We start from the raw sequence: 230686 nt of genomic DNA, 5'->3' as shown, positions 1-230686 counted from the left end.
GCTGCATAGCTGGATCAAAAGCGCCTACACCAGGCAAGACGACACCATCCGCTTTCTCTATTTCGGCGACAGAATCAGTGATGAGCGTAGTTGCACCTGCCGCCTGCAGTCCTTTGCAAGCAGAATGGAGATTACCCATGTCATAGTCAATTACAGCAATAGTCGTCACAGCGAATACTAACCTCTATTTTCCGTAGGGGGCGGTTGCGGATAGGCACCTGTAGACAGGCACTAAAATTATAAGAGGCATTGTCTCTAACCGCAGCTACTGAGTCGCCACCCATTGTTAGCCATTCATGAGTATTTTGACACCTAGGCACGAATCTGCTGATCTCCTTATCACGTCTTTCGTTCCCTGGCTAGCTCATCAAAAGTCCAACTCGTCCGATGATTTGATTGCAGCACTCCAAAGCCAAAATAAATTACCGACGAAGAGCGTTTGGCTACGGCACGTTCCTGTTTGTTTTGATTCAGCGCCTGAGCTAGTTATTGCTGAGCTTCGGCGGTTGCGCCCACGAGCCATCATTTGCTGCGGAATGGCTGAGAGAAGAACCTGTTTGACCATAGAAAAACAGGCGGAAAGAAAACAGGCAAAAGGCAGACAAACCTTGCAGACACCTGTAAATGTACAGCACCTACTCAAGGAGACTTCACAAAGCGAGGTCAGCTACGATGCGGGGCAATATGTCTGTAATCATCTGTACTATCAAGTATTAGTGACTATTGATGAGTTTCAGCTGGCTACAGCCGCTATCTTTGTGCATGTACCCATTTTGACTGACGAGAACAAATTTGCGATGCTAGAGGATTTCTTTAAGATATCTTCAGCGCTGCTGTCATAGGCGCCAAGGTAATAGAGCCAAAAATAATAGGGATAAAGAGGCGATCGCATTATTGATCACATCTCATTTGTTACATCGACCAACGTAGCGAATCGCCTGAGCCGGATTTCCATTCATTGTGACTACTTCATGGGTTTCTAACTCGAGACAGTCAAATCCACGCATTAGCTGACTAAAGTAACCGAATACTTCTGTAATGGCGCACGGTGGCGCCATCACTCGAGTCAAACACGCCAAATTGCCCATAGCGCTGATAGCCATCTCTATATCTATCTAGATAGTTGAGGACCATTGCAGCGGTAAGTCACTGACGAAAAGGCACCCACCCGGTTTTAGAACTCGCCTAAGCTCACTCATAATTTGCCTTTGTTCGAGGTCAAAAGGGACTGAGGTCAGCAGCGTTACAATGATGGCGACATCAAAAGTACTATCATCCCATCCCAGTTTGCTACGACAGTTTTGAAATTCGCACGTGGGCGCATTTTTCTTAGCCTGCTCTAACATAGCGGGTGAGGTGTCGGCAGCAGAAACCGCAAAACCCAAGTTGCTAAGGAACTGGGCAAGACGACCGTACCCACAGCCCATATCCAAGACTTTTGCACCTTTTGGAAAGTAGCGCTCGATTATGGTTGCAGGAATGGGATGTCTAAATTCTTTGGAGCTGGCGCATTCGTTCCAGTACTCTACTAGTTCAGATGAACTTGGAATAGTCATCGAGTTTTTTCTATTAGATTTGCTCCCACATGACCTTTAAGCCATCGGGTAAATAGCCGGCGATTTCTTTGTTTCTCTCAGGAGAGAGTTCTTCTCTAACTGCAGAGAAAACGGCGATAACGGCTGATTCTGGTGAAACATCTTTAGGAACGCCACCTTCTTGACGAATGCGGCGTAAAAAGGTCTCTGTATCGATGTTTAATGGGGGTCTAAGCTTTGACAAAGCAGCGACAATAGGATTGTCATCTTTCCAAAGCAGCGCAATTTTCTCATCAGAAAAGTCTGCTTCGGTGCGATCAGCAAGATCGGTACTCATCAGATCACGAAGCGATCGCAAAACAACAATAGTAATATCTCTAGCATCGTAGATATCAGGAATGCTAGAGCGCTGCATGACTTTCTCTAGGAAGGCCTGTTCATTAGGACTAATTTTCTTTGAAGGCATAATATATTGCTCTGTTATCTACTTGCAACTTTCGTATCATACTGCGATTTTTGGGGGTTCTTGCGTAGAAGGATGATTCTGTAATCGATAGAGTTGCAAAGATTAACGGATGATTGTTCTCTACTTATTCTCTAAATGTATTCATCTCTTGATGGCATCTTCACGACTTCCTCACAACTTCTTGAGACAATTTTCTAGAGATTCTCGAAGCAGCAGTTTCTTAAGTCAGTAGAGGCGTTGCGTAGGATTTTTATTGACACAGGAGATTTGTAATGTTGACAGTTTCTGACGTGATGACTCGTAAGGTATTTACCATTCGCAGTTCGGCTAAGCTTCATCATGCGATGGCTTTGATGCAGAAAGAAAAAGTGCGATCGCTTTTGGTTGAACGAGCGGTTAAGAGCGGCGAATATGGCATATTGACCACAAAAGATATCGTCTATCGTGTCACTGCCAAGTCGATAGATCCCACCCAGGTGATGGTTTGCGAGGTTATGCGACATCCTTGTCTAGCAGTCAGTCCTGGTTTGAGCTTGCCTGCACTAGCAAATCGTTTCTTGCAAGCAAAGGAGCGGCGAGCAGCCGTACTAGAACGCGGCCAGTTGCTAGGTATCGTGTCAGTCACCGATATCGTCATGAAGAGTAACTTAGAAAGTGTTGAACTACCTTCTGATTTCTCCAAGCAAATTGAGACGGCATTGCGACATAATCAACTTAGCTGGATAGAAAGCGATCAGTTCAAAGGAGAGAGTGAAGTTGCGCTAGAGATTCTAGAGAAGCTGCGCTAACTCAGCGGTGCTCTGTCGCTTTTGGATCGCTCACTTCTTCTATCGCTCACTCTGCCTGTCGAAATCGGTACCCTACGCCTCTGACGCTCTCAATCCAGCGCTCATTTCCCTTCATATCTATCTTCTTTCTCAGCCTTTGAATACAAACATCGACTACATTCGTGCTCGGATTAAAGTCATAGCCCCACACATGCTCTAGCATCTGAGTTCGGGTGAACACTCGACCGGGCGATCGCATTAAATATTCCAGCAAATTAAACTCTCTTGTGGTTAGTTCAACCACTTGCTGAGTACCTTCAGACTGGCTTTCAGATTGGGCTTCAGATTGGCAAGTCACCGTTCTTGTGATCCTATCTAGCTTGAAAGGACCAACAGTAACTAGATTTGGCTGCTCTCCAGCGCTGCGCCGAACAACCGCATGTATCCGAGCAATAAGCTCCTCAACGAAAAAGGGTTTGGCAATATAGTCATCCGCTCCCAAGTTCAGACCTTGAAGTCGATCGTCTAACTCATCGCGCGCGGTTAGAAGGATAACAGGCGTGTTTCGACCTACCTGCCGCAAATTTTTGAGAATAAACAACCCGTCCTTACCCGGCATCATAATATCTAGCAAGATCACGTCATATTCGTTCTGAATGGCTTTCTCATAGGCAATATCACCATGGTCGCAGTACTCGACTACAAAACCCTGCTCTTTTAACCCAATCTGGACGAAGCTGGCAATCTTAGGTTCATCTTCAGCAAACAAAACGTGCATTGAGCCTTTCGCTTTCTAGCTAGACACTAATGCATTGTATCGTTAGCGTTCTCTACTTTAGATTTATAGCAAGCGTCGGATTGCCTTCGACGCTTGGGTGTTACTTGGCCCACTCTATATAACGGTTCTAAAGGTTATAAATGTTGCCAGCCAAGTAACTAAAGCGATCAGACGAAAGCCAATTGACCAACTAATCATGCAGCATCTCGCGGCTAGGCGTAGTCAGCCTGGTAGGAGCATGGTGAACGTCTGTAGCCCCTAATCTAGGCTCTGGTCTGAAGTCCGAGACCGGCTCAGCTCCAGTGTGGGTCCGCGAACGATGACGCTCTGAAACAAACTGCTCTGGATCGATTCCATCAAAAGTTGGCGGAAGCCAAACTCTAATGACCAGCAGTAGTCCTAACACTATCAAGAAAACGCAGGCGACAATAACCTGTGCCCAGGGCGTTTCCAAGACACCTCTGACAATGATTTCTCTTAAGACAGAAACAATCGAGACTTCAACCGCTACACCGATAGATACTCGATGTTCCTTTAAGTAAATGATTAACAGTCGAAACAGCTCGACTAGAATCAACAAAAACAGAATATCTGAAGTAACTGGCTGAAAATCCAACGGTGGTAGCAAAGATAGTGCCATCTCTCTTAGCTGAAGCACCATAAAGCTGAACAGGCCGATGCATAAGCAGATGACAATAAAATCTTGAACTGTTTCTAGCAGTCGAATAACGTAGCCGCTATTAAGCCAGCGGTACCAAGGAAGCATAGCCGGTTGACGATCGTTCATGAGCTATAGGGAAGAAGTGGTCTTCTGGTGGTCGACTACTACAGCCTACCAATAGCTTTCACAAATACAAAGAGCTAACACATATAAATACTTTTTATCATTAATCGTATTAGCTTAACAGTTACAGTAAGCCACTGCTGCATCAGCAACTTGCTATGACTTCCGAACAAGAAAAGCTTATGGAAATTATCCCCGCACATAGTTCTTTCGTATTCATGTACATAGTCCTGTTGATCTGAAGATATCTACTGGTCAGCTTTCTCAGGCTCAGTTTTCTCTGATTTTAGCAAGGGGAACGCGATCGCATCTCTAATACTTGCCGCGTCCGTTAGCACCATCACCAGTCGATCGATGCCAATTCCCATGCCTACAGTCGGTGGCATTCCGTACTCTAGTGCGGTCAGAAAGTCCTCATCTACGCTGTGAGCTTCTAAATTCCCAGCTTCCTTCTTTGCTGCCTGCAGCTCTAGCCGCTCTCTTTGATCTACCGGATCGGTCAGCTCCGAGAAACCATTTGCCGTTTCTCTACCGACAATAAACAACTCAAATCGCTCTACCAGACCAGGCTTACTACGGTGCGGCTTAGACAGCGGCGAAATCTCTACGGGATAGTCGGTAATAAAAGTCGGCTGAACTAGCGTAGTTTCTACCTTCTGTTCGAAGGCTTCGTTGAGGACATGACCAATGCTCTCGCAGGCTTCTACCTCGTTAATACCAGCTTCTTTAGCCGCTTGCTTTGCCTTAGCCAAATCTTTAATCTGAACGAAGTCGATGCCCGTTTTTTCTCTTACTGCATCGTGCATCGTGATTCTTTGCCAGGGCCTAGCAAAGCTAATTTCTTCACCCTGATAAGTGACACCCTTGCTACCTGTCACTTCTACTACAATCTGTTCAATCATGGTCTCAGTTAGCGACATCATATCTTCGTAGTCGCCGTATGCCTGATACATTTCAATGGTCGTGAATTCCGGGTTGTGACGGGTAGAAATGCCTTCATTGCGAAACACTCGGCCTAATTCAAAAACTTTCTCAAAGCCACCTACAACCATTCTCTTTAGATGCAGCTCTGTTGCAATCCGCAGATACAGCTCCATATCCAAAGTATTGTGATAGGTGACAAAAGGCCGCGCTTCAGCACCACCGGGCTCTGACTGCAGCACTGGCGTTTCTACTTCTAGATAGCCTAGTTGGTCCAAATGTCGACGAATGGCCGCTGTAATTTTCGCTCGCTTACGAAACGTATCGCGTACTTCTGGATTGACAATAAGATCTACGTAGCGTTGCCGGTAGCGTTTGGCAACATCCGTCAGCCCATGAAATTTATCTGGCAGTGGCAGCAAGGATTTAGTCAGCATGGCATAGTGCTTGACTTTCACAGACAGCTCACCTTTATCTGTACGCTTGATGGTGCCGCGTGCGCCCAAAATATCGCCAGCGTCGGTAAGCTGCTTTAGGTGATTAAAGGCCTGCTCATCGGCTTCGCCCATTGCGGCTTGAATCGTTTTCTTCTCTAGGTAAAGCTGAATAGTCCCCGTTTGATCTTGCAAGGTAAAGAAGGCCAGCTTGCCAAAGACGCGCCGAGCCATAATCCGTCCAGCCACAGAAACTTCAAAATCTGCTTCTGCGCCCGTGGCTAGATCTGCAAATTTGGCCTGCAGTTGCGCAGCTGAATGAGTCACTTCCCAACGATAGGCATAGGGCTGTAAGCCAGCTTGCTTTAGGTCCTCTACCTTCTGCAAACGCGTAGCCCGAATGCTGTCTAGTCCTGAATCACTACTGTCGTCGGGTGAGAGCGAGTTAGAAGGCAAGTTGGAGGCCATTGTCTAGAAACGAGTTATTTGCAAGCCCTATTGTATCGGCAAGTGTATCGGCAAGGTGGGGCTCAACCAGTCGCTTGTAGGCAGATCATGTATTACCCTCTCCCTGTGCGCTAGTATCATCACTACTGCTCTTCGTATCGATTCTGCTCAGTTGGATTCATGTGGGTTCACGTAGATTCATGTGGGTTCATGGAGGACGCCATTCAAGAAGATATCAGCTAGCGTTTCAGCCATTTCCTTCATATCCTGGGGAGAACTACCATCAGCTGACATAGTGGTTTGGCTAAAACCAGAAACAGTGAACATACCTAGAAAGATCCGAGCAACAACTTTAGGATTCATCTTGCGATAGACCCCCCTATCCATCGCCGTCTGGAAAAAGGCTTCGGCAACATCGGTCATTTTATCGATCACATCTGCCTGAATGCGATCGCGTAATTCTGGATGAAACTGCGCTTCCATAAAGCACACGCGCAGCATATCCGAATTCGCATTGAGACTGAGCATCCGCTTACGCATAACCTGTGCCACCGCTTTATAGCTAGCCATCTCACTAAGTTCTGTGAGCAGATCGGTTAGAATCTCCATCCAGCCTCTTGTAGCTACTTCGACTAGGATGGCCTTCTTACTTTCGAAATGTCGAAACAAGGTTCCTTCTGCAACACCTGCTGCCTGCGCCAGATCCTTGGTCGTTGTACCGCCGTAGCCCTTACGTGCAAACAGCTTCTGAGCGGCCTTCAGAATTCGTTCTTGAGTATCGTGTTCTGAGGTAGCTAGGTTACGTCTATAAAGCTGCATCGACATGGACCTGTAATTTGGATCAAGGGGGATTGAAATTATGGCATCTAGAAGTATTTTTAGCCGTCAGCAATTAATAAACCTTGTTTTCCACAAAACACTTTACAGAACAACACACTAGTTATTAGTATCCTCACGCTGTACCTAGGATGAGTTCAATGCTATGAGTTTAATTGTTCTAATGCTAGTAACGGTCATCGCGTGGTGGCTATCTCTTTTCGTCGATGCTTTTCCAGGACTACTGTGGGACTGGATTTACTGGCCTCGATGGATTATTTGGATAGTACTGCTGTCGCTGGTGGCATGGTGTATGGAAGACCAGCAATAGGTCAATCTCTAAGAGAAATCTCTCTACAGATGGAAGGACGCTCGCAGACGAATTCGTTACTTTTCCGGTCAACGTCTTTTGCAGATATCCTCCAGTTAGTTGCTGGCAGCTTAGGCGATTCTCATACCTACACTAATTACCTGCCTGATTCCCTACATAGTTCTAGCGGTTCGGGCACACTCGATTTATGCAGAGGATTTTTTATGTTGAAAGCTCACGGACGGCAAGATTATACAGATACTCTATCGACTGAGACTTTATCGACTGAGTTTGACTGGCAGCAGCTCCAACAGCTTGCTGGTGGTGATGCAGAGTTTGAAGCGGAGCTGCTAGCCATGTTTCTAAACGATGCGAGAAATAGCTTGCGGCTATTAGAAGGTGCGATCGCTTCTAAAAAGCTTGAGACGATTGAAAGTGTTGCCCACTCGCTTAGAGGGGCTAGTGCGAACGTAGGTGCTAGCGCCATAGCCAATACCGCCTTTGAGCTAGAGCACGCTGCCCGGGCCGGAAAAACGTTCAGTGCTTTTGGGCTTGTGCGAGAGATCGATAGCTACTGTCAAAAAATCCAAGCTCAGCTACAGGCCCAGATTTAGCTAGCTCTAGAAAAAATAGCGACTGGAATATCACTGGGAAATAGCCAAGGGCTTCTTATACCCATAGCAAAGATGACCTAGCCTATTTCTAGATCAAAGCGGTGATTTTAAAAACCACTCTCTACTACTATGAACCCGCTCTCCGCTACATATCACATCTAGTCTATCTAGATGGACGGACAGACTAGACAGACGGGAAGACCAACTGCTTGTGTGGAGTCGGTACTTGTGTGGAGTCGGTATAAGCTGTAACAATTAAGATCATTCATTGATACGATAGGTCCTTGACCAATTAACAAGACGTAATTAGCAAAGTTAGCTCATAGATTCGTGCTTTTAACCAGTGCTTCAGATGACCGTTTGAGGCGCCTAAGGAACCCTATCGATTTAGCCTAAGTTTGGAACATGTCAGCTATGAAGAGAATTGAGGCGATTGTCCGCCCTGAAAAGCTACAGGATGTGAAAGGTGCGCTAGTAGAAATAGGGGCCACCGGTATGACACTAGAAGACGTTCGGGGCTTTGGCCGCCAGAAAGGGCAGACCAGTACCTACCGAGGAATTTCTTACACTGTTGAATTCTTAACAAAGAAACGTCTAGTTCTAGTCGTTCCAGATAGCTCGTTAAATCAGGTGATAGAGACTATCTCAGCAGCAGCTTCAACCGGAACAATTGGCGATGGCAAAATCTTCGTTTCACAGGTAGACGAAGCAATTCGAATTCGTACTGGTGAAAAGGGCGAAGTTGCCCTGTAGTCCCTCTAGTCACTGTGGTAACCTTATTAGCCTTTAAAGCCTGCTTAGTTGAACTCAGCGGCGCTATCAACAGCAAAAACAAGTCAAGAGCCGCTAGCCCTTAGGTGATAAGCAACTGCTGTAGCCAAAAGCAGACAGCAGCTGAACCCAGGGGTACGCTGAGATTATCAACGCCATATTTAGAAATAGATTCTAGGCCAGTAGCAACGGCAGCTGTCATTGCTGGAACTATCCAAGTAGCCAGAATAGGGCCTTGCACCGCAAGTAGCACCGCCACACTGACACAATAGCTAACCAGCAGCATGGTCAAACTACCCTCCAAGCTCTTTTTCTCACCCCAAATCTGATAAGGATGAGTACCAAAACGCTGTCCAACTAGCGCTGCTAGTCCATCTCCCCAGGCCATTATCAAAATACCAATCACGGCATACTGCGGCTGATGTAGAGGCTCAAACCAAACCATTGAACAGCCGATACTAATCGCATAAAAAAAGGTGCCCAGACTTTTGCGACCGACGCCGTTAATACCTGGCAGAAGAGGTAGTCGATAGGACAATAGTGCTATCGCGCCAAATACGATAGAAGCCACTATTCCTAGCCAGGCAGGCACCCCTAGCCACCAGGCGAGCAGAATAACCTGGCCAGCGCCAATATGAACTATTTTACGTGGGATCTCTGGACTATATCCCCATCGCCGTGCAGCCTCCGATAGACCGCCAACGATTGCTAGCCAGGTCAAGACCAAAATACAATCAAGAAATAGAGGGAGCACAGCTTATCAGCTAAAGAAACACTCATTGACAGCAGCATAGGGTATCGCCCAAACGCTTTCGCTGCTATCTTGATGTAGAAATTACTGTCTCACCTAACTATAGAGTACGCATGGGCAAACCCTATCAGCGAGTCCTATTAAAGCTCAGTGGCGAAGCCCTTATGGGAGAATTAGCCTATGGCATCGATCCAGCTATCGTCGATGCGATCGCCAAAGAAATCTCAGGCGTTGTTGCAGAAGGTATTCAACTAGCGATTGTCGTCGGTGGCGGCAATATCTTCAGAGGTGTCAAAGGATCATCAGCCGGTATGGATAGGGCCACCGCCGACTATATTGGCATGATCGCCACGATCATGAACGCCATGACTTTGCAAGACGCCCTAGAACGGATAGACGTACCGACTCGCGTACAAACTGCTATCTCAATGCAAGAACTGGCCGAACCTTATATCCGCCGCCGCGCTATTCGTCATCTAGAAAAGAATCGAGTGGTCATCTTTGGGGGGGGCTCAGGCAACCCCTTTTTTACTACCGATACCACAGCTGCCTTAAGAGCGGCTGAAATCAGCGCTGAAGTGCTCTTCAAGGCAACCAAGGTAGATGGTGTCTACGATAGCGATCCGACGACCAATGCCGACGCCAAGCAGTACAAGTCACTGACCTATAGTCATGTATTGGCAAAAGATCTTAAGGTGATGGATGGCACGGCGATCGCGCTGTGTAAAGATAACAACATTCCCATCAGGGTGTTCAATCTCTCCATTAGAGGGAATATCAACCGCGCCATGATGGGCGAACCTATTGGAACTATTGTGGGAGAGTCCTGTGAAATTAGCTGATCTTGGCGAAGTTGAATCGGCGATGCAGAAGGCCGTAGAATCTACCAAACGCGCTTTCAATACGATCCGCACGGGGCGAGCTAGCGCCTCGCTACTTGATCGAATCATGGTGGATTACTATGGCAGTCCAACTAGCTTAAAGTCACTCGCTAATATCACTACGCCTGATGCCAGTACCCTCATGATTCAGGCATTTGATCCAAGCTCTGTGCAGCTAATCGCCAAAGCCATTTCTATGTCAGATGTTGGCCTAGTTCCTAATACTGACGGGGCGCTGATTAGATTAAATATTCCACCTTTGACTACTGAGCGCCGTCAAGAATTCGCCAAGCTAGCGGGTAAGTATGCTGAAGAAGGCCGCGTGTCTGTTCGCAACGTGCGGCGAGATGGCATCGATCTCGCCAAAAAGCAAGAAAAAGACGGTGAGATTTCCGAAGATGAGTCGCGCGATATGCAAGACGAAGTGCAAAAGCTGACAGACAAGTATACTAAGCAGATTGACGAGGCCCTAGCGGATAAGGAAAAGGCAATTCAGACAGTATAGAAAAGCAATTTTTTAGTTACGTCGTACACCGATCCCAACCTCGCTTGACTATACTTCCACATTTTGGCATTTATGTTCGATTGCATTATCGTTGGTGCTGGCCCAGCGGGTAGCACTGCTGCTTATCACCTTGCTAAAGCAGGCTGTTCTGTGCTGCTGCTAGAAAAAGCGGAGCTGCCAAGATATAAACCCTGTACTGGAGCTGTATCGCCTAGTGTCGCAGACTGGTTCGACTTTGATTTTTCACCTGCGATCGCTAGCGAAGTTAGACAGGTGCGCTATACCTGGAAACTAGGTGATGCTATAGATGCCGAGCTAGAGACAGATCCGATCTGGAGCGTGGATAGAAAAGTATTCGATCAGTTTCTAGTCGAACAGGCTCAGCTCGCTGGTGCTAAAGTCCAAGACCAAACGACGGTAACCGGGGTGGCCTTTGAAGGAGATCACTGGGAGGTTTCGACTGTCAGTGGTGTAGAAAGGCGATTGGCAGAAAGGCTAACCGGGCGATATGTGATTGCAGCAGATGGTGCGAAGGGACCACTAGCTGGCTGGCTAGGCTTTAGAGAGCACAAGCTCAGGGAAGCAGGTGTCTTAGAAGTTGACACCGCGGCATTGGTTGAGCATGGAGCATTCAGCTTTGAGTTTGGACTAGCAAAAAATGGCTGCTTGTGGAGCTTTCCTAAGCCGCAGGGATACTCGATGGGAGTGAGTAGTTTTGTAGGCAATTCAATTAACAATCCCCAGAAGCTACTAAGTCAGTATGCGTCTGCTTTTGAGGTAAATGCCGACCAAGGAAGCTTCTATACACATCCGCTAAAGCTATGGGATGGCAACTATCCGCTGCATACAACTCAAGCGCTGATAGTCGGTGAGGCAGCCGCAATTGTCGATCCGCTGACAGCAGAAGGGATTCGTCCGGCAATGTATAGCGCAATGTTGGCAGCACAGGCTGTGAAGGCGGCCATAGAAGGAGATAAAGGGGCGATCGCTAATTACACTCAGCTCATCCACGAAAGCTGGGGAGCCGATATGCAGTGGGCTCAGCGGATTGCTACCGTCTTTTTTCGAGTACCCAAAATTGGCTATCGGGTAGGAATCAAACGCCCAACTGCAACTAAGCGGTTAGGACAGATCCTAGCCGGTGAAGTTAGCTATGCAGATATCGCCAACCGAGTGATCAAGCGGATTAGTACGAGCTTTATTCCCGGAAGAAACAATTAATCGCTATATATTGCCGATCTCTCCCTCTGCTTGCTACCGCGACTAGTTTGCGCCCATGTCAGATACTGGCTGATTAATGCTGGCAACCGTTGGCTCAATAATTAGATCATCGACGCCAGTTAAAGTAATGCCCGCGTCCTCGCCCGCCTTGATCAGTGCCTGACGAAAGGTGCTGACATCTTCGCCATAGCCGCAAAGACGCGCAGCAACCTCGGCACCCTGTGGAGCATTCGCCTTAGCACAGTCAATTAAAGTCAAGCCTGTTAGCGGTGTATTAGCGGACATTAAAAAGTACTCCGTGGAAAAATTGACAGGTGAGTAGCTCAAGCTAGCGTAGCGGAATAGTGGTGAGATCAGCTGTATCTACAGAGAGAAATCAGGTCTTTGATAATTGACTCTTCGCTCAAGGCTTAATCGAATAGAAATAAGGCTATTACCATAGCGTTTCGTCAGCGATTAGGCAATTACGCCGACTTTCATAGGGTTAGTGATCATCATGGATATCAATCTCAACGACGACGTGATCAAAATTCAGCTCGAGCCTATAGAGCGGCTATGGAGCTTTCATATCAGTCAATGGATTGAAGTGCCGCTTTCTCATGTTCAAAGCATTCGCTTGGAGCGGCCTCGCACGAGTTGGCAAGAACTTAGAGCCCCGGGTACCTATGTGCCTGGACTGATCAAAGCAGGTACCTACTATACTGAACGAGGTCGAGAGTTTTGGTACGTCCAAGGAGAGCAGAGCTGCCTCTGCTTGGATATAACAGACGGTTACTATAAGCGAATTGTGCTAGCCTCACCGCGAGCAGATAGGTGGCGATCGCAAATACAATCCGCTATAGCTACTCAACCAAACGCTTGATGGAGACAAATTACAAGCTCGTTCTACCCCAATGCTCATCTCCGATGCTCATTTTTAGAGGCCAAGTACAGTCGCGCCAGAGCCTATTGAGTCAGAGCCTATTGAGCCAGAGCCTATTAAGGTTAAGTCGAAATGTCCTAGGTGTGATCGTCCTTAGCGCTCTATCATTCTTTCTATCCGAATCAGCCGCAGCACAGCAGCTGCCGCCCTTACCAATTGAGCTTGACCCTAGCGAACTTATCAACCCGGGCAGACCCGGTAGCAGACGTAGAGACAATAGTGCTAAAAAAAGCTGTCAATCGTCAGGGTTGCCTTTGAGCGCGATTACCTATGCTGATACACAAGTAGTCACTGAACTAGGCAATACTCGTACCAGTGAAACTGTAGGCACACTAACGACACTAGCTCGGCCTAGTTTATGGTTCTATTTGCCTCAGGCTTTGACCCATACTTCAACAGAGTTCGTGATAAGAGACAGTAGCGATCGCCTGCTATATCAGGGTCGCCTGTCAGGTAGTGCTGATAGTGACGGTATCGTTGCAGCTCCTCTACCAATTTCGCTATCGTTCAACACACCCTATCAGTGGTCTGTCACTGTTGATTGTGACGAAACCGAACGTACTACAGTGAATGGATGGATAGAAAGACGCTCACCAGACCCTAGTCTTACTAACAATCTAAATGCAGCTAACAGCCAAAATCGCGCCGCACTTTATGCTAACGCTGGATTCTTGCAAGACGCGTTGACTGAGCTAGCTAGTTTGCGAAACCTACGGCCAAACGATCCAATTATCGAGCAGGAATGGCAGTACTTTCTGACAGCTCTAGATGTCTCAGAGTTAGTCGGTGTTCCGATCCTAGAGTGTTGTGAGATTAGCAATGCACCTATTGAGGAACCCACTGAAGACCCCCTGCTTGAAGACTCTCTAGCGCCTGCAGCGGCTAGAGAAGAAGTAGAAGATACGCAACCTATTCCTACTGAACCGGTAGAAGAAGATGCGCAGCCTATTCCTACTGAACCGGTAGAAGGAGATGTTCGTACTATCTTGCAAAGAGCAAGGGATAGAGGCTAATAAGAAGTGGGTTGTTTATGCTGCGATCGCACCTATCCCTGCATTTAGCACCTCAATGTAGAATCTCTCCAGCTGGCGAGTTGCGCCTTCCCAGCCCCAGCGCTCCGCTTCTACTCTGGCATTCTGCCGCAGCAATTCTTTTTCTGCCTTCATTCCTAACAGCTTTTGTGTAGCAGTAATTGCACCCTGCTCATCTGCTGGGTCAAACATAAAGCCATTCACTCCATTGGTCACAATGTCTGGAATACCGCCTGCGTCTGCGGCAATCACCGGACAGCCCGCCGCCATCGCCTCTAATAACACTAGACCCAATGTTTCTGTCCTAGAGGGGAAGATAAACGCGTCTGCTGAGGCATAGGCCGCGCCTAGCTCCTCACCAGCTAAATATCCCACAAAGTGAGTCGGCGTTCCCTCAAAGTGTTCTTCTAGCTCCTCACGATAAGGACCATCGCCCACTAGCGCCAACCTCGCATCTGGAATGGATTCGAGCACAGGTTTAATCCGGTCGATCTCTTTCTCGGCAGAAAGACGACCAATATAGATCAAGATAGGCGCCTCTGGATGACCTTGGGTGAGACGCGATCGCATCTCCTCACTCCTTAAGTCAGGCCGAAATAGCTCAGTGTCTACCCCTCTTTGCCACACTCTGACCCGTTCAATCTCATGCTCAGTCAATTCTTGCTGCATCGCTGTAGACGTACATAGATTGATCGCTGCCTGGTTGTGCATCGCCTTTAGCAGCTCCCACAGCACCCCTTCTAATAGCCCTAAGTTGTAGTGTTCTAAATACTTCGGAAGATGCGTATGATAAGAGGCCACCAGCGGAATATTCAAAGCCTTACTGTAGTAAATTCCACCTAAGCCCAGCACCGCCGGATTGACGACATGAATCAAATCAGGATCAAAATCTTCTATTGCCTCACGCATTGAAGGTCGAGGAAACGCTAGCTTCAGCTCAGGGTAGAGCGGTAGTGGAAAGCCAGAAACGCCTTTAACCTTTGCACCTTTGTATTCTGTCAAACCCCCTTCAGGGCAAAACACACATACCTCATTGCCAAAGCTCTGAAGATATTCAACGGTATGCTTAAGTCGAGTAACAATACCGTCTACTTTGGGAAGAAAGGTTTCAGTAAAAATAGCAATACGCATAGACGATCATGAATATGGGAAGTGGACTGTGACTACATTCGATTGGCGAAATAATACTCAGGACAAGTAAGCATCAAATGATAAAGGCAGGTGACTATGCGAAAGGTCAGCTTGTAACAATGACAAACCGACCTTTTTCTCGAGAGTTTAGAAGCTCATAAAACTGGAGTGCTATCGACGCCAGCTAACAGTAGGTAGAATCTGTTTCTTATCGACTCTGTGTCTATATTTTATAGCGGTATTCAGTACAGAATCTAACAGGGAATCAGAAAGCATATGCGGCTCTAAACCAAGGTCAATTAGCTTAGTGTTCTTCGCGTTGAAATAGTGCTCTTCTGCTTCGACGCGGGGGTTGTCTAAGTTAGTGACTTCTACATCTAGGCCTAGCGTATTCCCGGCTTTCTTCACCATCATCGCCAGATCGTTGATGCTAAACATTTCTGTAAACTGGTTAAAGACTCTAAACTCACCCTCGTTGGCTGGGTTTTCACAGGCGATCTCAATGCAGCGAACGGTATCGCGGATATCTAGCAAAGCCCTTGTCTGACTACCCTTACCATAAACAGTTAGGGGATGACCCACAGCAGCCTGAATGCAGAAGCGGTTGAGCGCCGTGCCAAAAACACCATCATAGTCAAGGCGATTGATCAACAGCTCATCCATTCCGGTTTCTTCTGTCAGTACGCCGTAGACAATACCCTGGTTTAGATCAGTTGCTCGCAGGCCCCAAATCTTACAGGCAAAATGAATGTTGTGAGTGTCGTGGACTTTACTGAGGTGGTAGAAGGAACCAGGACTCTTCGGGAAAGGAAGGGTATCTTCTCGTCCGTTGTGCTTGATGGTAATGTAGCCTTCTTCAATGTCGATATTGGGCGTGCCATATTCACCCATGGTGCCAAGCTTAATCAGGTGACACTCTGGGAAATGGTCGCGTAGCGCGTAGAGCAGGTTTAGATTGCCCAAAACATTATTGGACTGGGTCATGACGGCATGTTCGCGGTCAATCATCGAGAAAGGGGCAGATCGCTGTTCGCCAAAGTGCACGACCGCATCTGGCTGAAACTGAAGCATGGAGCGTTCTAAGAACGGATAGTTGTTGACATCACCAATAAAGAGTTCGATGTCTTTACCAGTTAGATCCTTCCAACGCTGCAGCCGAGTTTGGATAGGCGCAATCGGAGTCAGAGTTTCAGACTGGAGCTCCATATCCCAGAGCCTGCGCACAAGGTTATCTAGAATCGCTACATCATGACCTTTATTGGAGAGATAGAGCGCTGTTGCCCAGCCGCAGTATCCATCACCACCGATTACTAAGACTCGCATGTTGCTTCTTTATGAAACCTTTAATTAGTGTTCTTTGCTGATGCTCAATTTATCAGGTTTAGGGCGCTTGATGGGTATTTCTTACAAACAGCTATCTGTAAAAGAGACCTAACGGACATGGAAAACCTAGGTGGTCAAATGTAGTAGGTTAGCTAAAGTTCAAACACTGGCGGATTTTTAGCCATCTTGCAGATAATCAGGACGTGGCCAACGAAGTTTTTCTATCTTGGCGTAAAAGTCGAAAAGGCGCGACCGTTCGCTGTTTAAGACAAGTTTAAAGCGAACGCGAGATTGAACCATTCGCCATTTGTAAACGTCCGTCTAAAGATAGAACTTTGGGTGACTATCTATTTAACACTGTCGATTGAACAACGGTAGAAATCTTGGGAAAAGATCTGTGCTTTCAACATCAGTCTAGTCATTCCCATAAGATCCTACCTGAAACAACCTGAAGCAGTACAGAGAGGGTATTTTTACTGCTGTAGCGTAGTCAAAACCTATCGACAGCGTTGAGCATTAGGTTGTTGTGTCTCTGCCTGGGTGATTTTAATCAGGGGTGAGCGCTTCAACTGGCGATCGCTTCAACTGGCGATCGCTTCAACTATAGTGGGCATCTTGTCCCCCCGTACCGCAGCTGGGTACAAAAGCAGCTGAGTACAAAAGCTAAGCGTAGCAAAATAGAAGGGAATAGAACAAGAAACGGGGATAGTCGCATTTCTGTTCTAATGCACAACCTTGATACCTACGAAGAGCTTTCCGCTGATTCTGCCTCCTTTGTAGTTGCTGGACATACTCACCTACGTCTAGCCTCAAATCACCTCTGCTTGAGTTGAAAGACTAACAGGCTAGTTTCTTGATCGTTTGAGAAATTGTCATCACTCATAATCAAAAGGCTGCGGCTAAGGGTTTTCTGAGACTCTGAGCGATCGCGCCAAGTTGGTCCAAACGTCATAGCCTCATAGTTTTGTAATGGTAGCTGTAGATCGGCAAAATCTAGCACTAGCTGTTTGCGAATGGGGCTAATGCCGCTGGTGTTTCCTTTCAATGACTCGACAGCGCTAATGTCGGTAGCACCACCCGAAGCTAACTGAAATAGCTTTAGCGTAAAGCCACTCAGTCCAAAAGAGCGCTCTAAACTCAAAAAGTGTCCACTTTGGTCAAGGACTGCAATTTCCGATAAACCATGAAGGATTGCGCCTGTAGGAGCAATATCCATTTCGTACAGATGCTCTGAGATTAGCGTGGTTTGGTAAGGACTGATGGTGTAGTGGATCAATCTATTTTTGTAAGGGACTTCGGGTTCAAAATCTAGATCTTGTAGCAGTGGGCCTTCAGTAGCAACGAACAAGCGATACGGCTCGTAAACGCCGCCTGTACCGGAAGAAACATTAATGGCAAGTGCTTCAAAGCTTAGGTTTTCTTGAACACCGAGGGTTTGTCCTTCACTATCGTCAGGCGGGACATCAGGCAGATAACGAGCAGGAACCTGAATGGCCGTTTTGAGCTGGCCAGTAGCGATATCGTATTCACCCACAGTAGGCATAATCTGACGACGAGGAGAGCCTTCGGTAGAGATGAGCAAAGTGCCGGTGGGAGTAAGGGCCATCCCTTCGGGATCCAGGGTGCCAGCAGGGAAAGGATTGCCAGCGCCATCGGTGAGATAGGTAACCGATTCGATAGATATAATTGGACTGCGCTCAGAGGCTGTAGGAGATGGGGAAGTTGAAGGGGAGAGATTGCTGATTTTCAGGGTGTAGAAGCGAGGGCGATCGCGGCTATCAGACAGTGCATAGAGGCAGTCATTAGGCACGTCGTAGGCGATCGCAGAGATTCCACCTACCGATTCACCCTCAAATGTCTGTTTTTCTAGCGTTGCACTGCCTACAAGCTCCACGGAAACATCTAGAAATAACCGATCCTCGGCGCTGACTCTTGGGATGGCACAGCCGCTAAGTAGGCCACTCAGAAGGCAGAGTATTAGCAAGCTACAAACTAAACTGCGTTTGAGCAGATGATGATGAAAGCCAGGAAAAAAGTTGAATGCCATCAAATGTCTAGCCAGCAAGTGTAGTGTCAAATGTAATGTAAAAAGATGAAGGTTCATCGCTACCCCGCGATAGATTATCTGAAGAACCACTAAGCGCAGATGAAAAATCGTGAGGTCGTACCATCGTAGTTGGCATACAAGTGGTTTCTAGCGAAGAAAAAAGAGTGTTTGAAGAGAGAATGTTTAAAGAGAACAAAGCTTGCTAAATCAAGGATGGACCTATTTAGACAAGGTACCGGCAGCGGCGGTTGGTCAGACCGTGCTAGATTTCTATACTCAGCGCTATCGACACTCAAAGCGAGCCGTTTGGAAAGCGCGAATTGAAACGGAACAGATTCTACTTGATGGCGATCGCACCCAAGAAAATACGCTGCTAAAGCTAGGGCAGATCTTAAGCTATGCGCGATCACCCTGGGAAGAACCCGCTGTCCCGCTTGATTTTGATGTTCTCTACGAAGACGAAGACCTATGGGTCATTAACAAACCTGCTGGCCTTCCTGTCTTACCTAGCGGTGGCTTCCTAGAACATACCTTGCTCTACCAGCTTCGAGTCCGCTATCGCGACTGTCAGTCTGCCCCTGTTCATCGCCTGGGGCGCGGCACATCTGGGGCTATGCTAATAGCCAAATCACACATTGCTAAAGTCCAGCTCTCTGAGCAATTTAGGAAGCGTAGCGCCAACCTCAGCTCTAACACTACCCCCAACACCGCCAGCACTTGTACTTTAGGCAAAACCTATCGTGCGTTGATCGCTCCGACCACGCCTGATCAGCTACGCGATCGCTTCATCTGCACTTACCCTATCGGTAAACTACCGCATACTCGGCTCGGCTATATCTATGGCCACCTGAGGGATGCGCACTCGCATGAAAAGACAATTGGCCCAATCAATAGTATGGTTTCTCGTAGCGAAGGCAGCGTTCTTCGGCGTCGGGCTCACTCTACCCTAGTTGAGATCACTATCCAAACTGGCAGACCTCACCAAATCCGTATCCACCTCGCTGCTGCAGGCTATCCGCTTCTAGGCGACCCGCTATATTCTGCTGGCGGCGTTCCCGATCCGCATGGCTACGCTCTTCCTGGCGATTGTGGCTATCACTTACATGCCCATCGCCTTCAATTCGCTCATCCCCGCACGGGTCAATCCATCGCTATCACTGCCCCTCCACCCGCTATCCTTTCCTGAGTTCATGCCTTTTTCACCTGACTATATTCTCTACGCTCAGCACGGCTGGGCTGATATCAACCAAGGCATCGGCCAGTTAGCTAAGACAGTTGCTAGTCCCACCGCCAAGGTAGTCGTGCCGAACCTAGGCTTTGTTAATACCTGGATTCGTATCGAGCCACTGATTGATCGCGTAGAGGCGATCGCAGAGCAAACCCAGGCCGAACATCCCGGTATTCCAATTAGAATCGTTGGCCATTCCATGGGTGGCTTAATATGGCTAGAAGTCTTAGCCCGTCATCCTGAATGGTGGCCGTTAGTCGAATCACTTGTGCTCGTGGCCTCTCCGGTAGGCGGCGCCGATCTAGGTAGGCTGATTGATCCGTTTGAACTAGGCATTGGCATCGCCAGAGATCTTGGCCGCAATCGACGGGCGCTAGCCGAACGCATTGCCACCGCAGTGCCTACTTTAATCATTGCTGGCGATTATTTAGAAGGGAGTGACGGTGTAGTGTCAGTAGAGTGTACTAAATTTAACCGGGCAAGCTACATAGTAGTTCCCGATATCAATCATATCCGGATGAAAAGGGATCCAGCCGTTGCAAAGATCATTCAGCAGTTTTGGCGCAGCAACGATCACCTCTGTTTACCGCAGCCAATAGAAAGCTTTTCTAGTTACGTTATTCATCAGCTACAAGCTATCCCCGGTATCACTGACGCTTGCTACAAAGGCTTCGAGAGATCTCAACTTTGGTCTTTATTGCCCCGTGGCCTTATCCTACGCACCTGGCAGAACCGTATGGGTATTCACCACGTCTTTTTAGCTAATTATGCAGGAGACTGTCTCTTTGCTGGCTTCGTCGGTTGGCCTCACACTGCAGAGTTGTACAAAAGACTATTCGATCTAAAGCGTAGTTGCCTAGCTATGACCACCCAGGAACTCGTTCGCTCAATAGATATAGACAAAGAAGTAGAGGCACGAAACTTGTAACATCTGCGCAGCATAGGCAGAGCTGAATATACTGTTGACGCCGATTGTCTCAATCTACGTGAAATAACGTTGCTCTGTTCTCCCTGTTCTAATTCTTGAATAGGAGGAATAATGCAGTAGAGTATGTCGCATGGACAGTGCTGAAAACAACAGACCAATCGCGATTGACCTATTTGCCGGAGCTGGAGGACTGTGCCTAGGCTTCGAGCAAGCGGGTTTCGATGTGCCTGTAGCCATAGAAATTGATCCCATCCATGCTGCAGTTCATCGGTTTAACTTCCCGTTGTGCAAAGTGATTCCCCGATCGGTCAAAGAAGTTACCGGCAAGGAGATTCTTTCTGTTGCAAAGCTATCCTCTCAACAGCCGATCACAGCTGTGATTGGCGGTGCGCCCTGCCAAGGATTTTCTGTAATGGGGCCGCGTTCGCTATGTGATCCACGCAATGAACTAGTCAAAGACTTTTTGCGACTAGTTGATGAGCTTCAACCTAGCTACTTTGTGTTTGAAAACGTGAAAGGATTGACGTGTGATCGCAATCGACCCGTTCTAGAAGCGATTATCGATCAAATCGCCGCGATCAACTACCGCTTGGTTGACCCATGGCAAGTGCTGAACGCTCGCAACTATGGCATCCCTCAAAATAGAGAGAGATTGTTCCTAGTCGGGGCTAGAAACAACACATGCTTGCCTATCTATCCAAAACCTTTAAAGCACTCTCCTACTTGTACCCACGCGCTAGGTGATTTACCGGACGTCGAACAATTTCACAGTTTGATCAACAAAGGAGAAGTTATAGTTTGCCTATCTCAACCCCACAGTGCCTACGCAGCTCGCCTACGCTGTCAGTCGCGAAGAGGTTGGTATTACGGCTATCGACGACAGTGGGACCCCTCATTGCTAACTAACAGCATTCGCACTAATCATTCTCAACAGTCACGTGATCGGTTCGCTCGCACCCCCCCCGGCACCCGCGAACCGATCACTCGTTTTTTTCGCCTACCGCCAGATGGCGTCTGCAATACACTTAGAGCGGGCACTGACTCGGCAAGAGGCTCTTTCACAAGCCCGAGGCCCATTCACTACCGGTATGCTCGCTGTATCACTGTGCGTGAGATGGCCAGACTCCATGGCTTCCCCGACTGGTTTCGGTTTCACAGCACCAAATGGCATGGTGCTAGGCAAGTTGGCAATTCGGTACCGCCGCCGCTAGCACGGGCGATCGCCCTCGAAATTCTCAAAGTCCTTGATCATACCCCTACTGTACCCACTCAGATATTGCCTGCTGGAAACGAGCAGCTACTCACTATGGTTGCCTCAGAGGCCGCAGCCTACTGGGGAATTGAGAGTCCTATCCGCCAACGTAATAAAGTACCTTCTCGCAGCGCGAACTCACTGGAACTTGCAAAGGTTTAGCCCATCTCTAAGGATTCTTTTAGAGCCATCTCCTAGCTATTTCCTAGTCACCTTGACTAGTGACCCTTAAAGGAGCGCTTGGACGTTCTAACTGAACGATAGATTCTTTGAAGCTGTACTCTGCTGAACCGTTCCCCATTAGGATAAAGGGGTTGAATGGCAAAGCAGACGCGCATGGATATTAAATCGGGTTTTGTAGGTACGGTTGGCAATACACCCTTGATTCGGCTCAATAGCTTTAGCGAAGAAACTGGCTGCGAGATTTTGGGAAAAGCCGAATTTCTAAATCCTGGCGGATCGGTTAAAGATAGGGCGGCGCTGTACATTATCGAACAGGCTGAAAAAGAAGGAACTCTAAAGCCTGGGGGTACGGTTGTCGAAGGGACCGCTGGCAATACTGGGATTGGCCTAGCTCATATCTGTAATGCCAAAGGCTACAAGTGCGTCATCATCATCCCTGAAACGCAGTCGGAAGAGAAAATTAGCTTGCTGCGAACGTTAGGAGCAGACGTACGGACGGTGCCCGCTGTGCCATACAAAGATGAGAATAACTATGTCAAGCTGTCAGGTCGTCTGGCTGCCGAAACCGAAAATGCCATCTGGGCCAACCAGTTTGAGAATCTAGCGAACCGCCAGGCACACTATGAGACTACTGGCCCAGAACTGTGGGCCCAAACTGACGGCAAAATCGATGGCTGGACGGCAGCTACCGGAACAGGCGGAACCTATGCTGGCGTAGCGATGTTCCTGAAAGAAAAGAATCCTGAGGCACGTTGTATCGTGGCAGACCCGATGGGAAGCGGCCTGTATAGCTATGTAAAAACGGGTGAAATCAAGCCAGAAGGCAGTTCAATTACAGAAGGAATTGGCAATAGTCGTGTCACCGGGAACATGGAAGGTGCACCGATTGATGATGCTATTCAAATTGACGACCACAAAGCCTTAAGCGCCATCTATCAGCTCTTGTACAAGGAGGGATTGTTCATGGGCGGCTCTGTGGGGATCAATGTCGCAGCAGCAGTAGCGCTGGCTAAGGAAATGGGACCAGGCCACACGATTGTCACGATTTTGTGCGATGGTGGTGCTCGCTATCAATCCAAAATATTCAACAGGGACTGGCTAGCGTCTAAAGGGCTTTGGTCTGATGAGTTTTTGCCAGGGTAAGCAACGAGTGAGCGATCGCTCCCGGGTAAACAAATCCATAAAAACAAATGGCACACAAAGCGTACTCATAACGAGTATGATTTAATGGTGGTCAGCGCTTGTCATACTTTCGGTTGTCATGCTGTAAAAGTGACCAGCTGTCCAACCAAACTGTTCAACAACGAAGGCTGACTATGAATAGTGTTCTGATAGGTTTTTTAGCCAGCTTAGGTGCTGGGCTCGCGACCGGCTTAGGCGCCCTACCAGTAATGCTGCCGTTCGGCTTATCGAAAAAAGCGCAGGGCATCTTACTAGGTGTAGGGGGTGGTGTGATGCTGGCAGCAACCTCATTCTCGCTGCTCATTCCAGGTACCGAGGCGGCAGTCGCACTTGGCTATTCAAAAACGGCGGCTGCTCTCTTAATGGTTGTAGGTGTTTTGCTAGGTGGCGTAGCGCTTTGGATAGCCCACACCTTTTTTCCTCATGAACATTTCTTCAAAGGTAAAGAGGGTAAAGAGAGCGAGTACTTCGAGCAAATATGGCTGTTTGTGATTGCGATCGCCCTTCACAATTTTCCTGAGGGACTAACCGTTGGCGTTGGTGTTGGTTCTGGAAACAGTGGCGGTTTGGCGTTAGCCGGTGGCATTGGCCTACAGAATATTCCAGAAGGGTTAGTGGTTGCGATCGCTCTTCGCAACTTAGGCTATAGTCCACTTTATGCTTTTTCTGTCTCTACGCTCACCGGTCTTATCGAACCTATTGGCGGACTGCTAGGTGCTAGTCTCGTCAGCTTTTCAACAGCGCTTCTACCTTGGGGAATGGCCTTTGCCGCTGGGGCTATGCTGTTTGTCATTGTCGATGAAATTATTCCAGATATCGACCAAAAAGCGATCGGGCAAGTAGGCACAGTCGGTGTGATGGTAGGCTTTGTTGTCATGATGTTTCTCGATGTAAGCCTTGGATAAAAAGAACTCTAAGCAGGTTTTCCTATTCCGATTTCTAACATCCTGCTTTCGAACAGAGCTATTTATCTGTAACTCACTTAGGATCAAAAGAACTATTCATTCTTGCGTTTAGACTATGACTTACGACTTTGATCTCTTTGTAATTGGCGGTGGCTCGGGCGGCATTGCGGCTTCTAGGAGAGCAGCTTCTTATGGAGCAAAGGTCGCTGTGGCCGAAGCTCACCAACTAGGTGGCACTTGCGTGAACCGGGGCTGTGTTCCCAAAAAGCTGATGGTATATGCTTCTCGCTTTCCTAAAGCAATAGAAGAATCAGCAGGCTATGGCTGGAAGAATGAACTAGGTGAGTTCAATTGGAAAACCATGATCACAGCCGTTCAAAATGAAGTTGATCGGCTAAACGCTATCTATCAGCGCATGATAGATAGCGCTGAAGTGAAACTATATCGACAATATGCCAAACTGCTAGACGCGCATACAGTAGAAGTCGGTGATGAGAAGGTCACTGCTGAGAGAATTCTAATCGCGGTAGGCGGACATCCGGTGAAGCCAAAAATTCCTGGCATCGAACATACAATGAGCTCTGATGGAATGTTTGAGCTGGCTAAGCAGCCTAAGCGAATAGTGATCTTGGGCGGTGGCTACATCGGCTGCGAGTTTGCCGGGATCATGAACGGCTTAGGCACTGAAGTCACGATGGTCATCCGCAAAGATCAGATCCTACATGGCTTTGATGAAGATCTACGTGACGAACTCCATGAGGCGCTGCAAAAAGCAGGCATCAAAATCTTCAATAGCTCTGAGATCGTGGGGATCGAAGAAGATGAGAGCGGTGTCCTCGTCAAAATTGCAGATAAGGACTCCGAAGAAGATAAAGATAAGATGCATACAATCGTAGCTGACGCAGTATGTCTATCGGCAACAGGTAGGGAACCTAGCCTAGACGGCTTAGGGCTAGAGAATACAGCGGTAGAGATAAACCAAGGCGCGATCGCCATCGACAAACATTGCCAAACTGCAGACCCTAGCATCTACGCCATTGGAGATTGTACCGACCGCATCAATCTCACTCCAGTTGCAATCAATGAAGGCCGCGTCTTTGCCGATACCCTCTATGGTGGAAAAGATCGACTGATGAGTTACGACTATGTTCCTTCTGCCGTCTTTACAACGCCTGAAGCGGCTTCAGTAGGGATCACTGAGAAAGACGCCATTGAAGAGTACGGAGAAGAGAATATTCATGTCTTTCGTTCTCGCTTTCGTTCGATGTATTACACCTTGCCAAATAAAGACCAAAAAACTTTGATGAAGCTTGTTGTGCATACCGAGAGCGACAAAGTATTAGGAGCGCATATGGTAGGCGATCACGCAGCAGAAATTATTCAAGGAATTGCGATCGCTCTGAAGATGGGAGCGACCAAAGCAGACTTTGATGCAACTGTTGGTATTCATCCTAGTTCAGCGGAAGAGTTTGTCACTATGCGCTAAGCACTTCTACTTACAAGAGATCTTTGGAGACAAAGTTTAGGTACTCTTACTTACCTTCTAACTAACGAAGAAGTCTCCTTCTCTTTTGGCTAAGCACTTCTACTTACGAGAGTTTGCAGCTCGATTCATAGCGTCCTCATAAAGTATTTTCGAGGACGTTTTTTGATAGCTGGTGGTAGACCCGTTCAATGAATGTCATATGTAGCAACGGTTTCAAAGATGATGATAAAAGGTAGCTATCGGTTTAGAACAGCCAGATATTGGATTGGTCACATCATCTGCATTAGAAACATGTGAACTTTGCATAATTTATAATCAAAATGTTCCTTAGGAACTTGTCATTCTCTATAGGAAGACTAGGATAGTTAACGAAAGGAAAGAGATATACACTTTTAAGTAGATAAAAATGACCACATAAAAATAGAGAACGATAATACTTCCGCAGAATGTTAGAGATAATTTCTGATATATCTCTGATAATCTGACTAACTCTTCGGGTACCTTCGTTGAAGCTAACGCAGTCCCCCCTAAAATCTACTTAAAAATTACCGAAATCTACTGAGTTATTAAGCTCTTTTCTATCGTTGTGGTTCAAGCTTTACCTAAGATGAAAGACACTCTGAATATTCTCAGACTAATACGTAATTGGATTGAAGACATTCCTGTTCAGAACGAAAAAACCGCTCACCGCATCATTTCCCTAATCCCAGCAGACTGCCCGTTTGAGCGTGATGTCAAACTCTTTCACCGTACCATTGCCCACATACCTCCTATGTGCAAGCTCAATCCCCTTTACGACCAGCTCATCATGCTGAGGTTCAAAGCCATGTGTTACTTAGTCGATGAGTGCGGCGTAGACGGTGCAGCAATTTCCTAGGAGAGTACATTCACCCTGTCTCGTTATACAGTGAATTGAATATAGGAAGACTTGAAGCAAAACCCTTCAGATTGCTTTGTCTTCGGTATTTCTCCTTGGTAAGAACACTACAAATGAGCAGGACAGTATGATCGCTAGTACCTACTGATACTTTCAATGCCGCTAGGAAACGTTTAATCGCGATTGACTTCAATAGCCGTCTAGCAGCAACGAACCTGCTGATCTACCATTAGCTGACTTACCATTAATAGTAGCTGGTAAACAGAGCTGATTTTGTTTATTTGACCATCGCTACATCATCGCTGATGACGCGCCAAAGTGATTACATTTCAGCGTCCACTGTCTAAATCCCAGCTCCGTCGAAGAACTCCTGCAGAGCGCGATCATCGAGATTACAGCACTTACTACCATCACAGTTCTCTCCGACTGCACCAAGAGACATCAAGCTCTCCAAATCAGCTATCTTAACGGCTAATTCCTCTTCACTTTCGAGTGCTTTGGCTCCACGTAGCTCAGCAACTTCGTTTTCTAGCGCAATCATTCGATCCATCAGCGCCCGAATCGCTCTCGCCTCTGAATCAGGGAGCTGCGCGTGCTCTAGCGGACCTATACGTTCACCCGAACGATAAACAACCCTACCTGGTACACCGACAACTGTGCAATCAGACGGTACCTCTCTAAGCACCACAGAGCCAGCTCCAATTCGCACGTCATTGCCAATTTGGATGTTGCCCAGTACTTTGGCGCCTGCTCCTACGATCACCCCTGTCCCTAAGGTTGGATGGCGCTTACCAGACTCCTTACCTGTGCCCCCTAAAGTCACGCCCTGATATATCAATGACAGGTCACCCACAGTAGCCGTTTCACCAATCACCACACCCATGCCATGATCGATAAACACACCACAACCAATCTGCGCACCCGGGTGAATTTCTACGCCGGTCAAAGCGCGAGCTAGATGAGACAGCAGCCTCGGTACAAAAGGTATTCCTATATTCCACAGCCAGTGCGCTAAGCGATGAATGACCAGCGCCTGAAACCCAGGATAGAGAAAAATAACTTCTAGCCAGTTACGAGCCGCCGGATCACGATCAAAGATGATGCGAAAGTCATGGACAATAGCCTTGAGCACAGTGGGATTTCCCTTTAGGTAACGGTAGCTAGCAGGTCTATTGCCTGCCATCCTAATTGAACTATTAACAAACTAAAATTATCTTAGCGTTTGATTAATTTGTCTCCAACCCCTAGAAGGTTCGGTTTGCAGTTGTACCTTTTGAAAGAAGCTATCACTGCCCACTACCTCTAGTGATATCAAGTCTATGGTATCAAGCTCAGTGATACTAAACTCTATGACTAGCAAGTACTACAACTAGCACAAGTACTATAACTAGCAAATAAGCTAGCTCATTTACTATTAGCGCTAACTAAGTCTGCACTATCATTGCGAACGTTATTGACCTCACGGCTCACTGGCCTAGCTGCGATCGCCTGCATATAAGCTGTGGACTGATCTGCAGCAGTCGACTCGCCAGCTAACCAGCTACGGTAGCTATCAGGCGCTAAGACAACTGGCATACGGTGATGAATCTCTGCGACTGGGCCGACTGCTGGCTGTGTGAGGATAGTAAACGTTACAGCTGGGCTAGCCTCTGCGCTAATGTTTTCGTTAGCTTTTTCCCAAAGCCCCGCAAAAGCAAAGATTTGTCCTGGGTAGTCGAAGTAGATAGGCTGCTTACCAGTGGCTGTGGCCTGCCATTCATAGAAACCAGTAGCTGGAACTAAGCACCGTCGTTTCGTCCAGGCGCTTCTGAAATAAGGCTTGGTTGCGGCTGTCTCGATTCGAGCGTTGTGCGGCGCCTTCATTCCGGCTTTGGCCCAGGCTGGTTTCAGTCCCCACTTGGCTAGACCAATGCGGTCGTGAATGATAATAGGTGAGCTTGCGCCTGGCGCGCGGTTCCAGGTTGGGATAATTTCTATACTGTTAGTGAGTCCAAAGATATCCCTAAGCTGTTGCATCTGGGCATCTAGCGTAAAACGAGCACACATAACCTACCTCTTTCTCCTTGCTATCCAATCCCTAACCGCCGAGCTAACGTGGGAGTGAGGGGTAAAAGCACTAACAAGACTAATAGTAGAGAAGCTAGAGCTAAGGCGGCCCTAGTATCATTTGGCTCACTCAAATCGTCGGTACAAGGGCGTTCTGGCTGACGCTGCAAAAAGACAATCAGCACGGCCCAATAAAGTGCTAAAGGATTAAAGAGACCGACAATAGCAAGTAGGACTAAGGTGACCGCTGTGCTTCTAACAAGAGTTTTGCGTCCATAAATTGACTGGACAACTCTCCCGCCGTCCAACTGTCCGGCAGGTAGCAGATTTATCGCTGTGATGATCAAACCAATCCAGCCCACAATAAATAGGGGCTGAACATCGACTAAGTCCGCCTGAAGAGCATCTCCTAAGATCAAACGCGCCAAGCCACCAACGAGAATAGATCCTCGAAAAAACTCAGCAGGGAGCTGAAAGGGACTACCTGACTGGGAAAGCACTAGGCCCCAAAATAGGCAAATGAAAGAAAAAATGCCGCCAGCCGCAGGCCCGGCAAAAGCGATGTTAAAAAGGACAGTGCGGTTAGGAATGACGGACTCGAATCGAGTGATAGCTCCAAACGCACCTAACTGCCAAGCCGGTAAAAGAAAAGGGGGACTAAGCCGGATGCTGTGCTTACGAGCGTAAATCAGGTGACCAATTTCGTGGATACCAAGGATAGAAAGAATACCAAGACCGATCGGTAGAGCCTCTCGCCAGCGTTCTGGAGATTGGAAGATGTCAAAGCTTTGGAGTACGGCAGCAGTTTCCATGCAGGTAGCTATGGTGGCGATCGCTAGTGCAACGGCTAAAATTCTCTGCGGCAAAGTCGTCGATTTGGGTCCATTCTTGCTAGGGAAGATCACTACGACAGGCTTATCTTCAGGATCTAGCAGGAGAAAAGACTGGTAGCGATCGCCAAACTTATCTACCAATTTTTGGCTGAGCTCTTGAGATGTTTTTTCCGCTTCTCCCCGCAAGTTTCCTTTGAAAACCGCACCCTCCTGAAAAGGCACCGTTTTCGTTCTAAAGAAGGTATTAATACCAAAAAATCCCTCCATTATCGCCAGATCTTCGGGTGGGATTGGCGGCGATGGCTGATCTTCTATGTCGACTTCATCGCTCTCTTTTACACCGTTACCGTCTACGCTGTCACCTTCTGCGCCTTTGTCTTCCGCACCTTTGGCAAGGCTATCACCAGCGAGCGGGAGTTGTTCAGTAGCTTCGTTGGCCCTTTCAACAGCAATATTGTCAGCCAAAGCGGCATCTTCTTCTTTACCAGCTTTCTGCTCAGCAGCCTTCTCAGCTAGCTTTGAAGCTTTTTCTACCGATTGCGCAGCTAATTCCTCCTGGCTGGCCGCTCTAAGCTGGCGACCAAAATAGATGTATAGCCCAGTCGATGATACAACTAGCAGTAAGATGCCAGCTAAGTTTAAATAGATTCCTACGGCCGAGAAGCCAAAGAACAGCAGCCAGGGAACCATCAGTACTACAGTCTGTAGCCAAGCTAAAATGCCAGGGCGACCTAGTGGCTGAGCTTTTGAAAAGCCCCAAGCCAAAATGCCAATGGCAGCGGCTAGAAGGAGGACTGTAATCATAAGAAGGAATAGGAATAATGGCCGGTGAGCATTACTGCAAGGCCAAAGTTAAGAAAAAAGAAGCGAAAATCTATCAATGCGATTATCAATTCTTAATTTTATTTTAGTAGAGGATGGCAGCAGCGCTCTAAAAGCTTGCGGAGCTTTCAGCTACACTGAACTGCTAGCAATGCGCGCGCTCAATGACCCCATTTCCCTCTGATCCTACCGCTTCACCCGAATCGTCTACTCATTCTGAAAGCCACGATGACTTTCAGTCGATCGATAGTGCAGCTAGCAAGTCAGCTGGTGACAATGGCTATTACCAGCCGTTTACGGAAGACTATAATCCCGATCCTGATCTGCAAGCAGACAACGGAGCAATCACAGAATCAGTTTTACCTAGCCACCGGCTTAAGCAGGCAGAACATGACTTAGAGACTACAGAACGCTATCAGCGTCAACCAGCAATCGATCCAGTCAGAGTTGCTCAGGCGCCGATTAGTGTCGTTGCGATCGCATCAGTCATTGTTGTGGTCATCGGCTTCACCCTCAACAGCTTCTGGCTTACCTTAGCAGGATCCTTAGTTGCATTCGTCGTTTCCTTACGGCTGCTCAATCCCACCCTACAAGAAGCACTCAGCGACCTTACTCAGCAGCAAAAAGCGCTATTGGTTGCCATTCCAGGATTGTTGTTTGGGATCATAGGACTGGTTTATACCAGCGGTATCAGCCGACCGATTGCCCGCTGGGGCAGCGGACTGCGCTGGGATATTATCAGTGCGCTAGGTGACTTTTTAGGCGCCATTGGACAAATATTCATTGCGGTACTAGCTGTCTATGTGGCTTGGCGACAGTACATCATCTCGCGCGATCTGACCGTCCAGCAGAACCTGATTACCCAGCAGCAGACTATCGATTCCTACTTTCAAGGTATCTCAGAGCTAGTGCTAGATGATGAAGGACTACTAGAGGACTGGCCACAAGAGCGCATTATTGCAGAAGCCCGTACTGCCGCTATTCTTAGCAGTGTAGATGCGAGTGGCAAAGCTAAAGTATTACGCTTTCTTTCTCGCTCGAAGCTATTGACCCCATTAGCTCGCGATCAGCGCTTGGGCAGACCTATCTTAGACGGAATGGGTGGCTACGCAGAAGATCGACTGACTGGTACGAGGGTTATTGATCTAGGTGTAATGCTAGCGGCCAGTGACTTATCAACAACCGATCTACGCTGGCTAGATCTCAGCGCGGCTAATCTTATCCGTGCCAATTTATCTGACTGTGATCTAGTACGCACAAACTTTTCTCGCGCTATCTTGTGTGACGCTAATCTCTCTAATACAGACATGATGGGAGTTCGTCTGTACTACGGCAGTCTAGAAACCGCTACTCCTCGCACTCGCCAGGACAAGCCTGACTATAGAACAGGTAGATTCACGGGTGCTGTAGTTGAAGGCGCTGACTTTACAAATACCCGACGCCTTTCTGAAACGCAACGCTGCTACTGCTGCGAGTGGGGCGGCAATAAAACTCGAGGCACCATTCCGGGCGGCTGTGAGGGGATTATCAACCGACTGGGGCGATAGTGCCTATCCCTTCTGTAGGCGCAGATATTCACGCCTGAGTTCACCTACTCCACTAGGGCTGCTATCTCTCCCCTTCCCCCGACTTTCCCCTAAAATAGAATAGACAAGCCTCCAACCACCTTCAAAAATACAGTTCATGCCCGAGCAGATCGATCTTTTCAGCGCTAGCGATATCGAAGCTACCCCCACGCCTACAGACTTCGATCCTGACAAAATTCCGACTAGCGCTAGCGTACCTATTCCGCCGGGCACCTATGATTCGCTCACCCCATTAGCCGTCCACTGCAAAAGCTGTCAACGCTGCGAGCTTGCCCAGACCCGAACTAACGTGGTCGTCAGCCGAGGCAATCCAAACGCGCCGATTATGGTGATTGGTGAAGGCCCAGGACAGCAAGAGGACGAGCAAGGGTTACCTTTTGTTGGGCGCTCAGGGCAGCTATTAGAAAAGATACTGGGTGCCGTTCGGCTAGACACAGAGAAAGATGTTTACATCTGTAATATCGTCAAATGCCGCCCACCAGGCAACCGTAATCCACTCGCTAGCGAGATCAATGCTTGTCGCCCTTATATTCTGGAACAAATTCGCCTAGTCGATCCCAAAATCATCTTGCTAACTGGAGCAACCGCCGTGAAGGGTATTATTCCTAGCGAAAAGCGTGGTATCACTAAAATTCGCGGCACATGGATTGAGTGGGAGGGCCGGCAGTGCATGCCGATCTTGCACCCTGCTTATCTATTACGTAATCCTTCTAGAGACCCGGGCAAACCCAAATGGCTGATGTGGCAAGATATACAGGCTGTACGTGCCAAACTCGATGAGATTCGAGCTAAGGCCTAGAGGCTTTGGCTGATAGTTTAGCGAATTGTTAGCGAATCGATTGAGCACGGTGTAACTACGTCGACTACAGTTGCTCTTCACATGCTATTCACAGTTGTTATTCCCCAGTTGCCCTCGAGCCAATGCCAGCGCCTTCTTTTTTTACGAATCGAGTGGCAGTCATTGCAACGATGCACCGCAAAGAACAGGTGATTGCCCCGCTGGTAGAATCTGCCTTGGGGGTCAAAACACTTATCCCTACTAACTTTAATACCGACAACTTTGGCACATTCACAAGAGAGACAAAGCGCCCGGCCGATCAGTTGACGACTGCTCGGCTCAAGGCCAAAGCCGCACTGAAGCTGAGTGGAAAGACCCTAGCGATCGCCAGCGAAGGTAGCTTTGGGCCCCATCCGCAACTGCCTTTTGCTGCGTGCAACCGTGAGCTAGTGCTATTGTATGATCTCGAACATGAGCTAGAGATTGTCGGCGAACAGCTTTCTACTGAAACAAACTATCAGAGCCAAACTGTTAGCAGTCCTGAAGAAGCGCTAGCCTTTGCTAGCTCAGTAGGTTTTCCTGAACACGGCCTCGTGGTTATGAGAGTTGCTTCCACCGAGCACGAAACCGATCAAGAGGCTGGTAGACCCACAGAGACTGTTGCAAAGGGCATTACGGTAGCTGCCGACTTAATTCAGGCAGTTACTTTAGCGTTAGAACAATCGGTTGATCGCAAAGCCCATGTTGAAACCGACATGCGAGCGCTCTACAATCCTACTCGAATGGACGCGATCGCCCAGGCCACCATAGATCTCATCAAAAAGGCGACGCACCTCTGTCCTAGATGCCACTATCCCGGCTTTGTGATCACGCAGCGCTTCCCTGGCCTACCCTGTAGTCTATGCGGCGCGGCAACATTACTGACCCGCTCTGTGCGCTATTCCTGTCAGCACTGTCAATTTCAGCAAGATCAGCCATCGCCGGACTTACCACCGGGCTCACCTCCGTTTGCTGACCCAGCGCACTGTTTCTATTGCAACCCCTAGGTCTAATCAGGCGACTCAGGTACACAGGAATAAATTCTATCGGCTTGCCATATATAGCAATCTGTACAGCTTGAACATATCGCAATCATTGAGCATATCTGCTCTATTATTAGTCACTCTACTGTTGTCCGATAGCGGTTTCAGCGGCTACTCGATATAGTCAATAGAGCAGGAAAAGCTACAGTTTAAGGGGTTCCTAGCGCCTGGAATAAGACCATGCAATTTCTATATTCCAGCTTTTTTGCGGAGGATAGAGGAGAGCTCATCTACCTGAGTAAAGAAAGCATCTCCCATGAACCTAAGACTAGCCACCGCCCGCTGACCGGCGGCTTCATCACCAGCTCCGCAAGCATCAGTAACCATGATAGGGATGTATCCAAGATCAGCAGCGTGGCGAATTGTCGGCTCAATTCCAATTTCAGTAGCCACGCCTACGATTATGACGCTCTGAATACCACAGTCACGTAAGGCGATATCGAGTGGTGTACTTTCAAAAGCGGACATCGTAATCTTGTCGAAGATTGCCTCGGAAGGTAGCGGTGCCACTTCAGGAATCAAATGAAAACCGGGCGCATCACGCAAAAACCAAGGGTTGACATCATCGGTAGAAGTCACTCTTTGCCACGCTTTGGCAGTCTTTAGTTGAAAGACACCTGATAGCTCCTTGGGTAATGACATATGACGCATGAAAAATATGCGCAAACCAGTCTCTCGAGCTACTTGGAGGATCTGTACAACTTTGTTCTTGATTGGGTCTGCGTTGCTTAGCTGGCTGAAAATGCCAACTTGCATGTCATACACGACTAAAGCTGTACGATTCAGCTCACAGGCATCTTCTAAACTTTCAGGGATCTCTAGTCCAAAGGCTTTTTCCATGGGTTCTGACTCCCGAATTAGTTCCTAAAAGGTAGCAGATGAGTCGGTTGTTGAGCTCATGCCATCTGTTCAGGTATTCTGTTCGACCGCCAGCTGTTAGCTTTTAGGGTTAATTTGTGTGAATACTTCGTAAGCGGCTTGGATAGAGTAAGCGAAGGTAACAAAAGCGAAACGATAGCAGTCCTATAGCGAACGCTAAATATCATCGAAGGTTCTATAGCTCGCTGCTAGAAAGCGGCTCAATCGCACCTGCCCTACAGTCCCTTAGCCATAGCTGAATGGCTTGGCCAACGCTGCTTTCGCTGCTCTCTCTAGGAGGTGTTTGGATCTGTGTAATGGGCCAACTGTCTATTGCTGAGAACATAAAAGCTAGTCGCCAACCGTTTACGGTTTGAGTCAAAAACACCCAGTGATATTCCTGGGTATCGTTGACTTGCAGATCGATGTACTGCCGCGATAGTGTTGTAAAAAATACCTGGGTTACGTCTCCCCCTGTTTGAGGAGAAGTGGTAAAAGCATAGTCACTTAACTCTAGCGGCTCCAAGTTGAGCTTTCCAGCAATCAGCACACGAGACGATCGGTAGGGTTCTCTAACAATCTCGTCACTCTCTAGCGATCGCAACACATCTGCCTCTGTCCAAGGCAAAACGGCTACTGTCCGCTGGCGGACTCTGTTGGTATAGCCAGGAATATCTCTAATTAAAAGCTCTGCTAAGGGCTCTATTTCGCTTGGGCACTGTGCTGTCTGTCTAATCGGTGCATAGATAGGTAGCGCTTCTTCCTCAATACTCTCTTCATCAACGCTTTCTTCAAACGTTTCAATATTCTCTTCAATGATTTCTATGTTTTCGAGGATTTGTTCAGCCTCGTCAATATTCTCGTCAGTTTGTTCTAAAACCTCAGTAACGTCTCTGTTTTGCTGCTTGATTTGGTCTGGTGAAAACTGCTCTAGAGCAATTGCTGGCGCTCTCCAGACCGCTGAGCTAAGAAGACACGCGATCATCCCTCCAGCCGCGGCGCTCAGTACTCTACAGCGAAACACTCTGCTCACCCTGCCATCTCCGCACAAATTCGCTCAAATGCGGCTGCAGGATCTGCTGCTTGCGTAATCGGTCGTCCAATCACCAGATAGTCTGCGCCTGCTGCTAACGCATCGGAGGGAGTCATTGCTCTTTGCTGATCACCTTTCTGCGCCCAGCGCGGCCTTACCCCCGGACAGACCAACCGAAAGCCTTCTCCACAGATCTTTTTGAGCGCCGTTGCCTCGTGCGGCGAGCAGACTGCGCCGGTCAGGCCACTGGCTTTCGCTAGCTGCGCCATCTGCTCTGCATAGTCTTCTACAGTCATTGTGACATTGAGTTCTAAGGCGAGTACTTCGGCTGAAATGCTCGTTAATAGCGTTACTGCAATCACCCGAGGCGGCGAATTCCCTGACTGCTGTGCTCCTTCTATCGCTGCTTGTTTCACCGCACTAAGCGCTATTCCACCAGCAGCAGCATGTACCGTCAGCAGCTCCACACCATAGCGACCTGCTGCTCTGCCCGCGCCTGCCATAGTATTTGGAATATCATGCAGCTTCAGGTCTAGAAAAATCCGCTTGCCGCGAGATTTCAGCTGGCTGAGGATAGCCGGACCGCTGCTGACGAAAAGCTCTAGGCCAACTTTCCAGAAAGTAACTTGGGGTAGCCTGTCGACAAGGGCGATCGCCTCTGCTTGGCTCGCTACGTCCAAAGGCACAATGATCCGATCGATTATCCGTTCTTCTACACGTTCTAGAGAAGTCATGATACCAACCGTACAAACTTCTTTTTTCCAATCTGCAATACTTTTCCCTCTAGGTCTTCCGCCTGCTCAAACGTCAGATTCGGATCGCTCATCTTCTCTCCATCCATCTTCACCGCCCCTCCTTTGATATGCCGACGTGCCTCACTGCTACTCTCGCATAGTGGCGTTGCCCCCAAGAGATAGAACAGCTTAGCGGGAAAGCCTACCTTAGAAAGTGAAAATTCTGGCACCGATGCTGCTGCTGACGTCTGCCCTGCCATCAAGGTCAGTGCGTCCTGTTGGGCTTGTGCTGCTGCTGCTTTGCCATGAAAAATCCCGGTTACCGTCTTTGCCAAAAGCTTTTGCTGATCGCGAGGATTTTCTGGTAGCTGATCTAAGGGCAGATCTGTCAGGTAGGTAAAATAGTCGTCAATCAGCGCATCGGGCACCTTTTCCAATTTGGAATACATCGTTAGAGGGTCTTCTTGCAACCCCACATAGTTACCCAACGACTTCGACATCTTTTGGCTACCGTCGGTACCCATCAGTAGCGGTAGTAGCATGCCAAACTGAGGCTGCAGGCCAAAGTGTCGCTGCAAATCTCTGCCAACGGTCACATTGAACTTTTGATCTGTGCCGCCTAGCTCTATATCCGATTGCAGCGCAACCGAATCGTATCCCTGTAGCAACGGGTATAAAAATTCGTGGAGATAAACTGGCGTACCCTTCTCATAGCGATTTGCAAACCCCTCTTTAGCCAGCATTTGGCCGAGTGTCATCGTGCTTAACAGCTCTAGCATTTTGCCAAGGTCTATATCCGATAGCCACTCAGAGTTGTAGCGAATCTCTAGACGACCGGGCGTCTCAAAATCGAGAATAGGTTTAATCTGATCAATATAGGTTTCGGCATTAGCCTTGACGTCTGCCTCACTAAGCTGTTTACGAACCTCAGCGCGGTCTGTTGGATCGCCAATGCGAGCAGTGAAGTCGCCGATTAACAATATGGCAGTGTGTCCTGCATCCTGAAAAGCCCTCAGTTTGCGTACCAGCGTGCTATGACCGAGATGAATTTCTGATCCGGTTGGGTCAATTCCCAGCTTGACTCGCAAAGGGCGATCGCTTTTTGTCAGCCTTTCTATGAAGTTTTCATCAACACTGGTTGATTCTGGCTGATGCGGGAAAACTTCACTCACACCTCTATATATATTGCTAATCTCAGAGGGTTCAGTTGCGGCAGCAGTCATGGGAAAAACAACGAGTATTAAAGTTAGAAGGGGCTCTGACAGTTTAGCTTTCCACGGTTTCTATGGCTGAACAAATTGACTATTAGACATTGACTATCAAGCATCATGTCCTATCTATCCCCACCGACCAATAGTTTTCACTGCCTAAGTAAATCAGCATAAGTAAACCAGTAGAGTGAATCGATAGATAGAGATATCTATAGAAAAATATCTGGCAATCTCGATCAAAATCACTAAACTTTTGTCAAATATCATCTATATTGGCACCAACTACTAAGCTGTAATAAATGCCTAGATACCGACGCGCAGCGAAGCAAGAATCTACCGCCTATCCCTACAAGTTCATTAAGGAAGTGTTGTCTACCTGTGTCTTCAAATAGTTTTCGAAAAGATCGATCACGTTCTCGCCGATCTACTTGGGTGCGATCGCCTAAGGTGCTTAGCTATATTCAGGACGTCGGTCAAATTAGCGCAGCAACTCTATTAACCGCAGTTATGCTTGGTAGCTCGGTCGTCGCAGGCGGACTAGTGGGCTTAGCTATCAGCTTTCGCAACCTCCCAGATGTTCGGGTTCTGCGGAACTATAGTCCATCGGAGACCAGCTACGTCTACGACGTCAACGGCACGTTGTTAGATAATGTCCACGACGAGGCCAACCGTGAAGTCGTTGAGCTCGACGATATCTCTCCAGATATGAAGCGGGCTGTTCTAGCGATGGAAGACAGTGCCTTCTACACCCACAAGGGCATTAACCCCACTGGAATCGCCAGGGCCTTCTTCGCCAACCTCCAGGCAGGTTCAACAGTGCAAGGCGGATCAACTGTCACAATGCAGCTCGTCAAGAACTTGTTCTTAACTCCAGAACGTACGATTAGTCGCAAGCTTGTCGAAGTTGTCCTAGCCATGCGCATTGAGCAGATCTTCGAAAAAGATGAGATCTTTGAGCTGTATCTCAACCAAGTGTACTGGGGCCATAATACCTATGGCGTAGAAACAGCCGCTCAAAGCTACTTCAACAAATCTGCCAAAGACCTAACGTTAGCCGAATCAGCAATGATGGCAGGCTTGATTCAGGCGCCTGAAAGCTTCAGTCCCTTCCTCGACTACCCAGAAGCTAAAAAACGTCAGGCGATCGCTCTCAACCGCATGCAACAGCTTCAGTGGGCTTCTACAGAAGAAGTCGAAGCGGCCAGAGAGCAGCCACTTGTGCTTGGTGAAATCACATCTTTTCGCTCTAGTCAGGCACCTTACGTCACCGAAGCCGTCATGAAAGAGCTAGGCGAGCAATTCGGTGAAGAAGCTGTGGCGAAAGGCGGTATGCGTATTCAGACGACAATTGACCTAGATCTCCAGCAGATTGCTGAGGATACGGTGGCCGATAGCTACTATCGCTACTTTGGTAACGGTGCTTACGCCGATCAACTAGCATTGGTTGCCATTGATCCTCGTACCCACTTTGTCAAAGCCCTTGTAGGCGGCGTTGATCATGACGCCAGTCAGTTCAACCGCGCTGTCCAGTCCACGCGGCAGCCAGGGTCCGCCTTTAAGCCTTTTGTATACTACGCAGCCTTTGCCTCAGGCAAGTACACCCCCGACAGCACAATAGAAGATTCGCCCGTCAGCTATCCCGACGGCAGCAGTAAGCCATACAAGCCTCGAAACTATGACGGCTCTTTTATGGGCAATATCACGCTTAGAAAGGCACTCGAAGTCTCTCGAAACGTCCCTGCTGTCAAGCTAGGTCAGACGATAGGTATCAATCGAATCGTAGAGATCGCTAGAACCGTAGGGATAGAAAGCCCAATGGATCCGGTAATCTCATTGCCACTAGGCGCTGTCGATCTAACGCCCCTAGAGCTAGCAGGTGCCTATGCGACCTTTGCGAGCTATGGATGGCATTCTGAACCAACCCTAATTGTTCAGGTTACCGATAGCAGAGGAAACACGATCCTAGACAATACGCCTAAGCCTCAGCTACTACTCGACCCGTGGGCAAGTGCCGCGCTAACAGACGTGTTACAGGGCGTAATTTCACAAGGAACGGCTACCAATGCGCAGATTGGGCGTCCGGCGGCTGGAAAAACGGGGACTACTGACTCGCAGCGCGACACTTGGTTCGTTGGATACGTACCTCAATTAGCAACAGCCGTTTGGGTTGGTAACGATGACAATCGTCCTCTAGGTAGCGGCGCAACAGGCGGTGGTTACGCGGCTCCGGTGTGGCGTGACTTCATGGTAGAGGCATTGCGCGATGAGCCTGTTGAATCTTTCCGAAAGCCCAGCGAGTTCACTCGTCCTTGAGTAACGTGTCCATATATAGGTAACAGGCTTAGGGAAGATACTCTGCGTCGTAGACCTGTGGGTTAAGCAGAGTCATTCTTTAATTTCTGACTTCATTCTTTCGAGCGTCTGGTGCATCTGATCAAACATCTGCTGTGGAGTCGTACCAAACTGACTGAGCTGAGTCTTGAGCTGTTCCATCGTCATCTTGGCCATAAAGTCTTCTGAGAGTTCAAATCGCTTCATAAAGATGCGATAGCGCTCCATGACTGATTCCATTTGATCGATGAAGATCTTTTTACCTTTTTGATCAAACTTGCCATAGTTGCCGCCGAGCTGCATTAGTGACTGATAGTCCTTGAATAGCTCATTAGCTTCTTGCTGCACTAGGTCTGAATCAAACATTCCCATGATTGTCAACACTCCATGACGGCTACTGCGTCAAACGAATCGCTTAATTGCACATAGCTATAGCGTAAGCGTTTACACAGTCTGCGCCAAGGTGAGTTATCACTACTATAGAGATATCGCCGAATCAATTCGCTCACCCAGGCTGTTTTAGAGGTTGCAGGAACGGTATTTACATACGGTATCGGTTGCTTTCCTACTTAGCTTGGACAGATACGGCTATACACTTTGTTTGAAGGCTTTACGTAAAGGCTTTATGCAACATCGAAAGATTGCGATCGCACTAGCATTTATTGGTAGTTTGCCTACGCCGCTGCCGCTCACTTGGCTACACAAGTTTTATCTTGGGCAGTATCTTTGGGGTGTTGTCTATCTAGTTCTTATGCCTACCGGAATTCCTACGGTTGCCTGCTGTATAGAGGGCATTTGGTATCTAAGCCAAAGCGATCAGAGTTTCGAGTCGCGTTTTCCAAAAGCAGGAGCGCTGCTTTCTCAGCCTGAACCACAGGCAGATGCTTTGACCCAATCTAGTATCCAAAAGTCTAAGATTGGGAGTATTAAAGCGCAAAAAACACAGCAGATAGCTACCGCCGTTAGAGAACTCGATCAGCTTCGTCAAGAGGGGCTGATCACAGAATATGAGTTTGAACAAAAGCGGCGCAAACTTCTAGAGGAAATAGGCTAGCAGCTTACCCCTAGCAGCTTACCCTTTGAAGTGATTAATTTCTGATAGAGCGGTGTAGAGCCCACTCTTTTGACCTTGCTTGATAAATTCCTTCGCAAAAGCCACCCGCTTCAACGACGACTTCGCCAAGAGCCCTATTATCGCTTTCAATCTTTTGATGAGATCAGGTTGGCGGCTAGCTGGGGAGTGCGGATCGATGTCAATACCGCCTCCGTAGATGATTGGCTACGACTACCGGGTCTATCGATTCATCAGGCGCGATCGCTCACTAACCTCACCAGTCAAAGAGTTTTTTTCACCTGCCTCGAAGACATCGCTGCGACCCTAGGTTTACCTGTTCAGCAGATTCAACCCTGGCAAGCGATCTTGCAATTTTGCTATTACGATGTGGAAACAGCACTAGAGCCCAAAAAGGTAAACGTCAATACGGCAACTGCGCTAGAGCTGACAGCAGTTCCTGGTATCGACGCATTTTTGGGCCGGGCGATCGTTCACTATCGAAAAGTTGGACCTTACGCAGATCTAGCCGATTTACAGAATCGATTGCGGCTAAGCGCGAAGGTGGCCTTTGAGCTGCTGCACTATCTCGAGTTTTAAATGCTAAGTCCTTCAATTTTGAGTCTTTGCTGAGACTGGCAGTTCCTAATTTATCTATGGGCCAGAATCGCAATGCGGCTCGGCCAATTACGTTCTGCATGGGTAAGAAGCCCCAGACGTGCGAATCGTTGCTATCGTTGCGGTTATCGCCCATCACAAAGAGGCTATCAGCCGGGACTTCTACAGCAGGCATCTCGTAGGCAGGAGCTTCTAGAATGTAGTCTTCAGTGAGTGGTTGGCCATCTACGTAAACGCGTCCTTGAGTGATCTCTACGGTCTGTCCCGGTAAGCCAACAACTCGTTTGATAAACGCTTGGCTGGCTGTATAGCCGTATTCCTGTAGCTGCGGCGGTGGCTCAAAGACAACAATGTCTCCTCTATGAGGCTCATGAAACCGATAGGAGACTTTCTCGACAAGCAGGCGATCGCCCACCGCTAGCGTCGGCACCATAGAAGGCGATGGAATGAAGCGCGGTTCGGCGATGAATAGACGCACGGTAATTGCAATGATCAGCGCGATCGCCACTAGCCGAATATTCTCATTCACTAGCTTTCGCCAGCCACCTATTTCAGGTTCTGCTGCTTTTCCTGTGACCTGCTTAGCGATCACTTTCTTATCTGCCTTATCTATATCATTCTTATCTATATCTTTGTTCTCAACCACTCTTTCCTATCATCCTGCAATCGGCTCAACTAGTGTATTCCATCGCTGCGCTGGCATTTCGTCTGAGCATAGGTGGTTTGATTCGTCGCAATGCTGAGGCGGGAAAGCGCTGCTGCCACTCCTCTTCCGTTATAGTTGCTAGCTCAGCAAGGCTCGGAGCGACATTGCCAGGATACGGCTGAAATTCTGTGATATCTGTAGCTTTAGCAAATCGCTGATTCCAAGGACAGACATCCTGGCAAATATCGCAGCCCGCGACCCAGTTCTGTAGGTTTGAGGCGATCGCCTCCGGTAGCTTTTCAGTCCGGTTCTCGATTGTATGATAGGCAATGCAGCGATTGGCATCGACGACTCCCGGCTCGCGAATAGCCTTAGTGGGGCAAGCGGTGATACAGCGGGTACAGCTACCGCAGTGAGCAGTATGCGCTAAGTCAGGCGTTAGTTCTAAGTTGGTAATAATTTCACCTAGGAAAATCCAGGAGCCGTATTCGCGGCTAATTACGTTACCGTTCTTGGCATTCCAACCAATGCCTGCCTGCTGTGCCCAGAACTTATCTTGTACCGGACCTGTATCCGCATAAGGGCGGGCTACAATCTTATTTTCTCCGCTGCTTTGCGAGCACAACCAGGCAGCAAGTTGCTTTAGCTTTTTAGTTAGCACCCGGTGGTAGTCTCTTCCCCAGCCATAGCGAGAAATTTTGGCGTATTGCGAGCCTATTGGTCTTTGATGATCGGTGTAGTAGTTGAGGGCAACACAGATCACAGCGTTTGCCTCCGGCATGACCGCGCGTACATTTTGCCGTTTGGGGTTGCTCATCCAGGTCATATCTGCCTGATAACCCCTAGATAGCCAAGATTGCAGTGAGCGTTTGACCGTTTGCTCAGACTCAGACATCTCAGCTGGAATGGCAGCGATTCCCGCTTTGTGAAAACCTAGTGCGATCGCCTGTTGTTTAATCGTTTCACTATCTAGCTTAGTTTCACTATCGATCACAGCGATTCTCCCTTCACAATCATTCTCGCTTTCTAGACAGGATCCGACGCATCACGACGCGATGCTTTTGGACAAAGCCATAGCGGGCTTCGTGCTGCACGATAGCGCTTAGTTCAGAAGAACAGCGCTCTATGGGAAGAATCTCAAAACCGCACTGCTGATAAAAGGGAATATTCCAAGGGACATAGCGGAAAGTGGTCAGCGTAAGCTGGGTGTGATTTCGCGATCGCGCACCCTCACAGCAAATCTCAATTAGCGCGGAGCCAATCCCCTGTCGACTATAGGCTGGTAGCACATCAAGCTCTACAATAAAACAGCTTTCTATCAAAAACTTAGCAACAATAAATCCTACGGGCTGGTTTTCTAACACCGCTACCCATATCCGTTTTTCTAGCTGCGCCCGCTTTAGAAAAGTCATCGGCGTAAGGCCAGAAAGGTGATCTACCGAGATTTCTAGCTGTGAAACATAAGGTTCAAACTGCTTAGCCGCTGCCGCTTCAATCGCAGGGATACGAGCAAGATCTTCTACCTCAGCTAGTCGAATACGATAGTTACTCAAAGTGGAGTTACTCAAGGTGAATACAGCTAGAGGATCATAGCTGGCGAACTGCTGCAGCAAGCGTCTTCGTTTGACGCTGAATCTGTTCAAACTGTTGAATTAAGGGTGTTAAACTCTCTCTTTCTTTTTCTACATAGTCATAGAGATCAACAAAGCTAGCGTTAATTTCATCATAAATACCGCTGAGCTTAGCGTTTAGCTGTTCTGATACTGTCGCCTCGAATTTGGTTTTGTTTCTCTCTAGCTCAGTATCTAGCTTCTGAATTAGCCTGCGTCTTTTGGCCACTAACACGCCGCCTGCTAGCAGCACACCCACGCCCAGAAACACACTGCCAATAATATCTAAAATCACAATTTCTGTTACTGCTGCGATGGTTCCACCAATGACTGCTAGAAGTCCACCGCCTGCAACACCTGGGCCAACACCATCGACAGTATCAGTCAAACAGTTCATGAACGTTTCATCGTTGAGCAAAGCAGAAATCTTGGTCTTGACGCTTTCGATCACCTCGTAGCGATATTCGAGCATTGGCAGTGTGATTTCCGTTTTCCTCAGTGCGTCATTCTCTAACGCGGTTACCTCTGCTAGCAGCTGCTTGATCATAGATTGAATACCATCGATAAATCGCTTGGCACCCTCTTTTGAAGTCTCATCTAAAGTCTCTTCTAGCTCCTTTTGAGCGCGTGTCTTGAGATCGTTCATCCAAGTTTCTATGCGCTGCTTACGATTAAAAATTGAGAGCACAGAGCGTTTGGCTAGCGTGAAAATAGAAAGGCCATCTCGAAATTCTTGCTTAATCTGATAGATAGTACGCTCGTATTGAACCATCAGTCGTTCTACTAAAGCATCTATCTCATAGTGAGACTGGTTCTGTCCCTGGCCCAGGCGATCGCGTATTCTTGCCACCACCGTTTCATCTTGATGTAGCTGCTGTTTGATCAGCCGCATATCGTTTCCTAAGCGCTCAACAATCTGTTCTGCCGCACCGATATTTGAGGTAAGTTTTAGCCGATAGCCCTGTCCGCCTGTGATGGTGCTGCGAATAAAGTCTTGAACCGGAGCAAAGCCAGCATCGATATTCTCTGAGCTATCATCACTGTTTGAGTGATCGCTCTTGAGCTTGTCAGTGGCTAGCTTGGCTGAAGTTGCAAACACTTTTGGATCGGCAATTTGCCTTTGCTGTGCTTCTTGAGCGATGTATTGCACTGAAGCTTGCAACTCTCTATCGTCGGCTAGGTCAGCTTGCTGTAGTACGAAGATAACCGGCTTTCTCCATTCCTTATGAGCGAAATCTACTAAAGTCCAAGCGGTATTGGTATAGGGATTTTTTGAAAAGAAGACAAAGATAACCAGATCGCTGTTAGGAATGAATTCTTTAGTGATAGCTTCGTGCTTTTGTGAAGGACTATTCGTCCCAGGCGTATCTACGATGGCAATCTGCTGCAAAATTGGCACCGGCCGACCGATCTCTCGCAGCTCACCTGGATGGACCTCACGGCTGTAGCCTTCACCTTGGGCATAGATGATCTTAGCAACCATGTTGGTACGAGGATCAGCGCCGACCTCACAGATTTCACCACTATCTAATAGCGCGTTGATAAAGCTACTTTTGCCTGCTTTGACTTCGCCAATGACAACGAATAGAAAAGGCTGATTGATATTATCCTGCAGATTTTGTATGGTTCTAGTCAGCGCCGCATTGTCGATAGCTTGAGCAAAACGAGCCAACTGGTCTAGAAGCTGCGCGATCGCCGATTTGTACCGCTGCAAAATCGGATCAACAATCGCACCATTCATGACTTACTGCCTCAACAACGAGAGTCTCGATAGAGAGATCATACCGTCTAGAGCAAGTTTGCGGCCCGCGCTGCCAGATCAGAACGCTCACCCTGATATAGCGTGATATGTCCTGCTAATGGATCGTTGCGAAAGCGTTCAATCACATAGGTCAATCCATTGCTAGCCGCATCGACATAAGGGTTGTCAATCTGTGCGGTATCTCCGGTGAGCACGATTTTTGTCCCTTCACCTGCCCTCGTTAAGATCGTCTTGACTTCATGCGGCGTTAGGTTTTGCGCCTCATCAATCACGAAGAACTGTCTGGGAATGGTACGTCCGCGTATATAGGTGAGCGCTTCGATTTGTAATAGGCCCATCTCTAATAAGTCTTCATGGCCACGACGCCAGTGAGCGGGTTTATCGGTAGTATCTTGAGTATTAAAGATTAGATCAAAATTGTCATAGAGGGGCTGCATCCAAGGAGTTAGCTTTTCGGTCATATCACCGGGCAAATAACCAATATCTTTGCCCATTGGGACAACAGGACGGGAGATCAGTAGGCGAGTGTAACGCTTTTCTTCCGTTACCTTTTGTAGCCCGGCTGCGATCGCTAACAAAGTCTTGCCTGTACCTGCTTTACCGACTAGTGTCACTAGCGGAACACTATCATCTAATAGTAAAGAAAATGCAAATTGCTGCTCCCGGTTCCGCGCTTGGATACGAGAAACACCGTTGTAAGGTAGCTTTGGCAAGGGGGTTAGATGGCCGTTTGAGCGGATAATCGCTAGCGCCGTATGGCTAGGGTTATTCACGTCGATCAGCGTCAGCGCCTGGTTGGGGAAGAACTTTCCAGCTAGCGTTTCTTGGCTTACTAGCTCAGTTCCCCCTGGCTGGAAAAGTGCGCTCATCTGCTCGGCACTCACTAGTACTTCACCCATACCAGTGTAAAGCTCGTCTACATCAATCTTATCTGTTTCATAGTCTTCAGCCGTCAGCCCCAGCGTATCAGCCTTAATACGCATATTGGTGTCTTTACTCACCATCACAACTGGGCACTCGCAGTGCTGTTTTGCCTCTAGCGCTACCGCCAAAATGGCATTATCTCCCCCTTCGTTCGTCATCAACTCTACTGGCAGCGCCTTTAGAGTCTCGCGATCACAAAGAGCAACTTTAAGCTGTCCGCCGTTTTCAAGACTAATACCCGTCGTGATGCTTCCCTGCTTTCGCAGCGAGTCTAGCATTCGTGATGTCTGACGAGCATTGCGACCAGTCTCTTCAGGCCGTTTCTTGAATCGGTCTAACTCTTCAATAACAGTAATAGGCAGTAGCACCTCATTGTCCTCAAACCGTAGCATTGCATTGGGATCGTGCAGCAGTACGTTGGTATCGAGAACATAGATTTTCTTCATAGTATGGTGCTTACAGCATAGTCTTTACAATGTTGGCTCTTAGAGTACCGATTTCTTCTCCGGTACCGGATCATACCCGCCAGGATGAAGCGGATGACAGCGACAAAAGCGCTTGGCTGTTAGCCAGGTCCCTTGAAGCGGGCCAAAGCGATCAATCGCGTCTAAAGCGTAGCGAGAGCAGGTAGGCTCAAACCGACACATTGGCGGAAATAGCGGAGAGATCAGCTGCCGATAGCCTTTGACGAGCAATAGAAGGGTAAGTTTCATTTCATAAAACCGACTAAATAGCACAACGTTTACTTAACTTTTGCTTACATGTAGGATAGCTATTGCCATAGATAGCGGCTCGAACAAAGGGAGTGCGCTTCATAAACCCCAGGTATTTCTTAGCTATATTAAAGCTTTTGTACAAATGTGTTTTGAGCGATATGTAATATCTAATACGGTATGTAACCATATATCTTGATTAGTAAGGGTACTCTTTTGGGATTACTCAGTGTGGAATCTTCCAGCTGGTTTTTCCGTAACGTGTGCTTGTAGAAGAAATTGCCATATGTCAGCAGTCCTCCAAATTGGTCAAGAGACACTCGATGCAGCAGAGCTGGTTACCAAGCTCCGAAAGTATCGTCTGCTGCCTCAGGTTGTGCAAGAGTTTATTATCGATCAGGCTACAGAGGATATCTCCTGCGATCCTCAAAAGGCAATGGAGATATTCTGCGGTAAGCGGGGCATCTTTTCAGACGAACAGCGTCTGGAGTGGTGCAAGCAGCAAGATCATTCCCCTGAGGAAATGCTGGCCGCAGCGATTAGAGAACGGCAAGTAGAGCTGTACCAAGAACAAACTTGGGGCGCTCAGATTGAGTCATATTTTCTCGAGCGAAAGGCTCAGCTCGATCAAGTAACCTATTCGCTGATTAGAACGAAGAACGCCAGCTTGGCCCAAGAACTCTACTTTCGGTTGAATGACGATGGCGCTTCTTTTGCTGAGCTTGCCAGCCAATATTCTGAAGGACAAGAATCTAAGACTGGCGGGGTCGTAGGCCCAGTAGAGCTAAATGTACCTCATCCTGTCTTAAGCAAAATGCTGAGCGTCAGTAAACCTAAGCAGCTATGGCCGCCTACCCAGATCGGCGAATGGCTAGTGATCACTAGACTAGAGCAGTTTGAGCCAGCAAAGTTTGATGAGAATATGCGAAAGCGATTGCTCGCTGAAAGGTTTAAAGCATGGCTAAGTCAGCAGATCCAGACAGTCTCTGTCAGGACAATCATACCTGAGGTATCAGATAAAGCAGGGCTAGACGAAGCAGCTTAGATGAGTCGAACCCTAGAGAAGCCCCCCACAAAACATCCAAAGAAGCAATAGCGCCTTAGGCAATGAAGGAATTGCACCTTCGTAGCATCTTCAGACTCCTAGTCATCGTATTAGTTTTATGTACTCTACGCTTGTAAGAGTTCACTAAAGCAGCTAACTATAGTCATACATATCCATTGTTTATCTAGATTAAGACCTAGTGCCGATTATTTCCTCATTCGAATCTATCGATCCTACTTCGGCTTTATATCTACAGCGATCTTCTTAACTCGTTTTCGATACAGCGCCCCAGGGCTTATTTATCATTATGACCTATACCGATATTTCACTTGATCAGAGCTTAGGGGAAGTTTTTCCTTTCGACCAGCTATCACCGCCCGTTCTCCAATCGCTAGCGGCCGATAGTCAACGACTACGCTATCGAATTGGACAGCCGATTTTGCGGCGAGAGTCTATGCCTCATCAGGTTGTGGTGATTTTGGAAGGCCAGGCTCGGCTGCTAGGCTACGATGCCAACAAGCGATCGCCCATCACGTTAGAGCTGCTAAAGCCTAAGTCGGTACTCGGGCTAGCAGGGTTGGCTAGAGGGGTCCCTTGTGAAACGGCGATCGCCTCGTCAGAAGTAGACACCATCACTATTCCGATTGGGACAGTTAGAAGTCTTATTGCTTCGAATGAACGCTTTGCCCAGGCGGTTACTGACTATTGCTATCTAGCTGAAGTTTTCGATTTAGTCAGTCAGTATTTTCAGGTGCAGGCCCGCAGTGTCGATGACATTGCTGCAGCGGCAAGGCGGCTACAAAAGTATGCGATCGCTCGTACCCTGCGCGCTGGCCCTATCACTATGGGTAGCTCCTCACCCAGCCAGCTGTGGTTTGTCAGCTCACAAAGTATCGCTCAGTATCCCGCAGGCAGTTGGCTACTTCAAGAGATGCTCGATGGGCGAATTACCAGTGAGAAAAACACCCGGCTAATTGGCATCGAGATGCGTCAGCTCGCCAGTCAAAGCGGCCCAGGCGATGCGGCTTCTACGTCTGCTTTAACCGTTAGCGAGAGTGATATTAGCGAACTATCGACAGGGATTGACACAAGCAGTTCTTCTGACGACTTCATCACGCCAACTTTTGTCGATAACACCAGTAGGAACGTACCCTATGCGCCGGAGCTGACCTACGATTCTAACATCGTAGAAGAAGGCTCTGATAAAGCTAAAGCGCTGAAGTATCCGGTCATGCGAGGCCGAGAGGACGTTGGTACAGCCCTAGCCTGTTTCGCAATGATCGCTCAGCACTTTGGCATGCCTTTCAAGCGAGATGTCGTCCAGCGAGTTTTGGTCAATCAGAAAGAAAGATTAGGCCACCTCTCCCTAACGGCCTGCGGCGCAGTAGCTGATCTTGTCGGACTCAAACCTCAGCTAGCGAAAGTTCCAGCAAGTTCGATAGATCGCCTACCGAGACTAGCACTAATCAACTGGCGGGATGGCTTTGCCGTCGTTTACGAAACCTCACTGACTGAGTATGTGCTTGGGGTGCCAGCAGAAAATAAAATCGTTCGCCACTCACCTGAAGCGTTTGCCGAAATTTGGGGCCAAGAGGGGGAAGTGCTGCTGGTCGAAACGACTGAGCAGACGCCACAGCAAAAGTTTGGCTTGTCGTGGTTTATTCCTTCTCTGAAGAAATATCGAGGAACGTTGAGTCTGGTGTTGGTAGCCTCACTGTTTGTACAGGTGTTTGGCTTAGCTAATCCGCTAATGGTGCAGGTGATTATCGACCGGGTAATTATGCAAAACAGCATTGATACCCTGCATGTGTTAGGCGTGTTCCTAGTCGTTGTCGCTATCTTTGAAGCGATTCTAACTAGCCTGCGGACCTACCTCTTTGTCGATACGACTAACCGGATCGACATGGCATTGGGGGCTGAGATTATTGATCACCTGCTCCGACTACCGCTGCGATACTTCGATCGACGTCCGGTGGGTGAACTTTCTAGCCGAGTCAACGAGCTAGAAAATATTCGTCAATTCCTGACAGGCACCGCACTAACGGTCGTGCTCGACGCGCTGTTCTCGGTCGTCTATATCCTGGTGATGTTCATCTACAGCGTGAAGCTGACGATTGTATCGTTAGCAACGATTCCGCTGTTTATGATTTTGACCTTTTTCGTCTCGCCAATTGTCAGGCGTCAGCTCAGGGCAAAAGCGGAGCGAAATGCCGAAACGCAGTCATTCCTAGTAGAGGCGCTTTCAGGTGTGCAGACGGTAAAAGCCCAGAACATGGAGCTTAAAACCCGTTGGAAGTGGCAAGAAAAATACGCCAGGTATGTTAGTGATGGCTTTAAAACGGTATTAACCTCGACGACAGCCGGTTCGGCTAGTGGCTTTTTAAACAAGCTCTCTGGCTTACTCGTCCTTTGGTTCGGTGCGTCTTTAGTTCTAGAAGGTAACCTAACGCTGGGCGGACTGATTGCCTTTAGAATCATCTCTGGCTATGTCACTCAGCCTTTACTACGCCTCACGCAGCTTTGGCAGAACTTTCAAGAGACCGCACTGTCGTTAGAACGCCTAAGCGACATCATCGACCATCCGCAAGAGCAAGCTGAAGAAGATCGTGCTCAGATTCCGATGCCCGAAATTCACGGCAACGTGAAGTATGAGAATCTGTCCTTCCGCTTTACCCCGTCAGGTCCATTGCAGCTAATTAATATCAACCTGGAGTTTCATGCGGGTGAATTTATTGGCATTGTCGGTCAAAGCGGTTCGGGTAAAAGTACGTTAATGAAGCTGCTGCCGCGTTTATACAATGCGGAAACCGGCCGAATCTTAATTGATAACTACGATATTAGTAAAGTTGAGCTGTACTCTTTGCGGCAGCAGGTCGGCATTGTGCCCCAAGATAGCCTGCTATTTGAGGGGAGTATTCAAGACAATATTGCGCTGACCAATCCACAAGCCGATACCAATAGTGTGATTGAGGCTGCCAAGATTGCGAATGCTCATAACTTTATTATGGAGCTACCTGGCGGCTACAACTCTCGGGTAGGCGAGCGAGGCTCTTCGCTTTCAGGGGGACAAAGACAGAGAATCGCGATCGCCCGTACCGTCCTCCAAAACCCTCGGCTGCTGATTTTGGATGAGGCGACTAGCGCGCTCGATTACGACACTGAAGCTCAAGTTTGCTACAACTTAAAGCAATGGGCGCAGGGTCGCACGGTGTTCTTTATCACCCATCGATTGAGCACTATCCGCCAGTCCGACCGTATCTTGGTGATGGATAAAGGCTCGGTCGTAGAAATTGGTACACACGAAGAACTAATGGCTCTTAAAGGCCGCTATTACTGCCTATATGAGCAGCAGGGAGAATAATACAAATGACGAGTACTTCTAACAGACCCAAACTAGCTCCAGGCAACGGATTCCCTAGCAACGGCCACGCCAATGGTAATGGCAACGGTAATGGTAACGGTGGTTTGGGGATGAACCCGGGTCCTAGCAACGGTGACGGCGATGCGCCCGTTGTTCCCTATGTGCCTCAGTCATTTGATCAGCCGGTGATTCTCAAGCAATCACCTCGATGGGCGAAGGCGATCGCACTTTCAATTATGGGGGTCACCGTAGCTTCGGTCACTTGGGCTTGTATTGCCAGGGTTGAAGAGACCGTGGCAGCCCAAGGTAAGCTTGAGCCAGAAGGGGTTGTACAGCTAGTACAGGCACCCGTCGGCGGTGTCGTCGAAGAAGTGCTAGTAACCGAAGGCGAGCTGGTTGAGAGAGGTCAGGTCGTTGCGACCCTAGATGAGACTGCAACAGAGGCCCAGCTTGAATCAAACAGAGAAATTGCCGAGCGCCTAAGCGCTGAAAACAACTATTACCGAGCTCAGCTATCAGGCGTAGCTGATGCCGTAGCACCTGCTGGCATCTCTGCTGATTTGGTTCAGCGAGGGCGCGATCGCGCTCAGCTATTACAAAGTAACCAACTCTACCAGGCCCAAATTACTGGAGATACCTCTGGACTTTCGCCTGACCAGCTTGATCGGATGGAGACTGCCCTCTCTAGGCTAGACTCTCAGCAGCAAATTAATCAGCTGCAGTCTTCTCAACTATCCGAACAGTTAAAGCAGACCAGGCTACAGCTAGCTAACGCCCAAAGCGAACTAGCGACCAATCAAGACATCTTAAGCAGACTTAGAGTCCTCAATGAAGAAGGTGCGGTTGCAGAGCTTTCTTACTTACAGCAGGAGCAGGAAGTCAACAACAGTCAAACTCAAGTAAACACGCTTAGACAAGAGATTGATCGGCTGTCCTTTCAAATTTCTCAAGCGGACCAAGAAGTATCGCGAACTTCTTTTGAATCTCGAGAGGTCCTGCAAGATCGAATCTCGGTTAACAATCAAAGAATTGCTGAGATTGACAGTCAGCTTACTCAGCGCCTACTAGAGAATGACCGTCAGCTAGCAGAACTCGCTAGTCAAAGGGCGCAGCTAGCGCAAAGCATCAAATACCAGGCTTTGACCGCACCTGTTGATGGAACAGTCTTCAATCTAAAAGCCAACCGCCCTGGCTATGTAGCCAACTCTACAGAGCCGATAATGGAAATTGTCCCTCAAGATGCCCTAGTTGCGCGGGTCTTTATTCCCAATAGAGACATCGGCTTTGTGCAAGTTGGTCAAAAGGTTGATGTTCGAATTGATGCCTATTCGTTTAGTGAATTCGGTGATGTGGAAGGTACGCTCACAAGTATCGGTACAGATGCTTTGCCCCCAGATGAAGTATTTCCTTTCTATCGATTTCCGGCAGAGGTCCTGCTAGATTCTCAGCAGTTCGTCGCCGATGGGGTTCCATTAGAATTACGCTCTGGAATGTCACTAAACGCCAATATCAAACTGCGCAAGCGTCGAGTGATTACATTCTTGACCGATTTGTTCCAGCGGAAGCTAGATGCGGTCACATCGGGAAGCTAGAGCTAAACTACTTTATTCTTTTTCTCATGCAAAAAAAGGGAGCTAGCTATTGACTTACTGCATGCAGCTCTTCGTATAGGAAATGAAATGTAAAGCTAACTACAAAACTGGTTCTTCATTACTGAGAGTCTAGAGACGTCATCTTTCTTTAGGAGGATTCATGAACTATCTAGCCTCTTTGATCTTACCAGCTACTCTAGGTTTGGTCGCAGGCGTCGCGCATGGTGTTGTCTCGCACACAATGGATCTACCCATGTCTTTGAGTGACCAGATCTTGATACCCTTGGAATCTGCCCAATCGCCGTTAGGAGATTCACCGTTGAGAGATTAGGAAAGATTAAGGCACTAGGAAGTCAGATAGGAATTCAGACGTTAGATTGCTTAATTTCTGTCTATAAATATTATTCAAGAGATGTAAACGGTATACCTTGCTACCGAAAAATACTGAGACTATAGAGAAGACGACTTTAGCAAAAAGGTTTCTTCTCCTATGGTTAACCGCTCCTCTACTCGCAGTACTGCCTACTCTTTGACTCAAACTACGAGCGTAGATCGCGCGATCGCTGGTGTAATAGTCGCAGGAGTCACCTTCTTCTTAGGCTACACCGTTGTCAGAGCTAGCCTCGCTCAAACTAACCCAGCTGCGCCTACAGTTGTTGATAATGATGTAGAGGTAGTTGTCCCAGGCGAAGGTACGCTGTGGAAAGACGTCGGCACTCGCTTCTAGAGCACTACTTCTAATAGACAGTTGTAAGTAACCGATACAGACAGAAGTGATAGTCTTTTTCATATAGGAAGGCTATCGCTTTTTATTTTTCTTGGAGACAGCTGGTGAGTCAGTCAGATACCATCGCCAAGGGATGTCCGCCCCCTTCGAAAGGCCAATACGAGTAGTCTGAGTAATGTTCTGTGGGCTGTCCATAAGCTGTTGGGCAACCCTATCCGAACGGCCAGAAATCCACAGGCCTGAATCGGGCTCAATAGAAATTCCCTTGAGCGAAGTATCTAGCTGCAGAGCAATACACAGTTTTCCAGGACCAGCAGCGACTCTTTCTACTTTATCTTTTGAATCTACCCAGCTAGGTCTGCGTTCTAGGTGAACAGCACGAATCAAGATAGTGCTAGCGAGGTTCTCTCTATCCGTAACGATATTAAAACAGTGGTACTGACGATAGATACGGTAGATATAGGCAAACCCTGCAGGTCCAAAAACAACAGCGTTGCGCTCTGTTTTATTTTGGTAAGCATACATCGCCGGATCGCCTGCCTCGTAGGCTTCTGTTTCTACGATCTGGCCTTGGATAGTCTCGCTATTAATTCGCCTATGTAGGTTGCAGCCTATGAGGTCAGCAGCAACTTGAGGAGAAGATCGATTGAACCAGTCAGCGGCGAGATAGGGCGTAGCAGGCATGGTGGTCGTAATTTTTTGATAGCGTAATAGGCTGAATCAATGACTTCGAATACTTATCTAATTTTTCTTCGTAGCTCTTATTCTCTATAGTTCTTGTAGATAGTTCATAGAGCTTCTCTCTATAGTGAAAAAGATTCTATAGCGAATAAGATCCAGACTACAAAATATAAAGGGTCGGTAAAGCTTCGCAGAAACAAGAAACACATTGCTGATAACTTTGCATGTTCGACGTTTTCTGGAAGTTCAAAATGAAGTCTGCTCGCTTCAAGACGCCCGCCCTGTCAATCGTCCCCTCATCTCCTCCAAGTAATACGGTGAGTATTTTAGGAGCCGCCTTTGGTAGCCTACAAGACGGGTTCATTGTTGCTGATCCTACCGGCAGCATCCAGCAGATCAACCAGACCGCCAAACGTATCTGCGATCAAATCGGTACCGAAGAGGCCACAGGAGCCGTCTTACCACCTGAAATTTGGCACATCTGTAAAACCGCCCTTAGGAAAAAAGATATTTCTTTTCCACAAAGTGTAGGTATAGACGCCGATCTGATTTTGCCAAATCTCGGCACTGTCCGTATTCGAGTACAAAACATTAACTTTGGGCAACTGCCATATCTGCTCATCGTTTTAGAAGACCGTCAGCAGACCACTCGAAATAAAGCCTTATCTGAGGCAGCTCTTTATGGACTGACTGAGCGAGAAACAGAGATTTGGCAGTTGCGTCTACGCGGAGACGCCTACAAAGAGATATCAGCAGCGCTGTGGATTAGCATTGATACAGTCAAGAAGCACATCAAAAATATTCATGCTAAGCAGCGAATGCACCAAGATGACATAGAGTATGGACTGATGGCGTAAGTTAGCGCTTTGCAATGTCAAAGGTCTCAGAAGTCTCTACCTGTACCGATGCGATTTCTGCTGTTCGCGCCAGTACCGAACGCTGCAAGAGAGGCGTTCGAGCAACCGAACTATTTGCTAGCGTCAACAGCGGATTAGCCAGTACGCCAGATAGAGCAGTGACCACCACGGCCAATACCAAGCTCACCTGTAGTGGTCGCATCCCTGGCAATGCCCAATCATTGTCCTTGTATGCTTTTACAGAGTCAGACATTTCTTGAGGCTCTTTTACTACCATCATTTTGACGACGCGAATGTAGTAATAGATGGAGATGACGCTGGTAATTAATCCAACCAGTACTAGAGTGTAAGCACCGGCTTGCCAGCCCGCCCAAAAGACATAGATCTTACCGAAGAAACCAGATAGCGGAGGAATGCCACCCAAAGAGAGCAGACAGATACTCAAACAAAGTGTCAACAGGGGATCGCGCTGATATAAACCGCTATATTCACTAATTTGATCAGTGCCTGTACGCAAAGTGAACAGGATAACGCAGGTAAACGCGCCCAAGTTCATAAATAGATAGATAAACAGGTAGAAGATAACACTAGAGTAGCCAGCATCAGTCCCAATGATGAAGCCAATCATCACAATTCCAGCTTGACCAATCGAAGAGTAGGCAAGCAGACGCTTCATGCTAGTTTGCGCCAGGGCAACGACATTTCCTAACACCATACTAAGAATAGCTAGCGCTGCGAATACAAACCGCCACTGCTCAGCAACCATGGGAAAAGCAGTTAGCAATAAGCGAATGGCTAGAGCAAATCCAGCTGTTTTAGAGCCGACCGATAAGAAGGCCACTACAGGGGTCGGTGACCCCTCGTACACATCGGGCGTCCATTGGTGAAAGGGAACAGCTGCCACTTTAAAGGCAATACCAGCAATGACAAAAACCAGCGCAATAATCAGGCCAATAGGGGCAGTGGTATTAGCAGCTGAGATCTGAGAGGCGATCGCACTTAGATTCGTTTCACCCCCCGAAAGTCCATAAAGCAAGGACATTCCATATAGAAAGATTGCCGCACTCGCTGCGCCAATTAATAAATATTTCAGCGCCGCCTCATTCGAGCGGGGATCGCGCTTCATATAGCCCGTCAGCAGATAAGACGAAATACTCAACGTCTCTAACGAGACAAACATCGTAACCAGCTCGTCTGCACCTGATAAGAACATCCCGCCTAGCGTCGCCGTCAGAAGAATTGTCAGAAACTCTGCGAGTGCTGTTCCCGAACGCTCGATGTAGCGGATACACATCGGAATAGTAACAATCGTCGAGAGCGCAATAATTCCGCGAAAAACAATGCTGAGATCGTCACCATTAAAGCTGCCTAGAAAAGCAATTGGCTCAGAGGCACCCCATTGGAGATAAAGATCAGCTACCGCCGCAGTCAATCCTGCCATCGCGATGTAGGGCAACCATTTCGTTACCCCCCGTCCGCCGATGATATCAGTCACAATCAGCGTCATAATCGTGGCGATCACAATTCCTTCTGGCAAAATGATGCCCGCATTGAGCTGAGCGGCAATATTGGCAAAATCCATCGAGGTCAGCCCAGGAAACAGGCTAGATAATGTTTTCCACTTGAAATCTTACCTTGTATCTTCCGATTACCCCACCTTCTTGGCAATATTTGTACGAACACTACCCAAGAGCACGCACCGCCAAGTGATAGTTTCGTCGCTACAGGAAAAACCTGTTGATTACCTTTCGATAGGCTAGTATACGCTTTTATCTCGATTTGGCTTTAGGCCACCATTTGAGTGATCAATTGAGCTTTATCTATGACTTATCAATTTCTTTCAAATCATATGAAAGATCAAAAGTCAGGGTAGACGAATTGAACCTTTTTGATCTATCGCTATATATAGAGAGGTGACTCGAACAAACGATGTGGCCTCAGACGCTTCTATCTGGGAATGATTGAGCCAACTGACTAGGTTTCTTTTCCTTCAGCGAGCCGCTCTAGGCACTTACCCGCTATTCCCGTTCACCCCTTAATTAATACCGTATAGGTCGTATGTCCACGCTTGTTATTGTCGAGTCTCCAACCAAAGCCAAAACCATTCGTAACTACCTGCCTAAAGGCTACAAGGTAGAGGCGTCGATGGGTCATGTGCGCGACTTGCCCAAATCAGCCAAGGAGATTCCAGCTAAGGTTAAAAAGGAAAAGTGGGCCCAAATAGGGGTCAATACCGAAGCTGACTTTGAGCCGCTCTACATCGTACCGACTGACAAAAAGAAAGTTGTTAAAACTTTAAAGGATGCGCTTAAAGGTGCAGACGAGCTGATTCTGGCTACTGATGAAGATCGCGAAGGTGAGAGCATTAGCTGGCACCTATTGCAGGTGCTAAAGCCCAAAGTGCCAATTAAGCGCATGGTTTTTCATGAGATTACTCAAGAGGCTATTCAAGAAGCGCTATCAAGCTGCCGTGATATCGATGACAAGTTAGTTCACGCTCAAGAGACCCGCCGCATCTTAGATAGGCTGGTAGGGTATACCGTCTCGCCTCTACTTTGGAAAAAGATCGCTTTTGGCCTGTCTGCTGGCCGAGTACAGTCTGTCTCTGTTCGACTGCTAGTAGAAAGAGAACGGGCTAGAAGAGCCTTTAGACGCGGCTCGTATTGGGATCTTAAAGCAGCGCTGCTAGAAACAGGGAAAAAAGTAGACCCCTTCGATGCCAAGCTAGTTTCTGTTGGCGGTACTCGTGTGGCTACTGGTAGTGATTTCGACGAGGCTACTGGCCAAGTCAAAGCGGGTCGCAATGTGCTTTTACTCAATGAAGAAGAGGCGATCGCCCTGCGTCAGCGTTTAGAGAGCAGCGCTTGGACCGTTTCAAATATAGAAGAGCGGCCGAACACTCGTAAGCCAGCGCCGCCGTTTACGACCTCTACGTTGCAGCAGGAAGCCAACCGTAAGCTAGGACTCTCTGCTCGCGATACGATGCGTACCGCTCAAAGCCTGTACGAGAAAGGGTTTATCACCTATATGCGGACTGATTCAACCAGCTTGTCACAGCAGGCGATCGCGGCGGCCCGGAGCTGCGTTGAAAACAAGTATGGCAAAGACTACCTCAGTCCCAAACCTCGACAGTTCAAAGCCAAAAGCAAGGGCGCTCAAGAAGCCCATGAAGCCATTCGTCCCTCCGGTGAAGTTTTTCGCATACCGCAGGAAACTCGCCTTAAGGAGCGCGAACTCAAGCTATACGATCTGATCTGGAAGCGTACTGTCGCGACGCAAATGGCTGAAGCTCGTCAAACTAACATCACAATGCAAATTGAAGTTGACGACGCAATGTTTAAAGCGACCGGTAAACGCATTGATTTTCCTGGGTTTTTCCGCGCTTATGTCGAGGGTTCTGATAATCCCGATGCTGCTATCGAAAACCAAGAGATTATCCTGCCTGATGTGAAAGCAGGCGACCCGCTTGACTGCGCTAGCCTAGAGGCAATTGGCCATGAAACTCAGCCGCCCGCTCGCTATACCGAAGCGTCACTAGTCAAGACCTTAGAAAAAGAAGGCATTGGTCGTCCAAGTACCTACGCTACCGTTATCAGTACTATTGTCGCTCGCCGCTACGCTGAGCTGATTGGTAATAGTTTAGTTCCTACCTTTACCGCTTTTGCAGTAACTGAACTGCTAGAAAAGAATTTTCCTGACTTAGTAGATGTTCACTTCACAGCGAACATGGAGAAAACACTTGATGATATCTCTGTAGGCAATGCGGAATGGCTACCCTACCTCAAGGGCTTTTATGGCGGGGATGATGGCTTGGCCCATCAGGTAGAAGAGCGCCAAGACAATATTGATCCGACGGAAGCTCGCACGGTTGATCTAGATGATCTAGCAGCGAAGGTACGAATTGGTAAATACGGCGCATACGTTGAACTTGATAAAGAAGAAGAAACAGTTCGAGCTTCGATTCCCGACGGCGTGAGTCCGGCCGATCTAGACGATGAACAAGTTGAAGTCCTGCTAAAGCAGAAGACAGAAGGCCCTGAGAAGATCGATCTTCACCCTGAAACCGGTGAGCCGATGTACTTACTCATCGGTCGCTACGGTCCTTATGTTCAGCTTGGTGATGTTACCGAAGAGAACAAAAAGCCTAAGCGGACCTCTTTACCGAAGGGCGTAAAGGCAGAAGATGTCACACCAGAGATGGCTGTTGGCTTACTTTCTCTGCCGCGGCTGCTGGGCGTTCATCCTAAAACGGGGAACAATATCAAAGCCAGCTTGGGTCGGTTTGGTCCATACATTGTTCATTCTAAGGGGAAAGAAGAGGGTAAAGATGATTATCGCTCGCTTAAAGGCGATGATGACGTGCTCACGGTTACTTTGGATCGCGCCCTAGAACTACTGGCACAGCCCAAGGCGACTCGAAGTCGTAAAGCAGCCTCCCCAATTCATGAGATCGGTAAGCATCCTGTTGATGAAGAACCAATTAACGTCTACGACGGCCCCTATGGTCCCTACATCAAGCATGGAAAGGTAAACGTTTCTGTTCCCGAGGGGAAAAAGCCAGAAGAGGTAACCGTAGAAGAAGCAGTTGCCTTGCTAAAAGAAAAAGGCGGCGAAGTCAAGAAAAAATCAACGACCAAAAAAACATCTTCTAGAAAGAAGACAGCAACAAAAAAAGGAACAACTAAGAAGAAGACAGCCGCTAGTAGTACGAAGACAAGGACAGCTGCCGCTAAGAAAACTACCAAGAAGTCTACCACTAAGAAAATTTCAACTGGTAAGAACAATCCCTAGAACGTTTGCCACGCCAGGGAAAGGTCGAAAAACAGCGCTTCTGTGACAATTATATTATCGTCCCAGAAAAACTAGTAAGCACGGTCAAATGGTCTCAAGCTTCAGTTGGTGGGTTCCTTCAGCAAAACTACATTTGCTCGAAGATTCCATCTTTTTTAAAACGAGAAGCCTACATAACTCTCTACGCTTGATAGCCAACATGACTCGCAAGAAGTTTTGAACTCCTCTAAGTTCACGCGTCAAGACCGAATGTATCTATGAATCCTTTGGCTCTTTTAGACGTAGCTTTTGAATTTGACATTTGAGAGCATGCCACTAGAAGCTGTTCTTTTAGCGGCGAGATGGCCTTCGAGTAGAGATGTTATCCATACAAAGATTCCTGAAATTATTGCTCACACAAACATTCTTCCAAACGCAGTTGGAAGAAATTTGACGATAATGTTCTAACAAAAATGTAAAAACTTGTTCCTATCGTTACTCAAACGAGGTTGTCTACTGTCTTTATGACAAATAGATCAACTTGTTGTGGAGGTGGTTTGCATCAGCTCAAGTTTGAGCCTGATCCAGCCTTCTCCTGTTCCGAACGTAAGTCTTTTATTTTGGAAAAACTCCCATGCAAAATAGTGCATTTGAACAAGAAGTCCTCGAACTTACCAACAACTTTCGTCAGCAAAACGGGTTAAAGCCTCTAGTTCTCGATCAGAACTTAGAGAAAGCTGCTGACTCGCATACTCAAGCGATGGCTAATGATGACTTTTTTAGTCATACCGGAAAAGATGGCTCGAAGCCGTGGGACCGAGCTAAAAAAGCCGGTTATGAGTCTGGATTTGTAGGAGAGAATATTGCCGCTGGCTACGGAACGCCTAAGGCAGTCGTCGACGGCTGGATCGATAGTCCTGGTCACCGGGCGAATATGCTAGATTCCGATTACAACGAAATTGGTTTGGGTCACTACTTCTTAGAAAACGACACAGGCAGCGTTAACTACAACAACTACTGGACTCAGCTATTTGGCAAAGGAGACGTTACAGGCTCAGTCGCTAAATCACCGCCTAAGTCGTCGCCAAAGCCACCATCCTCTCCTACCCCTGAACCTACCTTCAATAGCCGTTCGGTCATTAAAGGTAGTGCTGGTAGTGACAAACTGATAGGTGATGCTAACAATCAGATCCTGACTGGGAAGCGCGGAAACGATATTCTTGATGGGAGAGCAGGTAATGATAAATTACGAGGCGGCGGCGGCAATGACAAGCTCTTTGGCGGTGAGGGTAATGATATGCTGCTAGGCGGCGGCGGTAGAGATTTATTGCAAGGCGCTGCTCAGAACGGAACGAATGAGAAGGATATCTTGACGGGGGGTGGCGGTGGCGATCGCTTTGTTATAGGCGACAAAAATCGGACCTTCTACGACGATGGTAAAGCGAACTCTATGGGATTAAAAGACTATGCCCTAATTACCGATTTCAATCAGTCAAGAGATATTATTCAGCTCAGCGCGAAGTATAGCTACCGTTTAGGGGCTGCTCCTCGAGGCGTAGAAAGTGGTCAGGCGCTGCTAATTGATAATCCGGCAGGTCAAAAAGATGAGCTTGTCGCTATCATTCAAAATGGGCAGAACCTTCAGCTTGATAGTAGTGCTTTTGACTTCGTATAGGTTCTTCTTCACTCTCTTCTGATTAACGCTGCCTGTCTTGAGACTGTTACAATGCGGGCAGCGTAGAAGTTATCTATAGTAGAAGCTGTCTGTATAGGGGCACGCTTGAGCAATTAAGCATCACTTCTAGTGAGTAGTTCTTGTCTCTCAGAAGACTTATGACAATGCGACTCGATCAAGCAGTTCCGTTCGGGCGTTCGTTCGACGAGTATGCTCGGATGTTCGCGCTAGATGATGCGATCTTAGAGCACCCAATTCTGAGTGTGGCAGATGGACCTGCCAGCTTTAATGCCGAAGGCAGCGCCAAGGGAATGCAAATCCGCTCTTGCGATCCACTATATGCATTCAGCGCAGACGAGATTCGCGATCGCTTCTACGCCGTCCTAGACAATATCATTACCCAAATTGAAAACACGCCGAACAACTGGGTTTGGAGCTATCACAAGTCAGCCGCCGATCTAAAGAAGAACAGAATTGAGGTGACTGAACGCTTCTACGCAGACTATGAGACAGGAAAGGCGGCGGGCCGTTACCTGTTTGGAGCATTGCCAGATCTTAGCTATGAGTCAGATAGTTTTAGTCTAAGTCTTTGTTCTCACTTTCTCTTTCTATATTCTGCTCAGCTAGATCTAGATTTTCATTTGAAGGCGATCGCAGAGATGTTAAGGATTAGCCCGGAGGCTAGGATCTTCCCGCTGCTGACGCTAGATCAAAAGAAATCACCACACCTTTTATCAGTGGTTGAGCATTTTCAATCAAGAGGATATCAGTGTGAAATAGAGAAAGTAGCGTACGAACTTCAGCCGGGGGGAGATGAGATGCTCAGAATTTCTCGCTTGTAAAATCCCCTCGCCTGTAAAGCTACCTTTTGACGTTACTGTATTGCTGTTCGGTTGATATCTCTTTAATCGATACAATCTTCTAAACGGAACCGGGCAATCTGGAAAATTTCGAAGAGCGATCGCACCCGCTCGCTTTCCCCATCATTTTCTAACCTCTCTTCGAAGGCTTGTAGAATATCTTCCATCCGGTAGCCTTTAACAGCCATTACAAAGGGAAATCCAAACTTCTGCTTATAAGCATTGTTTAACTGGTGAAATCTGTCGTAGTTTCTCTTACTCATTTGGCTAAGTCCGGCACCTGCCTGTTCTTGCATAGAGGCTTCTGCCATACCTGCTCGGCTACCTAGATCAGGATGCGCTTTGATTAATGCCAGCTGCTTCGCGGCTGAATCTGTTTTGACAATGTCTACCATAGCCTGCCACAGCTCTTCGATAGAGATAAAAGGGCGTTGATGCCATGCTCGCTCGGCAATAGAAGGGGTTTCTTCAAAAATGGGCCCTAGCGCTGCGACAAACTCAGCCTGTGTCATTTGGTTAACGATCTCAAGTGAATACATGGTCTTTGCGTTAGTTTTTTCAAGCTTTAGCTTTAAGACTCAAGATAGCAACCCCGATAGTTACTAGCGCAACACCCGCATTCTGCTGCGGCTGAAGCGATTCTTGAAGGGTAACCCAGGCAAATAGCGCGGTTAGAGCAGGCGAACTAGCGCTGATTAAGGCAGTCAGAGACGCACCGATGTAGCGGATACCAAAATTATTCAGCACGTAGGCCACTAAGGTAAGGCCAGCGGAGAAAAGCGTGGCCATCAAAATCAGCGGCCAGGTAGCAGGAAGAACAGAAACGGGGGGTAAGATCGAAAGCGAAAGCGTAGCTAGGCTAGAGACACCTATAAAGGTGACTAAAGAGAAAGGTACCGGATGTAGTGGCAGATCTTGATCTTGTAGGCAAAGCTCGGCGAAGATGCCATAGAGACCAAAGCACAGACCAGCACCTAAGCCAGCCCAAAGACCATACCTTAATCCCAAAAACGTAGTGGCAATATCTGTGCTAGCTGCTGGTGTGATGTTGGCATTTGTTAAAATTACGCCGATAAAGATAACAATCATCAAAGTGAGCTGATGGGGGCGCAGTCTTTGGTTGAAAAAGACGCGAGCTAGAAGAACTGTAATCGCTGGATAGATGAAGAAAGCCGCGATCGCCACCCCAGCTGCAATCTGACTTAGGGCAGTGTATAGACAAGTGAGGCCGCCAAAGATGCATAGTCCACTGCCGATTGCTGCGCTAAATACCTTGGGCGATCGGGGTAGTCGCTTTAGCGCTATAAACGTTCCAGGATGAAGCCAGGGCACAAGCAGCATCAGCAAAACAGCCATCATCGCCATGCGGATAGCCAGCAGCATGACCACATTGCTCAGCTCTGAGGTAATGAATCCGCCAAAAGTAACCCTGCCAAAAATCAGACTCGGTACAAAAAAGACTCTAGAAACGACGTTTTGTGCAGCTAGGCCAACCGCGCTTAGCAAAACTAAAACAATGCCGAGAACGGTTCGGGGTGATTTTTTCAGAGGAGTCATAATTTGTACGATATCCGCTTGGCTTCCCCGATGATCTCAACTGAAGAAAGTCGCAACAACAAAAGCCATACGCTTTACTCTATAGCGTTTCTTACTTTTCAGAAGTACATAATTGCAGATTAGAAGCCTTGCAGCACAACAGACAAAGTGAATCGCGTGTACCTAATGCCGTGTACCTAATGCATCGGGTACGCGCTATATTCTGAAACGTCAGATATCTCTAGAGTGACAGACAAGCTATGAGCGAAGATCGTCAGGCCTTTCTACTCTCTGATTCAGCACTACAGGCAGCTAGCTATTCTACCTACCAAAATTTCCAACCGTCGACGCAAGTAGGACTCGCTGAGCTAAAGGCTTGGAAAAAAAGGGTCTTTGGCTTTCAAACCCAGATAACCGCTATAGAGCAAGGCTGTCTGTTTGGTGATGACAGAGCTGACAACAGCAGCCATAGCGAAACTACTTCGCCCAACCTAGTGAGCGCCATCGACCCCTTCGCGCTACGCAAGCAAAATACTGAATTTTGGCGCTGGCAGTTTGACGATGTAGGCGTGGCCGCGATGTACTTTGTGATCGACTACGCCAGCACTGCCCATAGCCGTCCGGTAGTCTTGTACATTGGTGAAACGATCAAATCAAACCAGCGATGGAAAGGCGAGCATGACTGCAAACGCTATCTGCTTAACTATCGCCAAGCCCATTACGACAGCGGTCTGCGTAGTGAGCTAGGTATTGCCTTCTGGCCAAAAGCACCTAGTGATCGCAAAGCCCGACAGCAGCTAGAGTCGGCGCTGATACGACATTGGCGATCGCCTTTTAACAAAGAAAACTGGCGATTCTGGAATACACCTTTTGTAGAAGCCCAGCTATAGCAATCTAACTCTATAGAAAGCTAACTATAGAAGACCAGTTACCAGAAGAAGCTGGCTTCTAGCAATGCATGACGAACAAATCACGCTATAGTTTCACCTAGCCAAAACTTTAAGACCATAGCACTGGTCACTAGCAACGTAGGTAGAAAAGTGTATGCGGCTTATCAATTCCAGAACGCAGCTGATCAAGCACTCTAGCCGTTTAGTGAGGCGATCAACGAAACGATTTCTCACCGTGGCGATGCTTCCTATCTTGGGCGCTAGCCTGCTGATAGCCTGCAACTCTCAACCTAGAGCGACGACCACTGAGGCCGCCAACGAGCCAATAGATGAGCAAGCGGGCAGTCAAACGGACGATCAAACACTAAAGCTACTTTACTGGCAGGCGCCAACTACCCTAAACCCCCACCTGTCACCGGGGACAAAAGATCGTGAAGCGGCTAGTCCCGTCTTAGAACCGCTGGCGGCTTATAACGAGGCTGAAGCGTTAGAGCCTATTCTTGCCGCAGAAATTCCTACGACCGAGAATGGTGGCATTAGCGCCGATGGCACTACCGTTACTTGGCGATTGAAAGAAGGTGTTCTGTGGTCAGACGGCGAGCCTTTTACAGCTGAAGATGTTGTTTTTACTTACGAATTTATCACCACGCCTGAAGTCGGCTCTACCTCAACAGAGTTCTATGGTGAGATAGCTGAGGTTAAGGCGCTAGATGAACTCACTGTAGAAATTACGTTCAAGCAGCCTACACCGGCACCGATGAATCCGTTTGTCGGCGGCAGTGGCATGATCTTGCCAGAGCATATCTTCGCAGACTATGTCAATGCTAGGGCTCGTTCTGCGCCCGGTAATACCTCGCCGGTTGGCACAAATGCCTTTATGGTCACCGAGTTTAAGCCGGGCGATACGATTGTCTATGAACCTAATCCAAACTTTAGGGGTGAGTCGCCGGCTTTTAGCCGAGTAGAGATGAAAGGAGGCGGTGATACGGTCTCAGCAGCGCGGGCAGTTTTGCAAACGGGTGAGGCGGACTATGCTTGGAATGTTCAAGCAGAGCCAGCGGTCATAGAAGCGCTAGAGGCCGAGGGTAAAGGCGAAATGACCTATGTGTTTAAACCTATGATGGAAAGGGTCTATATCAACTTTTCAGATCCAAATCGAGAAGTAGACGCAGAGCGATCGCACAAAGACACCCCTCATCCATTCCTATCAGAAAAGCCCGTTCGTCAAGCCATTAATCTGGCTATTGATAGAGAGACCATTGCTACTCAGCTCTATGGCGAGGCGGGTACAGTTGCCACTAACTTTATCGTCGCTCCCGATAAGTATGCTTCGCCGAACACGACCTACACACTTGATCTTCAGCGGGCAGCTGATCTCCTAGACGATGCGGGCTGGATCGATACCAATGACAATGGCATCCGCGATAAAAACGGTGTCGAAATGGAATTGTTATTCACCAGTTCTGTGAACCCCGTTCGCCAGAAGACGCAAGAGATCATTAAACAAAGTTTAGAATCGATTGGCATGTCTGTTGAGCTAAAGAGCGTAGAAGCAAGTGTCTATTTTGGAGATGCGACCAATCATGATTCTGTGAATCGCTTTCTGTCAGATTTACAGCTCTTTGCCTTCGACAGCGAGACACCTGAACCCGATTCGTACATGGAGCTATACGCCTGTGACCAGATCTCGCAAAAAGAGAATCAGTGGTCGAAAGAAAACTCTTCTCGCTATTGCAACCCCGAGTATGACGCGCTGCTAGACCAGTTAGCCCAAGAGATTGATCCCGAGAAAAGAGCGGCCTTGTTCGTTGAAATGAATGATTTGCTAATCGAGGATGTAGCACTCATTCCTCTGGTACGGCGAAGTGATGCCTATGCGATCACGAACTCTCTAACCAACCTAGAATTTACGCCCTGGGCAGCAAGCACCTGGAAGATGGATGGCTGGGGAAAGACGTGATTAAACCTCTAGAAGGCCCGCGCTAGCATGCTCAAATACCTGCTAAAGCGAACGCTTCTTGCTATTCCTACGCTAATTGCCATTAGCATGGTGATCTACCTGGTCCTATCACTCGCTCCTGGAGATCCGTTAGGTGAGCTTGCTAACAGCCCTTCGATCACGGCGCAAGTCCGAGAGAATATCCGCCGCGCGCTGGGCCTTGATCAGCCTATCTACATCCGCTATGTCAAATGGGCGACTGCCTTTTTGACGGGCAATATGGGCTACTCTTTCGTTAGCCCTGTACCAGTAAGCGAACTCATTTGGCAGCGTTTACCCACTACGCTTTGGATTGTGGGTAGCGCCTATATCTGCGCTATTTTAGTTGCCTTTCCCTTAGGCGTCCTTTCTGCACTTAAGCGCTACAGCTGGATAGATCAGCTTGTGACTACCTTTGCCTTTGCCGGATTTTCCATTCCGCCTTTCTTCACAGGACTGCTGTTTATTCTGTTGTTTAGTGTCATGCTAGGCTGGCTACCCTTCATCTATGACAGTACGCTTGTTGTCAATAGTTTAGGCAGCTTGTGGCAACAAATCAAACAGTCGATTATGCCCGTAGCAGTGCTTACGCTTTTTCAAACAGCAGTACTTATGCGCTATATTCGCGCTGCTGTCATTGAACAACTGAACCTAGACTATGTCCGTACAGCCTATGCTAAAGGTCTTAGCAGCTGGCAGGTGATCATCCGCCATGTCCTTCGCAACGCGCTGATTCCGGTAGTAACGCTAATCGCGCTAGATATGCCAGCGGTATTCACCGGGGCGCTAGTCACTGAACAGGTTTTTCGAGTACCCGGCATCGGCTCATTGCTAATCGACTCAATTAATCGAAAAGATACGCCAGTGGTGATGTCGATTACCTTCATCTACGCAATCTTAATTGTGCTCTTCAACTTAGTTGCTGATCTACTCTATAGCGTGCTAGACCCTAGGATTCGCTATTGAACGGGCATATCTTCTTACGTTCTTATAAACACAGCGCTTGCGGGCGGCAGACTAAGGAGAAGGCGCTTCAGCCCTGTATAGGTAGAGCTGTTCATTGCCGATAATCGTTTCTTCCACTTTTGCAAGTAAGTTAACTTGCCGTTCTGCACCACTAAAATCGATCGGATTTCTTGAAAGAACTAAAAACTCCGGTTCTTGCTGGGCGAAGGATTCAACGTTGGCTAAGATTATGTCGTTAGTTTCTTCTTTTCTGCGATAGGGAGCGGTTGCAAAGCTAGCATATCTATTTCGCTGGGCATAGTAAGCCATTGTATCTAGGTAACTGATCACACCAGTAGATATGCGACCATTTTGGGCGAATAGAGGTAGCTCCTCAAGCTGGTTAGTTCGAATATATTGCGCGATCGCTCGGCTACCAGAAAAAGGGTAGACAATATCCATTGCATAGGCTTGAACACTGGCAATGCATTGAAAAATCAACAATACCGATAACAGAACGCCACCGACAATGGGCCGTTTGAGACTATGACGTTTGAGGCTGCGACGTTTGGGCCTAGTATGAAATCCTATAGGCTGATTTTGTCTATTTTTAGACCAGGTAGCTAGCCATAGACTAACAATTAACACAATGAACAAATGACCTTGATGGCGGCTACTACCTCTATAAATAACGATAAAAAGGCTATAGAGAGCGGCACTTGCACTGACATACAGCCACAGATAAAGCGGCGTTCTTCTCAAGGCTCTTGAGGCAAAGAAAAACACGACAATCGCAAAAATGGCCGAGATTATCATTCCAATCTGTAGCCCGAAGACTGTACCTATTCCCTCAGAGTCCAATAAGAAATGCGTCGTCCAAAAATTGAGCTTAGGCCTCAACATTGGTAGATACGAACGCGTGAAAGGTTCCGAGACTCCGGCTAGTCGATTGACAAAGGCAATCACCTGATCGAACTGGCTGAGCACCAAATCGGAAACAGGTACTTGAACAGGGCTTGCACCTGCCGCACTCCGCTGAGCTGAGTCTACGACAACCTCCCTTTCTGGCAGTCGCGTGAGCCGAGTTAGCTGCAGTAGACTCAGTCCCCAGCCTACTATCAAGATTGCCAGCGGCTGTATCATCTGACGGCGAAAGGTCTCTGCTAACGAGGTAGGTGATTCACGCCACTGGCGAAAAATCATGACCGAAGCTAGAGAAAAACTGATCATGAAGCAAAACGCGTTCGCGTTAGCTGCCATAGCTATAAGCAACGCTAATAGCCAGTATCTGGGTTTCGTCTGCGTGTAGAGAACGCAGAACAAAAAGATAAAAAAGATACCGATCGCATAGTTGCGGCTGATAATGCTGTACTCATAGAAAAGCAAATAGCTAAAGCTTAGCAATCCCTTTTGTAGTAGGGAAAACGGTGCCCATTTTATGAGAAGCACAACCGATGCTGTAGAAAAGAGCAGATGGAAAATCTGCATATAAAATGGATTATTTGACCATCGTGTGATTAGAAATAGACAAGCATGCCAAACAAGAGGATGCCCTTCATAAGCCGTATTAGAGAATAGGTCTTGGAGAGAAGAACTATCTCTAGCAATTAGCCAAGCTTGAGCTTCATCTCGCCAAATTTCGTGATTGAGAATGCCGACTAGACCCAGTATAAAAAACAGCAGAATCAGACTATTTTCAACCGTCAAAACAGACTGGAGTAGTCGATTGTTCCGTTTAGAAAAAAACTGTCCGTATCCAGGCTTTCGTGCAATTGGTCTAATAGGCATACTTTTTCTTCGCGCTAGCACAGCAGAACTAAAAATAGCACCTCATTTGAGGAAAGATACTCAGCTGCTGATTACGCTGTTCTGCTGACGCTGTTCGCTCAACTTCTCCCAAAAGAACCCAGCTGCTGTTGCGACTTGTGATAGGAAGAATAGGCCTGAGACTTGTAGAGGACCCCTAAGACCACCCTTTTTCGCTGGACCATTTTTCATCGGGTAAGTCAGCAAGTCAGTATAAAAGGCGACGGGTTCAACCTTGATAGTTTGCGCTGAGCGTAGCGCTCTAGCCTTGTGGAAACAAAAAGCTCCTCGGCCATAGCCGAAGTGCTGCCGCCAAAACGACTTGAGAGAAAGCGCGTGGGCATGCTGAATGGTCGCATCGGGGGCATAATGCATAGGGTAACCGCGCTGCTGCCAGCGATCGCACAGCTCACGATCTTCGGCTGCCGCTAGCGGAAAAGAAACGTCAAAGCCACCGACTTCTAGAAAATGCGATCGTGACATTGCAATATTGTTAGAAGCGAAAAAGATGCCAGCACTACTCGAACCGTAGTACTCATAAATGTAGTCAATTAGCGCCTGCGAAGCCGTAGAGTATAGGTTGTGAGGGAGGGCATTGATCGTATGGCCACCAATCATCGCATCCGGATGGGCATCGAGGGCGATCGCAAATTGCTGTAGCCAATCGGCCGAAGGCATACAATCATCGTCGGTAAAGGCAATATAGTCCCCCTTAGCGAACTGAGCACCCGCATTTCTAGCTGCTGCTGGTCCAGCATTCTCCTGCCGCAAAAGAGCCACCTCTAGCTCGTCTAGAAAGGGCTCCACGACGGTATCTAATGGCTGTTGGCTACCATCATCGACCACGACCACCTGATAGCGATCACGGGGATAGTCGATTTTAGCAAGTGCCTTCAAACATCCTTTAAGTTGCTCAGGCCGGTTATAGGTAGGTACGACGATAGAAAAGATAGGGTAGTCCATAACAGTTTTGAAGTAGCGAGAGAATGTCGATATGCGCTTAAACACTAATGCCCAAACACTAATTTACTTTAGTATTTGACTTAATATTTGCGAGCTAAGCCTTAAGTTCATTCACCCAACTTGAATAGTGACTTTAGAAATATTGATTTATTTAGGGTAGTTCACTAATCGCTAGTAGCAGGTATTAAGAAGCACAAAGCAGGCCTGACACAGTACGAGTTGTCTAATCAAATAAAAATCAAATACGAGAGGATAAGCTCAACACCGCTAACAATTCCCCTTCAAGGGTAATACGAAAAACTCCTATCAACCTCGAAAAATATTGCAGGTATCATTCAATACAGGTATCAACAATCAAGAAAATAGCAGCATGGATAAAAAGTAAAGAGTCAGGTGTCTTATAGCAGAAAGTATGTGTAATCAATAGAGATTATTCATATCTTTAGCTGAAGTTTAAAGTAAGACTATTTCTTGAAGTGTTAATGAAGTATGGCTTAGGATGTAACATTCTCTGTAGTCTACACTTTCGCACCTTAAGAACTCACCCGTAGCAAGCCTTCATCACCCATAGCAAGCCTTCATATGGTCATAAAGACAGAGCCATAAATTTCGCAGTCGAAAGTTCGTGGCCAAACTGCTTTCAATTCCTTTCTAGTGCTCAAAGACACTGCCAAACTGCCTCAAGTCTAATTCTACAAAAACAGGTAAACAGTCTAAACACTGTTTCGCTAGGGTCCATCGTCCCTCTCTTTTCAACATCTCCGTTAGCTTGTTCTGTAGCACGTATAGGTAGCGAACATCATTTGCCGCATAGCTGAGCTGCTCATCGCTAAGAGCCGCCGCATTACCCCAATCAGAGCTTTGCTGCGACTTATCTAGCTCAATACCAATTAGCTCCTTGACTAAAGACTTTAGTCCATGACTAGGGCTGTAGGTACGCGCAATTTTACTGGCAATCTTAGTACAGAATACGGGTGCTGTCACAATGCCCAGATGATGTTGCAAGGTGGCAAGATCAAACCGGGCAAAGTGAAAGATTTTGGTGATATTCTTCTCTTCTAGAAGCTGCTTCAGGTTTGGAGCCGAGCTTTGACCTCGTTCTGTACGGATAGCGCAGACGTAACCACCGGGATCGCAGAGCTGGATTAGACACAGGCGATCGCGCAAGGGATTTAGCCCCATGGTTTCAGTATCTACTGCGATCGCATCAGCTTGGATGTATCGCTCTAGTAACTGTGGGGTCAAATCGTAATCGCACACCTCGAAATTCTCCACCCAAGATCTCCTAAATAAGCAACAAGTTTTCAATCAAAACTGATCATCTATTCAAACTTCAGCACCTTTGCAACCGTTTGCACATCTTTATCTCCTCGCCCGGAACAATTAATCACGACTTTCTCATTAGTCAACGTCGGACATAGTGTCTCTAAATAGGCAAACGCATGCGCTGTCTCTAAAGCCGGAATAATCCCTTCTAAGCGCGATACTAGCTGAAATGCCTCTAGCGCCTCAGCATCAGTCACACTGTAGTATTCCGCCCGGCCCAAGTCTTTGAAATAGCTATGCTCTGGTCCCACACCGGGATAGTCTAACCCCGCACTGATAGAATGTGCCTCAGTCACTTGTCCTTCGTTGTCTTGCAACAGATAGCTCATCGCTCCGTGCAATACCCCAGGTCGACCCTTCGTTAATGTCGCTGCATGCCGCTGTGTGTCAGCCCCTTCACCCGCCGCTTCAATGCCAATCAAGCGAATATGAGTCTCCTTAACAAACTCGTGGAACAAGCCCATCGCATTCGAACCACCGCCCACACAAGCTAACAGCACATCAGGGGTGCCGCCCCACTTATCCAAACTCTGTGCCCTAGTCTCCTTTCCAATTACACCATGAAAGTCTCGCACCATCATCGGATATGGATGCGGACCTGCCACCGAGCCTAGAATATAGTGCGTGGTCTCTACATTGGTTACCCAATCGCGAATCGCCTCTGAGGTCGCATCTTTAAGCGTTCCGCTACCTGCACTCACCGGGCTCACGGTTGCGCCCATCAGCCGCATCCGAAAGACATTCAACGCCTGCCGCCGCATATCTTCTACGCCCATATAGACGACGCACTCTAGCCCGAAGCGAGCACAAACTGTCGCTGTCGCTACTCCATGCTGGCCTGCGCCCGTCTCGGCAATCACTCGCTCTTTGCCCATCCGTTTTGCCAGTAAGACCTGGCCTAACGCATTGTTGATCTTGTGAGCCCCTGTATGGTTTAAATCTTCACGCTTAAGATAAATCTGCGGACCGCTACCGTCTGCTTTTGCATAGTGTTTGGTCAGGCGCTCTGCAAAATATAGCGGATTGGCCCGGCCGACATAATCTTTCAGCAGCCCGGCTAGCTCTGATTGAAAGTCAGCTTCTTGTCTATATTGATAGTAAGCTTCCTCTAACTCTTTTAGAGCGGGCATTAGAGTCTCAGGCACATACTTTCCACCAAAACGGCCGAATCGACCGAATGAATCGGGACGTGCTGTCAACGAAAGCGATTGATCGTCAATAGATGGCGTAGGTTTAGCAAAAGGCGTTACAGTCACGGCGATCACCTAATTTTACAAGTCCCCCATTATATGTATATTGGTGCAATCGACAAAAGGATTAGTTGCGGCTCAATAAAGCGTTAGGCAGATCACGATATCATGCCAGACCCAGAGGTCGTACCAGAACGCATTGGTATGTTTCTCCACTTGAAGACTAAGTACGAACACACCCCTGTTAGTGAGACGGATACCCAACCAACAGTTACCAACAGCGATGTCGTCGGGTTCGCATCTCTGCTTTTTCTCAAGAACGACCACATCTCATCTGCCATAATTTGAGTACAGAGGCACAGAGCAATCGCATCAATGACGTTTCAGCTCTATTTGCTACTCAGATTGACTACTCAGATTTAAGGGTTTCTCTTGGACAGCAGAGTTTGTATATCCTAGGCGTTGGCAAAGCCTCGCTTACAAAGAATTGCGGACAGAAATTTATCAGAAGTATTAAGAAACTTAAAGTCTTATACCGAGTGAGCTAATCAAAAGATAGTGATAGAAACAATCGCTTTGATAGCAACTAGACGTAGTTTAGCTACCTAGAACAGGCCACTTTCGTCGAGCCAGCAATGGAGGTTGGTCACTTCTATGGAAATTTAGTTCAATCACAAGCGACAAAGGTCAGGTATGACACATTACCAGCTCTAAATATTCCGCTATAGTTCAAGTGAAGGATATTTCCTTTGTTACGGACAGATGCCAAACGTTAACCACTGTAGATGAGCAGAGCATCATTTTGTGTGACTTTCTTGCTCCGCGATTCAGTTGGCATTATGAGATATCTTTCAAAATTATTCCAAACGTTTTTGGAGACGGCAAATATATTCGTAAAAATTCCGCTTACTAGCTGACTAATAGTGCCTTAGCAACAGGAGTAAATCGATGGTAGTGTCCAAGCTGAAAGCTCTTGTACCCGCCGCTGCAGAACCCACTGTAATTAAGACGTGGTATATCTTTCGACCGCTTGTCCGACTTTTCTTCTTCGGCCGTCAAAGATATTGCTGTGTCTGCAATAGTTGGAGTCGTTTCTTCCTAGCACAGGGACCGGCGTCCCGCAGAAGACAAAACATCGTTTGCCCAGTTTGTCTCTCCCACGATAGACATCGGTTAGCGTGGCTCTATCTGTCTTCCCGTACAAATTTGACAGACTCCACACCTAAGAAGCTACTGCACTTTGCACCAGAAACAGTATTTACGGAGAAGTTTAAACGAATACCTGGTGTGGACTATTTATCAGCAGATCTTAATAGCCCACACGCAATGGTTAAGATGGACATTACCGATATACAAAATCCTGATTCCACGTTCGATATTATCTATTGCAGCCATGTCTTAGAACATGTACCGGACGACCATAAGGCTATGGAGGAGATATTTCGAACCTTAAAGCCAGGCGGATGGGCACTTATTCAGGTGCCGATTTCAAAGGAAAATACGATAGAGGATCTTTCTATCACAGATCCGGCTGAAAGAGAACGTCTGTATTGGCAAGATGATCATGTACGACTCTACGGTTTAGATATAAAAGAGCGCTTAACGAAAGCTGGGTTTGACGTAGAGGTCATCTTTGGAGAGCAATTGGTTGAATCCGAAGAAATGAAGCTTATGAGGTTTGATCCAGGTGAACCATTATTCTATTGTAAGAAAACGATGACTTCATCTCGTTTAGAGAAATTGTCAGCATTCAGCGGTCAAGAACTGAGTGGCTAAGGTTCAGTTAGGAGCCAATTCTGCTGATAGACTCGTCACAATCAACCACGTTCCGCTGCTACGCCATCGACTGTCTTCACTGAGATTGTCGATTTGATACTGACTGTAAAAAAGGGTATGCCCAATCAGTTGTGCACAGTAAAACGTTGGGTAGGTCGCGATATCATACTAGCCCTAGGGTCGTGTCGATAATCCAGCTCTTTGTACAGCACTGTCTTTGGTTCGAGTACGCTACTATGGCCAGCTGAGATAATCGACCCCCCAAAGAATTAAATCTGTAGATGCTAAGAAAGAGACTAAGAGTATAGGGCCTAGAGCATCAGAGATAGATAATTTAGCTGCAAAGGTGGAGGATACAAGCGCTGGAGCACTGAAGAGGCACCAAAAATGCGCTGATGTTGAAAGAGAAAATGTGGCACTGCTAGCAAAACCAGAGGCGTTAAGACTGCATAAACCGCTAGATCCGGGGCTCTGCCTTTAGGAATTTGTGAATAGCTTTTACATAAGATAGTGTGCTCCTGAGAGATTTGCCTACTTTGAAGTCTATTTAAAAACATCTAAACTCATGGCCCAACTGCTAGCTGGAGACATTGGCGGAACCAAAACCATTCTACGACTCGCTTATGCAAACGATGTGAGTATTCAGCACTATGCGACTCATAAACTAACCATAGAAACCCTTTACGAAGAGCGCTATTCGAGCCAGGATTATTCTGAGTTTGTGCCGATGGTAAGAGAGTTTCTAGCAGCGGCGACGCAGCAGGTACCGACGGTGAAACCGGATGCGGCTTGCTTCGCGATCGCGGGCCCCATTGTAGATAATACCTGTCAGCTCACAAATCTATCTTGGTTCCTACGCAGCGAATTTCTTAGCGGCGCACTCGATATCAAAAGCGTTCAGCTAATTAACGACTTTGAAGCAATCGGCTACGGCGTGCTAGGCCTGCAGTCCGAAGATATCTACGAGCTTCAGGCCGGAGATCCTTCTGAGGCTTCTCCTAAGGCGGTGCTCGGTGCTGGCACTGGCCTAGGACAAGGGTTTTTGCTGCCCTGCAATGGCGAATATATGGTGTTTCCATCCGAGGGCGGTCACGTCGATTTTGCCCCTCAGTCAGAGCTAGAGTTCCAGTTGCGTAAGTATTTGCTAGAAAAGCATGAGATTTCGCGGGTTTCAGAAGAGCGAGTGGTCTCTGGTATGGGAATTATTTCTATCTATCAGTTCTTGCGCGATCGCCAATATGCCAACGAATCGGACATGATCGGTCAAGCGATGGATGCCTGGGAAAGAGGAGCTGGGCAACGGAGTAAGCTAACCGATCCCGCCTCAATCATTTCAAAAGCTGCTACAGATAAAACAGATCTACTGGCTCAAAAAACAATGGAGATCTTTATCCGAGCCTATGGCTCAGAAGCGGGCAACATTTCTCTCAAGTTCCTGCCGAGGGGGGGGCTGTATATTGCGGGAGGGGTTACCGCAAAGAACTTGGACTTAATTAAGAGCGGCGAATTTATGTATGCCTTTGCTAGCAAAGGCCGAGTTAGTCATCTACTAGATAAGATTCCGGTAAGAGTTGTTCTAAACCAATCGGTTGGGCTGATCGGCGCAGTGCTCAAGGCATCTCGCAACTTCAAGCAGCACCTATGGGAGAGCGGTAGTGAGTTTTCGCCCACAGCGTCTCAGGCTGACCACGTTTAATCGTTGATCTACAAGGCTTAGCGGCTGAGCTTATACCTGCCATTTACTATGTCTGCGCAACCGCACAGATTAATTCGGTATCATCATCGAGTTGATGATTATTGCGACAACGTTCATGGCCGGACATAGTAAATGGGCAAACATTAAGCGTCAGAAGGCGCGAGTAGATGCCGTAAAAGGAAAAGTTTTTGCGAAGCTCTCTAGAGAAATTATCGTCGCAGCCAGACTGGGCGGTGGCGATCCCGACGGTAATTTTCAGCTGCGTACGGCGATTGATAAAGCTAAGGCAGCCAGCTTTCCAAAAGAAAATATTGACCGGGCGATCGCTAAAGGGTGCGGTAATTCAGATGGGGCAGATGCCTTTGAATCTATTCGCTATGAAGGCTATGGACCGGGCGGTGTTGCTGTGCTGATAGAGGCGCTAACTGACAATCGTAATCGAGCAGCAGCAGACCTGCGAACGGCCTTTGGTAAAAATGGTGGAAACTTGGGTGAGACCGGTTGTGTGGGCTGGATGTTCGACCAAAAAGGCGTTGTTACCTTGGTAGGAGAGGTGGACGAGGAAGCACTAATTGAAGATGCTTTGGAAGTAGGTGCACAGTCTTATGAAATGGTAGGTGAGGTTGAAGAAGAGCAAAAGGGTGTAGAAGTCCTATGCGAAGTTGCTGATTTAGAAGCTGTCAGTAGCGCATTGCAAAAGAAGAACTACTCAGTGCAAGCAGTAGAAATGAGATGGATTCCCTCTAATACTGTGCAGATAGAAGAGCCTGACATTGCGTTGTCTTTAATCAAGATGATGGACGCGCTAGAAGACTCAGACGATGTGCAATCTGTCACTGCTAACTTCGATATGTCTGAAGCCGTCATGGCTGAAGTTATGCCAGGTTGATCAATCCCAAATCACACGCGACAATGTAAAGGCATGTAACTTGATTCCATTTTATGATTGCCCACGCAGCTCATAGCTCAGCTTCTACCTATCAAGCGATCGCGCCCACCCATCCAGCTTCTTTAGTTGATTCTAGCGACAGAACATCGCCTGAGGTAAAGCACTATGACGTAGCAGTAGTTGGTGGTGGTATTGTTGGGTTGGTGTTTGCCTGTGGACTGCGTGGTACAGGCATGCGAGTGGCTGTAATCGAGGTGCAAACGGCGAAGCAGGCAGCCAATAGACAAAGAGCCTACGCCTTTTCGCCCGTTTCGGCCAAAATCTTGGAAGGATTAGGGCTCTGGGAGACGGTAGGGCCGCAGCTTACCCCGTTTGAACAGGTTAAGCTATCGGACGCTGACTATCATAAGGCCATTACGTTTCGCCCAGAGCATGCGCCTAGCCAGAGTAAACGTGGGGCAGTATATTATTCCGCTGAGCATACGGTGCTGATGGCAGCTCTACAGTCGGCAGTTCTAGCAGCAGACAATATCGACTATTGGTGCGAAGCTCAGGTACTAGCACAACCTGGTATGCCTTCTATGGTGGGTTCGCCGATAGATTCGCACTCTGGGCAGTCGAATGTTAGACAGCAGAAGCTAACCGTCAAACACAACACTCGGCGCTATGAATTTTGTACACAGCTGATCGTTGGAGCTGATGGAGCTAGATCAGGGGTGCGCGAGCGCGCTCAAGTCGAAACCTTTGGCTGGAAATACTGGCAGTCTTGTATCACCGCTGTACTTGAACCTGAAAAGTCTCATGGCAATACGGCGTATGAAAAATTCTGGCCTAGCGGACCTTTTGCCATCTTACCGTTGCCCAACAATCGCTGCCAAATTGTCTGGACCGCACCGCACGCCGAAGCAAAGGCCATGCTTGCCCTCCCGAAAGCACAGTTCTTACAGGCGCTATCGGCTCGCTATGGCAATCAGATGGGGCAGCTACGGTTGGTGAATGAGCCGATGATGTTCCCAGTACAGCTCATGCAAAGCAAACGATACGTGCTGCCAGGCATGGCTCTAGTCGGCGATGCTGCTCACTGCTGCCATCCCGTTGGTGGACAGGGGTTGAATATGGGAATTCGCGACGCTACGGCGCTAGCTGAAATTATTCAACAGGCAGCCCAAGCCGGTGAAGACCTAGGTAGCTTGAAGGTGCTCAAACGCTATGAGCGTTGGCGCAGAACAGAAAACTGGTTCACGCTTAGTTTGACTGACTTTCTAAATCGTTCTTTTTCAAATCGCTTCCTACCACTGGTGGCTGCTAGACGCGTCGGCATTTGGATACTAGATAGCGTGACACCGCTAAAACGGCTGATACTGAGACTAATGACAGGCTTTTTCGGTAAGCTGCCGACTAAGGCAAAGTAGGCAATGCCAACCACCATTGCTCTGATCGCCCAAGATAGTAATAAAGACAAGCTGGTTAGCTTCGTCACTGAGTATGCGGCTTTATTCGCTCGCTACCAATTGATAGCAACCAAAGCAACCGGCGATCGCATTGTTCAAGATACGGCACTAACCGTCGAAACGCTCTTACCGGGAGACCTAGGTGGCGATGTCCAGATTGCCGCCCGAGTAGCCGAAGGCAAAGTCGCCGCCGTTATCTTTCTAGCTGATCCATTCAATACTCACTACGCCAGTACCGATGTCAATCTGATGCTGCGAATTTGCCAGTTGCATAACGTGCCGCTGGCAACCAACCTAGCCACGGCTACCGCTGTGGTGCTAGCGCTGGCCAAAAGCCGAGTAGCGCACTTGATCTTTAATCCGGTTTCTGGCCAAGGCAATCCCGATCAAGACCTAAAGCTGATTCGCGACATATTAGAGCCGCAGATTCAGGTGAATGTAATACTTACAGATCCTAACGTTACCCCTGCACAGCAGGCGCGTGATGCGATCGCATCCGGCGCTGATCTAGTCATCGCATCTGGTGGCGATGGTACGGTATCTGCCGTCGCTGAAGCCGTCATGCAAACCGACATTCCGCTAGGTGTGATACCGCGTGGGACTGCCAATGCTTTTTCTGTAGCACTAGGCATTCCGACCAATCTCAAAGCCGCTTGCGAAACGATCTTGGTTGGAACTACAAAGCAGGTGGACGCAGCTACTTGCAACGGACTGCCGATGGTTTTGCTCGGCGGCATTGGATTTGAAGCAGAGACAGTAGAGCGAGCGAATCGAGAAATGAAAAATCGCTTTGGCGTGCTAGCCTATCTCGTTGCGGGAATGCAACAAATTGCGGATCAAGAAGCATTCGAGGCGGAAATTGAAATCAACACAGAGATCAACAAGTTTGAGTGCAATGCAATCACTGTGGCTAACGCTGCACCACCGACCTCTGTGTTAGCCCAAGGGTTTGGTCAGGTGATTAGCGACGACGGGCTATTAGATGTGACCCTAGGGCTTTCGCCCATTGAGGCTCAAGGCATTGGGTCAAGATTGCAGGGGTTAGGGGCGATCGCCGAGCTTTTTACCGCCGCTTTAGTCAAACGACCGGCGCAAAACGAAGATATTCTCAGTCTGCGCGTTCCCAAAATAAAAGTCACCACCACGCCTCCTCAAAAAGTTGTTGTAGATGGAGAGATTATTGGCACAACACCAGTCGAATTTGAATGCATCCCCAAAGGGCTCACAGTCCTTGCACCAATTGTCACCGATTAGGTTTGTTTTGTCGATGTGCATAGTTGCAAATAGCAATTTTTAATTGTTCAAATAACGGATTGAAAGTAGTCGCAAGTTGGTCGTAAAAACGATCGTAATGAAATGGTAAAAGTAGCTGCTGACAGAGGCAGGCTTAAACTTCGCTGGGCATACGAAGGTAAGTGACACTCACTCTCTTTAGGCTGTAACGAATGTATGAGTATATGCCCGTTGTACTCAAATGATAGGCGCAAGTAATTTCAGGTAATACCAAAGGTAGAAATTATACCGACTAAAGTATATTCACGTACTGGTCGGTATCAAATAAATCTCTGGGTAGGGGAAAGCTTGGTAAAACCATCAGTATGGGAGTTCACTGAAATGAGATTTACCAAGACTGCCAAACAAGCACTAATAGGTTTATTGACTGCTTTAGGCGCTACTACTACCACTACTAATGCAGCAGAGGCATACCCCGCTATAAGTAGCTATGCCTTTAATGGGGATTACTACATTACTAGCCAGGAAGAGTACAAAGCCACTAAGCACATGGTTGTACTTAATGACTCAGACGGTTACCTAATTGTTAGAGACCCGGTACACTACGCCGAAATTACCCCTGACATTAGACTCCGCACAGGAGACTTAGTAAACGTAATTCACTACTACGGACGTTGGGCAGTTGTTGAGTTCAGATTAGCGAATGGGAGATACTTCAGAGGAGTAGTTACTGCACAGTACCTATTTGACGTTTGAGTTTTGACGTTTAAGTGAAGAAAACCCCTTGCCAATAACAGCAAGGGGTTTGTAAGCACGCTTTGAAATTGAAGGACTGCTATTACCCAATGGTGAATATGCTATAGCTGCTAGTCAAGTGGCACAACTATTTCAGTTTGTTGATGGGCGTAATTGCGAATAGCAAATTTTAATTATTCAAATAACGCATCGGGTAGCTATTGTCACTTAGATTCCGTATCAAAAACAACACCTTTGATTCAATCGCCTACTGTAGTTTGAAGCGAATTCTACCTATGCAACTTCATGGATGTCGCGCTTCTAGAAAAATCCTTCGAGCAGATCTCTCCTCGAGCCATAGAATTTTCTGCAAGCTTCTATCAGAACCTTTTTCATCACCATCCAGAACTAAAGCCTCTTTTCGCAGAAACTAGTCAGACCATCCAAGAAAAGAAGCTAATTTTTTCGCTAGCTGCTATTATCGAGAACTTACGTAACCCCGATATCCTACAGCCTGCTCTCAAGAGTCTAGGTGCTAGGCACGCTGAAGTTGGGACGATCAAAAGTCACTATCCCCTAGTCGGTCAGGCGCTGATAGAGACCTTTGCTGAGTATTTGGCAGCGGATTGGACTGAGCAGCTAGCAACCGCATGGGTAGAAGCCTATGACGTGATCGCCTCTACCATGATTGAAGGAGCAGACAATCCGGCTGCTTATCTCGAACCAGAGCTAACCTTCTACGAATGGCTTGATCTGTACGGCGAGGAAAGTCCGAAAGTAAGAAATGCGATCGCGACTCTCACTCACTTTCACTACGGTGAAGATCCTCAAGATGTTCAGCGCGACTCCAGGGGCTAGCGCAACGCAGACGCTATTTGGTCACTTCTAATCCCCGCACCGAAGCAGGTCGCTTAGCGCAGCGGTCATACCAGGCCATCACAGCCGGAAAACTCTCTAGTTCTAGGATTTCGGCTGCCTTATAGCCCCAGACCAAACACCCCACCCAAGGGAAAGTTGCTATATCAGCGATAGTGTACTCTGCTCCGACTAGAAAATCTCTTTCCTGCAGACGCTTTTCTAGTACGCCTAACAAACGCTTCACCTCAGTCTGATATCGCTCGATACCATAAGGAATCTTCTCCTTGGCATATTTATAGAAGTGACCGAACTGACCAAACATCGGTCCTACCCCACCGACTTGAAAGAACAGCCACTGCAAACATTCACTGCGAGCTGCTGGATCAGGAGGCAAACACTTTCCTGACTTCTCCGCGAGATAAATCAAAATTGCCCCAGACTCAAAGACAGCCAGCGGCTCTCCATTTGGACCGTTCGGATCTACGATTGCTGGAATCTTAGAGTTAGGATTGATAGTAACAAACTCATCTGTGAACTGGTCGCCCTCCATGATGTCCACCCTGTGAGCTTCATATGGCAGCGCCATTTCTTCTAAAGCTACTGCGGCCTTCTGCCCGTTTGGCGTACCAAGAGAGTAGAGCTGGATTCGGTCTGGATATTGCACGGGCCACTTCTTTGTCATAGATCAATCCTTACATCGCGATATGAGGAAGACGAACTTACTCGAAAGCAAACTTAACTCGGTCCAAACATTCTACAGTGAAGACACTATCTCAATCGGTCTGGGTATAATCTCTTCTGGCCGTATGGCTCGCATGACATTACCAATATAGCGGCTGTCTCTATACCCTAATCGGTGGAGCGTGCTTAGGCATTCGTCTACGCTATTGGCCGGAACGCTAGCAAGCAGCCCACCAGCAGTCTGAGGATCAAAAAGAATTTGAAAATCAGGGGCGTGTATCGCAGTCTGTTCAACAGGTTGTGTAGTCTGGATAGCGGAAAGTGCGTTTTCTAGGTTGCGCTGATAGAGCGAACTTGTAATACCATTTTTCAAAGCGTACTCAGTGCCTGACAACAGCTTGATTGCGTTTAGATTCAAGCCAACGACTACTTGCGAGGCTTGTACCATTTCTAACAGATGACCTGCCAATCCAAATCCAGTGACATCTGTACAGGCAGTCGCACCATACTGCTTCAGACACTCAGCTGCCATCCGGTTAGACTGCAACATACTTTGGATAGCCGCTTCTATCCACCGTCCCTTTGCCTTTAGCTGACTATCAGCTGCAAATAGCACTCCAGTACCTAGCGCCTTGGTCAATATCAGGGCCTGACCTGGCTGTAGTCCACCTTTTTTCCAGGTCTGTTCAGGATCTATCCAGCCGTTGCAAGAAAAGCCAAGCGAAAGTTCTGTTCCTTCTGTGGTGTGACCACCTACGAGAAAAGTTTTTGACTCTGCTAGTGCGAGCATAGCGCCAGAGAGCAGTTGATACAGAATTTCTTCTTGTTGTTTGTTGTTCCCATAAGGGATGGTTGCGATCGCCAGCACGCTATGACTAGTCGCTCCCATTGCAAAGAGATCGCTGAGGCAGTGATTGACGCATATCTGTCCAAAGACAAAAGGATCGTCGACCAAAGCGCTGAACTGGTCAACGGTGTGAACAGCTAGTTTGCCAGATGGAATTTGAATGATGGCGGCATCATCGGGCTGATCTAGCCCCGTATAGATGTTATTGCGATAGGGCCAGTCAGTATCGTTCGCGGCGTTAGCTCGAACTCGGCTTAAGGCGCGTTTGAGAGTTTGATTGCCGACCTTAGAACCACAGCCTGCGCAGTGCATTTGAGGGAGTGGTTCTAAGGTTAGGCGATGGGAAGATGAAGGAAGTATATGAAAAGAGCGATCGCGTCTGTTCATATCCGGAAAATCAGAAAACAGACGCATAAACTTTTGGTCGATGCTATCTTTCCAGGATCGACACCATTTTGCATGAACAGCAAACGGCCCCCAAGACGCAATAGATCTATCAGTATCAGTATCAATAATATTAAGATAGCGGCTTTGGGGTTTGAAAGGCGCTAGCGGACGATTCGTCACTTGACGTTTTAGATTCTCGTATAGCGGTGGCCCCTGGCGAACGGCGAAGACGCCTGCTTTGGGGCGCTTATGGTTAACCATGGTAGCGACATCTCCGGCGGCAAAGATGTTGGGATGGCTAAGGGTTTGCAGGGTGTCGTTCACGGCGATGAAGCCGTCTGAGGTAAGTGACAGGGCGCTTTCTTTCAGCCAAACAGGCGCAGAAGCATTTGTCACCCAGAACGTGCGATCGCACTCCACCTTTAAACCCGATTCACAGCGCACGGCTGTTTCTGTGACTTCACAAACTGTCTCCTGAGTATGTACTTGAATTGCTTTGTTATGGCACAGGCGCTCAACCATCCACTGGGTCAGTCGATTACGTCCCTTCGCTAAATGCTTACCTCGCTGGAAGATATGAACAGCAACCTGCTGACTGGCATCCTGGCTATAGTTTGAAACTAACTGTTGAAGCCGTACTTGCATTGCAAAGGCCATTTCTACGCCGCCTACGCCACCGCCTACGATACTGATAGTTGTTGCTGTTTGAGGGTTCTGTACCAACGCACGTTCAAGATCTTCTAAGTAGCGTTTCCAAGCTTGTAACAGATTGGGCACGGGCTTAGCTGGAATCGCATATTTGTCAGCACCAGACACCTGAGACTTTGTTGGTGTGCTACCCGTGTCGATGGACAGCGTATCGTAGGCGATGGGCGGATGACTCTGGCAGATTACCTTCTGCCCAGCCGAATCGAGCCCAATCATCTGATCCATAATTAGATGGCAGTTGGCAAAGCGAGTGAGCGATCGCAAATCAATATGCGCCGTGTCAAAGTCGTACAAGCCTGCAATATGGCACGGCAGCATACCCGAGTATGGCGTGTCAGTTAGATTGGTGATGAGCGTGAGCTGAACGTGAGCGGGCCATTGATTCATCGCCATCTTGCGTAAGACGAGCGCATGGCTATGACCGCCACCGACTAGAACCAAACTCTGGGTGATATAGCGATCGGGAGCAGAAGCAGTAGCTTGCATCGAGCTGAGGAAAGGGCGACTGATAGAGTATAGATATGATCTTAATCTTTTTGATGAGATCAACCTGAGCTATACGAGTGGAATTGATGCAGAGTGGTGCAGAGCAGGTCCTATATGAAGCGAAATTGATTCGGGGCGCTGCTGAATGTTTCCTGTCTGCGACGAATAAAGTGCAGTCGGTAGATACAAGATTCTGGCTGCGACTGATAACGTGCAGTTAACTGCTCTGCAAACTATGTCTCAGCGCTGGCAGAGCGGATGCCATTTGGAAATAGCACGATGTTGGCTTATGAGATGGCGTAGCGTGATCGCTCATAATATCGAAGTAATCAGATCGAGTTAGAGGTCAGAATTGTGCAGACTATTGAAACAAGGGTGAGCGTCGGAGATGACGGCAGGCTTTTGATGCAATTGCCTGAAAACGTTCCGGCTGGTGAGTATGAGGTTGTACTGATTTTAAGTCAGCGAGCTGCAAAAAGTGATGCTGCGACTGAGCGGACTACAGTACTCAATAAAGTTAGAACAGCACTTAGACAGTCTATTGCGCCAGGATATTCCATCGCGGATGAACTAATCAAAGATCGGCGGCAGGAATCTGAAAGTGAGTAAGGTTGTACTAGATGCTTCAGCAGTGCTTGCTTTTATTAACGAGGAGCCCGGTGCTGAAACAGTTGAGCAATATCTGAACAATGCTGCTATCAGCGCCGCTAACTTATCGGAGGTTGTTGCGAAGCTTATGGAAAAGGGGCTTTCGAAAGCATTGACTGTGGAGCTAATCGAGGCGCTAAATTTAAAGGTTGTTGCAGTCTGTGAAGAGCAGGCGATCACCGCAGGCGTTCTCAGGCTGGCAACGAAACCATTAGGCTTATCCCTGGGCGATAGACTGTGTATTGCTTTGGGGAAATATCTTAAGAAACCTATCGTCACTACAGACCGCCAATGGCAGAAACTAGATATTGAGGGTGTCGCAGTACGGTTAGTGAGATAGCTATACAATCAATGTCTTACGCTTACATTGCCTGAGCTGATGCCGTTTACTGTTTAGCAAGATGTCGGCGCAAGTCAGGACAGTAATAATGGGCAGCGAGAGAAGGCAAGGGCTGTGAATGCTAAGGAGGTATTACGTTGCTATGCCGCCGGAGAGCGTGACTTTCGCAATGCGAACCTGCGAGGGGCAAACTTTCGGGGACGAGACCTGACGGGAGCAGATTTTAGCGGAGCGGATATTCGGAGTGCGACGTTTACGAATGCGACCTTGCGAGGCGTGAATTTTACTCAGGCGCAGGCGGGTTTGCAGCGGCGATGGATGGTGGTGCAACTGCTATTAGTGATTGTTTTAGCGGGGATAGCAGGTGTCTTACAAGGCTTTGTGGGTGCATTTGCGACTATTTTTATAGATGGCTCTACCGAGGGCATGGTTGCATTTAGTGTTTATCTATTCTTGACAGTCGTTACCTATGCGGCGATCGCGTTTCAAGGATTTAGCATTCGAGCCTTCGGCTCGATCTTGATTGCATTCGCAGTCGCAGTCGCAGTCGCAGGCGCAGGCGCAGTCGCAGTCGCAGGCGCAGGCGCAGGCGCAGGCGCAGGCGCAGGCGCGTTCGCAGGCGCAGGCGCAGTCGCAGGCGCAGGCGCAGGCGCAATCGCAGGCGCAGTCGCAGTCGCAGGCGCAGGCGCAGGCGCAGGCGCAGTCGCAGTCGCAGTCGCAGTCGCAGTCGCAGGCGCAGGCGCGTTCGCAGGCGCAGGCGCAGTCGCAGTCGCAGTCGCAGGCGCAGGCGCAGGCGCAGGCGCAGGCGCAGGCGCAGTCGCAGGCGCAGGCGCAGGCGCAGTCGCAGTCGCAGTCGCAGGCGCAGGCGCAGGCTTATTGCTGAGTCTTTATGTCGGCTGGCGAGTGCTAAAAGAGGATAAAAAGTTTGAGCTGGTTCGAGGGTTTGGACTGGTGCTAGCAGCAGTAGGTGGGACTTCTTTTTGCGGCGCGAACCTAACTGGGGCTACTTTCTCTGGCGCTTGTCTAAAAAGTGCCAACTTTCCTAACTCCCGCCAGCAAGCAACAGTCTTTACTCACATTTGTTGGAAAGATGCCAAAAAGCTCAACCGGGCTCGTTTGGGCTTTTCGATATTGCAAGACAAACGGGTGCGGACGCTGTCAACAGTGCCTGAAAAGGGCTACAAGCAAGATTTTTCTGAGGCTAACTTACGCGGTGCCGACCTTAGCGGCGTCACACTAGAAGAAGCGAATCTAACTCGCGCTATCCTTAGCGATGCACTGCTGACAGGGGCTATGCTGAAAAATGCCATCCTGACGGAAGTACAGGCGATTAACGCTGATTTTACCGGCGCTTGCTTAACCGGAGCGACACTGGAAGCGTGGAATATTGATAGCACGACCGCGCTCAAGAACATCGACTGTCAGTATGTTTTTTTACGAGAGACGCCAGACGCGCGAGGGAATAGAGAGCGTCGTCCCCACAACCCTGACAAAGACTTTCAACCGGGCGACTTCGAGAAATTGTTTAAAGAAATGATGGACGAGGTGCAGATTTTGATTCGCAACGGTATCGATCCAATCGCGTTTAGATCAGCCTTTCAAAGCATCATGGAACAGAGCCCTGATATTACTGAAGACTCGATCAAGCGTATCGAGAAGCAGGGCGAAGACGTAGTGCTTACTTTACAGGTCTCAGAAGACACTGATAAAGCTGACCTAGAACGCAACTGGGATGATGGCTATCAAAAGGGATTGAAGGCAGGTATAGAAAGAGAGCGATTAGCAAGTGCGCCCAAGTTTGAAAAGCTAGCTTTTTTGCTGGCGGAAAAAAGCGTAAATTTTGAAAATAGGACTGAAGTGATGACAGGCAACGATCATAGTCAAAGAATTAACATTCATGGAAACGTGAACCAGTCGGCGGTGACGCTAGGAGACAGTAACCAAGTTTCTAACCAAATCAACCAATTAGGAGAGACCGAGACTCAGGCTCAGCTAAAGAATCTGTTAGCCCAGCTACAGGCGGCGATTGAATCAGAGCCAGCCCTCAGCGAAGAAGAAAAAACAGATGCCCTAGTAGAAGTCGCAGAGATCGCAAAGGCAGGGCAGTCACCGACAGATGGGCCGATGAAGCAGGCGGCAAAGCGATCGCTCAACGCACTCAAAGGCATCACCTTAGGGCTTGACCAAACGACAAAACTAGCGACCGCAGCCAAAGGACTTCTAAGTGCGATCGCCCTTCTCTTTGGGCTCTAAAGTCGCCATTCCCGCGACGTTTAACGCTATGGTAGCTATTGACGTCACACCCCTTGCTTCAGGTTAAGGCTATGAATCGTCCTCGCATTCTAGAGCCGCAAGCTAGCTACACCTTCAGTAAATATTTTGAGCTGACCTTTGATGCGGAAGATGTATTCGCTGAACTAGGCTGTGGGTTTGAACGAACCGCTTTAGAACTACCGCAAACTTCCCAACCAATTGACTTCAAAGATGAACTACACAATCGGCTGCAAACAGCTCTGAAAGTGACTAATTTGATGAGTGAGATGGCACGGCGAGAAGCATTGATTGCGCCAATTTTATTTGCAGTCTGTGGCCATATTGAGCAAGAGCTGAAGATTGAGTATCGAGTAGAGGTCAGCCCTCAGCTCAAAGGGACGCTGGATTACTATATTCCGAGTCCGCAGAATTTGTTGGTGATAGAAGCTAAAAATGCCGATTTGGGAAGAGGATTCACACAACTTGGTGCAGAGCTAATTGCATTGGATCAGTGGACGCAGCAAGATACCCCGATTATCTATGGCGCAGTAACGACGGGCGATAGCTGGCGATTTGGTCAGTTTTTTCGCGCTGAACGAAAAATTTTACAAGATACAAAGCTCTATAGCATTCCACTAGAGCTTGAGAAGCTGCTGTCAGTGCTGCTAGGTATTATTCAACGTCCTGAAAGCTGATGAAGGGTAAGAGTTGCGATCGCGACTATTCAATACAACTAATATCGTCAAAAAGCTGAACCTTACCAGCAAGAGCCGTTTTTCTCAAAACCCTTTCATAGAAAGGATGAAAGGTTTCTAGCCTCACAAAGAACAGGATTTCGTCATACGCGCTCAACTTATGCTCGAAGTCTTGGAGGACAAGCTTTTCTTCTTCTGGTGTCACCGTGTCGGGAGGCTTGTCATACCAAGTGTGAACTTCTTCGGGCAGGTACACGCCATAGAGATCCGACAGAATACCCCAATTTACTTTTTTTGCTTGGCACCTTTGGATAAAATTTTGAATGTCCTGACTGGTATACAGTTTATCTGGTGTAACGCGAATGTCAGTCCCTTTGAGGTGAGGTTCTTTTTCTTTGGAACAGTGTGTAAGGTATATACGCATCTGTTAATCGAAAAGAGAGGACTGTTTGTCTATGTATAGGCTGTAATCTTAACATTTCGTTCTAGCGCTTTCTCTAGAATATGTCGCTCGCCCAGCGCAGCCCAGATACCGACATCCAAGTTCCCCTGCCCTGACACAGATATTTCAATCGTTTTATCCGAGAAATTACAAGAGAGTGTTTCAATCTGCTGATCTTTAGTTCTGTTCAAGTTCACTGCAATTCTCAGCAGGCCCGCGAGCACCCACACAACACGCTGTTGATGATCGGATAGTCGCTTAAACTGACCATGTTTTTTCTTGGGCCGAGCTTTGCGATGGTAGCGAATGACGTGACCAATCAAGACCATCTCTTCATCGGTAAAGCCGCGCGGATCGGCTCTTTTGAGAATGTAGCGAGAACTTTTGTGGTAGCTCTTAAAAGATAGATACTGGCCAATGTCGTGAAGGAGAGCGGCGTATTCTAAAACATCTTTCTCTAACGTGCTGAGCTGGTGGAGCGATCGCGTTTGCTCAAAAAGCTGCAGGGCAAGATTTGCGATGTGACGATTGCTTTCCCAGTCTGATCCATATCTTTGAACCAACTGAGCCGCTTTGCGATGACGCAAATCGCTTTGAACATGAAAGTCGGCGACGTTTTTGCCGTGGCGGTCGATATAGTCAAGAATCATGCCTTCGCGCAAAGACGCGTCGCACAGGGTCATTTCCTGGACATCTGCCATCTTGAGTAGCTGCGTAAGTAAAATACCACCAAGATGAATAGCGTCACTACGCTTACTGCTGATGCCGTCGATCTTTTCGCGTTTGTCCGCATTGAGCTTGACTAGCTTTCGGGTTAGTGCTTCGAGGTCTTCGAGCTGGACAACTTCGGCATTGACTGATTGCAGCTCGGTGTTATGTCTGGCTATGTATGCGGCTTCGCCCAGGGTACGGTTGGTCCCTGAAGTCCCGATGACGCGAGTGAATCCTATTTTTTTAGCCTGGGCGATCGCATCTTTTGCAAGAACGCGAATATGTGATTCTAGAACGCCACGAGCTTCTTCTCCGATGGTGTTGTCTTTGTCTTCAAACATATCGAGCAGTCTGATCACGCCGAGCTTCACGCTGGTACCGAACAGAATGTCTGTGCGATTGCCGACGACGGTTTCGGTGCTGCCACCGCCAATATCGATGACTAGGGCGTTTTCTTCTTCCTCTAGAGCGATCGCATTTCTTGCTGCCAAGAAAATCATTCGCGCCTCTTCCTTCCCCGAAATAATCCGCGGCTCAATTTTGGTGCGGCGAATCACTTCATTGAGAAAGCTTTCACCGTTTTCAGCCTCACGGGTGGCACTAGTAGCGACAGTGATGATGTCATCGACACCCAATCGATCGGCGAGCTGTACATAGCGTTCGATGGTATCGATCCCAACTTGATAAGCACGATCGCTCAGACGATTGTTAGAAAAAACGCCAACTCCGAGCTTGGCCATTTCTTTGACTCGTTCAATCACCTCAAAATTGCGCTTTTGTAGTACGTTGACCACAATCATGTGGATAGAGTTGGTACCAATGTCAATCGCGGCAAGTTTCACAGAGAAACCTCATCAGTAGCGTCTATATTAAAGAGTATAGGAACAGTGGCACGATCGATCAGAAGAACCATTTGAGCGACGACTGCAGAACGCCCGGCAGTTTCTCTATCCAGCTGATCTGGGACTAGATCAGCTTTGGATCAAACCCTCACTGTATGACACTGGTGCTTTGCAATGCAGCGGTGCTCTAGAGTGTCTGCTCTGAGGTGAAGGTCTTACATTGGGTTTTTGCTAAAGGACTCACGCTCAAACAACCACCGCTCAGACAAGCACGGTGAGCTGCTCAAAATCTATTAGAAACAGGCAGTCTTCTAGACGATTGTTAGTAGTTCGTCGCTAGCCAACCTGCTCCTGCAGCGGCGCTACCTGACCAGACAAAGGCAATGAAGAGCCACCAAGCGGCGATCGCAATTTGCTTTCGTCCATTGTCCACTTGCGTCTGTATTTCTTCTTGCACAGAAGTCACTTGAGACTTAACTTCTTCCTTAACAGCTGCAATCTGAGAAGAGAGGGCGGTTTGCGTGCTTTCAACCTGTTGATTAATTTCCCTACTTGCGTTCTCTAACAGGTTTTCTTTCGGTAAGCTTAGATGCTTACTCACCTCGGATTGCACCGCTTGCAGCCAGTGGCTAACTTGTTCAGCTTTGGGCTGCCAGACTCGCTCTCCCCATTCTATGACCCGTTGAATTTCCTCTTCAGTCATATCTTTTCGACTCTCTAGCGCCTGCTGCCATCTAGCCCTATCCCAAAGTCCTTCGTTAAGAGAAATATCATGGCCGATTAGATCCCCTAGCTGAGAGGGACGAGCAAGGGAGGCGATCACACTACCAACCATCTGGCTAAGTGCTTCGGTTGCTTCTGCTGGCTGTAATTTGGACTTCTCTCTATGCTCTAGATACTCAGCAATTCGATCGGAAAAATGATGCGAGAGCTCTTTTGCTGTTTGGATCACAGCTGGACGGGTTGATTGGAACTTACGAATAAAAACGGTTCTTAGCCACTCTGCGAACTCCTCTTGTAAGTCATAATGAATTTGAATTCGCGAGACGAGTTGTTGCCAATCTATCGCGCCAAACGAGCCTTCTCTTTCTAATTGATCTAGTACCTTAATGACTTCAGGTTTGATATCTTCTAAGGAAACAGCACCCCAATCAACTGAGTGCAAATGCTGCTCTACGGTTTGATAGGCTCTATCAGCAGCCCAACGAACAGACAGCTCAGGCCCACTATCTTCTGATGGGGCTGATGACTGCTCAGTTTTTGGCTTCGTTTCAGTTTTTAGCTTCGTTTCTAACCCCGTACCTGAAGGAACAGAGGGCCATGCTAGCTTGAGCGCTTGTACAAGCTGTTGCTCATTCTCCAAAGGCAGCTTTTGGCGATTTAGCAGCACAGCTTCTATACTAGCGATGCTAAGCTTTTGCCGACTGGTACAAATTTGTTCTGCTGATAAATTATGTGCTTGAAGCTGTAACTCTACTTTCTCAGAGAGTTTTTGCGGTGTTAGCAGTTTGAGGCTAGTGTATCGACAGTAGTCTTCTAGTTTCGTCTGAATGGTTTGGATAGCTGAACTTCGATCTTCAGGCGACTGTTCGGTAGATTGAGATGCAGAATCATTGTATTTTGGTAAACCTGACGATGACTCTAATGGTCCGGTTTGGCTGGTGATATTCGGCAAAAGTGCAGTTGCAGACCCTAGCAGTTGACTAGCTGTGTATGTCTTCTGCAGCGAGTTTGTCTTTAGTAAGTCTTCTTCTAGCAGATCCGCAGACGGATCTACAGAGAGCTGTTGTATTAATCTTTCAACATCCCAGTTTGATAGATCTACCTGGTTAATAACGCTTTTGGCAACTTGCTGCCAGCTAGGCAGATCTAGCTGCGAGAGCAAACTGGGCGAAGTCGTTGAAATTGTGACTTCGGGGGTTGAGGACTGGTCAGTTTCGGCAACGGTAACTTCTGTTCTGTCTAACTTAGAGGGCCGCTGCCAGTTCAATCTCTCTTCAGAAAACCGTTCCGTTTTAGTTGTTTCTTCATCTAAAGTTCTCTCTAATTTCTCTTCAATAACGGTGTTGAGCTGGGATAGTATTTCATCTTTTTGACTAGATAGCAGCTGAGGAATTTTATCCTGCGTGCTTGCAAGTTTAGAAACTTCTGCGGTTAGTTCTTTGATAGTACTTTGCTGTTCTACAGCGCTATTCGGTAAGCCATCGGGCTCTCCAACCGAGTGCTTGATCGTAGAGATGAGCTGTTTGCCGCTGGCGATCGCACCCCCAATCAAAGAATCTGTAATACCTGTAATCGTTGTAGAACACAGCCATATAAACAGTAGCCAATAGGTTGACCAAAAGATAAGACCAAAGATAATACCTCTGCGCGGCTCTAGAAGGCCGCTAAATTCTACAGATAGCAGCGTCCCGATAAAAATGACGGTTGATAGCCCGATCGCCACCCCAAATCCCAAAAAGTGTGTAACTGGCAGTGACAAGCTATCCTCGGCAGCTTGTGATTGATCGAGCTGAGATCCGTCGTTTTCCTCACTAGTTTCTGAGTCACTAGTCTCCAAGGGGGTAGCTATAGGCGACAATGAATCCTTAGGAGAAAAGTCGAGTAGCGTCAGTCCGAGCGCTATACCTAAATTAGCAAACACAAGCTGCACAACCGCTGCTATCAACAGCCCACCTAGAAGCGAAAAAACTAACGTCATGCTTTGCTCTTGTGCAGTCTTTTGTGTGGCCTTTCTATCGAGTAGAAGCCATTTGCTATTCTAGGTTGGGTAGAATCTTTCGTCATCTGCCTAGGGTCGCACTGTTGGTCACGGAGGGGATTAAGGCCTTCTTCTCATACGTCTACACTATCCCCTTTCTCACCTTCAAATAAGGTTTCTAAAGGGCTTGCCTGAATAGCCTTCTTCTCCACTAGATACCTTGCCAACACGTCATTTTGTCCGTGGGTGACATAAACCGTTTTGGCTTTGGTCTGTTCTATCGTTTGAATCAGACCAGGCCAGTCAGCGTGATCGGAAAGTACGAATCCACGTTCGTAGCCTCGTCTTCTGCGATTACCGCGCACAGCCATCCAGCCGGAAGCAAAGGCAGTTTGAGGCTGTTTAAATCTTTTCATCCAGGTAGAGCGATGACCAGAAGGGGGCGCAATCACTAAGTCGCCAATGAATTTGTAGCTCTTCTCCATTGAAGAGACAGGAATTGTTGGAACCATATCAATCCCAACTTCTCGATAAATTTCAGTGAGGTTGTGAACTGCACCATGTAAGTAAACAGGTCGATCTGTAAACTTAGTGAGTTCAGCGAGAACCCTTTGCGATTTTCCAAAAGCGTAGCAGAACAAAAGAGAAGGCCGGGTCAAATCACTCTGCCACCATCGATAGATTTGTTCTGTCGTGATTTCGCCACTGTCCCAGTGATAAATGGGTAAACCAAAGGTGGCTTCTGTAATGAAAGTATCACACTCAACTACCTCAAACGGATCGCACGAAGGGTCTATGCCGCGCTTATAATCGCCAGAAGCTACCCAGACTTCATCTTTGTATTCAACCCGAACTTGGGCAGAGCCTAGAACATGACCTGCAGAATGAAACGACACCCAGGTTGGGCCAATCTTAATTCTGTGCCCGTAGTTCACACCACAAAGGTTGATATCTTTACCCAGGCGCCTACGCAAAATGCCTTCAGAAATAGCAGTTGCATAGTACGTTTGGTGCCCGGTATAGGCGTGATCGGCATGGGCATGGGTAATCAAAGCCGTATCAACCGGTTTCCAAGGGTCTATATAAAAGTTTCCAACTTCGCAATATAGACCTTCAGGGCGAACGGTGATCAAAGACATAGAAATAAAAAGGAAAGTAGAGTCCTTAGCATCATGGGATCGATTGCTGGCGTTTTGGTTATCTCTAGTCCACCTTAGCTTAGACCTTGGACTAGAGATATTGCTCAACTACTTTTGAGGACTATCTTGAGGACTATGGGGATGAGAGCTATGGAGATATTTAATATTTATGTTAGCTAATTCTTCCTTGGGGCATATGAACGTATCCTCTAAAGAAGAACTAACGCCTGACCATACGCTCTGCAGCTGCAGCTTTTGTTCTACGGTAAATTCTGATGAAAGAATTATTTAGGAAGGGGTTCTGATACTTATGGATAGTTCTTCTGCTTCACCCCTCGACAACTCGGAATCATCATTTGAGCTAGGGCTTTCATCAGAAGAGATTGAATGGCTGCGAACAGAGACTATCTTCCGTGATCTGTCGCCAGCGTTGATAGAGGCGATCGCCCCTTGCCTTTACAAAGTACCGTTTGCTGCCAATCGTCGTCTTATCTTAGAAGACACTAAGCCTGATGCGCTCTACATTCTAAGAGCGGGTCAGCTTGAAAGCTATCGAACTCGCCGCGCTAGTCAGGCTACGGTCACAGAGCTGCATCCTGGCGAGGTATTGCACTTGCAGGCTCTTTTGTTAGAAATAGCCACTGCTAAAACAGTTGTTTCGCAAACAGACTGTCTCTTGTGGAAGTTAGAGAAGTCTCGCTTTATGCAGCTAGCTCAGGACTACCCTGAACTCAATGGGGAACTATCAAAACTTCTAGCAGCATGTTTAGAAGATGTTTCAGAACAGTTGGCCTATGAGCAAGAACGTCAGCAAGCGCTCAGACCCTACTTGGTCACTAGAGTCAAACGAGGTGTGGTAGGACGTAGCCGCTACGCGAGTCGGCTAAGACAAAATATCAGAGATGCGACTAGCCTAGAAGCGTTTAGTACCAATAGTAGCACTACAGAAGAGCGACGGCCTCCGGTGCTGATCTTTGGAGAACCAGGACTGAACAAAGATAATCTAGCTGCTCTCATTCACTTTGGATCAGCCAATAAAAAGCAGCCGATGATCCAGGTTAACTGTGAGAATTTGCGATCGCAAGATCTCTTCGGTCGAGGGGATAGCCAGCCTGGTCTGCTGGAATGGCTAGGATCAGGCACCCTGCTACTCAACAACATTCAAGACCTCGACGAAAAGCTGAAAGCGCCAATTCTATCTTTACTAGAAGACGGTTCATACCGACCAGTTTCAAGGGAAGGCGATGCACCTGCCGCTTCTCGACGCAGCTTTGCCTGGATTCTAGTCGTGGCTGAAAAGGCTCTGCCTGAAGTTGCCAAACGCTGCGCTTTGCAAGTAAAAGTACCGCCGCTGCGCCTTCGTAAAGCTGATATTGAAGCGCTGGTCACCTATTTTGCTCAGCTCCTATGCCGCCAGCGTAAACGAAGCAAAGTCAAGCTTGACTCGGCTGCACTCAGACGGCTGCAAAGCTATGACTTTCCAGGTAATCTCACCGAGCTAGAGAGCATGGTAGAGCGCGCTGTGAATCAATCAGAAGGCTATATCCTTACCGAAGAAGTCTTTTGGGCCGAAGAGAATGAAAAGCGACGCTTTCGGTTTGATCTTTTGCAAGGTTATCCTAACCTGCGGCAGTTTTTGCTAAGCCCCTGGTGGCCAGATCGGATTAACTATGGGTTTACCCTGTGGTTTTATCCGATTATCGTTGCTGTTTTGATGTGGGGGCCTCAAGCCCGCCAAACTAATTTCGCCCTGAATTTCTTCTGGGCCTGGTGGTGGCCTCTCGTCTTGATTGGCTTTCCTTTTGTCGGTCGATTGTGGTGCGCAGTTTGCCCTTTTATGATCTACGGAGAAGTGGTTCAAAAGCTTTCTCTCATAGCCTGGCCGCGTCAACTAAAAGCCTGGCCTAGAACCTGGGCTGAGCGTTGGGGCGGATGGATTCTCTATGGGGGATTTGCGCTGATCTTACTATGGGAAGAGCTTTGGAATTTAGAAAATACAGCCTATCTTTCAGGCTGGCTATTGTTGATTATTACCGCTGGCGCCATCGTTTGTTCTGTTCTATTCGAGCGCCGATTCTGGTGCCGCTATCTCTGTCCAATCGGCGGGATGAATGGCCTGTTTGCAAAGCTTTCTATGATCGAGCTGCGCGCTCAGCAGGGGATATGTTCAGCTACCTGCAATACCTATCACTGCTACAAAGGCGGTCCGGCGGAAGGCGAAGGCCAAGCCACAGGGGGCTGTCCGGTCTATTCTCATCCGGCTCAACTTAGCGACAACCGCAACTGCGTTTTATGTATGACCTGCCTCAAGGCCTGTCCGCACAAGTCAGTAGCGCTAAACCTACGACCGCCGGGCATCGAGCTGTGGACGACTCATCAGCCTACTAGCTATGAGGTTGCGCTGCTGTTGCTGCTATTGGGTGCTGTTTTCTTGCATAGGCTGCCTCAACTAACGACAATGGTGCTAGGAGATGAGACTGTGCTAAATAATTTTGGAGGACATGCGATCGCTGCGAGCATTGCCTTGTTTTTACCAGGAGCGATCGCCCTGCTAGTTGATAAGATTCGCGTTCATTTCCAAGGCACTGGCGCTAATCGAGACTTCCTAACGCTAGCCTATGGCTATCTACCTCTGGTGCTACTCGCTAGCTTGGCCCACTATCTACTGCTAGGTTTATCAGAAGGAGGACAGGTGATTTCGGTCTTTGGAGCGACCATCGGATGGCCTATCGTTGGTTTCCAGGCAATTGTAGATCCTGCAGTCATCGCCTTTCTACAGGGAACTTCTCTACTTTTAGGTGCTTGCCTCAGCATCATCCTAACCCAAAAGATTGGTCGTCAGTCTTGGCTAAAGCTCATACCCCAACATAGCCTCACACTGGGTTTTACTCTCTTGTTTTGGCAGCTGATTGTGTGAGAAATTCTTTAGAACTGATATTATCATTGCGGATCAAAGGCGTCCGTAGTGAACAGTTTCAACGATTGTCAAAATGCTATGGATGGTTCATTACCCTACGCTGATCGTATCTACTTAAGGGTTCGTCAAGGGCTCGCTGAAGGGCTCATTCTAGGCTGCTAACTATGGGACGCTACGTCAAGTCAGACCCCTATCCCTATCCGTTTAATGGTGACTTACGAGCTGAGAATACAGCGCTAATAATCATTGACATGCAGATTGACTTCTGTGGGAAGGGTGGCTATGTCGACAAGATGGGCTACGATCTCTCACTCACTCGCGCCCCAATTGAGCCGCTACAGCAACTTCTAAAAGTAATGAGACCGCTAGGATATACGATCATGCACACCCGGGAAGGGCACCGGGCTGATCTCTCTGATCTACCCGAAAACAAGCAATGGCGATCGCAGCAAATCGGTGCTGGCATTGGTGATTTAGGCCCTTGCGGACGTATCTTAGTCAGAGGGGAACCCGGTTGGGAAATCATCTCTGAATTAGCTCCTCTACCAGACGAAACCATTATTGATAAACCAGGGAAAGGTGCTTTCTTTGCCACCGATTTGGACTTGTTGCTGCGCCGCAAGAAGATTCAGAATCTTATTCTTACGGGCATTACAACAGACGTGTGTGTTCATACAACTATGCGCGAGGCTAATGATCGCGGGTATGAGTGCCTTGTATTATCTGACTGTACAGGAGCGACCGACTATGGAAACTATCTGGCTGCGCTTAAGATGATCAAAATGCAGGGCGGAGTCTTCGGCGCCGTTGCTCAGTCTAGCGATCTTATTCAAGCGCTCAAAGGATAGGCAGCCAATGGCATCTACAAAGGCAATCTCAGAACAAACGCCAGAACCGATCACAGGGCAGGTATCAGGTCAACTCCTAGGACCAATGGCGACTCAAGCGCAAGTACTAAAGGTAGTGGAGATGACAAAGCGATTCGGTCGCTTTGTCGCACTTGATGGTGTCTCTATGTCGTTGAAGCCTGGGACGATTCATGCGCTTTTAGGTGAAAATGGTGCAGGCAAAAGCACCTTGGTAAAGTGCATCATGGGCTTTCACCAGCCGACTGCCGGGGAAGTATACATCGGCGAACAAGCTAAGGTCATCAAAAGTCCAAAAGATGCTCATGCCTATGGCATTGGAATGGTTTACCAGCACTTTACTTCTGTTCCGTCTATGAGCGTCGCTGAAAATCTAGTGCTTTCACGCTACAACACACCGCTTTTTCTAGATTGGAAGAAAGAACTTTCGGCGCTGCAGACCTTTATAGAACAATCTCCTTTCCAAATAGATCTTCAAACGCCAGTTGCTCAGTTAGCGGCAGGACAAAAGCAAAAATTGGAGATTCTTAAACAGCTCTATCTCAAACACCGTATTCTTATACTAGACGAGCCAACCTCTGTACTAACGCCTGCTGAAGCGGGTGAGGTATTAGGCCTGTTGCGCCAAGAAGTACTCAAAGGTAAGCTCAGCATTCTACTGATTACTCATAAATTCAAAGAAGTGCTGTCGTTTGCCGATGAAGTGACTATCTTGCGTAAAGGCGAGCGAGTCGGTCAAGGTCAGGTCAGCGAACTTTCAGTTGCAGATATGTCGAGAATGATGCTAGGCGGAGCTAAAACCCCTCAAGCAGTGGCAGAAGAGTCTCCAGCAAAAACTTCTAACAGCGATCGCCTTTCCACTCACTCTACAGAGAGTACCAGCGCTCAGAGTTCTATTCGTGTGACGCCTGCTATTCCTCCTCATTCTTCCGCTCCTAATTCTTCCTATGATCCGTCCCTAAATCCCAAGTCAGCAGATGTGCCTACCCTATCGTTTAAGGGTATTAAAGCCCACCGAGACAATGGATTGGTCGCTGTAGACGGCGTCAGCCTAACAGTCGATAGCGGTGAGGTTGTGGGGATTGCAGGCGTCTCTGGCAATGGTCAAAAAGAGCTAGTCGAAGTGCTCTCCGGGCAACGCTCGCCGACCGAGGGCACTATCTACGTAAACGGTGAATCCTATAAAGCAACTCGAGCTGAGATGTTTCGACATCAGGTTTATGCGCTTCCTGAAGAGCCTTTGAAGAATGCCTGTGCGCCTGGAATGAGCGTAGCTGAAAATATATCGCTAAGAACCTTCGATCAAACTCCGCAAGCCCGATGGCAGTGGTGGCTAGTTCTCAAAGAAATTCGAAATATGGCCAAAGGACTTGTTCAAGCTTTCTCTGTCAAGACGCCTTCTGTCGAGACGCCAATCAACAATCTTTCTGGTGGCAACATTCAGCGAACGGTACTAGCTAGAGAACTCTCGTCAGCGTCAGTTCAGCTGTTAATTGCGGCAAATCCTTGCTTTGGTCTGGACTTCTCAGCAGTGGAGTTTATTCACAACGAAATTAAAGCAGCTCGTGATCGCGGGGTGGCAGTCCTGCTAGTTAGCGAAGATTTAGATGAGCTATTGGAACTATGTGATCGCATCCTAGTGATTAGCGAGGGGAAATTCACTTATGAAAGTGCGATCGCTACCGCCGATCTTACAGTGATTGGCCAAAGGATGGCCGGCCATTAATGCTTGTAGGTTAAAGTGTGACTATCATCAGCTGCACGCTGCGGGCCAAGGCTCTCATCTTGCACAAGGAGTAGCTTTTAGGCCTAGGCAACTAAAGTCAAATACTTTGTTGTATAGCAATCTGCTGTGTACATAGTCTTCTTTTTATGTATGCCTACAGCAGATTGCTATATCTTTGTGAAGCGGAGTGCCTCCATTTTCATTGAGATAAGCGATTTCGCACTCGGCATTCTCCCCATACTTATAGTGCACCAATCAACAATTGTTGCTGCTGGTATAAGTAGCTTCACTGTTCACGGTGCCCCTTTGGAAATTAAGTCAATCTGAAACAAAGTCGATTTGAAACAAAGCTAGCCCGATCAGCCAGAAATAGAGCTAGATATAAGACTTTTTTGATAGGCTCGCCAACCGCCATACTCAGTAATTTCTTTCTTGCCTTCCACCGTCATCGGTTCTGCGATCACGCCAAGAACTTCTTCGCCGTTAGCTAGCATCACTTTTCCAATAGCCAGTCCAGGAGGTTCTTGAGAAAGTACAATTCCCAATCCAGCTAAAGGGACATCCCAAATTTCAACAGCTACAGCTACTCCGCCTTGACGGACTTTGATCATGGCCGGATAGTTATCATCTATTGTCCATAGCCGATAGGCAGCTTCTGTCTGACATTCTCTGTCAAACCTTGCGCCCACATCCAACAGATTTTGGCATAGTGCCAGACCTCGCATCAGCGTACCATTGACCGCGAGCTTTACTGTTTCGGTCATTGTTTCTCTTTACCCATCACTTGCTTTTGCCTCTCACACTTTCTGTATTTGCTTTGTGCATAGTCAATTATCGTTCTCCATTCCCAATGCACCAGGTGAACCGACAAGCGTCTTTTGGGGGGAGCAGGTGATGATCATAATTAACAATGTCAGCACATATGGAGCCGCGTTAAAAAGGTAGTAATAGCTATCTATACCAACAGACTGAAAGGCTGGGCCAATCGCTTGCGCGCCGCCAAATAGCAGTGATGCCCACAGACACTGAATAGGATTCCATCGAGCAAAGATCACTAAGGCTACGGCCATCAGCCCCTGGCCGCTAGAGATGCGCTCGGTCCATACGCCCGGATAGTAGAGGGAGAGACAAGCACCACCAATACCAGCTAGAAAGCTACCCGCCATAATGCTAAGCATCCGTACTTTAAAAGGAGAAATGCCCATCGCCAAGGCAGCCTGTGGGCTATCGCCAACCGCTCGAATATAGAGGCCCCAGCGGGTAGCGCGAAACAGCCAATGCAAGCAAGGGGCGATCGCAATTCCGATCAAGAATAACGGACTAATTTTGAGCGCCGACTGAATTTGAGACGACTCGCTCCATCCGCCTAAATCAAACGTAAAGAGTTGTGGTGCCTGCGGTTGAATAAACGGTTTACCCAAAAAGAAGGCTAGCCCGCTCCCTAAAATAATCATGGCAATGCCCGTGGCAACGTCATTAACTCGCCGCTGTTGCGAAAGCCAGCCGTGAACTGCGCCCAACAGCATCCCGGAGATTCCTGCTGCGATCACCCCTAACCAAGGTGCCCAAAACTCTCCTACCGTAGGCGCGCTGAGATAGGAAACGCCATAAGCAGACATTGCACCCATCAGCAGGGTGCCTTCTAAGCCAAGATTGATTTTACCGCTTTTTTCTGTGATGCACTCTCCTAAACTAACGAAGAGGAATGGCGCACTGCCGCGTAGGGTGCCAGCGAAAATACCAAGTAAGAGAGTAAGAATAGGAGACATTTAGAAAGGAAGAAGAATGTACATAGAGGCGAACGATCAATTGTTTTATTTTGTCCCTTCTTGTAAGTAGGGAATTTTTCCGTAAAGGGAATCGCTAAAAAGAACGCACAAGAAAACAATGCCTTGGAAGACAAGGACGGTGGCATCGGGGAGATTGTGCGATCGCTGCAAAATGCCGCCGCTAGCTAAAATGCCACCTAGTAGTATGGCCACAAGGATGGTTGCTAGCGGGTTTTGCCTGGAGACGAAAGCGACCAGAATACCAGCATAGCCATAGTTAGAAATTAGAGATTCGTTAATTCGTTTTTGGACAGCCGCGACCTCGATCATGCCCGCAAGGCCCGCCGCTGAACCGCCTAGAAAACAAATAGCTAAGGTCAGTTTACCGACCGGGAGGCCGGCGATTTTGGCAGCTCTGATATTACTACCCGTGACTCTGGTGGCAAAGCCAAAAGTGGTTCTTTGGATCAAGATATACGCCAGGATGCAGATAATCAGGCCATAGAGCAAGCCGAAGTGAATGCGAGTGCCCGGTAGCGTGCCTAGCCAAAGCGTTGGATCGAGTTCAGCAGAAGAGGGTTTGGTAACAAAGTTAGCGTCTCGCATGGGTCCTTCTACAAGATGCTTTAGAAAGGCGATCGCGATATAGTTCAGCAGCAAAGAGCTGATGGTTTCATTCACTCCGCGATAGTGCCGTAGAGCGCCTGCTAGCATTATCCACGCACCGCCAAATACCATCCCTGCGATCGCCATCGCCAACTGCCCTAGCCCAGAAGGCAGCGCATCTCCTAACCCTAGACCGACCAAAACCGCGCCTAGTCCGCCCATTACTAGCGCTCCTTCGTTGCCAATGATCACCAAACCTAACCTGGCAGGTAGCAATGTACATAGCGCTGTCAACATCAGCGGCGAAGCTCTAATTAGCGTATTTTGCCAAGCGCTCCAGCTACCAAAAGCAGCTTTGTAAATAGAGCCATAGACACCCAAAGGATTAGCACCGGCTAATGCGCAAAATCCACCAAAAATTAGCAGCGCTACTAAAAGTGCCGCAATCGGTAAAACAACAGCTTCTAGCGATCGCAGCAGCAGAGACCAGCGTTCTTTAGGCTGAGTCGGAGCGAGGCTCGAAGCCTGCTCTGCAGCCGGGGGAGGTGAATAACCCATCAGCTACCCGTAGTCCCTTTGACACCTTCGATTAGCCAGTCCATTTTCTCTAGCTCAATGTTCTGTTGTTTATACTCTTCACCAGGCGATAGGATAACTTTTCCGTCGTTGCTGTCTAATTCACCTTTATAAATTACTAGTTCACCATTTATCAGCGCCTCTTTAGCCGCGTCGCCCTCTGCTTGCGCTTCTGCGGTGACTGCCGGACCATAGGGAGAAAGCTTGCAAAAGTTTTCAGCTAGTCCGCCTCGTAGAACATGTTCAATATCTCCTGCCATTAGCGTTTTGCCTTCTACAAACTGCTGACCTAAAGAGGTGTAGATACTTTCCCAGTCCCACTCGGCCCCAGTCAGATAGCCGGTAGGCGCAAGCGGCGCCTGATTGGCGTGATAGCCCACCGTGTATAGCCCTCTCTCTTCGGCTGTTTCCATCACAACCTTAGGACTATCAACATGACAGCTGATCACATCAATGCCTTGATCGGCCATACTATTGGTCGCTTCTGCTTCCTTGACAGGTTCCGCCCAGCCACCTGTAAACACAACCTGCGTGGTCGCCGCTGGATTAACTGACTGAGCGCCCAGCGTAAAGCTATTGATGTTACGCAGGACCTGAGGAATCGGAATCGCTGCGACAAATCCTAACTGTCCGGTTTCGGACATGCGCCCAGCGATGACACCGCCAACATACTGAGCCTCATCGATATAGCCAAAGTAGCTGCCTACGTTGTCAGGATGAACGCCTTCTTGATAGAGTCCACCCGCATGGAAGAATTGTACCTCTGGAAATTCTGCGGCCATCTCTAGCATGTACGGATCAAAGTAGCCAAACGAAGTCGGAAAGATGACCGTGGCGCCATCAATTTCGATCATGCTACGCATAGTCTCTAGCACAGCCGATGTCTCAGGAACGTTTTCCTCCTCAATGATCCTGATTCCAGGCAGAGCAGCCATTGCCTGTGCACCTTCCGCATGCGCCTGGTTGTAGCCAAAGTCGTCCTTTGGCCCCACATAGATAAAGCCAACGACGACCTCTTCCCCACCCTCACCTGCTGCTGAATCAGTGTTATCACCCGCCTCTGAGGAGGGGGAACAGCCGCTGAGTTTGGTCGTCGCACTAAAGGCCGTGGCTGCTAGCAATCCACGCACGACCTGTCTTCTAGAGAATTGAGTAGAACGCGACATAGGAAAAGATCCTTATAGATTCAGAAATTAGGGCAACAGAGGCGATGGTATCGGATTCGAGGGTTGGCTGTCTATGCTGTTCTGCTATGAGCAACGACTGGGTAGTTCAAGTCATACTTTAGAATTAGAAATATACGGATTCCGTTTTGTATCACAAACATCAAAATTGGGGAGTTTGTCTACTTTTACAGAGCAGACAAAGCAGCTCAAAGCCTTCGCTCGCTTCCTTATCGCCTATGGAGCCGCCTATGAAGAAGCAGCCTTACGTAGAACTCACTAACCAAAACTTATAATGTGCTACTAGATAAGGAGAGTGAAAGGCTGTCGGTGTAGCTACGCGGCCTCTGTTTCTTATCCAAACCTCTGTTTTTTAACCAATTTTTATCCAAAAGAGTCAATAGCGGCTTAAGGATTGACAGACGTGACCGTCCAACTTTCTTTCGACAGGTGATAGATAATCCGATCTTGGGGCTCTCCACGCAAACAGAGATAATCTACTTCTTCAGGTAATAGCAAGAGGACGCAAAACGTATCTGGGGGGGTGCGCGAATCTATCTCCGGCGCTTCAAAGGCGTCACTATCCGGGTTGCGAGTGGCTTTGGGCGTGGGCCAAGCAAACTGAAGTCGAGCGCTGTCTGATATCTTCTGCCAGAGCTGTCGGCGCGTTTCACCGAGGTCGGCTGCTACTGTATCGGCGGTGATAATCATTAGCTGACCGCGTAGGCGAAACTGTTCTCGGGTTTTAGTGAAATACCAACAAGCTTCTGCACTCGGATTCTGCCGAATTTGGACTATCTTCTCGCTGCGGCGATCGCTAATAAACATCAGCTGATTTGTCTCTTGCCGAAAGCCCCTAAATACCACCGTACGATTAGCGGGCGACCCCTCTGGACGAATGGTTGCGAGCTGAAGGAATCGACACACAGGCTGAGCACGATTGCGATGCAAGGCTCTAGAAAGCGGCGATCGCCACGGTGCAAGATCAGAACTAGACACGAATGGATATGTCCTATGCTTAGAGATGTCTGCAGAAGTTACTAGTAAAGGGCCATGCTTCACAATGGTAATAGCCATTCTAAATCGCTTATGCACAGGTAATTTGATATAAGTGAAAGGGCTATAGCGCTGACTTCAAAACAGCAAAGGCTCTGAAAACTACGGCACCTATGAGTATTTTTACGGTTGTTTCTTTAGTAGTAGGCCTGGCTCTGTTAGTACTGGGCGCAGAGTTCTTAATTCGAGGTGCTTCTAAGCTAGCTGCCACAATTGGCGTTCCCCCTTTGATCATTGGCTTGACGGTAGTGGCTTTTGGTACGAGCGCCCCAGAACTGGCCGTCAGTTTAAACGCGAGTCTCAATGGGCAAGCGGATATCGCTCTAGGGAATGTGGTCGGTAGCAATATCTGCAATGTGCTACTGATATTGGGAATTTCGGCAGTGATCGCTCCTTTGATTGTTGCGCAGCAGCTAGTACGGCTAGATGTGCCAATCATGATTGGCGTGTCGGCGCTACTGATGTTCTTCGGTTTGGATAATCAGCTTGATCGCTCCGACGGCCTAGTTTTGTTCATTGGGGGAATAGCCTATACTCTCTTCTTGCTGGTGCAAAGCCGAAAAGAAAAGAATCCTGTTATTCAAGATGAGTATGAACAGTTTGGAGCGCGATCGCTTTCTCTCAAAGAGACTAGCCTGAGCGCGCTTCTGTTTTTCCTTGGTATGGCTATGTTGGTTGCCGGCTCTCGCTGGCTAGTCGGGAGCGCTGTGAGCATTGCGACTTTTCTAGGGGCTAGTCCACTGATTATCGGTCTGACCATCATTGCTTTTGGGACTTCTTTGCCAGAGCTAGCGACCTCCGTGATGGCTACCTTTAGAGGGGAGCGTGACTTGGCCGTAGGTAACGTTATTGGCAGTAATATCTTCAATATTTTGGTGGTCTTAGGACTTACCAGCGCTGTCTCAGAAACTGGAATTCACATCTCCAATTCAGCTCAAAGGTTTGATATTCCGGTTATGCTGGCAGTAGCGATCATGTGCTTGCCAATCTTTTTCACTGATAACCAGGTCTCCAGGCGAGAAGGCATTTTGCTACTAAGCTACTACGTACTGTACGTAGGCTATCTAGTTGCTAATGCGGCGGACCCGGATTCTATCTGGACAGGTTCGATCAACCTAATTGTTGTGCCGCTAACGCTATTGATGCTGTGCCTGCTAAGCTGGCGTACCTGGCTGACCTTTCGACGCAAGGGAGCAGCTAAAGAGTAGTTTCTGACAAAGCTAGATTAAGACTTTGCGCAAGCTGTAGCGGGTCGACGCCTAAGACAGTGCGTCCTTTCGCGGCATAGATGGCTGCTTGCGAATGCCACCATACCGCACTCACAACAGCGTTTACAGTGTCCGAAGTCAGTGTCTGGCCTTCAGTCATTGGTCTGTCATTTGATCCTGCTTTGGCAACGCTGGCTACAAGTCCTCCCATCAGCCCAGTTAAGACATCACCGCTACCACCTCTGGCTAATGCGGGGGTGCTATGTGGATTGAACCATAACCGATCGGGCGTGGCGATCGCACTTCTAGGGCCTTTTAGCAAAATGACTGCGCCACTATCTTTCGAAGCCTGATGAACAACATCGCCCGGCATATCAGCATCTATCGCCTCTGGAAACAAGCGTTTGAATTCTCCAGTATGAGGGGTCAAAATCGTCGGCATCGATCTAGATTGCAGCTTTTTGATTGGCGCATCTTGAGCAAGCAAATTAAGCCCATCGGCATCTAAAAGCAATGGACAGTCGGCGGATAGTACTGTTTCTAGTAGCGCTGGTACAGTTGGCGTCAGCCCAGGGCCAAAGGCGATCGCATCATATTTATCTATCTCGAAGCTTTCTGGGAAGCAAGCGATCGCCCCTTTGTCCGTTTCTGGGCATCCGATCAGCAAAGCGCCAGGTAGCTGCGGCAATAGTGCTAAACGGATAGACTCTGGAACAGCGACTGTCAGCATACCAACGCCGCTGGCGACAGCACCTAGCCCAGATAGTAGCGCCGCCCCAGCGTAGGTATGAGAACCGGCCACTAGTAGCAGATGACCAGCCGTATACTTATGCGCTGTCACCGAGCGATTGAGTGGAAGGTGGGTGATCGCCTGCTCGGCTGTCAGTCGCTGAACGATAGGCCGCTCACCTAGCACTGCTGAGACATCTAAAAGTGGAATATCAAAATCAATCAGCTCACACTCACCCAAATAGGTCAGTGCCTGCGCTTGCATAAATCCTCTTTTCCATAGACCCAGACAAGCAGTGTGGCTTGCCTGGATAGCTTCGCCCATCACTTCTCCCGTATCGGTATGAATACCAGAAGGTAAATCAATGCTAAAAACTGGAATGTTTTGTTGATTAAGCGTGGCGATATCGGTGGCCAAAGCACCTTCAATTGAGCGCGTCAGCCCAAAGCCAAACCAGCCATCAACAATCGCATTGCAGGCTAAGTCTTGCACCGACTCTACAAAAGCGATACCTAAGCTCTTAGCATAGCGAGCGTGCTGTTTTGTAAGCGGCTTTAGGTGAGAAAATGGCTGATAAACCTGCACCTCATAACCTCGAAAGTGTAGCTCTCGTGCCACGACTAGCGCATCACCGCCATTATGACCTGGCCCTGCTAAGACACCTACTGGCCCCCGATCTTGTCCTAGCCATTCAACTAAGGCCTGAGTAACCTTTTGCGAAACTTTCTCCATCATCGCTTCGACAGGCATTCCACTGTCAAAGATTCGCTGCTCAATACGCTGCATCTGCTTCGCAGTGACTAAATAGTGTTGAATAGATGAGCGGGTCATGGATTGCCTAGAGAATGAAAGGGAAATATCTAGCTTTTCTCTTCGTTGTACTCAGAGATACTTTCATAAACGCTTTGAGGAAAAGTAAGATCTTGATACACATTCCCCGCATCTGGATCTTCAGGATCGGGGCAAATTTGAAAGTCTTGTTTAGACTGCCATTCCAATATGCTCTCTCGGCTCGGCGGGCTGTATTGCTTGCTGGCGACCTGTTGATACAGCGATCTAGCTTCTTCCTCGCTGAAGTCTTTATCCTTCTGTAGCTGGGATACTAGCGCTTCTTCATCGGCGAAATACTGTCCTACCATCGCTAGGGTCAGCCGCCCATAGTGGCCAATATCAGTCCCTTCATCCAACGCATCTAGAAGGTGAGCCATCGTATTATTCTTACGTAAGTCTTGAATAGTCATCTTGGCTTAATTAATAAATATGTACTACTATTTGTAGCTTTAGTCAGTTACTTCAAAACTCTACCAAAGGGAGTGACTTTGCTACGCTAGCTGCCAAAGGCCCCAAGTTGAGAATCATGAAAGATCGATACGCTATAGCCAGGAAGATCGAGCAGTTGGACGCGCAAAAAGAGGCGATCGCCATTTGCCATCTGCTCGCGGGCTACGAATTTCCGTGGGATATGACCCGTGCCCTAGAGCTAGCTTTACTGCGAACATTCTGCGTACCTTCAATCGCCAAGCTATTAGATCATACGGGTGAATTTCGCAACCACACTCAAAAGCGATATGACGATACTGGCATTGTTGTTTCAGAACTGTTCAAGTGGGGCTATCACCATCCTCGTGGCCAAGCATTTTTAGAGCGAATGAATGCAATTCACCAGCGCTATTCGATTAACAATGCAGATTATCTCTATGTGCTTTCTACGTTTATCTATGAGCCTGTGCGCTGGATCCAACAATTCGGCTGGCGTCCGCTGAGCGAGCATGAACAGCAGGCACTCTACTTCTTTTGGAAAGAGGTGGGATATAGAATGAAGATTGTTGATATTCCGGCCTCTTATCACAGCTTTGAAGCGTACAACCGTAGTTATGAACAAAAGTTTTTTGTTTATCAGGATGCTAATCGCCGGGTAGCAGATGCAACCAGACAAATGTTGGTAAGCTGGTTTCCAAAAGGGTTGCGATCGCTCGTCAATACCGCCATGCCAGCTCTACTCGATCCGCCACTGCTTGAGGCTTTAGGTTGGCAGCCGGCACCTGTTCTACTGACGACCTCGCTAAGAAAGTGCCTTCAGCTGCGCAGTCGCTTACTCCGCCGACTGCCACCTCGCAAGCTCCCTGACTTCTTTGCCGACCAGTCTATTCGTAGCTATCCAGCCGGATACCAGCCAACAGATATCGGCCCTTAGCGCTAGCTTTCATAGAACAGCGAATTGATACTGCGTGTCAGTTGGGCAAGGCATTCTTATCGCCTAGAGCAGCTCAACTATCTCACCTGACCGGAGTTCTAGCTGCCTAAGCTACAAACATTTTTGGTTTAAGGAAGCAAACTAGTTTTGCTGAACCCACCGATATGTTTTGCCATGAGTCGTTTTTTGACAAGAGCTGCACGTAGCCACAAGTTGGCAAGTTATCGATGGTGCGATCGCTCACACCCTAATGGTCTTTCTCAACTGTCGTGAACGACGTCTGTCTGTCGTGAACAACGTCTGCCTCTACAGTTCGCTGGCATTATTCGTAATTAGAGGACGAATACAATTAGTTGCACATCGCGTTACTGGGTTCTTGGTAACGTAATAGATCGCATCTACAATTTGAAGATACTGAGAAGCTTCGGTATATCTACGCGACGAAGGATATTCGGTGCCATTACACTAAATTCATTAGGTGTCAGTAGGTGTCAGGTCACTATGAGCGCAGCTAGCTAGATTGACTACCTAGCCAAATCAAGTAGCCACCAGATGTATGGGTGCCTGCTTCCTTTGATAATTACTCGTCTTCGGCGGGAATAATCCTTGCGGTAATACTTCTTTTAGAGTGGCTATTTCCAAGGATTATATGGCGGCCAAAACTGTGACAAATCCCAACCAGATATGCAATGGGTGTGCTGACTAGAACGAAGGGTGTGCTGACTAGAACCGATATGTAACTTACCTTCTGAAAATCATCATGAGAAAAAAGGCTTTTATGCTCTCTCTCCTTATATTGGGGAGTAGCGCATTTTACGATTTCGTCAATACTTCTAGCGCTCAAGCTGCCTTTACCACCGAAATGAATGGTCGTAAGACCCTCGACGGTAGGGCTCGGGTCAACATGACGTTTGATAGTGATGAAGCAGGTGTTCGAAACCTCGATCACTCTTATTACTTCCTAGCAAAGAACGAGAGACGAAATCTCTTTGGCGATCTAAAGGGACAGGTCTCAGCGAAGATAGAAGCGCTGACTAGTTCGATGCTCACCCTAGATGTGAAGGTTCGCAATCAAACTAAGGACAACTTCAATGCTTCTATCGTTAGCCTTTGGCTAGGAATCGAGCAAGACGTCACTGGCGTAGAGATTACCCGTAAGGGAGATGTCTTCCGTAAGGCCCAGGTTAGAAATAATCTGCCCGGTCCTGGTAGAATCAGCGGCGTCTGTATCAGCGCTGTGGGTTGTAATGGAGGTAATCGGATGAACAAAGGACTACTGGCCCTTTCGGATTCCTTCAAGATCAACATCAAGGGTGATTTTGGCGTTGCTGGGCGAGGATCTGATTTTGGTGAAGTGACCCTTACCGATTCTGGATCGAGATGGAAGGTTCGCGATACTGGAAGCTACGACGTAGCAGGTGTGCCCGAGCCTATCACTATGCTAGGGTCAGGGGCGGCTCTTGCCTTTGGCGCATTGATGAAACGCCGCTTGTCTCAGGCTTCTGAGCAAGATTCATAAATCAGCACAGTCATCTACAGAAGGTCTATGGGGTTGTGCATTGACTTGCGCACTCGCATAGACCTTCTTCCTATCGAGCTTTATTCCCAAGCAGGCAGATGTCTATCAACGCTCTACCCATAAAACGCTTCAAAGACAACTCGATGTGGCTCTTAGCGATCTTCGCCGGGTTAGTTGCTATCAACGTTGGTCTATGCCTCAAAGCGGACGACGGTAGCTTGATTGGCAGCAGCATCTTGTACTGGGCAGCCGTCGCCTCAATGGTTTGGTCGCGCAAAGAAGCTCTCAACTTGCGCAGTGGATTCTATGGCACCCTACTAGGGCTTTTGCTGATGTCTCTAGTTTTAGTCAAGAGCGCATTCATGCAGGGATACGATCCGTTCTTAAGAGTATTGCCCTTTTTATCCATGATGGCACTAGGATTTCTAGCCTCTGGGTTCACTGGCATTAGGCAGTTTTGGAAAGAACTTTCTATTCTTTTGTTTCTGACACCGCCGCCTAGCCTGCTTGAAAGAGTGGTGGATACCTCAGCAGTCACCGCTAAGTTTTCTACGGCGCTGCTTTGGTATGCGGGCTTTCAGGTCGCTCGTGATGGCAAATTTATCTTGGTTCCCAACGGCGGCGTCGAAGTATATTCTGGATGCTCTGGAGTAGACAACATGCTTCATCTTTTCGGATTAGCTATCGTTTTCATTGCCATTTTTCCTACCACCAAAGCGCAAAAATGGATGATTCCCATGGTGTCTTTGGGTATTGCGTTTGCTGTTAACGGTGTCAGAGTTAGCATTATGGCAGCGCTGTCTGAACCTGTAAACAAAGCAATGTTTGACTACTGGCATAAGGGTGATGGTTCGCTGTTATTCTCGATGATTTCAGTTGTCTTACTAGGTGCCTACTGCTTCTTTCTTCCACTGCCAGAGAGTACGGCCAGTGCCAGTTCATCGTCAGTAGCACTAGACAATAAATCGATATCAGATGATTCTTCTAGTGAATCTTGTCATAAGAGGACATCAGGCTAATCTCTCCTATCCAGACAGACAATCATGATCCAGCTTTGGCACAAGAGTAGACAGGTGGTTTTGGTATCCGTTTTTGCTACCGTAACGCTTGTATTAGGTAAGATAACGCTGACTCCTGCCACCGAAAAAGGCACTAAAACAAGTGTTGATCTGCCAGAGGCCGTTCCGGTAGAAGGCTGGCAAGCTAGATCAACAGCAGCACTCAAAGATCAAGATCTCGATAAACCAAGCTATGTAGAGGGTAGAGAGTACCAATACATCAACGGTAGCGCAGTGCTAGATGTTCAAGCCCGCTACTTCTCCGGTACGAACGGAAACGTTCCCGAGTTTATCAAGACATATTTTCCCAGCCTAGCCAAAGATACGATGACGAAAGACATCTGGGAGGTACGCGCTTTTGAGCAGTCAGGCTCTGTGCTGCTCGCATCAGACACAGAAGTTCTGCATCTCAGTAGTTGCATCAATCCCTATGGCGGAAGTACTGTCTCGGCTAGAGCTTACAAACAGAATAGAAACTTCCAAGATATCCGCTATCGGTTAGTCCCGTGGCTGTTGGGCGAGAATCTAAAAGACGAACGGTGCTTATGGACTCATATGTCTGTCATATCAACGGATGCACAGCAGAAGAAAACACCGGAGGAAATGAGCATATTAATAGAGAATGCCTGGTCAAGCTGGTACAAGTGGTGGACAGTTCAAATCCTTGAGATGGAAAAGTAGAGTTCTTCTCCAATCTGCGAACTATTGTTGTAATCGTTCTTATCAAATAGCTATGAAAAATCCCTCTTCCCTGAGCGTCCCACGCACTATCGGCTACAGCCTGCTCCTGATGACCATTATGAACTGGGTAGATATCCTTGTCCCTCCTCAGTTTCTAAATCCTATTTGGGAACTAGAAACAGTTGGGTCTTTGGTAGAAGGGGCACCACTACTACTATTTGCCACATTCCTTATTTTCTATGGAGAGGATGCTTACAGAGGGGTGCTAGAGCAACGCCTAGTACGCTTGCTCTCTCAGGCATGCTTATTGGTTGCTGTGTGCTTCTTTCTACTTATGCCAATAGGTGCAAACAGCACTATTAGAATCAACCGGGAAATTGACCAGCAGGCAGGGGATTCGTTCGGCTTACAAATGGCTCAAATTGATCAGTTAGAAGAACAGGTAGATGAGATATCTACCGAGGAAATTGCGGCTATTCTGGAAAGTCAGGGAATACAGGCAGCAGATAGTGACCCTACAGTTTCATCAAAAGATCGGCTGCTAGAATATCTGGTAGAAACCCGACAGAACGTCATGCAAGAAACATCGGCAGTCAAGCGCGGCAGGAAACGTTCCACGACAAAGAACGCCATCAAGTGGGGAATCGGTGCGATTATTGTATCCTTTACACTTGTCTATCTTTGGAGACTCACTCAGTGGGCTAGAGTACCAGTAATCAAGAAGCTTCGGTAGAATCCGCATCGAACAGAACTCTCTTCCATGATGGAATCTGCCACCTTAGAGCGAACTCAATCGTTATCACTATGCCGTTATTCCATTTACGTCTAAGCTTGACTTTATCCAAATGTATTGAGTAAGAGGAAAGCAGCAAGCACAATAGGGTTGTTAGAACCGACTTGCTGCAAATGGAAATACTAAGTGTGCTGAGCCTGTTTGCTCCTTTATTCTCTCATCGGGTGTGGGACTCAGCCATCGTGCTGCTAGTTGACGCTATTCTAGCGCCGGGCAAACGTACAGTCAGCGCAGTTTTACGAGTAATGGGACTGAGTCAGGCTCGTAACTTTCAGCGCTATCATCGCGTGCTCAACCGAGCGGTCTGGTTGAGCTTGTCTGCTTGAGGAAGCTGACTAGTTTTGCTGAGTCTGCCGATAAGTTTTGCCATGAGTCGTTCTCAAACAAGAGTTGCACGTAGCCGCAGGTTGGCAAGTTATCGATGGTGCGATCGCTAATCTCGTTGACGAAATCTGTCATTGCTGGGTTGTGTCCCACAATCACCACCTCATTCACCGCCTCTTCTAGCGCTTGGCACCATCCTAATAAGTCCTGCGACCTAAAGGTGTATAAGGCATTATCTACCTGCCAGCTGATCTGCCGTTCTGGCAACGCCTGGCTAATTTGTTCTATGGTCGATTGAGCCCGCACCGCCGGACTGCAAAAGATAGGATCAAATGGACAGCCTGCCTTAGCAATTTGCGCTGCCATGACCTCACACGCCTGTAACCCACGTTGATTCAGCGGACGATCAATATCAGCCAGATAGCTATTGTCATGGCTAGATTTGGCATGGCGAATCAGATGTAACTTTTTCACACTCTCTTCCTAGTAAGCAATGCTTTGGTCCGAATTATCTCGCTATCCTTCGGCGCTTAGTCTCTGAGAGGGTAATTGAACCTAAACAGGCGGAACCACGCGACGGTTGACGATAGCTTTGTGGCTTTCCTGTTGGGTAGCCATATCGATAGCGATCGCAGCAATTTGCACCTCTAAACAATTCATCGGCACCAATAGCTCAGTGCTAGTTTGAAGATCACCTAGGATATCGGGTTCTAGATCAGTCAATAGCTGAGGCTCACAGACTAGCGAACGGCTCTGACGATCGATCATCCATAGCTTAATGAACGGCCTGAATACTGAAGAGCGAGTATGCACCGTAATTGCAACACGGTTACCAGCAACAAGATCTCCTCCTGGAACACTGATAATCGGTAGTACCATCTCTGGCAATTCTTCCGCAGTCTCCTCTACATAGGGCGTCGAGCCTTCGTCAGAACCTTCATCGGCTGCAGCCTCAGGCGTATAGTCAGCAGCTGGTGAAGGGTCGATACTTGATTCGGATTCTACTGGTAGGGGGACGTCATCGACCCTAGACGTTCTAGATACCGATCGCTGCTGCTGCGGTGGGGTTGTTGTGCTTTGCAAAGGCTGTTGATGATATGGCAGCTCGGATGGAGAATCTTCTATAGAAGGATCTAGAGAAGCCGTTAATATACCCGGTTCGGCTAGCACGCTTTCTACAGCAGGCCGCTCATCAAAGATAACAACTTCCTTATCAGCTAAGCTATTTGGTTCCCCAATCGTCTGCGAATCTTCTAAGCTCGCGCCAGCAGTATGCACATCTTCTGCGACTCTAGTAGATCGACCAATCTCGTTATGAGCTAGGGCAGACAGTCGGTGCATGAAACGTTCTCTAAGTTTCAAAGACTTGAAGGCAGCCGTAATAGCCTCCCTTGTTTGCGTTGGCTCAGGGATATCGCTTTCAGGGTCAGTAGCAAGCTCCGTTTCGTCTATTAGATCATCAGACAAACCATCAGGCGGTTCTGGCGTATCTGATAGAAAACTGGTAGCCGAGGGTGAAGCAGTGTTCGCCGGAGAAACAACAGGTTCTAAATCGTTGTTCATATCCTCTAATAGAGCTGTGATCTCAGTAGCTTCTAGATCGTTGTCTACAAGGCTAGTACCTATAAACTGGGCTGGCTTAGCTATTATCAGAGGTAGCTCTACTGAGTCTGATGAACCTGACTTATCTGAGTCGGGCTTGTCTAATTCTAAGTGGGGCTTATCTGACAGCTCATCCAGGTCAAGTTCATTTGAGCTTATCTTGTTCAAGCCCTGATCTAAACCTGGCTCAATACCGTCTAGATTGTTAGCTGTAATATCTGGCGATTCTGAGTCAATAGAGCGGCTATCTTGCTGGGAATGCGACTGTTGCGGATCGCTAACGATCAACAGATTCGGGGAAGGAGGAGGCAAATCGATCCAGTCGGTTGGTGTCGTATATGCTAGCTGATCGGTATGAGGTGGGAGGACAACACCTACCGCTGGGGATGATACATTGTGCGGACTTACAAATAGAGGCGAGGCGGCTGGCGGTAGCTGATCTTCTTCTATGCAGGCATCGTCGGTATGGTTAGCATCTTCTAGTTGATGATCTATCGAAGTTCCCTCATCAGAATCGACTAAGTAAGTGCTATCTAGATCTCTATTGACAGTAGCTTCTAAAAGCTGAGTGATTCCAGCTGTAATCGTAAAGGCGGCAGAACAAAGTAGCGTTTCTGAAGTGGCTCTTTCAGATGCATTCCTCTCCTGTGCATCGCTCTCCGGTACATCCGAGTGTAGAGAAACTTCTCCTAAAACGATTTGCGTCGTTAGTTGCCTGGGTAGCTGAAACTCTATTTTAAAATCCGCAGGTAATCGAGCTAAGTTGATCGGTCGATACGCTTCCATAATCATCTGCGTCGTTTCTGGTTCTCGCAATCGTATGCATAGCTGACTTTTATCTTGATCGACAGACAGAGCAGATAGCGATCGCACTCTTCCCATGATGCTTATGGGCTGATCATTTTGAGCTAGAAATGCGCTTTGACATAGGGAGATTTCGTATACCTCCGTCTCTACGATGAGCCCGGTATTGTGCGACTGATTGCGAAGTTGACTCTGAGCATGAATCAAAGGCAAATCTGGATTTACAGTAGTAGCTAAATTGAGTAGTCGTGAGTCGTCGACAGCCTCTGTTTTATCGCTAGCTAGTGTTGACCAATCAGGCCCACTTTCTTCAGGCCCACTTTCTTCGGTAGGTGCAAAGACATTTATCTGTAGACTGCATCGCCAGTCATCTGAACTATCTATATCTGAACTACCTGTAGTATTGCATCCGCCGCAAGCGATTTCCCATTGGCCAGGTTCTAGATACGTGTAGGGGATGACGACGGCTAGGCCCGCCTCGTTAGTGTGATCACTACGGCTGAAAACTTGTTTGCACGGTGGAGTTCCTGTAGATGCTTGCCGACTGATCCGGATGTCGATTGGGGAATTAGTGCGGTGGGTATGAGCAACGATACGATAGCGTCCTTCTAAAAGCTCTATCCGATGGGTTCCCAGCGGTAGCCAAGTTTCGTCGCCTTCCTTCTGAATCAGAAATTCCCAATACTTCATCTTTCTCGCTTTAAAGGAACCTAAGATGCACAAAATAAGTGTATGTACAGCGTAGTCTGCTGAAGTAGACTCAAACTGCTGAAGTAGACTCAAAGAGAAAACTATGCGCAGATTGCGAAGCACTTAGCTCTATCTATCTGGCTCTACCTATCAAGGGTTACAGCTCTTGGCGGTAGTGCAAGCAGGGCGCAGATTGCTAGACAGAAAACCACCTTGAAGTGTAACTCACAAAATAATCGGATAGTAGACGCTTGTAAGCACTAACGTCGTCTAGATAGTTAAGTTTTCCAAAATCAATGTTTGTTGTTACAGCTATCACAAGACAAATCAATCTGTATCGAGTTTGATCACCCCTTTCAAATTGCGACTTCTAGCACATCATTTGGTCGCTACTCTTGATAATCAGTTTGAATAGTCACTTCCAACGTAACTTCATCGACAGACACATAGAGAAGATTTGGTCGACAGCAAACCTGACAGTCTTCAATGTATGACTGACGACTACCCGCACTTAGATCAACGAAAGTAGTGCTAGGTTCACCACAAAAGGCGCAATGGTATCCGGCGGTTGTTTGCATAAAGCATAGGGGCAGGGCTAAACCTGCCCAATATTAGGAATACTGACCTAAGTAATTACAGTGGGCTCATCACGGCCGGTGAGTTCTTGAAGCTTAGAGACTTGATCTGCAATGATAATCAAAGGGTTTAGGGCGACTTGAGGATCGACATGATGTTTAGCATCGTCAGGTTCGTAGCTTTCAAGATAGAGCCGGACGGTTGCCCCTTTTGTGCCAGTCCCAGATAGCCGAAAGACTATACGGGAGCCGTCGGTAAAACCGATGCGAACACCTTGTTTTTGGCTCACACTGCCGTCGATTGGATCGCTATAACTGAAGTCATCGGCATAGTCGACCGTGTAGTCACCCAGGGTAGTGCCGGGAAGGGTAGAAAACTGCGATCGCAATCCTTCTATCAGCTCATTCGCCTTTGCGCTATCAACGCCTTCATAGTCATGGCGAGAATAGAAATTACGTCCGTATGTCTTCCAATGTTCGGTCACAATCTCTTCTACCGACTGCTGCCGCTCTGCTAAGATATTCAGCCAGAACAGCACTGCCCAAAGACCATCTTTTTCCCGAACGTGGTTGGAGCCGGTGCCAAAACTCTCCTCTCCGCAGATCGTAATCTTGTCTGCATCAAGCAAGTTGCCAAAGAACTTCCAGCCAGTTGGCGTTTCATAGCAATCGAGACCGAGCTTTTCGGCCACGCGATCAGCAGCTTGACTCGTTGGCATAGAGCGAGCGACGCCAGAAAGGCCATCTTTGTAACCAGGCACTAGCGTCGCATTGGCTGCGATCAAAGCTAAGCTGTCACTGGGATTAACAAAAAAGTTATTGCCCAATATCATATTGCGATCGCCATCGCCATCCGAGGCCGCTCCAAAGTCAGGGGCATCGTCTGCGAACATCGTTTCTACCAAATCATGCGCATAGACCAGATTTGGATCTGGATGCCCACCGCCAAAGTCCTCTAGCGGTTCGCCATTGGTCACCGTGCCTGCCTTAGCACCGAGTGCCTGCTCAAAAATCTGTTTCGCATAGGGACCTGTTACCGCATGTAGAGAGTCCATACACATGCTGAAGTCCCCCTTCAGCAAGGTACTAATTTTGTCGAAGTCAAATAGCTTTTTCATCAGTTCGACGTAGTCTGATACTGAATCGATTACCTCGACTGACATGCCTTCGATCTTGCTGCTGCCTAAGCTATCGAGATCGATATCTTCGGTATCGGCTATCTTATATTCGCGAATAGATTTACTCTTTTCGAAGATAGTGCTAGTTACCTTCTCAGGTGCGGGGCCACCGTTGGAAACGTTGTATTTGACACCAAAATCACCTTCAGGTCCCCCTGGGTTGTGGCTAGCCGATAGAATAATGCCGCCAATTGCATCGTACTTACGAATCAGGCATGACGCGGCAGGGGTAGAAAGGATGCCACCTTTGCCAACCAAAACTTTGCCTATGCCATTAGCAGCGGCCATCTTTAGAATAGTTTGGATAGCAGGGCGATTATAGTAGCGGCCGTCGCCTCCAACGACGAGCGTTTTACCCTGATAGTCTTCAAGGCTATCAAAGGTAGATTGGATAAAGTTTTCAAGATAATTAGGCTTTTGGAAAGTAGGAACCTGCTTACGTAGGCCAGAGGTGCCTGGCTTTTGGTCGTCGAATGGAGTGGTTGAAACCGTTTTGATAGGCATTTTTTGCAGATCGCCGATTGGCGCGTGTCAAAAACTACAGAGGGCTAGGAAAAAACCGCATCTGTAATTGATGATCTCACATCTGCGGATTGCTAAGAAAATGGTAAGACAAAGCAGTCAGCTCGGCAGTATTGTGGGCAACGCGCTGCCCCCCGGTCACCTTGCACGCTATAGCAGAAGCAACCTTCTTACAACCTTTTTAAGCTAGGACTTCAACGTCATCTCCTACATTTAATGTAGTGCGGTGGTTAGTCTCTAAGACATCTACTTCTACTAAGTTCTGACCAAACCAGATAGCTTTGTCCCAAGCGCGATAGGTAGCTAGTGTTCTAGTCGGTTCTAGGGTGCGATCGCCTGACGCTTGATCCACATTCGGTATTGAACACCGAGCGCAGGGTTTAGCGACTTCAAACACCGCCTCTCCAATACGAATTCTTTTCCAATCATCCTCCGCATGCGGAACAATATCACCACTGATCACCAGGTTTGGCCGAAATCGATTCATCGGTACAGGGGCAAGACTCTGAGCAGCTAGCTTTTGATTAAGTCCGTTTAAGGAAGCTTCCGACAAGAGTAGATAGGGGTAGGCATCGGCAAAGCTGACAACCTTTTCTATGCCAAATTTACCGTGATCGACTGGTCGCTGCGTAGTCTCTGGCATATAAACCAACTGACAAGGCGTAGAAAGAAACTGGCTAAACCAGTTCTGTGCGTCTGGGCCAGCAGCAATGGCCCTGGTGCGATCGCCCCAAACCTCTACTTCAATCTCATCTCCGGCTGTCAAGCGTATAGACATAGACAGCAATGGCATACCTGGCGCGCTGATCTTCATTTGATCGCCTCCGTACGCGACGCTGATCAAGGCCATTTTGGGAAATCGTCGCTGCGTCATAAATCGACCCTCAGCAGAAGCTATCATCCATCGCCGATCGTACTGCAGCCCCTGAGGCGTTAGTGTCGCTTGCTGACACTCAATTCCTGCTGCCGACTTAATAGGATAGATTGTCAGATTACTCAGCCTTAGCGTAGACACAAATGCACTCCTCTGAATGCGCTTAGCAAGTTAGCGAGCACTCTGCTTGATCTGCTCTATCTGATGAGCTCATTGAGCATTCGTTCACCCAAGAACAGAATTGCAAGTGACGATAAGAGTGCTTGCTAATGGCAGATTGCTATATCTAAGGAGCTATGTCAATCTCCCTAGTCAAAAGAGCTAATCGTTGCGCCGGCTTCGATTAGCAGCGAATCTTCTTTCACTGTTAGCTGATCGAACTGTAGCTCCATACCTTCTAACTCAAAGCACTTAAGATCCAGCAGAGATTCTGTTGTATCAATCAAACCTTGAGTCAGAGCTGGCATGTCATTATCAGTCTCTTCATAACTGACATCTTCTAGTGTCACACCATATCCGCCTGCTACTAGCTTGGGTATAGCTGAGAAGGCAATATGATGAGTCTCTGCCTTTTCAAAAATCATCACATCCGCAGCAACAGCAACCCGGCCCGTTTCTGGAATGGTGAAACTAACATTGCTAGCGTCAGTCGTGATTTTCTCACCGGAGGGTAATTCTACTTTTTGACCTCTGAGCTTTTGCTGGACGTAGTCTGCATTGAACGCATTCTGGATGTCTTCTGCTTTTAAGACAACTCTTGCCGTTGCATCGGTTGGATGCTCTAGTGCAATATTGCCAAACGCAGCTTTGATCATATCGATATCAACTGCACCCGTGCGCAAAGTCATCTCTTCTGTACGCAAATCGTTTTGAATCACCATGCCGCGCCCCTTGATGGTGGCTTCGTCAACCTCACCTTGAGCGACTTTGATAGGATCGGTACGAATATCTACGTCTAGTGATTCGACTTGATCTAATTGTGATTTGATTCCTTCTTCAGCGAGCTTACTGATCGCTTGTTCGCCAACATTCGCATCTTGTGAACTCATCTATCGTCCTACTACTCTTCAACAAAATCTCAGTAGAGTGTAGATATTTTTTCACAGTCGTCCCTTCCTCCAGAAGAAGGAGAGTTCACTGCCAGATTTTGACGTCTTGATCTTTGCCACCGCTGATTAGGGTTTGTTCTACAGGATCAAACGCTACAGTCAATACCCAGTTGGAGCTGATATCTAGCGTTTTAGCGAGCTGTTGGGTAGAAAGATCCCAGGTCTTGAGCGTGCGATCAACGCTACCACTGGCAAGCGTTTTCCCGTCTGGGCTAATAGCAAGAGTAACAACACGACTACTATGCTCATTTAAAGTTGCTTTTAGATCACCGCTGTTGAGATCCCATAGTTTGATGGTGGTATCCCAACTACCGCTAGCTAGGGTGTTGCCATCGGGTGTGATAGCGACGGCGCGAGCAGTGCTGCGGTGACCAACAAATTCTTTGATAACGTTCCCAGATGCTCGGTCCCACTGGATGATAGTGCCGTCATCGTTGGCACTGACAAAAGATTTTCCATCAGGGGCGATCGCAATGGACCAAACTGGCATATCTACAGACTGACGATAGAGCGCTTCACCACTCTCCATATCCCAAACGGTAATCGTCCCATTGTAGTCACCGCTAATAAACGTGCGCTCGTCAGGGCTAATAGCCACTGTCCAGACAGGTGACCCCGCTGGCGTCGGCAAACTATATAGCAGTTCACCGGAGCGAGGCTCCCAAATTTTAATGCCATCGCCACTACCGCTGATTAACCTTTTTCCCGATTCGGTAACGGCTACTGTTCTAACGGTGTCGGTATGCCCAATCAGCACACGCTCTAGCTTGTTGACCGGCCCATCCCAAATCTTGATATCCCCTTCAGCGTTCCCACCAGCCACCATTAGGTGCCCGTCTTCACGTACATAAGTGGCCACCGACCATACCTGACTGAGCTCACTAAGAGTTCGTACCAGCGTCAGTGAAGGAACAGAAGAGGCGGACGATAGCTGAGATGACGCAGCAGTTGAGTCAGTCGAGTTCGTGGTCGACGGTTCTTGTGCCTCGGATGACGGTAGTTCTTCAGTGCGCTCGTCGCCTAGAGACGGGTCAGTCGAAGCATTGGTGGATGTGCGATCACTACTGGCCCCGCAGCTGATAAGGCCGCCTGCGGCTAGAATCACAGCAACACCTAGCGCCGAAATCCTACACTTCCATAGGTTCAATTTTTGGGATTGCTTCGATCTTTGGGACTGTGGCTGAAATTTTAGGTTGGTTGTTGGATCAGCCTGCAAATCAGCAGTCTCTTTTGGCGTATCTGAGTCCATTCGGCTCTATCCGCTAGGCGCTAGCTAGTAATCGAGCTTCGCGCAGTGGTTGCATACGATTCATTTTATACAATCACTGTAGCTAAATTGACCGATTGCTCTAGTCTGTTTTGATTTCTATCCTCCCCTAGTCTCTCCTAGCCTTCAAAGCTATAGAAGCAAAGCATACCTTTTGTACACTGGAGTTTCCCTTACCCAGCAATCGAGCGCCGCAAGTTGAAAAACTTCCGTAGAATGTTCTGCAAAAAGGTGTTCTTAGCGTACTTTTGCTTGGTCAGTTGCAAAGCTGTTTTAGGACTAATTTCACTGAGTGTGGGATAGACATGGATGCACTGCAGCGCACTTACCTTGAGGTTGTTCGCCATTGCCAGCACCGTCTCGTGAATGAGTTCACCAGCATGTGGCCCAACAATATGCGCGCCTAAAATCTCACCGTTACCTTTAGTGATGAACTTAGCGAAACCGTAGCCTGCTGATTCTGCCAGCGCCCGGTCTACACCGTCAAAGCCTTGCTTGAGAATATAGATATCGTCACCGTAGCGATCGCGTGCCTGCCGCTCAGTCAATCCGACTCGAGCTAGCTCAGGCTCAGTGAAGGTTGCCCACGGAATTACCCTATAGTCAGCCTTCTTAGTCGGAAAGACCAGCGCATTTTGCATCGCTACGCCCGCTTCATAGCCAGCAACATGGGTGAACTGATAGCCACCGATAATATCGCCTGCCGCGTAAATTCTATGGTTACTAGTCCGTAGCTTGGCATCGACCTTAATGCCTTTCTTGTCATAAGTCACCCCAGCAGCTTCTAGGTTCAATGATTCAACGTTCGGACTGCGACCTGCTGCTACCAGAATCTCATCTACAACAATTGTTTCGCTCCCTGTAAAAATATGCTTCTTGCCATCGACCACCTTGACGCTTTTGGCCCGGGTATTCGTCAAAATCCTTACGCCTTCCGCTTCCATGTGGGACTGCACCACCCTTGCAGCTTCAGGATCTTCTTTTGGCATGATCACATCACGACTCGCTAGCAGCGTCACCTTAGAGCCCAGTCGAGAGAAAGACTGACCTAGTTCGCAGCCAATCGGCCCAGCACCAATGACCGCCAGTGTCTCTGGCCGTTCTTTAACATTAAAGACTTGTTCATTCGTCAGGTAACCCGCTTCCTTTAACCCCTGCACGGGGAGATCGGAGGGGCGAGAACCGGTTGCAACCAGGAAAGACCTCGATTTTAGCCGGCGACCGTTCACCTCAAAGGTTTTCTCATCAACAAACTGACCTTTGCCATAGATGACATCAACGCCTAGCTTTTCGAAGCGCTCAGTAGAGTCATGCGCTTGGATAGTATCGATAACAGCGTGAACATGACCTAGTGCTTCTTGCAGATTGATCTTGGGCTCGTTGGTATAAATCCCAAAGCGAGAAGCGGTTTTGACATTGTAGGCAATTTGCGCGGCATGGATCATCGACTTACTAGGGACGCAACCATAGTGCAAGCAGTCACCCCCTAGTAAGTGCTTTTCAATTAGGGCAACTTTTGCATTAATTTGTGCGCCAGCGCTAGCGGCAACTAGTCCTGCTGAACCACCACCAATTACAACCAAATCGTATTCTACTGACATCGGCTTTTCCTACGCTACACGCTTGCTCTATGCACCTGATTTTCTACCAAGAGCACGGCGCTCGTCTGAATATTTGATGAGATTTGGCAAAAAATAAAGAATTAACTGCCCAGAAAGTGCCTTAAAGCTCTGCGCGATGCTAAATCGGGGCTAAACCGCGACTAGGCGCCGTTCTTCTACGCGCTCTCCGGTCAGGCTGAATGCTCTTGTTTCTGTAATGGCAACAGGTACAATCTGACCTTTGAGCAGGTTGATATCCCCGTTGAAAAACGTCAGCCGATTACCCCGAGTACGCCCCATTACTTGATTAGGGTCTTTGGGGTTGATAGCTTCAACTAAGACGGTTTCAACTCGGTTTTGGTAACGTTGCGATCGCACTTCTGCCTGCTGCGACACCAGATGATTGATCCGCTGCAGCCTATCCTGCTTTACTTCCTCATCTAGCTGATTGGTCCACTCTGCTGCGGGTGTGCCTGGCCTAGGTGAGTATGCCGCCGTATTGACCATATCAAACACAATCTCTTCCATTAAAGAAAGGGTGTCTTGGAACTGCGCTTCTGTTTCACCGGGGAAGGCCACAATCACATCGGCGCTAATCGAAGCATCCGGAACGTAGCGCCGCACCGTCTCAATGATGCGCTGATATTTTTCGCGAGTATAGCCTCGGCCCATCGCCTTCAGCACCTGGTTATTACCCGACTGAAACGGAATATGAAAGTGTTCGCATACTTTCGGTAGCTCAGCGCAGGCCCTCACCAGCCGCTCCGTAAAATAGCGCGGGTGGCTAGTGGCAAAGCGAATTCGCTCAATCCCTGGCACATCATGAACGTAGTGCAGCAAGTCAGTGAGCGTATTCTCCCGCCGACCCTCTGAGGTGATACCAGGCAAGTCACGACCATAGGCATCAATATTCTGACCCAACAGAGTTACTTCAGCGTAGCCCTGGTCTCCTAGAGCTGCCATCTCAGCGCGAATAGCTTCTTTAGTACGCGACTGCTCTAGCCCTCGCACGCCTGGTACTACGCAATAGGTACAGCGCTCGTTGCAACCATAGATCACATTTACCCAAGCACTGACCTCGCTTTCTCGACGCGGCTTAGTGATATCTTCCATGATATGCACCGGATCAGTCGCCACGACTTGACTCCCCTGAGCAGCCTGCGCCAGCAAACTTTCTAGCTGGTTAGCATACTGTGGACCCATGACGACATCTAGTTCTGGAACGCGGCGTAAGAGCTGCTCGCCTTCCTGCTGAGCCACACACCCGGCAACGACAATCGTCAGATTCGGGTCTTTGCGCTTTCGTTTCGCCTGCTTACCTAGGTATGAATATACCTTTTGCTCAGCGCTGTCGCGAATTGTGCAGGTGTTGTAGAGGACCACATCTGCCTGCAAGGGGTCTTCCTCCCAGCGCATACCCATCTTTTCAAGGATACCTGCCATACGTTCGGAGTCGGCCTTGTTCATTTGGCAGCCAAAGGTAGTGACGTGATAGCGGCGAGTTTCGCTCATAAGTTTCGCTCACAACAAGAGAGATGCTGTTTTAGGTGCGTTTTTCAACACTTCATTGTGACACCGAAAAGACAAATTCGGTACCGAAAACAAAGAAGCTAAGCCCTAAAGCGCTAAACTCGCCTACACAACTGACCTATTTCTATTGGCTTACATAAACTTGCTGGCCATGCCTAGCATATCGCCCATATCCACATCACCGTCGCCGTCACCATCTAGAAAGGCAGTCAGGATTGGGTTGCTACTGGTCTGAGCCGCTCCGCCTTTGGCATTGCCTGAGCTAAGAAACTGCATCACTAGGGGCAGAACCATCGGCAAAACCCTCTGAACCTGATTTGTATTCAGATTAGTTTTTTGGGTGACTGCAGAAATCATCGCTGCTAACTGGGCGTTATTAAACAGCTTAGGAATTACCGATTCGCCATTAGCTGCGCCTTCTTCGATCAGTGATTGGGCCGCATCGTTGCCCTGCGCTCGGCGAGTATCATTTAACGACGAACGGACAAAGCCGCCAATCACCGACATTGCTTGCTTCATGGCATCGGTATCGGCATTGTTCTCGTTTGCAATCTGCTTCGCTGAGCCTAGAATCTGGCTGAGTTGTCCTACATTAGCCTGACGACTAGGATCTGCAACCGCCTTCATGACCTGATCAAAAAGTCCCATAGATGAAAAAAGATTCCTAATTTGGAAAGATAGATACTGTTTCAAGGCTGATGACTACTCTAACCCAATCGCATTATACGGTAGGCGATCACACCTTCATACGTGGGGCTTCGAGCAGGCAGTATTTAGCTAATAGCGTATTCGAGTAATTCCGCGTCTCAGCGCAGTGATAACCGCCTGGGTACGATCACTTACGCCAAACTTACTCAAAATGTTGTTGATATGAAATTTGACAGTTCCCTCAGAGATTGAGAGTGCTTTAGCAATCTCTAGATTACTTTTCCCTTCAGTCAGTTCTCCTAACACTTCTAACTCGCGATCGGTTAGATCGGATTCTTGAATACGTTCAGTAAGACGAATGCCGACTTCTATAGGAATGTAGCGTTTGCCATGATGAACCTGACGAACAGCAGTCGCTAAGTCTTCGGCAGTGGTATCTTTCAACAGATAGCCACGAGCACCCGCTTGTAGCCCACGATAGATATCTTCATCAGTATCGTAGGTCGTCAAGATAATAATACAGGCAGCGGGCGTTGCTTCTCGAATTCTATTGATGGCTTCTAGTCCTTCCATTTGGGGCATACGCAAGTCCATCAGCGTGATATCGGGCTGGTGAAGCGCATGCATTTCAACCGCTTCTACACCGTTCTTAGCTTCTGCAATCACGGTGATCTGTGCTTGCTGGTTAAGAATAGCCACGATACCTTGCCGCACAATATTGTGGTCTTCAGCCACTAACACCCGTATAGGAATGTCTAAGTCCATAGATGAAAGGTACGAGGATACAAGGTACTAGACCTTACTGTATTGTCCTATCTAGAATAGCCGTTAGGCACAACCAACTAACGCTACTATTGCATCTATTGAATGCATCGATGAAATTAGTTAAGGGAAGGGATATCTCTAGAATTCTTTAGTGCCAGCGGCTAGCCCAATTCGCAAAGCAAGCATTCTTTCCTTTCTACTTCCTAACTTTCTTCCTAAGTGTAGTGGTCGCTTCAGTGGCGCTTCAACCGGTAGAGTACTATGCTTTGACCGGTCTTGAGATACTGGCTTTGGGTATTGCCATCAAGTACCAGCTCTATGCACTGGAATTACAATATTGATGACTGTGCCCTTTCCAGGGGCGCTATCAAACGTAAACTCTCCGTCAAAGTACAGCACTCGCTCACGCATACCAATTAGGCCAAAACTTTCAAGATTGGAGAAAGGCTCGATTTCACAGCCTTGGCCGTCGTCGGCAATACGCAGCTGTATTCGATGTGGCTCGAACTGTAAAGTAAGAGAAAAATGCTGGGCCTGAGCATGCCGCAGGGCATTAGTTAGCGCCTCCTGGCCGATACGTAGGATATTAGTTTGAATATCTTCAGGGAGATCGTAGGGAGTGCCTATTAGAGTAAACTCAGCTTGCATAGCACTATCTAGAGTCATTTCTTGGATAGCGGTTTTAAGAGCTTTAGGCAGCGTGTCAGTCTCAAGCGCTTGAGCGCGTAGAGCCCGTACAGATCTGCGTGCTTCCAAAAGTCCCTGACGAGCTAGCTTTCCAGCCCGGTTGAGGTAGACTTCGGCTTCGCTTAGCCCAGCAGTGGCGTCCAAGACTTCGGTCTTACTTGTCAGCGAGAGTTCGAATTTATCTGGGATATCATTCAATATCTTCGAAGTGCTGGCGGCATGAATAAGCCCTTTCGCAGCTTCTAGCTGAAGCGATATACCGGTAAAGGATTGAGCAAGGGTGTCATGGATCTCACGGGCGAGACGATTGCGTTCATCGGTAAGGGCAGCAGATAGAGCAGCGGTTTGGCTACGCTTAGCAAGACGGGTAAGGTGAATAGCTAGGGTAGCCTGGTTAGTAAGTGCTTGAATGAACTCGAGCTGTTCGTCGGTGAGTGTCGGTAAATGACGAAAGGCAAAAGTGATAAACCCAATTGGCTTATTGCCGACTTTCATGCAGGCGCAAGTCGCACCAAGGTGCCCTTCGGCCTCGTGCCAGGGTAAAGTATCCGGCCAACAGAGTTCGGCTTGTGCTGGCTGCTTTCGATCTAATGTAAACGGTTTGGACGAGTTCACAATCATTTTCCAGACTTCGGATCGATCTGAAGGAATCGGATGGCGAAACATTTCCGGATCGCCTGGCGCTACGCCTCGATGTATCTCGCCTGCTTGAGCAGTTACATATTGATTGAGCGTGTCTGTGTCTTTGTCATACAAGAATAGATAGGCTTTGCAAGCACCAATTTGCTCAGACATCTGATCCAATAGCTGTCCTAGAAAATCATCGAGCTCTGGTGTGGCCGTTAGCGTGCTAAGCGATCGCGCGATAGTTTCGTTGAGTTTGACCAGTTCGGCGGCGCGGTTTCTAGCTGCACATTCTCTTTCTTCAAGCACAGTGGTCTCCGCTCGCCGCAGCGCCTCATCTTGCGCCTGTCTAGAGATCGCAGCGGCAACACTCTCAGCAGCGACCTGTAAGATAGCAGCTTCGGCTTTGTTATACACTCTTGGCTCGCTGCAGTTAGCAAAGCTAATCTCCCCCCAGTACTCTTCTTGCACCATGATTGGTACAACCACCATAGAAGCTATGCTATGCCCCTCTAGAATGTTTTGCTGGTAGTCTCTTCCTGAATTCGGACTAACAAAGCTTGCCGCCTCTCCTTGCATCAGCTGACGGCGAAATGCCAACAGATCACCTGCTAACGGCATCATTACCTCTTCAAAGAATGCCGGCGGTGAACTAGTAATGCCGGGTCTATGCCACTCTTGTAGAAACTTCAGTTTGAGGAATCCCTGTTCATCACCGATGTGCTGCGCTAGGGTGCGAGTGACTGAGCAGCGATCGCACATTACTGCCTTACCAAGCAGCTGCACCACGTCAAAAAGCACCTGAGTATAGTCACCAGATTTCAACAGTAAATTTGCCGCCTCGGCCACACTGCTCAGCAGACGCGATCGCTCCTGAGCGGCCCGGTCCCGTCTGACGTTTGCCTGGTAGATAGCACTACTCACACAGGTCGCTGCCGTTTGAAAAACAGCAATTTCTGCTGCGCTTAGCTGCTTTGCCTCATGACAATGCTCAATGCTGACAATACCCCAAAGCCTTTCCTCTATAAAAACTGGCATTGCATAAATGGACTTCACCCCTCGCGATTGCTGAAAGCTACGAAAAGGTTCTTCTATCTCATCGACGATACCGCCCATCCACCGTCCGTTTAGCAGTTGGCGAAACCAATCCTCAATTCCAACAGACGAGATGTTGTATCGTTTGAAGCGATTGGCCTGATGATTAGCCCGATTGTCACCCTGGCCATCAGCTTCAGTACCCGTGTCTTCCGCCTGCCATTCGTAGAGGACGCGCAAGAAGCCCAAACTGTTGGCAGGCGCATCTGTTTCAACCCGGTGCTGCATGACAGAAACGCGATCACACTCTAAGTTCTCGCCGATGGTTGCAAGGGCCGCTTGTACGCTGGCGGCCACATCAGTGGCTGACAGCAGTTGATTGGCAGCGGCCGCAGTAGTCTCTAGCCAGCGATCACGCTTAGTCAACACCGCGTTTGCTATCTCTAGTTCCTCAGCTCGCGCAGCTCGCTCACGTTCGATCAAGGCTAACCGTTCTGCTGCTGCCTTTGCCTGGCGCGCCCGGTCACGAGCGATCGCATTGCCAATCGCCGTTGCGGCGGTCTCTAATACCGTTATCTCTGCCTCGCTCCAGATCCGCTCTGCGATGCAGTCGTCTAGACCCAATAGTCCCCACCATTCCCCAGAGATCATAATCGGCACCCCTACGAGCGATCGTGCCTGACCGCTCATCCGGTCTGCGGGCAAAACACCGTCTAGATCACGAGCTAAGAACTGCGTCGATTTACCAGCCTTTAGCGGTGCGGTTAGTCGATCAGGAAAACTATCAATCGGGACTGGAAATTGCCCTCCTGTTTTGCGCTTATCAGGAATATGGGGCGCATCCCACTCTAATAACAGTTCAAAATTAGAGCAGTGAGCCTCTTCATCCCAAATATTTTGCAAAATGTAGGAACGGCACTGCCGAGTACCTATCCCCAAGATTTCTAAAACCGCAGGTAGCGCCATGCTAAGATCGTCAGTAGCCACTAGTCGCTGCACCGCTAGGTTTACACAATTAAGTAGGGCGTCACGATCTCTTAAATCCTGGTTATAGGCTTCTAACTCGGCTGCCCTAGCAAGGGCGATCGTTTCCTTTTCAGTGCGGGTTCGATCACGCGCAATAGCACTGCCGATACAGTTCGACAGAGTAATCAATGCTTCTAACTCAGCTTCGCTACGTTGGGTAGTACGGTGGCAATCATCGAGCGCAATCACGCCCCAGAACTCACTATCTACCCAAATAGGCACAGCATAAGTAGACTTTACTCCTAGCTTCATCTGAACGCTACGCAAAGGTTCTGGAAGACGTTCGACACTACCACCAAAGATTTTGTTGTTTTTAAGCGACTCAAGCACAAACTCCATGCCTTGATCGCTTATTTCTATTCCTGCTGGATCTTCAGTTTGCAAAGGCACATCTTCAGAGGCCCACTCATAGACAAAGCGAAAATAGCCTGCCGGTCGCTCAGAAGTTGGATCGAAATGCTCTTTGAGTATCACACGATCAACATTCAATCCCTTACCAACAATCGGCAAGGCCATATTCACAGCGATATCAAAGTCATCTTGAGTAAGCATCACATTTGCCGCCGCTACCGTCGCCGTCAAAATGCGACCGCTTTCCTCCAGCATCAAATGGCGTTCCTCTATGGTTTGTAGAAACGCTTGATTGTTCTGCTGAACAGGAGGGGTCATAGGAGATAGCGGCAGATTAATTTAGAACGAACAACTGGATGATAAGTTTCGGCCATTAGAATGCTACACCAGAGTCCTAGTCATCCTCTTCTTTAACTAGCTGAATTATCACTTTCTTTACCAAATAGTGCAGTGTCAACGTATCGTTGGCTCTTTCACAAGTAGAAGATTCGGACAAGTTTAGGGATGGCTCGATTCAGCGACTTTTCCAGTTCCCCGCCTCACCAATGCCAATTTGTAAGACATGATGTCGCATCAGCGCTTGTCGTTCACTCTTCAGAACACTTGCTTTAAGCTCTGCCTTCTCTACTCACTACTCTGTCAGCTATCTGTTGACCGTATGCATGACTATAAGGATTTGTTTAGTACTAAAGCATCTTCATACAGTCTGTAAATTCTCTCGTCAGCAGATAAGGAAGTTTCAAAAACAGTTGCAGGATCAGCGTTCTCTCGCTACCATTGCAAAGTTGGCAATCTTTAGATGAAGACGGCTCTAACAGCGTTGGAGAATCTAACAGTGTTAGAGAAATGATGTCAGAGAAAACCTATGATTAAGTAACCTTCTATCAGTCGTCACTAGGTAGCTTACCTTCAGACACACCGCAAACCTAGTACGACAACTTTATCAGGACAAGCTAAGAAAGCACCAGCATTCAGAATTTCAGAAATATTTAGGAGGTTCTACTATGTTCTTGATTATTTTCTTCGCCAGCCATCAGCCTCGAATCCGGGCGTAATCTTTACAGATTAACTAAACGAGAAAAGCTCTATGACCGCTTTGGCGGTAGTCCTTTGTTGATTTTTTAGGACTATCGGAACCTTCTGTACTTTGTATGGGGCGGCTGCGTGCGTAGCTTTCTTCTAGCTGCTTGCTTCGTTCGTAGCCGGTTGTGCTGAGCCACAGCGTAGCGGCAACGTAGGTTTGTCGTGCCAGTTCTTCCAAGAGTTTTCAAGTAAAAGTTCCCATCTAAATCGCTGTCCATACTCAGAAGAACAGTTGTCTAAGTAAGTCTGATGGCCTTTCTATAGCAACCTGCGCTTAGCTCCTAAGCTAACTTCAGCTTTATCTGATAAAGGCGTTAGCCTTTGCCAAACAGAAAGGTGTTAGCCTTTGCCGAACAAAGCTATGGCTTGAGCTTGGGCTGCATACTCAAAGAAAAAGCTACACGTACTGGAGACTGCTATACCTCGATAATTTCTGTTACCCCAACGAACACAAATTTTCTTTTAACCTGCGCTTACCTACAGATCATGCAAAAGTTTCTTAGAATCCTGAGTTACTACCAGGATTATTGGCTTATTACGCTTTTTACTGCGGCAATTATCAGCTTTTTCCAACTAATTGATCTGTTCGTTCCCTATGCGACTGGTCAAATTTTGAATATTATCTCTCAGCAATCGGTGGATGTTGCTTTGCAAAGGGTGATTGATCGGATTGCGATCGCCCTCAACCAATCAGCCACGCCTCAATTTTCTGTGTGGGTACTTGTCGCTTTGATCGGCATGTCATCGATTCTGCTTGCCCCACTCCAACCGCTAACAGGGGGCTGGTTTAGCTGGGATACTGCCTTTAGAGCCCGTCGTCATCACGCTGAAGCTGCGCTTAAGAAGATTCTGACACTGCCGCTCGAATTCTACGACGAAAACAACCCTGGCCGGATTGCTGCAAGAGTCGCGAAAGGGCTCTCTAACTTCACCTGGACCTATCCAGGTTTAGTAGCAATGCTCATACCCAAGGTTGTCCGAATTGTCGGTGTATTTATGATCATCGCTTTGATCGACTGGCGAATTGGCATGCTTGTGCTGCTGTCGGTGGCAGGGATTTTGTTCTACAGCCTTTGGGGACTAAAGGCATTATCCGCTAAGGAAGAAAAACTCGATAAATACATTGAAGATACCGATAGCCGAAATTCTGAAATCATCACCAACATCAAAACCGTTAAGGCCTTTGGAAATGAACTCACAGAACTACATCGCCAGACCCAACGATTAGATCGCGAGTTTAAAGTGCTCGACTATCGTATTCATAGAGGCTACACCATCCTTAGTGCCTACCAGCGAAGCTTTGTGCAGAGCTGTATGTTTGTTGTACTTGCAATCAGTCTATGGCTTACTCTCAACAACAAGATTTCTATTGGTCACTTTGTTACTACTTTGACCATCGCTAGTATGGCCTATGCTGAAGTCGATCCTATCTGTGACTTAGCAGAGATGTTTGCCCGTCGATATGCACCGATGGCACGCTTCCAGGAATTCACTGCTTTGCCACCGGGGCGGGATGCGGGCGCGATCTTGCCCAACGATCTTGACTATCGCTTCACAGGCAAGGTGCATTTTCACCAAATGACTTTTGGCTACAATACTGAAAATCCAGTGCTGAAAAACATCAATCTACTGATTGAGCCTCATCAGACCGTTGCGTTAGTTGGGCGCTCTGGCTCCGGCAAATCTACGTTAGTAAAACTGTTGTTTCGCTACTTTGAACCTGATAGCGGCAATATTCTGATCGATGGCATCGATATTCGACAGCTTGATATCAGCAGCTATCGTAAGCGGCTGGCAATTGTCCATCAAGAAGTTGATATCTTCAATGGTACGCTACTAGACAACTTACTCTATGGCAATCCTACAGCCACTTTCGAACAAGTGACGTCAGCTTGCAAGATTGCGCAAGCGCATGACTTCATTCAACAGCTTCCAAAAGGATATTCTACGACTGTTGGTGAACGTGGCGTTCGGCTATCTGGTGGACAAAGACAGCGTGTAGGAATTGCGAGAGCACTGATTGTTGACCCAGACGTGTTGGTATTTGACGAAGCAACTTCTAGTTTGGACTACGAGTCTGAACGGGCCATTCAATTAGCGATGCGATCGCTTTTCGGCACCCGTACTCTCATTATTATCGCTCACCGGCTCAGCACTGTCCGGGAAGCTGACCAGATTGTGGTTCTTGACCAAGGACATATTAGCCAAATGGGTAATCATCAAGCGCTGATTGCAGAAGACGGACTCTATCAGAAGCTAGATCAGCTCCAAGCTGGCAATGACTTGATCGATTAAGCCAGTTCAAGATAAGAAAAGCCCGGGCCGCCATTATCCCTATCGTGTGGAAATAATGGCATTGCCGTTGCTACTGAGCAGCGGCAACAATTACCATTCTCTTTCATCTAAGCGCTATCAGGCACAGCTTATTCCTGATTTCCTGCTTCATCATTCGTTATTCCTACTTCTCTTAACAGTTGTATTGGGCCTAGCTGTTTAAGTTTTTCTAGTTCCGTTTTGTTCTTAACTAGCAGCGAACCAGCAAACCCTAAAGAATTGACCGAAATGCCGGCATATTCTTCTTGAGCGCGTGGAACGACCATCATCCATTCACGGGTACAAAGCAGATTATAGGCTGCTGTTTGAGTCCCTTTCCAACCATTGGGACTGTGAATGCCAACTGAATTGAGTAGTCTTTGATAGTAGCCTAGAAGACAATGAGACTGACTACCGGGCTCGGTAGGATAATTAGCATCAGAAGAGGGAGGATTTAGGCAGATGATCGCATGTTCAAAAGGCAGCAAGGGCGATCGCACGATCGCCTCATTCTCTGCTTGAGCAAGCGCGTGAGCTATTGCTGTCTCGATCGGCAGCTCCATATCTGCTAGGGGTACCACCTGTAGATGCTTGTGTGGCTGACTCGCCCCAGCAACTTTTCCCCCATTAAAAAAGCCCAGTCCATCCACTTCACCTAGGCATTTATCTAGTGCTTCAAAGTCTGCAAGCGTCAACCAGTTCTCTTGGGGCTCATACGCATGCGTCACGATCAAAAAGTGATGATTCACGACGTTAAACTTATTCAACAAACAAGCATGCGTTTTTGAGATATCTGTCACATACAAATCTTGTTCGTATGGCAAAAACGGATTGACAGGCGCAGTCTTTCCCTGTTGCTTTCGAGCTTTCTCTTTACGGGATAAATTTGTCAGCACTCGGACCAAAAACCGGACTCCGCCATCCTCTATCCGTTCGGCCTCTGTTTCAATCGATTGCAGCGCTCCTGTCGCTAAACCATGCTGAGTTTGCGCCTTCAGCTTCTGCCAAAGGCTGCCCGGCGCCCATGTAGATCTCTGTGCTGTCTGATTCACCTATAGTTGGCTCACTTGGTTGGCTCACTTAGCGTACCTAGCAGACCTGCAGCGTACCGCACTGCGCCTGCTGTCGCATCAGATGATCGCACAAAACCAGTGCCACCATTGCTTCTACCATTGGTACCGCTCTTGGCAGAACACAGGGATCGTGCCGTCCTTTGCCTGCTAGTGTAGTTTCTTGACCTGTAGTGTCTACCGTTTTTTGTTCTTTGCGGATGGTGGCTGTCGGTTTAAAGGCAACACGCAGCACCAGGTTCTCTCCGTTAGAGATTCCACCTTGGGTGCCGCCCGCTCTATTTGTACGGGTGCGAAAAGTCCCATCTTCTCCCCGATACATTTCGTCGTTGTGCTGGCTACCTGTCAAAAAAGTACCTGCGAATCCTGAACCCATTTCAAAACCCTTGGTAGCAGGTAAAGACATTGCAGCTTTGGCCAAATCCGCTGTGAGCTTATCGAAGACGGGTTCACCCAGTCCTTTAGGCACATGGCGAGCAACACATTCAACTACACCGCCAATTGAATCGCCTGCTTTGCGGATCTGGTCGATCCGCTCAATCATCAGCTCGGCCACCTCCTGATTTGGACAGCGGACAATATTACTTTCTACTTGCTCTAAGGTCACTGTATCCGGATCAAGCGGGGCTTCAATGTCCTGGATGCGCTTAACGTAGCCAATAATCTCGACGCCGGCAGCCTGCAGTAGAATTTTGCGAGCGATCGCGCCAGCGGCTACTCGGCCAATGGTCTCTCTTGCCGAAGACCGTCCCCCCCCCTGCCAGTTACGAATGCCATACTTAGCGTCGTAGGTTGCATCCGCATGAGAAGGTCGATACTTCTTCGCCATCTCGTCATAGTCCTGCGATCTAGCATCCTTATTTCGTACCAAGATCGAAATCGGTGTGCCTGTCGTCTTACCTTCAAACACACCAGATAAGATTTCGCAGGTATCGGTTTCTTTTCTAGGGGTTGTGATTCGGCTCTGTCCTGGACGCCGCCGATCGAGATCCTTTTGAATCTCCTCAGCTGAGATTTCTAGCAGCGGCGGACAGCCATCAATCGTCACACCCACCCCACCCCCGTGGGATTCGCCAAACGTCGTAATCCGAAAAAGCTGTCCGAAAGAATTACCCATAAACTGCTACTGTACTTGCGCAAACGCCAGAATTCACACAAACGCTATAAAATCAATCTTGATCCTACCGTATTACGAGAACAGCAAACGGGTCGTTCACCTGCTGGCACTTCAGTGCATGATCTTTAGACTTAAGCTCTATCTTTAAACCTACCGCTACATCATTACCGCTACATCAGTCGGTAAGTAAAAATAGATGACTCATTAAATCGATATCCAACCAAATCGATGATTAATCGGCCAGCTTCAGAAGCTGACGTGGATTAATTGCCTGCTTATCCTTATACAAGCTGTAGTGTAAGTGCGGCCCTGAAGAGCGACCTGTACTACCAATATAGCCAATAACGTCTCCTCGCTGGACAGACTCTCCAACCTCGACAGAGGCTTTTGACATATGGGCATACAAACTCTCGTATCCGTTTTTATGATCGATAGTCACAACAATCCCATAGCCGCCGTTGTGACCTGACATCGCAACCACGCCGTCGCCTGCCGCTACAATGACATCGCCTGTTTTGCCGACAAAATCTATGCCCTCGTGCATTTCGTAGCCGCCACCGCCAAACGGATTACTGCGAATCCCGTATTCGGAAGAAACTTCGATTTTGCCTACAACAGGCGTGCCATTAGGATAGGCTGCTTCTTTCGCGATCGCCTCTTCCACAGCCGGCTTAACTTGAGAATCTAGCGTTTGGTTCAGCGTGGGTACCTGCTGGCTCAGCCCTTCCAATAGCGCTAACGAATCGATCGACTGAGCCGGTCCGCCTTTAGGTGGAAAATCTTTGCTAACTTGGCTGGCATTACTTCTACTAAAGTTTCTAGAAGCTGACTCTTTGTCAATACTGCGCTCATAGGTCGCTACAGAAGAAGCGTTAGAAGTATCAGGGGAAGACTCTGAATCGGCCTTAGCCTCAGTTGCAACAGTCTGCGGCAAAGGGACCTCTAACTCCGTATCAACCCACTCTCGTAAGTCTTCGATCTCCTCGCCTAACGAATCAACTTCAGCCTTAACCTCAAAAGCGATTTGGTCTAGCTTCTCATTCTTTTCGTTAAGTTGCAGATTGTTTTTGGCTAAAGCTAGGCAAGCAGTTCCCAAAGACACGGTTGGAATGCTAAGGCATAGCAGCGTTAGAAGAAAGCCTCTTAGCGGTGTAATTGTGATTCCTCGGCGATCGCCACCGTTAAAAGTGGGAGCCTTCGTAGCGTTTTTGGTTTGGAGCTTCTGGCGCATGAATAGTTGAGAATCTCTGTTCGCATAGCCGTTTGCACAGCGTTATTACACGAATTCAATCAGCTTCTTTTTTCTTAACAATTAAGCAATTATATGGGGATCACTGAACCAGCTGTGAGTAACTTTTAGTTTTCTGTATTCCTCGGTATAGACCGATAAGGAAAAGAAAAGTCAGTAAAAACTTTCACAAGATATGCATCTTCTATGTCTTTTGATATATCTTTAGCGGTAGAAAATTGATTGAACCCTAGCTATCTCCTGGCCACTATGGGATAGGGGAAAATCGATCGGTATCTCTACAGCTATCTTGGTAGATAAACCTGGCTGCTTGTTGACAAATCTATGCTTATACCAAACGAAACTTACGAAAGTCCCCTTAAAAATACGACAGTCCCTTTTAAAGCCAGACGACTTTCATCAGAATTAGTCACACTAAAGGGGTTGTGCTAACAATCGATTAAATTCAATGAAGCTAACTTGGTTTGATGCAAATACTTGGCTGGTCGAAGCTGCTGGAAAGCGAATCTTAGTAGACCCTTGGTTTGTAGACGATTTGACCTTTGGGGATTTGCCATGGCTAGTACGCGGTATCAAAACTGACCCCGCGCCCATACCTAGCGGAATCGATTTGATTTTACTTTCCCAGGGATTAGCGGACCATGCCCATCCGCCAACGCTTAAGCAATTAGATAAGTCAATTCCTGTAATGGCCTCTCCCGATGGCGCAGCAGTTGCTACCTCGCTAGGATTCAAGCGAGTTACAGCCCTCAAGCATGGCGACTCAGCGACCATAGCTGGCGGAGCGCTGACGGTACAAACCTTTATCGGTGCTGTTGTCGGTATGAATAAGAAGGAGAATGCCTACGTGCTGACCTTCCATTCAGAGGACGATTCAAATAGTAACTCAGACGACTCTAAAGCTGACAGCGATACTACAAATAGTACTCGTACAAGCCACATACGCCTATACTACGAACCTCACGGTTATCCTGATACCAAGCATCTAAAAGACTTAGGCCGCGTTGACGTGGTGATTACGCCATTAGCTGACATCAAGCTGATGGGCTTGGCTCCGGTTGTTCGGGGCGGTGGAGTGGCATTACAGCTAGCTGAACTGCTACGGCCGCAAGTGATGCTACCAACTGCAGAGGCTGGAAAGGTGACCTATGACGGACTGATAGCAGGCGCAATCAAAGCGAGTGGCGGCGTCGATGAAGTGCGATCGCAGCTAGCAGCGAAGGGGCTTGAAACGCAGGTAATTCAGCCAGTCTCAGGTGAAACAGTGAAGCTGACATTACATCAGGCAATGCCAGTGTGACTGTAGCGCGTGTTTCTAAGCCGCCAGCAGAAGGCGATAGTTCTAAATTGGAGTTCTAGATTGGTAGGTCTAGGAAGTTGGGGAAGTAGGGAGCTGCGAGGAGTCTGTTTCTTTAAGCGGTCCTAGAGACTCTTTGGCAGAAACTACAGGAACGGATGTAGGGCCCGGCGATAATAACGGCTTGAGTTCTGCGATCACCTGGTCTTGTTCCTGTCGCAAGACTTCTAATCGCTCAAGTAGCTGGTTGATCTGGGTTTGTTTAGTATCAGGATTGAGGGTGAGTTGTTTCCATAGGCGTTGGCTCAGCGTCAGCGGCAGGGTCAAGATGAACTTCAAGCTAGCCTGAATTGTTCGCTTGACAAGATCGGCAACCAACTGAATCAAGCCGATGCTAAGTATCACGATTACCACAGCTAAGATCGGATGAGACACAGCCTCTGAGATCAACCGCTGTAGCTGAACAGCAAGGTTTCCCAAGGTCTCAAGAGAATCCGGTAAGTCAATCCACGCTAGAGCCAAAAGTGGCTTCTCTAACCCCATAGTCACGTTCCCCAATCAAGTTTGGGCTAAGTTTGAGCGCATTATTCTAACCACTGCAGTTTAGAGCGCTCTACAACCTGCAGTTTTGTACAGCTTGAGATTCTGCGCCATAAACTATGCAACTCTAGAGGATGCACCGTTCTAATATTGAACCTAAACCATAATCTTAAGGAGCATGCAGTTACTGTGAGATCTGTTTCGTCTACTTTTTTTACAATTGCCTTGTCGGTCCTCATAGTTTTTGCCAGTCCGCTCGTAGCTAGCGCGGCAACGCTTTCTCAGCCAGCGGTGTTACCAGGCTTAAGCGGTGTCTTCACGGGCGATCACCCTGACAACATCGGCGTTATCGACGGCAAGCTAGCAGACTGCCCTACCACCCCAAACTGCGTCGTTAGTCAAAATGCCGACGAGGAACATGCGATCGCGCCAATTATCTACAAAGGTGAACGAGAAGCAGCAAAGGCAAACATCGTCGATATTCTCGGCGTGGTTCCTCGGACAAAGATTGTTGAAGAAACGGACAACTATATTCTAGCGGAATCCGAAAGCCGACTAATGGGCTTTGTCGATGACACTGAATTCTACTTTCCAGCAGATAAGAACGTCATCCAAGTCCGTGCGGCAGCTCGTATGGGTGAATCTGACTTAGGCGTCAATCGTCGCCGAGTTGAGCAGATCCGACTAGCCTTTAATGACCTAGCACAGCAAGGCGCAGACTAACCTTCGTCTAAGATGATCATCTCAAGCTGTCGATGTAGTTGTGCATCTACGCACCGCTGTGTTTAGCTTGGGCTTTGAGAAGGTGGCTAGCTAGATTCTAGATTGAGGCTATTTCTTTGCTTTGCTGCGGCTGCTTCTAGCTTTTGCTTCCTTTACAGTTTCAGCTTCAGTGCCAGCCGTCTCAGCACTGACATCTACTTCTTCAGGTGGGGTAACGACACTTTCTACCTCGGGCTCAATTGGAATAGCCTCTGGTTTGATTTTCTCCATTACCTGTGCTTTCACTTTCGCCGCAAACTCTGGGTCTTCCTTCATGCGGATAATAGTGTTATCTCGGCCCTGAGCAACGTTATTACCTTCATAGCTGTACCATGCACCTTTGCGTACAACAATGTCGTGTTCTTCGGCAATATCTAACAGGCAGCCTAGGATGGAAATACCCTCGCCAAAGATAATATCGAACTCGGCAATGCGAAAAGGTGGAGCTACCTTGTTTTTAGCAACTTTGACTTTTACTCGAATACCAAATTGATCGTTGCCTTTCTTCAGCGTTTGAATGCGGCGAATGTCTAAACGCACAGAGGCATAAAACTTTAGCGCATTCCCGCCCGTGGTAGTCTCTGGATTACCGTAGGTAACACCGATCTTTAGACGTAGCTGGTTGAGGAAGATAACAGTGCATTGCGACTTGCCGATGTTACCGGTAATCTTTCTTAGCGCCTGACTCATCAACCGGGCCTGAAGACCCATATGAGAGTCACCCATTTCACCTTCAATTTCGGCGCGAGGCGTAAGCGCGGCTACAGAATCTACAACAATCAAATCGACTGCCGAAGAGCGCACGAGCTGATCGCAGATCTCTAGGCCCATCTCGCCCGTATCCGGTTGAGAGATCAGCAGATTCTCCACATCCACACCTAGGTTCGCAGCATAGTAAGGATCAAGCGCATGTTCTGCATCAACAAAGGCAGCTACCCCACCTTGACGCTGAATTTCTGCGATCGCATGCAAAGCCAGTGTTGTCTTACCCGAACTCTCTGGACCATATATCTCAATTACCCGGCCTTTAGGCAATCCGCCGCCTAAAGCCATATCTAGAGTCAGCGCGCCAGTAGGAATAGTTTCTACCTGCATACGGCTAGCTTCGCCTAACCGCATGATGGAGCCTTTACCAAAGTTGCGCTCAATTTGAGTCAGCACAGAAGTCAGAGCTTTTTGCTTTTCAGAAGAGGCGTTAGCAGCCATAAGTCAGTATTTCCGCAGAGTTGTTTGGCTAAATTCTAAGAAGTGAATTGAAAGGTTTGTAAAGTTAGCTGGAGGTAAAATTAATCCAGGTGGAATTCGCTATACTGATTTTAGTACACCTGAACTAAATCGACACCTCTGAAACGCACCTTTGAAACATATGTTGATGCGTGACGGCTACGCCGCTCAAATGTGTCTAAGCCTAACGTAATCTACATCTTTATCGCACATAGTCAACCTATAGATAAATTCGAGATGACCGCCGTTCGAAAGTGGAAGTGATTAGGGGCTGATTTTGAGATGCTGATGGGATGTTGAACTTAGCTGATGTTGAACTTAACTTATTAGCTCTAACCTTTGGCTGCTAACAGGTTCTTTGTACTAGCTTCTATTTGCAGCGATCTACGCAGCACCCGTTTTAACTATGCAATACTGTCAGCTTGTTGATATTTTGACCCAGCCCGATTGGGTAATTGCGATCGCCCGCACAGAACTCGGTTATCGCTGCTGGGTCTTCACTCCAGACTTTACGGTTCTAGACGATGGCGAAGTCCATCCCACCCGAGAATCTGCTGCCCAATCTGCTCGGGGCCTTATTATCGACTCTAGAGAGCAATAGAACCTACGTGCCACTAAAAACTGCAGCTCACATTGAGCGTACATAAAGATAGAGCGCATATAGGTCATGCCTAAGCCTCTAACGCCTCACTAAGGTTCCAGGCAGCACTAATTAGAGCAATGTGCGTAAAGGCCTGAGGGAAATTGCCTAGACCTTCACCGCTAGTGCCAGTTTCCTCTGCGTATAGGCCTACATGATTAGCGTAGGTGAGCATCTCTTCAAAGATCCTTCGAGCTTCGTTGAGCGAATCAGGGTGCGTAGAGCCTGCTCGGGTCAGGGCTTCTACCAGCCAAAAAGTACAGAGGTTGAAGGTACCTTCCTCGCCGTCTAATCCATCGCTCGATTCGCCCTCGGAATTTAGAGGATTGTATCGGTATACCAAACTATTCGCCGTTAATCCGCCCTGTCGGGGTGGCTTTCTCACTGCTTCAATGGTGCTCTGCATCTTTGGATCGCTAGCCCCCATGAAGAAGACTAGCGGCATAATCAAACAGCCTGCATCTAAATCTTTTGAACCGTAAGCTTGTACAAAAGCACCTCGTTCTTCGTCCCAACCCTTCTCTAGAATTTCTTCAAAGATTTCGTCTCTCACTTCTTGCCAGCGAGAACGATCGGCTGGAAAAGACCGCTCTTCTGCAATCCGAAGCGCCCGGTCAACGGCTACCCAACACATCAGCCGAGAGTAGACATGATTTTTCGGGCCGCCTCTAGACTCCCAGACGCCCTGGTCTTTGCGTTGCCAATTGTCACAAACCCAGTTAGTCAGATAGCGCAGATGCGTCCAAAAAGAATAAGAGATAAAATCGCCATGCTTGTTGTAGAGATACACAGAGTCCATTAGCTCACCACAGATATCTAGCTGTAGCTGATCGTAAGCTCCGTTGCCGACGCGCACAGGCTTAGAACCTTTGTAGCCTTCAAGGTGGTCTAGATGCTCTTCTTTGAGATCTAGCTCGCCATCTATGCGATACATAATCTTCAAGCTACCCCCTTCTCCTAGCTCCTGACAGCGAGCTTCTAGCCAACCCATAAATGCCCTTGCTTCTTCTGTAAATCCCACTCGGATTAGGGCATACACGGTGAAGGCAGCGTCGCGAATCCAAGTGTAGCGATAGTCCCAGTTGCGCTCACCGCCAATCTGTTCTGGCAGGCTGGTGGTAGGCGCAGCCACAATTGCGCCCGTAGGCTCGTAGGTCAACAGCTTTAGCGCTAGTGCCGAGCGCTCAACTCGGCGTCTCCATCGGCCTGTATAAACACAGTGAGAAAGCCAATCTCTCCAGTAGTCTGTTGTTTCGTGAAAGAAAGTCTCAGCCGCCTGATTGAGATTGTCGAACTGTTCGCTTTTGGCCGATTGACCAGCCGGTCGAAAGATAAAGACAGCACTTTCTCCCTCTGTTAAAGTGAACTCAGCAAAAGCGCCCCTATCGTTAATCCGGAGTGGGATGTCGGTAATCAGCTCAAAGTACTCGCATTCAATCGACTCAGACTCATCATTAGGATCAAGGGGGCGGGTGTCCCTGCAGGGGTTGCGATCGCATAAGAAAGCGGCTCCGTTAGCAATCTCTTTAGTCTTGTGCGTTGCCAGGCCATATTCAAAAGCTGGGTAGCACTCCGCTCGAAAGGTAATCTCTCGGCGAACAGTGCGAACTTGGCGAATAATCCAGTTGCGCATGTGAGAATTGCCAAGCGGCATGAAGTCGACCACTTCTCCGACACCGCAGTCGCAAAGAAATCGAGTAATCAAGATATTCGTTTCAGGGTAGTAAAACTGCTTATGATGGTCGTTTTCTACTAGGGACTCGATCTTGAAGTGGCCTCCCTTGTCGGCATCGAGGATAGAGCCGAAGATACTAGGAGAATCGTGGCGAGGATGGCAGAACCAGTCGATCGATCCATTTAGCCCAATCAGCGCAGTCGTACGCATGTTACCAATCAAGCCGTAGTCTTCGATAGGCTGGTATTTCACTGATCTTTTCTGCTGACAGCTCAACTGTCAGGACGCAACTTCGACCTTATCCTAAGCTAATTTTTGAGCTGACTCTGAGATTTTTCTAAGATTTCCGAGAATTCTACTAGTTGGTCTACTAGTTAATTCAAACAAATTTCATCTTTAGGCGCAGTCTCTAGCAGTCTCTAAAGAATTCACAATCATCAGACTCTATTTTCTTGGATTGAAAATTACGGTTAGCGAACACCTGTGTAAGCGCTAACGCCTAAGACGCTTGCCAAGTACCGTGAAATCCAATTGGGACTACACTGGGTAGGGCCACACGGCAAACGGGTTCACCTAAGGTCTTAGCCGCAAAAATCCACAGTTCACTACGGCTGTTTAGCGAGTTGTAGACGACTATCAAAAGCCATCCTTCTGAGGTCTTTGCTGTTTGCCTACCTACGACATGCAGCGGCTCACTCCCATAGACGCCATCGCCTAGATCCGTTTGAGTCAACTGCTGTGTTGTATAGTCAAACCGACCGACTGCACCAAACCAGTCTTCCCCCGTCTTTACTCCCTCACGGTGCATCAGCACATAGGTTTGCTCCCACGGCAGACCTACCTGATTACTTGGCACTTGGGGAAATTCACAGTCTTGGTCGACTACACAGTCGTTGCTGAGTATGCGGCCAGACTTTGGCTCTAGTTTGAGCTGCCAAAGTCTGCCATAGGCTTTGGTTTTCATCCGCCCGGAAGGCACTTCTCTAAGGACTTCATTAATATGAGCGAAATCGTCAAACCGAGCGTAGTCTAGACGAATGCTGCCATCTGCTTCTAGACAGCCGTTGCCATAGTGCCACTGGAACCACGAATCAGTATAGCTATCAGAAACAGTTTCTAAGCTCTCGCGATCCACAACAATAGTGCGCGTTCCTAGATCTGGCGCCCATTTTACCGCATCGGCATAGGCAAGTTTGTTCAACAGCAGCGGTAGCGGGTTCACTTTGACAGGTGATACCAGAAATATTAGATACGGTCCGGCAATGACAAAGCTATGCACTAGTGGAATTTCTTTGAGGGCGATCGCCCGTTTCTTAACCAATCCACCGCTCGCATCGCATCGATAGATCGATAGCTCGCACAAAGAATCCACGCCAATACTATAAATTTCACCGCTGATAGGATCTCTTAAAGGATGAGCGGAGAAAGGTTGAGCTGTTTTTAGCCAGCCCAAAGACTCTAAGCCAATCGTTTCTAACGTTTCTAGATCTAGGCTGTGAGGGTTTCCCGCCTCCCACAGCGCTAAGAGTTTGTCTTCTAAGGCAAAAACAGACGTGTTGGCAGAATTTTTGATAGCAGTACCGTTAAATAGGCCTAGCATATGTTTCCATAAGGGGCCAGGCGATCGCATTCCATAGTTGCCGAACAAGAATCTGCCCGCTTCACTCTCTGCTTTATAACCCTGCGTTTGCACGTAGCGATAGGTAGCCTTTGCCCCCGCTGGTGAGAGTTTCACTCGTAGAACCGCACCGTCACCATCAAACCAGTGACCCACAGGCTGTCCACCACGTTCCAATCGCCCGGTTCCATTTTGATAGAACGTGCCTTGTAAGTCTTCAGGAATGTCCCCAGAGAGAACCGCTAGATCCGTTGGCGGAAACTCTTTTGCCGGTTCGGCAAAGGCACCATGCCAGGGCTGTGGTTCGTTATCAGAGGCTATCTTGTTACCAAGTGCATTACTAGCGGTATCAACCGAGGAGAGCGAACTAGTCAACGAGGAAGCCATAGCAGCGAATCAAGATTGGATCGGTAATACCAGTGTAAAAGCTACGACGCCAGGTTGAGTGTTCTCTAGCTTTAACTCTCCTTTATGGGCTCTAGCAATTTCTCTAGACAAGCTTAAGCCCAGCCCAAACCCTTCTCGCTTGCGATTGCGAGAGAGATCGCCGCGATAGAACCGATCAAAAATGTGATCGCGATCTTCATTAGGAATACCAATAGACGAATTAGTCATGGTGATCGCAATCATCATGCCTTCCTCTTTGCCCTCAATCGACAGCCATCGATTAGTCGAACCCTCTGGCAAGTTGTACTTAATGGCATTGTCGATTAGATTTTGCAGAACCTGAGTAAGTAAGTCGCGATCGCCCTGCACATTCAGCTTTGTGGTTAGATCCACTTTCACTAGCAGATCAGGCGCAAGCATTTCCACATCTTCTAGCAACAAAGTCAAAATTTCGCCTATGTCTACCGGTTTTTGACGTAGGCTCATCTGTCCAGCATCCGCTAGCGATAGCAGCAACAGCTTCCGTACAATCGTACTCAGCCGCGATACCTCATCCATTAGTTGGCTCAAGCTCTGCTGTAAATCAGATCCAGGCTCAGCCTGCTGCATCACCCTTTCTAGCTCGCCACGTAGAATTGCTAGAGGCGTCTTTAGCTCATGCGCTGCATCGCCACTAAACCGAGAAGACTGCTTGAAGCTACGTGCCAAGCGAGCAAGCATTTGATTAAATACTTCGATTAACTCAACAAATTCCACATCGCTGCTGCCAATGGGAACTTGCTGATCTAGCCCAGTTGCTGTGACCTGTTTGATTGCACCAGTGAGCTTTTCAACTGGCTTGAGCGCGCTGCCAGATAGGATCCAAGCGCCAACCGCGATCATCAGTGTCGTCGCTGGGATCACCACAAGAAAAATATTACGGATGATCGCCATATCTCGATCGATAGTCTGCAGACTAACGGCAATCACGCCTCTTCCAGCCTCAGAATGGACGATCCCTATTCGCCAGCTACCCGTTGCGGTATTCCGCGTCAGCACAGTTTTGGCACTACTCCGACGGAAAGTCGCAGTCCCTACCGCAACCGCTTCTGCAATGTCGTTTGAGAGCTGATCACCAATTGTTTTCATCAGCTCATTTGTTTCTAAAGGCTCACCGCCTAACTGGGCTCCTCTAACAGAATAGTGCCGCGTATTTCCTATCGAATCAGTAGCTAGCAAGATAATAGGTGTGCCAATTTGAGTGACAATCTCTCCAGGCAGCTCTTGGCTAAAGCTTTGAAACCACTCGGGCGATCGCACAACTGTCATCTGCTGTAGCTGCTCTCTTAGCTTGGCATCCAAGCTACCAATCTTGGCAACATAAATTAGTCGCCAAGCCACAAAAGCAAATCCAATTAGCGCACTACCTGCTAGTGCGACGGAGAGCAGAGCAATGCGAATGCGGAAGGATTGAAGCTGCACCAGAGACTCATGCCTCTACGATCTAAATATTTACAGCTCTAGGAGCTACCGCTTCAAAAGTAAGCGTTTTAAGCACTACCATCTTAAGCGCTACTAACTTAAGCACTACAGTCTGATGTTAGATATCTCTGCTCTAGGATCGCTTGTACGATTGTCTTTGATTTGCTCGTAGAGAGATTTCTCCTTCTCGCTTAAGTTCTTAGAAGGGGTAATCATTACCTTCACAATCTGATCAGTGCGATCGCTACCTTTCTTCTTGGGCCATCCCTTCCCTCGCAGTCGTAGGGACTGACCTGACTTCACTCCAGCCGGAATGCTAACCGTGACACTACCGTCGGGAGTAGGTACTTCCACTTTAGCCCCTAGAACGGCTTCATCAGGAGCGATTGGCACTTCACAAACTAAATTGTCGCCATCGAATTGAAAAAAGTTGTGAGGTGCGATTTCCACGGTTAGATACACATCCCCGCGCTGTTGGGTTTGCGGATTCCTAGCGCCTTTTCCCTTCAGCCGAATCTTGCTTCCGGGCTTTACACCGGCCGGAATTCGCACCTTTACCGATTCGCCACCAATACTAAAGCGCTTTTCTACACCGTGAAATGCTTCAGACATAGTCAGCTTCAGTTCGGCTGTTTGATCGTACATGCCCCGACTGGACGAAGCGCCGCTCGCTGTCCTAGGATCAAAGCCAAAACCACTGCTACCAAATCCACTCGTATCGAAGCCGGTGCTACCAAAGCCGCTGCTGCCAGGTCTCGTTTGATAGCGCGTTCGTGTTTGCGCACCGCCAGGGCCCCCAAAGCCACCCTTACGACCTAGCAGCTCAAAGATAAATTCTTCGAAGCTACCGTATGAACCAAAGTCAAATCCGCCTGCCCCGCCAGGAACGCCCCCTCCCGGAACACCGCCACCCGCCCGGCTAGCCTGCTGCCAATACTGACCAAACTGATCGTACTTCTTACGTTTGTCCGGGTCAGAAAGTACCTCGTAGGCTTCGCTGACTTCCTTAAACTTAGCTTCAGCCGCCTTATCATCTGGGTTGACATCGGGGTGATACTTTCTAGCTAGCTTACGGAACGAGCGCTTGATATCGGCGGCATCTGCTGTTTTACTGACCCCTAAAATGGCGTAGTAGTCTTTAAAGTCAGTTGCTGCCATACGAATCTTGCTCTCTTACTCACTAAACTCCCTTCAAGCTCAGCGTAGCAAAGCCCGCCCAGTTTAAAGGTTCGGTTTTCTGGTTCGGGTGATCCGGTCGCTGATAATTCTTGAAGTCATGCAAACAAAGTCACACCCGCAAAATCATCCGAAACGGACAGTGCCCCTGCCGAACAAAGAACAGCCTAAGTCGAAGGCTGATCGCGCGCTCGTCCGTAAAGCTCAGTGAGTTCTTTCAGATAGGTCTTGATAGTTTGCGTGAGCATAGCCTCTGAATAGCGCCAGCCCCAGTTACCTTCACCCACGCCCGGTGTATTCATCCGAGCTTGAGAACCTAAGCCCAAGATGTCTTGCATAGGGATGACTGCCTGATTCGCAATGGAACTTAAAGCCAAACGAATAATAGACCAGTGAACAGAGATAGGTTCAAAAGCCCCTAGGTAAGTCGCTATTCTTTGTTTCTCAAAGTCAGGAGCATTTTGATACCAGCCAACAGTAGTGTCGTTGTCATGGGTACCGGTATAAATCAGCGAGTTTCGATCAACGTTGTATGGCAGATAAGGATTTAGGTGGTCTGAGCCAAAAGCAAACTGAAGAATCTTCATACCCGGGAAATCGAAGCGATCGCGCAACGCCTCAACCGCCTCATCAATCAAACCTAGATCCTCTGCCAAGAAAGGGAGCTGACCCAAGTTTGCTTCCACCTTCTCAAAGAACTCTACCCCTGGGGCTTTTATCCACTCGCCATGCATCGCTGTGTCATGGCCTTCAGGGACTGCCCAAAATGCTTCAAATCCTCTGAAGTGGTCAATCCGAATCAAATCGACAAAGCCTAACAGTGACTGGATTCGCCGCATCCACCAGTCAAAGCCATCCGCCTGCATGACTTCCCAATTGTAGGTAGGATTGCCCCAGAGCTGCCCTGTCTCGCTAAAATAATCCGGTGGCACTCCTGCCATTTGAGAGGGCCTTCGCGTTTCTGGATCTAGCATAAATTTCTGAGGATACGCCCACACATCAGCGCTGTCGTGCGCGACATAGATAGGCATATCGCCCACAATCTGGATACCGCGCCTGTTGGCGTAGCTCTTGAGCGCACACCACTGTCGATAAAACTCGAACTGCATGTACTCATGAAAGAAAATGTCGGTCGCCAGATCGACGCGGGCACGGTTGAGCGCATCAGCATCGCGGCCCGCTACAGAATCCTCCCACTCAGACCACGGTACCCCACCGTTTGCCCCCTTAAGAGCCATGAACAGCGCATAATCATCTAGCCAGCTAGCCTGCTCTACTCTAAACTGGCTGAACGCAGCTTTTATCTCTTCACTAGCGGCCTGTTTGAAGCGCTCCGCTGCCCTTCCCAACAGCGATAGCTTGAAGGCGCTGACCTTGTCATAGTCCACGGTATCGGCCGGAAAGTGCTGAGATGGCATTAGCTCATCAGTATGCAGCAGTCCTTCCTCATGCACCTTGTCTAAGCTGATCAGCATAGGGTTTCCCGCCATCGCTGAGTAAGACATGTAGGGGGAATTCCCATGTCCTGTTGGGCCGAGCGGCAAGATCTGCCATAGCGTCTGCTGGGTCTCTTCTAGAAAGTCAACGAATTCATACGCATGTCGACCTAGCTCTCCAATACCGAAACGGCCCGGGAGTGAGGTGGGATGTAGCAAAATGCCGCTAGCTCTAGGAAAAGACATTAGGTAGTTTGTAAGGATTGCTCAGACTCTATCACGGGTAGATATCAGCAAAACTCTGCTTTTTGAAAGAACTGTGAAGGATGGATGAGAGAATGTCAGGAACCCTATAAAACTGTTCTTACCGCTGCGGTTATGGCCCACAAAAATCCCGCGCCCACAGTCGATCTAATCATTGAAATGATCGACCGTCCCCATCGGCCCATTATCTTGATTGAACGACTCAACCAGCCTTATGGATGGGCTCTACCTGGTGGATTTGTAGACTACGGTGAGTCAGTAGAAACAGCCGCTACAAGAGAGGCCAAAGAAGAAACTGATCTATCTGTTAGGCTCATTGAGCAGTTCCAGGTATATTCTGCTCCTACTAGGGACGAACGTAAACACACGCTTAGTATTGTCTTCATCGCTACTGCTATAGGTCAGCCAACTGCCCAGGATGATGCTAAGAGCCTAAGAATCTTCAATCCGTGGGAAGTACCTTTAGATTTATGCTTTGATCACTCCAAGATCCTACAAGACTACTGGTGCTATCGGCACTACGGCCACCGGCCTAGACTGTCGCTCTAGATAATCGATCTAGATGACCAACTCGGTGACAAGTTGGTTGTAGTAACCATCGAGGATGACCTGCAACCGGATATGTCTGCAATAGATTGTGTCTGCAATCAGTGTCCACAATCAATGGAGAGCTTTGGTTAGGAGCTAATTCAACGCCGTCATCATGCTGTCACAAATTTATGCTGGCTTAACTTGGCGTCAAATCACACTCAACCCCTTAGAATTGTTCCGTGGTCCTTGACATAGCAACTTAGCTTGATCAGTGTGCGTCCATACTAAGTGGTGGCTCCAAAGACCCTAGAGAACAGAGAGTGTATAGAAATCGTGCGAAAAATTATTCAGACCGACCAAGCCCCCGCCCCTGTTGGGCCTTATAACCAAGGCATCGTAGCTTCTGGCGCAATGCTTTTCGTAGCTGGGCAGATTCCCCTAGATGCTAAAACTGGAAAGTTAGTAGGATCGGCTATCGGCGAGCAAACTGAAAAGTCTCTACAAAATTTAGCGGCTGTTGTCGAAGCGGCAGGCTCAGACTTTTCTCAAGTGGTCAAGACGACCGTGTTCTTAAAAGATATGAATGACTTTGGTGCTATGAACGAAGTGTACGCAAAGCATTTTGATAGTGAGACTGGGCCCGCTAGAGCTTGTGTGGAAGTAGCGCGGCTACCAAAAGATGTGTTAGTGGAGATCGACTGTATCGCTATGGTGACTAAATAGTATTTGTGACTAGTGTGAATAGATAGTTTATAAGCTCTAGGGCAATAGATCCCCACAGCTAATACATTCACACTTATATACAAGTAATTCACACCTACTATACAAGCGAGCAAATACACGATTTTCATGGCCACGCTTGCGAATGATTAGCCTTGACTCATAGAGAAAACGTAAGAAGGGAAGTATGACTGATTCACTTGCGATCGCGATTCTAGCAGCCGGCAAAGGTACCCGAATGCGCTCATCCTTACCCAAAGTGCTTCATCGTCTTAGCGGCTTAACCCTAGTAGAAAACGTCATCGCCAGTACTAGCCTGGTAAACCCTACACGTAAGATCGCGATTGTGGGCTACGCCGCCGAGCAAGTGAAGACAACTTTAGCTGCTGTTCCTAATTTGGAATTTGCTATGCAAACCGAGCAGCTAGGCACAGGCCACGCTGTGCAGCAGGTAATCCCTTCCCTAGAGGGCTTTACAGGAAATCTGCTAGTGCTCAATGGTGACGTGCCACTACTCAAGCCAGAAACCATCAAAAACATGGTTGAGACCCATATAGAACGTGGAAATGCAGCTACTATCTTGACCGCGCAGATAGAAGATCCGACAGGCTATGGCAGAGTGTTCTGTGACGATAGACTCATTGTTCAAGAGATTATTGAACATCGAGATTGTACAAACAAACAAAGAGAAAATAATCGCATCAACGCAGGTATTTACTGCTTTAGCTGGTCAGCTCTGATGACTATTTTGCCACATCTCAAGGCAGACAATGACCAGCAAGAGTACTATCTTACTGACGTGATTAAGGATCTTTCTCCTGTAATGGCTGTTGATGCCTCACCTGCAGAAATTGCCGGCATTAACAACCGCAAACAGTTGGCGGAAGCAGAAGCGGTAATGCAAAAACGCATCAAAGACGACCTGCTACTTTCGGGAGTCACGTTAATTAACCCTGAGAGCATCACTATCGATGCTGCAGTCACTATAGCGCCTGATGTAATTATTGAGCCGCAAACTAACCTGCGGGGACATTCCGAGATTGGCACAGGCTGTCGAATTGGACCAGGCAGCCTGATCGAAAACAGCACTATTGGTGAGAATACAACAGTTGTTCATTCTGTTGTTACCGACAGTAAAATAAACCCAGGTGGCCGGATTGGACCCTTTGCACATCTACGTGGTCAAGCCGAGATCGGAGAGAATTGTCGAATTGGCAACTTTGTCGAGATCAAGAAATCGACTGTAGGAGCTAAGAGCAATGCAGCACATCTCTCTTACATTGGTGATGCTGAGCTAGGCAGTCAGGTGAACGTTGGGGCAGGAACAATCACGGTGAACTATGACGGCAAAAATAAGCACAAAACTGTACTGGGCGATCGCACTAAAACAGGGGCGAACAGCTGCCTAGTGGCTCCAATCACTGTCGGTGAAGACGTTACCATTGGCGCTGGCTCAGTCCTTACCAAAGACGTAGAACCTGACTGTCTCGTTTTCACCCGGACTCCTCAAAAGTCTATTCCTGGTTGGAAACCAAAGTATCTTAGATAGAATTCCTCACGTTGTATCAAAGATGCACTTAGAGATGTACAGAGCTGCATTTTGAAAGTGGCGTTTGAACTAAGCGTTTGAGTCTGACACCACTAGCAACTTGATTCGTGTAGTAAAGTAAGGATGCATGCCTAGCTCTTGGTGGGCTTTTCTTTGCTATCTGAAATATCTAACTACCATATCCAAGCGCGATAACTACTTGATGATGATTCAATAATGATCAGTGGCAACACGTTGGATAGTTCCATACGTCTATGATTTCAGTATATCTTGCTACCCTCTACCACCCAAATATAGTACTTTGCCGACATTGTTGAATTCCAGTTAATAAAACAATGAAAAAAGCCGTAGCAGTACTAAAGTTACGCAAAGCTACAAAACCTTAGAGATCAATGAGTTTATGAGCGTTTCTGTAAAGAAAACTATCTATTAAAGACGCTTTCTATAGTTGATCTAAAGGTTGATTTCCTAACCCATTTTGTTTTCTTAGTATGTAGATGGGAAAACCTAACTTAACTTAGGCTCAATCTACCTGGCTGAAGATGAAGAGGATGTTTTGAATGACAAACGCACAGACTTATCAGCCTAGAGTGGGCGGTGCAATCGGAAGAGATAGCATGACACTATCTCAACATGTTCTGCAGCAGCTTCAAAGCTTTGGTCCAGATGCACAGGACCTCAGCGCTTTGATGAATCGAATTGCCTTCGCCGGAAAGCTTGTCGCCCGCCGGCTTACCCGCGCTGGCTTGGTAGAAGATGCTTTAGGCTTTACTGGTCGCACCAACGTGCAAGGTGAATCCGTCAAAAAGATGGATGTGTATGCCAACGATGTCTTCGTTTCTGTCTTTGAGCAAAGCGGCCTAGTTTGCCGACTGGTTTCTGAGGAGATGGAAGAAATCTACTACATGCCCGAGAACTGCCCACTCAGTCGCTATACGCTACTCTACGATCCGATTGATGGTTCTTCAAATGTGGATATCAACCTCAACGTTGGCTCTATTTTTGCTGTGCGCCGTCAGGTCGGAGATGACTTTGACCAAACTGGTAACGACTTGCTTACTCATGGGCGCAATCAAGTTGCTGCAGGCTACATCCTCTATGGACCTAGCACCGTGCTTGTTTACTCCATTGGCAAAGGGGTGCATGCGTTTACGCTTGATCCCAGCTTGGGAGAGTTTATTCTAGCCAGTGAAAATATTCAGATCCCTCAGCACGGCTCCAACTACAGTGTTAACGAAGGAAACTTTTGGCAGTGGGATGATCCCTACCGCGACTACATTCGTTACATGCACCGACACGAAGGCTACAGTGGCCGCTACAGCGGTGCTCTTGTGGGTGACTTCCATCGTGTCTTAATGCAGGGTGGTGTTTTCCTCTATCCTGGCACCATTAAAAATCCGCAGGGCAAACTTAGACTGCTCTACGAGTCCGCCCCCCTAGCCTTCCTTGCCGAACAAGCAGGTGGCAAAGCGACAACTGGGGAGCAAGCAGTTCTAGACTTTGTGCCTGATCAACTTCACATGCGCACCCCTCTGATCATTGGCAGCAAAGAGGACGTTCAGCTTGTAGAGTCTTTTATCCAAGATCATAAGATAGAACGCCCCTCTATCCCTAGCGGCGTGGCCTAACACTTAGTTACATCCACCCTTGGCTTTCAAATTCTGTTATCTTTTTACTTGTGCACTATGGTCTCTCTCCTCGAAAACCCCCTTCGCGTCGGACTCCAACACGACAAAATTCCGGCTCCTCAGATCCTAGTTATATTTGGCGCTTCAGGTGATCTTACTCAGAGAAAACTCGTTCCTGCCTTGTTTCAGATGAGGTTAGAGCGCCGTTTACCCCCTGAACTAACTATTGTTGGTGTCGCTAGACGCGAGTGGAGTCACGAATTTTTTAGAGAGCACATGGAAGAAGGTGTGCGAGAGTTCGGTGAGGGTATCGATGATAGCAATCAGACAATTTGGGATAAGTTTGCTCAGGGATTATTTTACTGTCCTGGTAATATCGACAAGCCAGAAGACTATCAGCGACTAAAGCAGTTTTTAGCAGAGCTAGATGAGAAGAGGAACACTCAGGGCAACCGTACCTTCTACCTTTCTGTCGCACCTCGATTCTTTGCAGAGGCCGCTCAACAGTTAGGGGGTGCGGGTATGCTAGCCGACCCTAGTAAACAAAGACTCGTCATTGAAAAACCCTTCGGTAGAGATCTTGCTTCTGCTCAGTCGCTCAATTACAAAGTACGCAATGTCTGCAAAGAAGAGCAGATCTATCGGATCGATCACTACCTAGGGAAAGAGACCGTACAAAACCTGCTGGTCTTTCGCTTTGCTAATGCCATTTTTGAGCCCTTATGGAACCGTCAGTTTGTCGATCATGTCCAAATCACCGTAGCTGAAACTGTTGGACTTGAAGGGCGCGCAGGCTACTACGAAACAGCAGGCGCAATTCGCGATATGGTACAAAATCACCTGATGCAGCTTTTTTGCCTAACTGCAATGGAGACTCCCAACTCGCTCGATGCAGTTAGCATCCGCAATGAGAAGGTGAAAGTATTACAGGCAACTAGGTTGGCCAACGATGCCGACCTATCTCAGTGCGCCGTTCGAGGCCAGTATTCTTCGGGTTGGATGAAGGGAAAAGAGGTACCTGGCTATCGGAGTGAAGAGGATGCACCTAAAGAATCTACCAATAATACCTTTGCTGCCTTAGAGCTACGAGTCGATAACTGGCGCTGGCAAGGCGTTCCCTTTTACTTACGGACTGGCAAACGTCTGCCTAAGAAAGTTTCCGAAATCTCTATCCACTTCAAAACAGTTCCTCATCTGATGTTTCAATCAGCTGCTAAACAGATGAATACTAATATTTTAGCTCTGAGGATTCAGCCTAACGAAGGGGTCGCGATGCGGTTTGAAGTAAAGACGCCGGGCTCTTCGCTCAGAACGCGTTCTGTAGATATGGACTTTCGGTACGACGCAGCCTTTGGCAAACCAAGTACGGATGCCTATAGCCGCTTACTTGTAGATGCGATGCTAGGTGATCAAACGCTATTCACTCGTGGAGATGAGGTAGAACAATCTTGGCGGGTATTAACTCCCCTGCTAGAGGTGTGGGATGCTCCGGCCCCAGCCGATAGTATTGCTATGTATGAAGCTGGTACCTGGGGGCCAATTGAGGCAGAGCTGCTGCTAAACAAAACCAATCGCCGCTGGAGGAGGCTGTAGATTCTGATGGTGTGAAAAGCCACAATCTTCGAAGCTACTTTCTTCTAGAATCGTTATTCTACATAATCTAGGTACGAGACTACTTCCTGCAATACCACTTCAATAAACAACAATGGCAACTTCTCTTCTAGCACTACAAAAACCAAAAGATATCTCTCTTGACGAGATTGAAACGGAGCTACGTAATATCTGGCGCGTTCAAAACGATGGCGGCTCTGCGCCAGTCGCCACTAGAGCGACAACATTCACACTTGTGGTCTATGAGCCGGATGAAATTCAACAGCTACTGGCATCACTAGGTTTCTATGCAGGTGAAATCGACGGTTCTCACGGGAACGATACTAGAGAAGCAATCCTAGCGGCGCAACAAGACTTTGGACTAAGGCTGAGTGGGCAAGTTGATACCGAAACGCTAGCACGCCTAAGATCGGAAGTGCGTCAGTTGCCTGCTGGACGCCCCCAGTTTAAGAATGAAGACGTTCGTGGCTATAGCTTTAATTCGTTAGCAGCCCAAAACCCCTGTCGCGTTATTACACTATGTCCTACCTTTGGTGACGACGAAGGCGTTAGTGCTCAAGTATCAGCTTATTGCCCGGTGCAAAAAAGTCATAGTAGCAATCTGGTGTGCTGTGAGTACATTACGCTGCGAGGTACTAAAGAAGCGTTAGAACGAGTAAGCGATCTAGTTAATTCTTTGGTCGTTTCAGATTTGCCTAAGTTCATCTGGTGGAAAGCAACGCCAAATCCTGAACAAATATTGTTTCAAAAACTGGCACTCGCTAGCAGCTGCTTAATTTTGGATTCGAGTTATTACGGTGACGCGGAGTCCGAAATTCTAAAAATTCAGACCTTAGTGAACGAGCGCACAAACATTGCAGACCTGAATTGGTATCGCTTAGCACCTTGGCAAGAGCTAACCGCTGAGGCGTTTGATCCACCAGAACGACGTATGGCTATCACTGAAGTTGATCGCGTTGGGATCGATTATGAAAAAGGGAATCCGGCACAGGCATTAATGTTTCTGGGCTGGTTGGCAAGTCGATTAAACTGGCAGCCCGTTGCTTACGAAAATGAGGGAGGCGATTACGACTTGAAGCGAATTAGCTTTGAAAGTGAGAGCGGTCGGGAAATTCAGGCAGAGCTAGCGGCTATTCCAGTAGCTAATCCAGGAGAGATTCTTGGGGATCTCACGGGTGTACGTTTGGAATCAACTAACCATGATGCCAACTGTAATACTATCTTGTGCTCTAAAACAGCGGGTTGTATGCGAATGGAGTCTGGCGGTAGCGCCCAGAGCAGTTTGGTAGAAGAAGTCACATCACTTTCTGATCAACGCTCAGATCTTTTATTAGAGCAGCAGCTACAGAGCTGGGGCGAAGATGTACTGTTCGAAGAGAGTCTGGCTGTAACCTCTAGCATATTGGAGCTGACGAATTAAGGCACAAAGGAACTATAGTCAACGACCCTTGCGTCTCAACTAGGTAAGGGAAGATGCAAATAAAGACGTAATTGGTTATGTAGCGGTTAGGTAGCAAAGATGCTAAATCTATCAAGATGCTCTTGAGCAAGATTGATTATCACTAGATGATAGTTGGAGTCGATAACCTGCTTTAGCTACTTCGGCAGATATTTTAGTAGCTAAAGCTGACTACTTGGTTAGCGAAGAGTCAAGCTACTATGTTGACCAGATACTATGTCAACTAGCTTACGTAATCGCTCGCTGATAGTTCTCTTTATCAGTGGCCGTAGCTACTGAGATAGCCTTCGAGGACATGAAATCTATCACAGTTGAGGCTGTAATACATCCATCGACCTTGCTGACGAGCATTGACTAGCCCTGCTTCTTTTAACGTTTTGAGATGAAATGAAAGTTTAGACTGGGCAATACCGAGGCGATCGCACATATCACCGACACAGAACTCTCGCTCTTGCAAAAGCTCAATCACTTGGATACGAATTGGCTCAGATAATGCGTGGAAACCAGAAAAAACAGGATCTGATGATTTTGCCATTTTGAGTGCTTTGAGTTTGACTTGGAGGTAGCTCTAGTCCCTAAGCAAAAGAAAATTTCTATGTGCTGCTGGATACTAGAAGCTTAAACAAGCTAAATCAGTTTGGCCATCCGAGCATATACGATGAAATCAAGTTATATCAGTAGTTCTTTAGCTGCACCGACTAGAGATAGTGCGGTCACAGAGGCAGTAACTGCCCGTAAAATTGCTGTTCCTAAAGAGACAATCTCATAGCCACTGTCCGTAGCAACCGTAATTTCGCCAGGTGTCCACCCACCTTCTGGGCCTACGAGTAATGTGACATCATGTGAACCTACGGATACTAGATCATGCTGAATTTTTGATAGAAGATGAGGACTGTTCTGCCTAGTCGCGCAGATATATCGTATCCCTGACCAATTAGACTCAATCACGAACTGTTGAAGAGTAGTAGGGGAGAAAATTTCGGGAGTGGTAGCTCGTTCGCATTGTTCCGAGGCTTCTTGAGCAATGCGATGCCAGCGGGTTAACCGGCTAGCGCTAGGATTAAGTAGGGTGCGATCGCTCATGAGCGGATAGATATGCGTGACGCCTAACTCCGTTGCCTGACGCACTACCTGGTCGAAACTATTTCCTTTAGGCAAGGCCGCCGCTAAACGAAGCGGCCCAGTAGCTGGCCCAACAGCCGATAAGTCAGCAGAGATAACCTGCTCGATAGACGCTTGGTCTACTTGATCGCTCAGCATCACTAGCCATTGCTTCCCTCTACCGTCTTGAGCGATGAAGCGATCGCCTGAATTTAGCCGCAGCACCCGGCGTAAATAATGTATCTGCTCCGATGTTAAGAGCAAGCACTCTTCTTTAAGTTGGTTCGCGGTTACCGTTATTCGCTGAACCATATGAAACAAGGGAAGTATCAGGGATAAGGACAGTGACTGTCTTTCGGTGACTATTGTATTTAGCGCTATAACAGCAGTAGTAAGCTGCCGTCGTATTCTTTAGATATCAGCCTCGATCTATTTGATGAGACTAGGACTCTATCAGAGCTTTCAACCAGACGAACTCTAATCTAGATGATTTTTTAGGAAAACTCATAGTTTGTCAGCTTTATTCTGTGCCCCATCGAACGATTTCAACATCTACAGAAGCGACTCCAGCGCGATAGGTCCCTAGATCGCGAGCGGCTTGCTCTGAAAGATCTAGAACACCACCAGAACGGTCATTAATCCTAACAATTACGACCGCGCCAGTGGTGTAGTTTGTGAGCTGTACCAGCGTACCAAACGGCCAGCTTGGGTGAGCCGCCGTGTGGGCGTATCGATCAAAGACTTCACCATTTGCCGTATAGTTTCCGTCAAAACCAGGGCCGTACCAGCTGACAGGCATAGGCTCAGCTTGAACCCGATACGGTATGGTCAATAGCATCACTCCGATGCCGACACAGACAAAAACAGAGCTACTCAGGCCATCTAGAGACTTAAAGTAACCCATCGGAAAACCCCTTTTATCAATTATCGCAGCTATTATGCCAAGGGATGCAATTCAATGCAACGCAAGCTCAAACGCTTGCGATAGGCTAGGACACGATTAAAAGGCTATGTACTTTCACCATCTGCACTTCTATGTACAAGATACCGAGGCTTGGCAGAAGTGGTTTAGCCAAAAGCTATCATTCAACTCGTCTTCAAAAAACTCGCCTTTCGAGCATTCAGAGGGCTTTAGATATCCATGTATTCAGCCCTACGAGACTTTAAGGCAAGGTAATATAGAAATCCGACTCTCTGCTCCGGTTCGAACTAGTTGCTTCAATCGCGCTGATAGGGATCCTTGTCCAGTAGAGAGCTACTTGGAACAACATCCGTCAGGACTGGTAGATATTGCTTTTGCAACTAAAAATTTTGACGCAGTTCTAAGACAAGCTCTAGATGGGGGCGCAAGGCTATTAGAGCCAGTCACTTATGACGAGTCGGGCCAACGCCAGTGTCAGATCAACGGCTGGGCGCATCTACGCCACACCTTAGTGGAAGTCTCCAGCCAGTGGACTGCGGCACAAAAACATACGGAGCTACCAGACTCGATAGCCTTAGTATCAGGGTTTAGATCAGAGCCTAAACTTTCTGATATCGACCATGTCGTAATCAACGTGCCACAAGACGAATTGCATGCGGCTGCCGGCTGGTATCAAGAGGTATTTGGTATGGTATTAGGACAGCAATTTGATATCCAGACTGCCCGTTCAGGTCTACACAGCCAAGTGCTCGTTCATCCTGACGGCCCTTTACAGCTACCGATTAATGAGCCAAGCTCGCCAAATTCTCAAATTCAAGAATTTTTACTACACAATCGGGGAGCAGGCGTACAGCATGTGGCTCTGCGAAGTGGAAATGCGGTAGATGCGATCGCTCACTTCAGAGCGCAAGGACTCAACTTGCTTGACGTACCTTCCACCTACTACGACAGCCTTCATCAGCGTCAGGATTGCCCAATCAAAGACCTTTCTGCAATTAGCCGGCAGCAGCTTCTAATCGACTGGCCCCAAGGCGGACAGCAAGGCTTGCTACTACAGACATTCACTCAACCTATTTTTGAGGAACCTACTTTCTTCTTCGAAATCATTGAGCGGCGCGGTTATATAGAAAACGGTCAACTAAAAGCTGTCAAAGGATTTGGAGAAGGAAATTTTCAGGCGCTGTTTGAGGCGATTGAGCGCTCTCAGCTAGAAAGAGAAGGGTTGCCGGATAAGGACGAACCTTGCAAGTAAAAAGGACCGTCCCTTTCAAAGAACCGTCCTCTTGTTCGCTTAGTTTCTACCCACATAGCCAGTTTCTAGCAAGCTTGTAGTCAGCAGGATTTCAGACTATGGCTGCAAAGCCTATCTCAGGAAACCCGTAACAAACCACAGCACCGCTAGCGTAATACTCGTAGAAAGAGAGGAAACTTGGCTAGCTGGCAACATCGTTCCTTGACCCCTTAAGATCTGTGCGACTAGAAGCCCTAAGCATAGCCCAACAATCAGGCTCAGAGTAGAGAGTCCCACCGAGCGCCAAAGCTTTCGGGTCTTCTGATTCAAAAAATAAACCGCTGCCATCAGACCCAGTGCCAAAGCCACAGAAGCACCCACAGCCTCATCCGACTGCAAAAACCAAGCTAAACCCACTAGGCTAGCAAAGATAACCGACGGCCAAAGCAGTTCCCCACTACTTTCAGGCTGGTCTAGCAAGTCTGAAAACCACTGTGGTCTAAGCCTTTCGCTATTTCCTCCAAAAGTAGGAAGGGACGGTTTAGAACGAGTTTGATCTTCGGGGAACCGAATTCTATCAGGTACTTTAATCTTGCCCTCTCGACGTAACCTCAACTTCTCCATTAAAATTGCGTCGTAGGCTGCCTCGACTTCCTGTTGCCTTTTAGGATCATCCTTACACGCGGTTACTAACTGTGCGCGAGCAGACTGAACCTCCTCAAATGAGGATGCTTCCGTCAGTCCTAACGTTTCATAGTGAACGTTTTGTTCGCTCATGCCCAACCTCCGAATCGGCCTAGTAATCTATATAAAGTATAATGGCGAAAACCTAACGGTAAATCATGCGATAGACTTCGTTCATCCGACCTTATCGCTAGAAACTTACTGAAAAGACTCCTTTTGTCAAGAAAATATTCTTACTTAAAATATACATAATTAACAGTGTAGCGGGAGACAGGCTGAAACGAATAGCAGCTAAAGTTCCGATTGCGTCATCACTTCTATAAAAGTTGTTAAGTGTATTGAAGACTGCTTTCAAACTGGGTATAGAAAAGATCATATATGAAGCTAAGGTAAATTTTCCGCGAAAATCCCATGAGCAAATGATGAATTTCTTGCTAAGGTGTGGATGCGCTATAAAAAAATCACGCTGAAGCTTCACAAACTTAGGATGTAAGGCACATAAACTGATTGATTCTTCTGCGATAAGCACTGGGTTATTCAAACTTTAAACTTGAGTGAACCTGGTGTTTACTAGATTCCGTTTTGTCTGCTTTTGATTTGCTTTAGTACCAGGATTCTAAATTATGGCCGATGCCAAAATCCTCGTGGTCGATGATGAACCCGCTATTCGCAACCTGATTCATCGCTTCTTAGCCAAACAAGATTATCAGATGGAATCGGCTGAGGATGGGAAAACTGCGCTCGCGATTTTCGAGCAATTCAACCCTGACTTGGTGATTCTTGATGTCAACTTGCCTGATGCTAATGGATATGACCTATGTAAGGAAATGCAGTCTCGAACGGGCGTGTTCGTGCTGATGTTGACAAGCCGCACTGATGAGGCGGACAAAATTCGCGGATTCCACACCGGCGCCGATGACTATATCACTTAGCCGTTTAGTCTGGGCGAGTTGGAAGTTAGGCTAGGTGCCATTTTGAAACGGCAACGCCCTGTGACGATCGCTGAGCAGCAGCGCCTAACCTTCAACAAGCTCTCGATTGATCCAATCCGTCGTGAAGTCACCCTAGCGAATGACTTAGTACCGTTGACTGCGCTAGAGTTTGACCTACTACATTTTCTAGCTGGACATCCGGGCCGGGTATGGCGTCGGGCGGAACTGATTCAGAAGGTATGGGACTACGAGTATGTAGGTGACCAAAGAGTAGTCGATGTGCATATCGGTCAAATCAGAAAGAAAATTGAGATCGATACGACCCAACCGACACTCATTCAAACGGTGCGTGGGGTTGGCTATAAGTTTGAGCCCCCTGAAACGGCAGAAAACGGGTGAGTCTTTCTAACGATACTTTCTACCTTTATTAGGCCTCATTACTCATTATTAGGTTAGGAGTGCTGACTGCGATTAGTCTGCAAAATCGAGCTATGGCAACCTGGTGTCCATACAGTGTCCATACATCGATTGTCATAGTAATAAGCAAGGTTAGTCTGCTAGTTCTGCTCCCCATTCGATAGCTTCTTGCCAACCTTGTCCCCTACGTATCACCAGCGGAGATCCATCTGTTACATCGACAATAGTAGACACCTGATGACCAAGCTCAGTATTACTATCTACGACAACATCAACTAACTTCTCTATCTGATCAAACAGCATCACCTTCGACAGAGTATCGATATCATCTTCTGTCGACCGACTCACAATAGAGGCAGCAGAAGTTGAGATAATTGGATTGCCTAACGCTTCTATCAGTGATAGGCACAGTGGGCTGTTGGGTACTCGAATACCTGTCGTTCGTCTTTTGGGATTGATCACTAGCTTTGGTACTGCTTTGGTCGCGGGTAAAAGAAAAGTGTAAGGCCCTGGAATCAAACGCTTCATAATTTTATACGCAGGGTCGGTAACGTGGGCGTAGCTAGCTACGTTCGATAGAGAGGCACACAGAAAAGTCAATGGCTTGTCGTTGGAAAGCTGTTTAAGTTGTCGTACTCTTTTAATCGCGGACTTTGAACTTAGGTCGCAGCCGATAGCATAGACCGTATCCGTGGGATAGAGCATAATTGCTCCCTGACGAAGATCATCTCGCAATGCATTGATTGTTCTAGGATCGGGTGTAACCGGATGGACTTCGTACAGGGTAGCCATAGATAAAAAACTGGAGAAGAAAAATGGAAAGGGAGCGTACAGAATAGGCAGGATTGAGCTTGGATATTGATAGACCTATTAAGATCGCTATAGACAATTACTTAATATCTCTACCCCTATTCGAGTAAGTAAAGATGCTTACCTTCTATTGCTTATGAAAACGTTAGCCTACTTCGACTGTCCGACCGGAATTGCTGGCGACATGTGTCTAGGCGCATTAGTTGATGCAGGAGTACCGATAGACTATCTAAAAGAACAGTTTGCCAAGCTAGGTATAGACGATGAGTTTAAGCTACAGGCTGAATCGGTCTTGCGCAGCCAGCAAGCGGCTACCAAGGTTCATGTCGAACTAACAGAGCATTCGCTTGAAAAACACCATCACCACCATCACCATCACCACGGCACGCGTAAACTGCCTGAGATAGAGAAGCTTATTCAACAGGCTGATTTGCCGCAACGCGCTACTCAGTGGAGCCTTTCTGTTTTCGGTAAGCTAGCAGCAGCAGAGGCTAGTGTTCACAGCATTGCACCCGAGCAGGTTCACTTTCATGAAGTGGGTGCAACGGATGCAATCATTGATATTGTCGGAACCTGTTTGGGCCTAGATTGGTTGAATATCGATCATCTGGTCTGTTCGCCGCTACCGACAGGCGGTGGTACAGTGCGCTGTGAACACGGTCTGCTACCGGTACCTGTACCAGCGGTGCTCAATATGCTAGAAGCCGCAGAAGTTCCGGTGTATAGCAATGGAATAGAGAAGGAGTTAGTCACACCCACAGGTTGTGCGATCGCCATCACCTTATCCGAATCATTCGGTCCTCCGCCTAGCTTTAGGCTACAGAAGGTGGGTCTTGGTGCAGGCGGGCGAGAATTATCTATTCCTAATATCCTTCGTCTGTGGATTGGCACTATTGCTGATACAGCTTCCGATCAGCCGCCTGTTTCCTCAAGCTATATCCATCCCACTGAGACTCATGGCCTTGAGACTATCGTAGAGCTGCGGACTCAGATAGATGACTGCTCGCCTCAGGTAATTGGATTTGTTTTCGAGCGGCTATTCTTAGCAGGGGCTGTAGATGTCTTTACGCAAGGCATAGCTATGAAGAAGAACCGGCTAGGGACGCTACTGACCGTTATCTGCCCAGAATCAAGGGTTATTGACTGTGAGACCATTCTGTTTAATGAAACAACAACTTTAGGAATCCGTCGTACTTGGCAGAAGCGGACTGCTTTATCGAGAGAAATGGTTAGCGTCTCAACCATATACGGAGAGATAATGGTGAAGCTAGGACGGATAAACGGAAAAGTCGTGAATGTACAGCCAGAGTATGAAGATGTAGCTGAAAGAGCGCGATCGCTCAATCTTGCTTGGAAAGTGGTACATCAGGCCGCGATGACGGCTGCAGTTGCTTACTGTGAGGCAGCTCATCAGAGTGATTTGGCGGTTGATTAGACGACCATAGTAGTAGTGCTCAAGTAGTGCTAAAAAAACGGTGTTATTGTTTATAGGGCTACTGATATAGGGCTACTTACGAAGATATTCGTTGTTCAATTTCTATATTGGGGGAGAATAAACGTCCGCTTGGTCTGATTGACAACTCTGTTGCGCCACTTCTAGCTTCTTCTTCTTTTCTTCATACTTGAGAAGGTAGTACCGGGCGAGAGCTATGCTTGCAGGGTCTTTTTGTGTTTCAAAAAACTTTTTAACTAACTTCTTCTTATCTGGGGAATCTGGTAAATCGACTATGGCCTGCAAGAGCTGCTGAGTGCTATCCATTGGTTGGTATCTTGTTAAAAAGCCTACTGGTCACAACACAAAAGTTGATCGATATCATTCATAGATTGCCCAGTGACTGTTTAGGCAATCATATTAGAGTGTTCTCTCTATGGCTTAGAATCAAATGGCCTAGAACCAAATAGCCCAAATCTAACTGGCCCGGATGTGTGTTCAACCCGTTTCCGGACAGTGCCTCGCCTGTAAGCTATATGGGGGCGGAGGGACTTGAACCCTCACGATTTTTACAATCAACGGATTTTAAATCCGCAGCGTCTACCATTCCGCCACGCCCCCTCTTGGGTTTATGAGTTAACAGTCAATAGGAGTTTACTATCGCCTGAATTGTACTCACAGATGTCTATTGCACCACCAAGCGGACGGATTGGCAACTGGTTTTAGTGAATTGTTCTAGAGAAAGGGATCTTCTAAGGGGGAAGAAGTCAGGGTACAAAGAAGGCACTTCTGATTAAGGGCGCGCGAGAATTGCGGTCGGGGGTCTAATATAGAGAGACTTGACTGGTTTTAGATAGGATAACTGCTTACCGATGACACTTCTTGGTCTTGAATCTCCAGCGCTGGTTGCTCTTGGTTTATATGTGGCTTTGGGCGGGCTGTATTTAGTTGTGGTACCTGTAGCGCTGATGCTGTATCTAAAGCAGCGCTGGACTGCAGCGAGTTCGATTGAGCGGTTAATCTGCTATGGATTAATGCTAGTGTTTTTCCCCGGGTGCTTGCTAGTAAGTCCGTTTTTGAACTTCCGTCCGTACCGGCGTGAAGTATAAGGCGCTTGCGAGCAGAGGCAGCGAGAAACCCAGATGAGAAGAATTGACGTTATTGGTATTGGCATCGGCGTCTTCGCGGCAGGCGGCTTGCTATATCTAGTTTTCAGCTGGGCCGGGATGGACGGTTTGTCTGCTGGAATTTGGAGTCAGGTGGTTTTTATAGCTGGGCTGCTAGGCTGGACGGCAACTTATGTAGTCCGCGCTGCCGGTAAGAAAATGACCTACTACCAGCAGCTAGAGGACTACGAAGAAGCGGTGTTACAAAAGCGGCTAGAAGAGATGAGTCCGGAGGAACTAGCAGCACTTCAGGCAGAGGTAGAAAAAGAGCGGCTAGAAGAAGCTCAGCAAGGAATAAGTGAGTGATGGTGTCTATTCAAGAGAAATTTGACGAATTGCGCGATCGCAATCAATGCGCCCTAATTCCCTTTATCACCGCAGGTGATCCTGACTTAGCAACTACCGCCAAAGCACTGCAGTTACTCGATCAAAACGGTGCAGATATTATTGAGCTAGGAATTCCCTATTCCGATCCGCTAGCAGATGGTCCAACCATTCAGGCGGCGGCAACTAGAGCTTTGAACCGAGGGGTGACTTTAGAAGCGGTGATCGATCTCGTTGCGGAAGTAGCGCCTAAGCTATCAGCTCCGCTGGTTCTCTTCACCTACTACAACCCGATATTGAATCGAGGTATCGAGAAGTTCTTAAAAGATATCTATGCCGCTGGCGCTCGCGGACTACTTGTGCCAGATCTGCCCCTCGAAGAGATGGATTATCTGTTGAAAGTGGCAGATAGCATCGGCATTGCGGTGATCCTGCTAGTAGCACCGACTTCTACAAACGAGCGAATTGAGGCGATCGCCCATCGGACTCGAGGCTTTGTCTATCTGGTTAGCGTCACAGGAGTGACAGGCATTCGTCAAGAAGTGGCCACTCGCGTCGAAGGACTCATCGCTGAGTTGCATAGCGCGACGAACAAACCTGTTGGGGTAGGCTTTGGCGTCTCAGAACCATCTCAGGCAAAACAATTGAAAGATTGGGGTGCGGATGGTGTGATTGTAGGTAGTGCGATCGTCAAGCGTTTGTCGTCGGGTACGCCAGAAGAAGGGCTTGCTTCTATTAGTGAGTTTTGTGCTCAGCTAAAGACAGCAATCGAGTAGTGCCACGGCTGGGTACAAATGATCGAACAACTACCGTATAGCGACCAGAAGCCATTAACACGACAGCTCCTGGCGTTCACCACACCCAAGAAGCATACAAAAAGACTTCTTAAGATCTTTTAAGCAACCGTTATATCAGAAGAGAGATAAACGTCCTGAATTAGATGAAATAGCTTGACACCCTCTTCCATCTGACGCTGAAAAGTTTTGCGGCCAGAGATCAGTCCGCAGCCTCCGGCTCGCTTATTGATCACCGCAGTACGAACAGCGTCGGCAAAGTCGCTATCACCAGACGAGCCTCCAGAGTTGATTAGTCCGGCGCGGCCCGCATAGCAGTTGAGAACCTGATAGCGAGTCAAATCAATTGGATGGTCGCTAGAAAGCTCGGAATAAACCCTAGGATCGGTTCTGCCATAGCTCTCGATTTCATTGACTGCGCCATAGCCGTTGTTGACAGTTGGCAGCTTTTGTTTGATGATGTCGGCCTCGATAGTGACACCGATATGGTTTGCCTGCCCGGTTAGATCAGCAGCCAAATGATAGTCTTTGTCCTGCTTGAAGACATCGTTGCGCAGGTAGCACCAGAGGATAGTAGCCATGCCTAGTTCGTGAGCCCGGGCAAAAGCTTTACGGACTTCTTGGATCTGCTGGTGTGATCCAGAAGAGCCGAAGTAGATAGTAGCACCGACAGCAACAGCTCCTAAATTCCAAGCTTGCTCTACGGAGGCGAACATAATCTGCTCGTGAGTGTTGGGATAGCTGAGCAGTTCGTTGTGGTTGAGCTTAACGATAAAAGGAATTTTGTGAGCATACTTGCGAGAGATAGAGCCAAGCACACCTAGGGTAGTAGCAACCGCATTACAGCCGCCTTCGATAGCTAGCTTCACGATGTTCTCACTATCAAAGTAGATAGGGTTGGGGGCAAAAGAAGCTGCAGCCGAGTGCTCTAGACCTTGATCGACAGGCAGGATAGAAAGATAGCCAGTATTGGCTAGCCGACCAGTTGAGTAGAGCTGCTGAAGACTACGCAGCACCTGGGGATTGCGATCGCTTTGTGCAAAGATTCGATCTACCCAATCCGAGCCAGGTAAGTGCAGCAGGTCTTTGGAGACTTTGGCCTCATGCTGCAGTAAAGAATCGGCTTCCTTACCTAGTAGATCGACAATAGAATTAGGTCTAGAAAGAGTCGTTACCATGGGACCTCTTGCTGGTTGATACGCTTTAGATCTTAAGTGTGTACGATTTTTGAATAGGTGAATGAGAACACTCTAAGAATCCTCACAAAGACTGATCTAGTCATATCCTTCGTCGTTAATCTCCAGGTGTCAGTCTTTTGCTGCCATTCTCTATCGTCATCTATATAAGTCCAACATAAGGTAAGTCCGGCATAAGTCAGCCCTCTACAGAGCTGCCTGCCGTGTCCTGTAGCGCCGTAGCATATTGAGCATATTGAGCGGGCACCAAAACTAAGAACAGCAGCCACCAGAGTGCGATCGCTACAGCTACGGGCAGCGTAATCCATAGCCGATGCAGCAGCAGCCAAGATGCGCTCGGAACCGCTACGCCAGTTAGCACAATGGACCATGGCTGGCACCACCACGGCTTTGTCTGCCAGATTGAGGTAGGCGTCTTAGACTTCGATTCTTGATTCAAAGCAGCTTCTCCTGATTTCTCTCGTTCTTCTATCTCTTTTTCGTTCTTTGAATTGACTACCTTATTTCGTCCAGCTATCGATTCCGGCAATGTCTACTGGCTCAATATTGTCTGCTAGCTCAAAGCTAAAAATTTGGGCATAGAAAGAAAGCTCTGCATCTAGTGCCCGCTTGATATTTTCTGCTTTTCTAAAGCCATGCTGTTCTCCTTCAAACAAAAGATAAGCAACCGGAATGCCTTTCTGCTTTAGTGCGTTGACCATAGTTTCCGCCTGGTTTGGCGGCACGATTCTATCCTCACTCCCCTGGAAAAAGATGATTGGACAGGAAAGCTGATCGACTGCATTGATAGGCGATCGCGCTTCATACACGGACTTCTCTGCTGGATATGGACCAACCAAGCTATCTAGATAGCGCGATTCAAACTTGTGTGTCTCTGCAGCCAGACTAGACATATCACTAACGCCATAGTAGCTCGCCCCTGCTTTGAACACGTCGCGAAAGGTGAGTGTAGCTAGCGTCGTATAGCCACCTGCACTCCCACCATCAATTGCTAGGCGATCGCGGTCCGCTTTTCCCTGCTCTACCAGATACAGCGCGCCGTTAACGGCATCGTCAACATCGACAATGCCCCATCTTTTTTGCAGGCGATTGCGGTAGGCACGTCCATAGCCACTACTGCCCCCGTAGTTGACATCTAGCACTGCGAACCCGCGACTGGTCCAATACTGAATAGACGGATTGAGCGCGCTAGAGGCAGAAGCAGTCGGACCGCCGTGCGTTTTGACTAGTAGAGGGGGGCGCTCAGTAACCGAGGCTTCGAAGTCTTTGTTCTGCGGCGGATAGTAGATGCCATAGGCATTGAATCCGCCTGTCGTCGGGAAAGAAATGACCGTAGGCTTAGATAGATAGCCTGGATCAATTTCCAGACTGCTAGAGCGACGAACTTCGGTTATCTGTGCGGTTTCTAGATTGAGCCGAACCAGCGCACTAGGTCTATCTGTACTAGCTCCTAGAAAAACAGCATAGCCCCTGCCGACTTGCAGGCTACCGATCCCCGAATAGGGAACGGCGATTTCGTCCATAGAGCGTGCCAAAGTATTCAGCTCAGCTAATTTGGTTTCGCCTTGATACTGATAGGTACAGAGGATATGGCGATTGTCTACAAAGCCATAGCTGCTTTGACCAAAGCTCCACTGAGGCCCAGCGAATTCTGCTTCCATTGGAAAAAGCGGCTCTCCTCGTTCGCCTTCCCATCGATACAGGTTCCACCAGCCAGTGGCATCGCTAATGAAGTGCAGTGTCCCAGCTGGGGACCATTTGGGCTGGCAAACCGATTCTTTTGTGTTGCCAACTAGATGGCGAGGATGACTGAGGCTGCCATCCTCTGTAATCTCTGCTAGCCACAGCTCGGTACCATCCCAAGGCATTTGAGGATGATTCCAGGTAATCCATGCTAGCGCTGTACCATCGGGGCTAAGCCGAGGCGAAGAATAGAAGTCATTACCGCTGACAATAACCTTTGGGAGACCACCAGATAGAGGAACAGTGGCGATCGCATTAATCGCTTCGCCAGACTGACGATGGTCCTCTACCACACAAATTAGCCGTTCTCTGGCAGCATCAACCACCATATCGGCATAGCGCAGTCCTGCCGCAGGCGTTACAGCGGGCGTTATAGCAAAGGGGTCTTCCCCGGCCCGCTGACAATAGAGCCTTTGATCTGCAAAGTTAGAAAAGTAAACCGTTCCCTGGTGGATCACATACGCGCCCCCGCCATACTCATGCACCCGTGTTCGCACATTCACGCTCGCAGGCGTAATCTCGGTGACGCTGCCCAACGGATCTTCTGGACCGTAGCGGACTATTCGCTGGTTTCCACCTTCGGTTGGCCGTAGCTCACTCCAATAGATATCTGGGCCATCTAGCCTAGCAGCGCCAAGGCGAATAGAACTAGAGACAATCAGATCTGAAGTAATCGGCGACTTCCAAGAGCCATGAGGGATCGTTTGAACCATAGGTCTACAGCTTGCATAACGTCTTCGAGCTTAGCGTCAGGAGCTGACAAATAGCCAAGACCAATTATGAAAGTTGACGCGGACTGTCCACTTCAAAACCGAAAGAAAAGCTCGTTACGCTAGGGTAGGCATACGCTTGGGCCCTAAGACTGCCCTTAAAAACTGAACTGTAGAGAACCTATAGAGAACCTCCGCTATGCTCGATTCTTGCACGACCCCCGGCCGCGGCTGCTTGAGCCGGACTCTTTTGCTCACAGGCATGCTCTTGAGCGTGATCGCAACGACTGCCGCCCCTAGCCACGCCCAAATTCCGCCGCCGCCTCTGCCTGAAGTTGAGCCAGAAGGGCAAGAAACCCCAACAGCTACTAGCGATCCCCGGTTTGAGTGTCAGATCGTAGACGGTCAGTACACAGTGATGTATCTACCTGAGAATCAGCCAGGTCGAGCTTACAAATGGGCATCGCCTACACGGATGGGTGGTGGCTGGAGTGCTGAAAAGCGATGCTTCGCCATCAGCGATCGCCTAGAATCCTACCGCCCTGAAGGACTCGTTGAACTTCAAGTCGGAATGGAAAACGGCTACGATATCGTCTGTGCGACAACCGAACAATCACCTGGACAATGCAAGATAGTCTTCACGGTGCCTAGAGGCCAGAATCCGGTGGTAACGCGTGATCGCGTCTTTGACAATCTTTCTGTCGCCGACGCAGGTAGCGAAACCACTGTTGTCACTACATTTACTGGCAATAACAACAACGATATACTGGGTGAGATTGGTAGTATCATTGGCAACTTTCCTACTGGTGATGCCCCCTCATCGGTACCTGATAGTACCTCTACTAGCAATGGCATAAATCTAAAGCCATTCCTCTCACCTGCTGATGGTGGCACCGGTACCGCCTTGGCTCAACCATCTGGTCCTACATCTGGCCCTAATGGTTCTCTCAATCCTGACAATTTCCGCTAGTGTGTAGCGACTAATTTATTGAATCAAACTATCCCTTTTAGTTTGCTAAGTTTGCTAAGCGGCTTGTAGAGTGTGCTTTCTTATAGGAGACAGCTAGCAGTAGGAACGAAGGACGTCTCTACTGCTAGCCTCTTTAGCTTGTCTTGGAAGTAATGATAGAATTCGAGCCAATGTTTCTACTAGCCCTATGAACGCTGCTCAACTGATTGCTCAAGAACTCTCAGTTCAAACAACACAGGTAGAGGCTGCGTTGTCTTTGTTTTCTGAAGGGGCAACGGTGCCATTTATTGCTCGCTATCGGAAGGAGCGAACTGGCGAACTAGACGAAATTCAGTTACGACAAATTGCCGAGAGATATGACTATCTAACAGAGCTAGCAGATCGAAAGCAAACTATCTTGGAGGTAATTGCTAAGCAGGATAGACTTACGCCATCGTTGAAAGCTAAGATTGAAGGCTCGCAGAGCAAAACCGAGCTAGAAGATCTTTACTTACCTTATAAGCCCAAGCGCCGAACGAGGGCAACGATTGCAAAAGAACAAGGACTAGCGCCGCTTGCCCAAGCAATTTCACGATTAAACCAGAGTGCTCAATCTGTCACAGATTTAGAGGTGATCGCCAAACCTTATCTCTGCGACGAAGTTCCTACGACAGACGCTGCTCTCAAAGGCGCTGCTGATATCCTAGCGGAGACGATGGCAGAGCAGGCCAGCTTGCGCGCCTATGTTCGTCAGTTTTTCTTATCCAAGGGACTGTTCACCTCGAAGATCAAATCGACTCATCTTGAGGGCACAACAAAATATGAGATGTACCGCAGCTATCAGAGGCCTGTAAGCAAGATCGCCTCCCACAATCTACTGGCGCTGCTGCGAGGAGATAAGGAAGGCATTCTAAAGCTATCTTTGAGCTTTGATGAGGATGAGATTCTAGCGTACTTGCTAAAGAGTCAATTGAGAACCTCTGATCGAACGCTGCGTGATTTTTACGCCCAGTGGGTCAAAGATGGTTTCAATCGGCTAATGAAAACAGCGCTGACGAACGAAGTAATTGCTGAGAAGAAAGCCCAAGCTGATGAAGAATCGATTCAAACCTTTGCCGAGAATCTACGTCATTTGCTGCTAGCCGCGCCCGCGGGGATGAAGCCGACAATAGGCATCGATCCGGGCTTTCGAACCGGGTGCAAGGTAGCAGCTATCAGTGAAACCGGGCAGTTTTTAGAGTATGAGGCGATCTATCCTCATTCGGGTGAGGGGCAGCGGGCAAAAGCAATCACCACCCTGACTCGTTTGATTTCAACGCACAATATCGAGCTGATAGCGATCGGAAACGGTACCGCTAGCCGCGAAACGGATGAGTTTGTCGCTGAAGTGCTCACGCCGCTAGACAAACCGCCAGTCAAGGTCATGGTCAGTGAATCGGGCGCGTCTATCTATTCGGCCAGTGAAAGCGCGATCGCAGAATTTCCCGATCTAGATATCACCGTGCGCGGGGCTATTAGCATCGGTCGCCGTCTACAAGATCCTTTAGCTGAGCTGGTTAAACTTGATCCGAAATCGATCGGCGTTGGCCAGTATCAACATGACGTTGATCAAAAGCGGCTGAAGCAAAAGCTAGATGATACCGTCGAAAGCTGTGTGAACTATGTCGGCGTGGATTTAAACACAGCTTCAAAAGAGCTATTGCAGTATGTATCAGGTGTTAGTTCGACAGTCGCAAACAATATTGTCAGCTTTAGAGACGAGAATGGTCGATTTCGCGATCGCAAGAGCCTACTTAAAGTTGGCAAGCTCGGCCCGAAAGCCTACGAACAAGCTGCTGGGTTTCTTAGGATTCGAGACGGGGACAATCCACTAGATAATACTGCTGTCCATCCCGAGAGCTATGGTCTGGTAAAGACAATGGCCAAGGACTTGCAGCTGCCTTTAAAGGATATTCCTCAAGCCGGTGAAAAGCTCAAACAGCTATCGCTCAAGCGCTACGTCAGCGAGAAAGTAGGAGAACCGACACTAAGAGATATTCTCAGCGAGCTAGAAAAGCCAGGTAGAGATCCTAGAGCCCAGTTTACTTACGCACAGTTTGCGACCGGCGTGAACGAGATTAGCGATCTGCGTAGTGGCATGGTACTAGAAGGCGTAGTGACTAATGTGGCCAACTTTGGTGCGTTTGTTGATATTGGCGTACATCAAGATGGACTAGTGCATGTATCCCAAATGAGCGATCGCTATGTAAGTGACCCGAAAGAGATTGTGCAGGTTGGGCAGGTAGTGAACGTTCAGGTGATGGAGGTTCAAGAGAAATTAAAGCGTATTGGTCTAAGCATGCGACTAGACGGTAACGGCCAGGCGAGCAAATCTACTCGGCAACAAGCTAACACTGGGCAAGTTGATAATTCAGTGAAAAGCTCCAATAGTGCAGTGAGAACCAATAGTGCAGTGCGAAATAGTGCGGTTGAAAAGCCTATCCCCAGAAAGAAAACAGACGCGCATCAACCTAAGACTAGGCAACAGAAAAAATCCAATCAGTCTACTTTCAACCCGGAAGATCTTAAGAACAGATTCAATCGCCGTAGACCCTAAGAAATATTTCTAAAAAATTCCTACGCCCCACCGGGAAGTACCGCACTTAGGATAGCTAGAACAATTCCGTTGATAAATACAATTCCTAACGCACCTAGCACAGCGCTCAGAATTCCTTTTCGCAGCCTAAATCCTGGGACCAGGAAAGCAGAGAGTGCAAACAAAATAGTGTTTCCGACTAGTCCAACGATTCCCAGCGTTAAGAAGTTGATCACTGCGTTGTTGATGAACCAGCCAAAGAGTGCGTTTAGCAGCCCAAAAACTAACGCTGCAATACCTGCTTTACCAAAGTTGTCGGCTTCAATACCTGTAGGCAACTTAGTCAGAATAATGAATGTGATAGTTATTGCAATCCAGGTGATAATCAGCGAGGGCATAGGTCGGATCCTCTAGGTTAGCTAGCTAGCTGTAAGCTTTTATAAGATACAAATATAGGTAGAAAGCAATGAACGAGCTATCGGGATTTTATCATAGGCAATAGCAAATCGAGCTATTCACTATCCGCTCGTTCAGCGAGAGTCGCGTTCCCGATAGTATTGCCTAAGTCGCTGCTGAAAGTTTCGCCAGTAGTAGAACAAATCGTCGGAGCCGAGTGTGAAGATTTGAGCGGGATGCTCTTCTAGCGCGATCGCAATCATCCCTTTTTCTATCTTGATACCTGTATCACGGTATACCCAATTCACTGCATAGCAATAGGCCGCTACCTGCATGCAATAGTCGCTAATCCACTCTATCTGCTTTGGCCGACGCGCTGTTTTCCAATCGCACACACAGAGTTCGCCATCGTAGATCATCACTGCATCCGGGTAGCCCGCAAACTCTAGCGGATGCCATACCGCCCCCTCCACTAGCAGCACTTCGTCGATCTCTGCCAGCACAGGCTCTATCGAACTCCAAAAGCCGTCTAGCCCCTCTGGTAGCTGATAAGGTTCTTGTTTGAGGTGCGACTTAATAATTTTATGAATACGAGTACCAGAGCGGGCAGAAGTTGTCGTGATCTTTTGAGCTGCTGCCTTGCCAATCCGATCTTGCCAATCCCAAAGTCTCTTTTTCTCCTCATAGGGCTTGGTTGCTGAAAGAATCGTCGTGATGCCCGGATAGCAATAGCCTTCTATCTCATAATGCCGCTTGCGATCGACAGAAACCTGTTTGGCTTTGTAATAGGGCAGCTCAAGCATGAAAAGGATATACTTCTAAATCTGAAGACTGTTGTAAAGACTCATCTATTGACGGACATCACGAATGGTTTTCGGTTATGGGCAATACGAGTAGAACGATGATCTTCTGTATCGCCCTGCATTTCTCAATGGTTTTCCAACCGATAGCAGATAGACAGATTGTCTGTGTAAGCTCTCCATAAAATCATTAGTCCTGATCTTGTTAATCCGTCCAGAAATCGTTACCACAGCAAGCTGTCTTTTATATCATTTTTATTCTACTGGTTTTACGTCGCCAGAGAGTAATAGGCTTCGTTAGCAAGCCTGTACTGGGTTCTTGCAACTGTTTCTAGGCCTCTTGGGCGGTAGTCTGGTAGAGATATGTTTAGCCTGCGCCAGAATTTGTCGTGTTGTTCTTGCCAGAAGAGAGCTTTTTCAACACGGCGTAAGAACAAGTGCCAAGTTTAATAGAGATCGGAATTGAACAGTAGGTACTCCTCACTAGCCCAACCACCTTAATCGCCCTAGTAGAGACAGCTTCTTATGGTTGACAGTATGAGAAAGGTGAAGACACCAGTCACTAGTACTTAGCAGGGATCTTCTGATCTGTTTGCGACTACCCTAGCCCTTAGAAAGCAGCCTCTTTCTCTAGTAGTTGCTCAATGGTTAGATCAAACTGGGCCTTGCCTTCAAACACGCTGCCCACCTTACGCTCTGTGAGATGATCGAGCGCGATCGCATAGGCTTCATTCGGCAGTGGCTCATAGCCGACATCATCAACTACGGTACGAGCGTTCGCTAGATAATACTCAACAAATGAGCTGAGCGCCGAGTTTTCCTCTAGCCCATCGGCTCTAACATAGATAAACAGCGGCCGAGAAAGCGGTTGATATTCACCCGAGCGAAGGGTCTCTCCCGTAGGCTCAACTGGACCATCACCGCTATCAACAGCCAGCGCTTTCAGGCTCTTCTCGGCATCTCTGTAGTAGGCAAAGCCAAAGTAGCTCAGCGCATTTACTTCTGAGCGTACGCCTTGAACCAGCTCATCATCATCTTCGCTCGCAGTGTAGTCCGTGCGACTAGCCCCCTCTTCACCGACAACGACCTCTGTGAAATAGTCAAACGTACCTGACTCTTCACCGGGACCATAGAGCGTGATGGGTTCGTCAGGCCAATCGGCTCTAATTTGGCTCCAGCGAGTGATTTCGCCTTCAGCTTCAGCCTGCCAAAGGGTTTGAAGTTCTGCTAGGGTAATCTCTTCGGCCCAAGTATTTTCAGCATTGACAACAACCGTCAGGGCATCAAAAGCCACGGGTAGTTCGATGTATTCAACGCCGTTAGCTTTACACGCTGCCATTTCTTCAGGGCTGATCGGACGAGACGCATCGCTAATATCTGTCTCACCTGCACAGAATTTCTCAAATCCACCGCCTGTTCCCGAAAAATTAACAGAAATTGCGGGGCTGTCTGGCTTGGCTTGCTTAAATCTTTCCGCCATCTCCAGTGTGATTGGGTAGACAGTACTAGAGCCATCTATGTTCAAAGGTTCGCTGCTAGCGATCGCCTCAAGATCGGGAGGGGCACTGTCTGCTAATGGCGTTGTAGACGGTGTAGAACAACTAACAGTAGCTGAAAGGCCTAATAAGAGAATAGCGAACCTGTTGTAAGTTTTTCTCATAGCTGCAACACCCCTAAGTGAATGTCAACTGGATGAATATCAACTAACTTCCATGCGTGGTAGAACCGCCTAATACTCTGCAAAGTATCTGATCAAAGCGAACCTCATCAAAATCATAGAAGCCGATTTCAGCCAAGTAGTGAAGAGTATACACAAGTTTTTGAGCGCAGCCGTTTAAAGAGATAGCTGAAACGCCGCTAGAATAAGACTTTCACAACCATTTGAAAAAACAAGCAAAGTATAGAGAGATACAAACTTTCTTGTATCTTGTTGGCGATAGCTCTTCGGTTATTCAGTTATCTAGATGCTAAAACGAAGGCACGAAAGTATGTCTTAGGGAAGTTGATCAATCGGCAAAGAGCCCGTAATTTGATCGTTGCTGGACTGAACGTCCTTAGGAAAAGCGACAAAGAAAACAAAGAAATCTATGAGAACAGTTACGCTCAACGACGGAAATACTATGCCTGCCTTTGGCTTGGGCACTTGGAAATCGCCCAAAGGTGAGGTGAGTAAAGCAGTCGCAGAAGCGTTGACAGTCGGCTATACCCATGTTGATGCCGCTTGGATCTATCAGAACGAGCAGGCGGTCGGAGCAGGTATCAGTGAGGCTATAAAAGCAGGGGTGATCGCTCGCGACTCGCTTTTTGTCACCTCAAAGCTGTGGAATACTTTTCATCAGCCCGAAGCGGTTGAGAAAGGCTGTAAAGAAAGTCTTGACGCACTTGGACTAGACTACCTTGATCTCTACCTCATGCATTGGCCAGTTGCCTTCAAGCCCGGAAAATCCCAGCACAATAGTGCTGATGATTTCTACTCGCTGAGCGAACTGCCACTATCTAAAACATTTGAAGCCATGTCACAACTGCGTGAGCAAGGGCTAGTTAAGAGTGTGGGTGTTTCGAACTTTAGTATTTCAAAGATAGAGAAGGTGATTGCAGAAGCTGGTATTGTTCCAGCGATTAATCAGGTAGAAATGCATCCCTACAATCCTCAGAACGAGCTGTTGGACTACTGTCATGACCAGGGTATCCATGTGACGGCATATTCGCCACTAGGTTCAGGCGATCGCCCTGCTAGTTTGAAAGCAAAAGACGAACCGCCCCTGCTAGAGAACGAAGATGTTAAAGCGATCGCTACCGAAGAGAATCTCTCTCCCGCTCAGCTCCTCATTGCTTGGGCATTAGATCGAGGTACAATCGTCATCCCAAAATCGACAAACGCTAAACGAATTTCTGAGAACCTAGCTGCCGTTGAGCACACGCTTTCTTCTGATGCGAGAACTGCTCTAGATAACATCGGCATTCAACATCGCTACGTCAATGTCAGCGACTGGTACATCCCTGGTGTCACTTACGAGGGCTCAGACTTTTGGTCGTAAGGACATCAGACTTTTAGCTATATGGTATAGGCTAAACCTCAACCGCCCAAAGCACACTAGCGTACAGCCACCACCTCAATTTCTACTAGCCAACCTGGATTCGCTAGACCGGCTACCTGCATCGCTGATCTCGAAGGTAGATTTGGCTGTGCTTCCGTTCCAAAAAATTGAGTGTAGCCTGACATAAACCCAGCAAAGTCCATGACTCCATCCATCTCTGGATCGCCGACCAAGAATACCTGCATTTTCACTACGTCACTCATTGTCAGATCTAGACTAGTTAAGATGTCTTGAATCTTTTCAAGAACGGTGAGTGTCTGAGTCTCAGTATTACCAAATGCCGCAATTGTACCCCCCTCAGCGGTTTCATCCACCACAGCTGGCACCTGTCCGCTGAGATAGACTAAGGTAGCATCGGCTGGTAGCTCAACCGCTTGAGAGATGGGAAAATCCGAACCAGGAATTGGATACCTGACAACATCTGTCATCGCCCCTGTCATCGTATCTTGCGCTGATACACCGGTGACCAAACCCAAGCACAGACCCACAGCTATCAACACACCTAAAACAACTCTTTTCCACAACATAAAACCAATCCTCACAATAGATCTACCAACAAACATCATCTAAGCGGGCCTTATCCTAGCGCTTCAGTCTCAAGAACAAAGATTCCTTTGCAGCTACTAACTTATCCATCAGCAGTTTGGGCTACTCGATCTGCAACGCCTTTCACAGCTAGCAACGCTGATTGTACAGCGCCCTCTTGCCATCCGGTCAAATAGCTTAAATGCTCGCCTGCAAGGAAAATAGAATCATCTGGCTGTAGCAGGATTCGGTAAGCGGCTTCTCGCTGTTCATCTTCCCACTCAGCCCAACCCCCGTCGCTAAACGGTACTTTCTCCCAAGCGATCGAAATACCCTGTGCTGCCGACACTTCCTCAGCATAGTTAGGATGAATTGCGCTGCCTTCTTCAATTGCTTTGGCCATGCGCTCTGCAGGCGATAGTAGGCCCCAGGCATTACCGATTGGATTATCCCAAATATAGGCACCCACAATAATTCCATGGTTACTCTGAAAACCGCTAGAGGGATACCAGATCTGTGTAATGTCTTTCTCTGTCCAAGAGATACCGCCGTAGATATTGTAATCTTCTTCCCAGAAGCGGCGGTTGGCTTGAAAAGCAACTTTAATTGCATTAGCATAGCTGCTCCCCCCTTCTTCAATTGCAGCTTGTACCGCTGGAGAAAAGTCCGCATCTATCTTTGCCAGCACTGATAGCGGAAACGTACAAATCGCATAGTCTGCCGCCAGCTCTTTTTCTGTTCCATCGCCGCTGCTATAGATAATGCTTACGCCCTCTGGTGTTTTTCTAATTTGGCTAACTGGGGCGCTGTATTCAATTAAATCACTGACCTGAGACTCAAAAGCTTGGGCAATTTTATCCATGCCTCCAACCGGTTTTAGCATAGTAGCCGCTTGAGTATAGCCCTCGCCAAAGTGAAGCTTGTAGTCCCAGAAATCAGAGCTTAGCAACGGGGCTAAGCCTAATGGTTCGAACGATTCTCCAACCGCCGTGCCAGCGCCTGGGCCGGTGATATAGCCGCCCCGTGAACTCCCGGTATAGCGATAGTCATCACCTAAGCTACCGAAGCTTTTGACAAAGCTCATCAATCGCTCTTGATCTAAGTCAGAAACTTCTTGATCGAGAGAATTTTGACTAATTGCCTTAGCTAGTAGCTCAGAGATATAACCTCGGCTATCATTCACTACCCGGCGATTGAGAATGGGTTGCCCTCCAAAGGCTTTGTCGTCTTGAAAATAAGTGGCCCTATTCTCATTCACAATGACCTCTAGCGGAACTCCAAATTCCTTGCAATAGCCCAGTACAGCGGTATGGTGATAGGGGATGCGGGCTGGCCCCGGATTAAAGTACAAGCCTTCGTCAAAAGAACAGGTTTGAGAACTCTCAGTCTCTACGACAACATCGCCGCCTCGAATCGTTTGACAGCGTCCCCCTGCGCGATCACGTGCCTCTAGTATTTGACAGTCGTAGCCTGCTTTCCGCAGCTCATAGGCTGCTGTCATCCCTGCTAGCCCTGCACCCAGGATTACGACGCGAATCCCATTTCCCTGCTGGGCGCGCAACTGTGGCTTTTCAACAGCGTCAGCAGATGCTAGCAAGCCCATCTCCTTCATCGTTGTTAGCACAGCGGCTGTTCCCCCTGCTCTACCTACAAGCTTTAGGAATCTACGTCTTGAAGAACTCACCGGACGTAAAGGCGGAAGGGGCATAAGCGAGATCTCCAACAGAACATCTAGCTTCAAAGAGTACGAGATAGGCGACTGAAAAACTGTTTACTAGGCGACTAAAGCGATACTGAGATACCTGTAATTTACATTACTAAATAGTTCTAAAGCCGGCTTCGCGATAGATTGCCTCGTCTCGTTATTTCGATCAAGAACTGCTATTCTCCTTTCAACCAATACAAGATCTCTACTTTGAGCTGCTTAATGTCTCGATAGAACTCTTGCTTTACAAACTGACCAATCGCATCAAAGGGACTAAATGAACTGTTCGCTTCCCACTGAACATCTTGAGCAATAGGCGTAGTATGGCTACCTCTTAGAATTCTAACAGTCGTCGTTGTTGGAAAACGCTTGATCAGAACGTCGCTTAGCGGACGGGTTTGATCGATCGTATCGTTGCGAAACTTTAGTAACAGATTGTAGGGTGTGCTGTAGTGAGTATTTATCAGCTCCAAAGTCTGTTCTGGGCTAGGGACAAATTCCAAACGAGTATCTAGCTGAAAGTCAGGAACGAGCTGAGTAAACTGTTCTAGCAGGGGAATAGATTTGCGGGCTGGGTAGTTGTTAAATGAGATAAAAATGTTACCGACACGGGGAGTTTGGTCTGAGGCCAAGAGCATACTGCCAATCAGAAGATGGACCTTACAACCCATGCTGTGACCTAAGCCGTAGATCGGCAAATCTTGTAGTTCTGGGCGCTGTTTGCGTAAGAAGACCATACCTTGGTTGAAGGTTGTGAGTGTTTCTGAGGCGATCGCACCGTGATCAAATGTATTGACAAATGGCGTCGCGATCACCGCATAGCCTTCTTGGTACAGCGCTTCTAGCAACCATCGATACGTCAGATGTGGGGCCGCTGCCACAAAGGCTCCGCCTAGAAAATGAACAATCGCTTTGGGCTGTTTGGGTACTAGGAACCAATTGCCAGAAACCTCTTGCCAATACATAGAATCTATAAAAGCCTTGCCTGTTTAATAGTCCTATTCTAGTGACTTTCAGCCTCGAATGAGTGATCGCGACAGGGTAAACATATCTCATAACAAAGTAGCTTGTGTTAGCCCTCAGCACAGGATGCTTCCTGAAGACAAGCGACTTCTAGTGAGAACGGAACATGAGAGGATCTGAATATTCTAGGCAGGTGGGTAGGTTGCTTTGACCCAAGAGCCGTGAAGACCGTGAGCCAGCGGATGAGTTAGCCATAGCCGACAGATGGGGCCGGTAGATAGCTTAGTCGTGTCGAATATATTAAGGGCAGAGCGATCGCGCAAATGATCGTACATCAAGCACAACAACCATCCGTCGTCTTTATTACCTTGTGAATGAGGGACGAAGACAGGTTCTTCGGCAAAGTTGAGCGGATGAGCGTTCCAGGTCTCTATCTCTTGTGTTTGGGTGTTGTATTTTAAGTAGCCAGTAGGTGGAGAGGATTGGCCAATATTGTTGCAGTATGCCATGTAAAGATATTGGCTAGGCTGAGTTTCGGTTTGGGTATTGGTGTGAGGATGAGCAATGCAATAGTTTTCGAGAGCGGGTGTAATTCGATGAGTGACGGTTTGGGTAGAGGGATAAATCTGGGTATGGTAGAGAAAGGTAGGTGCGATAGCATCAAAGTCTGGGGCATAGCCACTCCAGCTAGTGAGAAAACCGCCGGTTGTAGCAGGCCAGCCGGAGCTATAAATTTCAACACTCCCATCTGCGTTTTCCCAGGCACAAGCTTGATGAATAGAAAACCACTGTTCAGTATCTAAAACAAGGGGAGCGTTTCCTGCTTTACTGCCATCAGGGCGAGGAATGAGATGCACCTTGGTAGGTATAGGCTTTAGCGTGAGACAATCAGCAGGAGACTTTCGACCCAGTAAGTAGTCGAGGATTCTGAGGCTGAAGGCGTTTTGGAAGAAGATATAATAGTTGGGTGTTAAAGCGAAGTCGTGAGGATTGACTACCGCACTAGGCATTTCGTGCGTGGTGAGACTAAGCGACTGCCAGTTTGAGTCGTATTCGATGATTTCTAGGTTCAGACTATTAGGCTTGTGAAGATTTACCTGAATACCCCAGGTCCAGGTGATCAGTCTGTTGCTAGCTGGATCGATATGGGGGTGAGCAGTCATAGCCTGCTGACCTCGGCGCCGGAGAAGAGCACCTAGTCTAGAACGGGGTAGGGGATTGGAGTTTAGCTCACCGCTCAGGGTTTCGAGACCAAGCGTTTCTAGGGTGTGGGGGTCGATGCGGTAAGGTGCGCCTGCTTCGTATAGGGCCAGTAGCTTGTCACCCCAGGCAACGATATGGGTGTTAGCAGGATTTTTGAGATGTAGATCTAGCAGAAGCGAAAGCGGATGTTTGAGTGGATTACCGAAGGTAGTACGAAACTGAAATGCGTTGGTAGTCTCTTCGAGCTTGTGCTCAGCAGTGCTGATAAAGCGAGAGGTAAAATGCACTTTACCTTCGCGGGTAAAAGTAATTTTGGCCAGATAGCCATCTCCATCTAGGTAGTGAGAAACTCTCTGCTGACCACGTTCAAACCGGCTAGGTCCGTTGCGAAAAAGAGTCGATCCTCTAAGTTCGTCAGGAATCTCTCCTTCAATATGGGTGATTTCATACTCAAATTCTTGGAGCTGAGATTGAAAGGCGGCGTTCCAAGCAGCTTGCTGTACATCTTTTAACGCCTTACCTTCTCCCTGCTTTCCCCATGCAATGCTATTGGGAGGAAGCGGTGCCTGAAGCAAACTAGAGGGCTGTGAATATGGAGGCGCTGAAGACACAAAGAAACCGATAGAGCTGTGAATGACTTAGGATAGTGGTTTATCTATTCATTAACGTGTACCGTTGTGCAGAATTCATCAGATGGTTCTTCACGAGTCACAGCAATCAAGATTGTGGCTTCTACTTTGGTGATAGCAGGCATGGGGCTATGGCTGTGGCAGCTGTTCAGCGTGCTGCCTACATACCTAGACAAACCGTTTTGGCATAAGGTCAGTGCGATCGCCAACGTTGCGCTTGTCATCCACTTAATAGAAGGATTTATTGCCGCTGTTCTAACGTTTAGGAGGCCATCTCCTAAATTGATGAAACCGCTTCAAGCGGGCGTCTATGTCTTCTTCGTCGGGACGATAGGGTTACAGGAAATCGTCCAAGCAAATAAAACTAGCGCTGATACAAAAGCTACGCCTACAGCGAGCGCGGAGCTCAAACCACAGTCAAAAGCATGAACAGCACTAGACGCGTCGGCAGCACTTTTATAGAACTGTTGCCAGAAGATTCCTTCTTAAATAAACATTTCTCGATAACGGCACTGGTTCCTTTGTTAGTGCGATGGATGATGCATTGGCAAGGCAGACGCCCTGATGCCAGTGCAGCTCGGCTAGTGCAGGTACTCTTTGGGCAAAGCTACAGCTTATTGTGTGCAGGTATGGGTCCAGTTTTGCTAGCAATAGGGGTTGCCGACTGGTTAGCGATCGCCTCGCCACCAAAGACATCAGAGAGAACCCTAGCGAGCATGTTGAGAGATCGCACAGTCTTTTTTGACCAAGCGTTGTCAGTAGCCTTAGTGTCTGTAGAACAGGTCGTAATTCTAGGTGCAGGATTTGACACCCGTCTGTACGAGTATTGTCGAGGGCGAGATTTAGGGCTGTTTGAAGTCGATCAAATAGAAACCCAAGCCGTGAAGAAACAAGCTTTAAAGCAAAGCGGTATCGATATCGGCAACGTGCATTTTGTCACAGTCAACTTTGCTGATGAAGACTGGATGCAGGGACTAATTTCAGGCGGATTCAATTTAGGAAAGCGAACATTCTTTTTATGGGAAGGCGTGACTTATTACCTAACGAAAGCTGAGGTTGAGAAGGGATTTGCACTGATGAATCAAGTTTGTGGGGATGGAAGTGCGATCGCCTTTGATTTCTTTTCAGAAGCGTTAGTGAACGATGAAAGAACTAGGCTAGGAACGGCTGTATTCAACATGATTGGTGAGCCTCTGCGTTTTGGATTAGAAGTATCTAAAGGCGTCGAGGCTGGCTTAGTAGATATCATTGCGAATACTGGTTTATCACTTGATAAGGTACAAACGATAGAGTCTTGGATTGGTGAGAAACCAGAGCCTGCAGGTAGGGCTGCATCTGGACTTTTATCTGGAAATGTGCTAGGTGGCTTTGCTACCCTCAAAAAGGATAGAAAGCACAAGAAGTGATACTGAGTTGCTGTACTTATTGCAGGTCGTTTCTTTATTCTGAAGTATGAACGCAGTTTTATTGCTCTTTTTATTGCTCTAAGCTGGCTTTCTAATTGGAAAAAGTGTTGTTTTTCATCTATTCACCTTGAGCTGATTGTCATGGTAGAACCGACTGAGTTCTCTCGAAGAACTCGCTGATCGCCTGTCATACAATTCTCAGCAATGGCTAATTTATCCACCTTAGTCAAAGCCTTATGGTTATAGATGTTCAGATGCAGCTGAACTTTATATCGAAGTAGCTTATCTGCTAAGGCAACATGTTGAGAGAGATTAAAGCACGAATAGTTCATCAGCTAACCTATCAGCATTCTGTTACGAAAGAGCTGATTGTACCCGGTGCGCTTGTTATCGGCATTGTCTGCATAGTGCGGCTAAGCGGGTTGCTACAGACGCAAGAGTGGATGAACTTGGATACTTTCTCTCGCTACTGCCCTAGCTCTACAGGAACGCTAAAAGTAGTCCGCATTACTATTGATGAAGAAGATTATCAGATCACTGGTATCCCCATCTCAGCAGAAATTCTAACTCAGGCCCTACAACAGTTACAGACCTACCGGCCGAGGGTGATAGGTCTAGATATCGTTAGAGATTTGCCTAGAGGAGAAGAATACTCGTTATTAGGTGATGTGCTGACTTCTATGCCGAACGTTATTGTTGCTGAAATTGCCCTGAGCGGAGCTACAAATATGAATGTTGCCCCGCCCGAAGGCGTGCCTTCCGAACAGATAGGCTTTGCTGATGTCGCTATTGATTCTGATGGCAAACTGCGGCGGGTGGTACTAGCGACTAAAGACGAAGCTGGCATTCAAAAGTATTCGTTAGCAGCTCGACTTGCTCGCTATTATCTGCGTACAGAAGCTGATAGAAATCCTGAACTCGCTATTGGATCAGGAATAGAGGATTCTAGTAATCCTATCAAATTTGGCTCAACTACGCTGCCTGAGTTCCATTCCAACTCAGGTGGATATGTTCGCACCGACGATAGTGGCACTCAGATGCTGCTAAACTTTTGCATGTTACAACAGTCTTTTGAAACAGTCTCACTTCGCGCGCTCTTAGCCGGTGAGGTCGATCCACAGATCCTACGAGATCGCATTGTCATCGTCGGTAGAGCCGCTGTCGCCACCAAAGACAGCTTTATTACCTCAGCTGCGAAGACAACGCTTCATTCGACGCAGTCATTGTCTCAACATCCCACTAAGATCATCTATGGCATTGAGGTTCATTCGCTTGTCGTTCAACAGATTGTTAGGTCTGTCTTAGAAGAAGACTGTGCGCTACGAACCTGGCCAGACCTGATAGAGTATTTCTACATTGTTTGCTGGGGCTTGGTCGGTATTGGCATTAGTGTGGCTTTGATGTCACCTTGGAAAAGCGTCTTTGTGCTAAGCGTCACAGCGCTAATACTGATCTTGATAAGCTTTGGGCTTTTAGTACAGAATGTGTGGACACCAGTGGTCCCGGCGGTGCTAGCACTGGGTGGAGCGGGGTTGACAACCGCCTTTTTCGATAGAGACATGCGCTTTGAATTGGCTCAAAGGCGCTCTACTATCGAGCGAACGTATGAAGCGGTCCATAACGGGCCTTTACAGCATTTGAGTGCATTATCTCGTCAGATTAGTAGCACAGCAAATTTGTCTCAAGAACAGTTAGAACAGCGATTACGATCGCTCAGTACTGAAATGCGCAACATCTTTGAAACGATGCGCCAAGAAACTTTCAGCTACCGCAACAGCCTATATATAGACGACAGCACATTCTTCGATTTACATCAGCCTCTAAGCGATCTACTCTATCAAGTCTACGAACATACTCTCAGTCAGCCGCTAGCCGGGTTTGCTCAGATACAAGCTTTTGTGACACCTATTTTTGAAACCTTTTCAGAGGCTCGTTTCACCTTAGAAGAAAAAAGAGGACTTTGCTTATTTTTACAAGAATCTCTCTTGAACGTAGGTAATCATGCCCTAGGAGCTACCCGGTTAGACGTTGTTTGTATCGCTGAGGAAACTCTCTACAAGTTACAGATTATTGACAATGGCGTCGGACTCGACTTCTCTAGGCCAGCTAGACAGGGAACCCGCCAGGCGATCGCAATTGCACAGCGGTTGCGAGGAGAGTTCCAACGCAGACCTCACCATCCAAAAGGCACGGTCTGCGAACTTACCTGGCCAAAGAAGCGTCTAATGAGATCTAGACGATGAGATCTCTTAACTGCCTGCTAATCACGCTATTGACACGCTATCTAAGAGCGCTAACTAACCTAGACAAATCCCAACTCGTAAACCGCTAGACGCTTACTAAATCAAATTAGCTATCAAGAACGCTTCCACGTTTCACTAATCATCAGCAATCTATGTCAGGTTGCTTTTAACTCAACCTTTTTAACTCGACTTTTTTAACTTCGAGCTTCGCTACCGGACAGCTCATTTCTAGAGGAAACTACTCTTTCCTCCATGTAAAAACTTAAACTTCCTTAACTGGTGCAGCATCTATCAAATATGGCTTCTAAAAACACATCTCCACGGATTCTCCCTCAGCGCTTTTTACTTATCGACGATCACGAGGCGATTCTAGCAGGCATCTTGCCTGGACTGCAGCAGCGCTATCCAGAGGCCAAAATTATGACTGCAAGGAATGTTCAAGCAGCCGAAAGGATCATAGCTACTCAGTCTCCTACTTTCATCTTGGTAGATTTAATCTTACCAATGACTCAACAGTCCCCGGCTACCGTTACAACAGGTATTAGACTTTTAGAACAGCTATTGACTAGTGAGTTAGCTCCTAGCCTGATGGTCTTTAGTATTAATATTCGTCCTCTAATTCGCCTAAAATCTGTGATTAACTCTTATCAAAGTGGATTTGTAGCCTTGGAAAAGTCAGAGCCATTACAGACCGCTTTGAACAGAGTAGATATTGCCTTACGCGGATCTATCTATCTGCCACCAGAGGTACGAGCCCGCCCTGAGATTGATCGCAGGTGGCTGAAGGTACTGACGCTGAAGTATCAAGAGGGACTCTCCGACCAGGCGATCGCCCGGCAGTTGGGTGTAAGCGATCGCACCGTGCGCAACTATTGGCTAAGGATTCAAGATGCCCTTCAAGTGATAGACGATAACCGCCGAGATCTCCGTATTCAGATTCAGCTAGCTGCTCGCGAGGCAGGGTTGATTCCATAGCCAACAAGCGCCCTCAGACTGATTCGAGGATAAAACCCAGATTGAAACACCTAGTCAGCGTTTGAACTAGGCAAAAGAGAGTACACATATTGCTGTAATGCATACAATAGCGAAATATTAAACCGTTTGAACAAACTGAAACTTTGATAGCGTTTACTATACTTACCTTGAGCTTCTTGAAGTCGCTAAACTAAAAGGACTGGGTAATCTACTACTTCCCCTACCTTCTTTCCAAAATCGGAAAGGGGTTTGCCGTGTTTCTTCGTGTATTTTCGTAGGACCTAGGCCAGAATAGCTGTCAGCGAAACCGTACTAAACCTATTTTCATAGGTTCAATTACCAATGCTTCAAGCTACGCAGGAACGTCTAGGTACGCAACCCCTTCGTCGGTCTCGTTTACCTCAACTTCAACACATTCTGATCATCGCCGACCAGCCAGAATTAGCTGAGTCTTTGCAGATAGAACTCAATCGTGAAGGATTCCAAGTTAGCGTAATCAGCGATGGTATTAGAGGGCTCCTAGCCGTTCAACGGGTAGCCACTGATTTAGTTGTTGTAGGCTGGTCGCCGCCAAGAATTTCAGGATTAGAGATTTGTCAGCGCCTTCGAGCTAGCCAAGGTGAGGCGCCAATCATTTTGCTAACTGACCAAGACAACGTCAATCAGAGAATTGCCGGACTAGAAGCAGGTGCCAATGACTGTCTTTCGCTGCCTTGCGATCGAGAAGAATTATTGGCTAGAATTCACGCCAATCTGCTGCGTAATCAAAGTTCTCGCCTTGAGTCTGCGGTTTTGCGATGCGCAGACGTCCAGCTCAACCGCAGAACCAGAGAGGTCTTTCGAGGCGATCGCTTTATTCGTCTAACAGCCAAAGAGTTCGATTTACTAGAGTATCTGATGTGTCACTACTTTCAAGTATTGACGAGATCTCAAATTCTAGAGAATGTATGGGGCTACGAATATATGGGAAGTTCCAACATCATTGAAGTTTATATCCGCTACCTAAGAAGAAAGCTCGAGGCGAACAGCGAGATTCGCTTAGTTCACACTGTTCGTAGTGTCGGCTATATTTTCCGAGAAGATGGTTTGTCCTAATAATCCTTTAGTGATTCTTTAGCTGATAAACCCAGCTCTACGAGCAGCCAGCTGAATTTGTACTCGCAAATCTTGGCTAGGATCATCGTAGACCTGTAGGGCATCTTGAATGCGAGTCCAATAGTTGCGGACGGTGCGATCGCTTACACCTAGTCTCCGGGCGATCGCCTGGTCAGACAATCCCTCTTGGTACTTCAACTCAATGACTTTCAACCACTTGGGATCAAACTCTACCCTAGCTCTTACTTCCGGGGGCAAGTGGATTGAACCTCGTAGTGCAATCTCTACAGATTTGAGCATCACTTGAATGGGAGCTGCTTTGTCCATAGCGACAAATCCCCCTCCGTATGAGTTTATCAGCGGCTTCAAACGAATCAATGGTTTTACATTTGTGCTAAGCACCATTAAATTGGGTGCGTCATCGCTTCGCATCAGCTTGCTCAATAGCTCTACACCGACTTTGGAAGTTGCTGGCATAGTCGGTTCTATGGGTAAGCTTAAGTCCACAATGACCAAATCTAAACTGAGTCCGTCAATTTGCTTCTCAGCTGCTCGCATACATTGCGCTGTATAGATTTCAGCACTTGGATACTGTTGTTGTAGAGCTGGAATAGTTCCTTCCAAAATTGCTTCGTGATCGTCAACTACCAGAAATCGTTTGCCAACCATTTCTTGATTTTCCCCTTTCCCAGTCTTGAATTATCAGCGACGCAATATCCCCTACTGTTGTTAATTTACAGTCATAGTGGACGGCAAAGTTAATCGTTGATTAAAATTCGAGCAATAGAAACACTCTTGCTATCAAGTGTTATAAGCGTGCTCTGCTCAGTAAAGCATTGAAATTAGACGTACTAGAGAGTGTCAATAGAAAAACCATCAGAGCGTAGCATGCTACGCCCTGATGGTTTAACATTTATCAGTGCCAATTCACATATACCAGCTAGACAGAGGCGATATATGAATCCAACACAAGCTAACGAAGTCCTCTAAAAGAAACTGACATCAGTCTATTTAGTCTGATTGTCCAAGTGCTCTAAACGAGTATCTTGAACGTCGTCAACACTTTTAGTCTGGTTGTCCAAATGCTCTAAACGAGTCTTGTGAACGTTTTTACCACCAGCAACTTCTTTTAATTGGTCATCAGAAAGCTCAGTATCTGTGACGTTTTTGTTTTCTTCTGCCATTTTAATCACCTTGTAGTTACGAACAGTTTGAGCGTATCCGGACAACACCTACATGACGTCCGAACCGTTAAGAGGACGAGTTTTGTGGAGTAAGTCGCGTTACTTCTATCAATCAAAATCGATTGCGAGCAATAAAACTTACTACCTTCAAACAAACCAAAAGAACAAGTTCAATTGCTACGCATCTCATCATTACAAACGCTAACGCAAAATATTCGCCGCCTTGCACTTCAGATTACAACTCTTAACTCAACAGGAGATAACCTAAAGAGATTATGAGAGGAGAATGAGAGAGAGGTGAGAGAAAGCTCAAAATCGTCTTAAAACAACCTTTCTGTTCTAATTTTTGTATCGATCCAAACATCGATTGTATGAGCAACCGTTATGTTTATGCTTTGATAGTGAAGCTAGCCTGACTTGCCTAACTCTACTCACCTGTGGCTCTCGAACTCCTGCGCTTGAATCATTAATCCACAGCGATACTTAACAATTGATTCCCTATGTCAGATATTTTGCTTCGTGAGATGAGTAACGCTGATATTGACTGGATGGTGACGACTGGTCAGCGTCAGTCTTTAGCTGATGGTGCGGTGCTAATTGCCCCCGGAGTCAATTTCAATGATGGTGACGATAGTTTTGATAGCTCTGCTAGCAATCGTTTAGACGCGCTGTATTTGGTCTTAGAAGGCAAGCTAGCGATGAGTGCGCCATGCAGCGGCGAGGCCTTTGCTGAATTGTCCCGTGGAGATTTGATTGGGGCCAGTTGGCTGTTTGATAGTTCTCCGGTGAGTGTGACCTCCGCCAATGGAGAGGCGCTGGTGCTGACCATTCAAGGAGAACTGCTGCGCCAGAAGCTACAGACAGAGGTCAGCTTTGCAGCGCATTTTTATCGGACGATTGCGCTGATTACTTCAGAGCGAATTCGTACTCAGTTTGAAGCAGCGAGCAATCCCGATCTATTACGCTATCAGTCCGGGCAGATGGTAAAAGAAGCGCTGTTTGTTTTTGGAGAGCTGAAAGATAGTGATATTGATTGGATGATGAGTATCGGGCAAGTCAAGAGCGTCGCTGCCGAAGACGTTCTATTAAATATGGGTCGCCCGGTCGATGCTCTCTATACCGTATTAGACGGTCAACTGGCGATCGCGACTACCGACATCCCTTATGATCCGTTATCGGCCTGCTCTCATGGCTTACAAGAGCAGTGCTCTGCGTTTACACCCGTTGCCTATATCTCTAAAGGCAGCCTACCTGGCGTTATCTCTTTTCTAGACTTCAAACCCCTTCCGGTCAGAGTTCATGCGACTAAAGAATCAAAGGTATTAGCAATCCCTCGTCAGTGGGTCTTGATTAAACTTCAAGAGGATCTTGGCTTTGCAGCTAGGTTCTATCGAGTGATGGCTACTCAAACCGCTCAGTTGCTTGCGTCTGTCACCGCAGTCGAATGTCGCAGTGCGACGACCAACATAGAGGATGAAGGCGAACTAGATTTGGAAGCACTGCAGCAGGCTTCACAAGGGGCTCAAAAGTTTGACTGGATGCTCAAGCGACTTAGCACAGCAATCGGCTAGGTATCGACAGTATTACCCACTGGCAATACCTGCTGGCAATATCAGTAGAATTTCTGCTAGGACAATAGATAGCATGGACGACAACAGCATTTTTCGAAAGGAGGCAGTAGAAAGGCTCTCTTCTCCTGAACAGTTAGATCAATTGATGAGAATTATCAACCCACGTAGCTGGTTACCTTTAGCTGCACTAGGCGGACTCCTAACTTGCGGATTGATTTGGAGCTTTGTTGGACGCATTCCTGTCACCACTACCGGACGCGGGGCGCTAGTCTATGCAGATGCGCCTAACAATGCACTACCCGCATCTTCTTTAGACGCTCCACCAAAGCAACTAGTCGGGGTCGCCTACTTTAGTGCTGGAGAGATTGCTCAGATCGAACCGGGCATGGAGGTTTTACTGATTCCAGATGTAGAAGGGGCGCAAGTGGCTGGGGGATTAATGGCTACTGTAGATTCTGTTTCAGAACCGTCTATCACTACGATCGAGTCAGCTAGAGAAAATAGGAATGAACAAACCTACGTTGAGGTGGTCACCATTCCTGATAAAAGTGAGAGTGGTGACTATGCTTGGTCGACAGGGTCTAATGATATGGCTCCGATTGCAGGGATGCCAGCGATCGCCCGGGTCACGCTCAAAGAAAGAGCGCCTATTACGTTTGTCTTTCCTTTTTTAGGCCAGTAAAATGACAGCTAGTCCGATGACAGCTCAGCCGTCCGACCAGCGCCAGGGCAGAAGTTCAAAGAGTTTCAACAAAAAGCCGAATCACCAATCAGCATCCAAGCAGCGGCCGAAGCGGTCTAAAACACCCACTGTTTTTCAGATGGAGGCAGTAGAATGCGGAGCAGCAGCTCTTAGCATGGTGCTGGGCTACTATGGTCGCTTTATTCCTTTGGCTGAGCTCAGAGCTTCTTGTGGTGTCTCTCGCGATGGGGTGACTGCTGCCAACGTGCTTAAGGCCGCCCGCAACTATGGTCTACTTAGCAAGGGATACAAAAAGAGTATTGATTCGCTCAAAGCGCTAGCACCGCCGTTTATTGTTTTTTGGAATTTCAACCATTTTTTGGTTGTTGATGAAATCACCGATACCAGTGTTCGCTTAAATGACCCTGCACTAGGCCCGCGAAAAATCACGCCGGCTGATTTCGACGAAGGCTATACCGGCATTGTGCTCACCTTCACGCCCGGCGAAGACTTTGTACGCGGGGGAAGACCTGCTAGCGCTATCTCAGGTCTTCGGCGACGATTGAGTGGTTCAGTAGGCGCGCTGGTCTTTTGTGCGCTGACGGGCTTTTTGTTAGTGCTCCCAACCTTAGCGCTGCCTGCCTTTAGCCGGATTTTTATTGACAATGTGCTATTGGCAAAACGGCTGGACTGGTTACCGTACGTGCTGCTAGGTATGGGAATAACGGTGCTGCTGCAGGCTGTATTAACGGGTTTACAGCTGCGATACCTGCGATCGCTTAGGGTCAAGTTGGCAGTAGGAATGACCAGCCGTTTTGTATGGCACGTACTCAGACTGCCAGTTGGTTTTTATGCGCAGCGATTTGCCGGAGAGATCAGTGATCGCATTAGCCTCAATGACGGCGTAGCAGGCGTATTGTCGGGTCGATTGACAACGACAGCCATCAGTATGGTGATGATTGTCTTTTATGCGATCGCCATGTGGCAATACGATATTCCACTCACCCTGATCGTTGTCAGCTTTGCCGCTATCAACGTCATGACACTGCAGTGGGTTTCACGCACTCGCACAGATGCCAACCGCCGCCTTGCCCAAGAATACGGTAAAGCCTCTGGTGTCAGCATTGCTGGACTACAGAGCATTGAAACGCTCAAAGCATCCGGCATAGAATCAGACTTTTTCGCTCGCTGGGCCGGCTATTACACCAAGGCTACCAATGCCCAGCAAGAGCTTGGCCTAACCAACCGTCTGCTGGGTCTGCTGCCTGCTCTATTGACCATGCTGACTACATTAGCGCTCTTAATCATCGGCGGCTGGCGGGTCATTCACGGTAGTCTTTCGATTGGGATGCTGGTTGCTTTTCAACTTCTGATGCAAAGCTTTCAAGGACCTGTGAGGAACTTAGTTGGATTTGCGAATACTTTGCAGGTTTTACAAGGAAATTTAGAAAGATTAGACGATGTGCTAGAAAATGAGGTAGATATCGTTTTTGATGAGGGGCCTAGCTTTGGTAAGAACACTACGCAGACGTCTCTAGAGAGATCTCACGCTAATCACCGGGCTGATAGTCAGGCTTTGGGTGCTGTAGGTGAAAGCGATCATCAAAAGTCAGGTGATCAGCAAATCAGTAAAGGCGCTCAGCACTCCCCTCACTTTCGCCTATCAGGTACGATTAATATTACTAATCTCTCTTTTAGCTATAGTCCTTTAGATGCGCCTCTAATTAAAGATTTTAATCTCTCTATTCAACCTGGGGAGCGAATCGCTTTTGTTGGCGGCAGCGGTTCCGGCAAATCTACCCTAGTTAAGATAATTGCTGGACTCTATCAACCCACAGTAGGAGAGATCTGCTTTGACAACAAACCCAGACGAGAAATACCTCGGGCAGTCATAACCAACTCAGTTGCTATGGTAGAGCAGGACATTTTGCTATTCGCTGGTTCTATCAGGGATAATCTCACCTTGTGGGATAGCACGGTACCGGACGCCCAGCTTCAACAGGCTTGCCAAGATGCAGCCATCGAGGAAGCCATTTTAGCGCTTCCGTATGGCTATGATGCACAGCTACTAGAGGGGGGTCAAAACCTTAGTGGCGGACAGAGGCAAAGGTTAGAGATTGCTAGAGCACTGGTCAACAATCCTTCGATCTTAATTATGGATGAAGCGACCAGTGCGCTAGATTCTGAAACCGAAAAAATCATTGACCAAAACCTACGACGGCGAGGCTGTACCTGTTTGATCGTCGCTCACCGCTTAAGCACTATTCGCGATGCGGATGAAATTATTGTGCTAGAGCGCGGGCAGGTCGTACAACGGGGTACTCACGAAGAGCTTTGGCGACAAGAAGGTCACTACGCGACTTTGATCAATCAGTCTGGAACAGCCCTATAAGGGAGATACAATGCTATGGTTTCTGTCCTTTCTCCTTCTTCTGACAAAGCATCTGATAAAACATTAGCAGGGAACGAAACTTTTCTGCTCGAAAAGCCCGGCTCCTTTTGGCAGGTGAGTTCGGGATCTGTTGGCGTTTTTGCGGTCACTTGGAGTGAGGGCAAACTAACCGGCCCTAGATATTACCTCTTCACAGTCTCAGCAGGAGACTATCTACTAGGATGCACACCTCAAGCGTATGGATTGGTCGCGATCGCCTTCGAACCGTCGGTGATCACGCCTTCTCTCACTTCCCATACGCTCGCTCCCTTTACTTCCTGGTTTGAGCATTTCAGCTCGATAGAAGATTTTCCCCGTTCGCCAGCGCCTATAGATCCCAATCCGTCTGAGTACATCTCACTAAGAAACGGTATCCGCTATGGTTCACAAGAGAAAATGGTATGGATAAAAGTCAAGCAAGGCAATGCTAGCTGGCTAGACCATATCGAATCGCCGCTAACCCCAGATGTAGGATTGTTTCCGATAGCGAAAGGCACCTGGCTACAGGCCCAAGGTGGGAGCGTAGAGCTACAGGTTTATTCGCCAGAGGCGATCACCAAACCCGATGAAGCTAGTAGTGGGATTGAGTGCTTCCATCGGTATGTGCTGAACGCAATTGAAAGAATTATCCTCGAAAAAGGAGAGACTGGCCTACGACAGTTTCAGCAGCGGCAGTCACTTAATCAAAAAACTGCTGATCAGGCCTTAAGAGGACTGGCCTCTTTGCTGCGGCCCGAAGACAACAGCTTTCTCTCGGCGGACACGCCTCTTCTAGTCGCTGCAGGGGCCGTTGCCCGCGTATTAGACGTCAGCCTTCGCGCGCCAAACACTTCAGAAAATTTTCAGCAGGTCAAAGAACCCTTAGAGGCGATCGCCAGAGCTTCTCAGCTACGCCTGCGGCAAATCCTACTGCGCGGCCCTTGGTGGACTCAAGATAGCGGTCCTATGGTGGTCTATACCCAAGCAGATCACCTGCCGATGGCACTGTTGCCGATCAAAGACAATCGCTACGAACTGCTCGATCCAGTGAGCCTAAATCGAACGCTCGTCACTGAATCTATTGCGAACACGCTCGATCCTAGAGCGTTTGTATTCTATCGTCCCTTACCTGAAGGTCAGCTCAACGCCTGGGTTTTACTGAAGTTTGCTTTGCAGGGACACAAAAAAGATCTGTGGATGATTCTTCTAACTGGCGTTGCCATGAGTCTGCTAGGCATGGCGATTCCGCAAGCCACAGCAGTCTTAATTGACGACGCCATTCCATATGGCAACGAGGCGACCTTGATTGAGTTAGGGCTGCTGCTGCTCGCTGTAGCCTTTGGTCGTAGCTGTTTTCAATTTGCTCAGGCGATCGCAGCTATGCGGATAGAGACTAGCTCTGACTCAGTGCTTCAAGCTGCCGTCTGGGATCGGTTGCTCAAACTACATCCGTCTTTCTTTCGAGACTATTCTAGTGGAGACTTGCAAGCTAGGGTCTCTAGCGTCAATACAATCCGCCGTAAGCTCAGCGGTACGGCCTTAGATGCCATTCTTTCCGGCGCTTTTGCCTTTTTGAACTTGGGGCTGTTGTTTTATTACAGCGCTAGTTTAGCGGTACTGGCACTGTTTGTTGCTGTTCTAGTGATGGGAGTGACTATCGTATCTGGCATTCTCTTATTAAAAAAGCAGCGCCCTCTATTAGAGCTAGATGGTGAAATCTACGGCTTGATGGTACAGCTCATAAATGGTGTCTCTAAGTTAAGGCTAGCAGGCGCTGAACCCCGTGCTTTTGGGCAATGGGCACAGCGATATCGACAGCAAATCAAACTTGATCTCAGTACCCAAAAGTTAGAAGACGGGGTTGATGTATTTAACACGGCAATGCCAACGCTGACCTCGATTGCGCTGTTTGCAATCGCCACCACGCTAGTGGGCCCAGATCAATCAGCTGGGCTCTCTAGCGGCACGTTCTTAGCGTTTGTCGCTGCCTTCGCCATCTTCATCAATGGAGCAACTAGCCTCAGTTTGACTGTGATTGAAGTGCTAGAAGTCATCCCCTTATGGATGCGATCGCAACCTATCTTAGCCGCCACACCCGAACTTAGCACCCAAAAATCAGATCCTGGTCGCCTTTCCGGACGCATTTGCCTAGATCATGTGACCTTCCGCTATCGAGAAGACGGTCCACTCATCCTAGACGATGTTACCGTAGGTGCTCATCCTGGCGAGTTTATTGCGCTTGTTGGCCCCTCTGGCTCTGGTAAATCTACCGTCTTGCGGCTACTGCTTGGATTTGAATCTCCTCAGTCTGGAACTGTCTATTACGATAACCAAGACGTTGCCGGCTTAGATGTTGCTGCTGTTCGGCGACAGCTCGGCGTGGTCTTACAAAATGGCCGTATCAATGCGGGTTCGCTATTCGAAAACATCTCCGGCGGTGCGCTTATCAGTCTAGAAGATGCCTGGCGAGCTGCAGAAATGGCGGGCTTTGCGGAAGATATTCGTAGCTTTCCAATGGAGATGCATACCGTTATCAGTGAAGGCGGCGGCAATCTCTCTGGAGGGCAGCGACAGCGCCTGATGATTGCTCGTGCATTAGCTTTAAACCCAAATATCTTACTGCTAGACGAAGCGACTAGCGCTCTAGATAACAGAACCCAAGCTATTGTCAGTCAGAGCCTGGATCGGCTCAATGTTACCAGGATTGTAGTCGCTCATCGGCTGAGCACCATTCGCCATGCTGATCGTATATACGTCATCAAATCTGGCAGAGTTGTTCAGCAAGGAAGCTTTGATCAGCTCGCTCAAGAGGAAGGTGTGTTCAAGCAGCTAATCAAAAGACAGATGGCTTAGCTCGCAAACAGCTAGACTAAAAGAACTGGACTAAACGATCTGTTGTCTTCCCGACTTATTCCCGATTGGTCTCTAGATTGAAATCAATCACTAGAGGATTTCATCATGCATCTCACAAGGCAACAGTTCAACGGCCAGCAGCCAAGCGATCAGCAAACCGAGACTAGTGCTGCAGCAGAAACCATTGTTCTCTATTCCTTGCAGCCTGTTGCCAAAACAGCGCCCAAATCTCGCATGACTGCGACATGGACAACAGAGAATGATCGTTTAATTTGCAAGTGGCAGCAGCTCAGCGCGTAGGCCGAAAACCAATATAGGAAATGTCTTGCAAGACAGCCCTATAGGATAGACTTAGAACATGAGAAAACTACCCATTCTGTTGTTCGCATCAGGTATAGCATTCGCTGGTTCTAATACCTTGGCTATAGTCAACATAGCTGCTGATCAGTTGTTTGAGGCTAGTTGGCAGGCTCTGTCCGTAACAGGTGCTGTATCTGCCCAGACGCCTACTTTGGCACAGTCTAATAATTTTGCACGGTCTGATAATTTAGCACAGGCCGATGCCAATGAAGTTCCAGAACTTTTGAGATTGACTGATACAAGTGTTACCAGCAACTTGCAGTATAGAGATGCTAGCTATCTGTTTAATATTAATATTCCAGCAGATTCTACAGCGCCGCTTCAGGCAATTACTTTCTCTCAGATAGAGGGAGCAGACTACCCTAGCTACAGCGCTCGGAAAAGCTATGTGTTTGAAGGCGGCGATCGCAATCAGAAGATATCTTCAGCTACTGTTGCTAATGATTCTAACAACAGAACAGTTACAGTCAGCTTTGATCCATTTCTCCAGCCAGGTCGAAATATCACAGTCGTGCTCAGATCTTTTCGCAACCCGCGCGATGGTATCTATATTTACCAAGTAGCCGGTATTCCTACTGGCGACAACAGCAGACCGCGCAGGTTAGGAACCGCCCGGCTAAGCTTCTATGAAGGGTACAGTCGACGCCGCTTCTACCATTAGTACTACCACTAGTAAATGCTAATAGGATTTGAAACGTACTCTAACAGGTGCTCTGACTCCAACAGATGCTCTGTCAGTAGGCGCGATCAGGAAAAGCGGTCTAGAGTCTGTTGTCGCAATCAAGAACTATCGCTACCCTAGAGTTATGTTCTCATAGGTCAAGTCGATATGTTCTTTCCGTTCTGCTGCTCTCCACACCAGTACTCTCCCCAAGACTATAAAAAGTTCAAGCTTAAAAGACTCAAAGCGATCCGTGATTTTTTGGAGGCTCGCCTAGCCGCTACCAACGCCGAAATTGAAACTGTCGAACGGCAAATGGCGACGACAGACGGTATGGAAACGGTTGCTTAAACCGTCTATTCGCTAGAGTCGTCACTAGCTAGAGTAGCTGCCTAGAATAGGCGCCGGGCATAGGCGCTAGGTAGCAATTTTTAACCCCAGCAGCGGCAATCATTAACGTTCCTAACAGAAATATCATCCGCCGATGACTGTATGCTTCGTAGCCATGATTGAAGAGGGTCAAGGAGCGACGGATAAAATGCACTGTATCAGATGAGAGAAGCGATCGCCTGATTAAATGTCCGACTAGGCCGCATTGCCTCTCTCACTTTTTGTGCATCAGGTAAGTAGTATCCACCAATTTCCATCGGCTGACCTTGTGAAGTTCTTAGCTCATCTACTATAGTCGCTTCATTTTCACTGAGCTGCCTAGCCACGGGCACAAACTTTTCTTGTAGCGTCCGGTCCTCATCCTGCGTAGCTAGTGTCTGGGCCCAATACAGGGCTAGATAAAAATGACTCCCTCGATTATCGATTTCCCCAACCTGACGCGAGGGCGATTTATCTGTATCTAACAGCTTACTTGTTGCCTGGTTCAGCGCCTCAGCAACGATCATTGCTTGCTGATTGTTTGTTTTGCGGCCCAGTTCTTCTAGCGCTACTGCTAGTGCTAAAAACTCTCCCAAGGAATCCCAGCGTAGATGCCCTTTAGCGATAAACTGTTGCACATGCTTTGGCGCAGAGCCGCCGGCTCCCGTTTCGAACAAGCCACCGCCCGCTAGCAACGGCACAATTGACAGCATCTTAGCGCTAGTTCCTAGCTCTAGAATTGGAAACAGATCGGTCAGATAGTCTCGTAAGACGTTCCCAGTTACGGAGATGATATTTCTTCCGGCTTTAATTTCTGTGCAGGTGAAGCGCATCGCTTCGACGGGTGGCAAAATTCTAATGTTCAGCCCTGCTGTGCCGTAGTTTGATAAGTACTGCTTCACCTTGGCGATGATATTAGCATCATGGGCCCGGTTTTCATCTAGCCAAAAGACCGCTGTATTCCCCGTTGCCGTGGCCCGTTTGACTGCTAGGTTCACCCAGTCTTTGATAGCAACATCTTTGGCCTGACACATCCGCCAGATATCGCCTTTATCCACGCTGTGTTCCATCAGTACACGGCTGGCTCCGTCGACCACCCGCACCGTGCCATCCGCTGGAATTTCAAACGTCTTATCATGAGAGCCATATTCTTCTGCCTTTCTAGCCATCAGTCCCACATTAGAAACGCTGCCCATTGTGGTTACATCAAAAGCACCGTTCTCCTGACAGAATTCAATGCACGCCTGGTACATAGTGGCATAGCAACGATCTGGAATCATTGCTTTCATATCGTGGAGCTTGCCGTCTGGCCCCCACATCTGACCGGAGGTCCGAATAGCAGCGGCCATAGAAGCATCGATGATAATATCGCTAGGCACGTGCAGGTTCGTGATGCCTTTGTCAGAATTGACCATTGCCAAAGGTGGACGGCTATCGTAGGTTGCCTGCAGGTCGGCTTCAATCGCAGTGCGCTGTTCTTCTGGAAGCGATTGAATTTTGGTATAGACATCGCCCAAACCATTATTTGGATTTATCCCTAGCTCGGTAAAGGTATCGGCGTACTTCTCGAAAACGTCTTGATAATAGACAGTAACCGCATGACCAAAGAGAATTGGATCAGAGACTTTCATCATCGTTGCTTTGAGATGAAGTGAAAGCAATATGTTCTCTGCTTTAGCCGCCTCAATTGCTTTTGTATAGAAAGCGCGCAGGGATTTAACGCTCATAACAGCCGCATCGATTACCTCTTGCTCTGAAACGGGTGTTTTTTCTTTGAGCACCGTGACAGTACCATCACTCTCAACTAGCTCAATTCTGACGTCGCCAGCAGTCTCAACTACAACAGACTGCTCACTGCTATAGAAGTCGCCGTTGTCCATATGTACAACATGAGATCTAGAGTCAGATCGCCAGCTACCTACAGAGTGAGGATGTTTGCGAGCATATTCCTTGACAGCCGCAGCGACTCGGCGATCGGAATTCCCTTCGCGTAAGACCGGATTTACCGCGCTACCGAGCACCTTGGCATAGCGAGACTTAATTTCTAATTCGGTCTCGTTTTTTGGACTAGCCGGATAGTCAGGAACGTTATAGCCTTTTGACTGGAGTTCAGCGATCGCACTCACCAACTGCGGAACTGACGCGCTAATGTTTGGCAGCTTAATGATATTAGCTTCCGGTGTTTGTGCCAATTCACCTAGCTGAGCTAAGGCATCTGGCTGCCGCTGAGCTTCGCTTAACTGCTCAGGAAAACTAGCAATAATTCGACCTGCTAAAGAGATATCGCTGGTCTCAGCAGCGACATTTGCCGCTTTAGCAAAGGCCTGAACAATCGGAAGAAAAGACTGTGTAGCCAGAGCCGGCGCTTCATCTGTAAAGGTATAGATGATAGTAGCGGATGGGTTAGGCATTATAAAGTCCTCCTACTGCTGAGTCTGCACGCCCTGAAGGAGTATAGCAGTCGATATTGGCAGTATTTTGTACCCAATAGCACGAGTCCCAAAATTAATATTCCTTGCAGAAAAATCTAAGGTGATAACTTTTAGCCAAGTCAAGCAGTTCCAACTAGCCTAAAAGGAGATGTTTTGAACCTATAGGTCGGCAACATTAAGAGAGAACTCTCTCAATAGCCAGTTTAGTTAGCAGCTAGTTTAGTTAGCTCAACAACTCGGACTGACTAAAGACAGCTCACTAGAATGAGAGTTTAGATTTTCTCCCTAGAGATTTTGTTCATAAAGTGCTCACTTAAAAATGACGTCGCCAGCTTCAAGCGATCTAGTCGCATCTGACTCAGTTCATGAAACCGTCCAAAACCCGGCACTAAAGCGCAGACCGCTGATTGTCGCTGGTATTGTGTTAGGGCTAGGACAGGCAGGTTTCTTTGATGGGATTGTTATCCATCAGCTTTTGCAGTGGCACCATATGTTCACCAGTGTGGAGACAGATAGTACTGTTTCTGGGTTAGAGCTAAATACGCTTGGAGATGGTCTGTTTCACTTGTTGGACTGGGTGTTGACCCTCGCTGGGATCGCGCTGCTTTGGGGCGTTGTCCAAAATCCAAATGCGCAGAAGTCTACTCCGGTTTTCATAGGAGCCCTGCTTACTGGAGCAGGACTTTTCAATTTTATCGAAGGACTTATTGATCATCAGATATTGGGCATTCACCATGTCAAACCAGGCCCTAACGAATTTGCATAGGATATGGGTTTTCTAGCGCTGGGCCTTGGTATGGCTGTCCTGGGATGGCTAGTCATCCGGATTAGCAGCAGGCAATCATCAGTACAATCGTCTTGATATTCAGTCTTATGGCCAATAAGAAACAACAGCCGGGCTGATACCCTCTCTTTCCTATTAACACTCATCTTCGAATCAGGGATTTCACCATTTTCATAAAAGCGCTCATTCACAATACTAAGCATCGCCGCTACGCCATTCTTTGCGTAAGTGTGACTGTAGCTGTTGCGGTGGTGCAGCCATTGCTCACTGGGCGCATATACAGCGAAGCTGAATCCCTTCAACTACTAGAAGGAATTAGAGAGTCTTCTTTGTATCTAAGTTCTGCGATCGCAACTGCTTCTGTCACGACCCTAGCGCTCATGCTGACTTTGCTGAGCCTCGCTAGCCGAGCGGATACTGATTTTGACTATGACACCTACAAAGGTATCGAACTTATCGGTAGGCTCTCAACCGCTACATTCATCGGTTCGGTGACTCAACTTCTTATGCTGAGCTTTCCTATTGGCGAATACGAGAACATCGGTGAAGCCTGGTTCAAAGTGCTCTATTACATGCTTTCGAGCCTCAACGGTTTGCTCACAGGACTGATGGTAGTCGGCGTACTCGTGCTGTTTGATACGATCATCACCCTAATCAAAAAGCTGTCTCCCGATATCAACTAGCCTTCTCGTATCGCTAATACAAACTGCAATAGGCATTCATTCAATTAGATAAAGTTTATTCAGTACAGACAATCAGGCCAAAAAAACCAGCTTGAATAATTACGGCTGGGAGTGCATTGAAACCGAAATTAGCAGATGCTAGCGCCAGGTAGCAGGTGAGCATTCTCTGACGATTCTAGGGCTTGGCGGACTTCATCGTAGTTGGCAACAAGATCGGCTATGTCTTGATGAACAAGTTTGACCAATCTGCCAGTAAGTTTAAGCGATCTGATCTCTAGGAACTCGGACAACCGCTGGGCAGTAGCAGGATAAACATTAGGATCAATCAAATCATCTTCGTAAGTGAGCGATAGATGGGGAATGCCATGCAAAATGGCTTGAGCGTCTACTCTCTGGGCCTCTATGTAACTCAGGCAGTCCAATAGCGCTTGTACGGGAATGGTGACTCGTCTATTGGAATGGACCCAGTTAGAAGGACTGCCGAAAGCGTTAGTTTTGTTCAAGCTAGAGTGGAATTGGATATCATCGGCTTTAAGCGTCGCGATCGCATGTCTTAAAAGATCTCGTCGCTGAAGATAGATTACTCGGCAGCCTCCTCGATGCAGGTCTTGCAAAAACTGATTAGGACTTGGAATAGCTTGCACTTGTTGCAAATGCTCAACTCGCAGATTGAAGCCGTACACCTCACCGTGGCTCTGCTGAACCCGCTGGAACACACTCAGGCGAGGAAAGCGCACTTGCTGGCCCAGGATATTCTCCTGGAAAACGATATCTTTGCGATCGCTAAACCATCTGATCAATGTAGTACAGCCGCTTTGACCTAGCTCAAACACAACAAAGCTAGGCTTGTGTTGACCAATGCCCATCAAGCTCCTGCAGGTCGCTAACCAGCTACTAGCGACATCTCCATCAAAGCCCTCTCCGTCCTTTCTACTACCCAAATATCTATTTATCCTTGTTGTGTCTGTCTATAATTCCCTACGTCTAGGGTTCAAAGATAAGAAGTATAAAAATACGAAACATCTAAAGTAGAATCACAAAGACCGCCCCTTCCTAATCGCTCTATCGCTATGGCTAATCTGCTTCGCACACCGCTACACGCCCTATACCTAGAGCAAAAAGCGAAGATGATGCCTTTTTCTGGCTGGGAAATGCCTGTTCAGTTCAGCGGCATCCTCCAAGAGCATGCTGCTGTAAGAGAAAGCGCTGGTGCCTTTGATATCTCTCACATGGGTAAGTTTGTGCTAACCGGAGAAGACGTAATCATACATCTTCAAAAGCTAGTGCCCTCAGATCTATCTAGGCTCACTTCTGGCAAAGCACAATATACTGTCCTACTCAACGAACAAGGTGGCATCATTGACGATCTAATCGTCTATCACCAAGGCGAAGTAGAGGAAGGCAAAGTAGAGGGAGCTGTAGGCAAACGAAGAGAGAAGGTTACACTCATTGTCAATGCGGGCACTACTCATAAAGATAAGTCCTGGCTTGAAGCACACCTTCCTAACACCGTTGATCTCCAGGACCTTTCCCAAACACAAGCACTCATCGCAGTTCAAGGCCCTTCAGCCGCCGCCAAACTTCACCAGCTCTGCCCAGAAGAAGATCTGAAGTCTATCTCTCGCTATAGCCACCACACAGGTCAGCTATTCGGTCGTCCTGCCTTCTTCGCTCGAACGGGCTACACCGGAGAAGATGGCTTTGAAGTAATGGTGCCAGTTGATGCCGCGCGTGAACTATGGCAGCAGCTAATTGAAATCGCTGTCGTTCCCTGTGGCTTGGGTGCTAGAGACACTCTGCGATTAGAAGCCGCAATGGCCCTATACGGCCAGGATATAGACAATAGCACCACTCCACTAGAAGCAGGTCTTAGCTGGCTTGTCCATCTAGACAAATCCTCAGACTTCATTGGTCGCAGCGTCTTAGAAAAGCAAAAGTCAACAGGCCCAAGTCGCCGTCTCGTTGGTCTTACGCTAGCTGGGCGCAACATCGCTCGTCACGACTACCCCATCATGCACAACGCTACGCCTGTCGGTACCATCACCAGTGGTACGCTTTCCCCTACCCTCGGCTACCCCATCGCCCTAGGCTACGTCCCCACAGCCATAGCCAAAGTTGGCACAACTGTAGAAGTCGCTATTCGCAATAAAGCTTTTCCGGCCACCATCGTCAAACGTCCCTTCTATAAATCTGCAAAATAGGCGTAATATCTTAAACGTAAGCGCATATAGCGTTTCTCTGATGCATTAGAGGAACGCGAGTCACTTGACCTGTTGCTACCTATGGCTTTCAGCCTGAAAGTTGTACCTCAGTCAAGTGACCAACACTATCGAGAAAAACTAACCCATTTATCACTAACGATTCATCGTTCATCACTCCTAGAAATTCCCATGGCATTTGATTATCCAGACGACCTACAGTATCTAGATAGCCACGAGTACGCCCGTGTCGATGAAGAAGACAATACGGTGACAATTGGCATCTCGGCATTTGCGGTAGATCAAATGGGTGATGTGGTCTTTTTAGAGCTGCCGGATATTGGTGACACGGTTGAGCACGGCGAAAACTTTGGCACGATCGAATCTGTCAAAGCAGTTGAAGATCTAAAGTCACCTGTTGATGGTGCAGTAATCGATCGCAACGAAGCGCTAATTGAGTCTCCTGAAGAAATTGCGAATGATCCCTACGGTTCATCTTGGCTAATCAAAGTGCAAGCGGACGATCTTTCTGCGCTAGATGACGCTATGTCAGCAGAAGAGTACAAACAGCAAGTAGAAGGTGAGTAGCCTCTCCTTCTCTATATATAGCGAAACGTCGTATATATAGAGAAACGTCCTGTACAGCTATGACTCACCGACTTTTTGTTTACGGCACGCTATAAATTTCTGATATGAATAGTCGTTATGCTTGACCCATAAGCCATAAATGGGTCGATAGCCGCAACTTATCTTAATATTGGATAACTCGCTGGTAATCTCATTTCCTATGTCTTACGACCTAACAACTTCTACCGAAGAAGTAATCGCTTCGGATTCAGTCCTTACAGCACCTCCAACCACCAAAGAACGTCCTAGCTGGATACAGTCAATAGGCACCGACCGCTTTGATAGCCGTCATCTAGGACCTACTGACTCTGAGATTGAGCAGATGCTGAAAGTGCTTGGGACGGAAACAGTCGATGCGCTGATCAACGCGGCAGTACCAGCAGGCATTCGACTCAACCAGCCATTGAAAGTGGGTACGGCACTGAGTGAGACAGAAGCTCTAAAGAAGATTGCCGAGATAGCAGCGCAAAATCAGGTCTATCGTAGCTACATTGGCTTGGGCTATCACGCTTGCGTAACGCCGCCTGTCATTCAGCGCAATATTCTAGAGAATCCGGGCTGGTATACACAGTACACCCCTTATCAGCCAGAGATTTCTCAAGGTCGCCTAGAAGCGCTGCTAAACTATCAAACGATGGTCACTGATCTAACTGGCCTAGAAATTGCTAACGCCTCACTCTTAGATGAAGGGACAGCCGCGGCTGAGGCAATGAGTATGAGCTTCGGCGTTTGTAAGAATAAGCAGGCGATCGCCGCTAAGCAATTTTGGGTCTCGGCCGCCTGTCATCCCCAGACAATTGAGGTTATTCGAACTCGCGCTCAGCCATTAGGAATCACTGTCGTTATCGGTGACCATACCCAGCCAATAGCCGCAGACGAACCGTACTTTGGTATGTTGTTGCAATATCCTGCTACAGACGGTGCTATCTATGACTACACCGAGTTTATTGAACAGGCTCACCAAACTGGTGCGATCATCACCGTTGCTGCCGATCTGCTTAGCCTGACGCTGCTGAGAGCACCCGGCGAATTCGGCGCGGATATCGCCGTTGGCAATACTCAAAGATTTGGCGTTCCGTTGGGCTATGGAGGTCCCCATGCCGCTTATTTTGCCACCAAACAAGCCTACGCCCGCAAGCTACCAGGTCGCCTTGTTGGACTTTCAAAAGACAGTAAAGGTAGGCCTGCTTTGCGTCTAGCGCTGCAAACTAGAGAACAGCACATTCGCCGCGATTCAGCGACTAGCAATATCTGTACTGCTCAAGTTCTTCTTGCTATTATCGCTAGTACCTACGCTGTCTACCATGGTCCCACGGGTCTAAGAGCGATCGCCCACAAAATCCAACAGCTTACAAGTGCCTTGGCCAGTGGGCTGAAAAAGCTAGGTTACGAGCTAAGCGATGAGCCCGTTTTCGATACGCTATCAATTCAAACTGGTGAGCGAACATCAGAAATTATTACTCGGGCGCGCACGCAACAAGTCAATCTTCGAATCGACCCAAATACATCAGACCAGGCCGCTACAGTCGGCATCTCTATTGATGAAACAACAAATCTTAGTCAGATTGCTGAACTGTTGACAATATTTGCAGGAGATAATCCTGTTCCTAGCTTAGAATCTCTGACACCAGAGTCACTTCCCGCTTCGCTGAGCCGGACATCGAGCTATCTTACACATTCTGTATTCAATCAATATCATAGTGAAACAGAGCTGTTGCGCTACCTCTATAGCCTACAAAAGAAAGATCTTTCCTTAGCCGATGCCATGATTCCGCTTGGCTCTTGCACTATGAAGCTAAATGCAACCGCCGAGATGATGCCCATTACCTGGCCAGAATTTGGACAGATCCACCCGTTTGCGCCGCTTTCGCAGACCAAAGGTTATCAGGAGCTTTTCACTCAGCTAGAAGATTGGCTATGTAATATCACTGGCTTTGCCGGTATCTCTTTGCAGCCCAATGCTGGCTCTCAGGGCGAATATGCTGGTCTGCTAGTAATCCGTGAATACCACAAAAATCGCGGTGAGGGTCATCGTAATATCTGTTTGATTCCTCAATCGGCGCACGGCACCAACCCCGCGAGTGCGGTGATGGCAGGCATGAAGGTTGTCGGCGTGAAATGTGATGATGACGGCAACATCGATGTAGAAGATCTGATCGCTAAAGCTGAAAAGCATAAAGCAAATCTATCAGCGCTGATGGTAACCTATCCCTCCACACACGGCGTCTTTGAAGAAAGTATCAAAAGAGTCTGTGAAATCATTCATACTCAGGGAGGGCAAGTCTATATGGATGGGGCCAATATGAACGCGCAAGTTGGCCTGTGCAGTCCTGGCGATATTGGCGCTGATGTTTGTCATCTCAATTTGCATAAGACATTCTGCATTCCTCATGGTGGGGGCGGACCAGGTGTGGGACCTATTGGCGTAGCGGCCCATCTAGTTCCCTTCCTTCCTGGCCATAGCCTAGTTGATACTAGACTCGAAAGCGGAGAGGACAAAAGAATTGGCGCTGTTTCTGCCGCACCTTGGGGAAGTTCAAGCATTTTGCCAATTTCTTGGATGTATATTCAGATGATGGGCTTTGACGGTTTAAAGAAGGCGAGTGAAGTCGCTATCTTGAGTGCTAACTACATTGCCAAACGATTAGAAGATCACTACGACATTTTGTACAAAGGTAGCAGTGGGCTAGTTGCCCATGAGTGCATTATTGATTTGCGTGAGTTCAAAAAGACGGCACAGATCAACGTGGACGACATTGCTAAACGGATGATTGACTATGGTTTTCATCCGCCAACGATGTCTTGGCCGGTCGCTGGAACCATTATGGTAGAGCCCACCGAGAGTGAGTCTTTAAGTGAGCTGGATCGCTTCTGTGATGCGATGATTGCGATTCGCGCTGAGATTGAACAGATCGAGTCGGGAGTCTGCGCGCTTGAGGAGAGCCCTCTACACTACGCACCTCATACCACCGCTGATCTAGTTGAAGAATGGCACCGAGCCTATTCGCCTGAAGTTGCTGTCTTTCCAACTGAGTGGACACGCGATCGCAAGTTTTGGCCCAGCGTCAATCGGATCGATCAGGCATTTGGCGATCGCAACCTAGTCTGCACCTGTCCTTCCATGGATGAGTTTGCAGAATAACTCTACCTTGCTTCCCTACCTTCCAACCCACCCTATGTCCGACCCTGCCCAGGCTACCTGGCAAACACCTCCCGAGCCAATTGCCAGCATGCTCGATACGCCACGTCTGCCGGCGGTCTCCTTCTCGCCAGATGCGAACTGGATTGTCGAACTACGCTCAGCCGGACTTCCCCCTATAGAAGAACTAGCTATACCCAAGCTAGGACTAGCTGGGCTGCAGCTAAATCCTCAGACGTGGGGGCCAGCCAAAGCAAGCTACTACTGTGCACTATCTATTCGCCGCCGAGATGAAAAAACGGCCTGTCCCATAGCGTTGCCATCTAGTCCACGCATCCGCAATCTGAGTTGGTCAAAATGTGGCCAATATCTGTCTTTCACTCAAACGCATCTATCACCAGAACTACAGACACCAGGATCACAGACACCAGGATTAAAGAACCATGGGTCTCATCCGGCAGCAAGCGGCATCAGCCTCTGGGTGCTAGAGTTGGAAACCGCTAAAGTCTGGGCACTCACCGACTCAATCCTTCACAATATTGGCGGTGGTAGCCCAACTCGATGGCTACCCGATGGCACTATTATCTGCCGCATCCGCATAGACTCTGAGCCGCCACCAGTACCATCGGCAATTCCCACCGGTCCGGTGATCGAAGAGAATCTAGGAAAGGTAGCTCCCGCGCGCACTTTCACCAATTTGCTGGAAAACGTTCATGATGAAGCGCTATTAGAGTACTATCTCACTTCTTCTATCGCTAAGATTTCATTGACAGGCGAGCAGACACCGCTAGTTGATCCAGATCTGTACACAGGATTTTCACCTTCTCCTGATGGTCAGTGGTTGAAAATCGTTAAGGTAAAAAGACCTTTTTCCTATCAAGTACCACTAGCTCGTTTCCCGCGTGAGGCTAGCATCGTCAGCCTTCAAGCCGATGCGCTAAAACAGACTGCGTATGTCATTTCTGATCTACCCCTAGCTGAAGAAATTCCCATTAACTTTGATTCAGTCAGGGCAGGCAGAAGGACTTCTGGTTGGCGGGCAGACAAGCCAGCCACTATCTACTGGGTAGAGGCATTAGATGACGGTGATGCTCAAGTAGAGAGCGAATACCGTGATGCGGTTTATACGTTATCTGCGCCGTTCATCGATACGCCACATCTGTTGTGGAAATCTACCCTACGCTTTAGCAGCTTAGTTTGGGGAAATGATACGGCCTTACTAGCTTACGAAGTTTTCTACAACACGCGGCAGATTCGCACCTGGAGACTGTTCCCCAACGATCCTCAAGCAGCACCCGTACTCTTAGAAGAGCGCAACTTTCAAGATGCCTACAGTAGTCCTGGTAATCCAGTCACCACACCAGGGCACTACGGTTGGCCGGTTTTACTAATGTCCGAACAAGGAGACATCTACTTTAGTGGGAGAGGCGCTACGGCAGAAGGCGTTTCTCCTTTTCTAGATCGGTTTCATTTAGAAAGTCAGCACAGGGAGCGAATATGGCGATCGCCCTCAGGTACGTTCTCTCGGGTGCAAAGAATTCTCGATCCAGCGGCTAGAGAGTTTATTGTTCGCCGTCAAACCCAAACAGAACCCGGCAACTATTGGCTCCACTCAGAAAACGAACAAACCGCCCTCACTAGGTTTAGTGACCCTTTGCCCTGGTATAGGAATATTCATAAAGAAATCGTTCGCTATACTCGCGCTGACGGCTTAGACCTTTCTGGCACCTTATATCTGCCCCCAAATCACGATTTAGAACGCGATGGTCCCTTGCCAACATTGCTATGGGTCTACCCAGAAGAACACAAAAGTAGAGAGACAGCTAGTCAAGTTACGCAATCAGAAAACACGTTTGGTAGACCCACTCGCGCTTCGGCGCTGTTCTTACTAACCCAGGGCTATGCGCTGCTTTCAGGGCCGTCAATGCCGATTGTTGGAGAAGGGCAAGCAGAGCCTAACGACACTTATCTAGAACAGCTCATTGATAGTGCAACGGCGGCTGTGGATTATTTAGTAGAAAGAAAGGTGTGCGATCGCGACCAAATTGCTATTGGCGGTCACTCCTACGGTGCATTCACCACCGCTAATCTGCTGGCTCACACCGATCTTTTTTGCGCTGGCATTGCTCGCAGTGGCGCTTACAACCGCAGCCTTACCCCCTTCGGCTTTCAAGGCGAACAGCGCAACTACTGGGACGCCACCGCCACCTACAATCGTATGTCTCCTTTCACCAACGCGGATAAAATCAACCATCCATTGCTCCTCATTCATGGGGCCGCTGACAACAACTCCGGTACCTATCCCATTCAGACCGAACGCCTTTACGAAGCTATCAAAGGACTTGGTGGCACTGTTCGCTACGTCAGCTTGCCATACGAAGAACATGGCTATCGCTCGAAAGAAGCCATTGGTCATGTTCTTTGGGAAATGGTCCAGTGGTTAGATAGCTACGTGAAACGGATATAGCAAAGTAAGGACACATTCTTCCTTCGTCTTGGTGAGGAGATAAGAACAGGGTGAGGATATGAGAACAGGGCTTTAGCACCGGTGGTCTAGGCCGATAGCGTTAGAAATATGTTCTAAATTGTTATTGTGTAAACGCTCAACTAAGCCGCTAGTGATATTTTTGATCATTGTAGGGCCTTCATATACCCAACCAGTATAGGTTTGCAGCAGCGAGGCGCCAGCGGTGATTTTGGCCCAGGCATCGTCGGCGTTGAAGATGCCACCTACGCCAATAATGGGTAAAGTGCCTTTGGTTTGAGCGTAGATCTGACGAATGACTTCTGTGGATCGCTGCTGCACAGGCGCCCCACTGATGCCGCCTGCTTCGTCGGTAACGGACTTACCTATAGTCGTGATAGTGCGAGTGGTGAGCGCGCTGCGATCAACTGTTGTGTTAGTGGCGATAATACCGGCTAAGTTGCAGTCTTGGGCAAGCTGAACGATATCTACGATGTCTTCGGTAGCTAGATCCGGAGAGATTTTAACCAATAGCGGTTTGTTCTCGGTATTAGCGTTTTGAAGTGTTTCAAGGATAGGGGCGAGCTGTTCTGTCGCTTGGAGCGATCGCAATCCTGGCGTATTGGGTGACGACACATTCACCACAAAATAACTTCCCTGCGTCTTCAACAGCTCAAAACTCTGGAGATAGTCTGTTGAGGCTTCTTCTAGTGGCGTGATCTTAGACTTACCCAAATTAATTCCAATCGGTATTGGGTAGTTATCTTCTGGCCAAAGCGCTCTAAGCGTGTTCGACAAAGCCGCTGCCCCCTGATTGTTAAACCCCATCCGGTTTAGCGCCGCTCTATCAGCAGGTAAACGAAACATTCTCGGTTTAGGATTGCCAGGCTGTGGGTGGTAAGTCACCGTACCTAACTCTGCAAAGCCAAAACCAAGTAAGGGCCAAGCTCGAGCTGCCGTACCATCTTTGTCGAATCCAGCGGCTAGCCCCAGCGGATTGAAAAAGTTAATATTCCAAAGCGACTGACAAAGAGAAGAAGTGCCACTCGCAAAGGTACTATTCATCGCGGCTTGGGCAGCTAGTCGAGTAGGTTGATGAAATAGTCTACCGCTGTTGGGTTTGGTAGCTAGCCAAGCGAGTAGATCAATCGTTTGACGATGAACGCGCTCGGGGTCTGCCTTAAGAGTTTTGAATAGCGATCGCACCCCAAATTGATAAAGCTGTTGCAAAAGAAAATACCTATCGTTACCAACTATCGCCCTCAGCAATATATCAAGCTAGGACATGCGGCGCACAGCAATGTAGGCCATCACATCCAATATCAAGAGGATGCCGCTGGCGTAGAAGACTGGGGTCGTGTAGTCTAAAGGGTCTGTCTTTGAAGAGTTCATCGAGTATGAGCGACGCCTATCGCTGGATTGGCAAGTCTTTGCAAACTATACACCGCGCCAACTGGTATCGTAGCGTTCAATCGATTGATAGCTATGGTGGACCTACGGTGACAATCAATGGTCGTTCATTGATCAACCTAGCCAGTAATGACTATCTAGGACTAGCCGCAGATCCAAGACTAGTCACCCAGGTAAAAACAGCAGTTGAACGCTATGGAACAGGGTCGACTGGGTCACTGCTATTGAGCGGACATCGGCCCTTACACCGAGAATTAGAACAGGCAATTGCTCAGCTAAAAGGAACAGAAGATGCCATTGTCTTTAGCAGCGGCTACCTAGCAAATCTTGGCACAATCACTGCGCTAGTCAATAGCCGCGACCTGATCTTGAGTGATGAATACAACCACTCAAGCCTAAGAAATGGAGCGGCCCTCAGCGGTGCAAAAACAATCACCTACGCACATGGCGATCTTAGAGACTTAAGCGCGAAGTTAGCAGCCGCACGGGCCGCCTACCGCCGCTGTTTGATCTTGACTGATGGGGTATTTGGAATGGATGGCGACGTATGCGACTTGCCGCAATTGTTAGGTTTAGGCGATCGCTTTGAGGCGATGGTGATGATTGATGAGGCCCATAGCGTAGGCGTGCTAGGTAGAACAGGCGCAGGCTGCGCTGAATTTTTTGGTTGTCAAGACCGACCGCTGGTGCAGATGGGAACGCTTAGTAAAGCGCTTGCTAGCTTAGGAGGATACGTTGCTGGCAGTGCAGAACTAGTCGATTTTCTGCGTAATCGTGCCGCTAGCTGGATCTACACAACTGGACTGTCGCTTGCTGACTCAGCAGCAGCATTAGGCGCAATCTCTTTACTCATCCAAGAACCTGAGCGCCTAAGTCAGCTTCGCCAAAACGTCCAATATCTCATCGAGCGGATAGATCATCTGCTTTCTAGCAAAGCAACTCTACTTCAAACGAAGTCACTTAATCTCAGAAGACTTCCCTCGGACTCAGCGATTGTCTGTTTGCAAGTAAAAGATGCCACTACTGTGCTCTCACTAGCCAAGCACCTTAGAGAGCAAGGAATTTTCGCTGCAGCCGTTCGCCCGCCAACGGTACCGGTGAGTCGTCTACGTCTCAGTTTGATGGCTACACACACCTCAGCTCACATTGACCAATTTATCTACACACTCAGCAGCTATCTCAAATCTGTCTAAAGATTCTGCTAGAGAGCTGACATGTCAATTTGCGTGATCCTTTAAGATCATTCATGTAATCTCACTGGTTTAAATAACTTACTGTCAAATCATGGCTGATATTAACTGCGCTGTAGACTGCAAAAATGGCTGCGTCCTCGGCGACGACTGCCCCCATAAAGATTCTCAGCAGCAAGCCTCAAAGTTTATTGAAGATACCTCTCTAGATACCATGCTAGAGATGGCGGCTGAAGCTGTTCGCCGCAAGCAGCAAGAGCGAGCTGCTGAAGGTCCAAAATGGGTTTTTCCTGAAGACGGCATTCAGAACTCGTAAATTCGACTTCTGGCTCAACTTTCGACTTCTGGTTCAACTACCCAAGCTCAGCTACCGTTGGCAAACTGATCGCCTATGGGCTGGTTCTGTGGATGGGTAGCGTTAAAACTTGAGGCAGGAACTAGATTTTGATCTTCAGGCTTTTCCCAAGATACTTCTAGCTTCTGCTGCGGTACGCCGAGCGAAATTCCAGCTTGATCGAAAGCCTCTTTTACTCGCACGCGCAGCTCTCTGGCGACTAAAAATTGTTTGGACGGCTGAGTCTTTAGTAGAAGTCGAATGGAGATTCCCGCCTGGTCTACAGCTTCGACGCCAAGCAGATCAGGCGGCTCTAAGACAAATTGCTGCCAGTGCGGGTCAGTTGCGATCGCACTAGCCGTTTCTTTGAGTAGCGGCAATACCTTATCTAAATCCACCATAGGCGAGACCTTCACCACCAAATCTATCTGCGACCAGTCCTTTGACAGATTCTCAACAATACTAATCTGGCTGTTTGGAATGGTGATTAGCCTGCCTTCTAGATCTCTTAGCTGAGTGATGCGCAGATTGAGACGTTCCACGCTGCCGGTTAGTCCTTGGATGCTGACAATATCTCCTACACCAAACTGGTCTTCAAACAAAATCAAAAAGCCATTGATCACATCTTTGATTAAGCTTTGCGCTGCTAGAGAAATGCCAACCCCTGCAATTCCTGCCCCCGCGAGGATAGGACCCACTTCAATACCCGAAATTGATAACACCAGCAGCAGCAGCGCTCCAAAGATTACCGCTGCGACCAGCCCTTTAGCCACTTGAGAAAACGTCAGAAATCTTAGCTTTAGCCGCTGCGATGATTCCGGTGCCCATTGCGCCCCTTCTTGCAAAGCAAATCCTACTTTATCGATCAAGAAACTGCTGGCTCTAAGCAGAACATAAGCAATCCCCGAGGCTAAGAAAATTCGACCTGGTACTTCTAACCAGTGCAGCAGCAGTGTTGTTAGCCATCGAGTGTAGGGGAATCTAGCGAGTATCCAAAGACCAGTTAGTATCCACAGCACGCCCTGAGAAACTACTAGCAGAGCTCGTATAGTTTCGTTGATCTTGCGCTTCTGACGATTGTCTAAACGGGCTTTTAAAAGCTCGAAAACTGACTCGAATACGTCGGCAGTCGGGTAGGGGATCAAAGGTGGACGGCCCATGCTGGTCGCCTTCCCAAGCTGAGTCCTAGCCGTAGAAAGGTATTTTTGCCGCCGTCTGATCCGCACGATGGCTTGCCGAATGATTGTCTCTATCAGTAGGGCGATTGCAGCGGCCAACAAAGACAGGATTAGCTGCCGTCTTAGATACGAAGGCTGACGCTCTTGGCGGTAGCGGATAAGCGCAGACTCTAGTGTGTCTGCTAGCGTTCGTGCATATTCTCCGGGGCTAGCTAAGCCAATAATTTGCGCATCCAAGGTGGTTACGGTCAGAAAAGCCTCGCCATCTACTGCGATGACCGGCAGGCCAGTCGGCTCGTCGGTGGTGACCGTTACTGATGGACTGCTTTCAAACTGGTCTCTGGCTAATACATGCAGTCGTTTCTGGATTTCTTGAGCACGCAGCTCTGCGGCTTCTGAACCGGCAGCGGTAGTAGCACTAAGGTAAAATATGGTTCTGCCATCTAGATAGACAGGTGCGATCGCCTCAGTTGCGGTATCGCCTATAATAGGCGCCTGCCAATCTAAAGGAATAGTGGGCAGTAGTCGATTGATCGCAGGCGCTTCAGTGGGTGCCTGTTCTGCGCCTGGTTCTACAGTAGGCGCGACTGGCTGTATGGTCTCTGGCGCGACTGGCGTAGGCTGCGCTTCTGACTGGGCGATCTCTAAATGTGTGACCTTCGAGTGTGCGACTGCGGAATCTATTACTCCAAGCGCAAGGACTATCAGAACGGTGATCAAACCAATCACCACACCAGCCAGCACTTTTGACTGAGATCTTCGCCTCCCTTCTGCAAAAAAATTGCCCATAAAATAGCAACCAGATAAAGATAGCAACCAGATAAAGATCGCTTAGCACCCAAGATTAGTACGTTGATGGCTCTACTAAATTACTACATCTATTCAGTTTGAATATGACCGAAGCCACCCTTAACCTTGGTAGCGACACTGACTTGATGCGGCGCTGCTGCGAGTTAGCCGCTCAAGCTGCGGGCCACACTGCGCCCAACCCCCTAGTAGGCTCTATCATCCTTCGAGATGGCGAGATTGTCGGGGAAGGATTTCACCCGAAAGCAGGCGAACCCCATGCCGAGATCTTTGCGCTACGAGCAGCCAGTGACCGAGCTCAGGGAGCTACTCTCTATGTCAATCTAGAGCCGTGTAACCATAAAGGCCTCACGCCACCCTGTAGCGAAGCTGTGATCAAAGCTGGGATTCGCCGAGTGGTGATTGGCATGCGAGATCCCAATCCCAAAGCCAAAGGCGGAATCGAAAAGCTACGTCAAGCTGGCATTGAAGTTGTAGTCGGGATTGAAGTGGATCGGTGTCATCAGCTTAACGAAGCCTTTATCCACCGAGTGACACATAATAGCCCATTTGGCATCTTGAAATATGCCATGACACTAGATGGCAAAATTGCAACCACAGCTGGGCATAGCGCCTGGATCAGTGGGCCTAGCTCTCGTCAGCGAGTACATCAGCTACGCAGTCGATGTGATGCGGTCATCGTCGGGGGCAATACCGTGCGCCAAGACAATCCAAACTTGACTAGTCATGGAGAGGGAACGCGCAACCCGCTGCGAGTTGTGATGAGTCGCCACCTAGATCTTCCCTCAGATAGAAACCTTTGGAAGACAGAAGTGGCGCCTACGCTAGTCTTTACTCAAACGAATGCGAACCTTGAAACAAAGGCTGCTTTAGTCCGCCAGGGAGTAGAGATAGTGGCGTTGGAGAGCCTCACTCCTGCGGCCGTCATGGCCCATCTGTATCAGCGCGGGGCCATGAGTGTGCTTTGGGAATGCGGTGGCGTGCTAGCGGCTAAGGCGATCGCAGCGGGCTCCGTGCAAAAAATCTGGGCGTTTATTGCACCCAAACTCATTGGCGGTCAGCGCGCGCCCTCACCGATTGGCGAACTAGGCTTTACAGCAATGACCGAAGCGTTAGCTTTACATTCAGTATCAATAACACCAGTCGGCCAAGACTTCTTGTTAAAGGGATACCTATGACCTAATAGCAATTCTAAATCACGCGAAGTATGGCAATTAGCATCTTAGATAGGCAGGTAGGAACCTACCTTGCCACCGCCTTCAAGCTGCCTTGTCAGCCTCAATGACGAATCTAGGTGACTAGGCAGAGCGAGAGAACATACTTTCTAAACAATGACGCTGCTTGATCCCCTGTAGCTGAGCTAAGAGATATTCACGACTTCTAAAGCCCTCTATCCGCTGAAGTACTCTACCCTGTTCTATATATAGCAAAGTCGGTAAAGCAGTTAACTGATAGCGATTGGCTAGCTTCAAATTTTGGTCAGCGTTGATATCGACAATCTGAATCGGTCCAGGCCATTCTGTTCGAAAGCTGTTTAAAACAGGAGAGACTAGCCGACAAATACCACACCACGGGGCGCTGAAATGGACAAGCACTGGAACTGAGGAGGCTAAAACTTCGCGGTTGAAATTCTCATCAGTGACCATAGTCATCATAGGTGAGCTCTTTTATTTTTGGTTTTTAATGGGCGTTCTACTGAAAGGTTTCAGACAGCCCTTTGCTGTCTGAAACCCAAGCCATCAGACAGCCTTCGCTGCCAAGAGGCATGGGGATCAGTGCTTATATATTATATGTTTTTTCACAATTAGCCACGTTTTCTTTCCTAGAAAGTAGTTGTACATAGATATGGGCTAGGTACTTAGGATATGGGCTAGGTACTTAGCCAGCCAATAGCGATCGCTACGATTGCGCCAATTGTTGTGTTGATGATATTAACCAGATCGTGAGTTAGCCAGCTTAGCTTTTCTTCGATAGTGGCACCAATTAGGCTTTCTGCGGTAGTAGCAACAAAAGCTGCAGCGACACATATCAAGATCCCAAATGGTCCGAATAGGCTCGGTTCCAACAGGCCAGTACCATAGGCCACTACTGCTAGCGCTAGCGAACCAACCACACCTGCTAGGGTTCCTTCTAGACTGACTGCTCCTTCTGTTCCCTTAGGAACTGGAGAAAGGGTTGTAATCAGAAACGTCCTCTTCCCATAAGCTTTGCCAATCTCAGTTGCAGCTGTATCTGAGAGCTTAGTGCTAAGTGAGGCTACAAATCCTAGCGCCAACAGCGACTGCCAGAGAGGATAAGCAGTACCAGCCGTACCTAGATCAAATGGCGCTAGCGTTTGCGCACCTAACACTTGCAGCGCGATCGCGATTAGGCCACAGACAGCTGCGCTCAAAGCCGAGCCCCAAACGTTCCCAGGTCCACGAACCCCTCCTCTCGCCTCAGCGATGCCCAAAGCTTCTTTTTCAGCTACGCCCACCTTAGTAACGGCCGAGCCGATAAAGAAGTAGAACAAAATCGTCACATAGCCCTGCCAACCAAATGACAGCCAGACGACTATGCCTAAAAGCCAAGCATTGCCATACCCCGCAGGCGTTAGCAACTTCTTCGGGAGGAGAAAGGCAATTACAATCAGGCTCGTATTGAGTAGAATTGCGACTAGCAAAGGATTATCTAGAAGCATAAATTAGTCCGAAGCAGATCATAGGCACTTCAACTAGCATTATTAACCCACCATAGCCATGTGACACCAGCCATGTGACACCAGGTTAGATATCTACAGTAATAAATATTACTCCTGATATTTATCTAGAGCTTTGATTTGCTATAGCCCCGATGACTTACAGCCAAGGCTTACTGTCTTTAATCTAGCCAAACTAAAATCTAGCTAGACTAAGCTTTTGTAACACTCTCCGACTGGGAATAGCGTCCATTACGCCCTCTATACCAGGTGCCATCTCTAGCACCTGCAGACAAAATGTTAGAGATACGATTTCGCGCCTTGAGATAAGACGTCTTTGGCATGCTCTCTTTGAAGATAGAAGACATTACATCAGCGATCTTGAAGATCTTACTAGGCTCAGATCTTAGAACGGTACTAACCGCCTCAGGTAGCGCTAGGCTCCTATACTCAGACTGGACATACTTTTGCCAGGCAGCAGCTCTACCGTCTTTCTTTCTTTTCGTAGAGCGACTTGTCTGCTTTGGCTGTCGGTCTGACTTAGACGCTACAGAAGATCTTCCTTCCGACTTAGCAGACGCCTTGTCTTTATTGGATGCTTTTGCCCGAGTAGAGCCAGACGCTGCGCGATCGCCATTAATTTCATCATCTTTGAACATATCAATGACGGACAGTAGCTCCTGACGTTTGATCTGCAGCTGAGAAAGCTGAGCTTCCAAATGCTCGATTTGTTCGGCTAAATCCGATTCAACAGTAACAAGCTGAGAAAGTACAGGGTCAGTCATGATAAAGAGGTTCCTCGTATGTTTATAAATTCCTCATCCTTGATTGGTTTGAACAAATCAGATAGCTACGTTCTCAAGATTCCCTTTCAAGATACGCTCCTAAATAGCTATGCACCTTCAAAAGCACTTTCAAAAAGAGGATTTGTACAAAGTGAGTGTAGCGCCTTCTGTCACCGTCGTTTACCTGATTGAAGAATCTTGTAACGAATAGCCACCTATGTTGACATACCCTTAGGTAAAAACACTTTACAACGAAGATACTCTACCTAGAGGCACCGCATTACACGACGGCCGGTTACGGGCTAGCAAGTAGCGAAGACGAGGGTGGCAAAGGCATGTCACATCGCCACCCTATCGAAAGACAATCGTCTTATTCTTATGCAGCATCACCCTATCTTCAATGTGATAACGTAACCCTCTAGCAAGAACGGTCTTCTCGATATCTTTACCGTAGCGGACCAGGTCTCTTGGCGCGTCAGAATGGTCAATGCGCAACACATCTTGATCAATGATCGGTCCGCAATCGAGATCTTCGGTGACGTAGTGACAGGTAGCTCCAATCAGCTTTACACCGCGTGCATAGGCTTGGTGATAGGGCTTTGCACCGACAAAAGAAGGGAGAAATGAATGGTGAATATTGATGATTTTTCCAGAATAGCGATCACACATCTCTGGTGGCAGTATTTGCATATAGCGTGCGAGCACCATGACATCGCCATCAACCGCTTCAAAGTAAGACATCATCTGTGAGTAAGCCGCTGTCTTTTTTTGAGGTGTTACCGGTACATAATAGTAAGGAATCCCATGCCATTCGACCAAACCTCTAAACACCTCGTGATTAGAGATCACACAGGCAATTTCAATCTCGAGCTCTTGTGATTTCCACCGAGATAGTAAATCATACAAACAGTGGCCGCTTTTTGAGACCAGGACGACAACCCGGGTCTTTCTGGTCGAGTCTCTAATTTTCCAGTCCATCTTAAATTGAGCGGCAATTGGCTCAAACCGGCTACGCAATTCCTCGATGGGGAAACTGAGCGAATCCGCCAGGATCTCCTGACGAGTAAAAAAACGCTGCTCTAGCTGGTCAGAATGGTGATGAGCCTGGTTGATCCAACCGTTGTTATTCGAAATCAAGGTACTCACCGCCGCAACAATACCTACACGGTCCGGACAAGAAAGAGTAAGAATATAGCGTCGAGGAGAAGACATGAATCACCACCTAGAAATCCTATGAAAAGTTAAGAACAGGCTGTTTTGTGAGCACAGACTACTATAGATTTTATTCGAGTAGATTCTATTGGCGTAATTTGTGAAAGTTGCTGGTGAGGAAGCTGTGCAATCGATTTGGCTATCAACTAGGCAGTTCATCCCTTTGTCTTTTATTCCAGCTGGCACTGGCTTGTTATGGCAAGCGGTCTCTGGTGAAGCCTTAGCACAGCAGCTACTAGCGCTAGCACTAGCGCTGTTCTGCATAGAATTAGCCACTATGGCAAAAGTAGACCTAGATAACATCTTTCAAACTCTACAACAGACCAGTGATGCCCGTCTTTACTCTTTTCTTTTTGTCGTGCGTAGTACTATTGTTCTAGAGCTAATAGGGTTCTATACGGCACTGACTTCTCCGGCGATAGGAGCCCTTGTGATCGTATGTAGTCAGCTCTGGTTTAATTTGTTGGCGAAACTGCAGCTACAACCCAAACAGACGCCTGCTATCATCTCTTTTGGGATCTTGCCACGAATCCCTATCCTTCTAGCAAACGGGGTAGGCATAGGTCTACTCAGCCTCTGGTTTGTTCCAAACTTGGGTGAAAAGCTAGGGATTGTTATTCAGCTACGTCAATGGCTAGCCGGAGGATTACTGATGCTAGTCATCCTCTTCCTTTTGATTAAGTACACGCTTCTAAGTGTTCGGTCAGTTATAAATGGTGGCAACAACGGGTAAAAAGCCGAAATTTGACCGTAATCTCCCCTAATCTTGCGAAAAAAGTTAAGAAAAGTCTTGCCTGAAAAGAAGAAAGTGATTAAATAGTGTTATTGTCAAGAAAGTTATCTTTGCCTAAAAGCGCTTCAGATAGGGTTTAGCCTTCGCAGTTGTCTTCTATAGCTATTCTATGCATGTCTTCCGGCATGTTTTTAGGAAGTATGGTTTTAGAAAATATGCTTTTGCAATACTGCTTGGATAATTGCTTCTACAGAATCGTTGTTGGGTATTTGTTTCAGGTTTGCCTGCTACTGGATATACGAGGAGACAATCACTCGAAGATAGCTGAATTGCAGGATAGCTAAATTGCAGGCGGCTGCGGCGTTTAGCTGTTGTTTGATACTCAGGCCTTTCAATTTAAGGGAGTCTTCGTAAGGTGTTCTCGCCCTCGGAGGTTTTCGAAGGCAATCGCTCTAGACTCTTTGGTCTTTTGCCTAGAGTTCTACGAATTCAACTTCTAGATAACCAGGCTACAAGCGATTAATTTCTAAAAGACTGAGTCAAGCGGCCGCTCTTCTATCTTTTATATCATTCAATTTCTGTATCAACTGTAAGGAGAAAATTTTGTATGTCTACATCTGTTTTACCACAGCTTCTAGAAGTAGATTCCGAGCTATCTGCACAGGCAACTGTCTTAGAGGCTAAGCTAACCCAGCTTCAGCAAAAGCGGGAAGGCATTCAGGCGGTCATCTCTATGTTTGAATCTGGGGAGAAGCCAGCTGCCTCAGCTATTTCGACGATTACAGACGCGTCGACAACGACAAAGATAACGACCAAAAAGACGCCTGCAGGTAACAAAACTAAAGGCAGACGTAAGGCTGGTAAGTCTTCTACTCAATCGACCGCACCTAAGTCAACCACAACAAAAGCTTCAAAACCTAAGGCTAGTCGCGGACGTCCGGCCAAATCGAAGCAGAGCGCAGCTTCAACCAAGCGTAGCGGTAAAGCTGACTGGCAGCGCTATATTCAAACAACCTACAAGAAGTCACCACTTCCTGACGTTATTGTTAGCGTACTACAGGCTCAGCCGAATAATGTCTTTAAGATTGCAGATGTGATGAATCTAGTCTTTCAAGAAAATATGCCAAAAAGTCATTTTCTGAAGGCACGAAACCGAATCTCTAACATCCTGTCTGCAGGTGCTCGTGATGGTGTTTGGCACCGTGGTGGGAACGGCACTTACAGCATGTCAGAAAAAGCTATCAAAGCTAGCTAACAGGCTAGTCACATGTTTTCCTTATCCATTCGGCTTTATCTAAGGAATAGAGGCTACACGGTGAGGGCACTCGAAGACTGACCGGCAAAAGACCGACTAGCATAGGATATCAATGACAACACACAAATGGCTTAGCAATCTGCGGAGTGATTCGGCGGAATGATTCGGCGGGTTGCTATCTATTTAGGCCCCACAGAACCAGAGCAGAGTATTTATCAAGGGTGCAGACAAAGTGCAGAGTGCTACCGCCGCCGCTCCTCTCCTTGTTGTGGTTTTTGGTGTACGTCTTGACGGTGCATAGAGAAAGCACTTAGAGAGTGCATTGAGAGTGCACCCCATGTAGTGTGCCCTCTGTCCGCTTTGTGCAATTCTGTTTTGTACAATAAACTGCAGATGCGGAGAGAACAGTCAAATTCGGGACTGTTTTAAGTCAAGGCGTACTATGTTGATGGCCGTATAGTCTGAAGAGACTTAGGTCCTAGGTCTAGCCTTGTTTACCTTTAGTGTGCGACCCATCCACTCAGCCCCATCTAAAGCGGCAATGGCCGCTTCTTCCTCTGCATCACTAGACATCTCTACAAACGCGAAACCTCTCACTCGACCGGTTTCGCGATCGGTAGGAACCTTCACAGACTTAACTGAACCGTACTCAACAAAGACTTCGTTGATGTCATCGCGAGTAGCATCAAACGATAGATTTCCAACGTAAATTGACATAAGGCGTTTCTAGATTGCTTCTAGAGTAAGGATTACAAGGCTTTAGAGAAGTCTATTCTAGACATAGTTACTAGGGACAGTCTCTGGTGGTGGCTGACTACGTCGTACAAATACGGTGTTAGCATACTTCAGGTTTACTTGCCTGACTGCTATTTTGGCTGTAGTCCCCATTACAAAACAGTAATCCTTTCAAAGAGATTATTAAAGCGACTGGACTATGGAGGTTTTATGAGTACTATCTTTCATCTTTCTTTCCCTATCGCAGATATTCCCCAGACCAAACACTTCTATGTTGAAGGGCTCGGTTGTGAGGTCGGTAGAGAGGGTAAGGGTTCACTGATTCTAAACCTAGGTGGTCACCAACTAGTTGCCCATGTCGTGAAAGAGCCCACCACGGCACAAACAGGGATTTATCCAAGACATTTCGGTCTTACTTTTGAAACAGAACAAGAGTGGGAAGCAGCATTGACTAGGGCTAAGGAGAAAAAGCTGACCTTCTACCAGCAGCCTAAGCATCGATTCAAAGGTGATCGCATTGAGCATCGAACCTTCTTCCTAGAAGATCCCTTTCATAACCTGCTGGAGTTTAAGTATTACGTCTATCCCAGCGCAGTGTTTGGAGAACATCAGTATTCAAAGGTAGGAGACAAGACGGAGTGATGTTTTGCTCTACTTTATTCTTTGAGAGAAGTAATTCTTCAAAACAGAGGGTTAAAAGCCGATAGAGCAGCTAATAGAAAGACCTAGCGAAAAGCCGGAAAGTATAGCGCTCACCCTATCTAGGCAAGGACCATAAGTCTCTTTGGCTGTTGTTACATACAGCTTTCGGCCAGTATGCTCTACATCTAGCACAGCGTGCAAAGCGACAGTCAAGCTAGTGCTTGGGCAATGACAAAAAGTGCCTGTTGATCTCTAATCATACGGTTGTGACTAGGGATCAGTAGTCGCCGTGTCTGTCCGCTGCCAATTAAAGAACTCCATGGTGGCAAAATTAGAAGGTCAAAGGGTGTCCAAAAAGAAAAGAACTGAAGCACTTTCAAACAGTCTGCATCCTGGTTAAGCGCTTTGATAAAATCGCTGTTTGGACACATTTGACGGATGCCCGGGCGATCGCTACCCAGTGCTAAGAATGTTCCTCGGTGCGGCGTAGAAACCGTCACAAACTTTTCTACTCTACTCAATCCGCCTAGTCGCTGCACATAGTAGCGGCTCACCAATCCTCCCATACTAAATCCCAACAGGTTAAATTGCTGTTGGGGTGCTAGCCTGCTATCGATAAAGGTAGCAAGTTGACGGGCTAAGCTCTCTAACAATGCGTCGCCATTGTTAGGCGTCATAGTCAGTGCGTAGACAACATGGTCGTTCGCTTCTAGATAGGTTTTGAGGGTTGTAAAAATCTCCGCTCGATTCCAGATACCGTGAACTAGTACGATCGGTAATTTTGAAGAATTACTCATAGTCGCTACTTGTTGAGTACTCACCGCTACTAGCCATCTTCTTGATTGCGGTCTTCCCAACGAAATAAAAACACCATCAGAGCGACAACACCAAGTTGCAAAGCGAGATTTGGCAGCGATGCAGCCAGATCTCGTCCAGCTAAGATCTTTGTAAAAAAAACGAATCCGCCAACTGCACCGGAGGCCCCAAAAGCAGCGTACATAAACTTTCTCAAACCTTTATAAGGCGCTTGAGATTCCGCGACTAGTTTGTCATAGCGCGCTTGACTCATGCCCTTTGGCGGCGTTTTTCTAGGAATGTCTTTGGTCCTTGAGTTCGCTTTCAGACTGTTTGGTGAGTTAGTCTTCTGATTTTTGTTAGCTGAGCCCTTTTGACGAGATGTCTTGTTCTTACTAGCCATATCGCTCTATCTTGTGCTTCTACTGCTTTGATTTCTACCTATCATTGTGACAGGTCCTGTCCGGTGGGGATGGCCTGGTCACTTCAGAAAACGTCGCCAAATCGCGCCTACCCGCTTTGACTAAAGCATCGTTTCTAATTCGACAAGAGTCACAGCGGCCGCAAGGAAGATCTTCTCCGCTATAGCAAGACCAGGTTTTTTCAATCGGGACGCCTAGGTTCAAGGCTCTATGAACGATGTCAACTTTAGAATCTGAAATGAGGGGGGCCACAAGCTTAGGAGCGCGATTTTCAAGTCCAGCTTTTGAAGATAGGGATGCTAACGTCTGAAAAGCAGCTAGGTAGTCGGGCCGACAGTCTGGATAGCCAGAGTAATCGACAGCGTTGATACCAAGATAAATAGCGATCGCTCCGCTAGCTTCAGCCAGGGAAAGAGCGATCGCAATAAACACAGTATTGCGCCCTGGTACATAGGTCGATGGAATCACCTTAGCGTCTAAGTCTTTACCCTCAGTCGGAATGACCATAGTCCGATCGGTCAAAGACGAACCGCCCCACTGAGCTAAATTAATATCTATTATCTGATGCTCCGTGATGTCCAAAGCACTGACCAGTTCTCGCGCGGCCAGCAGCTCTCTATCATGACGCTGACCGTAGTTGAAAGACAGCGCAATTACGTCATAGCCATCTGCAATTGCTTGGGCAGCGCAGGTAGCTGAGTCTAGCCCACCAGAGAGTAAGACAACGGCCTTTGGGGATGGCTTCATGAGGCGTGATTTCCCTTGAATGTCTAACCGGCCATCATTGTACGCCTTCTGTAAAGTGTCTGACTTTTTGTTCAGGCATCTATAGCTTTGATCACTTAGCTTACGGCATAGTCATTGGCTATAACCCTTGTGTTTCAACAGGCTAAGTGACTCGCAATGCACGTAGGCTTTGCCTTCTCGCAGAGTATGCATCCGCACATTGCTATATCCTTTAATTTTGGCCTTGGAAAATCTGGTTGTCTAAGCTTTTGTTGCACACGTGCACTACATGTCGGCCTAGCACTCTAAATTGAAAGCGCAGCTTGGCTGTTGATTCAAACCAGATTCAGACATTTAATAGGAAGACACATTTCATGGACTTAGGGCTAAAAGATCGAATCGCTGTAGTGACAGGGGGTGACTCTGGCATTGGTAAAGCGACGGCTGAAATCTTGCTGAAAGAGGGTGCTAAAGTAGCAATCTTGAATCGCTCCTTTGATGAGATTGACGATCTCAAATCCTTTGGCGAACCGTTTCCAGTCAAAGCTGACATTACGAGCCTAGAGCAGGTAGAAGCAGCCCGCGATCAGGTAGTCGAGCACTTTGGCAGGCCTGCTGAGATTGTCGTTCATTCAGCAGGTATCACGGGCGCAGTCGGTGATTTTTTAGACGATATCGACGATGAAGGCTGGATGCATACCATCAACGTTAACCTAATGGGAACGGTACGAGTCTGTCGTACCTTTATCCCGGATATGCGTAAGGCAGGATGGGGACGGCTAGTGCTGCTAGGCTCTGAAGATGCCGTGCAACCTTACATAGAAGATATGCCATACTGCGCCTGTAAGGCAGGAACGCTAAATCTGACTAAAAATCTATCAAAAGCCTATGCCAAAGACGGTGTACTCACCAATATGGTGTCGCCTGCCTTTGTAGAAACAGCTATGACCAATGCGATGATGCGATCACGTTCTGAGGAGCGCGGCATTAGCATGGAAGAAGCTGTGTCCAGCTTTCTTGCTGAGAACCGTCCCGGCATCGAGGTAGGTAGACGGGGCAAAGTCGAAGAAGTAGCAGCAGTGATTGCCTTTCTCTGCTCGAACCAGGCTAGCTACGTAGTCGGCTCCAACTGGCGAGTAGATGGTGGTTCTGTCTCTACCATCTCGACTTAGCCTTCGCCGTCGACTGTTTCGCCTGGCAGCTCAACCTCTTCGGCAGGGACTACCTCAATATCTACAGTCTTGAGCGCAACGGGCAAGGCACCGCTTTTTAGCTGAGCTTCCAAGGCTTTAGCAGCCTCAGCGGTAAAGTTACCAGAAATCACAGCTTTACCGTCGGGGATACCCGTCTGAGCATAGTCAACATCTACAACCGGCGTACTTAACAAAACATCGTCTAGAAAAACACCAATCGTGCGACCCGTACCCGCGATCGCCTTAGTCTTTTCGGTGAATCTTTTGGTGCCTTCCTCGTTGAACCAGACGGTAATTTCCCAGGTATTAAAGCCACTCATCAAAACGGCCTGTGCATCTGAGACCAAATCGCCGGTTAGTTCACTAGGCTCGTAGAGCTCAACGATTTCGGCCCTGGTTTGATCAATTTGCGACTGTAGGGCCTCAGCATCCTCTAGGTTATCGGTCTGCTTCAACGTATCTTGTTCTACTAACAGCCGCTGCAGTGCTTCAATATTTTTGGCTAGATCCTCTTCGGTTTCTGGTTTTTGGCGCCGTAGTGATAGCTGTCCAGTATCCGCAAATACATCTGCGATGGCTAGAGCGTCAACTTCAGCCGGTAATCTGAGCCTAATCAGGCTAGAATCTGCTTCAGAGATAATCTCAGCGGTCTCAATCTCCAAATTGGTCAGACGTTCTTCTAGGATGGCTTCTGTTTGCTCTATTGTTTCTAAATCGAGTTCGGTATCTGCTTGAGGGGCAAGCGTAATTTGAGTATAGTTTCGAAGTCTGTTAGAGCAAGAGAGAGTCAAAGTGGAGGCGATCGCCATCCCTACCAACCACCGACTCAATCGTATTGTCTTCATACCTACTTATTAGGAAATTAACGGTCTAGGCCTAACAACCTAGCCCTAGTCATTCAGGAACATACAGCGTCTAGAGAGAAGACACTGCATCAGAGTATTATCGCATGCTTAACTGTTGATCTAGAAGGCTAGTTTTACTGGCTACTCTTCCAAAGCAATCTCCTTGTCCAAATGTCGTGGCAGCAGTGGGCTTTTCCTATCGACCGAGGTCATAAAGAATCGCTGAGTAGGATAGGCTAGAGAGATATCGTCGTTTTTAGCGAACTCGCGCAGAATATTCTCCCACAGCACTTGCTCTGATCCGCGGCGTCGACGGGGCTCACAGAGGTAGCGCAAAGTCAGCAGGATGCCGCTTTCTCTGACGGTGGTATAAACCGTAGGGGTCAGCTTGGAATAAGAAATCATGTACTTTCGACCGGCTCTACGGATGTGCTCCTCAGCAGAACTACTCAGATGCTCGGCGTGCTGGCTCAGCTGAATAAATAGGATAGACTTGGCAGCCTCCCAATCGCTTTCAAACGTAATTAGAACTGGGATTTCATGCCATATGTACTTAAATCCCTGGGTGTAGTTAGCGATAGGCTGCTGAAAAATCCGGCTGTTAGGAAGATGAATAATTCGCCCGGTGCTTTGGTCTGTCTCTACCCAATTACCAATCTCCATGAGCGTGAATTGAAAGATGGAAATATCGATTACATCGCCAGCATGAGTGTCTACTTGAATGCGATCGCCCATCTGAAAGGGCTGTCGCCATAGAATGAACAACCAGCCCACTATATTTACCAGCGGATCGCGAAGGACAACGGCTAGGCCCGCTGCGAACAAACCCAAGAAGGTTGATAGTCCAGCAATACTGGGTAGCCAAAGCATGACCACCGCAAAAGTATAGAGGCCATAGCAAAGATAGCTATTCCACTTGCGCCAAGCGTAGCGATTTCTGGGATCTTTAATTTGCTGATCGATCAGTCGATTTGCGCCTACTCGCAGCACGGTAATCGCGACTAGGCCGACTATCGAGGTAACCAAGTTATTTCGAAGAACTGGGTTAGCCAGCGGACCCAAGGAATCAACGACCTGTGCCAATAAAGCCATAGATGTGGTTCAACAACAATATGAAAATAGGAGCCCTATAGAAGCGGCTTAGCTACCGTCTTTTGCCATAGCCAGAGACCGCCAACACACAGCGCACTTGTCCACCATATCGCAGCCAATTCCGACTGTCCGGTAATTAGGTAGCCACTTCCAATCAAAATCAATGTGATCATACCTATTTGAGCGGCCACTAGCATCAGCCGGACTGTCTGCACAGCAAGCTGAAGCCGCTTTGCTATATCGTCTCCAGCGTTGAGTACAATGCTTGACTTGGCTGAATTTTGAATAGCCGCTTCAAAAGATTCAACCCTAGCTACATCGACTTGATAATAGGTACCGAGCTCTGCGTCGCGCAGGGCTGGATCGGAGCGCAGACCGAATTGTTTAGCCAGAGCGATCGCTGCTCTAATCTGCTTCTTGTTTGCCACGGGTCGGAACGTTTCAAACAGCGACTCCCGATAAACCCCAGTTTGGGC

Annotated in this window: 204 protein-coding genes, 1 tRNA gene and 2 pseudogenes (1 of these 207 running past the window's edge); 102 read left to right on the top strand and 105 right to left on the bottom strand. The window is 48.0% G+C overall.

Annotated elements, in window-relative coordinates; all coding sequences use genetic code 11:
- Positions 1-169, bottom strand: the beginning of a protein-coding gene (hisH, locus tag S7335_RS13390) for an imidazole glycerol phosphate synthase subunit HisH (protein WP_006457214.1). Its footprint begins 476 nt before the window's first position; the window shows 169 of its 645 coding nt (coding positions 1-169); the start codon lies at positions 167-169; the stop codon falls past the left edge of the window.
- 127 nt (positions 170-296) lie between these two features.
- Here hisH and S7335_RS13385 point away from each other — a divergent pair, with 127 nt between their 5' ends.
- Positions 297-842 (top strand): pyrrolidone-carboxylate peptidase superfamily, encoded by a 546-nt coding sequence (locus S7335_RS13385; protein WP_006455246.1) that lies wholly within the window; start codon positions 297-299, stop codon positions 840-842.
- A gap of 63 nt (positions 843-905) precedes the next feature.
- On the opposite strand, the gene S7335_RS13380 is transcribed toward S7335_RS13385, so the two are convergent.
- From S7335_RS13380 to S7335_RS13370, 3 genes are read right to left on the bottom strand one after another with little or no spacing between them, the layout of a single operon-like run.
- A complete protein-coding gene (locus tag S7335_RS13380) occupies positions 906-1103 on the bottom strand; it encodes a hypothetical protein (protein WP_038016224.1) in 198 nt (65 codons plus the stop codon).
- Positions 1104-1115: 12 nt separating this feature from the next.
- On the bottom strand, positions 1116-1556 hold the full coding sequence (locus S7335_RS13375) for a class I SAM-dependent methyltransferase (protein ID WP_006456762.1): 441 nt from the start codon (positions 1554-1556) through the stop codon (positions 1116-1118).
- A 13-nt stretch (positions 1557-1569) separates the two neighbouring features.
- Complete coding sequence (locus tag S7335_RS13370) at positions 1570-2001, bottom strand: DUF2267 domain-containing protein (protein ID WP_006455726.1); 432 nt, start codon at positions 1999-2001, stop codon at positions 1570-1572.
- Between the two features lie 272 nt (positions 2002-2273).
- Between S7335_RS13370 and S7335_RS13365 the strand changes: the two genes are divergently transcribed.
- Complete coding sequence (locus tag S7335_RS13365) at positions 2274-2789, top strand: CBS domain-containing protein (protein WP_006454301.1); 516 nt, start codon at positions 2274-2276, stop codon at positions 2787-2789.
- Positions 2790-2835: 46 nt separating this feature from the next.
- On the opposite strand, the gene S7335_RS13360 is transcribed toward S7335_RS13365, so the two are convergent.
- From S7335_RS13360 to S7335_RS13345, 4 genes are all read right to left on the bottom strand, one after another.
- Positions 2836-3546 carry a response regulator transcription factor gene (locus S7335_RS13360; RefSeq protein ID WP_006455351.1) on the bottom strand — a complete coding sequence of 237 codons (711 nt, stop codon included), beginning with the start codon at positions 3544-3546 and terminating at the stop codon, positions 2836-2838.
- 190 nt (positions 3547-3736) lie between these two features.
- Positions 3737-4333: a phosphate-starvation-inducible PsiE family protein gene (locus S7335_RS13355; RefSeq protein ID WP_050765869.1), complete on the bottom strand. Its 597-nt coding sequence runs from the start codon at positions 4331-4333 to the stop codon at positions 3737-3739.
- Positions 4334-4578: 245 nt separating this feature from the next.
- A complete protein-coding gene (lysS, locus tag S7335_RS13350; RefSeq protein ID WP_006453439.1) occupies positions 4579-6153 on the bottom strand; it encodes a lysine--tRNA ligase in 1575 nt (524 codons plus the stop codon).
- Positions 6154-6330: 177 nt separating this feature from the next.
- On the bottom strand, positions 6331-6951 hold the full coding sequence (locus S7335_RS13345; RefSeq protein WP_006454617.1) for a TetR/AcrR family transcriptional regulator: 621 nt from the start codon (positions 6949-6951) through the stop codon (positions 6331-6333).
- A 163-nt stretch (positions 6952-7114) separates the two neighbouring features.
- On the opposite strand from S7335_RS13345, the gene S7335_RS28430 reads away from it, so the two are divergent.
- From S7335_RS28430 to S7335_RS13335, 3 genes are all read left to right on the top strand, one after another.
- Entirely contained in the window at positions 7115-7279 is a 165-nt protein-coding gene (locus tag S7335_RS28430; RefSeq protein ID WP_006454797.1) for a hypothetical protein, read from the top strand.
- A 203-nt stretch (positions 7280-7482) separates the two neighbouring features.
- Positions 7483-7872 (top strand): Hpt domain-containing protein, encoded by a 390-nt coding sequence (locus S7335_RS28425; protein WP_006457353.1) that lies wholly within the window; start codon positions 7483-7485, stop codon positions 7870-7872.
- A 414-nt stretch (positions 7873-8286) separates the two neighbouring features.
- The gene (locus S7335_RS13335; protein ID WP_006456363.1) at positions 8287-8625 is read left to right on the top strand and encodes a P-II family nitrogen regulator; all 339 of its coding nucleotides are present in this window, start codon (positions 8287-8289) and stop codon (positions 8623-8625) included.
- Between the two features lie 100 nt (positions 8626-8725).
- Here the strand turns inward: S7335_RS13335 and S7335_RS13330 are convergent, their stop codons facing one another.
- A complete protein-coding gene (locus tag S7335_RS13330) occupies positions 8726-9364 on the bottom strand; it encodes a diacylglycerol/polyprenol kinase family protein (protein WP_227499997.1) in 639 nt (212 codons plus the stop codon).
- A 143-nt stretch (positions 9365-9507) separates the two neighbouring features.
- On the opposite strand from S7335_RS13330, the gene pyrH reads away from it, so the two are divergent.
- The 3 genes from pyrH (at position 9508) to S7335_RS13315 (ending at position 12001) form a co-directional block, all read left to right on the top strand.
- A complete protein-coding gene (gene pyrH, locus S7335_RS13325) occupies positions 9508-10236 on the top strand; it encodes a UMP kinase (RefSeq protein WP_006454106.1) in 729 nt (242 codons plus the stop codon).
- Between the two features lie 22 nt (positions 10237-10258).
- Complete coding sequence (gene frr / locus S7335_RS13320; RefSeq protein WP_038018256.1) at positions 10259-10780, top strand: ribosome recycling factor; 522 nt, start codon at positions 10259-10261, stop codon at positions 10778-10780.
- 72 nt (positions 10781-10852) lie between these two features.
- A complete protein-coding gene (locus S7335_RS13315) occupies positions 10853-12001 on the top strand; it encodes a geranylgeranyl reductase family protein (protein WP_006454850.1) in 1149 nt (382 codons plus the stop codon).
- A gap of 42 nt (positions 12002-12043) precedes the next feature.
- On the opposite strand, the gene S7335_RS13310 is transcribed toward S7335_RS13315, so the two are convergent.
- Positions 12044-12286 (bottom strand): hypothetical protein, encoded by a 243-nt coding sequence (locus S7335_RS13310; RefSeq protein WP_006457155.1) that lies wholly within the window; start codon positions 12284-12286, stop codon positions 12044-12046.
- Between the two features lie 211 nt (positions 12287-12497).
- Here S7335_RS13310 and S7335_RS13305 point away from each other — a divergent pair, with 211 nt between their 5' ends.
- Both S7335_RS13305 and S7335_RS13300 read left to right on the top strand, forming a co-directional pair.
- Entirely contained in the window at positions 12498-12863 is a 366-nt protein-coding gene (locus S7335_RS13305; RefSeq protein ID WP_006453607.1) for a hypothetical protein, read from the top strand.
- 44 nt (positions 12864-12907) lie between these two features.
- Positions 12908-13936, top strand: coding sequence for a DUF928 domain-containing protein (locus S7335_RS13300; RefSeq protein WP_006454246.1), 1029 nt, complete (start codon positions 12908-12910; stop codon positions 13934-13936).
- Between the two features lie 15 nt (positions 13937-13951).
- Here the strand turns inward: S7335_RS13300 and S7335_RS13295 are convergent, their stop codons facing one another.
- The 3 genes from S7335_RS13295 to S7335_RS13285 form a co-directional block, all read right to left on the bottom strand.
- Positions 13952-15085, bottom strand: a complete 1134-nt coding sequence (locus S7335_RS13295) for a glycosyltransferase (protein ID WP_006457040.1) — start codon at positions 15083-15085, stop codon at positions 13952-13954.
- Positions 15086-15256: 171 nt separating this feature from the next.
- Positions 15257-16408 (bottom strand): NAD-dependent epimerase/dehydratase family protein, encoded by a 1152-nt coding sequence (locus tag S7335_RS13290; protein WP_006456868.1) that lies wholly within the window; start codon positions 16406-16408, stop codon positions 15257-15259.
- Between the two features lie 814 nt (positions 16409-17222).
- On the bottom strand, positions 17223-18455 hold the full coding sequence (locus S7335_RS13285; RefSeq protein WP_006455327.1) for an esterase-like activity of phytase family protein: 1233 nt from the start codon (positions 18453-18455) through the stop codon (positions 17223-17225).
- A 199-nt stretch (positions 18456-18654) separates the two neighbouring features.
- Here S7335_RS13285 and S7335_RS13280 point away from each other — a divergent pair, with 199 nt between their 5' ends.
- The 7 genes from S7335_RS13280 (at position 18655) to S7335_RS13250 (ending at position 26496) form a co-directional block, all read left to right on the top strand.
- The gene (locus tag S7335_RS13280) at positions 18655-19641 is read left to right on the top strand and encodes a pseudouridine synthase (protein WP_006455298.1); all 987 of its coding nucleotides are present in this window, start codon (positions 18655-18657) and stop codon (positions 19639-19641) included.
- Positions 19559-20611, top strand: a complete 1053-nt coding sequence (locus S7335_RS13275; protein ID WP_369791691.1) for an alpha/beta fold hydrolase — start codon at positions 19559-19561, stop codon at positions 20609-20611. Before S7335_RS13280 ends, S7335_RS13275 begins: the two co-directional genes overlap by 83 nt.
- Before the next feature lie 130 nt (positions 20612-20741).
- A complete protein-coding gene (locus tag S7335_RS13270) occupies positions 20742-22025 on the top strand; it encodes a DNA cytosine methyltransferase (RefSeq protein WP_006453857.1) in 1284 nt (427 codons plus the stop codon).
- A gap of 174 nt (positions 22026-22199) precedes the next feature.
- A complete protein-coding gene (locus S7335_RS13265; protein ID WP_006456957.1) occupies positions 22200-23189 on the top strand; it encodes a cysteine synthase A in 990 nt (329 codons plus the stop codon).
- Between the two features lie 173 nt (positions 23190-23362).
- The gene (locus S7335_RS13260) at positions 23363-24133 is read left to right on the top strand and encodes a ZIP family metal transporter (protein ID WP_006453499.1); all 771 of its coding nucleotides are present in this window, start codon (positions 23363-23365) and stop codon (positions 24131-24133) included.
- A gap of 115 nt (positions 24134-24248) precedes the next feature.
- Complete coding sequence (gorA, locus tag S7335_RS13255; protein ID WP_006455761.1) at positions 24249-25619, top strand: glutathione-disulfide reductase; 1371 nt, start codon at positions 24249-24251, stop codon at positions 25617-25619.
- A 607-nt stretch (positions 25620-26226) separates the two neighbouring features.
- A complete protein-coding gene (locus S7335_RS13250) occupies positions 26227-26496 on the top strand; it encodes a Mo-dependent nitrogenase C-terminal domain-containing protein (RefSeq protein WP_006456051.1) in 270 nt (89 codons plus the stop codon).
- A 343-nt stretch (positions 26497-26839) separates the two neighbouring features.
- Here S7335_RS13250 and cysE read toward each other — a convergent pair whose 3' ends face one another.
- The 3 genes from cysE to S7335_RS13235 form a co-directional block, all read right to left on the bottom strand.
- Positions 26840-27679, bottom strand: a complete 840-nt coding sequence (gene cysE / locus S7335_RS13245; RefSeq protein ID WP_006455510.1) for a serine O-acetyltransferase — start codon at positions 27677-27679, stop codon at positions 26840-26842.
- Between the two features lie 221 nt (positions 27680-27900).
- Positions 27901-28542: an SOS response-associated peptidase gene (locus S7335_RS13240; RefSeq protein ID WP_006456514.1), complete on the bottom strand. Its 642-nt coding sequence runs from the start codon at positions 28540-28542 to the stop codon at positions 27901-27903.
- 20 nt (positions 28543-28562) lie between these two features.
- Entirely contained in the window at positions 28563-30179 is a 1617-nt protein-coding gene (locus S7335_RS13235; RefSeq protein WP_006457279.1) for a site-2 protease family protein, read from the bottom strand.
- A 182-nt stretch (positions 30180-30361) separates the two neighbouring features.
- Here S7335_RS13235 and S7335_RS13230 point away from each other — a divergent pair, with 182 nt between their 5' ends.
- The 3 genes from S7335_RS13230 (at position 30362) to S7335_RS13220 (ending at position 33607) form a co-directional block, all read left to right on the top strand.
- A complete protein-coding gene (locus S7335_RS13230) occupies positions 30362-31744 on the top strand; it encodes a pentapeptide repeat-containing protein (RefSeq protein ID WP_006457405.1) in 1383 nt (460 codons plus the stop codon).
- A 136-nt stretch (positions 31745-31880) separates the two neighbouring features.
- Entirely contained in the window at positions 31881-32582 is a 702-nt protein-coding gene (locus S7335_RS13225) for a uracil-DNA glycosylase family protein (protein ID WP_006457267.1), read from the top strand.
- A gap of 122 nt (positions 32583-32704) precedes the next feature.
- Positions 32705-33607 (top strand): DUF6671 family protein, encoded by a 903-nt coding sequence (locus tag S7335_RS13220; protein ID WP_006457054.1) that lies wholly within the window; start codon positions 32705-32707, stop codon positions 33605-33607.
- Positions 33608-33832: 225 nt separating this feature from the next.
- On the opposite strand, the gene S7335_RS13215 is transcribed toward S7335_RS13220, so the two are convergent.
- The 4 genes from S7335_RS13215 to tyrS form a co-directional block, all read right to left on the bottom strand.
- Positions 33833-34483: a cysteine hydrolase family protein gene (locus S7335_RS13215; protein ID WP_006454408.1), complete on the bottom strand. Its 651-nt coding sequence runs from the start codon at positions 34481-34483 to the stop codon at positions 33833-33835.
- 214 nt (positions 34484-34697) lie between these two features.
- Positions 34698-35534: a hypothetical protein gene (locus tag S7335_RS25975; RefSeq protein WP_006456141.1), complete on the bottom strand. Its 837-nt coding sequence runs from the start codon at positions 35532-35534 to the stop codon at positions 34698-34700.
- A complete protein-coding gene (gene pyrF / locus S7335_RS13205; RefSeq protein ID WP_006457201.1) occupies positions 35531-36268 on the bottom strand; it encodes an orotidine-5'-phosphate decarboxylase in 738 nt (245 codons plus the stop codon). Before pyrF ends, S7335_RS25975 begins: the two co-directional genes overlap by 4 nt.
- Positions 36265-37491, bottom strand: coding sequence for a tyrosine--tRNA ligase (tyrS, locus tag S7335_RS13200; RefSeq protein ID WP_006455864.1), 1227 nt, complete (start codon positions 37489-37491; stop codon positions 36265-36267). The genes pyrF and tyrS overlap by 4 nt, the downstream gene beginning before the upstream one ends.
- A 366-nt stretch (positions 37492-37857) precedes the next feature.
- Between tyrS and S7335_RS13195 the strand changes: the two genes are divergently transcribed.
- Positions 37858-39792, top strand: coding sequence for a penicillin-binding protein 1A (locus S7335_RS13195; RefSeq protein ID WP_038016219.1), 1935 nt, complete (start codon positions 37858-37860; stop codon positions 39790-39792).
- Positions 39793-39864: 72 nt separating this feature from the next.
- Here S7335_RS13195 and S7335_RS13190 read toward each other — a convergent pair whose 3' ends face one another.
- Positions 39865-40182: a DUF1825 family protein gene (locus S7335_RS13190; protein ID WP_006453691.1), complete on the bottom strand. Its 318-nt coding sequence runs from the start codon at positions 40180-40182 to the stop codon at positions 39865-39867.
- A 253-nt stretch (positions 40183-40435) separates the two neighbouring features.
- Here S7335_RS13190 and S7335_RS13185 point away from each other — a divergent pair, with 253 nt between their 5' ends.
- Together S7335_RS13185 and S7335_RS29505 are read left to right on the top strand one after the other, a co-directional pair.
- On the top strand, positions 40436-40864 hold the full coding sequence (locus tag S7335_RS13185; RefSeq protein WP_006456999.1) for an SHOCT domain-containing protein: 429 nt from the start codon (positions 40436-40438) through the stop codon (positions 40862-40864).
- Between the two features lie 186 nt (positions 40865-41050).
- On the top strand, positions 41051-41461 hold the full coding sequence (locus S7335_RS29505) for a helix-hairpin-helix domain-containing protein (protein ID WP_369791690.1): 411 nt from the start codon (positions 41051-41053) through the stop codon (positions 41459-41461).
- A gap of 43 nt (positions 41462-41504) precedes the next feature.
- Here the strand turns inward: S7335_RS29505 and lepB are convergent.
- From lepB to yidD, 6 genes and pseudogenes are all read right to left on the bottom strand, one after another.
- Positions 41505-42029: pseudogene (gene lepB, locus S7335_RS13180) on the bottom strand (signal peptidase I); the annotation flags it as partial.
- A 121-nt stretch (positions 42030-42150) separates the two neighbouring features.
- Positions 42151-43083, bottom strand: coding sequence for a tRNA epoxyqueuosine(34) reductase QueG (queG, locus tag S7335_RS13175; protein WP_369791689.1), 933 nt, complete (start codon positions 43081-43083; stop codon positions 42151-42153).
- 55 nt (positions 43084-43138) lie between these two features.
- Positions 43139-43693 carry a GNAT family N-acetyltransferase gene (locus tag S7335_RS13170; protein ID WP_198011372.1) on the bottom strand — a complete coding sequence of 185 codons (555 nt, stop codon included), beginning with the start codon at positions 43691-43693 and terminating at the stop codon, positions 43139-43141.
- A gap of 19 nt (positions 43694-43712) precedes the next feature.
- Positions 43713-45476: a dynamin family protein gene (locus S7335_RS13165; protein WP_006454217.1), complete on the bottom strand. Its 1764-nt coding sequence runs from the start codon at positions 45474-45476 to the stop codon at positions 43713-43715.
- A 47-nt stretch (positions 45477-45523) separates the two neighbouring features.
- Entirely contained in the window at positions 45524-46867 is a 1344-nt protein-coding gene (locus S7335_RS13160; protein ID WP_006456464.1) for a PhoH family protein, read from the bottom strand.
- A 39-nt stretch (positions 46868-46906) separates the two neighbouring features.
- A complete protein-coding gene (gene yidD, locus S7335_RS13155) occupies positions 46907-47134 on the bottom strand; it encodes a membrane protein insertion efficiency factor YidD (protein WP_038018233.1) in 228 nt (75 codons plus the stop codon).
- A gap of 286 nt (positions 47135-47420) precedes the next feature.
- Between yidD and S7335_RS13150 the strand changes: the two genes are divergently transcribed.
- The 5 genes from S7335_RS13150 to S7335_RS13135 all read left to right on the top strand — a co-directional run bounded on the left by S7335_RS13150 (position 47421) and on the right by S7335_RS13135 (position 53859).
- Entirely contained in the window at positions 47421-48179 is a 759-nt protein-coding gene (locus S7335_RS13150; protein ID WP_006455931.1) for a peptidylprolyl isomerase, read from the top strand.
- Between the two features lie 307 nt (positions 48180-48486).
- Positions 48487-51540 carry a peptidase domain-containing ABC transporter gene (locus tag S7335_RS13145; RefSeq protein ID WP_006453962.1) on the top strand — a complete coding sequence of 1018 codons (3054 nt, stop codon included), beginning with the start codon at positions 48487-48489 and terminating at the stop codon, positions 51538-51540.
- 5 nt (positions 51541-51545) lie between these two features.
- Positions 51546-53132, top strand: coding sequence for an HlyD family type I secretion periplasmic adaptor subunit (locus tag S7335_RS13140; protein WP_006456142.1), 1587 nt, complete (start codon positions 51546-51548; stop codon positions 53130-53132).
- A 160-nt stretch (positions 53133-53292) separates the two neighbouring features.
- Positions 53293-53463, top strand: coding sequence for a hypothetical protein (locus tag S7335_RS28420; RefSeq protein WP_006454393.1), 171 nt, complete (start codon positions 53293-53295; stop codon positions 53461-53463).
- A 159-nt stretch (positions 53464-53622) separates the two neighbouring features.
- Positions 53623-53859 (top strand): hypothetical protein, encoded by a 237-nt coding sequence (locus S7335_RS13135; RefSeq protein ID WP_006453981.1) that lies wholly within the window; start codon positions 53623-53625, stop codon positions 53857-53859.
- Between the two features lie 72 nt (positions 53860-53931).
- Here the strand turns inward: S7335_RS13135 and S7335_RS13130 are convergent, their stop codons facing one another.
- The gene (locus tag S7335_RS13130; protein WP_006457346.1) at positions 53932-54543 is read right to left on the bottom strand and encodes a DNA-3-methyladenine glycosylase; all 612 of its coding nucleotides are present in this window, start codon (positions 54541-54543) and stop codon (positions 53932-53934) included.
- A 248-nt stretch (positions 54544-54791) separates the two neighbouring features.
- On the opposite strand from S7335_RS13130, the gene S7335_RS13125 reads away from it, so the two are divergent.
- A complete protein-coding gene (locus S7335_RS13125; RefSeq protein ID WP_006455727.1) occupies positions 54792-55397 on the top strand; it encodes a helix-turn-helix transcriptional regulator in 606 nt (201 codons plus the stop codon).
- Between the two features lies 1 nt (position 55398).
- Here the strand turns inward: S7335_RS13125 and S7335_RS13120 are convergent, their stop codons facing one another.
- The gene (locus S7335_RS13120; protein ID WP_006453592.1) at positions 55399-56979 is read right to left on the bottom strand and encodes an NAD(P)H-quinone oxidoreductase subunit N; all 1581 of its coding nucleotides are present in this window, start codon (positions 56977-56979) and stop codon (positions 55399-55401) included.
- A gap of 476 nt (positions 56980-57455) precedes the next feature.
- On the opposite strand from S7335_RS13120, the gene topA reads away from it, so the two are divergent.
- From topA to S7335_RS13105, 3 genes are all read left to right on the top strand, one after another.
- On the top strand, positions 57456-60188 hold the full coding sequence (gene topA / locus S7335_RS13115) for a type I DNA topoisomerase (RefSeq protein WP_006453789.1): 2733 nt from the start codon (positions 57456-57458) through the stop codon (positions 60186-60188).
- A gap of 613 nt (positions 60189-60801) precedes the next feature.
- Entirely contained in the window at positions 60802-61842 is a 1041-nt protein-coding gene (locus tag S7335_RS29380) for a CAP domain-containing protein (RefSeq protein ID WP_006453964.1), read from the top strand.
- Between the two features lie 158 nt (positions 61843-62000).
- Entirely contained in the window at positions 62001-62684 is a 684-nt protein-coding gene (locus S7335_RS13105; protein WP_038016214.1) for a hypothetical protein, read from the top strand.
- A 62-nt stretch (positions 62685-62746) separates the two neighbouring features.
- On the opposite strand, the gene uraD is transcribed toward S7335_RS13105, so the two are convergent.
- Together uraD and S7335_RS13095 are read right to left on the bottom strand one after the other, a co-directional pair.
- The gene (uraD, locus tag S7335_RS13100) at positions 62747-63241 is read right to left on the bottom strand and encodes a 2-oxo-4-hydroxy-4-carboxy-5-ureidoimidazoline decarboxylase (protein ID WP_038016212.1); all 495 of its coding nucleotides are present in this window, start codon (positions 63239-63241) and stop codon (positions 62747-62749) included.
- Positions 63242-63260: 19 nt separating this feature from the next.
- The gene (locus S7335_RS13095) at positions 63261-64259 is read right to left on the bottom strand and encodes a DMT family transporter (protein ID WP_006454340.1); all 999 of its coding nucleotides are present in this window, start codon (positions 64257-64259) and stop codon (positions 63261-63263) included.
- Positions 64260-64498: 239 nt separating this feature from the next.
- Between S7335_RS13095 and S7335_RS13090 the strand changes: the two genes are divergently transcribed.
- The 3 genes from S7335_RS13090 to S7335_RS13080 all read left to right on the top strand — a co-directional run bounded on the left by S7335_RS13090 (position 64499) and on the right by S7335_RS13080 (position 68072).
- Complete coding sequence (locus S7335_RS13090) at positions 64499-65128, top strand: GIY-YIG nuclease family protein (protein WP_006454618.1); 630 nt, start codon at positions 64499-64501, stop codon at positions 65126-65128.
- 154 nt (positions 65129-65282) lie between these two features.
- On the top strand, positions 65283-67088 hold the full coding sequence (locus S7335_RS13085) for a peptide ABC transporter substrate-binding protein (RefSeq protein ID WP_198011371.1): 1806 nt from the start codon (positions 65283-65285) through the stop codon (positions 67086-67088).
- A gap of 27 nt (positions 67089-67115) precedes the next feature.
- Complete coding sequence (locus S7335_RS13080; protein ID WP_006455073.1) at positions 67116-68072, top strand: ABC transporter permease; 957 nt, start codon at positions 67116-67118, stop codon at positions 68070-68072.
- A gap of 51 nt (positions 68073-68123) precedes the next feature.
- On the opposite strand, the gene S7335_RS25970 is transcribed toward S7335_RS13080, so the two are convergent.
- The 4 genes from S7335_RS25970 to trpB form a co-directional block, all read right to left on the bottom strand.
- The gene (locus tag S7335_RS25970) at positions 68124-69839 is read right to left on the bottom strand and encodes a hypothetical protein (protein WP_006454040.1); all 1716 of its coding nucleotides are present in this window, start codon (positions 69837-69839) and stop codon (positions 68124-68126) included.
- Between the two features lie 60 nt (positions 69840-69899).
- A complete protein-coding gene (locus S7335_RS13070) occupies positions 69900-70820 on the bottom strand; it encodes a glycosyltransferase family 2 protein (RefSeq protein ID WP_038016210.1) in 921 nt (306 codons plus the stop codon).
- 651 nt (positions 70821-71471) lie between these two features.
- On the bottom strand, positions 71472-72095 hold the full coding sequence (locus S7335_RS13065) for a ribonuclease H-like domain-containing protein (RefSeq protein WP_006455064.1): 624 nt from the start codon (positions 72093-72095) through the stop codon (positions 71472-71474).
- A 47-nt stretch (positions 72096-72142) separates the two neighbouring features.
- Positions 72143-73366, bottom strand: coding sequence for a tryptophan synthase subunit beta (gene trpB / locus S7335_RS13060; protein ID WP_038018224.1), 1224 nt, complete (start codon positions 73364-73366; stop codon positions 72143-72145).
- 1176 nt (positions 73367-74542) lie between these two features.
- On the opposite strand from trpB, the gene S7335_RS13050 reads away from it, so the two are divergent.
- The 7 genes from S7335_RS13050 (at position 74543) to S7335_RS13015 (ending at position 81974) form a co-directional block, all read left to right on the top strand.
- Positions 74543-75112, top strand: a complete 570-nt coding sequence (locus tag S7335_RS13050) for a class I SAM-dependent methyltransferase (RefSeq protein WP_227499996.1) — start codon at positions 74543-74545, stop codon at positions 75110-75112.
- A 565-nt stretch (positions 75113-75677) separates the two neighbouring features.
- On the top strand, positions 75678-76808 hold the full coding sequence (locus S7335_RS13040) for a glucokinase (protein ID WP_006456176.1): 1131 nt from the start codon (positions 75678-75680) through the stop codon (positions 76806-76808).
- 115 nt (positions 76809-76923) lie between these two features.
- Positions 76924-77697: a YebC/PmpR family DNA-binding transcriptional regulator gene (locus tag S7335_RS13035; protein WP_006455551.1), complete on the top strand. Its 774-nt coding sequence runs from the start codon at positions 76924-76926 to the stop codon at positions 77695-77697.
- Between the two features lie 53 nt (positions 77698-77750).
- Positions 77751-79109 carry an FAD-dependent hydroxylase gene (locus tag S7335_RS13030; RefSeq protein WP_006454089.1) on the top strand — a complete coding sequence of 453 codons (1359 nt, stop codon included), beginning with the start codon at positions 77751-77753 and terminating at the stop codon, positions 79107-79109.
- 3 nt (positions 79110-79112) lie between these two features.
- Positions 79113-80402: a methylglyoxal synthase gene (locus S7335_RS13025; RefSeq protein WP_006454051.1), complete on the top strand. Its 1290-nt coding sequence runs from the start codon at positions 79113-79115 to the stop codon at positions 80400-80402.
- A 360-nt stretch (positions 80403-80762) separates the two neighbouring features.
- Positions 80763-81137: a hypothetical protein gene (locus tag S7335_RS13020; RefSeq protein WP_006453868.1), complete on the top strand. Its 375-nt coding sequence runs from the start codon at positions 80763-80765 to the stop codon at positions 81135-81137.
- 285 nt (positions 81138-81422) lie between these two features.
- A complete protein-coding gene (locus tag S7335_RS13015; protein WP_006454394.1) occupies positions 81423-81974 on the top strand; it encodes a globin family protein in 552 nt (183 codons plus the stop codon).
- A 13-nt stretch (positions 81975-81987) separates the two neighbouring features.
- Here S7335_RS13015 and S7335_RS13010 read toward each other — a convergent pair whose 3' ends face one another.
- Complete coding sequence (locus S7335_RS13010) at positions 81988-82656, bottom strand: glutathione binding-like protein (protein WP_038016203.1); 669 nt, start codon at positions 82654-82656, stop codon at positions 81988-81990.
- A 72-nt stretch (positions 82657-82728) separates the two neighbouring features.
- A complete protein-coding gene (selD, locus tag S7335_RS13005) occupies positions 82729-85083 on the bottom strand; it encodes a selenide, water dikinase SelD (RefSeq protein WP_006456053.1) in 2355 nt (784 codons plus the stop codon).
- Positions 85084-85437: 354 nt separating this feature from the next.
- Here selD and S7335_RS13000 point away from each other — a divergent pair, with 354 nt between their 5' ends.
- From S7335_RS13000 to S7335_RS12985, 4 genes are all read left to right on the top strand, one after another.
- Complete coding sequence (locus S7335_RS13000) at positions 85438-85692, top strand: hypothetical protein (protein ID WP_006454816.1); 255 nt, start codon at positions 85438-85440, stop codon at positions 85690-85692.
- Positions 85685-86071, top strand: a complete 387-nt coding sequence (locus tag S7335_RS12995) for a type II toxin-antitoxin system VapC family toxin (RefSeq protein ID WP_006457507.1) — start codon at positions 85685-85687, stop codon at positions 86069-86071. The genes S7335_RS13000 and S7335_RS12995 overlap by 8 nt, the downstream gene beginning before the upstream one ends.
- A gap of 114 nt (positions 86072-86185) precedes the next feature.
- Positions 86186-88324 carry a pentapeptide repeat-containing protein gene (locus S7335_RS12990; protein ID WP_006454924.1) on the top strand — a complete coding sequence of 713 codons (2139 nt, stop codon included), beginning with the start codon at positions 86186-86188 and terminating at the stop codon, positions 88322-88324.
- A 71-nt stretch (positions 88325-88395) separates the two neighbouring features.
- On the top strand, positions 88396-89019 hold the full coding sequence (locus S7335_RS12985) for a hypothetical protein (RefSeq protein WP_006456108.1): 624 nt from the start codon (positions 88396-88398) through the stop codon (positions 89017-89019).
- Between the two features lie 25 nt (positions 89020-89044).
- Here S7335_RS12985 and S7335_RS12980 read toward each other — a convergent pair whose 3' ends face one another.
- From S7335_RS12980 to S7335_RS12965, 4 genes are all read right to left on the bottom strand, one after another.
- Complete coding sequence (locus S7335_RS12980) at positions 89045-89443, bottom strand: hypothetical protein (protein ID WP_038016201.1); 399 nt, start codon at positions 89441-89443, stop codon at positions 89045-89047.
- A 29-nt stretch (positions 89444-89472) separates the two neighbouring features.
- A complete protein-coding gene (locus S7335_RS12975; RefSeq protein WP_006457518.1) occupies positions 89473-91014 on the bottom strand; it encodes a Ppx/GppA phosphatase family protein in 1542 nt (513 codons plus the stop codon).
- Between the two features lie 322 nt (positions 91015-91336).
- The gene (locus S7335_RS12970; RefSeq protein ID WP_006455145.1) at positions 91337-93715 is read right to left on the bottom strand and encodes a hypothetical protein; all 2379 of its coding nucleotides are present in this window, start codon (positions 93713-93715) and stop codon (positions 91337-91339) included.
- 134 nt (positions 93716-93849) lie between these two features.
- Entirely contained in the window at positions 93850-94854 is a 1005-nt protein-coding gene (locus tag S7335_RS12965) for a ligase-associated DNA damage response exonuclease (protein WP_006453612.1), read from the bottom strand.
- A gap of 310 nt (positions 94855-95164) precedes the next feature.
- Here S7335_RS12965 and S7335_RS12960 point away from each other — a divergent pair, with 310 nt between their 5' ends.
- The 3 genes from S7335_RS12960 (at position 95165) to S7335_RS28860 (ending at position 100363) form a co-directional block, all read left to right on the top strand.
- Complete coding sequence (locus S7335_RS12960) at positions 95165-97771, top strand: cyclic nucleotide-binding domain-containing protein (protein WP_006454907.1); 2607 nt, start codon at positions 95165-95167, stop codon at positions 97769-97771.
- Positions 97772-97935: 164 nt separating this feature from the next.
- Positions 97936-98619: a cysteine hydrolase family protein gene (locus S7335_RS12955; protein ID WP_006453863.1), complete on the top strand. Its 684-nt coding sequence runs from the start codon at positions 97936-97938 to the stop codon at positions 98617-98619.
- A 7-nt stretch (positions 98620-98626) separates the two neighbouring features.
- Positions 98627-100363 carry an ABC transporter ATP-binding protein gene (locus S7335_RS28860; RefSeq protein WP_006455107.1) on the top strand — a complete coding sequence of 579 codons (1737 nt, stop codon included), beginning with the start codon at positions 98627-98629 and terminating at the stop codon, positions 100361-100363.
- Between the two features lie 359 nt (positions 100364-100722).
- Here the strand turns inward: S7335_RS28860 and S7335_RS12945 are convergent, their stop codons facing one another.
- From S7335_RS12945 to S7335_RS12925, 5 genes are all read right to left on the bottom strand, one after another.
- A complete protein-coding gene (locus S7335_RS12945) occupies positions 100723-101127 on the bottom strand; it encodes a hypothetical protein (protein WP_006454862.1) in 405 nt (134 codons plus the stop codon).
- Positions 101128-101190: 63 nt separating this feature from the next.
- The gene (locus S7335_RS12940) at positions 101191-102132 is read right to left on the bottom strand and encodes an ABC transporter permease (protein WP_006457206.1); all 942 of its coding nucleotides are present in this window, start codon (positions 102130-102132) and stop codon (positions 101191-101193) included.
- A 45-nt stretch (positions 102133-102177) separates the two neighbouring features.
- The gene (locus S7335_RS12935) at positions 102178-103296 is read right to left on the bottom strand and encodes an ABC transporter permease (RefSeq protein WP_006455521.1); all 1119 of its coding nucleotides are present in this window, start codon (positions 103294-103296) and stop codon (positions 102178-102180) included.
- Positions 103296-104480 carry a BMP family ABC transporter substrate-binding protein gene (locus S7335_RS12930; protein WP_006456567.1) on the bottom strand — a complete coding sequence of 395 codons (1185 nt, stop codon included), beginning with the start codon at positions 104478-104480 and terminating at the stop codon, positions 103296-103298. The genes S7335_RS12935 and S7335_RS12930 overlap by 1 nt, the downstream gene beginning before the upstream one ends.
- Positions 104481-104885: 405 nt before the next feature.
- Positions 104886-105476, bottom strand: a complete 591-nt coding sequence (locus S7335_RS12925) for an Npun_F5749 family FMN-dependent PPOX-type flavoprotein (protein ID WP_006455038.1) — start codon at positions 105474-105476, stop codon at positions 104886-104888.
- A gap of 170 nt (positions 105477-105646) precedes the next feature.
- Here S7335_RS12925 and S7335_RS12920 point away from each other — a divergent pair, with 170 nt between their 5' ends.
- The gene (locus tag S7335_RS12920) at positions 105647-106741 is read left to right on the top strand and encodes a calcium/sodium antiporter (RefSeq protein WP_006457568.1); all 1095 of its coding nucleotides are present in this window, start codon (positions 105647-105649) and stop codon (positions 106739-106741) included.
- Here S7335_RS12920 and S7335_RS12915 read toward each other — a convergent pair.
- On the bottom strand, positions 106731-108302 hold the full coding sequence (locus S7335_RS12915; protein WP_006453435.1) for a bifunctional ADP-dependent NAD(P)H-hydrate dehydratase/NAD(P)H-hydrate epimerase: 1572 nt from the start codon (positions 108300-108302) through the stop codon (positions 106731-106733). The two genes, S7335_RS12920 and S7335_RS12915, sit on opposite strands and share 11 nt — an antisense overlap.
- 29 nt (positions 108303-108331) lie before the next feature.
- Positions 108332-108712 carry a hypothetical protein gene (locus S7335_RS12910; protein ID WP_038016198.1) on the bottom strand — a complete coding sequence of 127 codons (381 nt, stop codon included), beginning with the start codon at positions 108710-108712 and terminating at the stop codon, positions 108332-108334.
- A 116-nt stretch (positions 108713-108828) separates the two neighbouring features.
- On the opposite strand from S7335_RS12910, the gene S7335_RS12905 reads away from it, so the two are divergent.
- The 6 genes from S7335_RS12905 (at position 108829) to S7335_RS27310 (ending at position 114042) form a co-directional block, all read left to right on the top strand.
- Positions 108829-109665, top strand: a complete 837-nt coding sequence (locus S7335_RS12905; protein WP_006457618.1) for an oxygenase MpaB family protein — start codon at positions 108829-108831, stop codon at positions 109663-109665.
- Between the two features lie 760 nt (positions 109666-110425).
- Positions 110426-111184, top strand: coding sequence for a PEP-CTERM sorting domain-containing protein (locus tag S7335_RS12900; protein WP_083785078.1), 759 nt, complete (start codon positions 110426-110428; stop codon positions 111182-111184).
- Between the two features lie 98 nt (positions 111185-111282).
- Positions 111283-112203: a cyanoexosortase A gene (gene crtA / locus S7335_RS12895; RefSeq protein WP_006456903.1), complete on the top strand. Its 921-nt coding sequence runs from the start codon at positions 111283-111285 to the stop codon at positions 112201-112203.
- A 24-nt stretch (positions 112204-112227) separates the two neighbouring features.
- Positions 112228-112923: a cyanoexosortase A system-associated protein gene (locus tag S7335_RS12890; protein ID WP_038016196.1), complete on the top strand. Its 696-nt coding sequence runs from the start codon at positions 112228-112230 to the stop codon at positions 112921-112923.
- Positions 112924-112975: 52 nt separating this feature from the next.
- Positions 112976-113656 carry an HpsJ family protein gene (locus tag S7335_RS12885; RefSeq protein ID WP_038016194.1) on the top strand — a complete coding sequence of 227 codons (681 nt, stop codon included), beginning with the start codon at positions 112976-112978 and terminating at the stop codon, positions 113654-113656.
- Positions 113657-113829: 173 nt separating this feature from the next.
- Complete coding sequence (locus S7335_RS27310; RefSeq protein WP_198011370.1) at positions 113830-114042, top strand: hypothetical protein; 213 nt, start codon at positions 113830-113832, stop codon at positions 114040-114042.
- Here S7335_RS27310 and S7335_RS12880 read toward each other — a convergent pair.
- The 13 genes from S7335_RS12880 to S7335_RS12825 all read right to left on the bottom strand — a co-directional run bounded on the left by S7335_RS12880 (position 114008) and on the right by S7335_RS12825 (position 132189).
- Positions 114008-114514, bottom strand: coding sequence for a histidine phosphatase family protein (locus S7335_RS12880; RefSeq protein ID WP_006456846.1), 507 nt, complete (start codon positions 114512-114514; stop codon positions 114008-114010). The genes S7335_RS27310 and S7335_RS12880 overlap by 35 nt on opposite strands.
- Positions 114515-114595: 81 nt before the next feature.
- A complete protein-coding gene (locus S7335_RS12875; RefSeq protein WP_006455715.1) occupies positions 114596-117136 on the bottom strand; it encodes a hypothetical protein in 2541 nt (846 codons plus the stop codon).
- Positions 117137-117525: 389 nt separating this feature from the next.
- Entirely contained in the window at positions 117526-117714 is a 189-nt protein-coding gene (locus tag S7335_RS26820) for a CPXCG motif-containing cysteine-rich protein (RefSeq protein ID WP_006453923.1), read from the bottom strand.
- Positions 117715-117761: 47 nt separating this feature from the next.
- A complete protein-coding gene (locus S7335_RS12870) occupies positions 117762-119393 on the bottom strand; it encodes an alpha-D-glucose phosphate-specific phosphoglucomutase (RefSeq protein ID WP_006454084.1) in 1632 nt (543 codons plus the stop codon).
- Positions 119394-119592: 199 nt separating this feature from the next.
- On the bottom strand, positions 119593-120426 hold the full coding sequence (locus tag S7335_RS12865) for an MOSC domain-containing protein (RefSeq protein ID WP_006456300.1): 834 nt from the start codon (positions 120424-120426) through the stop codon (positions 119593-119595).
- A 167-nt stretch (positions 120427-120593) separates the two neighbouring features.
- Positions 120594-121334 (bottom strand): DUF2993 domain-containing protein, encoded by a 741-nt coding sequence (locus S7335_RS12860; protein WP_006455598.1) that lies wholly within the window; start codon positions 121332-121334, stop codon positions 120594-120596.
- Between the two features lie 85 nt (positions 121335-121419).
- Positions 121420-122643, bottom strand: a complete 1224-nt coding sequence (locus S7335_RS12855) for a WD40 repeat domain-containing protein (protein ID WP_006455508.1) — start codon at positions 122641-122643, stop codon at positions 121420-121422.
- A 191-nt stretch (positions 122644-122834) separates the two neighbouring features.
- The gene (locus tag S7335_RS12850) at positions 122835-124262 is read right to left on the bottom strand and encodes an NAD(P)/FAD-dependent oxidoreductase (RefSeq protein ID WP_006457372.1); all 1428 of its coding nucleotides are present in this window, start codon (positions 124260-124262) and stop codon (positions 122835-122837) included.
- A gap of 150 nt (positions 124263-124412) precedes the next feature.
- A complete protein-coding gene (gene miaB / locus S7335_RS12845) occupies positions 124413-125774 on the bottom strand; it encodes a tRNA (N6-isopentenyl adenosine(37)-C2)-methylthiotransferase MiaB (protein WP_006457252.1) in 1362 nt (453 codons plus the stop codon).
- Positions 125775-125924: 150 nt separating this feature from the next.
- Positions 125925-126440: a DUF937 domain-containing protein gene (locus S7335_RS12840; protein WP_006454239.1), complete on the bottom strand. Its 516-nt coding sequence runs from the start codon at positions 126438-126440 to the stop codon at positions 125925-125927.
- 129 nt (positions 126441-126569) lie between these two features.
- On the bottom strand, positions 126570-127205 hold the full coding sequence (locus S7335_RS12835) for a response regulator transcription factor (RefSeq protein WP_006456749.1): 636 nt from the start codon (positions 127203-127205) through the stop codon (positions 126570-126572).
- Positions 127206-127508: 303 nt separating this feature from the next.
- Positions 127509-131246 (bottom strand): GAF domain-containing protein, encoded by a 3738-nt coding sequence (locus tag S7335_RS12830; RefSeq protein WP_006455942.1) that lies wholly within the window; start codon positions 131244-131246, stop codon positions 127509-127511.
- Positions 131247-131997: 751 nt separating this feature from the next.
- Positions 131998-132189 carry a hypothetical protein gene (locus tag S7335_RS12825; RefSeq protein WP_006453456.1) on the bottom strand — a complete coding sequence of 64 codons (192 nt, stop codon included), beginning with the start codon at positions 132187-132189 and terminating at the stop codon, positions 131998-132000.
- A 308-nt stretch (positions 132190-132497) separates the two neighbouring features.
- Here S7335_RS12825 and S7335_RS12820 point away from each other — a divergent pair, with 308 nt between their 5' ends.
- Positions 132498-134306, top strand: a complete 1809-nt coding sequence (locus tag S7335_RS12820; protein WP_038018197.1) for an ABC transporter ATP-binding protein — start codon at positions 132498-132500, stop codon at positions 134304-134306.
- Between the two features lie 128 nt (positions 134307-134434).
- Here S7335_RS12820 and S7335_RS12815 read toward each other — a convergent pair whose 3' ends face one another.
- From S7335_RS12815 to S7335_RS25965, 3 genes are all read right to left on the bottom strand, one after another.
- Complete coding sequence (locus S7335_RS12815; RefSeq protein ID WP_006454193.1) at positions 134435-135376, bottom strand: DUF4922 domain-containing protein; 942 nt, start codon at positions 135374-135376, stop codon at positions 134435-134437.
- Positions 135377-135413: 37 nt separating this feature from the next.
- On the bottom strand, positions 135414-136511 hold the full coding sequence (gene aroC / locus S7335_RS12810) for a chorismate synthase (RefSeq protein ID WP_006457509.1): 1098 nt from the start codon (positions 136509-136511) through the stop codon (positions 135414-135416).
- A 232-nt stretch (positions 136512-136743) separates the two neighbouring features.
- A complete protein-coding gene (locus S7335_RS25965; protein ID WP_006454476.1) occupies positions 136744-137742 on the bottom strand; it encodes a M23 family metallopeptidase in 999 nt (332 codons plus the stop codon).
- 466 nt (positions 137743-138208) lie between these two features.
- Between S7335_RS25965 and S7335_RS12800 the strand changes: the two genes are divergently transcribed.
- Positions 138209-139060: an MBL fold metallo-hydrolase gene (locus S7335_RS12800; protein ID WP_006453993.1), complete on the top strand. Its 852-nt coding sequence runs from the start codon at positions 138209-138211 to the stop codon at positions 139058-139060.
- Between the two features lie 69 nt (positions 139061-139129).
- Here S7335_RS12800 and S7335_RS12795 read toward each other — a convergent pair whose 3' ends face one another.
- Positions 139130-139600: a hypothetical protein gene (locus S7335_RS12795; RefSeq protein WP_006453818.1), complete on the bottom strand. Its 471-nt coding sequence runs from the start codon at positions 139598-139600 to the stop codon at positions 139130-139132.
- Positions 139601-139822: 222 nt separating this feature from the next.
- Between S7335_RS12795 and S7335_RS12790 the strand changes: the two genes are divergently transcribed.
- Positions 139823-140320, top strand: coding sequence for a DUF1499 domain-containing protein (locus S7335_RS12790; RefSeq protein ID WP_227499995.1), 498 nt, complete (start codon positions 139823-139825; stop codon positions 140318-140320).
- Between the two features lie 311 nt (positions 140321-140631).
- Here the strand turns inward: S7335_RS12790 and recA are convergent.
- Positions 140632-141565, bottom strand: a pseudogene (gene recA, locus S7335_RS12785) (recombinase RecA); the annotation flags it as partial.
- Between the two features lie 424 nt (positions 141566-141989).
- Between recA and S7335_RS12780 the strand changes: the two are divergent.
- Positions 141990-142184 (top strand): hypothetical protein, encoded by a 195-nt coding sequence (locus S7335_RS12780; protein ID WP_006457410.1) that lies wholly within the window; start codon positions 141990-141992, stop codon positions 142182-142184.
- A 70-nt stretch (positions 142185-142254) separates the two neighbouring features.
- Here S7335_RS12780 and S7335_RS12775 read toward each other — a convergent pair whose 3' ends face one another.
- The 5 genes from S7335_RS12775 to malQ form a co-directional block, all read right to left on the bottom strand.
- On the bottom strand, positions 142255-144150 hold the full coding sequence (locus S7335_RS12775; protein ID WP_006456694.1) for a glycoside hydrolase family 15 protein: 1896 nt from the start codon (positions 144148-144150) through the stop codon (positions 142255-142257).
- A 247-nt stretch (positions 144151-144397) separates the two neighbouring features.
- Positions 144398-145903 carry a carotenoid oxygenase family protein gene (locus S7335_RS12770; protein WP_006456679.1) on the bottom strand — a complete coding sequence of 502 codons (1506 nt, stop codon included), beginning with the start codon at positions 145901-145903 and terminating at the stop codon, positions 144398-144400.
- Positions 145904-145912: 9 nt separating this feature from the next.
- Positions 145913-147364, bottom strand: a complete 1452-nt coding sequence (locus S7335_RS12765; RefSeq protein WP_006456114.1) for a cell wall metabolism sensor histidine kinase WalK — start codon at positions 147362-147364, stop codon at positions 145913-145915.
- A 105-nt stretch (positions 147365-147469) separates the two neighbouring features.
- Positions 147470-148522 (bottom strand): DnaJ C-terminal domain-containing protein, encoded by a 1053-nt coding sequence (locus S7335_RS12760; RefSeq protein ID WP_006455456.1) that lies wholly within the window; start codon positions 148520-148522, stop codon positions 147470-147472.
- A gap of 185 nt (positions 148523-148707) precedes the next feature.
- Entirely contained in the window at positions 148708-150222 is a 1515-nt protein-coding gene (malQ, locus tag S7335_RS12755; RefSeq protein ID WP_006454101.1) for a 4-alpha-glucanotransferase, read from the bottom strand.
- 84 nt (positions 150223-150306) lie between these two features.
- Between malQ and S7335_RS12750 the strand changes: the two genes are divergently transcribed.
- The 6 genes from S7335_RS12750 (at position 150307) to opcA (ending at position 157699) form a co-directional block, all read left to right on the top strand.
- Positions 150307-150789 carry an NUDIX hydrolase gene (locus S7335_RS12750; protein ID WP_006456738.1) on the top strand — a complete coding sequence of 161 codons (483 nt, stop codon included), beginning with the start codon at positions 150307-150309 and terminating at the stop codon, positions 150787-150789.
- Between the two features lie 312 nt (positions 150790-151101).
- Positions 151102-151494 (top strand): RidA family protein, encoded by a 393-nt coding sequence (locus tag S7335_RS12745; protein ID WP_038018184.1) that lies wholly within the window; start codon positions 151102-151104, stop codon positions 151492-151494.
- A 184-nt stretch (positions 151495-151678) separates the two neighbouring features.
- On the top strand, positions 151679-153040 hold the full coding sequence (glmU, locus tag S7335_RS12740; protein ID WP_006457168.1) for a bifunctional UDP-N-acetylglucosamine diphosphorylase/glucosamine-1-phosphate N-acetyltransferase GlmU: 1362 nt from the start codon (positions 151679-151681) through the stop codon (positions 153038-153040).
- Between the two features lie 560 nt (positions 153041-153600).
- Entirely contained in the window at positions 153601-154668 is a 1068-nt protein-coding gene (fbp, locus tag S7335_RS12735; RefSeq protein WP_006454243.1) for a class 1 fructose-bisphosphatase, read from the top strand.
- Between the two features lie 57 nt (positions 154669-154725).
- Positions 154726-156261 (top strand): glucose-6-phosphate dehydrogenase, encoded by a 1536-nt coding sequence (gene zwf / locus S7335_RS12730; RefSeq protein ID WP_038016189.1) that lies wholly within the window; start codon positions 154726-154728, stop codon positions 156259-156261.
- A gap of 112 nt (positions 156262-156373) precedes the next feature.
- Positions 156374-157699 (top strand): glucose-6-phosphate dehydrogenase assembly protein OpcA, encoded by a 1326-nt coding sequence (opcA, locus tag S7335_RS12725; protein WP_006456562.1) that lies wholly within the window; start codon positions 156374-156376, stop codon positions 157697-157699.
- A 298-nt stretch (positions 157700-157997) separates the two neighbouring features.
- Here opcA and S7335_RS12720 read toward each other — a convergent pair whose 3' ends face one another.
- The 3 genes from S7335_RS12720 to S7335_RS12710 form a co-directional block, all read right to left on the bottom strand.
- A complete protein-coding gene (locus S7335_RS12720; protein WP_006455678.1) occupies positions 157998-158273 on the bottom strand; it encodes a helix-turn-helix transcriptional regulator in 276 nt (91 codons plus the stop codon).
- Positions 158274-158407: 134 nt separating this feature from the next.
- Positions 158408-159151: a 16S rRNA (uracil(1498)-N(3))-methyltransferase gene (locus S7335_RS12715; RefSeq protein WP_006454767.1), complete on the bottom strand. Its 744-nt coding sequence runs from the start codon at positions 159149-159151 to the stop codon at positions 158408-158410.
- A 208-nt stretch (positions 159152-159359) separates the two neighbouring features.
- A complete protein-coding gene (locus tag S7335_RS12710) occupies positions 159360-159743 on the bottom strand; it encodes a septal ring lytic transglycosylase RlpA family protein (protein WP_006453675.1) in 384 nt (127 codons plus the stop codon).
- A 106-nt stretch (positions 159744-159849) separates the two neighbouring features.
- Between S7335_RS12710 and hppD the strand changes: the two genes are divergently transcribed.
- Positions 159850-161013 carry a 4-hydroxyphenylpyruvate dioxygenase gene (hppD, locus tag S7335_RS12705; RefSeq protein WP_006453447.1) on the top strand — a complete coding sequence of 388 codons (1164 nt, stop codon included), beginning with the start codon at positions 159850-159852 and terminating at the stop codon, positions 161011-161013.
- A 111-nt stretch (positions 161014-161124) separates the two neighbouring features.
- Here the strand turns inward: hppD and S7335_RS12700 are convergent, their stop codons facing one another.
- Entirely contained in the window at positions 161125-161769 is a 645-nt protein-coding gene (locus S7335_RS12700) for a CPP1-like family protein (protein WP_006454523.1), read from the bottom strand.
- A gap of 530 nt (positions 161770-162299) precedes the next feature.
- On the opposite strand from S7335_RS12700, the gene S7335_RS29500 reads away from it, so the two are divergent.
- Together S7335_RS29500 and S7335_RS29495 are read left to right on the top strand one after the other, a co-directional pair.
- On the top strand, positions 162300-162608 hold the full coding sequence (locus S7335_RS29500) for a response regulator (RefSeq protein ID WP_006455645.1): 309 nt from the start codon (positions 162300-162302) through the stop codon (positions 162606-162608).
- A gap of 42 nt (positions 162609-162650) precedes the next feature.
- Positions 162651-163007, top strand: a complete 357-nt coding sequence (locus S7335_RS29495; RefSeq protein WP_227499994.1) for a response regulator transcription factor — start codon at positions 162651-162653, stop codon at positions 163005-163007.
- Positions 163008-163157: 150 nt separating this feature from the next.
- On the opposite strand, the gene S7335_RS12690 is transcribed toward S7335_RS29495, so the two are convergent.
- Positions 163158-163817, bottom strand: a complete 660-nt coding sequence (locus S7335_RS12690) for an L-threonylcarbamoyladenylate synthase (protein WP_006455566.1) — start codon at positions 163815-163817, stop codon at positions 163158-163160.
- A gap of 154 nt (positions 163818-163971) precedes the next feature.
- Here S7335_RS12690 and larC point away from each other — a divergent pair, with 154 nt between their 5' ends.
- Positions 163972-165270 (top strand): nickel pincer cofactor biosynthesis protein LarC, encoded by a 1299-nt coding sequence (gene larC, locus S7335_RS12685; protein ID WP_006457438.1) that lies wholly within the window; start codon positions 163972-163974, stop codon positions 165268-165270.
- Between the two features lie 102 nt (positions 165271-165372).
- Here the strand turns inward: larC and S7335_RS12680 are convergent, their stop codons facing one another.
- Positions 165373-165594 (bottom strand): hypothetical protein, encoded by a 222-nt coding sequence (locus tag S7335_RS12680; protein ID WP_006455138.1) that lies wholly within the window; start codon positions 165592-165594, stop codon positions 165373-165375.
- A gap of 210 nt (positions 165595-165804) precedes the next feature.
- A tRNA-Leu gene (locus tag S7335_RS12675) sits at positions 165805-165888 on the bottom strand.
- Positions 165889-166139: 251 nt separating this feature from the next.
- Between S7335_RS12675 and ndhL the strand changes: the two genes are divergently transcribed.
- Genes ndhL through trpA form a run of 3 tightly spaced genes read left to right on the top strand, consistent with a single transcriptional unit; the run spans position 166140 to position 167533 of the window.
- Positions 166140-166376, top strand: a complete 237-nt coding sequence (gene ndhL, locus S7335_RS12670; RefSeq protein ID WP_006454993.1) for an NAD(P)H-quinone oxidoreductase subunit L — start codon at positions 166140-166142, stop codon at positions 166374-166376.
- 33 nt (positions 166377-166409) lie between these two features.
- A complete protein-coding gene (locus tag S7335_RS12665) occupies positions 166410-166739 on the top strand; it encodes a DUF3007 family protein (RefSeq protein WP_038016187.1) in 330 nt (109 codons plus the stop codon).
- The gene (trpA, locus tag S7335_RS12660; protein ID WP_006457217.1) at positions 166739-167533 is read left to right on the top strand and encodes a tryptophan synthase subunit alpha; all 795 of its coding nucleotides are present in this window, start codon (positions 166739-166741) and stop codon (positions 167531-167533) included. Before S7335_RS12665 ends, trpA begins: the two co-directional genes overlap by 1 nt.
- A 119-nt stretch (positions 167534-167652) precedes the next feature.
- Here the strand turns inward: trpA and S7335_RS12655 are convergent, their stop codons facing one another.
- From S7335_RS12655 to S7335_RS12645, 3 genes are all read right to left on the bottom strand, one after another.
- Positions 167653-168729: a class I fructose-bisphosphate aldolase gene (locus S7335_RS12655; RefSeq protein ID WP_006457564.1), complete on the bottom strand. Its 1077-nt coding sequence runs from the start codon at positions 168727-168729 to the stop codon at positions 167653-167655.
- 196 nt (positions 168730-168925) lie between these two features.
- Entirely contained in the window at positions 168926-169276 is a 351-nt protein-coding gene (locus tag S7335_RS12650) for a DUF6737 family protein (RefSeq protein WP_006456751.1), read from the bottom strand.
- Complete coding sequence (locus S7335_RS12645; RefSeq protein ID WP_006457709.1) at positions 169248-171203, bottom strand: S9 family peptidase; 1956 nt, start codon at positions 171201-171203, stop codon at positions 169248-169250. Before S7335_RS12645 ends, S7335_RS12650 begins: the two co-directional genes overlap by 29 nt.
- 196 nt (positions 171204-171399) lie before the next feature.
- Here S7335_RS12645 and S7335_RS12640 point away from each other — a divergent pair, with 196 nt between their 5' ends.
- Positions 171400-172170: a COP23 domain-containing protein gene (locus tag S7335_RS12640; RefSeq protein WP_050765858.1), complete on the top strand. Its 771-nt coding sequence runs from the start codon at positions 171400-171402 to the stop codon at positions 172168-172170.
- Between the two features lie 187 nt (positions 172171-172357).
- Complete coding sequence (locus tag S7335_RS12635) at positions 172358-174745, top strand: Tex family protein (RefSeq protein ID WP_006456457.1); 2388 nt, start codon at positions 172358-172360, stop codon at positions 174743-174745.
- A gap of 20 nt (positions 174746-174765) precedes the next feature.
- On the opposite strand, the gene S7335_RS12630 is transcribed toward S7335_RS12635, so the two are convergent.
- The 3 genes from S7335_RS12630 to S7335_RS12620 form a co-directional block, all read right to left on the bottom strand.
- Positions 174766-175122, bottom strand: a complete 357-nt coding sequence (locus tag S7335_RS12630; RefSeq protein ID WP_006455851.1) for a phage holin family protein — start codon at positions 175120-175122, stop codon at positions 174766-174768.
- Between the two features lie 132 nt (positions 175123-175254).
- The gene (locus S7335_RS12625) at positions 175255-175923 is read right to left on the bottom strand and encodes a PD-(D/E)XK nuclease family protein (protein ID WP_006454967.1); all 669 of its coding nucleotides are present in this window, start codon (positions 175921-175923) and stop codon (positions 175255-175257) included.
- Positions 175924-176530: 607 nt separating this feature from the next.
- A complete protein-coding gene (locus S7335_RS12620) occupies positions 176531-177580 on the bottom strand; it encodes a PstS family phosphate ABC transporter substrate-binding protein (RefSeq protein WP_038016185.1) in 1050 nt (349 codons plus the stop codon).
- Between the two features lie 427 nt (positions 177581-178007).
- On the opposite strand from S7335_RS12620, the gene S7335_RS12615 reads away from it, so the two are divergent.
- Complete coding sequence (locus tag S7335_RS12615) at positions 178008-178958, top strand: aldo/keto reductase (protein WP_038016183.1); 951 nt, start codon at positions 178008-178010, stop codon at positions 178956-178958.
- A 56-nt stretch (positions 178959-179014) separates the two neighbouring features.
- Here S7335_RS12615 and S7335_RS12610 read toward each other — a convergent pair whose 3' ends face one another.
- From S7335_RS12610 to S7335_RS12595, 4 genes are all read right to left on the bottom strand, one after another.
- Positions 179015-179545: a RidA family protein gene (locus tag S7335_RS12610; RefSeq protein ID WP_006454643.1), complete on the bottom strand. Its 531-nt coding sequence runs from the start codon at positions 179543-179545 to the stop codon at positions 179015-179017.
- 101 nt (positions 179546-179646) lie between these two features.
- Positions 179647-181251: a flavin monoamine oxidase family protein gene (locus S7335_RS12605; protein WP_006455723.1), complete on the bottom strand. Its 1605-nt coding sequence runs from the start codon at positions 181249-181251 to the stop codon at positions 179647-179649.
- 173 nt (positions 181252-181424) lie between these two features.
- Positions 181425-182213 (bottom strand): DUF1350 family protein, encoded by a 789-nt coding sequence (locus S7335_RS12600; RefSeq protein WP_006454041.1) that lies wholly within the window; start codon positions 182211-182213, stop codon positions 181425-181427.
- Between the two features lie 183 nt (positions 182214-182396).
- Positions 182397-184025 carry a carotenoid oxygenase family protein gene (locus tag S7335_RS12595; RefSeq protein WP_227499993.1) on the bottom strand — a complete coding sequence of 543 codons (1629 nt, stop codon included), beginning with the start codon at positions 184023-184025 and terminating at the stop codon, positions 182397-182399.
- Positions 184026-184091: 66 nt separating this feature from the next.
- Between S7335_RS12595 and S7335_RS12590 the strand changes: the two genes are divergently transcribed.
- From S7335_RS12590 to S7335_RS12570, 5 genes are all read left to right on the top strand, one after another.
- Positions 184092-184472: a hypothetical protein gene (locus tag S7335_RS12590; protein ID WP_006456531.1), complete on the top strand. Its 381-nt coding sequence runs from the start codon at positions 184092-184094 to the stop codon at positions 184470-184472.
- Positions 184469-185449 (top strand): SAM-dependent methyltransferase, encoded by a 981-nt coding sequence (locus S7335_RS25960; protein ID WP_006454168.1) that lies wholly within the window; start codon positions 184469-184471, stop codon positions 185447-185449. The genes S7335_RS12590 and S7335_RS25960 overlap by 4 nt, the downstream gene beginning before the upstream one ends.
- A gap of 299 nt (positions 185450-185748) precedes the next feature.
- The gene (locus tag S7335_RS12580) at positions 185749-187692 is read left to right on the top strand and encodes a CHASE2 domain-containing protein (protein ID WP_006455490.1); all 1944 of its coding nucleotides are present in this window, start codon (positions 185749-185751) and stop codon (positions 187690-187692) included.
- A 297-nt stretch (positions 187693-187989) separates the two neighbouring features.
- Positions 187990-188667, top strand: coding sequence for a sigma factor-like helix-turn-helix DNA-binding protein (locus tag S7335_RS12575; protein ID WP_006456092.1), 678 nt, complete (start codon positions 187990-187992; stop codon positions 188665-188667).
- Between the two features lie 342 nt (positions 188668-189009).
- Positions 189010-189762, top strand: coding sequence for a response regulator transcription factor (locus S7335_RS12570; RefSeq protein ID WP_006457467.1), 753 nt, complete (start codon positions 189010-189012; stop codon positions 189760-189762).
- 18 nt (positions 189763-189780) lie between these two features.
- Here the strand turns inward: S7335_RS12570 and S7335_RS12565 are convergent, their stop codons facing one another.
- Together S7335_RS12565 and S7335_RS28415 are read right to left on the bottom strand one after the other, a co-directional pair.
- Positions 189781-190431 (bottom strand): response regulator transcription factor, encoded by a 651-nt coding sequence (locus tag S7335_RS12565; RefSeq protein WP_006453635.1) that lies wholly within the window; start codon positions 190429-190431, stop codon positions 189781-189783.
- A 338-nt stretch (positions 190432-190769) separates the two neighbouring features.
- Positions 190770-190946: a hypothetical protein gene (locus S7335_RS28415; protein WP_006454541.1), complete on the bottom strand. Its 177-nt coding sequence runs from the start codon at positions 190944-190946 to the stop codon at positions 190770-190772.
- Between the two features lie 500 nt (positions 190947-191446).
- Here S7335_RS28415 and S7335_RS12560 point away from each other — a divergent pair, with 500 nt between their 5' ends.
- From S7335_RS12560 to S7335_RS12530, 7 genes are all read left to right on the top strand, one after another.
- Entirely contained in the window at positions 191447-192517 is a 1071-nt protein-coding gene (locus tag S7335_RS12560; RefSeq protein WP_006453546.1) for a cyclic nucleotide-binding domain protein, read from the top strand.
- Positions 192518-192590: 73 nt separating this feature from the next.
- A complete protein-coding gene (locus tag S7335_RS12555) occupies positions 192591-193199 on the top strand; it encodes a hypothetical protein (protein ID WP_006454297.1) in 609 nt (202 codons plus the stop codon).
- A 1-nt stretch (position 193200) separates the two neighbouring features.
- Positions 193201-195591, top strand: a complete 2391-nt coding sequence (locus tag S7335_RS12550; protein WP_006454832.1) for an NHLP family bacteriocin export ABC transporter peptidase/permease/ATPase subunit — start codon at positions 193201-193203, stop codon at positions 195589-195591.
- 15 nt (positions 195592-195606) lie between these two features.
- A complete protein-coding gene (locus S7335_RS12545) occupies positions 195607-198462 on the top strand; it encodes an NHLP bacteriocin export ABC transporter permease/ATPase subunit (RefSeq protein WP_006454025.1) in 2856 nt (951 codons plus the stop codon).
- Between the two features lie 105 nt (positions 198463-198567).
- Entirely contained in the window at positions 198568-198762 is a 195-nt protein-coding gene (locus S7335_RS12540) for a hypothetical protein (protein WP_006456116.1), read from the top strand.
- 58 nt (positions 198763-198820) lie between these two features.
- The gene (locus S7335_RS25955; protein WP_006454115.1) at positions 198821-199483 is read left to right on the top strand and encodes a DUF2808 domain-containing protein; all 663 of its coding nucleotides are present in this window, start codon (positions 198821-198823) and stop codon (positions 199481-199483) included.
- A 168-nt stretch (positions 199484-199651) separates the two neighbouring features.
- Complete coding sequence (locus S7335_RS12530; RefSeq protein WP_006456248.1) at positions 199652-199834, top strand: hypothetical protein; 183 nt, start codon at positions 199652-199654, stop codon at positions 199832-199834.
- A gap of 197 nt (positions 199835-200031) precedes the next feature.
- Here the strand turns inward: S7335_RS12530 and S7335_RS12525 are convergent, their stop codons facing one another.
- Positions 200032-202263: an NADP-dependent isocitrate dehydrogenase gene (locus S7335_RS12525; protein ID WP_006455511.1), complete on the bottom strand. Its 2232-nt coding sequence runs from the start codon at positions 202261-202263 to the stop codon at positions 200032-200034.
- A 340-nt stretch (positions 202264-202603) separates the two neighbouring features.
- On the opposite strand from S7335_RS12525, the gene S7335_RS12520 reads away from it, so the two are divergent.
- A complete protein-coding gene (locus S7335_RS12520) occupies positions 202604-203050 on the top strand; it encodes a DUF2243 domain-containing protein (RefSeq protein WP_006453738.1) in 447 nt (148 codons plus the stop codon).
- 248 nt (positions 203051-203298) lie between these two features.
- On the top strand, positions 203299-203751 hold the full coding sequence (locus S7335_RS12515) for a hypothetical protein (RefSeq protein WP_006454013.1): 453 nt from the start codon (positions 203299-203301) through the stop codon (positions 203749-203751).
- A gap of 128 nt (positions 203752-203879) precedes the next feature.
- Here the strand turns inward: S7335_RS12515 and S7335_RS12510 are convergent, their stop codons facing one another.
- A complete protein-coding gene (locus S7335_RS12510; RefSeq protein ID WP_038016180.1) occupies positions 203880-204692 on the bottom strand; it encodes a hypothetical protein in 813 nt (270 codons plus the stop codon).
- Positions 204693-204821: 129 nt separating this feature from the next.
- Here S7335_RS12510 and gcvT point away from each other — a divergent pair, with 129 nt between their 5' ends.
- The 4 genes from gcvT (at position 204822) to S7335_RS12490 (ending at position 212182) form a co-directional block, all read left to right on the top strand.
- Complete coding sequence (gcvT, locus tag S7335_RS12505) at positions 204822-205952, top strand: glycine cleavage system aminomethyltransferase GcvT (RefSeq protein WP_006454656.1); 1131 nt, start codon at positions 204822-204824, stop codon at positions 205950-205952.
- Between the two features lie 189 nt (positions 205953-206141).
- Positions 206142-206537, top strand: a complete 396-nt coding sequence (gene gcvH / locus S7335_RS12500) for a glycine cleavage system protein GcvH (RefSeq protein WP_006453533.1) — start codon at positions 206142-206144, stop codon at positions 206535-206537.
- A 199-nt stretch (positions 206538-206736) separates the two neighbouring features.
- On the top strand, positions 206737-209718 hold the full coding sequence (gcvP, locus tag S7335_RS12495; RefSeq protein WP_006454726.1) for an aminomethyl-transferring glycine dehydrogenase: 2982 nt from the start codon (positions 206737-206739) through the stop codon (positions 209716-209718).
- Between the two features lie 34 nt (positions 209719-209752).
- Positions 209753-212182: a S9 family peptidase gene (locus tag S7335_RS12490; RefSeq protein WP_006456119.1), complete on the top strand. Its 2430-nt coding sequence runs from the start codon at positions 209753-209755 to the stop codon at positions 212180-212182.
- Positions 212183-212254: 72 nt separating this feature from the next.
- Here the strand turns inward: S7335_RS12490 and S7335_RS12485 are convergent, their stop codons facing one another.
- On the bottom strand, positions 212255-213409 hold the full coding sequence (locus S7335_RS12485; protein WP_006456853.1) for a quinone-dependent dihydroorotate dehydrogenase: 1155 nt from the start codon (positions 213407-213409) through the stop codon (positions 212255-212257).
- On the opposite strand from S7335_RS12485, the gene S7335_RS27785 reads away from it, so the two are divergent.
- The 3 genes from S7335_RS27785 (at position 213404) to S7335_RS12475 (ending at position 215095) form a co-directional block, all read left to right on the top strand.
- Positions 213404-213547, top strand: coding sequence for a hypothetical protein (locus S7335_RS27785; protein ID WP_157620219.1), 144 nt, complete (start codon positions 213404-213406; stop codon positions 213545-213547). The genes S7335_RS12485 and S7335_RS27785 overlap by 6 nt on opposite strands.
- A 29-nt stretch (positions 213548-213576) precedes the next feature.
- The gene (bioF, locus tag S7335_RS12480; protein WP_006457330.1) at positions 213577-214782 is read left to right on the top strand and encodes an 8-amino-7-oxononanoate synthase; all 1206 of its coding nucleotides are present in this window, start codon (positions 213577-213579) and stop codon (positions 214780-214782) included.
- Between the two features lie 91 nt (positions 214783-214873).
- Entirely contained in the window at positions 214874-215095 is a 222-nt protein-coding gene (locus tag S7335_RS12475) for a hypothetical protein (protein ID WP_006454166.1), read from the top strand.
- A gap of 47 nt (positions 215096-215142) precedes the next feature.
- Here the strand turns inward: S7335_RS12475 and S7335_RS12470 are convergent, their stop codons facing one another.
- Positions 215143-217080, bottom strand: coding sequence for a mechanosensitive ion channel family protein (locus S7335_RS12470; protein ID WP_050765851.1), 1938 nt, complete (start codon positions 217078-217080; stop codon positions 215143-215145).
- Between the two features lie 104 nt (positions 217081-217184).
- On the opposite strand from S7335_RS12470, the gene ribD reads away from it, so the two are divergent.
- Positions 217185-218276, top strand: coding sequence for a bifunctional diaminohydroxyphosphoribosylaminopyrimidine deaminase/5-amino-6-(5-phosphoribosylamino)uracil reductase RibD (ribD, locus tag S7335_RS12465; protein ID WP_006453429.1), 1092 nt, complete (start codon positions 217185-217187; stop codon positions 218274-218276).
- Positions 218277-218396: 120 nt separating this feature from the next.
- Here the strand turns inward: ribD and S7335_RS12460 are convergent, their stop codons facing one another.
- The 4 genes from S7335_RS12460 to purU all read right to left on the bottom strand — a co-directional run bounded on the left by S7335_RS12460 (position 218397) and on the right by purU (position 221772).
- The gene (locus S7335_RS12460; protein WP_227499992.1) at positions 218397-218750 is read right to left on the bottom strand and encodes a co-chaperone YbbN; all 354 of its coding nucleotides are present in this window, start codon (positions 218748-218750) and stop codon (positions 218397-218399) included.
- 218 nt (positions 218751-218968) lie between these two features.
- Positions 218969-219778, bottom strand: coding sequence for a TIGR00297 family protein (locus tag S7335_RS12455; RefSeq protein WP_006455860.1), 810 nt, complete (start codon positions 219776-219778; stop codon positions 218969-218971).
- A 209-nt stretch (positions 219779-219987) separates the two neighbouring features.
- Positions 219988-220560, bottom strand: coding sequence for a hypothetical protein (locus S7335_RS12450; protein WP_006453885.1), 573 nt, complete (start codon positions 220558-220560; stop codon positions 219988-219990).
- 351 nt (positions 220561-220911) lie between these two features.
- Positions 220912-221772 (bottom strand): formyltetrahydrofolate deformylase, encoded by an 861-nt coding sequence (gene purU / locus S7335_RS12445; RefSeq protein WP_006453636.1) that lies wholly within the window; start codon positions 221770-221772, stop codon positions 220912-220914.
- A 100-nt stretch (positions 221773-221872) separates the two neighbouring features.
- Here purU and S7335_RS27305 point away from each other — a divergent pair, with 100 nt between their 5' ends.
- Together S7335_RS27305 and S7335_RS12435 are read left to right on the top strand one after the other, a co-directional pair.
- Positions 221873-222505, top strand: a complete 633-nt coding sequence (locus S7335_RS27305) for a hypothetical protein (protein ID WP_006455126.1) — start codon at positions 221873-221875, stop codon at positions 222503-222505.
- Between the two features lie 607 nt (positions 222506-223112).
- Entirely contained in the window at positions 223113-223760 is a 648-nt protein-coding gene (locus S7335_RS12435; protein WP_006456102.1) for a hypothetical protein, read from the top strand.
- A gap of 471 nt (positions 223761-224231) precedes the next feature.
- Here S7335_RS12435 and S7335_RS12430 read toward each other — a convergent pair whose 3' ends face one another.
- Positions 224232-224477 (bottom strand): RNA-binding protein, encoded by a 246-nt coding sequence (locus tag S7335_RS12430; RefSeq protein WP_006453660.1) that lies wholly within the window; start codon positions 224475-224477, stop codon positions 224232-224234.
- 228 nt (positions 224478-224705) lie between these two features.
- Between S7335_RS12430 and S7335_RS12425 the strand changes: the two genes are divergently transcribed.
- Positions 224706-225137, top strand: a complete 432-nt coding sequence (locus S7335_RS12425) for a VOC family protein (RefSeq protein ID WP_006453900.1) — start codon at positions 224706-224708, stop codon at positions 225135-225137.
- A 209-nt stretch (positions 225138-225346) separates the two neighbouring features.
- Here the strand turns inward: S7335_RS12425 and S7335_RS12420 are convergent, their stop codons facing one another.
- From S7335_RS12420 to queC, 3 genes are read right to left on the bottom strand one after another with little or no spacing between them, the layout of a single operon-like run.
- Complete coding sequence (locus S7335_RS12420) at positions 225347-225934, bottom strand: triacylglycerol lipase (RefSeq protein WP_038016177.1); 588 nt, start codon at positions 225932-225934, stop codon at positions 225347-225349.
- A gap of 29 nt (positions 225935-225963) precedes the next feature.
- Entirely contained in the window at positions 225964-226335 is a 372-nt protein-coding gene (locus S7335_RS12415) for a DUF3493 domain-containing protein (RefSeq protein WP_006455519.1), read from the bottom strand.
- Positions 226336-226369: 34 nt separating this feature from the next.
- Entirely contained in the window at positions 226370-227101 is a 732-nt protein-coding gene (gene queC, locus S7335_RS12410; RefSeq protein WP_006457468.1) for a 7-cyano-7-deazaguanine synthase QueC, read from the bottom strand.
- A gap of 353 nt (positions 227102-227454) precedes the next feature.
- Here queC and S7335_RS12405 point away from each other — a divergent pair, with 353 nt between their 5' ends.
- Positions 227455-228252 carry an SDR family NAD(P)-dependent oxidoreductase gene (locus S7335_RS12405; protein WP_006456702.1) on the top strand — a complete coding sequence of 266 codons (798 nt, stop codon included), beginning with the start codon at positions 227455-227457 and terminating at the stop codon, positions 228250-228252.
- Here the strand turns inward: S7335_RS12405 and S7335_RS25950 are convergent.
- The 3 genes from S7335_RS25950 to S7335_RS12390 form a co-directional block, all read right to left on the bottom strand.
- Complete coding sequence (locus S7335_RS25950) at positions 228249-229118, bottom strand: hypothetical protein (protein ID WP_157620211.1); 870 nt, start codon at positions 229116-229118, stop codon at positions 228249-228251. The genes S7335_RS12405 and S7335_RS25950 overlap by 4 nt on opposite strands.
- 141 nt (positions 229119-229259) lie before the next feature.
- Complete coding sequence (locus S7335_RS12395) at positions 229260-230210, bottom strand: mechanosensitive ion channel family protein (protein ID WP_006455922.1); 951 nt, start codon at positions 230208-230210, stop codon at positions 229260-229262.
- A gap of 35 nt (positions 230211-230245) precedes the next feature.
- Positions 230246-230686 (bottom strand): hypothetical protein (locus S7335_RS12390; RefSeq protein WP_038016175.1); only part of this gene is annotated, 441 nt, incomplete at its 5' end.

Origin of the sequence: Synechococcus sp. PCC 7335 (genome assembly GCF_000155595.1) — a bacterium.
In the GTDB taxonomy this organism is placed as follows: Bacteria; Cyanobacteriota; Cyanobacteriia; order Phormidesmidales; family Phormidesmidaceae; genus Phormidesmis.
Note: the sequence above shows the minus strand (reverse complement) of the source record. Positions and strands in the feature narration are given on the sequence as shown.

Bases quoted from the DNA above. Each gene is read 5' to 3' on its own strand.
- S7335_RS12960 (WP_006454907.1), top strand. From the start codon at position 95,165: ATGGATAGTTCTTCTGCTTCACCCCTCGACAACTCGGAATCATCATTT.
- S7335_RS12985 (WP_006456108.1), top strand. From the start codon at position 88,396: ATGAATCGTCCTCGCATTCTAGAGCCGCAAGCTAGCTACACCTTCAGT.
- S7335_RS12955 (WP_006453863.1), top strand. From the start codon at position 97,936: ATGGGACGCTACGTCAAGTCAGACCCCTATCCCTATCCGTTTAATGGT.
- S7335_RS12795 (WP_006453818.1), bottom strand. From the start codon at position 139,600: ATGGGGTTAGAGAAGCCACTTTTGGCTCTAGCGTGGATTGACTTACCG.
- S7335_RS12430 (WP_006453660.1), bottom strand. From the start codon at position 224,477: ATGTCAATTTACGTTGGAAATCTATCGTTTGATGCTACTCGCGATGAC.
- S7335_RS13355 (WP_050765869.1), bottom strand. From the start codon at position 4,333: ATGAACGATCGTCAACCGGCTATGCTTCCTTGGTACCGCTGGCTTAAT.
- yidD (WP_038018233.1), bottom strand. From the start codon at position 47,134: ATGAAACTTACCCTTCTATTGCTCGTCAAAGGCTATCGGCAGCTGATC.
- S7335_RS12455 (WP_006455860.1), bottom strand. From the start codon at position 219,778: ATGCTTCTAGATAATCCTTTGCTAGTCGCAATTCTACTCAATACGAGC.
- fbp (WP_006454243.1), top strand. From the start codon at position 153,601: ATGACAAACGCACAGACTTATCAGCCTAGAGTGGGCGGTGCAATCGGA.
- S7335_RS13185 (WP_006456999.1), top strand. From the start codon at position 40,436: ATGCAACATCGAAAGATTGCGATCGCACTAGCATTTATTGGTAGTTTG.
- lysS (WP_006453439.1), bottom strand. From the start codon at position 6,153: ATGGCCTCCAACTTGCCTTCTAACTCGCTCTCACCCGACGACAGTAGT.
- malQ (WP_006454101.1), bottom strand. From the start codon at position 150,222: ATGTCTTTTCCTAGAGCTAGCGGCATTTTGCTACATCCCACCTCACTC.
- aroC (WP_006457509.1), bottom strand. From the start codon at position 136,511: ATGGGTAATTCTTTCGGACAGCTTTTTCGGATTACGACGTTTGGCGAA.
- S7335_RS12935 (WP_006455521.1), bottom strand. From the start codon at position 103,296: ATGGGTTATTCACCTCCCCCGGCTGCAGAGCAGGCTTCGAGCCTCGCT.
- S7335_RS13220 (WP_006457054.1), top strand. From the start codon at position 32,705: ATGCCAGCGCCTTCTTTTTTTACGAATCGAGTGGCAGTCATTGCAACG.
- S7335_RS12635 (WP_006456457.1), top strand. From the start codon at position 172,358: ATGAACGCTGCTCAACTGATTGCTCAAGAACTCTCAGTTCAAACAACA.
- S7335_RS12565 (WP_006453635.1), bottom strand. From the start codon at position 190,431: ATGGTTGGCAAACGATTTCTGGTAGTTGACGATCACGAAGCAATTTTG.
- S7335_RS28430 (WP_006454797.1), top strand. From the start codon at position 7,115: ATGAGTTTAATTGTTCTAATGCTAGTAACGGTCATCGCGTGGTGGCTA.
- S7335_RS13250 (WP_006456051.1), top strand. From the start codon at position 26,227: ATGAAAGACACTCTGAATATTCTCAGACTAATACGTAATTGGATTGAA.
- S7335_RS12605 (WP_006455723.1), bottom strand. From the start codon at position 181,251: ATGCCCCTTCCGCCTTTACGTCCGGTGAGTTCTTCAAGACGTAGATTC.
- opcA (WP_006456562.1), top strand. From the start codon at position 156,374: ATGGCAACTTCTCTTCTAGCACTACAAAAACCAAAAGATATCTCTCTT.
- S7335_RS12625 (WP_006454967.1), bottom strand. From the start codon at position 175,923: ATGCTTGAGCTGCCCTATTACAAAGCCAAACAGGTTTCTGTCGATCGC.
- S7335_RS12980 (WP_038016201.1), bottom strand. From the start codon at position 89,443: ATGCGTATATACCTTACACACTGTTCCAAAGAAAAAGAACCTCACCTC.
- S7335_RS12420 (WP_038016177.1), bottom strand. From the start codon at position 225,934: ATGAGTAATTCTTCAAAATTACCGATCGTACTAGTTCACGGTATCTGG.
- S7335_RS12530 (WP_006456248.1), top strand. From the start codon at position 199,652: ATGTTCTTTCCGTTCTGCTGCTCTCCACACCAGTACTCTCCCCAAGAC.
- trpA (WP_006457217.1), top strand. From the start codon at position 166,739: ATGGTGTCTATTCAAGAGAAATTTGACGAATTGCGCGATCGCAATCAA.
- S7335_RS12655 (WP_006457564.1), bottom strand. From the start codon at position 168,729: ATGGTAACGACTCTTTCTAGACCTAATTCTATTGTCGATCTACTAGGT.
- S7335_RS13160 (WP_006456464.1), bottom strand. From the start codon at position 46,867: ATGAAGAAAATCTATGTTCTCGATACCAACGTACTGCTGCACGATCCC.
- S7335_RS13135 (WP_006453981.1), top strand. From the start codon at position 53,623: ATGGTTAACCGCTCCTCTACTCGCAGTACTGCCTACTCTTTGACTCAA.
- S7335_RS25970 (WP_006454040.1), bottom strand. From the start codon at position 69,839: ATGCCTATTAGACCAATTGCACGAAAGCCTGGATACGGACAGTTTTTT.
- S7335_RS12435 (WP_006456102.1), top strand. From the start codon at position 223,113: ATGTCTACATCTGTTTTACCACAGCTTCTAGAAGTAGATTCCGAGCTA.
- S7335_RS13385 (WP_006455246.1), top strand. From the start codon at position 297: ATGAGTATTTTGACACCTAGGCACGAATCTGCTGATCTCCTTATCACG.
- S7335_RS12600 (WP_006454041.1), bottom strand. From the start codon at position 182,213: ATGTATTGGCAAGAGGTTTCTGGCAATTGGTTCCTAGTACCCAAACAG.
- S7335_RS12850 (WP_006457372.1), bottom strand. From the start codon at position 124,262: ATGTCAGTAGAATACGATTTGGTTGTAATTGGTGGTGGTTCAGCAGGA.
- S7335_RS12475 (WP_006454166.1), top strand. From the start codon at position 214,874: ATGGCTGATATTAACTGCGCTGTAGACTGCAAAAATGGCTGCGTCCTC.
- S7335_RS13345 (WP_006454617.1), bottom strand. From the start codon at position 6,951: ATGCAGCTTTATAGACGTAACCTAGCTACCTCAGAACACGATACTCAA.
- topA (WP_006453789.1), top strand. From the start codon at position 57,456: ATGTCCACGCTTGTTATTGTCGAGTCTCCAACCAAAGCCAAAACCATT.
- S7335_RS12540 (WP_006456116.1), top strand. From the start codon at position 198,568: ATGCATCTCACAAGGCAACAGTTCAACGGCCAGCAGCCAAGCGATCAG.
- S7335_RS12570 (WP_006457467.1), top strand. From the start codon at position 189,010: ATGCTTCAAGCTACGCAGGAACGTCTAGGTACGCAACCCCTTCGTCGG.
- S7335_RS13020 (WP_006453868.1), top strand. From the start codon at position 80,763: ATGAGATTTACCAAGACTGCCAAACAAGCACTAATAGGTTTATTGACT.
- S7335_RS12885 (WP_038016194.1), top strand. From the start codon at position 112,976: ATGAAAAATCCCTCTTCCCTGAGCGTCCCACGCACTATCGGCTACAGC.
- S7335_RS12870 (WP_006454084.1), bottom strand. From the start codon at position 119,393: ATGCCTATCAAAACGGTTTCAACCACTCCATTCGACGACCAAAAGCCA.
- S7335_RS13125 (WP_006455727.1), top strand. From the start codon at position 54,792: ATGAAGTCTGCTCGCTTCAAGACGCCCGCCCTGTCAATCGTCCCCTCA.
- S7335_RS13335 (WP_006456363.1), top strand. From the start codon at position 8,287: ATGAAGAGAATTGAGGCGATTGTCCGCCCTGAAAAGCTACAGGATGTG.
- S7335_RS13375 (WP_006456762.1), bottom strand. From the start codon at position 1,556: ATGACTATTCCAAGTTCATCTGAACTAGTAGAGTACTGGAACGAATGC.
- S7335_RS12820 (WP_038018197.1), top strand. From the start codon at position 132,498: ATGCAAAAGTTTCTTAGAATCCTGAGTTACTACCAGGATTATTGGCTT.
- S7335_RS13360 (WP_006455351.1), bottom strand. From the start codon at position 3,546: ATGCACGTTTTGTTTGCTGAAGATGAACCTAAGATTGCCAGCTTCGTC.
- S7335_RS12945 (WP_006454862.1), bottom strand. From the start codon at position 101,127: ATGACCGAAACAGTAAAGCTCGCGGTCAATGGTACGCTGATGCGAGGT.
- S7335_RS12425 (WP_006453900.1), top strand. From the start codon at position 224,706: ATGAGTACTATCTTTCATCTTTCTTTCCCTATCGCAGATATTCCCCAG.
- S7335_RS12615 (WP_038016183.1), top strand. From the start codon at position 178,008: ATGAGAACAGTTACGCTCAACGACGGAAATACTATGCCTGCCTTTGGC.
- S7335_RS13285 (WP_006455327.1), bottom strand. From the start codon at position 18,455: ATGGCATTCAACTTTTTTCCTGGCTTTCATCATCATCTGCTCAAACGC.
- S7335_RS13165 (WP_006454217.1), bottom strand. From the start codon at position 45,476: ATGAATGGTGCGATTGTTGATCCGATTTTGCAGCGGTACAAATCGGCG.
- S7335_RS12760 (WP_006455456.1), bottom strand. From the start codon at position 148,522: ATGGCAGCAACTGACTTTAAAGACTACTACGCCATTTTAGGGGTCAGT.
- bioF (WP_006457330.1), top strand. From the start codon at position 213,577: ATGAGCGACGCCTATCGCTGGATTGGCAAGTCTTTGCAAACTATACAC.
- ribD (WP_006453429.1), top strand. From the start codon at position 217,185: ATGACCGAAGCCACCCTTAACCTTGGTAGCGACACTGACTTGATGCGG.
- S7335_RS13265 (WP_006456957.1), top strand. From the start codon at position 22,200: ATGGATATTAAATCGGGTTTTGTAGGTACGGTTGGCAATACACCCTTG.
- S7335_RS12830 (WP_006455942.1), bottom strand. From the start codon at position 131,246: ATGACCCCTCCTGTTCAGCAGAACAATCAAGCGTTTCTACAAACCATA.
- S7335_RS12930 (WP_006456567.1), bottom strand. From the start codon at position 104,480: ATGTCGCGTTCTACTCAATTCTCTAGAAGACAGGTCGTGCGTGGATTG.
- selD (WP_006456053.1), bottom strand. From the start codon at position 85,083: ATGCAAGCTACTGCTTCTGCTCCCGATCGCTATATCACCCAGAGTTTG.
- S7335_RS13035 (WP_006455551.1), top strand. From the start codon at position 76,924: ATGGCCGGACATAGTAAATGGGCAAACATTAAGCGTCAGAAGGCGCGA.
- S7335_RS13270 (WP_006453857.1), top strand. From the start codon at position 20,742: ATGGACAGTGCTGAAAACAACAGACCAATCGCGATTGACCTATTTGCC.
- uraD (WP_038016212.1), bottom strand. From the start codon at position 63,241: ATGTATTCACTTGAGATCGTTAACCAAATGACACAGGCTGAGTTTGTC.
- S7335_RS29500 (WP_006455645.1), top strand. From the start codon at position 162,300: ATGGCCGATGCCAAAATCCTCGTGGTCGATGATGAACCCGCTATTCGC.
- S7335_RS12860 (WP_006455598.1), bottom strand. From the start codon at position 121,334: ATGAGTTCACAAGATGCGAATGTTGGCGAACAAGCGATCAGTAAGCTC.
- gcvH (WP_006453533.1), top strand. From the start codon at position 206,142: ATGGCATTTGATTATCCAGACGACCTACAGTATCTAGATAGCCACGAG.
- gcvP (WP_006454726.1), top strand. From the start codon at position 206,737: ATGTCTTACGACCTAACAACTTCTACCGAAGAAGTAATCGCTTCGGAT.
- S7335_RS13150 (WP_006455931.1), top strand. From the start codon at position 47,421: ATGTCAGCAGTCCTCCAAATTGGTCAAGAGACACTCGATGCAGCAGAG.
- S7335_RS13010 (WP_038016203.1), bottom strand. From the start codon at position 82,656: ATGACAAAGAAGTGGCCCGTGCAATATCCAGACCGAATCCAGCTCTAC.
- S7335_RS12610 (WP_006454643.1), bottom strand. From the start codon at position 179,545: ATGTTGTGGAAAAGAGTTGTTTTAGGTGTGTTGATAGCTGTGGGTCTG.
- S7335_RS12905 (WP_006457618.1), top strand. From the start codon at position 108,829: ATGAAAGATCGATACGCTATAGCCAGGAAGATCGAGCAGTTGGACGCG.
- S7335_RS12915 (WP_006453435.1), bottom strand. From the start codon at position 108,302: ATGACCCGCTCATCTATTCAACACTATTTAGTCACTGCGAAGCAGATG.
- S7335_RS12550 (WP_006454832.1), top strand. From the start codon at position 193,201: ATGACAGCTAGTCCGATGACAGCTCAGCCGTCCGACCAGCGCCAGGGC.
- S7335_RS13070 (WP_038016210.1), bottom strand. From the start codon at position 70,820: ATGGACTACCCTATCTTTTCTATCGTCGTACCTACCTATAACCGGCCT.
- S7335_RS13140 (WP_006456142.1), top strand. From the start codon at position 51,546: ATGACGAGTACTTCTAACAGACCCAAACTAGCTCCAGGCAACGGATTC.
- S7335_RS12520 (WP_006453738.1), top strand. From the start codon at position 202,604: ATGACGTCGCCAGCTTCAAGCGATCTAGTCGCATCTGACTCAGTTCAT.
- S7335_RS12630 (WP_006455851.1), bottom strand. From the start codon at position 175,122: ATGCCCTCGCTGATTATCACCTGGATTGCAATAACTATCACATTCATT.
- S7335_RS12680 (WP_006455138.1), bottom strand. From the start codon at position 165,594: ATGGATAGCACTCAGCAGCTCTTGCAGGCCATAGTCGATTTACCAGAT.
- S7335_RS13230 (WP_006457405.1), top strand. From the start codon at position 30,362: ATGACCCCATTTCCCTCTGATCCTACCGCTTCACCCGAATCGTCTACT.
- S7335_RS12970 (WP_006455145.1), bottom strand. From the start codon at position 93,715: ATGACGTTAGTTTTTTCGCTTCTAGGTGGGCTGTTGATAGCAGCGGTT.
- frr (WP_038018256.1), top strand. From the start codon at position 10,259: ATGCAGAAGGCCGTAGAATCTACCAAACGCGCTTTCAATACGATCCGC.
- S7335_RS13040 (WP_006456176.1), top strand. From the start codon at position 75,678: ATGGCCCAACTGCTAGCTGGAGACATTGGCGGAACCAAAACCATTCTA.
- S7335_RS12645 (WP_006457709.1), bottom strand. From the start codon at position 171,203: ATGGTTCAAACGATCCCTCATGGCTCTTGGAAGTCGCCGATTACTTCA.
- S7335_RS13315 (WP_006454850.1), top strand. From the start codon at position 10,853: ATGTTCGATTGCATTATCGTTGGTGCTGGCCCAGCGGGTAGCACTGCT.
- S7335_RS13095 (WP_006454340.1), bottom strand. From the start codon at position 64,259: ATGACTCCTCTGAAAAAATCACCCCGAACCGTTCTCGGCATTGTTTTA.
- S7335_RS27310 (WP_198011370.1), top strand. From the start codon at position 113,830: ATGGAAATACTAAGTGTGCTGAGCCTGTTTGCTCCTTTATTCTCTCAT.
- S7335_RS13295 (WP_006457040.1), bottom strand. From the start codon at position 15,085: ATGCGTATTGCTATTTTTACTGAAACCTTTCTTCCCAAAGTAGACGGT.
- S7335_RS12560 (WP_006453546.1), top strand. From the start codon at position 191,447: ATGTCAGATATTTTGCTTCGTGAGATGAGTAACGCTGATATTGACTGG.
- S7335_RS13225 (WP_006457267.1), top strand. From the start codon at position 31,881: ATGCCCGAGCAGATCGATCTTTTCAGCGCTAGCGATATCGAAGCTACC.
- S7335_RS12800 (WP_006453993.1), top strand. From the start codon at position 138,209: ATGAAGCTAACTTGGTTTGATGCAAATACTTGGCTGGTCGAAGCTGCT.
- S7335_RS12470 (WP_050765851.1), bottom strand. From the start codon at position 217,080: ATGGGCAATTTTTTTGCAGAAGGGAGGCGAAGATCTCAGTCAAAAGTG.
- S7335_RS12750 (WP_006456738.1), top strand. From the start codon at position 150,307: ATGAGAGAATGTCAGGAACCCTATAAAACTGTTCTTACCGCTGCGGTT.
- S7335_RS13290 (WP_006456868.1), bottom strand. From the start codon at position 16,408: ATGCGAGTCTTAGTAATCGGTGGTGATGGATACTGCGGCTGGGCAACA.
- pyrH (WP_006454106.1), top strand. From the start codon at position 9,508: ATGGGCAAACCCTATCAGCGAGTCCTATTAAAGCTCAGTGGCGAAGCC.
- S7335_RS12920 (WP_006457568.1), top strand. From the start codon at position 105,647: ATGAGTATTTTTACGGTTGTTTCTTTAGTAGTAGGCCTGGCTCTGTTA.
- S7335_RS12940 (WP_006457206.1), bottom strand. From the start codon at position 102,132: ATGTCTCCTATTCTTACTCTCTTACTTGGTATTTTCGCTGGCACCCTA.
- S7335_RS12580 (WP_006455490.1), top strand. From the start codon at position 185,749: ATGTTGAGAGAGATTAAAGCACGAATAGTTCATCAGCTAACCTATCAG.
- S7335_RS12720 (WP_006455678.1), bottom strand. From the start codon at position 158,273: ATGGCAAAATCATCAGATCCTGTTTTTTCTGGTTTCCACGCATTATCT.
- S7335_RS12835 (WP_006456749.1), bottom strand. From the start codon at position 127,205: ATGGACTTAGACATTCCTATACGGGTGTTAGTGGCTGAAGACCACAAT.
- purU (WP_006453636.1), bottom strand. From the start codon at position 221,772: ATGTCTTCTCCTCGACGCTATATTCTTACTCTTTCTTGTCCGGACCGT.
- larC (WP_006457438.1), top strand. From the start codon at position 163,972: ATGAAAACGTTAGCCTACTTCGACTGTCCGACCGGAATTGCTGGCGAC.
- S7335_RS12710 (WP_006453675.1), bottom strand. From the start codon at position 159,743: ATGGGTTACTTTAAGTCTCTAGATGGCCTGAGTAGCTCTGTTTTTGTC.
- S7335_RS13310 (WP_006457155.1), bottom strand. From the start codon at position 12,286: ATGTCCGCTAATACACCGCTAACAGGCTTGACTTTAATTGACTGTGCT.
- queC (WP_006457468.1), bottom strand. From the start codon at position 227,101: ATGAAGCCATCCCCAAAGGCCGTTGTCTTACTCTCTGGTGGGCTAGAC.
- S7335_RS12875 (WP_006455715.1), bottom strand. From the start codon at position 117,136: ATGAAGTATTGGGAATTTCTGATTCAGAAGGAAGGCGACGAAACTTGG.
- glmU (WP_006457168.1), top strand. From the start codon at position 151,679: ATGACTGATTCACTTGCGATCGCGATTCTAGCAGCCGGCAAAGGTACC.
- S7335_RS13025 (WP_006454051.1), top strand. From the start codon at position 79,113: ATGCCAACCACCATTGCTCTGATCGCCCAAGATAGTAATAAAGACAAG.
- S7335_RS13240 (WP_006456514.1), bottom strand. From the start codon at position 28,542: ATGTGTGCTCGTTTTACGCTAGATGCCCAGATGCAACAGCTTAGGGAT.
- S7335_RS12415 (WP_006455519.1), bottom strand. From the start codon at position 226,335: ATGGCTAGTAAGAACAAGACATCTCGTCAAAAGGGCTCAGCTAACAAA.
- cysE (WP_006455510.1), bottom strand. From the start codon at position 27,679: ATGGCAGGCAATAGACCTGCTAGCTACCGTTACCTAAAGGGAAATCCC.
- S7335_RS12715 (WP_006454767.1), bottom strand. From the start codon at position 159,151: ATGGTTCAGCGAATAACGGTAACCGCGAACCAACTTAAAGAAGAGTGC.
- S7335_RS12910 (WP_038016198.1), bottom strand. From the start codon at position 108,712: ATGACTATTCAAGACTTACGTAAGAATAATACGATGGCTCACCTTCTA.
- S7335_RS28415 (WP_006454541.1), bottom strand. From the start codon at position 190,946: ATGGCAGAAGAAAACAAAAACGTCACAGATACTGAGCTTTCTGATGAC.
- S7335_RS13085 (WP_198011371.1), top strand. From the start codon at position 65,283: ATGCGGCTTATCAATTCCAGAACGCAGCTGATCAAGCACTCTAGCCGT.
- S7335_RS13365 (WP_006454301.1), top strand. From the start codon at position 2,274: ATGTTGACAGTTTCTGACGTGATGACTCGTAAGGTATTTACCATTCGC.
- ndhL (WP_006454993.1), top strand. From the start codon at position 166,140: ATGACACTTCTTGGTCTTGAATCTCCAGCGCTGGTTGCTCTTGGTTTA.
- S7335_RS12640 (WP_050765858.1), top strand. From the start codon at position 171,400: ATGCTCGATTCTTGCACGACCCCCGGCCGCGGCTGCTTGAGCCGGACT.
- S7335_RS13105 (WP_038016214.1), top strand. From the start codon at position 62,001: ATGACAATGCGACTCGATCAAGCAGTTCCGTTCGGGCGTTCGTTCGAC.
- S7335_RS13090 (WP_006454618.1), top strand. From the start codon at position 64,499: ATGAGCGAAGATCGTCAGGCCTTTCTACTCTCTGATTCAGCACTACAG.
- S7335_RS13080 (WP_006455073.1), top strand. From the start codon at position 67,116: ATGCTCAAATACCTGCTAAAGCGAACGCTTCTTGCTATTCCTACGCTA.
- S7335_RS12700 (WP_006454523.1), bottom strand. From the start codon at position 161,769: ATGAGCGAACAAAACGTTCACTATGAAACGTTAGGACTGACGGAAGCA.
- S7335_RS12490 (WP_006456119.1), top strand. From the start codon at position 209,753: ATGTCCGACCCTGCCCAGGCTACCTGGCAAACACCTCCCGAGCCAATT.
- S7335_RS25960 (WP_006454168.1), top strand. From the start codon at position 184,469: ATGAACAGCACTAGACGCGTCGGCAGCACTTTTATAGAACTGTTGCCA.
- miaB (WP_006457252.1), bottom strand. From the start codon at position 125,774: ATGAGCGAAACTCGCCGCTATCACGTCACTACCTTTGGCTGCCAAATG.
- S7335_RS28420 (WP_006454393.1), top strand. From the start codon at position 53,293: ATGAACTATCTAGCCTCTTTGATCTTACCAGCTACTCTAGGTTTGGTC.
- S7335_RS12525 (WP_006455511.1), bottom strand. From the start codon at position 202,263: ATGCCTAACCCATCCGCTACTATCATCTATACCTTTACAGATGAAGCG.
- S7335_RS12900 (WP_083785078.1), top strand. From the start codon at position 110,426: ATGAGAAAAAAGGCTTTTATGCTCTCTCTCCTTATATTGGGGAGTAGC.
- S7335_RS25965 (WP_006454476.1), bottom strand. From the start codon at position 137,742: ATGCGCCAGAAGCTCCAAACCAAAAACGCTACGAAGGCTCCCACTTTT.
- S7335_RS13190 (WP_006453691.1), bottom strand. From the start codon at position 40,182: ATGGGAATGTTTGATTCAGACCTAGTGCAGCAAGAAGCTAATGAGCTA.
- S7335_RS13215 (WP_006454408.1), bottom strand. From the start codon at position 34,483: ATGGAAAAAGCCTTTGGACTAGAGATCCCTGAAAGTTTAGAAGATGCC.
- gorA (WP_006455761.1), top strand. From the start codon at position 24,249: ATGACTTACGACTTTGATCTCTTTGTAATTGGCGGTGGCTCGGGCGGC.
- S7335_RS13130 (WP_006457346.1), bottom strand. From the start codon at position 54,543: ATGCCTGCTACGCCCTATCTCGCCGCTGACTGGTTCAATCGATCTTCT.
- gcvT (WP_006454656.1), top strand. From the start codon at position 204,822: ATGGCTAATCTGCTTCGCACACCGCTACACGCCCTATACCTAGAGCAA.
- S7335_RS13275 (WP_369791691.1), top strand. From the start codon at position 19,559: ATGCCCATCGCCTTCAATTCGCTCATCCCCGCACGGGTCAATCCATCG.
- S7335_RS12965 (WP_006453612.1), bottom strand. From the start codon at position 94,854: ATGTCTTTGATCACCGTTCGCCCTGAAGGTCTATATTGCGAAGTTGGA.
- S7335_RS12405 (WP_006456702.1), top strand. From the start codon at position 227,455: ATGGACTTAGGGCTAAAAGATCGAATCGCTGTAGTGACAGGGGGTGAC.
- S7335_RS13300 (WP_006454246.1), top strand. From the start codon at position 12,908: ATGCTCATTTTTAGAGGCCAAGTACAGTCGCGCCAGAGCCTATTGAGT.
- S7335_RS12450 (WP_006453885.1), bottom strand. From the start codon at position 220,560: ATGACTGACCCTGTACTTTCTCAGCTTGTTACTGTTGAATCGGATTTA.
- S7335_RS12545 (WP_006454025.1), top strand. From the start codon at position 195,607: ATGGTTTCTGTCCTTTCTCCTTCTTCTGACAAAGCATCTGATAAAACA.
- S7335_RS13305 (WP_006453607.1), top strand. From the start codon at position 12,498: ATGGATATCAATCTCAACGACGACGTGATCAAAATTCAGCTCGAGCCT.
- S7335_RS12855 (WP_006455508.1), bottom strand. From the start codon at position 122,643: ATGGACTCAGATACGCCAAAAGAGACTGCTGATTTGCAGGCTGATCCA.
- S7335_RS12690 (WP_006455566.1), bottom strand. From the start codon at position 163,817: ATGGCTACCCTGTACGAAGTCCATCCGGTTACACCCGATCCTAGAACA.
- S7335_RS12395 (WP_006455922.1), bottom strand. From the start codon at position 230,210: ATGGCTTTATTGGCACAGGTCGTTGATTCCTTGGGTCCGCTGGCTAAC.
- S7335_RS12620 (WP_038016185.1), bottom strand. From the start codon at position 177,580: ATGAGAAAAACTTACAACAGGTTCGCTATTCTCTTATTAGGCCTTTCA.
- S7335_RS13370 (WP_006455726.1), bottom strand. From the start codon at position 2,001: ATGCCTTCAAAGAAAATTAGTCCTAATGAACAGGCCTTCCTAGAGAAA.
- S7335_RS13260 (WP_006453499.1), top strand. From the start codon at position 23,363: ATGAATAGTGTTCTGATAGGTTTTTTAGCCAGCTTAGGTGCTGGGCTC.
- S7335_RS29380 (WP_006453964.1), top strand. From the start codon at position 60,802: ATGCAAAATAGTGCATTTGAACAAGAAGTCCTCGAACTTACCAACAAC.
- S7335_RS25950 (WP_157620211.1), bottom strand. From the start codon at position 229,118: ATGAAGACAATACGATTGAGTCGGTGGTTGGTAGGGATGGCGATCGCC.
- S7335_RS12840 (WP_006454239.1), bottom strand. From the start codon at position 126,440: ATGGGACTTTTTGATCAGGTCATGAAGGCGGTTGCAGATCCTAGTCGT.
- hppD (WP_006453447.1), top strand. From the start codon at position 159,850: ATGTACTTTCACCATCTGCACTTCTATGTACAAGATACCGAGGCTTGG.
- S7335_RS13380 (WP_038016224.1), bottom strand. From the start codon at position 1,103: ATGGCTATCAGCGCTATGGGCAATTTGGCGTGTTTGACTCGAGTGATG.
- S7335_RS26820 (WP_006453923.1), bottom strand. From the start codon at position 117,714: ATGCAAACAACCGCCGGATACCATTGCGCCTTTTGTGGTGAACCTAGC.
- tyrS (WP_006455864.1), bottom strand. From the start codon at position 37,491: ATGACTGCTGCCGCAACTGAACCCTCTGAGATTAGCAATATATATAGA.
- zwf (WP_038016189.1), top strand. From the start codon at position 154,726: ATGGTCTCTCTCCTCGAAAACCCCCTTCGCGTCGGACTCCAACACGAC.
- S7335_RS12890 (WP_038016196.1), top strand. From the start codon at position 112,228: ATGATCCAGCTTTGGCACAAGAGTAGACAGGTGGTTTTGGTATCCGTT.
- S7335_RS12665 (WP_038016187.1), top strand. From the start codon at position 166,410: ATGAGAAGAATTGACGTTATTGGTATTGGCATCGGCGTCTTCGCGGCA.
- S7335_RS25955 (WP_006454115.1), top strand. From the start codon at position 198,821: ATGAGAAAACTACCCATTCTGTTGTTCGCATCAGGTATAGCATTCGCT.
- S7335_RS12555 (WP_006454297.1), top strand. From the start codon at position 192,591: ATGGACGACAACAGCATTTTTCGAAAGGAGGCAGTAGAAAGGCTCTCT.
- S7335_RS13145 (WP_006453962.1), top strand. From the start codon at position 48,487: ATGACCTATACCGATATTTCACTTGATCAGAGCTTAGGGGAAGTTTTT.
- S7335_RS13030 (WP_006454089.1), top strand. From the start codon at position 77,751: ATGATTGCCCACGCAGCTCATAGCTCAGCTTCTACCTATCAAGCGATC.
- S7335_RS13015 (WP_006454394.1), top strand. From the start codon at position 81,423: ATGGATGTCGCGCTTCTAGAAAAATCCTTCGAGCAGATCTCTCCTCGA.
- S7335_RS13235 (WP_006457279.1), bottom strand. From the start codon at position 30,179: ATGATTACAGTCCTCCTTCTAGCCGCTGCCATTGGCATTTTGGCTTGG.
- S7335_RS28425 (WP_006457353.1), top strand. From the start codon at position 7,483: ATGTTGAAAGCTCACGGACGGCAAGATTATACAGATACTCTATCGACT.
- crtA (WP_006456903.1), top strand. From the start codon at position 111,283: ATGTCTATCAACGCTCTACCCATAAAACGCTTCAAAGACAACTCGATG.
- S7335_RS12460 (WP_227499992.1), bottom strand. From the start codon at position 218,750: ATGACTATGGTCACTGATGAGAATTTCAACCGCGAAGTTTTAGCCTCC.
- S7335_RS12780 (WP_006457410.1), top strand. From the start codon at position 141,990: ATGCAATACTGTCAGCTTGTTGATATTTTGACCCAGCCCGATTGGGTA.
- S7335_RS12575 (WP_006456092.1), top strand. From the start codon at position 187,990: ATGGCTTCTAAAAACACATCTCCACGGATTCTCCCTCAGCGCTTTTTA.
- S7335_RS12770 (WP_006456679.1), bottom strand. From the start codon at position 145,903: ATGGCTTCCTCGTTGACTAGTTCGCTCTCCTCGGTTGATACCGCTAGT.
- S7335_RS28860 (WP_006455107.1), top strand. From the start codon at position 98,627: ATGGCATCTACAAAGGCAATCTCAGAACAAACGCCAGAACCGATCACA.
- pyrF (WP_006457201.1), bottom strand. From the start codon at position 36,268: ATGACTTCTCTAGAACGTGTAGAAGAACGGATAATCGATCGGATCATT.
- S7335_RS13120 (WP_006453592.1), bottom strand. From the start codon at position 56,979: ATGGATTTTGCCAATATTGCCGCTCAGCTCAATGCGGGCATCATTTTG.